We start from the raw sequence: 226283 nt of genomic DNA, 5'->3' as shown, positions 1-226283 counted from the left end.
TATGTGATCAACGGGCGGAAATGGTGGAGTTCCGGCGTGGGCGACCCGCGCTGTGAAGTCTCGATCGTGATGGGCAAGACCGATACGGGCGCCGCCAAACATGCCCAGCAGAGCATGATCCTGGTGCCGATGGACGCCCCCGGCGTGAAGATCGAGCGGATGCTTTCGGTTTTCGGGTATGATCACGCCCCGCACGGGCACGGCGAAGTGGTTCTCGAGAATGTCCGGGTGCCGGTCGAGAATGTGCTGCTCGGCGAAGGGCGCGGCTTCGAGATCGCACAGGGGCGGCTGGGGCCGGGGCGCATCCACCATTGCATGCGGACCATCGGCGTCGCGGAAGAGGCGATCGAGGCGATGGCCAAGCGGCTCGTCAGCCGGGTGGCGTTCGGCAAGCGGATCTCCGACCACTCGATCTGGGAGCAGCGCATCGCCCGCGCGCGCATCGACATCGAGATGACGCGGCTGCTCTGCCTGAAGGCGGCGGACATGATGGACAAGGCGGGCAACAAGGCGGCGCAGCTGGAGATCGCGATGATCAAGGTGCAGGCGCCGCAGATGGCGCTGCAGATCATCGACGACGCGATCCAGGCGCATGGCGGCGCGGGCGTCTCGGGCGATTTCCACCTCGCGCACGACTGGGCGGGGATCCGGACGCTGCGCCTGGCCGATGGGCCGGACGAAGTCCATTGCCGGGCAATCGCGCGCAACGAGTTCGGGAAATATGCGGACTTCAAGGCGGATCGGGCTTCGAGCGGGGACATCGGGGCTAGCCGCTAGGTCTTCGCAAAACAGGCGGGGTGACGAAGAGGGAGTAGGATGAAAGCAGCCGTTCTCTACGAAGCGGGCAAGCCGCTCGAGATCACCGATGTCCGCATCTCCAGCCCGGGCCCGCGCGAGGTACTGATCCGCACCGCGGCGGTAGGCGTGTGCCGATCGGACCTGCACTTCGTCGACGGTGCGTTCCCGCACGCGATGCCGACGGTGCCGGGGCATGAGGCGGCCGGCGTGATCGAGGCAGTGGGCAGCGACGTCGCGCATCTGAAGGCGGGCGACCATGTCATCACCTTCTTCACCGTGTTCTGCGGCAGCTGCGAGATGTGCGTGACCGGGCGGCCGTCGCTCTGCATCGATCCGTCGACGCGGCGCCCGGCCGATGCCGAGCCGCGGCTGTCGCTCGGCGACGGCACCGCGCTGGCGCCGTTCCTCAACCTCTCCGCCTTTGCTGAACAGATGCTGGTGCACGAAAATGCGTGCGTCGCGATCTCGAAGGAGATGCCGCTGGATCGCGCCGCCTTGCTCGGCTGCGCGGTGATCACGGGCGCGGGTTCGGTGTTCAACGACAGCCGGGTGCGGCCGGGCGAGAGCGTCGCGGTGATCGGCGCCGGCGGGATCGGGCTCGCCGCGATCAACGCCGCCAAGATTGCCGGCGCGGGCACGATCCTGGCGATCGATCCGGTGGCGGAGAAGCGCGAACTGGCGCTCAGGCTCGGCGCCACCCATGCGCTGGACGCGGCAGCGGAGGGGCTGACCAAGGAGGTGCTCAAGCTGACCGGCGGCGGCGTCCATTATGCGATCGAGGCAGTCGGGCGGCCGAACACCGCCGAGCTCGCCTGGAACATCCTGCGCCGCGGCGGCACCGCCACGATCCTGGGGATGATCGCGCCGGGCAACAATGTCAGCCTGCCCGGGCCTACCTTCCTGACGGGCAAGAAGATCCAGGGCTCGCTGTTGGGGTCGACGCGCTTTCCGATCGACATGCCGCGGCTGGTGCAGATGTATCTCGACGGACTGCTCGACCTGGACACGATGGTCGCCGAGCGGATCCGGCTGAAGGATGTGAACGCGGCGCTGGACAAGCTGCGCAAGGGCGACAGCGTGCGTTCGGTGATCGAGTTCGCATGAGCGACCTGGACGAAGCCAAGCTGGGCGCCTGGCTGGCGGCGAACGTCACCGGGTTCGCCGGGCCGGCCACGGTGGAGAAATTCCCCGGCGGGCAGAGCAACCCGACCTATCGGATCGATGCGGCCAGCGGCGCCTATGTGCTGCGGCGCAAGCCGTTCGGGCCGATCCTGCCCTCGGCGCATGCCGTGGAGCGCGAATATGCGCTGATCGCGGCGCTGCATCCGACCGGCTTCCCGGTCGCGCGGCCCTATGGGCTATGCGAGGATCCCGAAGTGCTGGGCGCGCCTTTCTACATCATGGAAATGGTGGAGGGGCGGACGCTCTGGGACGGCGCGCTTCCCGGGATGGCGCCTGCGGACCGGACCGCGCACTACGAAGCGATCGTCGATACGCTCGCGGCACTGCACGCCATCGATTACGAGGCGGCCGGGCTTGGCGGCTATGGCAAGCCGGGCAATTATTTCGCGCGGCAGGTCGAGCGCTGGTCGAAACAATATCGGATGAGCCAGACCGACGATCTGCCCGAGATGGAGCAGTTGATCGCGTTCCTGCCGCGCACCGTTCCGGAGCAGACGCGAACCAGCATCGTCCATGGCGACTTCCGCATCGACAACATGATCTTCGCGCCCGAGGGTGCGAAGGTGCGCGCGGTGCTCGACTGGGAGCTGTCGACGCTCGGCGATCCGCTGGCGGACTTTTCCTATTTCCTGATGAGCTGGGTGACCGAGCCCGAGGGGCGTTCGGGCGTGAAAGGGCTCACCGGGCCGGAGACCGGGATTCCGACGATCGAGCAGATAGTCGCGCGCTACTGCGCGGCGACCGGGCGAGACGGGGTGCCCGATTTGAACTGGTATTTCGCCTATAATCTCTTCCGGCTCGCGGGGATCGTCCAGGGGATCAAGAAGCGGATGATCGACGGCAACGCGTCGAGCGCGCAGGCGGCGGCGACGGTGGAGCGGCTGCCGGGGCTGGTCGCGGCGGCATGGCATTTTGCGCGGGCGGCGGGCGCCTAGCCGCTATCCCGGCGCTTGGCGGGGAAGCGGCCGGGGTGACGGCGTGGCAGGAGAAATGGGATGAGCGGATTGTTCGACCTGACCGGCAAGGTGGCGATCGTCACCGGTTCCTCGCGCGGGATCGGCAAGGCTTCGGTCGAAGCGCTCGCCGCCCATGGCGCGAAGGTAGTGATATCGAGCCGCAAGCAGGATGCGTGCGACGCGGTGGCGGCGGAGCTCAACGCAAGGCACGGCGCGGGCACCGCGCTGGCGATGGCTGCGAGCATCTCGGACAAGGACGCGCTCCGGCACCTGGTCGAGGAGACCCGGCGTATCTTCGGGCAGATCGACGTGCTGGTCTGCAACGCTGCCTCCAATCCCTATTACGGGCCGCTCGAGGGCATCGCCGACGATCAGTTCCGCAAGATCCTGGACAACAACATCCTCTCCAATCACTGGCTGATCCAGCTGGTCGCGCCCGAGATGCGGGCGCGACGCGAGGGATCGATCGTGATCGTCTCTTCGATCGGCGGCCTGCGCGGATCGTCGGTGATCGGGGCGTATAACGTCTCCAAGGCGGCCGACCTGCAGCTCGCGCGCAACTATGCGGTGGAGTTGGGGCCGGACAATGTCCGGGTGAACTGCATCGCGCCGGGGCTGATCCGGACGGATTTCGCCCGCGCGCTTTGGGAAGATCCCGAGCGCGCTAGGGCGACCAACGCGACCACGCCGCTGCGCCGAATCGGCGAGCCGGAGGAGATTGCCGGCGCCGTGGTGTATCTCGCCAGCCGGGCCAGCGCGTTCATGACGGGACAGGCTATGGTGATCGATGGAGGGGTGACGATCTGATGCGGTTCACAGGCAAGGTAGCAATCGTCACCGGTGCCGGCTCGGGGATCGGGCGGGCGACGGCGCGGGCGTTCGCGGAAGCAGGCGCGATGGTGGTCGCGGCGGACCTGAGCGAAACGGTGAACGAGACCGTGGCGGGCCGGGAGAACCTGCTCGCGGTGCGGATGGATGCGGGCGACGAGGCCGATGTCGAGCGGCTGGTCGCCACTGCGGTCGAGCGCTTCGGCGGGCTCGACATCTTCCATGCCAATGCCGGCATCTCGGGCGGCGCTACCGGCATTTTCGACACGACGGTGGAATTGTGGACGGAAGTGCTGCGCGTGAACCTGATCGGCCCGGCCCTCGCGATCAAGCATGCGGGCCCGCGGATCGTGGAGCGGGGCGGCGGGGCCATTATCTGCACCGCGAGCGTGGCGGGGCTGCGATCGGGTGCGGGCGGGCCGGCCTATTCGGCGAGCAAGGCCGGCGTGATCAACCTGGTTCAGACCGCCGCCCAGCAGTTCGCGGGATCGGGCGTGCGCGTGAACGCGATCTGCCCGGGCCTGATCGAGACCGGCATGACGCAGCGGGCGTTCGACTATGCTCGCGAGATGGGCAAGGAAGACAAGCTCGGGCGGCTCAATCCGCTGCGCCGGGCGGGCGGGCCGGAAGAGATTGCCCGCGTGGCGCTCTTCCTCGCCAGCGAGGAAGCGAGCTATGTCAACGGCCAGGCCTGGGTGGTCGATGGCGGGCTCTCGTCGAGCCATCCGGTGACGCGGCAGGAATTCGGCAAGCCGGCCTTCTGATTGACTTGGGGCGGGCCACTCCGCACTCTCCCCGGCGACAGAGGGAGAGCGGGCATGAAATGGCTGTTGGCGGCATTCTCACTGATATCGGTCGCGCCGGCGTTCGCGCAACAGGCGGTCCAGACCGAGAGCATGCAGGAGATTGTGGTGACCGGCTCGCGCCGCGAGGCCGACGATTATTCGGACACCATGCCGATCATCACCCTGCGACGCACCGCCGACTTCGCGGTGCAGGAAGTCCGGGTTGCCGGCGATACGCGCGAGGCGGCGAAGCGCCGCGACGAAATCTATGCGATGATCCGGGGGGCGATCGGGCTGGCGCGCCAATATGACGTCGAACTGGCGACCGGCGAATATGTCGTCGAGCCGCTGACGCTGGCCAATTATCGGAACCTGCCGCTTTCGAACGACGGGCGGCCGGACACCGACAAGGCCGTGTTTCTCGTCAAGACGCGCCTCGCGCCCGGCATCGACGCCAAGACGGCGCTCGATCGGATCACCCGCTTCCTCAAGGCGGTGCCCAGCGTCGGCCGGGCGGAGATGACCGAGAAGGGTGACCTCACCCTGTCGGTGGTCAATCCCGACCAGTATCGCCCGCAGATCATCGGGCTGATCGCCGCGGACGCCGAGGCGACGGCGGCGAAGTTCGGCACGGGCTATGGCGTGGAAGTGCGTGGCCTGGATCGGCCGGTCGAATGGGCTCGGGCCAGCCTGACCGAAGTGTTCCTCTATCTGCCCAGCGCCTATGTGGTGCGGCCGAGGAACTAGGCCCTAGAGTTCCACGCTGCCGCTGAACATCGGCACGCAGCGGCCGGCGACGCTGGCGCGGATGCCTTCGGGCGTGCGCCAGGCGTGGACGGCGAGATTGCTCGGGCGGCCCATCTCCACGCCCTGGCGAACATCGTAGCGGGCGCTCGCCGCATCGCCGAGCGACAGCAACAGCGCGCCGAGCGTGGCGTTGGCGCTGCCGGTCGCCGGGTCTTCCCAGGTGCCGGTGAGCGGCGAGAACATGCGGGCGCGGACGCGATTGCCTTCGCGGGCATAGAGGAAGATCGAGAGGCGCGCGGCGCTGTCGCGTTCCGTGTCGGCGAGGCGCTGATAGGCGGCGATGTCCGGCCGGGCGAGGCCGAGCGCTTCCTCGGTCACTTCGACGAAGACGAAGTCGACGCCCAGGCTGGCACGGGTGGGGACATGGGTGGTGGTGACCAGGTCCGCCGCATCGAGGCCGAGACAGGCGGCGATCTCGGCCGCGGGGAGCGTGCCGAGCAGTTGGAGCGGCTGGGGTGCGCCGATCTCGGCACCCAGCGGGCAGCCCGCGGCGTCGCGCTCGATACGCACCTCGACCAGCCCGGCGATCTCCTCGAAGCGGAGCGTGTCGCCGGCATCGGGGCGCAGGCCGGCAAGGACGAAGCCGGTGCCGACATTGGGGTGGCCGGCAAAGGGCATCTCGGCCGTGCGGTGGAAGATGCGGACACGGGCGGTGTGGGCCGGATCGGCCGGGGGCAGGACGAAAGTCGTCTCGCTATAGTTCATCTCGGCGGCCAGGGCCTGCATCTCGGCATCGGTCATGCCCCGAGCATCGGTGAACACGGCGAGCGGGTTGCCGCCGAAGCGAGCCTCTGTGAACACGTCGAGCGTGACATAGGCGAAGTGGCGCGCGGTGGTTTCCATGCTCCGCGATCTAATGCTTCCTGGCTCAGGCGCAATTGGGATCGGCGACGGAATTGCCGGTGGCGCGGAACAGGCCGTCCTTGCCCTGGGCCACTTCGATCGGCTTCACGCTGAAATAGCTGCCGCCGTTCAGCGCGCGATCGAGGATGCAGAGCTTCATCGCCTTGTCGCTGCGATCGAGGATGCTGACGCGGAAGGTCCAGCTCTTGTCGGCGGCGTCGAGCACCGCGGCATTGCCGTCACGCACCACGCTGGTGAAGCCATAATCGGCGAAGGTGCGCAGCCCGTCCTTGCGGCGCGGGGCGGTGGAGTTGGGGAAGGAAGTGAGGTCGAGCCGGGCGGCGATCGCCACGGGATCGGCCGCATCGGCGGTCACCAGCGCCAGGTCCTGCGCGACCAGTGCCGCCAGCAGCATGCCGATTGCCATTTCCGAAACTCCCCACCATGGCGCCTCCGCTCCGAACGCCTGGGCGAGAGGAGGCGTTCCGGAGGTGGGCGATTCATATGTTCTTGATACGTTCGCACCGGGGCATTATCCAGGCCGGATAGGAGAAGGGGCATGGCACTGGAGGCAGGCGGCGTGGCATGTGGCGAAGACCTGTCCGCGTACCCGTTCGGCGATGCCGACCTGGCGGGGACGCGGTTCGAGAACTGCGTGCTGCGCGATGTCCGGCTGACGGGCACCTGCCTGCAGGATGCGCGGTTCCGCGATTGCCGGATCATTCGGTGCCGCTTCGCCAATGTCGATCTGCGCGATGCCGATTTCGAGAATTGCAGCTTCGCCGACGATGCCGGGCATGTCGGGGTTCAGTTCGCCTTCTCGCAGCTCGACCAGGCGCGGTTCGAGCGCTGCGATCTGTCCTTCGCCCGGATCGAGCGATCTAGCCTCCATGCCGGCGAGCTGCGGGGCTGCAACCTGCGGGGGGCCGTTTTCCAGAAAGTGGATTTCGGCCATGCGCTAGGGCGCCGGCTGGTGAAATGGGCCGGCACGATCGCCGATTGCAATCTGGAGCTCGCCGATCTGAGCGAGCTGCGCATGCCCGATTGCACGCTGACCGGCTCGCGGCTCCGCGAAGCGCTGCTGTTCGATGCCGAGCTGGAGGGGGCGGACCTGCGTGGCTGCGATTTCACCAATGCCCAGCTCGCCGGCGCGAAGCTTGGGCGGGCCGATCTGCGCGGGAGCGACCTGGCCGGGATGGTGCTGCGGGAGCTCGGCAGCGTCGAAGGAATGATGGTCTCCGCCGACCAGCAATTCGCCCTGCTGACAGCGCTGGGCGTCGACGTGCACCCCTAAGGGGGCTTAGTCCTTGACGCGGACGAGCCCCTCCTGCGCCACGCTTGCGACGAGGCGGCCGTCGCGCGCATAGATGCGGCCGCGGTTGAAGCCGCGCGCATGGCCGGCCCAGGGGCTGTCGGTGGTGTAGAGCAGCCACTCGTCGAAGCGGAACGGCTCGTGCAGCCACACGGCATGATCGAGGCTGGCGGTCTGCACCCCGCCGTTCATCCAGCTGACGCCATGTGGCAGCATGCAGGTGCCGAGCAGCGTCATGTCGGTGGCGTAGGTCAGCATCGCGCGGTGGAGCGCGGGATCGTCGGGCAAGGGCGCCACGACGCGGAACCAGCTGTGCTGGACGGGCTCGCTCTTCACCGGCTTGAACCAGTTGCGCGGATTGACCGGGCGGATCTCGATCGGGCGGGCGCGCAGGAAGAAGCGGCGGAACTTTTCCGGCACCTCGTCGCGGATCGCCTCGCGCAGGTCGCGCTCGGAGACGAGGCTGTCCGGATCGGGCACGTCGGGCATGTCGAACTGGTGGTGCAGACCCTCGGCGGGACGCTGGAAGCTCGCGGTCATGTTGAGGATGGGCTGGCCGCCCTGCATCGCGATGATCCGGCGATTGGCGAAGCTGCGCCCGTCGAAATCGCGCACGACGCGGTAGATGATCGGGTGGTTCTCATCGCCCGGCCGCATGAAATAGGCGTGAAGCGAATGGGCGAGCTTGTCGTCCTCGACCGAGCGCTGCGCCGCCTGGAGCGCCTGGGCGATCACCTGGCCGCCGAACACGCGGCCGACGCCGCCAGGCTGGCGGGGGCCGCGATACAGGTCGGTATCGATGCGCTCGACGTCGAGCAGCCGGGTGAGCTGGTCGACAAGGCCCTGGGGTTCGGTGGCGCGTTCGGAGATGTCGTCAGCCATTTGCACATTCACCGTCATCCCCGCGAAGGCGGGGATCCAGAGTCGCAGGGGACGTCGCCTTGTTATCCTGGATCCCCGCCTTCGCGGGGATGACGAAGGAGGGGGCGGAGATGCGGGAAGAGGAGCCGTCAGACGCCATCAATATCCCGCGCTTTCCGCCAGCGCATTGGCGTGGAAATTACTGTCGCCGAACATCTCGGCGAGGACGCGGGCGCGTTTCATGAAGAAGCCGATGTCGAATTCGTCGGTCATGCCGATGCCCCCGTGCATCTGGACACCCTCCTGCACGGCGAGCGTGGTGGCAAGCCCCGTCATCGCCTTGGCGACCGCGACGGCCTCCGCGGCGGCGGCGGCGTATTCCGGGCCGGCATCGAGCAACTGCTGTGCCTTGAGCACGGCGGCGCGGGCGACTTCCATTTCGCTGTAGAGATGCGCGGCGCGATGCTGGAGCGCCTGGAAGCTGCCGATGGCGACGCCGAACTGCTTGCGCTCGCGCAGGTACGACACGGTCATGTCCATGGCACCGCCGCCGACGCCGATCATCTCGGCCGCGGCACCGGTACGGCCGGCGGCGAGCAGGCGGGCAAGCGGGCCGTCGCCCTGGTCGACTTCGCCGATCACCGCATCGGCATCGACTTCGACGCCATCGAACTGAAGGCGGGCGGCGATGCTGGAGTCCGCCAGGCGCTCGGGCGTGGCGGTGAGGCCCTGGGCATCGCCGGCAACGGCGAACAGGGTGGTGCCGTTGCCGGTGCGGGCGGCGACGAGCAGCAGGTCGGCGACATGGCCGTTCGTCACGAACTGCTTTGCGCCGGTGAGGCGGAAGCCATTGCCCGCGCGCTCGGCCTGCATCGCGATCCTGCCGTCATGCTTGGCGCCTTCGTCGATCGCCAGCGCGGCGACGGTCTCGCCGGCGAGGATGCCCGGATACCAGGCCCGAGCGGCGGCGCTGCCCTTCAGCGCCTCGACCGCCGTCACTGCGGTAGCAAGAAAGGGAGAGGGCGCGAGGTTGCGGCCGATCTCCTCGAGCACCACGCCCGCCTCGACATGGCCGAGGCCGAGGCCGCCATCCGCTTCGGGGATCAGGATGCCGGTGAAGCCCATTTCGGCGAACTGCTTCCACAGTGCGCGCGAGAAGCCGGTGGCGTCGCCCGCGTCGCGCAGCGCGCGCATATGGGCGACCGGGGCTTCCGCGGCGACGAAGTCCTTAGCCGTGTCGCGGAGCATGATCTGGTCGTCGTTGAGATAGAGGGGCATCTGCTTCTCTTTCGTCATCCCCGCGCAGGCGGGGATCCAGGATAACAATGTGAGCCGCTTCTGGCTCTGGATCCCCGCCTTCGCGGGGATGACGGATTAACTGGGCAGATCCAGGATCCGCTTGGCGATGATGTTGAGCTGGATCTCGCTGGTGCCGCCTTCGATCGAATTGGCCTTGGTGCGCAGCCACGTCCGGGCGGCGGCGCCCTCATGGCTCGCCTCGCTCTCCCATTCGAGCGCGTCGCTGCCACCGGCGGCCATCTGCAGCTCGTGGCGGGCCTTGTTCAGCTCGGTGCCGTAATATTTCATCATCGAAGGCTGGGCGGGATGCGCCTGGCCGGCCTTCAATTCGTCGATGAACTTCTCCGACATCGCCGTGAACGCCTTGGATCGCACCTCGAACAGCGCGATCTGCGCGCGCAGGATCGGGTCGACGCCCTTGCGCGCCGCCTCCACCAGCGGATCCTTGCCGGCGCCGCTCAGGCCGAAGCCGGAGATCATCTCGCGCTCGTGACCCAGGAGATATTTGGCGACGTCCCAGCCCTTGTTCAGCGTGCCGAGCAGATTGCCCTTGGGCACCTCGACATTGTCGAAGAAGGTCTCGCAAAAGGGCGAGTTGCCGCTGATCAGCAGGATCGGCCTGGTCGAGACGCCGGGCGACGCCATGTCGAACAGCAGGAAGCTGATGCCGGCCTGCTTGACCGACTTGTCGGTGCGCACCAGGCAGAAGATCCAGTCGGCCTTGTCGGCATAGCTGGTCCACACCTTCTGGCCATTGACCAGGAAGTGATCTCCCTTGTCCTCCGCCGAAGTTTGCAGGCCGGCGAGGTCCGAGCCGGCATTGGGTTCGCTATAGCCCTGGCACCAGCGGATTTCGCCGCGCGCGATCTTCGGGAGATGTTCGAGCTTCTGCGCTTCGGTGCCGTATTTCAGCAGCGCCGGGCCGAGCATCGAGATGCCGAAGCTGTTGAGCGGATTGCGCGCCTTGATCCGCTTCAGCTCCTCGCGGAGGATCTTGGTCTCGGCCGGCGAGAGACCGCCGCCGCCATAGGCCTGGGGCCAATCGGGCACGGTCCAGCCGCGCGCGGCCATGCGATCGAGCCAGAGCTTCTGGTCGGGGTGCGCATATTCGGGATTGCGGCCGCCCCAGGTGGTTTCCTTGTCCGATTTGGGCGGGGTGCGCATCTCGGCCGGGCAATTGGCTTCGAGCCAGGCCCGGGTTTCGGCACGGAATTGGTCGAGGTCTTCGCTCATATTTCCTCTCCATTCCTCCCCCGGAGGGGGAGGGGGACCACCGCGAAGCGGTGGTGGAGGGGGCTTGCCCCGAGCGGATCGCCCGTGGCGCTCCCCCTCCGTCACGCTTTGCGTGCCACCTCCCCCTCCGGGGGAGGGTCTTACTCAGCTCACTTGTTGAACTTCTCGCCCTTCTCCGCCTTCTCGCAGAGCAGCGGGGCGACTTCGAAGCCATATTTCTCAAGGCCTTCGACGATCTTCTTGAGACCTTCGGTGTCGGCCCAGAACATCGGGCCGCCGCGATACGGGGGCCAGCCATAGCCATAGACCCAGACCACATCGATGTCGCTCGCGCGCTGGGCCATCTTCTCGGCGAGGATCAGCGCGCCTTCGTTGACCATGGTGTAGAGCGTGCGGACGACGATCTCCTCCTCGGTGATCTCGTGCTGCGGCACGCCCAGCTTCTCGCGCCATTCGGCGATCAACTCGGCGACGCGCGGCGAGTTCGAGGGGTTCCGCTTCTCGTCATAATCGTAGAAGCCGGCGCTCTTCTTCTGGCCCCAGCGGCCCTCGGCGGCGAGCGCGTCGCGGATGTTCTCGATCCGGTTCGGATCGCGGTGCCAGCCGATGTCGACGCCGGCGAGATCGGCCATCTGGAACGGGCCCATCGGCATGCCGAAGGCGACATGGACCTTGTCGATCTGCTCCGGCGTGGCGCCTTCGAGCAGCATCTTGTTCGCTTCGACCTGGCGCGGCATCAGCATGCGGTTGCCGATGAAGCCGTAACAGACGCCGGCAATGACGGCGACCTTCCTGATCTTCTTCGACACGGCCATGGCGGTGGCGAGCACGTCGTCGGCGGTCTTGGCGCCGCGGACGATCTCGAGCAGCTTCATCACGTTCGCCGGCGAGAAGAAGTGCAGGCCGAGCACGTCCTGCGGACGCGAGGTGGCCGCCGCGATCTCGTCGATGTTCAGATAGCTGGTGTTCGAGGCGAGGATGGCACCCGGCTTGGCGATCTTGTCGAGCTTCGAGAAGATGTCCTTCTTGACGTCCATATTCTCATAGACCGCCTCGATGATCAGGTCGCACTCGCCGAGCGCGCCGAAATCGAGCGTCGGATTCAGCAGGCCCATCGCGCCTTCGACCTGCTCGGCGGTCATGCGGCCCTTGGCGGCGGTCGCTTCGTAGTTCTTGCGCATCACGCCGGTGCCGCGATCAAGCGCGTCCTGCGCCATCTCGACGATGGTCACCGGGATGCCGGCCGACAGGAAGTTCATCGAGATGCCGCCGCCCATCGTGCCGGCGCCGATCACGCCGACGCGCTTGATGTCGCGGAGCGCGATGTCCTCGGCGATGCCGTCGATCTTCGCCGCCTTGCGCTCGGCGAAGAAGATGTGGCGCAGCGCCGCGGACTGGGTGCCCATGATCAGCTTCATGAAGCCCATGCGCTCGGCCTGGACGCCCTCGGCATAGGGCTTGCCGGCGGTCTGCTCGATCAGGTCCATGATCGTGTTGGGCGCGTCCATGCCGCGGAAGCGCTTGGCATTCTTGGCGCGGAAGGCCTCGAACACCGCCGGATCGACGGTGACGGGGCGCTCGGACGAGCGCGACACCGGCTTGCCGATCACTTCCTGGGCGAAGGCAACGGCGTCGGCGAGGAGATTGCCCTCGGTCGCGAGGCGATCGACCAGGCCAGCGGCCTTGGCCTGCTCGGCCGAGATCGGATCGCCCTTGGTCGCCATTTCGAGCGCGGTTTCGACGCCCGCGACGCGCGGCATGCGCTGGGTGCCGCCGGCGCCGGGCAGGATGCCGAGCTTCACCTCGGGCAGGCCGAACTTCGCCGAGGGCACGGCGATGCGATAATGCGAGGCGAGGGCGACTTCGCAGCCGCCGCCGAGCGCGGTGCCATGGACGGCGGCGATCACCGGCTTGTCGAGCGCTTCGATCTCGTCGACCAGCACGGGGAGCGAGGGCTCCTGCATCGGCTTGCCGAACTCGGTGATGTCGGCGCCGGCGAAGAAGGTCTTGCCGGCACAGGTAATGACGACGGCCTTGATGCTGTCGTCATTCTTCGCTTCCTGGATGCCCGCCTGGATGCCCTGGCGGACCGCCGCGCCGAGCGCGTTCACCGGCGGATTGTCCGAAGTGATGATCAGGACGTCGCCCTGGCGAGTGGTGGTGATGGGGGAGGTCATGTTCGTCTCCAGTTATGGGTTCACGCGATGGCGTGGAGAGAAGAAGTTCGATTCACGCGGAGGCGCGGAGAAGGAAGAAGAATTGGTTCGAGCGAAGGTGCCCAGAGGGTGCGCTCCTGGCAATGGGCCGGGCCGCGTCAGCGGCTGCTGGACGACGGCGATTTGGAAGGCCGCTGTCGCGGCGGAGGGCCATCTCCGTGTCTCCGCGCCTTCGCGTGAACCATTTCTCCTCCTGTCTCATCAATCCGCCAGTGCCGAATAGATCAGCGTCTTCAGCTCGCGCCGGATCGGGAAGAGCGTGGACGGAGAAAGCTGCGTCATGAAGACCATCGAGAGCCGCTCGACGGGATCGATGAAGAAGGCGGTCGAGAACATCCCGCCCCAATAATATTCGCCGGCCGAGCCCGGGATCATCGCCTTGGCCGGATCCAGGGTGATCGCGAAGCCCAGGCCGAAGCCCGTGCCGGCATTGGTGGTCTCGCTGAACAGCGACCTGGACATGGCGTGGAGGTCCGAGCCGCCGGGCAGATGGTTGACCGTCATCAGCTCGATCGTCTTGCGGCTGACCAGCCGGACGCCGTCCAGCTCGCCCTTGTTCAGGAAGAAGGTGCAGAAGCGGTGATAGTCGAGCGCCGTGGAGACGAGCCCGCCGCCGCCCGAGACCAGGCGTGGCTCCCTCGACCAGGCGCTTTCGGCCCCGCGATCGTACATCACCCGGCCCTTGCCCTGGACCATCGTCCAGCAATCGGCGAGGCGGTCGATCTTGTCCGCCGGGACGGTGAAGCCGGTGTCGTGCATGCCGAGCGGCACCAAGATGCGCCGCGCGAAGAAATCGCCCAGCTTCATGCCCGAGACGCGCTCGACCACGGCGCCAAGCACGTCGGTGGAGACCGAATAATTCCATTCGGCGCCCGGCGAGAATTCGAGCGGGATATTGCCGAGCGCGGCGATGAACTCGTCGAGCGTCAGATTGCCGTGCCAGTTCTCGATCCTGCCATCGCGATAGGCGGCGTCGACATTGGTGCGGTTCTGGAAACTGTAGGTGAGGCCCGAAGTGTGGCGGAGCAGGTCCACCATGCGCATCGGCTCGTCGGTGGGCAGGGTCTGGAACGGCACGCCGCCGCCGCCCGCCTTGAACACGCCCAGCCCCTTCAGTTCGGGAAGGACGTGGTGGACGGGCGTGTCGAGCGCGACCAGCCCTTCCTCGACCAGCATCATGAAGGCCAGGCTGGTAACCGGCTTGGTCATCGAGGCGATGCGGAAGATCGTGGTTTCGTCCACTGGCGCGCCGCCCTCGCGGGCCGCGCCCTGATGCGAGAAATGCACGATCTCGCCGCCGCGCGCGATCAGCAGCTGGGCGTGGGGCAGCTTGCCCGAGTCGAGATAGCGAGTCTTCAGGTACGGATCGATCCGGGCCAGCCGGGCCGCGTCGAAACCCTGACTTTCGGGCTTGGCAATCGTCATGCGGCTGGCATACCTCTCATTCGAAACCGGTGACTCGCATCTTCTCGGGGACGCGCTTCCCCTATTGCCTTGAGCGCGCGATGAATCAACACTAACGTTGTTTACGGTACGGCATTCGGTGCCAAACCCAACATTCTAGAAACATAAGCTGGAGAGAATCGCCTTGGCCCCCGAACCGATCGTCCCGCTCGACCCCAAATGGCCGGCGATGTCGCTGGCGCAGGTGAAGGCGGCGCTCACTGCGCCGGGCGCGCGCTTCGAGATGGACGAGGTGGAGATCCGCGGCGTGCCCACCCGGGTCTGGAAGAACGCCCCGCCCACGCTCGGGGTGCTCCAGCAGCTGGTGCGGCTCTATGGCGACCGCGTCTTCACGATCTATGAGGACGAGCGAGTCACCTATGACGCGAATTATCGCGCGGTCTGCCATCTCGCCCGGAAGCTGACCGAGATGGGGGTGGGGAAGGGTGATCGCGTCGCGCTGGCGATGCGCAACCTGCCCGAATGGCCGACCATCTTCTTCGCGGTGACCAGCCTGGGCGCGATTATCGTGCCGCTCAATGCGTGGTGGACGGGCGGCGAGCTGGAATATGGCCTGAGGGATTCGGGCGCGAAGGTGCTGTTCGTCGATGCCGAGCGGCATGCGCGGCTGAAGGACTGCTATGCGCAGCTGCCCGCGCTGGAGCGCGTGGTGGTGAGCCGCTGCGACGAGGAACTGGGCGGCGATGCCAGCCGCCTGGAGGTGCTGATCGGCACGCGGCATGACTGGGCGGGGCTGCCCGACATCCCGTTCCCGCAGGTGGCGGTGTCGCCCGAGGACGATGCGACGATCTTCTATACCAGCGGCACCACCGGCAATCCCAAGGGCGCGCTGGGCACGCACCGCAATATCTGCACCAACATCCTGTCGAGCGGGTACAGCGCCGCGCGCGCGATGCTGCGCCGGGGCGAGGTGCCGCCGGCGGTGATTCCGCACAAGGTGGGCTTGCTGGTGATCCCGCTGTTCCACGTCACGGCGTGCAGCGCGGCGCTGATGACCGGGATCGCGACCGGGCAGACGATCCTGTTCATGCGCCGCTGGGACGCCGAGAAGGCGATGGGCCTGATCGAGCGCGAGAAGGTGACCTTCACCGGCGGCGTGCCGACGATCGCGTGGCAGCTGCTCGAGCACCCGGCGCGAGGGGAGTATGACCTGTCCAGCCTGGAGGCGATCTCCTATGGCGGCGCGCCGTCGGCGCCGGAGCTGGTCAAGCGCATCTATGAGGAATTCGGGGCGCTGCCCGGCAATGGCTGGGGCATGACCGAGACGATGGCGACGGTGACGCAGCACAGCGGCGAGGATTATCTGTCGCGGCCGACCAGCGCGGGCCAGCCGGTGGCGGTGGCCGACCTCAAGATCATGACCGTCGAGGGCGACCGCGAGCTTCCGGTCGGCGAAGTGGGCGAGCTCTGGGCCCGGGGCCCGATGATCGTGAAGGGCTATTGGGACAAGCCCGAGGCGACCGCCGAGACCTTTGTCGACGGCTGGGTGCGCACCGGGGATCTGGCCAAGCTCGACGAGGAGGGCTTTCTCTACATCGTCGACCGGGCCAAGGACATCGTGATCCGCGGCGGCGAGAACATCTATTCGAGCGAAGTGGAGGACGTGCTCTACGCTTTCCCCGGGGTGATGGACGCGGCGCTGATCGGCGTGCCGCACAAGATACTGGGCGAGGAGCCGGTGGCGGTGGTTCACATGGCGCCGGGCGCCAGCGCGACCGAGGCCGAGCTCCAGGGCTTCGTCCGCGAACGGCTGGCGGCGTTCAAGGTGCCGGTTCAGGTGCGCTTCTCGGCCGACACACTGCCGCGCAACGCCAATGGCAAGATCCTGAAGAAGGACCTGCGGGCCCTGTTCGTCGGGGAAACGGCAGCCTGAGGCGCAAGGGGACTGGCCGAAGGGGCGGGACGCGCTAGGATCGGCATCCGAAGGGAGACTTCGGATGCATGCCGATCGACGCGCTTTCCTGGCTCTGGCGACCGCGGCCATGGCGACACCGCCGCTGGCTCGGGCAGCGCGGTGGCAATCCGCGCCGGCCTTTCCGCCGGTCGATGCGCGCAGCGTCTGGCTGGTTGGCGACTCTGCGCCGCCCGATCCCGCCGCCATGTCGGCGCGGCTGGCGGAGCTGGCGGGTAGCGGGCCGGTGCGCGACGGCTATCTGAACGGCGGCGCGGTCGAGGCGCTGGAAAAGGCCTTTGCGGCCCATCTCGGCAAGGAGGCCTGCGCCTTCTTCCCGACGGGCACGCTCGCCAACAATGTCGCGCTGCGGGTGCTGTGCGGCGAGGCGCCGCATGCGCTCTGCCAATATGACAGCCATCTCTATCGCGACGAGAGCAACATGGCGCAGCGGCTGGCGGGCATCAACCTGGTGCCGCTGGGCGCGGGACGTGCGGCGCCGACCCAGGAGGAGCTGGTCGCGGCATTCGACGCGGCCGAGAAGGGCCCCTATGCGCTCAAGGTCGGGGCGATCTCGCTCGAGAGTCCGGTCCGGCGGCTGGACGGGCAGCTGATCCCGCAACGACGCATCGCCGAGATCGCCGCGCTGGCGGCGGCGCACGGCACGCGCATGCATCTCGACGCCGCGCGGCTGCTGCTCGCGCCGCCCGCGCTCGACCGCAAGGCCTATGTCGCGCCGTTCGAGACGGTCTATGTCTCGCTCTACAAATATCTGGGAGCGCCGTTCGGGGCGGTGCTGGCCGGGCCGGCGGCTACGATCGCCAGGGCGCGGGAATGGCGGCACCTCTATGGTGGGCTGATCTATCAGGGCTGGGCGCCGGCCCTGCTCGCGCTCGACGGGCTGCAGCGCCTTCCCGAGAGCATCGCCAAGGCGCATGGTACGGCCGAGGCGCTGTTCGCGGCGCTGGAGCGCAGCGGCAAGGTGAAGCGCCGGGCGAACCCCGACGCTTCCAACATCCATTGGCTGGAGATGCCCCAGGCGCTGGCCGAAGCCGCCTTCGAGCGCGGCCGCGCCGCCGGCGTGCGCATCGGGCGCTGGGACAAGGGAGCGATCCCCTTCTTCGTCAACGAGACGCTGCTGCGGCGCCCGGTCGAGGAATATGCGAAGCTGTTCCTGGGATAGGTTGCGAGCCTATCCCCTCTCTTCGCAATTCGCGCGAAAGCGGGGCCCATTTCCCAGGCCATCTGCCAATGCGCCGTTTGTTCGTAACGACGGCGCAAGAGATAGCCCGCCATCTCTCCGTCTCGCCCGCAATCAGTCCAGGAGATGGGCCCCCGTTTTCGCGGCGGTGACGACCGAAGAGACTGCGTTTCTCCATCCGGCGAGCCGCGCCTCGCGCTTGCCCGGCTCCAGCCTCGGCTCGAAGGTCAGCCCCGCGCCCCGCATCCGCGCCGCTTTCCCGAGGTCAGTGAACATGCCGCAGCCAATGCCGGCGAGCATCGCGGCCCCCAAGGCGGTGGTCTCGGCGAAATCGGGACGGTCCACGGGAATGGCGAGGATGTCGGCCAGGTCCTGGGCGATCCAGTCGTTGGTGACCATGCCGCCGTCGATGCGCAGCCGCGACCAGTCGGCCCCGTCCGCCGCGAAGGCGGCCTTCAGGTCGTGGCTCTGGTGCGCCATCGCTTCCAGCGCCGCGCGGACGATGTGTGCGCGGGTGGCGGCGAAGCTGAGGCCGGAGATCGCGGCGCGCGCCTCCGGCTCCCACCAGGGCGCGCCGAGCCCGGACAGGGCCGGAGCCAGGTAGACGCCGCCATTGTCCTTCACCGAGCGCGCCAGCGCCTCGGTCTCCTGGGCCGTCTCGATCAGCTTCACCGAGTCGCGCAGCCACTGGACCAGGCTGCCGGCGACGAATACCGAGCCCTCGATCGCATAGGTGCGCCGCCCGCCCAGCTGCCAGAGCACGGTGGCGAGCAGCCGGTTCTTCGACGCGGGCGGGGCGCTGCCGGCATTGGTCAGCACGAAGGCGCCGGTGCCATAGGTCGCCTTGGTGTCGCCGCGTTCCAGACAGGCCTGGCCGATCGTCGCGGCCTGCTGGTCGCCGGCCAGGCCGCAGATCGGGATCTCGCCACCGAACAATTTCGTCGTGCCGAAGCTGCCGGCGCAATCGACGATCTCCGGCAGCGCGTCGCGCGGCGCGGAGAACATGTCGAGCAGCCCGTCGCTCCAGCCGCCAGAACCCAGGCCCATCAGCAGCGTGCGCGAGGCGTTGGTCGCGTCGGTGACATGGAGGCCGCCGGTGAGCTTCCACACCAGCCAGCTCTCGACAGTGCCGATGGCAAGGCGGTCGCCCACGCCCCTTAGCTGCGGCCAGTTGCGCATCGCCCAGGCGATCTTGGTGCCGGAGAAATAGGGATCGAGCAGCAGCCCGGTGCGCGCCTGGACGCCCGGTTCCTCGCCCGCCTCGCGCCAGGCGCGGCACATCGCGGCCGAACGGCGGTCCTGCCAGACGATGGCCGGGCCGAGCGGCTCGCCGGTGGTCTTGTCCCAGAAGACGATGGTCTCGCGCTGATTGGTGATGCCGATCGCGGCGATCGCCTGGGCGCCGCCGGCCTGCTGCACCATGGCCATCGCGCATTCGAGCGAGCGGCGCCAGATCTCGTTGGCGTCGTGCTCGACCAGGCCGGGCCCGGGATAATGTTGCGTGAGATCGGCGCCGTGGCTGCCCAGGCACTTGCCCGAGGGCGCGAACAGCATCGCGCGGGTGGAGGTGGTGCCCTCGTCGATGACCAGGATGTGCTCGCCCATGCCGCAAGGCTAGCGCAGCCGTTACGGCTGCGAAAGCCCGGCGCCGTCATCCCGCGCAGGCGGGGACCGGGCGTTTCCCTGCCGAGTCGCCCTCCGCTCTGGATCCGCGCCTGCGCGGGGATGACGAAGGGAAGGGGAGGCGCTAGGGTTTCGGCGAGAGAGAGGAAGGGCAGAAGTGAGCGATCGTTCCGGCAGCATCGGTGGCGACCCCCTGGACGAGGGCGCGTCCTCGGGACCCGCGCGTGCACCGCTGCTCGGCCCGTCGAGCCACGAGAGCATGGGCGACGGTCAGAAGCGCGATCGGCTGATGGCGGCGCTGGCGCTGATGGCGGGCATCGGCCTGTTGCTGGCACTGCCCTTCGCGCTGCAGGCGGGGGCGGTGTTCTTTCTGCCGCTGACCACGGCGCTGGTGATCGCGATCGCGCTGGTGCCGCTGCTCGAATGGCTGGAGCGCCACCGGGTGCCGGCGCCGATCGCGGCGTTCGTCTGCGTGCTGCTGTTCCTGATCGCGGCGAACGTCGCGCTGGCCTCGATCGTGGTGCCGGCCTGGCAATGGATCCGGGACCTTCCCGCCAAGATCCCGCAGATCCAGGAGAATCTGAAGCCGCTGATCGAATTCTACGCGAACCTCGACAGTTTCGTGAACAAGACGGTGATGAACTTTGCCTCGGCGCCGATGAAGCAGCCCGAAGTGATGGCGGCCACGCCGCCGCGGTCGCTGATCGACCTGTTCGCCACTTCGGCGCCGTCGGCGCTGGTGGAGATGTTCTTCGCCATCCTCGTCATCTATTTCTTCCTCTCGGGCTGGACGCGCCTGCGCCGCAACGCGATCACCAGCCGGGCGAGCTTCGGCGGCGCGATGGCGACCGCGCGGGTGATCCAAGACGTGGTGGACGATACCTCGGCCTATCTGGGCACGATCACGCTGATCAACCTGACGCTGGGGCTGATCGTGGCGGGCGTGCTGTGGGCGATCGGCATGCCGACGCCGCTGATGTGGGGCGGCATCGTCGCGCTGCTCAACTACATCCCCTATTTCGGGCCGGTGTTCGCCGCGCTGCTGCTGGCGATGGGCGGGCTGATGACCTTTCCGGACCTGGGCTGGGCGTTCGTGCCGCCGATCGTGATGATCGCCTGCCATCTGATCGAGGCGAATGTGGTGACGCCGCTGATCGTGGGCCACCGGCTGACGATCAGCCCGATCATGATCCTGATCTCGCTGAGCTTCTGGGGCTGGGTGTGGGGCACCACCGGGGCGCTGCTCGCGGTGCCGCTGCTGATCATCATCCAGACGGTGGTGAACGCCGCGGGCAAGCCGGACATCGCCGGTTTTCTCTTCGAGCACGGGACCTTGGTGAACGATCCTGTGGATAATCGGCCGCTGCGGCGAAAAAGTCGCGACCAATCCGGTTGACACCCCCGAATCTCGCGTCTAGTGCCCGCCTCCTCGCTTCGAGAGAGCGGGTGTAGCTCAGTTGGTTAGAGCGCCGGCCTGTCACGCCGGAGGTCGCGGGTTCGAGCCCCGTCACTCGCGCCATTCCCCATTGCCGGACCGGAAGGGCGACGCGCATGCGGCGCCGCGCGGGCCGATGTCGTGGCGGCGATGGTCGGTTCTCGGGCGCACATGCGGGTGTAGCTCAGTTGGTTAGAGCGCCGGCCTGTCACGCCGGAGGTCGCGGGTTCGAGCCCCGTCACTCGCGCCATGCGCCGCAAGGCCATGCCTCGCCGCAACGCCAGGGATAGCCGACGCCAGGCCAGGGCCGCGCTCAGGCCCGGCGCCAGCGCCCCGTCTCCATCCAGCGCAACACCCCGCCCAGCGGCAGGATCCAGACGATCCCCGTCACCACATAGATCGGCAGCTGGGCGAGCACGTGCAACTGCCCGATCCAGTGCGAGAAGCTCGCCACCAGGATGATCCACGCCAGGATCCAGGCGACGATGCCCAGCGCGCCCGCCGGCTTGCGCCAGCTCGGCGCTATGCTCCCGCGTGCCATGTCATGCCTTTCTCGGTGATCACGGCCTGGAGCGGTACGTCCCAGATGTCCGAAGGGATGGCGGGCACTTCCTGCATCGCCCAGGCAACGCCGACGCGCCATGCGTCGGGATAGCGGGCAAAGGCGCGGTCGTAATGGGCGGCGCCCTGGCCCAGGCGATTGAGGCGTGCGTCGAACCCCACCAGCGGCGTCAGGATCACGTCGGGTGCGATTTCGGGGCTGTCGGCTTGCGGCTGGCGCAGGCCGAACGGACCATCGACCAATGGCTCGCTCATTCGCCAGGCGAGGAAGCGCAGAGGGGCGGCGCGATCGACGACGAAGGGCAGGGCGAGCCGGCAGCCCCGCCCGGCCGCCGCGGCGGCGAGCTGGGTGGGGTCGGCTTCGCTGCCGATCGCGACATAGGTGGCGATGGTCATCCCCGCAGTCAGGCGCTCGACGAACGCCTCGGGGGCGAGGATGGCCTCGCTCGCTTCGCTGGCGAAGGCGTCACGCTCGGCGCGGAGCTGCGCCCGCAGGGCTAGCTTGTCGATCATGCGACGCTTCTAGGATAGCGGTGGCGGGACCGCCATGGCCGTTTGCCAGAATATCCACTGACGCCCGTTACGTCAGGTGGGGACCATGTGCAGCGGACCAGGATCCGTACAGGGACAGCCCCCATGGATGATGAATAGCCTCAGGGATAATTGCTATGGCTCGTACCGGGCAGTGCCCGCCGAGGACGGATGTAGGGATTTCGGCCGGTGCCCGCAACCACCCCCTTGCCGGGAGCGGCGGTCAGGCCTCGCTCGCATCCTCTTCCAGCGCCGCCGCCACGGCCTCCAGCCGGTCGGCGATGCGCTCCAGCAGCACCGGCGAGACGCCCTCGGGCGGATTGCGCTCGGTCTCGTCGAGCAAGTCGGCGAGGATCAGCGCGAGATAGACGAGCGTGCGCTCGGCATTCAGGCCGCCCGATGCGCGCAGTGCCGTGTCGGCATGGCGCCCGAGGATTGTCTCGAGGTGGCGGATATGCAACTCGTCGCCCTCGCGCGCGGCGATGGCGTAGCTGCGCCCGGCGACGGTGATGTCGATGTCCGCCATCAGTCCTGCTCCGCTCCGGCTTCGCGCGCGATCAATGCGTCCAGCGAGCTCACCGCGTCCTCGATGCGCGCGCGCAGCTTGGCGTGGCGTTGCGTGATCCGTTCGCAGGCATAGGCCCGCGCCGCGGCGGCTTTCTCGATGCGGACGAGGGCCTGTTCGATACGATCGGCGGGCGTACTTGCCATGGGTCAAGCGTTACGCACCCCATCCGAACCTAGCAACCCCTGAATGGTATCGGTTGCAGCGCGCGTTCGACAAGGCGGACCGGAGCCGCGCCGGTCCGAGTCCGCACGGCATCCGGCCGGCACTCGGGGTGTCGAGGCGGTTGACGTGGCGAGCCAAGGTGCCCAAAGGCGTCCGCGCCAGCATCAGGGGACTCCAAAGTGACCGCAAGCTTCACCGATTGCGCCAATGCCATCCGGGCATTGTCGATGGACGCCGTGGAGGCGGCCAATTCGGGGCATCCGGGCATGCCGATGGGCATGGCCGACGTCGCCACAGTGCTGTTCCAGAACTATCTGAAGTTCGATCCCGCCGATCCCAAATGGGCGGACCGCGACCGTTTCGTGCTGAGCGCGGGCCATGGCTCGATGCTGCTCTACTCGACGCTCTACCTGACCGGCTATGCGCGCCCGACGTTGCAGGACATCAGGGATTTCCGCCAGGTCGGCAGCCCCTGTGCCGGGCATCCGGAGAATTTCGAGCTGCCGGGGGTGGAATGCACCACCGGCCCGCTCGGCCAGGGCTTCGCGATGGCGGTCGGCATGGCCGCGGCGGAGCGGCACCTCAACGCCGTCTATGGCGACGATCTGGTCGATCACCGCACCTGGGTGATCGCCGGCGACGGCTGCCTGATGGAAGGCATCAACCACGAGGCGGTGGGCCTTGCCGGGCACTTGAAGCTCGGCAAGCTGATCGTGCTGTGGGACGACAACAAGATCACGATCGACGGCGCGGTGTCGCTCTCGTCGAGCGAGGACATCCCCGCCCGTTATCGCGCATCTGGCTGGCAGGTCGTCGCGTGCGACGGCCATGACCGGGCCGACATCGCCCGCGCGATCGACGAAGCGCTTGCCAGCGACCTGCCGTCGCTGGTCCAGTGCCGCACGGTGATCGGCAAGGGCGCGCCCAACAAGCAGGGCTCGTCCAAGGTGCACGGCTCGCCGCTGGGCGCGGACGAAGTCGCCGCCGCCCGGCAGGCGCTGGGCTGGAACCACCCGGCCTTCGAGATCCCGGGCGAGATCCGCGAAGCCTGGCTGGCGGCGGGCAAGCGCGGCGCCGCGCCGCATGCCGCGTGGAAGGCGCGGCTCGAGGCGCATGAGGATCGCGCCGAGTTCGAGCGCCGGATGCGCGGCGAGCTGCCGGCCTGGTTCTCGATGCAGGATCATATCCAGGGCCTGATCGACGCGCCGCAGAAAGTCGCGACGCGCAAGGCGAGCGAAATGGCGCTCGAGGCGATCAACGCGCAGATTCCCGACACCGTCGGCGGCTCGGCCGACCTGACCGGCTCGAACAACACGCTCACCAAGGGCCTGGGCACGTTCAGCGCCGACAATTACGCCAGCCGCTACGTCTATTACGGCATCCGCGAGTTCGGCATGGCCGCCGCGATGAACGGCATGGCGCTGCACGGCGGCGTGATCCCCTATGGCGGCACCTTCCTGGTCTTCGCGGACTATTGCCGCGCGGCAATCCGTCTCTCGGCGCTGCAGCAGGCGCGCGTCGTCTATGTGATGACGCACGATTCGATCGGCCTGGGCGAAGACGGTCCGACGCACCAGCCGGTGGAGCACCTGACCAGCCTGCGCCTGATCCCCAATCTCGACGTCTATCGCCCGTGCGACGTAGTCGAGACCGCGGAGTGCTGGGAGCTTGCCCTGCAGCGCGCGGACGGCCCCGGCCTGCTCGCGCTCAGCCGCCAGAACCTGCCGCAGCTGCGCACCGAGGCGGCCGAGAACCGCTCGGCGCGCGGTGGCTATGCGATCCGCGAGGCCGAGGCGCCGCGCCAGGTGGTGCTGATCGCCAGCGGCTCCGAAGTCGAGATCGCCGTCGCCGTGCGCGACGAACTGGAAGCCCAGGGCATCGGCGCCGATGTCGTCTCGATGCCGTGCTGGGAGCGGTTCGACGCGCAGGATGCGCAGTACAAGCGCGACCTGCTGCCGGCGCATGCGCTCAAGGTCTCGATCGAGGCCGGCGCGACGCTGGGCTGGGAGCGATACACCGGCTTGGACGGGCTAAACTTCGGCGTGGATGGATTCGGCGCGTCCGGCCCTTATCTCAAGCTCTACGAGCATTTCGGGCTCACCGCGGGAGCCATCGTGCCGCGGATCGTCGAAAAGTTGAACGGAGAACAGGCATGACGAAGGTTGCGATCAACGGGTTCGGGCGCATCGGTCGGCTGGTGGCGCGCGCGATCCTCGAGCGTCCCGACAGCGGGCTCGAGCTGGTCACGATCAACGACCTGGCCGATGCCAAGTCGAATGCGTGGCTGTTCTCGCGCGACAGCGTGCACGGCAAATATCCGGGCACCGTCACCGCCGATGGCGACGACCTGGTCGTCGACGGCAAGCGCATCCATGTGACCAAGGAGCGCGATCCCGCCAACCTGCCGCATGCCGCCAATGGCGTTGAGCTGGTGCTGGAGTGCACCGGCTTCTTCACCGACCGCGCCTCGGCCCAGAAGCATATCGATGCCGGCGCCAGGAAGGTGCTGATCTCGGCTCCGGGCAAGAATGTCGACCTGACCGTCGTCTTCGGGGTGAACCACGACAAGCTCGAGGCCGGCCACACGATCGTCTCCAACGCGTCGTGCACCACCAACTGCCTGGCGCCGGTCGCCAAGGTGCTGAACGACAGCATCGGCATCGAGCGCGGCCTGATGACCACGGTTCACGCCTATACCAACGACCAGAAGATCCTCGACCAGATCCACCCGGACCTGCGCCGCGCCCGCGCCGCCGCGATGAGCATCATTCCGACCACCACCGGCGCCGCCCGCGCGGTGGCCGAAGTGCTGCCGGAGCTGAAGGGCAAGCTGGACGGCTCGGCGATCCGCGTTCCGGTTCCGGACGGCAGCCTCGTCGACCTGACCTTCACGCCGAGCCGCGATACCACCGTCGAGGAAGTGAATTCGGTGCTGAAGGCAGCATCGGAGAGCGGCCCGCTGAAGGGCGTGCTCTATTACTCGGACGAGCCGCTGGTCTCGGTCGACATCGTCCACACCCCGGCCTCGTCGACGGTCGACAGTCTGGAGACCGCGGTGATCGACGGCAAGCTCGTCCGCGTGGTGAGCTGGTACGACAATGAATGGGGCTTCTCGAACCGCATGGTCGACACCGCCAGCGCGATGGCGAAGCTGGGCTAGGGACCGCCCTTCAAACCCTGCCGTCATGCTGAACTTGTTTCGGCATCCAACGTGTTTCAAGCGGCATCGTCCGCGGAGAGTTGGACCCTGAAACAAGTTCAGGGTGACGGTGGGAGGGGAGGCGCTGCCTTCCGGCACCAATGACGAAATCGCGAGGAAGCATATGACCCGCCCCTTCAAGACGCTCGACGATATGGGCGACATCGCCGGCAAGCGCGTGTTGGTCCGCGAGGATCTGAACGTGCCGATGGCCGATGGCCAGGTGACCGACGACACCCGGCTGCGCGCCGCCGTCCAGACCGTCGCCGAGTTGGCGGACAAGGGTGCGAAGGTGATCGTCCTCGCCCATTTCGGCCGCCCCAAGGGGCAGCGCAATCCGGAGATGAGCCTGTCGCTCGTCACCCGGCCGTTCAGCCATGTCCTCGGCCGCGAAGTGCGCTTCATCGACACCGACGGCGCGGCGGAAGCGATCGCGGCGATGGGCGAGGGCGACATTGCTCTGCTCGAGAATACGCGCTTCGACGCCGGCGAGGAGAAGAATGCGCCCGAGACCGTGGCCGCGCTCGCCGCGCTGGGCGATCTCTACGTCAATGACGCCTTCTCGGCCGCGCACCGCGCCCATGCCTCGACCGAAGGGCTGGCGCACGCGCTGCCCGCCTTTGCCGGCCGCCAGATGGAAGCCGAGCTCGACGCGCTCGACAAGGCGCTGGGCAATCCCGAGCATCCGGTGGCGGCGGTGGTCGGCGGCGCCAAGGTCTCGACCAAGCTCGACGTGCTCAAGCACCTGGTCGACAAGGTCGATCACCTGATCATCGGCGGCGGCATGGCCAATACCTTCCTCGCCGCGCGCGGCGTCGATGTGGGCAAGAGCCTGTGCGAGCACGACCTGACCGGCACTGCCGACGAGATCCTCGACGCGGCCGATCGCGCGAACTGCACCGTGCACCTGCCCTATGACGTGGTGGTGGCGAAGGAGTTCGCGGCCAACCCGCCGAGCCTGCGCACGGTCAACGTCCACGAAGTCGCGGCCGACGAGATGATCCTCGACATCGGCCCGGCGGCGACCGAGGCGCTGGCGGACGTGCTCAAGACCTGCCGCACCCTGGTGTGGAACGGACCGCTCGGCGCCTTCGAGACGCCGCCGTTCGATACGGCCACCATCAGCCTGGCCAAGACCGCTGCGGCGCTCACCAAGGAAGGTCAGCTCGTCTCGGTCGCCGGCGGCGGCGACACGGTGGCGGCGCTCAACCAGGCGGGGGTGGCGGGCGACTTCACCTTCGTCTCCACTGCCGGGGGTGCCTTCCTCGAATGGATGGAAGGCAAGGAACTGCCGGGCGTCGCGGCGCTGCAACCGGGGCGCGACTGAACCGAGGGGGCGCCCGCCGGCGCCCCGCCCTTTTTTGTATTTTACGCGATTTCCGAGGGGGTAGCACCAAAACGGCTATAATGCCCGGTGCGGAGAAGAGGCGTTTTCCACGCCCGCCAAGCCGCTCGGAGCGCCCATGACCAAGTCCCTGCCGATCTCGCACAAGCTCGCCAGCGCCTTTGCGCTGGTGATCCTGATCGCCGCTGCGATCATGACCTTCGTCTATGCGACATCGGCGGAAGTCGGGAGCCTGACCGAGGCGAACGGCAGGATCGACGCCGAACAGGCGCTCGCCGCCGAGATCGAGAACTCGCTGCTCGCCGCCATCGCCAATCTGCGCGGCTATACGATGAGCAACGACCCCGCCGATGCCGCCGCCTTCCAGCGCAGCATCGCCCAGTTCGACAAGGCGACGCGGACACTCAAGCCGCTGCTGACCGATCCCAAGGACCGCGCTCTGCTGGAGGCGACGATGCAGGGCGTCGCCCGCTGGCGCGCCGAGACAGTCGCGCCGCTGCTCGCGCACATGTCCGCATCCGAGGCCGCGCGGGCGCGCGAACTGCTCCAGGACGAGCGGGCCTCGGCCGGGGTGCGCACGCTCGCCCAGGGCGCCGAGGCGCTGCGCGAGGAGAAATATCAGGACGTGCAGAAGAGCCTGGCGGCGATCGACCAGGCGAGCCGCGAGGAGGAGCGCTCGATCCTGATCGGCGGGATCGCGCTGGTCGTGGCCGCCGGGGCGCTCTGGGCGTTGCTACGCAGCCTGCTCGGCAGCCCGATCGTGTTCCTCACCGGGGTGATGAAGCGGCTCGCCGGGGGTGACAACCGCGTCGAGGTGCCCGATGCCGATCGCCGCGACGAGATCGGCGACATGGCGCGCGCCTTGCTCGTGTTCCGCGACGCCGCCGTGGCCAAGGAAGCTGCCGATGCGGCGAAGGCCGTCGCCGAGGCGGAGCAGCGCCTGGTGGTCGATACGCTGGCCGAAGGGCTGGGCAAGCTCTCCGAGGGCGATCTCACCGCGCATATCGGCGGCGATTTTCCCGAAGGCTATGTGCGGGTGCAGCGCAACTTCAACGACGCGCTGGGCAATCTCCGCGCCCTGATCGGCGCGGTGCGCGATGGCGCCGAGGCGATCCGTTCGGGGGCGAGCGAGATCGCCGACGCCTCGGAGAACCTCGCGGAGCGCACCCAGAGCAATGCCGCGAGCCTGGAGGAGACCAATGCGGCGATCAGCCAGGTCGACACGCGGTTGCGGGCCAGCGCCGGTGCGGCCGCGCGCACCGTGGCGCGTGCCAGCGAAGCGATCGGGACCGTGCGGGGCGGCCGCGACGTGACCGACGAGGCGGTGCAGGCGATGGGCCGGGTGAGCGAAAGCGCCAAGGGCATCGACGGCGTGATCGAGGGACTCGACAAGATTGCGTTCCAGACCCGCGTGCTGGCGATGAACGCGGCGGTGGAGGCCGGGCGCGCCGGAGAGGCGGGGCGCGGCTTCGCGGTCGTCGCCGACCTCGTCAGCGCGCTGGCGATGCGGGCGGAGGAGGAAGCGAAACGGGCCCGCGACCAGCTGACCGTGACTCAGCACGATATCCATGCGGCAGTCGCGGCGGTCGAGCGTGTCGACGGCGCGCTGGCCGGAATCTGCGAAGGCGTGGGCGAAGTGCACGAGCTGGTCGACGGGATGGCGGCGGACAATGCCGTGCAGGCGAGCGCGATCGCCGAGATCAACGGCGCGATCGGATCGATGGACCGCACCACCCAGCAGAATGCGGCGATGGTGGAGGAGACGTCCGCCGCGTCGCGCTCATTGTCGAACGAAGTCGCCCAGCTCGCCGCCCAGGCCGCGCGGTTCAAGGTCGAGAGCGGCGCGTCGGCGCGGGGCGGTCAGGCGCGGAGCCTGGCGACGATGCATTGACCGGCGCTATTTCGGCTTCTCGTTGAGCAGCGGCACGAGCAGCGCGTTGAGGCTGTCGAGGGTGAAGGCGCCAGCCTTGGCGTAGCGGACCACGCCGCTACGATCGATCACGATGTTGGTCGGCACGCCGCCATCGAGCACGTCATAGGGCCCCTTGATCGAGCGCACGGGCTCGATGTGGAGCACGTCGAACAGCTTCTTGAGCTGATAGGGCTTGAGCGAATCCTCGGTGGTGACCGCATAGACGCGCAGGCCGGCATCCTTGCGCAGCTCGTAATAGCGGTCGAGTGTCGGCAGCTCGGTGCGGCAGGGCACGCACCAGGTGGCCCAGAAATTGAGCACGATCACGGTGCCGCGCAACTCGTCGAGCGAGACGGTGCCGCCCTTGATCATCCGCAGGGTGAAGGGCGGCGCCGGCTGGCCTTCCTTGACTGCCGCGAACATCGGCTGCGGCGCCGGTGCGGCGCCGAGCAGCGACAAGGGTAGCGCGGCGAGCGCCAGCCGCCTGGAAAGCCTGGAAATCCCCATGGTTCGTCCCCTGTTGCCCCGGCACATGCTGTCGTGGGCGCGAGGGGGCGTCAAGCACTTGCCCGGAAGCGCGCGGCGCCTCTTCCGGAAAAGCCTGTACGGTGGCAGCGTTGTCAGGCTTTTCCCTGACGAAACCGGGCGATAGGGGCTCGTCCAGCACTACACGAACAAGGGAAAATCCATGTCGATCACGCCCGCTGTCAAAGCCATCCTCGCCAATTACGAGTCCGACAATCCCGGCGTGAAGGCCAATCTCGCCCGCATCCTGATGCAGGGCAAGCTGGGCGGCACGGGCAAGCTGATCATCCTGCCGGTGGACCAGGGGTTCGAACATGGCCCGGCGCGCAGCTTCGCGGTGAACCCGGCAGCCTATGATCCGCACTATCACTATCAGCTGGCGATCGATGCCGGCCTCAGTGCCTACGCCGCGCCGCTCGGCATGATCGAGGCCGGGGCCGACACCTTTGCCGGCCAGATCCCGACCATCCTCAAGGTCAACAGCTCGAACAGCTGGGCGACGTCGATCGACCAGGCCGTCACCGGCGGCGTCGACGATGCGTTGCGGCTCGGCTGCTCGGCGATCGGCTTCACCATCTATCCGGGCGCCGACGACGTGTTCGGCATGATGGAGGAGATCAAGGAGCTGCGCGCCGAGGCGGCCTCGGTCGGCATCGCCACGGTGATCTGGTCCTATCCGCGCGGCGGCAAGCTCTCGAAGGACGGCGAACTGGCGCTCGATGTCGGCGCCTATGCCGCGCACATGGCGGCGTTGCTCGGCGCGCACATCATCAAGGTGAAGCTGCCCAGCGCGCATATCGAGCAGAAGGAAGCCCAGAAGGTCTATGAGGGCACCGACTGGTCGGCCCAGTCCGACCGCGTGAAGCATGTCGCGCAGAGCTGCTTCGCCGGGCGCCGCATCGTCGTCTTCTCGGGCGGCGCGGCCAAGGGTGCCGACGCAGTCTACCAGGATGCGCGCGACATTCGCGACGGCGGCGGCAACGGCTCGATCATCGGCCGCAACACTTTCCAGCGGCCGCGCGACGAGGCGCTGGCGATGCTCGACAAGCTGGTGCGCATCTACAAGAACGAGGAATGAGCCGCTAGGATGCGGGCATGACCATCGCTACCGCCCGTCGCCCCGTGCTCGCCGGCCTCGCGCTGGCGATGCTGGGCGCGGGCGGGGCGCTTGCGAGGGAGGTCCGCATGGGGGAAGCCACGCTCTACGGCATGATCGGCAAGATCAAGGCCCGGCCCGGGAGGCGCGCCGAGCTGGTCGCGTTGCTTGCCACCGGCACTGCCGGCACTGCCGGCATGCCGGGCTGCCTCGCCTATGTCGTCGCCGAGGACATGGCGGACGACGACGGCATCTGGATCACCGAGATCTGGCAATCGAAGCAGCACCATACCGACTCGCTGGCGTTGCCCATGGTGCGGGAGGCGATCGCGAAGGGGCGGCCGCTGATCGCGGGATTCGAGACGCATGTCGAGACGCGGCCGGTGGGCGGCGCGGGGATATCGGGCTAGCGGCGAGAACAGGCAGAGGCGAGGGAGCGAGGCATGACGCAGGACTGGGCCGCGGTGGACGGGTACATTGCGGAAAAGCTTCTCGGAGCGGACCCCGCGCTCGACGCCGCGCTTGCCGCCAATGCCGCGGCCGGCCTCCCGGCGATCGACGTCTCGGCCGCCCAGGGCAGGATGCTCGAGCTGCTCGCGCGGATGGCGGGCGCGCGGAGCATCCTCGAAGTGGGCACGCTGGGCGGCTATTCGACGATCTGTCTTGCCCGCGCCCTGCCCGAGGACGGGCATCTCGCAACGCTGGAGCTGGAACCGCATCACGCCGAGGTGGCGCGGGCCAATCTGGCACGGGCCGGGCTCGGCGATCGCTGCGACGTGCGGGTCGGGCCGGCGGCGGAGACGCTTGCGGCGATGATCGCGGCGGGCGAGGGGCCGTTCGACTTCGTGTTCATCGATGCCGACAAGCCAGGCAATGTCGCCTATCTCGACGCGGCGCTGAAGCTGACCCGGCCGGGCAGCGTGATCCTGGTCGACAATGTGGTGCGCGGCGGCGGGGTTCTCGAGACGGACAGCGCGGATCCCAGCGTGATCGGCACCCGGGCGCTGTTCGACGCGGTCGCGGCGCATCCGCGCCTCGACGCCAGTGCGATCCAGACCGTCGGCGACAAGGGCTGGGACGGGTTCCTGCTGGCAGTGGTGAAGCGCTGACGCTTGCGCTAAGGCTCGCGCGATGATCGACTTGGATGATGACGGCCTGCCGCCGCTCGACTCGAATTTCGCCGCACAGTTCGAACGGGACGTGCGCCGCCCGCCCTGCCAGCTCTACCTGATCTCGCCGCTCGAGGTGGGCGGGGCCTTTCCCGAGCGGTTGAAGCGCGCGCTCGGCGCCGGGCCGGTGGCGGCGTTCCAGTTCCGCGTGAAAGGCGTCGACCAGCACGAGGCGGCGCGCCTTGCCGAGCCGCTGCAGAGGATCTGCGCCGATGCCGATATCGCCTTCATCGTCAACGACAGCGTCAGCCTGGCCAAGCGGCTGGGCGCCGACGGCGTGCATCTGGGCCAGGAGGACGGCGATCCGCGCGAGGCGCGCGCGGTGCTCGGTCCGCAGATGCAGATCGGCGTGACTTGCCACGACAGCCGCCACCTGGCGATGGAGGCCGGCGAGGCGGGGGCGGACTATGTCGCGTTCGGCGCCTTCTATCCGACGAGCACCAAGGAGACCCGGCACCGTCCCGAGCCGGTGATCCTCAGCTGGTGGTCGGCGCTGTTCGAGTTGCCCTGCGTCGCGATCGGCGGGATCACGCCGGAAAATGCTCCGCCGCTGGTCAAGGCGGGCGCGGACTTCCTCGCAGTCTCCAACGCCGTGTGGGGCGGGGACGAGGAAGCGGCAGTAAAGGCATTCGCGGCGGCGCTTGCCTGATCCCGTGGCGGGAGGACGGGCGCGGGCGATCGACGCACACGAAACCAAGGCGGAGTTCCATCCGTTGTTCTTGCGGAACGTCATCTGCAGGAGTTTGATTCTGTGCGAAAATTTCTGGGATTTGCGGCTTGTCTCGCCTGTGCCTCCGTCGGTCCCGCAGCGGCCGGACAGGCGGGAACTTCCGGCAAGCCGCCGATCGACTATTCCATCCTGCATGCCCAGGTGATCCTCGACCATCTCGGCTTCGCGCCCGGCATTCTCGACGGGCGCGAGGGCCAGTCGCTCACCGCGGCGCTGAAGGGGTTCCAGGCCGCGCGCGGGATGCCGGTCACCGGCAAGCTCGATCCGGCGACGTTGCATGCGCTCGCGCCCTATGCCTCGCTGCGCCCGGTCCGTCGGCTCACGCTTGACGCCGCCACGCTGGAGGGGCCGTACGTCAACCCGATCCCAAGAGATATCGAGAAGCAGGCCAGACTGCCCGCGCTCGCCTATACGCGCCCGCTCGAGAAGCTGGCCGAGATGTTTCACACCACGCCGCAAATGCTGGTGGAGCTCAATCCGGGCGGCGGCAGGATCCGGCCGGGCGCGGAGTTCGTCTTCCCCAACGCACTGCCGGCCTCGCGCGACTATCCGGCGGATCTCAAGCCGGAATGGCGCCGGACGCTCGCCATGCTCAATGTCGAGGCCAAGGTGCCGGAGGCCGATCACATCGTGGTCGACAAGAGCGAGAAGGTGCTCAAGGTGTTCGACCGGCAGGAGCATCTGGTCGCCCAGTTCAGCGCGACCATGGGCAGCGCGCATGATCCGCTGCCGATCGGCACCTGGAAGATCAACGGCGCGGACACCAACCCGAAATTCCACTACAATCCAAAACTGTTCTGGGATGCGAAGAAGGGCAGTGACCCGGCGATGCTGCCGCCGGGGCCGAACGGCCCGGTGGGGGTGGTGTGGCTGGATCTATCCAAGGAGCATTATGGCATCCATGGCACGCCCGAGCCGCAGCTGATCGGCCGCACCGAAAGCCATGGCTGCATCCGCTTGACCAATTGGGACGCGGCGCGGCTCGCGCTGATGGTGAAGCCCGGCACCAAGGCGGTGTTTCGGGAATAGCGGCCATGCTGTTCCGGGCAAGGCGGATCAGCTGGAGCCTGGGGGCGCTGCTGCTGCTTGCGCTCGCCTTTCTCTCGATGGTGCGGATCGCCGTCCAGCCGGTCGTGTCGACTGCCCCGCAATCGAGCGTGATCGGGCCGCCCGCCGCACCGGCCGCGTCGAACGGTGATCCCGTGCCGCTGATCATCCCGGTCGAGGGCGTCTCCGCGCGCCAGCTCAGCGACAGCTGGGGGCAGAGCCGCGGCGGCGGTGCGCGGGCGCATCATGCGATCGACATCCTGGCACCGCGCGGCACGCCGGTGCTCGCCGCGGCTTCGGGCACGGTGGAGAAGATCTTCGAGAGCGTGAATGGCGGGCATACGGTCTATGTCCGCACCCGTGACGGCGCCGCCATCCATTATTATGCGCATCTCGACAGCTGGCTGGTCGGCGAGCGGCAGGCGGTGCGCCAGGGCGAGCGGATCGCGACGGTCGGCAATACCGGCAGCGCCGCGGGCGGGGCGCCGCACCTGCATTTCGAGATCAAGCGGATGCTGCCGGGGGAGGGCTGGTGGCAGGGGGAGAACATAAATCCCTATCCGCTGCTGCGGGATGTCGATCGATAGTCCGTCCTGCAGCTGGAAGCCGGGATCTCGCGCCGCAAAGGGACAGCGTGCGGCACGAGGCCCCGGCTTCCACGCGCTGCAGCATGGCTTGCCGAAGGCGGCGCGCGCGGCTAAAGGCGCGCGCTCAGCTCTTTCTCAGTTCCATAGGTCTCGACCATGAAGATCAGCGGCGTGGACATCCGTCCCGGCAACATCATCGAATATGAAGGCGGCATCTGGCGTGCCGTGAAGATCCAGCACACGCAGCCCGGCAAGGGCGGTGCGTACATGCAGGTCGAGCTCAAGAACCTGCGCGACGGCCGCAAGAACAACGTCCGTTTCCGCTCGGCGGAGACGGTCGAGCGCGTGCGCCTTGACACCAAGGACTTCCAGTTCCTGTATCCCGAGGGCGACACGCTCGTCTTCATGGACAAGGAAACCTACGACCAGACGACGCTGCCGCGCGACCTGCTCGGCGATGCGGCCGCCTTCCTGCAGGACGGCATGGACGTGGTGATGGAGCTCTATGACGAGGAAGCCATCAGCGTGCAGCTGCCCGATACCATCGAGGCGACGATCGTCGAGGCCGACGCAGTGGTGAAGGGCCAGACGGCGTCGTCGTCGTACAAGCCCGCCGTGCTCGACAATGGCGTGCGCATCATGGTGCCGCCGCACATTGCGTCGGGCACGCGCATCGTCGTCGACGTGTACGAGCAGACCTATGTCCGCCGTGCGGACTGATGCCTGACGTGATCAGAGATGCGCGCAGCTTCCGGGCCGAGCGGCCCTGGGGCGCGCGCGATCTGGTCGAGATCGAGGGGGCGACGGCACGCCTGCATTGGACGGACCAGCCCTATCGCTGGCACGTGAATGACGGCGCCGAACTCTTCTGCGTCCTCGATGGCGAAGTCGACATGCACTATCGCCTTGCCGGCACGGAGCATGTGGCGCGGTTGGCCGTCGGCGACATTTTCGTGGCGCACATCGGCGACGAGCATGTCGCGCATCCCGTGGGCGAGGCCCGCATTCTGGTTTTCGAGCGTAAGGGCTCCGTCTAATGGTTTCGCATTCCGGCCTCATCACCGTCATGGAGCGCGCCTGCCGCAAGGCCGGCCCGCGCCTGCGCCGCGACTTCAACGAAGTCCAGCACCTCCAGGTCAGCCGCAAGGGCCCGGCGGACTTTGTCAGCATTGCCGACAAGCGCGCCGAGGACACGCTGATCGAGGAGCTCCAGAAGGCGCGGCCGGACTGGGGATTCCTGGTCGAGGAGCGCGGCGAGATCGTCGGCGATCCCAACAAGCCGCGCTGGATCATCGATCCGCTCGACGGGACCAGCAACTTCCTGCACGGCATCCCGCATTTCTGCATTTCGATCGCGGTCGAGGATCCGAACGGCGCCCAGGGCAAGCCCGAGGTCACGCATGGCTATATCTATCAGCCACTCACCGACGAGAGCTTCTGGTCGGAAAAGGGCCGCGGCGCCTGGTTGCAGGACCAGCGCCTGCGCGTCTCGGCGCGCCGCCACCTCGACGAGGCGCTGATCGCGACCGGCATCCCCTTCCTCGGTCATGGCGACTTCGCCGAGTGGAGCCGCATCTTTGGTGCGGTGGCACCCGAAGTGGCGGGCATTCGCCGGCTGGGCTCGGCCGCGCTCGATCTCGCCTGGGTTGCCGCGGGACGGTTCGACGGCTTCTGGGAATCGAACCTCAAGCCCTGGGATGTGGCGGCGGGCATGCTCCTCATCCGCGAGGCGGGTGGTTTCGTGACCGACTATCGCGGGCAGGATCTGGCGCGCGAGCGCAACCAGTATCTCGCGGCCAACGACGTGCTGCACTCCAAGCTGCACAAGCTCGTCGCGAATTCGCTGCGCTGAGCGGGGGCTGACGGCAGTTCATTCGGCGAACTTCGCCATCCCCGCGCAGGCGGGAATGGCGATGGAAGAATTATATCCCCGCCTAGGGACGCAGCGCCGCCGCCAGGAACGCCACCATCTTCGGCCAGGCATCGGCACGCGCCCTGGCATTTGCTTCCGGCGTGCCGCCGCCGCGCGGATCGACGCGCGGTTCCGCCGATCCGCCGCCAAGGTCGTGCCCGGCATCCGGATAGATCAGCGCCTGGGTCTCCAGCCCCTTGGCCTTGCGCGTCGCGGCGATGTTGCGCGCCATCCGGCCCGAGTTCCACAGCCTGTCCTCGTCGCCGGCGATCAGCATCAATGCGCCGCGATAGTCCTCGACCGGGATTCGAGCCGCCGCTTCGCGATCGGGATGGTCGGCCCGTCCGTTCTCGTGGATCGCGCGCAGGTTGGCGGCCGGCCCGGCCTGCAGGCCCTCGACGAACCCGCGATAGGGCATGAAGGCGAGGGGCTTGCCGCCGAAGGAGAAGGAAGAGCGGGTGCCCTCCGCCTCGAGCATCTCCATGCCCCAGCCTTCCCACACCAGGTCCGACGGCGTGTAGGCGACCACCGCGTCGATCCAGGGGTAGTGGCTGGCCGCGATCAGCGCGAATTCCGATCCCTTCGATCCGGCGAGCAAGCCGAATCGCTCGACATCGGCACCCGGCATGCGGGCCAGCGCGGCGCGGAGATCGGCCAGCTGGTCCACGCGGATGTCGATGAAGCTGCCCGGCAGGTCCGGAAAGGCGGGCGCCGGGCCGAACTTGCCCCAGTTGGGGGAGTAATAGGGCAGGCTGACCGCGGCATAGCCGAGCCTTGCCAGGGTGGGGCCGAAGCGCCGGCCGGCCTCGTCGCCGCCTTCGGCGCCCGGCAGGATCACCACCACCGGCCGGCGCGCCTCGCCGGCGATCCGGTAGAGCCGCGCATGCGGGAATCCCGCGATCTCGCGTTCGTCCAGCGCCGCTGCCTGTTTCGTCGTTGCGCCAGGCTGCGCAATGGCCGGGCACGCCGCCATCGCCAGCCCGATTCCGGGCAATAGAGTCCGTGCGATCATGTGAAGACACCCCTGTTCACAATGGCCCTGTTCACAATAGCAGAGTGTATTGTGCATATAAGTCACCTTCGGGCAACCCGAGATTGTGCCGGGGCGGTGCCGTTTCCGCGGGGCCGGCGCCCTTTGGAACGCGGTTTCCGGACGCTTCTCGGACAAGGTGTCCACAACCGGTTCTTCTTGCGAGTCATTCTCACCCGTCGAGGCGTTGCGTCCCGGGGAAGTGAGTCCTAGAAGCCCCCTCAGATTCCGCATCCGCGAGAAGAGAAGGCCCTTGGTCGACTTGTCACAATATCTGCCGATCCTGTTGTTCCTCGGGGTCGCCCTTGCGCTTTCCAGCGCCTTCGTGTTCCTGCCCATGCTGGTCAGCCGGCTGACGGGGTCGCACAAGCCGACCGAGGCCAAGCTCAGCGAATATGAGTGCGGCTTCCCGGCTTTCGAGGATTCGCGCAGCCAGTTCGACGTGCGCTTCTACCTCGTCGCCATCCTGTTCATCATCTTCGATCTCGAAGCGGCGTTCCTTTACCCCTGGGCCGTCTCGGTGTTCTCGCTGGGCTGGACCGCCTGGATCTCGATGATGATCTTCATCGCCGAGCTCACGCTCGGCCTCGTCTACGCCTGGAAGAAGGGAGCGCTCGAATGGGAGTAGAACTTAGCCCGTCGTCGTCGGCCCTGCCGGGCAGCGGCCTGATCGGCGCGCCGCCGCCGGGAACCCTCCCGGACGTCGGCTTCCTCAACGACATCAACGCCGAGATCGGCGACAAGGGCTTTCTGGTCACGTCGACCGAGGAGCTGTTCCAATGGGCGCGCACCGGGTCGCTGTGGTGGATGACCTTCGGTCTCGCCTGCTGCGCGGTGGAGATGATCCACGTCAACATGCCGCGCTACGACATGGAGCGATTCGGAGCCGCGCCGCGCGCGTCGCCGCGCCAGTCGGACGTGATGATCGTGGCCGGCACGCTGTGCAACAAGATGGCCCCGGCGCTCCGCCGCGTCTACGACCAGATGTCGGAGCCGAAATACGTCATCTCGATGGGCAGCTGCGCCAATGGCGGCGGCTATTACCATTACAGCTACAGCGTCGTGCGCGGCTGCGACCGGATCGTGCCGGTGGATATCTATGTCCCGGGCTGCCCGCCGACTGCCGAAGCGCTGCTCTACGGCGTGATGCAGCTGCAGCGGAAGATCCGGCGCGTCGGGACGATCGAGCGATGAGCGCGGTGAAGACCTCCGCCCCCCGCTTCACTTCGAACGAAGGCGTGATCGACGCGGCCAAGGCTGTGCTCGGCGACATCCTGCTCTTCTGCGAGGACAGTGTCGGCGAAGTGAACCTGGTGCTGGACCGCGTTCGCGTGGTCGAGGGGCTCACGCTGCTGCGCGACACGCCGGGGCTGGAATATCAGCAGCTCATGGAGATCGCCGGCGTCGACTATCCGGACCGCGAGGAGCGGTTCGAAGTGGTCTATTGCCTGCTCAGCCTGACGCGGAACCACCGCATCAAGGTGAAGACCAGCACCGACGAGGAAAAGCCGGTGCCGTCGGTGACGGGCATCTGGCCGGTCGCGGGCTGGCTCGAGCGCGAAGTCTATGACATGTACGGCGTGCTCTTCTCGGGCAACACCGATCTGCGCCGCATCCTGACCGACTATGGTTTCGTCGGCCATCCGCAGCGCAAGGATTTCCCGCTGACCGGCTATGTCGAGCTGCGCTATTCGGAAGAGGCGAAGCGCGTGGTCTATGAGCCGGTGACGCTGGCCCAGGATTTCCGCAATTTCGACTTCATGAGCCCTTGGGAAGGCGCGAAATACGTGCTGCCGGGCGACGAGAAGGCGGCCGCGCCGGGGGCGCCGGCCCCCGCGCCGCAGCCCGAGGCCAAGGGCGCTCCGACACCGCTGACCGGGGACGAGCTCCGCAAGCCGGCCAAGGCGGAGGTGGCCAAGCCCAAGGCCGGCGATGGCCCTGCCGATACCGGCGCCGGCAAGTCCGGTCCCGAGGCCGGCGCGGCGCCCGCCGATCCCGACCTGGTCAAGAAACCCCGCAAGCCGCGCGCGAAGAAGGCGCCGGAGGGTGAAGCGTAATGGCTGACTATCTCGACGAGATCGAAGGCGTCATCGACGGCGGCAAGCCGGAGAAGGGCGACACCGAGATCGCGAACTACACGATCAACTTCGGGCCGCAGCACCCGGCGGCGCACGGCGTGCTGCGCCTGGTGACCGAGCTGGACGGCGAGATCATCGAGCGAATCGATCCGCATGTCGGCCTGCTCCACCGCGGCACCGAGAAGCTGATCGAGTACAAGACCTACACCCAGGCGCTGCCCTATTTCGACCGGCTCGACTATTGCTCGCCGCTGGGCATGGAATACAGCTTCGTGCTGGCGGTCGAGAAGCTGCTCGACCTCGAGGTGCCGCTGCGCGGCCAGTATTTGCGCGTGTTCTTCGCCGAGCTGACCCGCATCTGCAATCACATGCTGAACCTCGGTTCGCACGTGATGGACGTCGGCGCGATGACGCCGAACCTGTGGATGTTCGAGATCCGCGAAGACTGCCTGAACTTCCTGGAGCGCGCGTCGGGCGCGCGCATGCATTCGAACTGGTTCCGCGTCGGCGGCGTCCGCCAGGACGTGCCGCTCAAGCTGCTGACCGACATTGCGGAATGGCTCGACACGCGCCTGCCGCGCCTGTTCGGCGATGCGATCAGCCTGGTCGCCGAGAACCGCATCTTCAAGCAGCGCAACGTCGACATCGCGGTGGTGAGCCGCGAGGACGCGGTGGCCTGGGGGTTCTCGGGCCCGATGATCCGCGGCGCGGGCATCCCCTGGGACATCCGCAGGTCGCAGCCCTATGACGTGTACGACCGGGTCGAGTTCGACATCCCCGTCGGCACGCGCGGCGACTGCTATGACCGGTTCATGGTCCGCGTCGAGGAAGTCTATCAGTCCGCGCGCATCATGAAGCAGTGCCTTCAACAGATGCCGGAGGGCCCGGTGCTCACGCTCGACCGCAAGGTGGCGCCGCCGCGCCGGGGCGAGATGAAGCAGTCGATGGAAGCGCTGATCCATCACTTCAAGCTGTTCAGCGAAGGCTATCACGTGCCCGCGGGCGACGTGTATGTCGCGACGGAGAGCCCGAAGGGCGAGTTCGGCGTCTATCTGGTCTCGGACGGCAGCAACAAGCCGTACCGGTGCAAGATCCGCCCGACTGCGTTCAGCCACCTCCAGGCGATGGACTTCATGTCGAAGGGGCACATGCTCGCCGACATCACTGCCATCCTGGGCGCGCTCGACATCGTGTTCGGGGAGTGCGACCGGTGAGCGCGGATCGCATCGCGATCGCGCACGAGATGATCGCGCATTACAACGCGCAGGATGCCGACGCCTATGTGGCGCTGATGACCGACGGCGCCTGCGAGGCGGGCTATCGCGGCGCGGTGCTGCGCGAGGGCAGGGAAGGCGTGCGCGCGGGCCTGAAGGCGATGTTCGCCGAATTCCCGCAGAACCGCGCCGATATCCTGGGCAGCTATGCGCTGGGCGACACCGTGGTGCTCCACGAGAAGGTGGCCCGCTCGCCCGAGGCCGAGCCTTTCGAAGTGATGTCGGTCTATTCCTTCGCGGACGGGCTGGTCGATCGGGTGGAGTTCATCCGATGAACCGCCGCACGCTCATGCTGCTCGCGATCGCCTTCACGGCGATGGCCGCCGGCCTGATCCTGGTGCTGATGTTCCGGGTCTCGGGCAATGGCGCGCATCACAACAACAACGCCTTCGTGGCGCTGATCCCGGTCTACACGGCGCTGATCCCGATTTTCATCGCGAGCCGCCGCCGTCGCAGCGCCTGCGAGAACGAGAAGAAGAATGGCTGACGCACCCCAACTCCCCGATGAAGCGGAGGTCCGCGCGCGCTGGAGCAATTTCCAGTGGACGCCGGAGAATGCCGTCAAGGCACAGGAAATCATGGGCCGCTACCCGGCGGGCCGGCAGCTCTCGTGCAGCATCCCCTATCTCGACCTGGCCCAGCGCCAGGTGGGTGCGGAGACCAACACCCAGGGCTGGCTGCCGATCCCGGTGATCGAGTTCGTCGCGCGTGAACTCGGCGTGCCCTATATCCGCATCTTCGAGGTCGCGACCTTCTACACCATGTTCAACCTGGTGCCGGTCGGCCGCTACCATGTGCAGGTCTGCGGCACGACGCCGTGCATGCTGCGCGGCTCGGACGACGTGATGGCCGCCTGCAAGGCGCGCGGCATGAAGAAGGGCCACACCACCGCGGACGGCCTGTTCACGCTCACCGAGGTCGAGTGCATGGGCAATTGCTCCTCGGCGCCGATGGTCCAGATCAACGACGACAATTACGAGGATCTCGACTACGATCGCACGCTGGCGATCCTCGACGCGCTGGCGCGGGGCGAGAGCCCCAAGACCGGTACGCAGGAGCCTGGCCGCCACACCGTGGAACCGCTCGGCGAGCCGACCAACCTGGCGGCGATGGAGACCGGGAACCACGATTATCGGGGGGAATGGTGATGAAGCCCGAGACCAAGAACCTCGTCTTCGTCATCCTCGCGATCATCGGCGGCATCGTCGTGCTCGGCTGGGCGCTGAAGATCGCCTTCAAGCTGGTCGGCATCGCAATCGTGCTCGGGCTTGCAGTGCTCGCGTACATTTTCATTCAGAACATGGTGGGGAAGGGCCGATAAATGCTCGCGGATAAGGACCGCATCTTCACCAATGTCTACGGCTTCCAGCCGTGGAACTTGCCGGCTGCCCAGAAGCGCGGCGATTGGGACAAGACCAAGGATCTGATGGCGATCGGACAGGACGCCATCATCGACAGGATCAAGGCGTCGGGCCTGCGCGGCCGCGGCGGCGCCGGCTTCCCGACTGGCATGAAGTGGAGCTTCATGCCCAAGGAACCGCGGCCGGACCGTCCCAATTTCCTGGTGATCAACGCCGACGAGTCCGAGCCGGGCTCGTGCAAGGACCGCGAGATCATCCGCCACGATCCGCACAAGCTGATCGAAGGCGCGCTGGTTGCCGGCTTCGCAATGCGCGCGCGCGCGGCGTATATCTACATCCGCGGTGAGTATATCCGCGAGGCCGAGACGCTCTTCGCGGCGGTGAAGGAGGCGTATGACGCCGGCCTGCTCGGCAAGAATGCCTGCAAGTCGGGTTACGACTTCGACGTGTTCGTGCATCGCGGCGCCGGGGCCTATATCTGCGGCGAAGAGACCGCGATGCTCGAGAGCCTCGAGGGCAAGAAGGGCCAGCCGCGCCTGAAGCCGCCCTTCCCGGCGGGCGCGGGCCTCTATGGCTGCCCGACCACGGTGAACAATGTCGAATCGATCGCAGTCGTGCCGACGATCCTGCGACGCGGACCGGAATGGTTCGCCAGCTTCGGCAACGAGAACAATAAGGGCACGAAGCTCTTCCAGATCTCCGGCCATGTGAACAAGCCGTGCGTGGTCGAGGAGGCGATGTCGATCCCGTTCCGCGAGCTGATCGAGAAGCATTGCGGCGGCATTCGCGGCGGGTGGGACAATCTGCTCGCGGTGATCCCTGGCGGCTCCTCTGTGCCGTTGGTCCCGGCGGCCCAGATCATGGACTGCCCGATGGACTTCGACGGCCTGCGTGCCCTTGGTTCGGGCCTGGGCACCGCCGCCGTGATCGTGATGGATAAGTCGACCGACGTCGTCCGCGCGATCTCGCGCCTCAGCTATTTCTACAAGCATGAGAGCTGCGGCCAGTGCACGCCGTGCCGCGAAGGCACGGGCTGGATGTGGCGCGTGATGGAGCGGCTGCGCACCGGCGACGCCGACATCAGCGAGATCGACACGCTCCAGCAGGTTACCAAGCAGGTGGAAGGCCACACGATCTGCGCGCTCGGCGATGCCGCCGCGTGGCCGATCCAGGGCCTGATCCGTCATTTCCGTCCGGAGCTCGAGCGCCGGATCAACGAACGCCAGGCCGCGAACGGCATGCAGGAGGCTGCGGAATGAACAAGGCTCTGATGGTGCTTGCGGCGTCGGCCGCTTTTGTCTGCGGCGCCGGCACCGCCGCCGCGCAGTCGCGGGGTTCGCAGGAAGACATTGCGCCGAGCGGCTTCGGCAATGATGTGGTCGCCGCGCGCCGCGGCACTCCCGCCGGCGAAGGGCCGGCGGCGTTCGGCAAATGCGCGGTGGATGGCGATCGCGCCGGTGCCACCGCGCTGCTCGCCGCGAAGATCGGCAGCGGGGAATCGAAGAACGCCGCAAAGAAACTGGCTGACAAGAAGACCGATTGCGGCGCGAAGATCGGCCGCGATGGCAGCGAGGAGATCGTTCGCGGCGCGATCGCCCGGCAGCTCTATACCGAGACCTATGTGGCCGCCCCGGCGGCGCTGGCCAGTGAGCCGGCGCCCTTCCAGGGCAGCGGCGATCCGAGCCTGGTCCAGTACGACCTCGCCAGCTGCGCCGTGACGCGCAATCCGGTTGCGGCCGATGCGCTGGTCCGCGCGGCCGAGGACTCGGCCGAGGAGCGTGCCGCGTTCCCGGCAGTGGTGGCAGCGGTCGGGCGCTGCACGCCGAACGGCGCGAAGATCGGTTTCAGCAAGGCACAGCTTCGTGCCGGTGTGGCCGAGGGCCTGTGGGCCTATCGCAAGGGCACGCCCGCGCAATGATGCGTCGCTTCGCCCTGGCTGCGGCCCTTTGCGTCTTTGCGGGCGCGAGTGCGCACGCCCAGACGCCCTGGGGTGCGGACATGGGCAAGATGGCCGCCGAGGGCGATGTGCGCCTCGATCGGCCGGAGGAGGACGCCGACTGGGCCGTCAGCACGGCGGGGGAAGCGCGGTTGCACGCGCTTGCCGTATGCGCGGTGAAGAAGGAACCGCGCGAAGCGGGCAAGATCGTCGAGCTGGGTTTCCTGGGGGAACGTCCTACTCCTGCTGTGTCGAGCCTGTTCGCCGAGGCGAATTGCGGTGCGCGTGGGGAAGAGATCAGTGCCGGCGGGCGCTTCCTGCGCTGGTCGTTGATCGAGCAGCTCTATCTTGCCGATCCTAGGGTGCCGGCGGCGGTGGCGGCGAATGCGATGGCGAGCGGCGCGGACGGCAGCAGAGCGCTCGGCGCATGCGTGGCGGGGCGCGATCCGGTGGCCAGCGACGCCTTTGTTCGCAGCGCGCGGCGCTCGCCCGCCGAGGCTGCGGCCTTCAAGCGGATCGTGCCGGCGATCAATGCCTGTGCGGGCAAGAAGAAGCTCAATCTGAGCGGCGCCGAGATCCACGGCGTGCTTGCCGAGGGACTTTACAAGATGCGCGGTTCCGCCGCGCGGGGAACGAACTAGAATGCCGAAGCTAACCGTCGACGGAATCGAAGTGGAGGTGCCCGCGGGCGCCACCGTGCTCCAGGCCTGCGAGGCCGCGGGCAAGGAGATCCCGCGCTTCTGCTATCACGAGCGGCTGTCGATCGCCGGCAATTGCCGCATGTGCCTGGTCGAAGTGAAGCCCGGGCCGCCCAAGCCCCAGGCTTCGTGCGCGCTGCCCGCTGCCGACAACCAGGAGATCCGCACGGATTCGCCGATGGTGAAGGCCGCGCGCGAAGGCGTGATGGAGTTCCTGCTGATCAACCATCCGCTCGACTGCCCGATCTGCGATCAGGGCGGCGAATGCGACCTGCAGGACCAGTCGGTCGCTTATGGTCGCGGCCATTCGCGCTACACCGAGAACAAGCGCGCGGTGACCGAGAAATATATGGGTCCGATCATCAAGACGATCATGACCCGCTGCATCCAATGCACCCGCTGCGTCCGTTTCGGCGAGGAAGTGGCGGGCGTGGAAGATATCGGCGCGATCTATCGCGGCGAGAACATGCAGATCACGACCTATCTGGAAAAGGCTTTCAAGAGCGAGCTTTCGGGCAACGCCGTCGACCTTTGCCCGGTGGGCGCGCTCACGCACAAGCCGGTGGCCTTCGAATATCGTTCGTGGGAGCTCAAGAAGAACCTGTCGATCGACGTAATGGATGCGGTCGGCACCAATATCCGCCTCGACAGCCGCGGCCGCCAGGTGATGCGCGTGCTGCCGCGCATCAACGAGGACGTGAACGAGGAGTGGGCGCACGACAAGACCCGCTACCATGTCGACGCGCTGGTTCGCCGCCGTCTCGACAAGCCCTATGTCCGCAAGGACGGCAAGCTGGTCGAAGCAAGCTGGGACGAGGCGTTCGACGCGATCGCGACCGCGGCCAAGGGGGCCGGATCGAGCGTCGCGGCGATCGCCGGCGACTTGGTCGATTGCGAGACCATGTACGCGGCCAAGGCGCTGGTGAAGGCGCTGGGCTCCGACCTGCTCGAAGGCCGCCAGACCGGCCTGGCCTATGACGTGTCGAACCTCGGCTCGGTGGCGTTCAACACCAGGATCGCCGGCGTCGAGGATGCCGATGCGATCCTGCTGGTGGGCAGCAATCTCCGCTTCGAGGCGCCGCTGATCAACACCCGCGTGCGCAAGGCGATCAAGAAGGGCGCCAAGGTCTTCGCGATCGGTCCCGAGACCGACCTGACCTACAAGGTCGAGTGGCTGGGCAACGACCTGTCGATCCTGGGCAAGCTGCCGGACGGCGCGGCCGAGGCGATCGACGCGGCGAAGAAGCCGGTACTGATCGTCGGTCCGGGCGCGCTCAAGGAAGGGCAGGGCGCCACGCTTGCCATGGCTTCGGCTTTCCAGCGCCCCGCCACTGAAACTGAAAGCGCCTGGAACGGCTTCAACGTCGTCCACACCGCCGCGGCGCGTATGGGCGGGCTGATGCTGGGCTATGCCCGCAAGGGCGGCATCGCTGACATCGTCGCCGCTGCTCCGAAGCTCACCTTCTTCCTCGGTGCCGACGAAGTGGACTTCTCCGCCTTCGCGAACAGCTTCAAGGTCTATATCGGCCACCATGGCGACCAGGGCGCGCATCATGCGGACGTGATCCTGCCGGGCGCGACCTATGCCGAGAAGCCGGGCACCTATGTGAACCTGGAAGGCCGTGTGCAGCGCGCCGATCGCGCAGTGTTCGCTCCCGGCGATGCCCGCGAGGACTGGACGATCCTGCGCGCGCTCTCTGATCGGCTCGGTCACACGCTGCCGTTCGACAATTTCGAGCAACTGCGCGCCGAGATGGCGGGCGACGTGCCGGCGCTGGGCCGCGAAGGCCTGGCCGGCTATGATTTCTCGCCGCCCAAGCTGGCTGCCAAGGCCAAGGGCGAGCTTCGCTATCCGATCGCCGATTTCTATCTCACCAACGCCATCTGCCGTGCGTCGCCGACGATGCAGCGCTGCTCGGCCGAACTGATCCACGGCGAAGACTTCGCAGAGGCCGCAGAATGACTCCGATTTTCCAATGGCTCGGCCTGCCTTTCGAATGGGCGTGGTTCGTCGCGACGATCGTCGGCATCCTGGTCATCGCGCTGCCGCTGATGCTCGCCGTGGCGATGATCATCTATGTCGACCGCAAGATCTGGGCGGCGATGGCGCTGCGCCGTGGCCCGAACGTGGTCGGCCCGCTCGGCCTGCTCCAGTCGTTCGCCGACGGCCTGAAGGTCTTCCTGCAGGAAACGATCATCCCGTCGGGCGCCAACAAGACGTTGTTCCTGCTCGCGCCGATCATCACCTTCACGGTGGCGCTGATCGTATGGGCGGTGGTGCCGTTCCAGGCGGGCGTGGTGCTGTCGAACATCAATGTCGGCCTGCTCTACGTGCTCGCGGCCTCGTCGCTCGGCGTCTACGGCATCATCCTGGCGGGCTGGGCCTCGAACTCGAAATACCCGTTCTACTCGGCAATCCGCGCCGCGGCGCAGATGGTGAGCTATGAAGTCTCGATCGGCTTCGTGCTGATCTCGGTCGTGCTTTGGGCCGGCACCTTCAATGTCGGCGGCATCGTCGAGGCGCAGAAGGGGGCGGCGATCTTCGGCTGGGTCAACGGCTATTTCGCCAATCCGCTGCTCTTCCCGATGGCGGTGGTGTTCTTCATCTCGTCGCTGGCCGAGACGCAGCGCGCGCCGTTCGACCTGACCGAGGCCGAGAGCGAGCTCGTCGCGGGCTATCAGACCGAATATTCGTCGATGGCCTTCGCGCTCTACTGGCTGGGCGAATATGCCAACGTCATCCTGATGTGCGCGCTGAACGCCACCCTGTTCTGGGGCGGCTACCTGCCGCCGCTGGACATTCCGGTCCTCTATTACGTGCCGGGCATCATCTGGCTGCTCGCCAAGATGTGCTTCTTCTTCTTCTGCTTCAGCTGGGTGAAGGCCACGGTGCCCAGGTACCGCTACGACCAGCTGATGCGCCTGGGCTGGAAGATCTTCCTGCCGCTGTCGCTTCTCTTCGTGTTCCTGGTCTCCGGGTATCTGATGCTGATGCGAGTGGGACTCTGAGATGCTGATGCTCGCCGCGCTTCTGATGCAGGAGAAACCGCAGGATTCTCCCCTCGCGGTACCCGCGATGCCGATGACGAGCGGCGTGTCGAATCTCGATTGCAAGGTCTTGCTTCGCGATGGCGCGACGGTCGCCTTGACAGCCGATTTCGATCATGCGGCCCGTGCGATCCGATTTCGGTCGAAAGACCGAAGGTTGCCGTTGGGAGATGCGGCGATCCCGCTGCGCATCTATGCGGACTATTCCTCCTTCGAGGGCGGTGTGGCCACTGGAAAGCAATGGCTCAATTTCGAGACATCTCCCTTATCCCGATCCACCACCGTCACCCGGATAGAATTCAGGCTGGAATCCCGGCCGCCCAACGAGTGGCCGGGCGAATTGAACAGCCTTTACGGTCTAGCGATTTGCTACGCCAAACATTTGGATACCAAATGATGAACGTCGCCCATTTCATCCGCACCTGGACTCTCTGGGAGTTCGTCAAGGCGCACGCCCTGACCTTGAAGTATTTCTTCAAGCCCAAGGCGACGATCAACTATCCGTACGAGAAGAACCCGATCTCGCCCCGCTTCCGCGGCGAGCACGCTCTGCGCCGCTATCCCAATGGCGAGGAGCGCTGCATCGCGTGCAAGCTGTGCGAGGCGGTGTGCCCGGCGCTGGCGATCACGATCGAGGCCGAGCCGCGCGAGGACGGCAGCCGCCGCACCACGCGCTACGACATCGACATGACCAAGTGCATCTATTGCGGCCTGTGCCAGGAAGCCTGCCCGGTCGATGCGATCGTCGAGGGCCCGAACTTCGAGTTCGCCACCGAAAGCCGCGAGGAGCTGATCTACCAGAAGGAGAAGCTGCTCGAGAATGGCGACCGCTGGGAGCGCGCCATCGCCGCGAACCTTGCCGCCGATGCACCGTACCGTTAAGCGCACGCCAATCTACAGGGGCCATCCGATTCCGTGATCCAGCTTCTCGCCTTTTACCTGTTCGCATTCGTTGTGTGCGCCTCCGGCGCCATGACGATCCTGTCGCGCAACCCGGTCCATTCCGTCCTGTGGCTCATCCTGGCGTTCTTCAACGCCGCCGGCCTGATGGTGCTCGCCAATGCCGAGTTCATCGCGATGCTGCTCGTCATCGTCTATGTCGGCGCGGTCGCCGTGCTGTTCCTCTTCGTGGTGATGATGCTCAACATCGACTTCGCGGAGCTGCGCGCCGGGGTGATGCGCTATGCCGCGGTGGGCGTGGCGCTTGCCGTCGCGCTGGTCGCCGAGATCCTGATCGCGGTGGGCGCCTATAGCGCCGGTGCGCTCCAGCTCGGCCGCCGCGTCGCGCCGGTCGATGCCAAGGTGCCCAACATCGAGGCGATCGGCCAGCTCCTCTATTCCCGCTACCTGTTCGTGTTCGAAGGCGCCGGCCTGGTGCTGCTCGTCGCGATGATCGGCGCGATCGTGCTGACGCTGCGTCCGCGCACCGACGTCAAGCCGCAGAAGATCAGCCGTCAGGTCCAACGCCGCGCCAAGGACGCGACCCGCAACGTGAACCATCCCGTGGGGCAGGGGGTCGAGCTGTGATCACCCTTACGCACTATCTCATCGTCAGCGCGATCCTGTTCACGCTGGGCGTGCTCGGCATCTTCATGAACCGCAAGAACCTCATCGTCATCCTGATGGCGATCGAGCTGATCCTGCTGTCCGTGAACCTCAACCTCGTGGCGTTCTCGAACGCGCTGGGGGACCTGGTGGGCCAGGTCTTCGCGATGTTCGTGCTCACCGTCGCTGCCGGTGAGGCCGCGATCGGTCTCGCCATTCTCGTTATCTACTTCCGCGGCCGCGGCACGATCTCGGTCGAAGACGTCAATCGGATGAAGGGCTGATGTCGGCGATCCATTTCATCGTATTCCTGCCGCTGCTCGCGGCAGTCGTGGCCGGGCTTTCCAACAAGTCCTTCGGCAGCACGTTCCCCAAGGTGATCACCACGGGGTCGCTGTTCATTGCCTGCGCGCTCTCCTGGCCGATCTTCCTTCAGTATCTCGGCGGCAGTGCCGAGCCGACGATCTCGCCGGTGTTCACCTGGATGCTGAGCGGTTCGATGCAGGTCGACTGGGCGCTGCGCGTCGACAGCCTGACCGCGGTGATGCTCGTGGTGGTGACCAGCGTCTCGGCGCTCGTCCACCTCTATAGCTGGGGCTATATGTCGGAGGAGCCGGATCAGCCGCGCTTCTTCGCCTATCTCTCGCTCTTCACCTTCGCGATGCTGATGCTCGTGACGGCCAACAACCTGGTCCAGATGTTCTTCGGCTGGGAAGGCGTGGGCCTGGCATCCTACCTCCTGATCGGCTTCTGGTTCCGCAAGCCGAGCGCGAACGCCGCCGCGATCAAGGCCTTTGTGGTCAACCGCGTGGGCGATCTCGGCTTCATGCTCGGCATCTTCGGCACCTTCCTGGTGTTCGGCACGATCGACATCCCGACGATCCTCGCCGCCGCGCCGAACATGCACGGCTCGACCATCGGCTTCCTGGGGCACCGCTTCGACACGATGACGGTGCTCTGCCTGCTGCTGTTCGTCGGCGCGATGGGCAAGTCGGCGCAGCTGGGCCTGCACACCTGGCTTCCGGACGCGATGGAAGGCCCGACCCCGGTGTCGGCGCTGATCCACGCCGCGACCATGGTGACCGCCGGCGTGTTCATGGTCTGCCGCATGTCGCCGATGTTCGAGCAGAGCGCGGTCGCGCTGGGCGTGGTGACCTTTGTCGGCGCCGCGACTTGCTTCTTCGCCGCCACCGTCGGCACGACGCAGACCGACATCAAGCGCGTCATCGCTTATTCGACCTGCTCGCAGCTCGGCTACATGTTCTTCGCCGCCGGCGTCGGCGCGTACGGCGCGGCGATGTTCCACCTGTTCACGCACGCCTTCTTCAAGGCACTGCTGTTCCTGGGTGCCGGCTCGGTGATCCATGCGATGCACCATGAGCAGGACATGCGCTTCTATGGCGGCCTCAGGAAGCACATCCCGATCACCTTCTGGACGATGATGTTCGGTACGCTCGCCATCACCGGCGTCGGCATCCCCGGCATCTTCGGCAACACCGCGTTCGGCTTTGCCGGCTTCCATTCGAAGGACGCGATCATCGAGGCGAGCTGGGCCGCGGGCCAGACCAGCGCCTTCTGGGTCGGCGTGTTCGTCGCGCTGCTCACCAGCTTCTACAGCTGGCGCTTGGTGTTCCTGACCTTCTACGGCAAGCCGCGCTGGGCGGGCTCGGAGCATATCCAGCACGCGGTCCACGATCATCACGGCCATGGCCATGACGATCATCACGACAGCGAAGCCGAAGTGACCGACCAGGCGCCGACCGCGGACGAGATCCTGCACGGTCACCAGCCCGAGGGCACGGCGGGCTATCACCCGCACGAGAGCCCCTGGGTCATGCTGGTGCCGCTGGTGTTGCTGACGCTGGGCGCGATCTTTGCCGGCTTCGTCTTCCACGGCGCGTTCATCGAGCCGAGCGCGGGCGAGAGCTATTGGCACGGCGCCATCGCCTTCAACGAGCATCTGATGCACGCGATGCACGAGGTGCCGGTGTGGGTGAAGCTCAGCGCGACCTTCGCGATGCTGAGCGGCCTGGCCATCGCTTATGGCGCGTACATCGTGTCGCCGAGCTTCCCCGCGAAGTTCGCCGAGGCCTTCCGCCCGCTGTACCTCTTCTCGCTCAACAAATGGTATTTCGACGAGCTCTACAACTTCCTGTTCGTGCGCCCCGCCTTCGCGATCGGCCGCCTGTTCTGGAAGAAGGGTGACGAAGCCACGATCGACCGGTTCGGCCCGAACGGTGCCGCCAGGGTCGTCCAGCTCGGCAGCTTTGGCGCTGCCCGGCTGCAATCCGGATATGTCTACGCCTATGCCTTCATCATGCTGATCGGCCTCACTGCCGCGCTGACCTGGGTGATCGCGCGATGAGCGGCTTCCCGATCCTCACCGTCATGCTGGCGGTGCCCGCGTTCGCCGCGGTCGCCTGCCTGTTCGTCAACGCGCAATCGGCCCGCTGGCTGGCGCTTGCCGCCACCTTTGTCGACCTCGCGCTCGGCATCCTGCTCTGGGCCAATTTCCAGACCGGCGACGGTGCCGCCCAGTGGCAGTTCGTCGAGCATGCCCGCCTGTTCGGCATCGGCGGCGCCGAGTTCGCCTGGGCGCTGGGCATCGACGGCTTCGCGCTGCTGCTGATCGTGCTCTCGGTCTTCCTGATGCCGATCTGCATCGGGGCGAGCTGGCTCTCGATCACCAAGCGCGTGCCGGAATACATGGCCGCGTTCCTCGCCACCGAAGTGCTGATGATCGGCACTTTCGCGGCGCAGGACCTGATGCTGTTCTACGTCTTCTTCGAAGGCGGCCTGATCCCGATGTTCCTGATCATCGGCATCTGGGGCGGGGCCAATCGCATCTACGCGTCGTACAAGTTCTTCCTGTACACGCTGCTCGGCTCGCTGCTGATGCTGATCGCGATCCTCTACATGATCCTGACCACGGGCACGACGTCGATCCCGGCGCTGATGCAGCATGACTTCCCGGCGCACGTACAGACATGGCTATGGCTGGCCTTCTTCGCGTCGTTCGCGGTGAAGATGCCGATGTGGCCGGTCCACACCTGGCTTCCCGACGCGCACGTGCAGGCGCCGACGGCGGGTTCGGTCATCCTGGCGGGCGTGCTGCTGAAGCTCGGCGGCTACGGCTTCCTGCGCTTCTCGCTGCCGATGTTCCCCGAGGCTTCGGCCCAGTTCATCTGGCTGGTCTTCGCCCTGTCCGCGGTCGCGGTGATCTACACCTCGCTGGTGGCGCTGGTGCAGAGCGACATGAAGAAGCTGATCGCCTATTCGTCGGTCGCGCATATGGCGATCGTCACCTTCGGCCTGTTCGCGTTCAACGCGCAGGGTATCGAGGGCGCGATGATGGTGATGCTCGGCCACGGCGTGGTCTCGGGCGCGCTCTTCCTCTGCGTGGGCGTGATCTATGATCGCCTGCACACCCGCGAGATCGACCGTTACGGCGGCCTTGCGATCAACATGCCGCGCTATTCGGTGCTGTTCCTGCTGTTCACCATGGCCTCTGTCGGCCTGCCGGGCACCAGCAACTTCATCGGCGAGTTCCTGAGCCTTGCCGGCCTGTACCAGGTCTCGACGCTCTACGCGCTGCTCGGCACCACCGGCATCATCCTGGGCGCGGCGTACATGCTGTACCTGTATCGCCGGGTGGCATTCGGCGACCTGACCAAGGACGATGTGAAGGCGATGCCGGATCTCGACCTGCGCGAGTTCGCCATGCTCGGCGCGCTGGCCGCGGTGACGCTCTGGATGGGCGTCTATCCGGAGAGCTTCATGAAGCCGATGCGCGGCGACGTGGAGAAGCTGGTCGCGCGGATCGAGCGTGCCGCACCCGCCGGAGACTCGGCGCCGACCGTCGGCAAGCCCGCGCCTGCCGCCGCTGAACATGGCGAACACGCCGCTGCCCCTGCTGCGCACGCGCCCAAGGGCGCTCCGGCAGAAGCCTCCGCGCACGGGGAGGCGCACTAATGAACTATTCGCTGCAACTGATGATGGCGCTGCCCGAGCTGGTGCTCGCCATCGGCGCCGTCTTCCTCCTGCTCGTCGCCGCCTGGGGCGGCACCCAGTCGACCAAGCTGGTCAGCTGGACCGCGATCGCGGTGCTGATCGGCGCGGGCATCGCGCTGGCCGGCCCGGCTTCGGCCGGCGGCGAAGCCTTTGGCGGGCTCTATCGCCCCGACATGTTCGCCGCCTTCACCAAGGCGCTGATCTTCGTGGCCGCCGGCGTCTCGATCCTGATCGCGCCGCGCTTCTTCCAGCAGACCTCGGGTGACGATCTGCGCCCGGAATATCCGGTGCTGATCCTGCTCTCCGCGGTGGGCATGGGCATGATGGTCTCGGCGGGCGACCTGATGAGCCTCTATGTCGGCCTCGAGCTGCAGAGCCTCTCCGCCTACATCCTCGCCAGCTTCATGCGCCGGGACACGCGCTCGGCGGAAGCGGGCCTTAAATATTTCGTCCTCGGCGCGCTGGCCTCGGGCATCCTGCTCTACGGGATTTCGCTGGTCTATGGCTTCTCGGGCACGACGCTCTTCTCGGGCATCGCCGATGCCTATGCGTCGGGCGACCAGAAGATGGGCCTGCTGTTCGGCCTGGTGTTCGTCTTCTCGGGCCTTGCCTTCAAGATGTCGGCCGTACCGTTCCACATGTGGACGCCGGACGTCTATGAAGGTGCGCCGACCCCGGTGACGGCCTTCTTCGCCTCGGCGCCCAAGGTCGCTGCGATCGCGCTCGCCACCCGCGTGGCGATCGATGCGATGGGCCCGGCGATCGCCGACTGGCGCCAGATCGTGATCTTCGCCGCGCTGGCCTCGATCCTCTTCGGTTCGGTCGCGGCGATCCGCCAGGAGAATATCAAGCGGCTGCTCGCCTATTCGTCGATCGCCAATGTCGGCTTCGCGCTGGTCGGCCTTGCCGCGGGCGGCGAGGCGGGCGTGTCGAGCGTGCTCTATTACATTGCGATCTATGTGGTGATGACGCTGGGCAGCTTCCTGGTGGTGCTGCAGATGCGCGATCATGAGGGCCGTCCGGTCGAGACGATCGCGAGCCTGGCCGGCATGTCGCGCACGCGGCCCGGCCTGGCCGTGGCGCTGGCGATCTTCATGTTCAGCCTGGCCGGCATTCCGCCGCTGCTCGGCTTCTTCGCGAAGCTGCAGGTGTTCCTGGCGGCGGTGCATGCGGGCCTCTACGTCTTTGCGGCGGTGGCCGCTGCCGCCTCGACGATCGGCGCCTATTATTATCTCCGCATCGTCAAGGTGATGTATTTCGACGAACCGGCGCCGGCCTTTGGCGGCCGCACCGATCCGGTCGAGGGCGTGCTGCTGACGGTTGCCGCCGTGGTGATCTCGCCGCTGGGCTGGCCGCTGCTCGGCTATCTCGAGGTCTGGACCGGCGCGGCCGCGAAGGCGCTGTTCTGACCGCGACTGTCCGGACCGTCAGCGAGACGGGATCGACCAATGTCGACATGGCCGAGCTCGCGCGCAATGGCGCGAGCGAGGGGCTATGGCTGCGAGCTGAGCGGCAGACTGCGGGCAAGGGCCGCCAGGGCCGTGCCTGGCGGTCGCCGACCGGCAATCTCTACGTCTCGACGCTGGTGCGTACTCGGCCCGGCGAGCCTTCGCCCGCTACGCTGGCGCTGGTCGCCGCCATCGCCCTTGACGAGACGGCACGGGTGTTCGGGCTCGAGCCGATGCTCAAATGGCCCAACGACCTGCTTGTCGGTGGGGCCAAGCTTTCCGGCATCCTGCTCGAGCGAGTGGGTGACGCGGTGATCCTCGGCTTCGGCGTGAACCTCGCGCATCATCCGCAGGATCTGGGCCGTGCCACCACCAGCTTCGCCGCCCATGGCCCGGCGCCCGAACCGCAGCTCTTCGCAGAGACGCTGGCCGAGAGCTTTGCCCGCTGGGTGTCGCGCTGGCGCGAGGGGATCGCGCCGGTCCGCGAGCGGTGGCTTGCCCGCGCCCATCCGCTTGGCACTGCGCTTACTGCCCGTCTTGCCGACGGCACCAGTCTGGACGGGCTGTTCGGCGGGCTGGACGGCGAAGGTGCGCTCATCCTGCGCTTGGCCGACGGCACCAGCCATGTCATTCACGCTGCGGACGTGTTCCTGCTCTGAGAGGCTCTGCCATGCTGCTCGCGATCGATGCCGGCAACACCAATGTCGTCTTCGCCCTGCTCGAAGGCGGCGAGGTTCGTGCCCGCTGGCGGATCGCCACCGATCCGCGGCGCACGGCGGACGAATATGCAGTGTGGCTCAGCCAGTTGCTCGGCCTCGAGGGCTATGACCGCTCGGACGTCACCGGGGTGATCATCGGCACGGTGGTGCCCCGCGCGCTGCACAACCTGCAGGTGCTCAGCAGCAAGTATTTCAAGACCGACGCGGTGATCGCGGGGCAGGGCAAGGCCGAATGGGGCTTCCCGCTCGACGTCGAGGAGCCGCAGGGCCTGGGCGCCGACCGCGCGCTCAACATGATCGCCGGCCATGCCCGCCATCCCGGCGACCTGATCATCATCGATTTCGGCACCGCCACTACGTTCGAGCTGGTCGATTATCGCGGCGCCTATAAGGGCGGGATCATCGCGCCGGGCATCAACCTGTCGCTCGATGCGCTGGTCACCGCCGCCGCCAAGCTGCCGCGCATCGCGATCACCGCGCCGCAGAGCGCCAGCGTGATCGGCCGCAACACGGTGGACCAGATGCACATCGGCATCTATTGGGGCTATATCGCGATGATCGAGGGGCTCGTCGCGCGGATGAAGGCCGAGATCGGGCGTCCGGTCAAGGTCATCGCCACCGGCGGCCTCGCCGTGCTGTTCGAGAAGCACACCGACGTTTTCGACGTCATCGAGCCCGATCTGACCATTCAAGGGTTGGCGATGCTGTGGGACCGCAGCCGTTGACCGAGGAAACCAAGTGACTCCAGAAAACGAACTCCTCTTCCTCGCGCTGGGCGGTTCCGGCGAGATCGGCATGAACGTCAATCTCTATGGCTGCCGGGGAAAATGGCTGATGGTCGATTGCGGCATCACCTTCGGCGGCCCGGAATATCCGGGGATCGACGTGATCCTGCCCGATCTGCAGTTCATCGAGGAGCGCATCGACGACCTGCTCGGCATCGTCCTCACCCATGGGCATGAGGATCATATCGGCGCGCTGCCCTATCTCGCCGCCGATCTCGGCGTGCCGCTCTATGCCACCCCGTTCACCGCGGGCCTGATCCGCGGCAAGCTGGAAGAAGAGGGTATCGAGGAGAAGGTCGAGCTCAACGTCGTCGACGAGGAGGGGCCGTTCAACCTCGGCCCGTTCCGCATCACCTACACGCCGCTTGCCCATTCGATTCCCGAAGGCAATGCCGTCCTCATTGAAACGCCCCATGGCCGCGTCTTCCACACCGGCGACTGGAAGCTGGACGATGCCCCGGCGCTGGGCGGCGCCTCGACCGCGGCGGAATTGACCGCGATCGGCGACAAGGGCGTGCTCGCGCTGGTCTGCGACAGCACCAACGTCTTCAATCCCGAGGCTTCGGGCTCCGAAGGCGCGGTCCGAGAGGGCCTCGATGCAGTGATCGGCGCCGCCCGGGGCCGGGTGCTCGTCACCACCTTCGCCTCCAACGCCGCAAGGCTGCAGACGCTGGGCGAAGTCGCCCGCGATACCGGGCGTGAATTGTGCGTCGCCGGGCGCTCGCTCGACCGCATCCTGCGGGTGGCCAAGCAGACCGGCTATCTGCGCGATTTTCCCGATACGGTCGATTTCGAGACCGCGATGGACCTGCCCGCGAACAAGGTGCTGATCGTCGCCACCGGCGGGCAGGGTGAGCCGCGCGCTGCGCTCAACCGCATCGCGGAGGGCAGCCACGTCCTCAAGGTGCACGAAGGCGATACGGTGGTGTTCTCCTCGCGCCAGATTCCGGGCAATGAGATCGCGATCGGGCGGATCATGAACACGCTGGCCGCCAGGGGCGTCGAACTGATCACCGACCGCCAGGCCTTTATCCACGTCTCCGGCCATCCGGGCCGCCCCGAACTCGCGGCGATGTACAAGTGGATCCGGCCCGAGATCGTCGTGCCGGTGCACGGTGAGGTCCGCCACATGTACGAACAGGCCCGGTTCGCGCTCGAGCAGGGCGTGCCCAAGGCGATCCGCCAGGTAAATGGCGATATCGTTCGCCTGGCGCCGGACGGTCCCGAGAAGATCGGCGAGGCGCCGGTGGGCCGGCTCGTGCTCGACGGCGACATTATCCTGCCGGCGGACGGGACCACGATCAACGAGCGCCGTCGCATCGCGCTTTATGGCCAGATCAGCGTCGCGGTGGCGATCCGCAACGGCAAGCTCTCCGGCGAGCCCCAGATCCGCCTCCAGGGCATCCCGGTGGAGGAAGACCGGGAGGATTTCATCGACGAAGCGGTGGATGCCGCGCGCGAGGCGGTGAAGAAGGACGGCAAGGGCGATATCGAGAAGCTGCGCGAGTCGTTGCGCCTGGGCGTGCGCCGTGCCGCGGTGCGCTTCACGGGGAAAAAGCCCGTCGTCGATGTGCTGATTATCGAGCAATAGGCCCGGGCGCCAACACTGCATCTGTCCCCGGCGAAGGCCGGGCCCCGGTATCGGGCTGGCGGGTGAGGCGGGTCGCCTGTCGAAGGACATTGCAACGGGGCCCGGCTGTGGCCGGGGAGCAGGCATGCGGATGGCGCTTCCGTTCTGCCCCGCTGCGTCCTATCACCATCCCATGCCCTGGAAGTCCGCGCTCGCCATCTATTTCCTCTTCTGGGCCTTCTCGGTGTTCCTCGTCCTGCCGTTCGGGGTGCGGACGAGCGAGGAGGCAGGGGTGGCGCTGGTCCCCGGCCAGGCGCCGAGCGCGCCGCACGAATTCGACGTCAGGCGGATCGCGTTCCGCACGACGATAGTGGCGACCGTGCTGTTCGCGATCTTCTACCTGAACCACCTCAACGGCTGGGTCACCACCGACATGCTCGACTGGTGGGCGCATCTGAAGGGGAATTGAGGCAGGCGGGCGCTGCTGGCGTCGCCGGGATCCCGGCGACGCTTGCAATGTATGATTTCGCATGCGGCCCTTGGCGGAGGCATGCGCTTCGACCCCGCTTCCCCAGGCACGGACGCGTCACCGCCTGCGGGCACGGGGCCGAAAACGAGCACCCTGCGCCCTGAACTTCCGCGCCGCGAATCAGGTCCGCAGCCGCTCGATCGCCTGGGCCAGCGCAACGTAGAGCTTGCCCATGTCGGACGAGAGCAGGGTCACGCCCATCGGCGATCCGTCGCGTAGCGCGAGGATCTGGCGGAGCATCGCCTCGAAATCGTGGATGTAGCGGTTGACGTTCTCGCGGAAATCCTCATCGTCCTCGTAGAGACGGTGGATGTCGCGCGTCTCCGAGGGATCGAGCAGGCGCACGGCGCGGCGGGTGAAGACGCCGCGGTCGCCCTTCAGATAGGCCGACCAGGCACTGTCGGTCACATCGGCCGAAAAGGCCTTGGTGATGTCGATCGAGGCAGAGTTGAGCGCTTCGATCAGCAGCGAGACGCGGCGCGCGAAATTGTCGCTGTCCGAATCCTCGCGCTCCTTGCGGCCTGCTTCGATCCGGGCCTCGACCTGGGCAGTGGTGTCGGCAAGCGCCACCATCTGGTGGGTCAGCCGCTCGGAAGCACGGGTCGCGGCGACTACGGCCGCCTCGGTCGTCTCGGCAAGGTCGGCGAGCTGGCGCCGGATCGAGGCGTCGATCGCCCGGCGCAGCGCATCGCCCGCGGCTTCCTCGATCGCGCGTTCGGCGTGCGGCACGATGCCCGACAGCGTCTCGCGGGCATGGCTGGCGGCGGCGCTGGAGGTCTCGCGGACGCTCACCAGCGCCTCGACCAGCTGCGGTGCGGCGCTTTCGGCAAAGCGGCGCGTGGTGGCAATGGTCTCGTCGACGATCGCGCCCAGCTGCTCGGCCTGCTCGCCGCCGGTGGCCAGCGTCTCGAGCAGCGAGGCCTGGGTCTTGGCGAGCGTGTCGCGCTGCTGGCCGACCACGTCGGCAATCGCCTCGATCGCGTCATGCGTGCTCTCTGCGGCGGTGACCAGAGCGAGCAGCTCGGGTTTGGAAGCGGCGACCACCTGGCGGCTCGCATTGATCCGGGCATCGAGCCGGGCGAGCGCCTCGGGCAGCGTCTCGTCGATCTCGCGGGCGGAAGCGTCGAGTGCAGTCAGCAGGTCCTCGGAGGTGCCGATCACGCGGCGTGCCGTATCGTCGCCGGTGTCGAGTGCTACTGTCATCGCTTCGACCGAGCCGTGCAGCGCACTCATCGACGCGGCCAGGTTCCCGGTGCGCTCGGTGCCGGCGGCGTGCAGGCCCTCCATCGCGCGGTCGAGCCGGTCGACGCCGGATGCAAGCCCCTCGAACAGCGTGTCGCCGCGGCCCTGCTCCTCTGCGAGGCGGCTGCCGATGCGGCCGATCGTCTCCTCGATCGCGGCCATGCGTGCGCCCATGGCCTCGGCGCTGTCTCGGCCCGCGCGATCAAGCGCCGCCTGGTTGGCGGAGAGCATGGCGAGAATCGCCTCGCCCTGGGTGGCGATGCCCTTGCGCGCCTCGTCCACCGCATTGGCGGCACGATCGAGCACCGCATCGACCTGGGTCGACATCTCGCCGGTGACTCTTTCGAGCCGCGCGCTGGCGGTCTGGCTGGTGGCTTCCATCCGGGCGATGTGCGCGGCGAGCCGGTCGGCAGCGCCGCCGGCGATTTGGTCGGCCTCGCGGCCCCGCTCGGCGAGCGCGGAGAGCTGGGTGTCGAGCGCCGCGGCTCGCTCGCCGGCGAGCAGCCCGGCGGCATCGACTCGGTCGGACAGGCCGCGCATCTCCTCATGGGCCTTGGGCAGCGAGGCGAGGACGACCGCGACGCGATGCTCGGCATCGGCGGCGGATTCACCGAGATGACGCGTGCTCGCGTCGATCGAGCGGGCGTGCTGCGCGGCGCTGCCGGCGGCGCTCTCCAGCCTTTCGGAAGCGCGTTCGCCCATGGCGATCAGGATGTTGGTCTGCTCGGCAAGGGCTATGCGATTCTCCTCGATCTTGCGCGAAAGCGTGGCGACGACGCGCTCGAGGCTGGCGGCTTCGGCGCGCATCGCGCGGGCGCTGGCGCCGAAGCGCCGGGCCTCGGCGCGGCTCGTGCGCAGGGCGAGGAGATAGAGAATGCCGATCAGCGCCGGTGGAACGCAGAGCGCTGCGATCAGCTCGACGAGCCGGGCCGGCTCCATCGGCGCGGCGAAAGTGCCACGCAGCAGCCAGCCCATCGTGCCGAACCAGCCCAGCACGGCAAGAATCGCGAGAGCGGGCAGGATCCAGCCGGCGCGGCGCGGCGCTTCGTCGTCTTCCTCCTCGATCGCCTCATCGACGGCGGGCGCAGGCGCGATCCGCCCGGACGCTGCGGTTTCGGACAGGACCAGCTCCTCCGCGTCTTCGTTCGCGGGCAGCGGTTCGGCAGGTTTTCCCCCAATCATGACGCGCATTTACCACATTTCGGCGTCGTACCAACAGCGGCATGGAAACGGCCCATTAACGGTATCCGGCTAGGGTCCGGGCATGGCGTACGATCCGGGTGCAATCGATGCGACGCTGGCGGCGGCGGTGGGCGACGAGCCCGCGCTGATCGCCGAGCTGCGTGAAGCGTTTCTCGATGGGGTGCAGAGGTGCATCGAGACGATGAAGTCCGCCGACAATCCGGATGGCTGGGCCTCGGCGGCGCTACGGCTCAAGGGGCTGTCGGCGAGCTTCGGCGCGGTCCGGCTGATGGCACTCGCCACCGAAGCGGCCAATGGACAGGCGCATGACGGCGCGATCCTCCGGCGTCTCCATCGGGCAGTCGACCGTCTCTGAAATCTTCCGGGGCATGCACATGCCCGGTGGACTTCCCTTGCCCGGCCGGCCAAGCTCCACAAAGGAGCTCGGGGGGAGCCTGTGCATGTACAAGACGGTAATGAGTTTGGCCCTTGCGCTTGGCGCGCTGTCGAGTGGTGCGGCGCAGGCGCAGGAAAGGCCCGCGGACGGGCATGACTCCAGCATCGTGGTCGAAGGCAGCAAGCAGGGGCCCCGCAAGGAAAGCCGGACCTTTGTCCGCCGGATCGTGACCACCACCAAGGACCAGCTCGCGCGTTTCAACGATCCGGTGTGCCCGGTGGTGGTGGGGCTCCCACCGGCTTATGCCAAGGCGGTCATCAAGCGGTTTCGCGCTGTCTCGGTCGAGGCTGGCGCGCGAGTCGATGGCGACGAGAAATGCCATCCCAACATCTTCGTGATCATCGCGGCGGATGCAGGCAAGATCATCACCGAGCTGCGCGAGAAATATCACGGATTCTTCAATGACCTGGCCTATGACGACAAGCGGACCGCGCTCGACGATGGGCCGGTGCGCGCCTGGCGCGTGACCGAGGAGCTCGACCAGACCGGCAGGCCCGGCGCCGGGGGCGGCGACGGCCCGCGCAGCTTCAGCGGCGTCGATCCGGGCTCGCGCATTTCGATGTCTACCCAGCAATCCGCTTTTGGCGCAGTCGTGGTGATGGATGTCGGCGTGGTCGAGGAAAAGACCGTGGGGCAGATTGCCGACTATGTGGCGATGCGGGTGCTGGCCGGCGCGCGGCCACCCAGGGCGGGCGCGCGCTTCGAGACGATCCTGTCGCTGTTCGATACCGATGGGGATGTCCCCCAGGGGCTGACCGAGGTCGATCGCAGCTTCCTCAAGGGCATTTATGCGATGCAGGCCAATGGCCGGCTCGGAAGCCAGGTCGGCACGATAGCCGATCAGATCTTGCGCGATGGCGAAAGGGCCGAAACGCCGAAGAAGGGGAACTGAAGGGCGAAGGCGATGGTGCTATATTGACGGTACCGTCTGGTTTGAGGGGCGCGGGTTACGAGGGATATGGCATGCGCATGGGCCTGATGACCGGTTTCGCGCTGGCGATTGCCGCTGCAGCGGGCACGGCGCACGCGCAGGACAGGCCTGCCGAAGATCCGAGCATCGTGGTGCGCGGCCAGAAGGGCGTTCCGCCCCAGGAGGCGCGCAAGTTCGTTCGCCAGGTTGTGACCGGCACCGAGGGGCAGCTCGCCCGCTTCGCCGAACCGGTCTGTCCGTTCGTGCTCGGTTTGCCGCAGCAATATGCAGCGATGGTCGAGCGTCGCATCCGCGAGGATGCCGGACAGGCGGGGATCGCGACCGGTGCCGAAGGCAAGTGCCAGCCCAATCTGATGGTGATGGTCGCCGATGATGCCGATGCGGTGGTCAGGAAGCTCCGCCAGAAGTTCGGCGGGCTGTTCCGGGGCGTCGATACCACGGAAATGCGCCGGGCGATGCGCGAAGGCCCGGTGCATGTATGGAGCGCCGTGCAGGTGCGCAACACATATGGCCAGCCACCGCGCCAGACGGGAGCGGACAGGTGGCCGGTGCTGCAGGTCTATGGCGCCTCGTTCGTCGATCTCCAGACCCAGCAGGCCGTGCTGCACTCGATCATCGTCCTCGAAGCCGATGCCCTGCTCGGCAAGACGCTGACCCAGATCTCGGATTATATCGCCATGCGGACGCTGGCCGGGGCCCGCCCGCCGCGCGACGGTGTCGAGGCGAACACGATCCTCACGCTGTTCGATCCCCAGGCCGCGCCGCCGCCCGCGATGACGGGCATCGACCGCAGCTTCCTCACCGGGCTCTACAAAATGCGCCCGAACGGCACTTCGGTAACGCAGATGGGCACCATCTCGCGCCAGATCGTGAGGGATTCGAAGGCGCGTACGGAAAGATAGCGAACGGGGCGTTCAGCGCTTGCGGCTGAGCTCGCGCATTGCCTCGTCGAGGCCGGCCAGGGTGAGGGGGTACATGCGGTCGCCCAGCAGCTCGCGCAGGATCTTCACCGACTGCGTATAACCCCATTGCTCGCGCGGGATCGGATTGAGCCACACGGCAGCGGGATAGGTGTTCAGCGCGCGTTGCATCCAGACCGCGCCGGCTTCTTCGTTGAAATGCTCGACCGAGCCGCCCGGATGGGTGATCTCGTACGCACTCATCGAGGCATCGCCGACAAAGACCAGCTTATAGTCATGCCCATATTTGTGGAGGATGTCCCAGGTGGGCGTGCGCTCCTGGAAGCGGCGGCGATTGTCCTTCCACACGCCCTCGTACAGGCAATTGTGGAAGTAGAAGAACTCCAGGTTCTTGAACTCGCTGGTCGCCGCGGAGAACAGCTCCTCGCAAAGCTTGATGAACGGATCCATCGATCCGCCGACGTCGAGGAAGAGCAGCAGCTTCACGGCATTGTGCCGCTCGGGGCGCATGTGCACGTCGAGCCAGCCCTGTTTCGCGGTGCCTTCGATCGTCGCGTCGATGTCGAGCTCGTCGGCGGCGCCCTCGCGCGCAAAGCGGCGCAGGCGGCGCAGCGCTACCTTGATGTTGCGCGTGCCCAGCTCGCGCGTGCTGTCGAGGTTGCGGAATTCGCGGCCTTCCCAGACCTTGAGCGCGCGCTTGTGCTTGCTTTCGCCGCCGATCCGCACGCCTTCGGGATTGTAGCCGCCATTGCCGTACGGGGAGGTGCCGCCGGTGCCGATCCACTTGCTGCCGCCCTCGTGGCGGCCGTGCTGCTCCTCGAGCCGCTTCTTCAGCGTCTCCATGATCTCCTCCCAGGAGCCGAGCGACTGAATCTTCGCCATTTCCTCGGGCGAGAGATATTTCTCTGCGATCGCGCGCAGCCATTCCTCGGGGATCGCGGCGGGGGCGACGCCGTAGCTGGCGGCGATGCCCTTGAAGACCTTGGCGAAGACCTGGTCGAACCGGTCGAGCAGCCCTTCGTCCTTCACGAAGGTGGCGCGGGCGAGATAGTAGAAGGCCTCGGGCGTGCGCTCGATCACGTCGCGGTCGAGCGCTTCCAGAAGCACGAGATGCTCCTTCAGGCTGGCCGGTATGCCCGCGGCGCGCAGCTCGTCGAGGAAGGAAAGGAACATCCGCTTTCCTTAGGGTTGGCTCCGCCGCTCGTACAGGTTCCAGTTGGTGCCCGAAAGGCTGCGCATCCGATGCTGGGCGATCAGCTTGAAATGGCCGCCGCAACGATCGGCGTCCGGCGGGAATGCCTCGCCCAGGAAGCGATCGACCAGCAAGAAGCGCGCCTGGGGATCGCAGCGGCCCAATATCACCTTCAGCTTGTACTTCCGGCGGGCGGCGGCGACGTCGGTAGCCGCCTGGCCGGTGTCGCGATCGAGCAGCATCGTCGTGCCCCCGGGCGCGCGCGCCATCATCTCGCGCACCGGGCCGCCCGGATCGCCGCGCTGGTCGACTGCCAGCACATAGTCGCACCATAGGCTTCCGGCGAGCATCACCGCCAAGCCTGTCCCGGCCGCGATCCGCCGCCAATCCGGCTTTGCCAGGCCGAAGCCGATCATCTCGCCCAGCATCAGCAGCAGCGGCACCAGCGCCGGCATGTAATAGCGGGCATGGCCGACATTGCCGGCGTGCAGCACCGCGAGCAGGAAGGGGAAGGCGAAGATCGCCAGCCGGTAGAGCGCGATGCGAGAAGCGCCCCAGCGCGGCGCCAGGACGAGCAGCACCAGCACCAGGACGATCGGCCAGATATCCTTCCAGGGCAGGCCGATCGTATAGCCGATCGCAGTGGTCGTGCCGTTCAGGTACATCATGAAATCGAACGGATCATAGCGCCCGAAACGGAAGCCGGTGCCGGCGAAATGGCCGGCGGCGAGCACGAAGCCGAGCACGCCTGCCAGCACCAGGACCGGCAGCCAGAAGACCCGGAAGATCTCGATCGCCGCCGCCCGGAAGCCGTTGCGCTTCCACAGCACGAAGGACGGCCAGCCGACGAGCGCGACGGCCGCGAAGATCATGGTGAGCTGCGAGAAGGCGCCGAGGAAGAAGCAAAGCGCGAAGGTGATCGGGCGGCGATAGGTGAGATCGCCCGCCAGCCAGCGATCGATGAACAGGATCGCGACCAGCATCGCCAGCGACATGCACGCATATCCGCGCGCTTCCGATCCCATCGTCACCAGCATCGGCGAGAAGGCGAAGAGCAGGGCAGTCGCCACCATGGTGGTGCGACCGCGCGGTTCGGCGATACGCGCGGCGACCAGGATCGCCGCGCTGCTGCTCAGGATCGAGAGCAGGCGAACCAGCGGCGGCCAGGCGCCGAAGCCCATCATCTGCATCCAGAGCGAGTTGAGATGGTGGTTGTTGTCGTGATTGATCCCGATGAACACGCCAACCGGCGTCAACGCATCGCGCGCCTGGGATGCGGACCAGGCTTCGTCGAACCACAAGTCCCCGAGCGAACAGACGAAGCGCAATGCCAAGCCCGCAAGCGCGATCGCGTAGATCGCCCACCACCAGCGCCGATTCGCGCGCAGATCCTCCCCGGTCATGCGCCGCTAGATGCCTTGCCGCTCAGCCCCGGGCAAGCTCAACGCGAAGCATAGGCATCGATCAGCGAACCGACATAGTCCGGCTGCCTGGCGGTGAGCTCGGTCGAGGGGCGGGCCTTGCGCAGCGTGGCGGGCGCGTTGCGATCGGGTGTGCCATAGATGAAGCCGTTCGCCGGATAGACCGAGCTGCCCAGCCCGCCCCGATCGCGATACCAGACCTTGACCAGGCTCCAGTCGCCACGCTCCGATACGTCGAACAACGTCACGTCCTGCTCGGCATGGCCGCGTTCGCCCCCGAAGCGCGACCAGTTGGCGTGCGTGATCATCAGCACGCGCTTCTCGACGATCCGGCTGACCACTGCAACATGGCCGAGCGGCAGGCGCGGACTCCTCGCCAGGGCCAGGACGGCACCTACCCGGGGCATATGGCCGCGTTGGTAGCGGCCCTCGGCCTGATCCCACCAGGTCCAGGCATCGCCATAGATCTGGATGCCGGAAGCGGCGCGTGCAAAGGGCACGCATTCGCCGACATAGTCGAGAAGGGATTGCGCGCCGGCAGGCGCCGCGGCTGAAAGCGCGGCGGCAAGCAACACGGGAAACGCGATACGCGGACACATACTCGGGAACTCATACGGAGTCCCCCCCGAGCAGACCGTAACCCGAGCTGGTTTAAGAGTGGTTAACCTTCAGTTGCCGTGCGGATTCCGGTCAGTCAGGGCCCGGCGGGCTGCTTCGAGCCGGTGGTCGATCAGGTTGCGCTGGTCCGGATCGGTGGAAAGCGTGGCCGCGCGTTCGAGAAGGGCGATGTCTTCCGCTGGATCGCCGAGATAGCAGCCCGGCAATTCGTGCTGCGCGTAGTCCACCCATTGGAGCACGGCGCGGAGAAAGAGTTTCACGGCTACCGGATCGTCCGGCGCTTGGGCGAGCGCATCGAGATATAGCGCAAGTGGCGCATCGTCATGGGTGTCGCCCAGCAGGCCGAGCAGGGCCCGCGCCTCTGCATCATCGGTCGCTTCTGCGAGCGCCGGGACGAGCATCCTGCGGACCATCGGGTCCGGCAGCAGTGGGCTGGAGCGCGCATGATCGGCCGCCGCCGTCACCCATTTTGCGAAGATGACGCGGTCGGCAGGATGCCAGTCCGCCGCCGCTGCCAGGAAAGCATCGAGCGCGACCAGCGCCTGTGGGCGGAGGCCCGCCGCGCGGAGGCGGCAATATTCGGCATAGCCTGCCCAGCGAGGCTCCATCGCCGCGCGTTGACCGGCCTCCGCGACGCTGTCCGGCGCCTCCGGCATGGTTCAGCGGGCGCCGGGCGCCGGGGGCTGGCGCGGAAAGGTCTCGAGCGCCGGGTCGATATGCGCCCAGACCGGCGCGTCGTCGGTCCAGATCGCCATCGTCGGCGCCAGGCCCTGCGCATCGTCGAGAAAGCCGAGCCGCAGCGTGCGGAACTGGGGGCGGGCCGAGGACTCGCCCATCACGGGCGTGCCGCAGGCGCCGCAGAAGCTCTGCGTAAGCGTATTGCCGCTGTCGGCAATGTAGCTGGTGCTCGAAAGCGTGCCGGCGAGCGCGATATCGGCGGCGGCGAACATCGCGTTGCTGGTCGCCGATCCGGCGGCGAGGCGCTGGCACTGGCGGCACCAGCATTGGCGCACCGCGACGGGTTCGCCGCTGATCCTGGCGGTCACGGCACCGCAGGCGCAGCGTCCGGTATAGGGCATCAGGCCTTGCCCTGCTGGCGCCGCGCCATGAAGGCGAGCCGCTCGAACAGCATCACGTCCTGCTCGTTCTTGAGCAGGGCGCCATGGAGCGGCGGGATCGCCTTGGTCGGATCCTTGTTCTGGAGCACCTCGAGCGGCATTTCCTCATGGAGGAGCAGCTTCAGCCAGTCGAGCAGCTCGCTGGTGCTGGGCTTCTTCTTGAGGCCCGGAACCTCGCGTATCTCGTAGAAGATATCCATCGCCTTCGAGACCAGGATCTTCTGGATGCCGGGGAAATGCACATCCACGATGGCCTGCATCGTCTCGCGGTCCGGGAACTTGATATAGTGGAAGAAGCAGCGGCGCAGGAATGCGTCGGGCAGGTCCTTCTCATTGTTCGACGTGATCACCACGATCGGGCGCTCGGCGGCGCGGACGGTTTCCTGCGTCTCGTAGACGTGGAATTCCATCCGATCGAGCTCCTGGAGCAGGTCGTTCGGAAACTCGATATCGGCCTTGTCGATCTCGTCGATCAGCAGCACCGGCAGTTTGGGCGCAGTGAACGCCTCCCACAACTTGCCCTTGCGGATATAGTTGGCGATCTCGTGGACGCGCGGATCGCCGAGCTGGCCGTCGCGCAGGCGGGCGACCGCGTCATATTCGTACAGGCCCTGCTGCGCCTTGGTGGTCGACTTGACGTTCCACTCGATCAGCGGGGCGTTCACCGCCTTGGCGATCTCATAGGCGAGCACGGTCTTGCCCGTACCCGGTTCGCCCTTGACGAGCAGGGGACGCCGCAGCGTGACGGCGGCGTTGACCGCGACCTTCAGGTCCTCGGTCGCGACATAGCTTTGGGTGCCTTCGAAGCGCATGCCGACGGGATAGGGGGGCGGGCATGCGGCAGGCAAGAGGCTTCGTCGATGCGCATTCGTAATGGGCGCGTCATCGCCGACGATTACGTACATGATCCACGGTTTCGACGATGGTCGGATTCGTTTGACACGCCCATTGGGGAGCAGCTCCATGTCGCACCTGGCCGCCAAGTTCCTGCTAGTCCCGTTTCCGCTCGTTCTGCTCGCCGCCTGCGAGCAGAAGAACGAGACGTCGGCCGCAAATGCCACCCTGATGGCCACCCCCAGGCCCAGCGCGACCGCTTCGGCCCCAACGGCCACCGCCTATGACTGTCGCCCTATGCTCAAGCTCAGCGCGGCCTATGACAATAGCGGCGCGACCCCCAAGGTGCAGCTGACGATCGGCGAGAAGATGTATGAGCTCACCGAAGTGATCGCGGCGAGCGGCGCCAAATACGCCACCGATCGGGGCCGCGCGCCGGGCAAGACGCTGGTCTGGTGGACTAAGGGACGCGACGGCACGCTCTATGAGGGCAAGGTCGGTGGGACGGACGTCGACGAGAAAGAGATATCGAGCTGCAGCGAGCGCAAGGGATAGGCATGGAGCGCGGCGATCCCGCGCCCCTGCACCATTATGTTCCTATTGCTTGTCGCGGGCGGAAGCGCGGGCCTCGAGCAGGTCCCACAAGCCGCGGTGCTGGGCGAAGAGCTGCTGTGCGCCGAACAGCATGGCGCGTTCCAGCACGCCTTCGCGCACCAGGGTGTCGACCACGGTCACCGTTTCCTCGGCAAGCGGCAGCTGCGAGGGGGGAGGCGTGAGGCCCAGGCGCTCCGCGGCGGCGTCCAGCGTCTCGCGGATCACTGCCCAGTCCATCGCCAGCGCGATCGCCGCGCCGGTGGCGCAACCCGCGCGATCCGACTGGGCGAGCATATCCATCGCATGGCGCTGCGCGGCGGTAGCGGCTTCGGTCTCGGCATGGCCCGGGGTGCTCGGCATCGGGCCGGCGGCCGCGACGATACGGACGAGATGCGCGCGCTCGATCACAAAGGCGTCGGCGGCAGCTTCCAGCCAGTCGCGCTCGATGCCGAGGCGCGCATGGCCGAGCGCATGGTCGATCACGCCCGGGTGGCGCCCGTGGAGCAGGCAGATATGGTGTACTGCATCCGACAGGTCGCGCAGCGGCTCCTCGTTGCGGGCGAGGCGCTGTAAATACGGGTGATTGGCGCTGCCGTCGGAAGCGACCAGCGCTCCCATCGAGCCCCAGGCACCGCCCAATCGCGCAACTTGTACGGAATCAAACGGCATAAGCCCCCACATCTCCTGACGGCCCCATGCCGACGGGTCAGGTCTTGCAACTCCGGGTTATACCGAAGCACGTAAAGACGCGGTGAATGCGGAATTTACTGTGGATAAACCACATGTTCCCGCGTCGTTCCGGGCAGAAGACGGAAACGCCCCGGAAATAAGTTCCCGGGCGCTTCGAAAGTATCCGCAAATAGCGGGATAGTTACGGATATGCACCGACCGGCTCCACTGGTAGGGCGATACGTTCGGTGGTGGCGGGTCAGATCACCAGCCCGAAGACCGCGGACACGCCATTGCCGTCCGCCGGGCTGCCGAGGACCTGATAATAGAGATAATTACCGTTGTAGACGATCTGGTTGCCGGCAATGCCCGAGGCGATGTTCTGATAGCCCGCGCTCCAGGAAATCGTGACGGCATAATGCCCCGGTTCGAGATCGGCCCAGCTCTCGTTGACCGGACTGTCCGAAGTGGCGGTGCCGTTCCATTCGAAGTTCGGCCCCGGCGTGGCATAGGTCCAGACGCGCACATGAACTTCGCCGGGATTGAAGGGGGCAACCTGCACGGACAAAGTAGACATGCCGAACCTCGCGCTGATGAAGAATAGCGGGAGGCTATAACCCCGGCACCGGAAGGTCGAGATCGGGACCGGCAATCCATCCGCATCGGTGACATCTGTCTACCGCCCGAAACGAAAATGGGGAAGGCGATGCCTTCCCCATTCCGAACTTCACCTGTGCTGCGTTCGACGTCGGGTCACTGATCGAGGAACGACCGCATCTTCCGCGAACGGCTGGGGTGCTTGAGCTTGCGCAGCGCCTTGGCTTCGATCTGGCGGATTCGCTCGCGCGTCACGCTGAACTGCTGGCCGACTTCCTCCAGCGTGTGATCGGTGTTCATGCCGATGCCGAAGCGCATGCGCAGCACGCGCTCCTCGCGCGGGGTGAGCGAGGCCAGGACGCGCGTGACCGTTTCCTTCAGGTTCGCCTGGATCGCGGCATCCACCGGGATGACGGCGTTCTTGTCCTCGATGAAGTCGCCCAGATGGCTGTCCTCCTCGTCGCCGATCGGCGTTTCGAGGCTGATCGGTTCCTTGGCGATCTTCATCACCTTGCGCACCTTCTCGAGCGGCATGCTCAAGCGCTCGGCCATTTCCTCGGGCGTGGGCTCGCGGCCCTGCTCGTGGAGGAACTGGCGGCTGGTGCGGACCAGCTTGTTGATCGTCTCGATCATGTGGACCGGGATGCGGATCGTCCGCGCCTGATCGGCGATCGAGCGCGTGATGGCCTGGCGAATCCACCAGGTCGCATAGGTCGAGAACTTGTAGCCGCGCCGATACTCGAACTTGTCGACCGCCTTCATCAGGCCGATATTGCCTTCCTGGATCAGGTCGAGGAACTGCAGGCCGCGGTTGGTGTATTTCTTGGCGATCGAGATCACGAGGCGGAGATTGGCTTCCACCATCTCCTTCTTCGCGATGCGCGCCTCGCGCTCGCCCTTCTGCACCATGTTGACGATGCGGCGGAACTCGCCGAGCGCCATGCCGGTCGACTGGGCGATCTCGGCGATCTCGATACGGATGCGGTCGACCGCCGAAGCTTCATTCGCGGCAAAGGCCGCCCATTTCTTGTCGAGGCCCTGGACCGACTGCAGCCACTGCTCGTCGAGTTCGTGATCGACATAGCGATCGAGGAAGTCCTTGCGCGAGACCTTGTGGCGCTCGGCGAGGCGCAGCATCTGCCCGCCCAGCGCGGTGAGGCGCCGGTTGAAGCTGTAGAGCTGGTCGACGAGATATTCGATCTTCTGCTGGTGGAACTGAACCGACTCGACCTCGGCCGTCAGCTCCTCGCGCAGCTTCTGGTACTTCTTCTCGTCCGAGGCGATGAGCTCGCCGCCGGCAGCCATCGCGTCCAGGCGCTGCAGCTGCATCTTGGAGAATTTCTTGTAGATCGACGTGATGTTGGCGAACTTCTCGAGCGCCTGCGGCTTGAGCGTCTCCTCCATCTGGGCGAGGCTGAGGGTATTGTCCTCTTCCTCGTCGTCCGAAGGCCGCGGCGCGCGGCGCTCGGTCATCGAATCCTCGTCCTCCTCCTCGGCGACTTCCTCGACTTCTTCCTCTTCCTTGTAGGAGGGGCCGGCGGCGGCTTCGCTGATCTCGCCATTGTCGTCCTCGGCGCCCTCGACCTGCTCGGCCGACGGACCCTTGGAGAGCATGGCGTCGAGATCGAGGATCTCGCGCAGCTGCATCGTGCCTTCGTTGAGCGCGTTCGACCAGCCGATGATCGCGTTGAAGGTGATCGGCGACTCGCACAGGCCCAGGATCATCGTGTCGCGGCCGGCCTCGATGCGCTTCGCGATCGCGATCTCGCCTTCGCGGGACAGGAGCTCCACGGCGCCCATCTCGCGCAGGTACATGCGCACCGGATCGTCGGTGCGATCGACGGTTTCCTTCTTCTTGGTCTCGAAGGCGGGAGCCGAATCGTCGCTGTCGTTCGAATCGGCCTCGTCGGCGCTGTCGTCCTCGGGCTCGGCGTCCTCGCCGGCTTCCTCGTTCTCGACGACGTTGACGCCCATGTCGTTGAGCGCCGCCATCACGTCCTCGATCTGTTCCGAGGACATCTGGTCCTGCGGCAGCATCTCATTGAGCTGGTCGACGGTGATGTAGCCGCGCTTCTTAGCCCGCGCGACGAGCTTCTTGATCGAGCCTTCGTTGAGATCGATCAGCGGCGCGTCACCCGCCTCGCCGGTGTCGGTGACGTCCGCCATGTTCGCCTTGGCCATTCAAATCCTCGAAACTTGGATGGCGGCAATTATACGCCGCCCTAATCCTCGAAATTCTCGTCGTCCGCAAGCATCAGATTCGCGAGGCGTGTTTCCAGCTCCTGGCGCTGCCGGAGCAGAGCCGTTTGCCGGGCGAACGCCGCATCGTCGAAACGCTCGAGCATCGCAGCCGTTGCCTCTGCCAGCGCCGCGTCCACCGCGGGGCGCGCCACCATCACCGCGATCGCCTCGTTCAGGTCTTCGCGCGCTTTCTTTTCCTCGGCCTCCGGCCGGGTGAAGGAGAAAGGCAGGGTATCGGCCCGGAGCAGCTCGCTCGCCATCTGATCGAAACCGGACCGCGCCAATATGGTGCGCACCTTGGCGCGATCAAGCTGCCGGTCCTCCAGCGCGACATCGACCACCGCCTCGAACAGCTTGCCGAGTGCACCGGATGCGCCGCGCAGGGAGCCGAGCACCTCCATGTGGCGCGCGATCTCGGCGGGATGGCGGATCAGGCCGGCAAGGACCGCCTTGGCGAGGATCGGATCGAGGCCGCCGGCCTGGAGCGATCGCGTCTGCTGCGTGAGCGGGGGTTCGGGGGGGATCCAGTTGCCGCGCTTGTCCCGCCTTCCGCGCGCCGCCGGGGCGCCGGGGCCGCGCGGCGCTCGCGCCTCGAACCCGCGTTGCCCGCGCCCGAAATGCGCATCGGTACGCTCGCGGAACTCCGCGAGATATTCGTGCTTCACGTTCGAGTCGCCGATCCCGCCGGCAAGTTCGCCGAGGCGTCGCTTCAGGCCGGCGCGCTGCTCGGGCGTGTCGAGCGGCTCGGCGGCGAGTTCGCTCTCCCAGAGCAGGTCGACCAGCGGTCGCGCCTTGGCGAGCAACGCCTCGAAGGCTTGCGGACCCTGGGCGCGGACCAGGTCGTCGGGGTCGAGCCCGTCGGGCAGCGTGACGAAGGCGAGGCTGCGCCCCGGCTCGAGCATCGGCATGGCGCGGTGTGCGGCGCGCAGGGCTGCCTTCTGTCCCGCCGAGTCGCCGTCGAAGCAGAGCAGCGGGACATCGGCGATCCGCCACAGCCGCTCCAGCTGGTGCTCGGTCATTGCGGTGCCGAGCGGCGCCACCGCCTCGCCGAAACCGGCCTGGGCAAGCGCGATCACGTCCATATAACCCTCGACCGCGATGATCCGGCCGGTCTTGCGCGCCGCGGCCTGGGCGCGGTCGAGATTGTAGAGCGTGCGCCCCTTGTCGAAGAGCGGCGTCTCCGGGGAGTTGAGATATTTGGGCTCGCCGTCGCCGATGATGCGTCCGCCGAACGCGATCGTCCGGCCGCGCACGTCGCGGATCGGGATCATCAGCCGCCCGCGGAAGCGGTCGTAGGGGTCCTTCCTTTCGACGGCGATCAGCAGCCCGGCCTCGACCAGCATCGGGTCGCCATAGCCCTTGAGCGCATCCTTCAGCTTGCCGCGCGAATCGGGAGCATAGCCGATGCCGAAGGCCCTGGCGGTCTCGTCGTTGACGCCGCGTTTCTTGAGCACGGCGCGTGCCTCGGCGCCCTCGATGCCGTGGAGCTTCTCGACGAAGAACTTCGCCGCGTCTTCCATCGCCTCGTGCAGGCCCTTGGCGCGCTCCGCCCGCTCGGTGCTGCGGCGGTCCTGCTCGGGCATCTCCATGCCGGCGGCCTGGACCAGCTCCTTCACCGCATCGATGAAGGGCAGGCCGCGCTGGTCGGTCATCCAGCGGATGGCGTCCCCATGCGCGCCGCAGCCGAAGCAGTGATAGAAGCCCTTGTCGTCGTTGACGTAGAAGCTCGGCGTCTTCTCGTTGTGGAACGGGCAGCAGGCGCGGAATTCCCGCCCCGCCTTCTGGAGCTTGACGGTCTTGGCGATCAGCCCGGACAGTAACGTCCGGGCGCGAAGTTCATCGAGAAAGGCGGGCGTGAGGGACACTTCAGGAGAGCGCCGCCTTCACCAGGCCGCTCGCCTTGCTCATGTCGAGCATGGTCGCATGGCGGGCCTTCAGCTCGGCCATCACCTTGCCCATGTCCTTCATGCCGCTCGCGCCGATCTCGGCCTTGATCGCCTCGATCGCCGCGGTGGTCTCCGCGTCGCTCATCTGGGCGGGGAGGAAGCGCTCGATCACCGCGACTTCGGCCTTTTCGGTGTCGGCCAGCTCCTGCCGGCCGCCCTTTTCGAACATCTCGATCGATTCGCGGCGCTGCTTGACCATTTTCTGGAGCACTTCGATCACCAGCGCGTCGTCGTCCATCTGGACCGACTTGGTACGCTCTTCGATGTCGCGGTTCTTGATCGCGCTCTGGATCAGGCTGATCGCGCCGCGGGTCTCCTTGTCGCCAGCCTTCATGGCGGTGATCTGGGCGGCCTTGATATCGTCTCGGATCATTTCGTCTCTCGTGAATCGGGAATTACCCGCAATAGACCCGCGAACCGGTTGACGCGAGGGGGGTAGGGGTCTAGCGGGCGGCACTTAGCGACATTGCTGCACCTCAAATGGAGAGCCACCCCTAAATGGCCGACGCCACGCCTACGCCCATGCCTGCCGGAGCTACCGGCGTACTGGTTTTGGCGTCGGGGGACGTGATCTGGGGGCGGGGCTTCGGTGCCGAGGGGCAGGCGGTCGGCGAAGTGTGCTTCCACACCGCGATGACCGGCTATCAGGAGATCATGACCGATCCGAGCTTCGCCGGTCAGATCATCAACTTCACCTTTCCGCATATCGGCAATGTGGGTGCGAACCCCGACGATATCGAGGCGGACGATCCCCATGCGCTGGGCATGATCGTGCGCGAGGACGTGACCGAGCCGAGCAACTTCCGCGCGACCGAGCATCTCGACGCCTGGATGAAGAAGCATGCGCGGATCGGCCTGTCGGGCATCGACACCCGCGCGCTGACCCGCCGCATCCGCCTGGCGGGCGCGCCCAACGGCGTGATCGCGCACTCGGCCGAGGGCAAGTTCGACATTCCGCTGCTGCTCGAGATGGCGCGCGCCTGGCCGGGCCTGGAGGGCATGGACCTGGCGATCAAGGTCACGGTCGAGACGCATTATGGCTGGGAAGGCGGCGTGTGGCGCCTGGGCTTCGGCTATGGCGAGGGCGGGCAGGAAGATGCGCGCCCGCACGTCGTCGCGATCGATTACGGCTCGAAGCGCAACATCTTCCGCAACCTGGTCCAGGCCGGCGCCAAGGTGACCGTGCTGCCGGCGCAGGCGACCTATGAGCAGATCATGGCGTTCAACCCGGATGGCTTCTTCCTGTCGAACGGCCCGGGCGACCCCGCCGCGACCGGCGAATATGCCGTGCCGGTGATCCGCCAGCTGCTCGAGACCGGCAAACCGCTGTTCGGCATCTGCCTCGGCCACCAGCTTCTGGGTCTGGCGGTCGGCGCCGAGACCACCAAGATGTTCCAGGGCCATCGCGGCGCCAACCACCCGGTCAAGCGGCTGGAAGACGGCGCGGTGGAGATCACCAGCATGAACCACGGCTTCGCTGTGGAGCGCGAGACGCTGCCGGAGAATGCGCGCGAGACGCATGTGTCGCTGTTCGACGGGAGCAACGCGGGCATCGAGCTGACCGACCGCCCGGCCTTTTCGGTGCAGTATCACCCCGAGGCGAGCCCGGGGCCGCAGGACAGCCTGTATCTGTTCGAGCGGTTCGTGGGGATGATGGGTTGAGCGCCTTGCTGGCTCTCCTGCTCTTCGCGGGGCAGGCGCAGGGAGTATTGCACGATTCAATTTTCTTCCTGGCGCAAGGCAGATCGAGCGACGTTTCTGAAGTCGAGAAATTCGCGAAGCGCTGCGGTGTGACCCATATGTTCCACACGATCGTGCGGGGAGCTGAGTTCAAACGACCTTTCGACGTGGGCGCGGAGCTGTCAGCGCCGGTTGCGCACGTCTCGTCTGCCTCCCGCAAATGCATGAAGCAACACGCCGCCCTGCTCAGCAGAGTATATTCGGACTTCGGTCCCAAGTTTGTCCATAGGCCCTAAATGCCCAAGCGCACCGACATCTCCTCCATCCTCGTCATTGGCGCCGGTCCGATCGTGATCGGCCAGGCCTGCGAGTTCGACTATTCGGGCACGCAGGCCATCAAGGCGCTCAAGGAAGAGGGCTACCGCATCGTCCTGGTCAATTCGAACCCGGCGACGATCATGACCGATCCCGAACTGGCCGACGCCACCTATGTCGAGCCGATCACGCCCGCGATCGTCGCCAGGATCATCGAGAAGGAACGCCCCGACGCGGTGCTGCCGACGATGGGCGGCCAGACCGCGCTCAACACCGCGCTGGCGCTCGCCAATGACGGCACGCTGGAGAAGTTCGGCTGCATCATGATCGGCGCCGATGCCGAGGCGATCGACAAGGCCGAGGACCGGCTCAAGTTCAAGGACGCGATGACCAAGATCGGGCTCGAAAGCGCCCGCTCGGCGATTGCGCATACCGAAGCCGAAGCGCTGGCCGGGCTCGAGCATGTCGGTCTGCCGGCGATCATTCGCCCCAGCTTCACCATGGGCGGCTCGGGCGGCGGCATCGCCTATAATCGCGAGGAATTCATCGCGATCGTGCGGACCGGCCTCGACCTGTCGCCGACCACCGAGGTGCTGATCGAGGAGTCGCTCCTCGGTTGGAAGGAATATGAGATGGAGGTTGTCCGTGATCGCAAGGACAACGCCATCATCGTGTGTTCCATCGAAAACGTCGATGCGATGGGCACGCACACCGGCGATTCGATCACCGTCGCCCCCGCGCTGACGCTGACCGACAAGGAATACCAGATCATGCGCAATGCATCGATCGCGGTGCTCCGGGAAATCGGCGTGGAAACCGGCGGTTCGAACGTGCAGTTCGCAGTGAATCCGAAGGACGGCCGCCTGATCGTCATCGAGATGAACCCGCGCGTGTCGCGCTCGTCGGCGCTGGCGTCCAAGGCGACCGGCTTCCCGATCGCCAAGGTCGCAGCCAAGCTGGCGGTGGGCTATACGCTCGACGAGATCGACAACGACATCACCGGCGCCACCCCGGCGAGCTTCGAGCCGACGATCGACTACGTCGTCACCAAGATCCCGCGCTTCGCCTTCGAGAAGTTCAAGGGCGCCGAGGCGACGCTAGGCACCGCGATGAAGTCGGTCGGCGAAGTGATGGCGATCGGCCGCAACATCCATGAATCGATGCAGAAGGCGCTGCGCGGGCTGGAGACGGGCCTTTCCGGCTTCAACAATGTCGACAAGCTCGCCGGCGCGCGCCGCGACGAGATCGAGGCGGCGCTGGCCGTGCGTTCGCCGGACCGGCTGCTGATTGCCGCCCAGGCGCTGCGCGAGGGCTTTACCGTCTCCGAGGTCTGCGCCGTTGCCCAGTACGACCCCTGGTTCATGGAGCGCATCGCCGAGATCATCGCGGCCGAGACGCAGGTGATGGAGCAGGGCCTGCCGCAGGATGCGTCGGGCATGCGCCGCCTCAAGGCGATGGGCTTCAGCGACAAGCGGCTGGCGTTCCTCGCGCTGAAATCGGCGAACCTGCGCGAAGGCGCCGATGCAATGGCGAAGTCGTCGGGGCTGATCGGTGAAGTCGTCAAGGCGATGACCGGCGGCGTGACCGAGAACGACGTGCGTGCGCACCGCCACAGGCTGGGCGTCCGCCCGGTGTTCAAGCGCATCGACACCTGCGCCGCCGAGTTCGAGGCGAAGACGCCGTATATGTATTCGTCGTACGAGGCGCCGAGCTTCGGCGAACCCGAGAACGAAGCGGCGCCGAGCGAGCGCAAAAAGATCGTCATCCTGGGCGGCGGCCCGAACCGCATCGGCCAGGGCATCGAGTTCGACTATTGTTGCTGCCATGCCTGCTTCGCGCTGGCGGATGCGGGCTATGAGACGATCATGGTCAACTGCAATCCCGAAACGGTGAGCACCGACTATGACACCTCCGACCGCCTCTATTTCGAGCCGCTGACCGCCGAGGACGTGCTGGAGATCCTGCACGTCGAGCAGTCGAAGGGCGAACTGGTGGGTGTGATCGTGCAGTTCGGCGGGCAGACTCCGCTGAACCTCGCCAAGGCACTGGAGGATGCGGGGATCCCGATCCTCGGCACCAGCCCCGATGCGATCGACCTGGCCGAGGACCGCGAGCGCTTCGCCGACCTGGTCGAGAAGCTGGGCCTCAAGCAGCCGGCAAACGGCCTGGCCCGCACGCGGGACGAGGCAGTGAAGATCGCCGAGCGGATCGGCTATCCGGTGCTGATGCGCCCCAGCTATGTGCTGGGCGGCCGCGCAATGGAGATCGTGGACTCGACCCAGCAGCTCGACGACTACATCCAGACCGCGGTGCAGGTCTCGGGCGACAGCCCCGTGCTGATCGACCAGTATCTCCGTGACGCAGTCGAAGTGGACGTGGATGCGATCGCCGACGGCACCGACGTGGTGGTCGCCGGCGTGCTCCAGCATATCGAGGAAGCGGGCGTCCATTCGGGCGACAGCGCCTGCTCGATCCCGCCCTACAGCCTGCCGGCCGAGATCATCGCCGAGATCGAGCGCCAGACTGAGGCTCTGGCCCGCGCGCTCAAGGTCAAGGGCCTGATGAACATCCAGTTCGCGGTGAAGGACGGCGAAGTCTACCTCATCGAAGTGAACCCGCGCGCCTCGCGTACCGTGCCGTTTGTCGCGAAGGCGATCGGCATCCCTGTCGCCAAGATCGCCAGCCGCGTCATGGCGGGCGAGATGCTGGCCGATCTGCCCAGGATCGACCGCGACATCGACTATATCGCGGTCAAGGAAGCAGTGTTCCCGTTCAACAAGTTCCCCGGCGTCGATCCGGTACTCTCGCCGGAGATGAAGTCGACCGGCGAGGTGATGGGCATCGACATGGACTTCGCGACCAGCTTCGCCAAGGCGCAGCTGGGGGCGGGAACGGTGCTGCCGGGCAGCGGCCGCCTGTTCGTCAGCGTCAAGGACACCGACAAGCCGGTGATCCTGCCGGGCGTGCGACTGCTCATCGAGCTGGGCTTCACCATTGTCGCCACCGGCGGCACGGCGGATTACCTGGCGGGTGAGGGGATCGCGGTCGAGCGTGTCAACAAGGTGGCACAGGGCCGCCCGCACATCGTCGACCGCATCCTGGACGGCGACATCGCGCTGATCTTCAACACGACCGAAGGCTGGCAGTCGCTGAAGGATTCCTCGGACATCCGCCGCTCGGCGCTCAACCTCAAGATCCCGTACTTCACCACGGCGCAAGCGAGCGTCGCGGCTGCGCGGGCGATCGAGGCGCTGTCGAAGCACAGCCTGGATGTGCGGCCGCTCCAGGATTTCTACGCCTCGCGCGGCTGATCCGGCTCACGGCGCCCCGGTCTTCCGCCGGGGTGCCGGATGGATTATTCGAGCTTCGGCCCGAACATAGCTTTCCTAGCCTTGCAGTGCGGCATTGGCGGCCTTATTATTCGCGTTCGCACAATTGATCCCCCACAACCGGTGTTGATGTGCGGGCGTCCCGAAGGGGGGACGCTTGATCCCGGGGGCGTTGTTGAAGGACTTGGACGTATGGCTACGGTCGATAAGATGCCGATGCTGCAGGAAGGCTATGACAAGCTCGTCGCAGAGCTGAAGCGCCTGAAAATCGAGCGTCCGCTGATCGTGGACGCGATCGAGGAAGCCCGCGCGCACGGCGATCTTTCGGAAAATGCCGAATATCATGCCGCCAAGGAGCAGCAGGGCCAGAACGAGGCGACGATCGCCGACATCGAGGGCAAGCTGAGCCGCGCGCAGATCATCGATCCGCGCGAGCTTTCGGGCGACAAGGTGGTGTTCGGCGCGACCGTCACGCTGCTCGACGAGGATGACAAGCCGATCAAGTATCAGATCGTCGGCGAGACCGAGGCGGACGCCAGCAAGGGCCGCATCTCGTACAACTCGCCGATCGGCCGCGCGCTGATCGGCCGCAAGGTGGACGAGGAGGTCGAGGTCTCCGTTCCCGCCGGCGATCGTTACTATCTGGTGTCGCAGATAGAATTCATCTGATCATGGATCTGCGCCGGGTTTCGGCAACGAACTGGATTGTGCTGGTCACGGTCCTGGTCAGTCTGTTCGTGCTGTTCACGCATCGCGAAATCGAAGCCGCCGTGCTCGGCGGCTTCATTCCCGCGCGCCTGACCGGTATCGTCGATACCCAGGGGCTCGCTATGGTTCCGGCGCTCCTGACTCCGCTCAGCGCGACTCTGCTCCACGCAGGCCTGTTCCATCTCGGCATGAACGTCCTGATGCTGGCCTATACCGGACGGGAGACCGAAAAGGCGATCGGGCCGTTGGGCGTGCTGATCCTCTATCTGATCGGTGCCTATGCCGCGGCCGGCGCGCAATGGCTTGCCGATCCGCAATCGGTACGCCCGATGATCGGCGCGAGCGGTGCGGCCTCGGCGATCGTCGGTGCCTATTCGCTGCTCTATGGCCGTTCGCGCGCCAAGCCGATCGGGCCGATATCGGCGCGTGCCGTGCACGTCGCATGGCTCGCCGCCGCCTGGGTGGCGATCAATTTGATGACCGGGCTGGCATTCCAGGCGGCGAATGTGGGGATTGCCGCTGCCGCGCATATTGGCGGCTTTGCGGCGGGGCTCGTGCTGGCCCGGCCCCTGTTCGCGTGGAACTGGCGCAAGGCCTGACGCGTCACCCCCGCGCGAGCGGGGATGACGAAGTGCAGGAACTTCAGCCCTTGAGATCGGGCTCCAGCAAGCGGTGCAGGTGCACCACGACATAACGCATTTCGGCATCGTCCACCGTGCGCTGGGCGGCGCTGCGCCAGGCATTCTCCGCGCTGGCATAATCGGGATAGATGCCGACGACGTCCAGCTTGGACGGGTCGACGAAATCGAGCGTCTGCGGATCGGTCACGCGACCGCCGAAGACGAGGTGCAGCTTGCTCATTGGGCCTCCGAAAGCATTTTCTGGTTTATAGAGGCCTCTAGGAAGGGGGCGCGCCGGCCTCAAGCCTTTTGCGCTGCTCCCTTTGCTGCGTCGATGATATTGCCGAACAGCGAAGTCACGCGCTCCTTGGCGTCGTCCCGGCTCGGCAGCAGCGCGTCGACCTCCGCCTTGCCGGCCTGCTTCACGGCCTGGACGGTGCCGGTCACCCTGTCGGCGAGCTGACGCCCGGTACCTTCGAGCAGGTCTCGTTCCTTCTGGCTGCGCGGGATCAGCATGCCGATCAGCACGCCCAGCGCCACGCCGCCGGCGACCAGCACATAGGGGTTCTCGGCCAGGCTCTCGCCCTGTTCGTTCGCGGGATTGGTACTCATCACGAGGATCCTTTCTTGCCTTTGCGCTTCAAACCCGTGGCCGGGTCGCGAGTTTCATGCCGTTTGGAGAGGATGTCGCCGATCCAGCCGCGCGCCATGACGAGGCCGACGGCGGCGGCGATGCCGGCGGCGGCGAGGGGACGACTGCGCACCGCCTCGGCGCCCTTGCGCGCGACAGTGGCGACGCCCTGCGCGGCGCTGTCCATCGCGTCCTGCGCCAGATTGGAGGGGGTCAGCCGTTGTTGCACCTGCCCCAGCGTGCCGAGCAGCTGGGCCCTGGCCGCCGCGATGCGCGCCCGTGCGGCATCCACGTCATGCGGATTCTCGCTCACGGCCTTTCCTTGAAGATGCGCTTCACATGTTTCCAGGCGAGCCAGCCCATCAGCCCGGCGATCGCGAGGAACGCCAGAACGACGATCAGCGTCGCCAGGCCCGGGCCGACAAGCGGTGCGAGCGTGAGGACAAGCCCGACCACCAGCGCCACCGCAGCCGCCTGAGCGAGGACGAGCGCCACCGCGCCCATCCACAGCATTTCCCGCGCATCGCGAAGCTTTGCGCGCAGCAGCGTGCGATAATAGCCGAGCTCGGCGCCGGCATAGGCCTTCCCGTCCTCGGCCAGCTGCTGAAGCAGCTCTCCGATGCTCTTCTCGTCAGGCCGCGGCGCGTCCACCCCCGGTTTCGCCTCTTACGACTTGTCGGTATCGGCCGCGTCCGACGCGGCGTCGACGCCCGATTTGATCAGGCGTGCGAGCACGAAGCCCAGGCCCGCCGCGACGCCCACCGCCACCGCCGGGCTCTTGCGGACAAACGCCGTGACGTCGCCGATCAGGTCGTCCACTTCCTTGCCGCGCAGGCTTTCCGCGAAGTTCGCGATGCCGTCCGCTGCGGAGCGGGCATATTTGCCGTAATTCTCGCCCAGCCGGGCATCGACGTCGTTGGCGGCCGACTTCATCATGCTCGCGACTTCGTCGAGCGCGCCCGTCGCCTTTTCCTTGCCTTCGCTGGCCAGGGTGCGGGCGCGTTCGGCAGCCTGGCTGCCGAGCTTGCTCGCTTCCTCGCGCAGCTTGCCGGTCGCGGAGCCGCCTTCGGCCGAAGCCGGGGTGGGCGCGTCCAGTGCTTCACTCGTCGTTTCGTCAGCCATGCCAAAAACCCTCCATGCCTTTCGCGAAACAACCACGGCCACGTTTGCGAGTTCCATCGGTTGCGGTTAGAGGCCGCGTCGCGCCCTCATTGCCATACCTAGGGAGACCGTTCCGTGACCGCAATCATCGACATCCACGCCCGTCAGATTCTCGACAGCCGGGGCAACCCCACCGTTGAAGTCGATGTGTTGCTCGAGGATGGCAGCTTCGGCCGCGCCGCGGTGCCTTCGGGCGCTTCGACCGGCGCGCACGAGGCGGTGGAGAAGCGCGACGGCGACAAGTCGCGCTGGCTGGGCAAGGGCGTCGACGCGGCGGTCGAGGCCGTGAACAGCGAAATCTTCGAGGAAGTCGTCGGCATGGACGCCGAGGACCAGGCCGATCTCGACGCCGCGATGATCGAGCTTGACGGCACCGAGAACAAGGGCCGCCTGGGCGCCAACGCCATCCTGGGCGTGAGCCTTGCCGCCGCCAAGGCAGCGGCAGATGCCCGCGGGCTGCCGCTCTATCGCTATGTCGGCGGCGTCAACGCCCATGTCCTGCCGGTGCCGATGATGAACATCATCAATGGCGGCGAGCATGCGGACAATCCGATCGACTTTCAGGAATTCATGATCGTCCCGGTCGGCGCAGAGAACATCGTCGAGGCGGTGCGCTGCGGCTCGGAGATTTTCCACACGCTGAAGAAGAAACTGCATGAGAAGGGCCTGGCGACCGGCGTGGGCGACGAAGGCGGCTTCGCGCCGAACATCGCGTCGACGACCGAGGCGCTGGACTTCATCATGTCGTCGATCGAAGCGGCGGGTTACAAGCCGGGCGACAACGTGATGCTCGCGCTCGATTGCGCCGCCACCGAATATTACAAGGACGGAGCCTACAAGATGGTGGGCGAGGGCAAGACCCTGTCCTCGGCCGAGAACGCTGCGTTCCTCGCCGAACTGGCTGCCAGATATCCGATCTTCTCGATCGAGGACGGCATGGCCGAGGATGACTGGGAGGGCTGGAAGGCGCTGACCGATCTGCTCGGCGACAAGGTGCAGCTGGTCGGCGACGATCTGTTCGTGACCAACCCGAAGCGCCTGTTGCGCGGCATCGAGGGCGGCTATGCCAATTCGCTGCTGGTGAAGGTCAACCAGATCGGCACGCTGACCGAGACGCTCGAGGCGGTGAGCCTGGCGCAGCGCTCGTCCTATACGGCGGTGATGTCGCACCGTTCGGGCGAGACCGAGGACGCGACGATCGCCGACCTCGCCGTCGCTACCAACTGCGGCCAGATCAAGACCGGTTCGCTCGCTCGCTCCGACCGGCTCGCCAAGTACAACCAGCTGATCCGCATCGAGGAAGAACTGGGCGATGCCGCGATCTATGCGGGCCGCTCGGTCCTGAAGAAGTAAGGCGGAATCCTGCCCCCCTCCTCCCGGCTATGGGGGAGGGGGCTGGCCAATTCTCTTCGTCATCCCCGCCCTTGCAGGGACGATGAAGGAATCGCGGCGGCCATGCGCTTCAGCCGGGCTTGTTCTTCCCCAGGTACCAGCTGGTATTCGCCGGCCCCCTGGAGCGCGAGCGCTCGGGGTTGAGCAGGTCGTAGACCACGGCGTTCTCGATCACGCGCTGGACGTAGTTCTTGGTCTCGAAGATCGGGATCTTTTCAATCCATTGGACGATGTCGCCGCCCGGCAGGCGCGGATCGCCATTGGCGGCGATCCACTTGTTCACATTGCCGGGCCCGGCATTGTAGGCCGCGATCGCCAGCGGATAGCTGCCGTAGAGATTGTACATCCGCTGGAAATAAGTCGAGCCGAGCTGGATGTTGTAATCGGTGTCGCTGTTCAGCGAGCCCGGATTGTAACTCATGCCGAGCTTGGTCGAGACTTCGCGTGCCGTGCCCGGCATCAGCTGCATCAGCCCGCGCGCGCCGGCGTGGCTGACCGCATCGCGATCGAACTGGCTCTCCTGGCGGGCGATCGCATGGACGATCGTCCAGTAATCCTGCTGCGACGCGGGCACCGCCACCGTGGGATAGCCGGCGGCGGTATAGTCGGAAAGGCCGTTCTGCAGCGCGCTCTTGCCGACCAGCACGCCCAGATCCGGGCGGCCGATCGCGCGGCTCAGCTCGGCGGCGAGGATGTGATCGGTGTCGCTGGTCGCGTCATTGGCGATCTGGCGGATGAACAGGCCCTGGTCCTGGCGATTGCCCATCGTGCCGAGCAGCTGCGCGGCGCGGACCGTTTCCTTCTTGAAGAACGCATCGCGGACTGCGGGGTCCGCGACCTTGGCATTGAAATCGGGTGGTCGCTTCAGGGGCTGGCCGAGGCGTTCGGTGGCAAGCTGGCCATAATAGACGTCGGGGAAGCCCGCCGCCTTGCCATAGAAGCGAGTCGCCGCCGCCTGATCGCCCGAGGCTTCGGCGGCGCGGCCGGCCCAATAAAGGCCCTTGGACTGTGTCGTCGGCGTCTTCGAGCCATGGGCATAGCGATCGAACATGCCGATCGCGTCGCGCGCGCGGCCGAGATTGTTGAGCGCCACCGATCCGGCCAGCCAGGTGAGGCTGGTATAGTCGTCGCGCTGGCCCAGGGGCTGCTCGCTGACGTCGGTGCCCGGCGGATAGGCATCGTCGACCTGGCTGGCGATCTGATAGGCGAGGCTGAACTGCCCGTCCGACTGGGCGCCGCGCGCGCCGGTGAGCAGCGTCTCGTACCATTTCTCGGCATCGCCGGGATAGGAGGCGAGCTGGCGCGGCTGGGCGAGATAGGATCGCATCGCCGGGCTCTGGCCGGTGTCGCGCAGCCACATGGCGCGATCGGCGATGAAACCGGGATTGGTGCGGCCGATGGAAAGGGCGGCGGCGCCCCTCGCATCGGCGTCGGGCGCCTTGGTGCGGAAGGCGATGCGCGCGTCGAACACCGGACGCATGCCGGGCGAGACATAGGCGAGCTGGCGCTGCGCGGCCGTGAGCGCGCCGGCCCAGAGCAGCATGTCCATCCGCGCGTCATGATCGGCGGGGGTGAGCGCCGCCGAGAAGCCGCCGAGCAGCGCGGTCTCGTCGCGCGGGCGCAGCACGCCGTGGCGCCAGGCGCGGCGGGCCTGCTCCTCGGCTTCGGCGCGGCGGCCCGAGGCGGCAAGCCCCTCGGCATAGCGCAGCCGGCCGGCAGCGGTCAGCGGCGGGAAGCGCTCGAAATAGCGCACGACCAGGCCAGGCGCCCAGGTGCCGCTGTCCAGCACCGTCTCGGCGGCGGCGCGGCGGCTCTTCTCGCCGGGCCAGCCGGGATGGAGCAGCAGGAAATTGGCATAGTCGGAAAAGGGGAAATTATCCGACTGCTGGAGCCGTTTCCACTCGACGAGTGCGTCGGCGAGCTGATTGGACTGGATATAGGGCGGCGGCACGCGGGGGACGCCGGCTTCCAGCGCCACCTTGTACCACTGGATCTGTTCCTGCGTGAGTTGCGAGGAGACGGCGAGCCCCGAAACGCCGGCAAACAGCAACGCACTTTTGAGTAGCGGAGCAAGCATACTGGACATGATACGCGTGTCGCCCCTATCTGCCAGCCCCGAATTGGGGAATTAAGGAAGATTCTGGGACCATGTTTTCGGGCTCCATTCCCGCGCTGGTGACGCCGTTCCGTAGCGGCAGCTTCGCGGAGGAAGATTATCGCACGCTTGTTGAATGGCAGATTGCCGAAGGCTCGGCCGGGCTGGTGCCGTGCGGCACCACCGGCGAGGCGGCGACGATGCCGAAGGACGAGCATTTCGAAGTGGTGCGGGTCTGCGCCGATCAGGCGAAGGGGCGCGTGCCCGTGCTCGCCGGCGCCGGCTCGAACGACACGCTTGTCGCGATCGAGAATGTGAAGGCCGCGCAGCAGGCGGGCGCCGATGCGGTGCTGATGGTCCCGCCCTATTACAATCGCCCGAGCCAGGAAGGCATTTTCCGCCATTTCGAGGCAGTGGCTGCGAAGACCGACCTGCCGATCGTGCTCTACAACGTGCCGGGTCGCACGGTGACCGACATCCAGCCCGCGACGATGGCCCGGATCGTCCAGGCGTTTCCGGACAAGTTCATCGGCGTGAAGGATGCCACGGGCGCGCTGGCCCGCGTGACCGAGCAGCGCGCCGGCTGCGGGCGCGACTTCATCCAGCTCTCGGGCAATGACGAGACTGCGCTCGCCTTCAACGCGATGGGCGGCACGGGCTGCATTTCGGTCACGGCGAACGTCGCGCCGCGGCTCTGTGCGGCGTTCCAGTCGGCCTGGGCGGCGGGGGACAATGCCCGCGCGCTCGAATTGCACGATCGGCTCTATCCCCTCCACATCGCGATGTTCACCGATGCCTCGCCAGGGCCGGTGAAATATGCGCTGACGCGGGTGCGGCCGGGCTTCCCCGAGGAATTGCGGCTGCCGATGACGCCGGCGGGCGAGGCGAGCCGCAGGGCGGTCGACGCGGCGCTGGCGCATGCGGGGCTGATCTAGCCGGATTTTCCCTCCCCGGAAGGGAGGGCGGGAAGGTTCAGGTCCGTTGCTCGCCGCCGGCATAATAGGTCGGCACATGGCCGCGGATCCACGCATTCTCGCGGAACCATTTGGTGACGATGTATTTCGTCCCCTCAAGCACGCGCATGCCCTCGTGCAGCGTGTCGTAATTGGGGGCGCCGTCCTCCATCATGTTGTTCCAGATCAGCATCAGCCCCTTTTTGGGCCGGAAGCGCACACCGGCGCGCGGGAACCAGGTCGCGCCGCCTTCCTCGACTTCGTTGAGATAGATCATCGCGGTCCAGGTGCGCTGGCCGCCATATTCCACCATCTTCTCCCAATATTCCGCGCCTTCGTGGAAATAGTCGCAATGCGCGCGGAACTGCTGGCCGGGCGTGTAGCGCTGGCCCTGCATCGTCTCGGCATTCGCGGGCGGCAGGCCGAGCACTTCCGCGATACGATCGTCGATCGGCCAGATCTCCTCGGACCAGCGATCGAGATCGGTCGAGCTGCTGGTGCGGAACTCGGGATCCTCGTGCGCGGCGAGCAGGGTCGAGGGGCGCGCCGCCGCTGCGATCAGAGCGACGAGCATGTCGCATTCCGCTTCGCTCAGGAAATCGGGATAGGTGAAGATCTGGGCGTTCTCCACCTTGGCGCGCCTGACTCCCGGATTGCCTTCCAGCCTTGCCACTACCTCGCGGCCGATCCGCGCGCGATTGGGGGAGGGCGTTCCCGATACTCTGCCGATATTCTTGCTCACGACGGCCAATTTGCGCCTGCGGCGCCCGTGGTCAATAGGGCTGGGCGCCGGCGGGCAGCCAGGGACGCTCGCGAAACCATTTGGTGATGATGTACTTGGTGCCGTCCAGCACCGGTCGCGCCTCGTGCAGCGTCGCGTCATTGGGGCTGCCGTCGGCGATCAGGTTGTTCCACGCGACCAGCAGGCCGCGCGTGGGCGTGAGGCGGATGCCGGCACGCGGAAACCAGGTCTCGCCGCCCTCCTCGACATCGTTGAGATAGATCATCGCGGTCCAGATGCGCTGGCCGCCCTGCGCCTTCATCTCGGGCCAATAGTCCATGTCGTCGCGGAACCAGTCGCAATGGGCGCGGAACTGCTGGCCCTCGGCGTAGCGCTGGCCCTGCACCGGCTCGCCATGCTCTGGCGGGATGTCCAGCAGATCGGCGAGGCGCGCGTCGAGCCGGCGGATATCCGGATCCTGGCGATCCAGATCGCAGGTGCAGCTCGTGCGCAGGCCGGGCTCCTGGTAGCGGGCGAGCACCATCGAGGGCCTGGCGTCGGCGTCGATCATCCGGATCAGCGCCCTGCATTCGGTGCGGCTGAGGAAATTGGGCAGGTGAAAGAGTTCGAGCGCGTCGGACGCGGCGCGGCGGACCAGCGGATTGGCCGCGAGGCGGGCAGCGGTGCGGCGGCCGGTCTCGGCGCGGACGGGGTCGGGGACCATCGGGCTCGTCATCGGTGCCAGCTTGCTGCGCGCCGAACCAAAAGCAAGAGGCCCGGTCCTGATGGGCCGGGCCTCCCGTTCCTGGCAAGATGCGGGCTCGCTTACCAGAAGATGTCGTAGATCGTGTCGACCACCTCGCCGGTATCGATATCCACCAGCAGCGCGTCGTTATAGTAGCGCACCCAGCGATAGGGGCCGTAGACTTCCGGCAGGCGATAGTAGAACGGATCGTTGATCCAATATTGCGACGAGAACAGGATCGAGTTCAGCGTATAGCCGATCGTGAAGCGGCGATAGCCATAGCCCCAGCCCGACGGCGCATAATAGCGCGGCAGGCGGTAGATGCCGCGATTGCTGTTGCGATAGTCGCGCCAATCGTAGCGGCGGTCGTTGCGCCAGCCATTGTTCCAGCGGCCGCGGTCGTTGCCGGCCCAGCCGCCACGGTTCCAGCCGCCGCGGGGATTGTTGTCCCAGCGGTTACGATCGTTCCACCCGCGATCGTTGTTGCGGTTCCAGTCGTTGCCGCGACGATCGTTGTTCCAGTTGCGATCGCGGTTGCCGCGATCCCATTGGCCGCCGCGATTGCCGTCGCGGTTCCAGTCGCGCCGGTCGTTGCCGCCGCGATTGCCGTCCCAGCGCTGTTGCGGCGGCTGGGCCTGGGGCGGGGAGACCTGACCGCCGGGCTGGCCGCCGGTCCAGCCGCCGCGGTTCCAGCCGCCGCGCGGCTGCTGGGGCTGTTGCTGCTGGGGCTGCTGAGGCTGGCCCGAGGGCTGGCGCCAGCCGCCGCGATCACCACCGCCGCGATCACCGCGATCACCGCGCTCCTGCTGCTGGGCGGGCTGCGAGGCGCCCGCATTGCCGCCGGAACGGTCGCCGCCGCCCCAGCGATGCCCGCGATCCTGCGCCAGTACCGGCGGGACCAGGGCTGTTGCGGCGATGATCGCCGCGAGCAAGGTCTTCTTCATCTGAGTGTCTCCGCTGGGACCGGCAATAGGCCGGGCTTTCGAGGGTGCCCTCTTCTTAAGCCACGGCAACTGACCTGACTCTGAATTCGCCTGTCAGCATATTGAAAGCATTCGAAACAATTCAGGGTTCCGCCTGCGGCGCGGCGTCGGGCGCGGCAACGTCGCCGCGCGCGATGCGGGCGGCGTTCTCGATCGCCTCCACCAGCCGCGGATAGATGCCGCAGCGGCAGATATTGGGGATCGCGTCCTTGATGTCCTGTTCGCTCGGGTTCCGGTTGGCCCGCAACAGTACCGCGGCCGCCATAACCACGCCGGGGATGCAATAGCCGCATTGCGGGACGTTCGCCGCGATCAACGCCTGTTGCACCGGATGACCGCGGTCCTTGGAGAGCCCCTCGATCGTGGTGACGAACGTGCCCTCGAGCGCGCCGATCGTCTCCTGGCAGGCGAGGCGCACCGTGCCGTCGACATCGACCGTGCAGGCCCCGCAATCGCCGGTGCCGCAGCCATATTTGGTGCCGGTGAGGTTCGAGGCGTCGCGCAATGCCCAGAGCAGCGGCGTGCGCGGATCCATCCTGTAGGCTACCGGCTGGTTGTTGACGGTGAAGCGAGTCATGCCTCGGGGTGTAGCGGGAAACGCGCCGTTTCCGAAACCGGCATTGTGCCGGGATGCTCGGGGGACGACATCCGCGGCATGACACTTCCCACGCTCTTCATTCCGCATGGCGGCGGCCCCTGCTTCTTCATGGACCCGGATGGCGGCCCGCCTGACCCGATGTGGCGATCGATGCAGGCGTATCTCGCCGGGCTGATCCGCTCGCTGCCCGCGAAGCCGCGGGCGATCCTGCTCGTCTCGGGTCATTGGGAGGAGGATCAGGTCACCGTCCATGCCGGCAGCGGCCAGCCGCTGCTGTTCGACTATTACGGCTTCCCCGAGCATACCTATCGCCTGCGCTGGGACGCGCCGGGCTCGCCCGAGGTGGCCGCGCGGGTGAAGGCGTTGCTCGAAGGCGCCGGATTCCCGGTGGGCGAAGAGCGCGAGCGCGGCTGGGATCACGGCGTGTTCATCCCGATGATGGTGGCGGTGCCGGGGGGCGACATCCCGCTCGTCCAGCTGTCGCTGCGCAAGGACCTGGATCCTGCCGGTCATATCGCGCTGGGCAGGGCGCTCGCCCCGCTTCGCGACGAGGGCGTGCTGATCGTCGGATCGGGCATGAGCTTCCACAATCTGCTGGCCCGCGGGCCGCAAGTGACGCCGGTGGCCGATGCATGGGACGATGCGCTCGCCGATGCGGTGACCGACGCCGATCCGGTGCGCCGCGCCGCGCGCGTCGCCGCCTGGGACCGGCTGCCCCATGCCCGCTTCGCCCATCCGCGCGAGGAGCATCTGCTCCCGCTGATGGTCGCGCTCGGCGCGGGCGGCGAGGGGGCGGTGGTGCGCGACTATCGCGACCATGTGCTGGGATGGACGGTGTCGGGCTATCGGTTCGGGTGACGATTCGCGGGCTGGAAGTTTAGGAAGTTCAGGGCATGGGGGCTCCTGTTTCGGCCCCCGTGCCGCCGCCCCGGCTCCGGGCTCGATCCGCTATCGGCATGACTTGCGGCGCGGCGGACCCCCGGGGTGACGGTTGGAGGCGGCGAGGGGGAGTTACTCCCGCCAGCTCTTGTCCGTGCGGTCGACCAGCCGCACCATCGCCGCGAAGTCCGCCGCGCCCGGACCGCCCGGCACCTGCGCCATGTGGAGGTCGCGCTGGTGGACGGCGACCACTTCGTCCGGAACCGTGATCGGCTCGCCCATGCTGGCGGTGGCGATCTGGATCTCGCAGGCGCGCTGGAGCGACCAGTGCTTGATGAACGCCTCGGGCACCGTCCGGCCCATCACCAATATGCCGTGGTTGCGGAGCAGCATCACTCGCTTGTCGCCCAGATGCGCGAGCAGGCGCTCGCCTTCCTCGTCACGCACCGTCACGCCTTCGAAATCATGATAGGCGATCTGGCCGGCGAAGTTGCACGCATAGAAATTGGTGGGACGAAGGCCGCCTTCCACGGACGCGACCGCCATGCCGGCAGTGGTGTGAGTATGTGCGATGCAGTGCGCGTCGGGCAGGTGGCGGTGGAACAGCGCATGCTGGACGAAGCCGGCGCGGTTCACCGGATAGGGCGAGTTGTCGAGCTTGTTGCCGTCGATGTCGATCTTGACGAGGTTCGACGCCTTCACTTCGCTGAAATGCAGCCCGAACGGGTTGATCAGGAAGGCGCCTTCCTCGCCCGGCACCTTCAGTGTGATATGGTTGTAGATCATCTCGGACCAGCCGAGCATGTCGAACACCCGGTAGCAGGCGGCCAGCTGCTGGCGAGCCTCCCACTCGGCTTCGGTCATCGTGGAATTGCGCAGCGCGGTGGCCATCATACCTCTCCCAAGGCTTTTTCGTTTTTCGGGTATGCCATGGTTCGGGGGAAGGGAGCAATGATTCCTCCTCCGCGCACGCCGGGGAAGGCGCTTCAGCGGAAACCATAGGGCACCACGCTGCGCCGGTCGGGATCGATCGCGATCGCCGAGGCTGCGGGCGGGAAGGCGCGCTGGTCGCAATCCGCGCGCGGACAGATGCGGCAGCTCGCGCCGATGGGCGTCGCGCCGCCGCCCGGGCGCAGATCGTCCGCATAGACGAAATCGGCGGCATGCATCTCCTCGCAGCCCAACGCCACCGCATAACGCCGCGGCGGGCGCGCATAGCTGCCCGAGGGCTTCACCAGGCCCTTGGCCATCGAGACGTAGCGGGTGCCGTCGGGCATCTCGGCATGCTGGACGAGGATGCGATCAGGGATCGCCACCGCCTCGTGCACCACCCAGAGCGGGCAGGCGCCGCCGAACCGGGCGAATTGCAGGCGCGTGGCGGAATGGCGCTTGGTGATGTTGCCCGCCATGTCGACGCGGCAGAAAAAGAAGGGCAGGCCGGCCGCGCCCGGGCGCTGGAGCGTGGACAGGCGATGGCAGGCCTGCTCGAAGCTCACGCCGAAGCGCTGGCGCAGCCGGTCGATGTCATGGCGCACTTCGCGCGCGGTGTCCCTGAACGCGCCATAGGGCATCAGCAGCGCGCCGGCGGCATAGTTGGCGAGGCCGAGCCTGAGCAACTCGCGCGAAGCGGGCGCGGCGAGGCCCGAGCCCTCCACCACTTCGCGCATCTCGTTCTCGAACTCGTAGCGGACCAGCCGGTGGGCGAGCAGGAAGGCACGGCTCTCGGGCGGGAGCGCGCTGTTGATCGCTAGGCGGCGGGTCTTGGCGTCGAAGCGGCTGAGCTGGCTGCCGTCGCCATCCTCGCCGACGACCTTCACCCCGTGCCAGCGAAGGCGATCCTCGAGTCCGCGAAGGGGGCGATCGGCATCGAGATCGGCCGCCAGTGCTTCCGCCGACAGGTCGATCGCATCGACATAATTGCCTTCGGCCTGGAACCAGTCGCGCACTTCCTCCCAGGGGAGCGGGGCGGCGTCGGTCGAGCCGCTGTCGAACCGGTCGTCGAGCACGCGGAGCTGTTCCTGGCTGCGCCGCCAGGCGTCGTGCAGCGCCACCATGCGGCGAGCGAGCAGGGGCTGCTGCTCCAGGCTCCGGCGGACATCGGCTTCCTCCATGCGCTCGGCGGAGACTTCGGCATCGGTGGCGGCGTCGATCGTGCGGAGCAGCGCGCTGCTGTCCGCTGCGTCGCCGAACGCCTCGAGCGGGAATTCGCGGTTGAGAGCGACGAGCACGATGTCGGTGATCGGCCGGTCGTTATTCTCGATCTGCGAGAGATAGGAAACCGAGATGCCGAGGCGAGTCGCCATCGCCGCCTGGCTCAGCCCCACGCGGCGGCGCAGTTCGCGCAGGCGGAAGCCTTCGAACAGGCGGCGGCGGGGGGAATTGCTCATCCCATCTTCCCCTCGTCTTCCCTTTGCCCGTCATCCCCGCGAAAGCGGGGATTCAGGGTAACGGAGCTTGTCGCTTGCGACTCTGGATACCCGCCTTCGCGGGGATGACGGCGGGTAGTAGGGCAATCGCTGCGCATATCTGCAGTATATCTGCAAACTCACCACTTACAACTTTGCAACATTGCATTTGCCGCGGGCGCATGTCCCGATGCAGAAGCCGCCGCACCTGATGGGGAACCGCATGTCGTCGACGATCGAGGAACTGGAACGCCGCCGCGCCGCCGCCCGCCTGGGTGGGGGGCAGAAGCGGATCGACGCGCAGCACGCCAAGGGCAAGCTGACCGCGCGCGAGCGGATCGAAGTGCTGCTCGACCAGGGTTCGTTCGAGGAGCTCGACATGTATGTCGAGCACAATTGCGTCGACTTCGGCATGCAGGACCAGATCGTTCCCGGCGACGGCGTCGTCACGGGATCGGGTACGATCAACGGCCGCCTCGTCTTCGTGTTCAGCCAGGACTTCACTGTGTTCGGCGGCTCGCTCAGCGAGCGCCACGCGCAGAAGATCTGCAAGATCATGGATATGGCGATGAAGGTGGGCGCCCCCGTGATCGGGCTGAACGACAGCGGCGGCGCGCGCATCCAGGAGGGTGTCGCCAGCCTTGGCGGCTATGCCGAGGTGTTCCAGCGCAACGTGCTGGCATCGGGCGTGGTGCCGCAGCTCTCGCTGATCATGGGGCCATGCGCCGGCGGCGCGGTCTATTCCCCCGCGATGACCGACTTCATCTTCATGGTGAAGGACTCGTCGTACATGTTCGTCACCGGCCCGGATGTAGTGAAGACCGTTACCAACGAGATCGTCACGCAGGAGGAACTGGGTGGTGCGGTGACGCATACCACGAAGTCGGGGGTCGCCGATGTGGCCTTTGACAACGATATCGAGGCGCTGCTCGCGGCCCGCGACTTCGTGGATTTTCTGCCCGCCTCGAACCGCGAGGAAGTGCCCGAGCGGCCGTGCGACGATCCATGGGATCGGATGGAGCCGAGCCTCGACACGCTCATCCCGCCGAGCGCCAACCAGCCCTATGACATGCACGAGCTGATCCGGAAGACGCTCGACGAGGGCGAGTTCTTCGAGCTGCAGCCGAGCCATGCCGGCAACATCCTGATCGGCTTCGGCCGGATCGAGGGGCGCACGGTGGGCGTGGTGGCGAACCAGCCGATGGTGCTGGCCGGGTGCCTGGATATCAACTCGTCGAAGAAAGGCGCGCGCTTCGTGCGTTTCTGCGACGCGTTCGAGATCCCGATCGTCACCTTCGTCGATGTGCCGGGTTTCCTGCCGGGCGTCGGCCAGGAGCATTCGGGCATCATCAAGCACGGCGCCAAGCTGCTCTTCGCCTATGCCGAGGCGACGGTGCCCAAGATCACCGTGATCACCCGCAAGGCCTATGGCGGCGCCTATGACGTGATGGCGTCGAAGCATCTGCGCGGCGACTTGAATTACGCCTGGCCGACCGCCGAGATCGCGGTGATGGGGGCCAAGGGCGCGGTGGAGATCATCTTCCGGGGCAAGACGCCCGAAGAGATTGCCGAGCGGACCGCCGAATATGAGGCGCGCTTCGCCAATCCGTTCGTGGCGGCGAGCAAGGGGTTCGTGGATGAAGTGATCATGCCGCATTCCACGCGGCGGCGGGTGGCGCTGGGGCTCAGGAAGCTGCGCAACAAGCAGCTCGAGAATCCGTGGAAGAAGCACGACAATATTCCGCTATAGGAGAGAATGATGCGCGATATTCTCCGGATCGTTGTCATCGTTTTCTTTGCGGTCGACGGGTTCTTAAACCTGAATGGGAAGCCCAACCTCGGGCAGACTCTGTCCGCGAGGCTGCCCAAGTCGGTTCGTCGGCTTGGTAGCGCAGCGCCCTATTTCTGCATCGTCATTGCTTTGCTCTATCTGGGATGGTTCGCCTAATGAAACTCGGCCGCCTCAACCATGTCGGCGTCGCGACGCCTTCGATCGAAGCGTCGATCACCTTCTATCGCGGCGTGATGGGCGCGGAAGTGATCCGCGAACCCTTCGATCTGCCCGCGCAGGGGGTGAAGGTGTGCTTCGTCGACACGCCCAACAGCCAGATCGAGCTGATCGAGCCGCTGGGCGAGGGCTCGCCGATCCATGGCTTCCTGGCGAAGAACCCGGCGGGCGGGCAGCATCACCTCTGCTACGAAGTGCCCGACATTCACGAAGCCAAGGCCTGGTTCGAGGCGAAGGGCGCCAAGGTGCTCGGCGAGCCGCGCATCGGCGCGCACGGCACGCCGATCTTCTTCGTCCATCCCAAGGACATGGGCGGAGTGCTGACCGAGATCATGGAGACGCCGAAAGGGGAAGGGCATTGAGCACCCCTTTCTTCGTCATCCCCGCGAAGGTGGGGATCCAGAGCCAAGCGGGACGTAGCTTTGTTACCCTGGGTCCTCGCCTTCGCGGGGATGACGGTGAGTTTTTGCGATGACGGATAAACCCAATCTGCCCGGCTGGCAGGCCCTCGCGGCCAAGGAGGTCAAGGGCAAGGACCTGACCTGGCACACGCCCGAGGGCATCGCCGTCAAGCCGCTCTACACGGCGGAGGACACCGCGCACCTCGATCCCGGCCTGCCGGGCTTCGCGCCGTTCACGCGCGGCGTGCGCGCCTCGATGTATGCCGGGCGGCCCTGGACGATCCGCCAATATGCCGGTTTCTCGACCGCCGAGGAATCCAACGCCTTCTACCGCCGCAACCTCGCGGCCGGGCAGAAGGGGCTGAGCGTCGCCTTCGATCTCGCCACGCATCGCGGCTATGACAGCGACCATCCGCGCGTCACCGGCGATGTCGGCAAGGCGGGCGTGGCGATCGACAGCGTCGAGGACATGAAGATCCTGTTCGACGGCATCCCGCTCGATCAGATGAGCGTCTCGATGACGATGAACGGCGCGGTGATCCCCGTGCTTGCCTTCTTCATCGTCGCGGGCGAGGAACAGGGCGTCGACAAGAGCCTGCTCGACGGGACCATCCAGAACGACATCCTCAAGGAGTTCATGGTCCGCAACACCTATATCTATCCGCCCGAACCGAGCATGCGGATCATTTCGGACATTTTCGCATATACCAGCGCGAACATGCCGAAATTCAACAGTATTTCCATCTCCGGCTACCATATGCAGGAGGCCGGGGCGACGCAGGTTCAGGAGCTTGCCTTCACCATCGCCGACGGCATGGAATATGTGAAGTACGGCGTCGCCTCGGGCCTGGATATCGATAAGTTCGCAGGGCGTTTGAGCTTCTTCTTCGCAATCGGTATGAACTTCTTCATGGAGATCGCGAAGCTGCGCGCAGCACGCGTCCTCTGGCACCGGGTGATGACGAAGCTCGAGGCCAAGGACGAGCGCTCCAAGATGCTGCGCACCCATTGCCAGACCTCGGGGGTGTCGCTGACCGAGCAGGATCCGTACAACAACGTCATCCGCACCACGATCGAGGCGATGGCGGCGATGCTGGGCGGCACCCAGAGCCTGCACACCAACGCGCTCGACGAGGCGATTGCGCTGCCGACCGACTTCTCCGCCCGCATCGCGCGCAACACCCAGATCGTCATCCAGGAAGAGACCGGGATGACCAAGGTCGTCGATCCGCTCGGCGGCAGCTATTATATCGAGAGCCTGACCCAGGAACTGGTCGACAAGGCCTGGGAGATCATCGAGCGAGTCGAGGCCGAGGGCGGCATGGCCAAGGCCGTGGCGGCGGGGTGGCCCAAGGCGATGATCGAGGAGGCCGCCGCCGCCACCGCCGCGAGGATCGACCGCGGCGAGCAGGTGATCGTCGGCGTCAACAAGTATCGCAAGGCCGAGGAAGAGCCGATCGACATCCTCGATGTCGACAATCACGCCGTCCGCGAGGCGCAGATTGCGCGGATCAAGCGCGTTCGGGCCAGCCGTGACGAAGCGGCGTGCCAGGCGGCGCTCTTCGCGCTGCAGCAGGGCGCGCGGGGCAGTGACAATCTGCTCGCGCTGGCCGTGGAGGCTGCCCGTGCCCGTGCGACGCTGGGCGAGATCAGCGCGGCCATGGAAGCGGGCTTCGGGCGCTATGCCACCAAGCCGACACCGGTGCAGGGCGTCTATGGCGGCGCCTATGCCGAGGATGCGCGCTGGGAACGGCTCAAGGACGGTGTGACCGCCACCGGACGGCGGCTCGGTCGCAAGCCGCGCATGCTCGTCGCCAAGATGGGGCAGGACGGGCATGATCGCGGGGCCAACCTGGTCTCCTCGGCGTTCGGCGACCTGGGCTTCGAAGTGGTGGCGGGCCCGCTGTTCCAGACGCCGCAGGAAGCCGCCGCGCTGGCGATCGAGAGCGATGTCGACCTGGTCGGCGCCTCCAGCCTGGCCGCGGGCCACAAGACGCTGATCCCCGAGCTGATCCGCGAGCTGCGGGATGCCGGCCGGGCGGACATCAAGGTGATCGCGGGCGGGGTGATTCCGGCACAGGACTATGAATTCCTGCGCGAAGCCGGGGTGCAGGCGATCTTCGGGCCCGGCACCAACCTTGTCAAAGCCGCCGAAGAGGTGCTCAGGCTCCTCGGGCACAATATGCCGCCCGTGGAGGAAGCCGCCGCATGAACGATGACAGCCAGCCCGAGCACAGCGGCGGAGACCTGCCATTTGCCCGGGCCTATGATTTCTTCAAGCACATGACCGGGATCTCGCTCGTCTCGCTGGGCGGCGTGTTCGCCTTTGTGGGCGGCGGGGCGATCAAGGTCGAGCCGGTCAAGCTCTATCTCGCGCTGGGGTTCATCGGCCTGGGCGGCGTGATCAGCCTGTTCCACACGACTGTGCTGGCGGCGCTGGAGACCAGGTCGGTGCCGCGCGAGAAGCTCGCCAAGCAGGTTCGCTATGGCCAGTACGCGGTCACCGCGCTGCTGATGGCCGGCGTCGGCGCGTTCGTGCAATCCCTTGCTAAGGTAATTCTGTGACCGTTCGTACCGACTGGACCCGTGAAGAGATCGCCGCGCTGTTCGAGCTGCCCTTCACCGAACTCGTCTTTCGCGCCGCCGAGGTGCATCGCGCGCACCATCCGGCGAACGAAGTGCAGCTCTCGACCCTGCTTTCGATCAAGACCGGCGGCTGCCCGGAGGATTGCGGCTATTGCAGCCAGTCGGTCTCTGCCGAGACCGGGCTGAAGGCGACCAAGCTGATGGACGTGCGCCAGGTGCTCCAGGCGGCGGCGCAGGCCAAGGATCATGGTTCGTCGCGCTTCTGCATGGGCGCCGCCTGGCGCAATCCCAAGGACCGCGACATGCCCGCCATCGTCGAGATGGTGCAGGGCGTGCGGGCGATGGGCATGGAGACCTGCATGACGCTGGGGATGCTCAGCGAGAGCCAGGCCCGGATGCTCGCCGATGCCGGGCTCGACTATTACAACCACAATATCGACACCTCGCCCGAGCGCTATGCCGAGGTGATCACCACGCGCAGCTTCGAGGACCGGCTCGACACGCTCGAGCATGTCCGCGAGGCGGGGATCAATGTGTGCTGCGGCGGCATCGTCGGCATGGGCGAGACCCGCGGAGATCGTGTCGGCTTCGTCCATGCGCTGGCGACGCTGCCGGTGCATCCGGGGAGCGTGCCGGTCAACGCGCTGGTGCCGATCAAGGGCACGGTGCTGGGCAACATGCTGGCGGACACGCCGCTCGCCCAGATCGACGACATCGAGTTCGTCCGCACGATCGCGGTGGCGCGGATCACCATGCCGGAGAGCATGGTGCGCCTCTCCGCCGGCCGCGAAAGCATGAGCGACGCCACCCAGGCGCTGTGCTTCCTGGCCGGCGCCAATTCGATCTTCACCGGCGACAAGCTGCTTACGGCGGGCAATGCCGGCGACGACAAGGACGCGGCGCTGTTCGCCCGGCTGGGCGTGACGCCGATGCAGGCCGAGGTGAAGGTGGAGCTGGAGGCGGCGGAGTGAAATTCGCCCTCCGTCATGCTGAACTTGTTTCAGCATCCAACTATCCACCAGCAGTTTCGTTTGAGGCGCGTTGGACCCTGAAACAAGTTCAGGGTGACGAAGAAAGCTTTCGAGGGGCCTGATGTTCAAGAAGATCCTGGTCGCCAATCGCGGCGAAATCGCATGCCGCGTGATGCGCACCGCCAAGAAGATGGGAATCGCCACGGTGGCGGTCTATTCGGATGCCGATGCGCGGGCGCCGCACGTGCTGATGGCCGACGAGGCGGTGCGGCTGGGGCCGGCACCGGCCGCGGAGAGCTATCTCAAGGCCGAGCTGATCCTGCTCGCCGCGCAGCAGACCGGGGCGGACTGCATCCATCCGGGCTATGGCTTCCTCTCCGAGCGCGAGAGCTTCGCCAGGGCTTGCGCCGAGGCGGGGATCGCCTTTGTCGGCCCGCCGCCCAACGCCATCGCGGCGATGGGCGACAAGATCGAATCGAAGAAGCTCGCCAAGCAGGCTGGGGTGAACGTCGTCCCCGGCTATGTCGGCGAGATCGACGATACCGAGCATGCCGTGCGCATCTCGAACGAGATCGGCTATCCGGTGATGATGAAGGCCTCGGCCGGCGGCGGCGGCAAGGGCATGCGGCTGGCCTGGAGCGAGACTGATGTGCGCGAAGGCTTCGAGGCGACCAAGCGCGAGGGCCTGGCGAGCTTCGGCGACGATCGGGTGTTCATCGAGAAATTCATCGAGAGCCCGCGCCACATCGAGATCCAGGTGCTGGGCGACCAGCATGGCAACATCGTCTATCTGGGCGAGCGCGAATGCTCGATCCAGCGGCGCCACCAGAAGGTGGTCGAGGAAGCCCCGTCGCCCTTCGTCTCCCCCGAGATGCGCAAGGCAATGGGCGAGCAGGCCGTCGCGCTGGCGCGGGCGGTGGGCTATTTCAGTGCCGGCACGGTCGAGCTGATCGTCTCGGGCGCCGACGAGACCGGGGCGGGCTTCTACTTCCTCGAAATGAATACGCGGCTCCAGGTGGAGCATCCGGTGACCGAGGCGGTGACCGGCATCGACTTGGTCGAGCAGATGATCCGCGTCGCGGCCGGCGAGAAGCTGGCCTTCCAGCAGGACGACATCAGGCTGACCGGCTGGGCGATCGAGAATCGCGTCTATGCCGAGGATCCCTATCGCGGCTTCCTGCCCTCCACGGGCCGGCTGGTGCGCTATCGCCCGCCGGCGAGCGAGGCGACGCCCTATGGTGCTCCGGGCACGCGCGGCGACCATGGCTATGTCCGGGTCGATGACGGCGTGACCGAGGGCAGCGAAATCTCGATGTTCTACGATCCGATGATCGCCAAGCTGATCACCTGGGGCGAGACGCGCGACGAGGCGGCGGACCTGCAGGTGGCGGCGCTTGACCGGTTCCGGATCGACGGGATCGGCCACAACATCGATTTCCTCTCGGCGCTAATGCAGCATCCGCGCTTCCGCTCGGGCGCGATCACCACCGGGTTCATCGCGGAGGAATATCCGGAGGGTTTCCACGGTGCGCCGGCTTCGGACGCGCTGAAGCGCCGGCTCGCGGTGATCGCCGCGGCGATCGACCTGCAGCGCGCCGAACGCGCGGCCTGCATCTCGGGCCAGCTTGCCGCGCATCAGCCGATTCCGGGTGAGCGGGTGGTGACGATCGACGGCCGGCGGTTCGAGATATCGGCCGATGCCGGTCGGCTTTTCCTCGACGGCACCCAGGTGGCGTTCGACACTGACTGGCGGCTCGGCGACATGCAGCTCGATGCAGAGGTCGACGGCGTGGCGCTGAGCGTCGCGGTCGATCGCAAGGGCGCGGCCTGGAAGCTGACGGCACATGGCGCAACTCATCTGGTCGAGGTCTATCCGCCGCATGTCGCGCAATATCGGCACCACATGATCGAGAAGATCCCGCCCGACATGAGCCGGTTCCTGCTCGCCCCGATGCCGGGGCTGCTCACCCGGCTTCATGTCGCCCCCGGCGACCGCGTCGAAGCCGGCCAGCCGCTCGCGGTGGTGGAAGCCATGAAGATGGAGAACATCCTGCGCGCCGAGAAGGCCGCAGTGGTGAAGGCCGCCAATTTCGGGCCCGGCGACAGCCTGGCGGTGGATGCGGCGATCCTCGAGTTCGAATGACGGGACGGCCGGGGTCGGGCGACGCCGCGGAACCAAACGCAGCGCCGCCCTTGTCCGGATTGGGCACAAAGACTCCTCCGGGATGGCGGGGTCATAGCCGCCCGGAGGGTTGCAGCAGCCTTTGCTAAGGCCCGGACGGCGACGAAATGCCGTCGGGGCCGGCACGCGGCAATTTGGCTGCGACGAACCTGTTGCTGCGCGCGACCGGGCGCCTGGACCAGGAGGTGCAGCCCGGCGCTATTCCGGTCCCGGCATCACCGCCTGCACTGCGCGGACGATCGCTTCGGCCATGATCGCGGACGTCTCGGCGCCTTCGCCTGCCGTGGCGCGGGACGGGTAGCCGAAATAGGCTTGGGGCCCGCCGGCCTCGCTGAAGGTGGTGGCGCCGGCGGCAAAGGCAGTGACGAGGCTGGCCGGATTGTCGGCGAGCGCGGCGCGCGCGGGTTCGTCGACCAGATCCGGCCGGTCGGCGAGGACCAGGCTGGTCTCGAACTGGCCGGCATGGCAGGCGCCGGAGACGAACTCCTCGGTCAGTTCCGCCGCCAGCGCGCGCCGCGTGAAATCGGGATAGGCGAGGGGAAGTCCGAGCGCCGCAGCCTCTGCGGCCAGCCCGCGCAGCATCGTGACATTGGCGGGATCGAAATGGCTGTTGGCCAGCGCGAGGCAGGCGAAACCCTGTGCCTTCAGGCTGGCGGCGATGTCGAGGATTGCCGCCCGGGCGGTGGCTGCGCCGATCGATATGGTGCCGGGGAATTCGGCCGCATAATGGGCCGGGGCATAAGCGAGGGCGGGCAGCACGAAGGCGTGCATGCCCTGGCCCTCGAGCAGCGCGGCCGCGCGCCGCGCCATGCCTTCGGAAATGATCACGTCGGTGCACAGCGGCAAATGCGGTCCGTGCGCCTCCACGGCGCCGAGCGGCAGGATGGCCACCACCGGCGCGCCGCTCGCCAGTGCTGCCTGCACGCGCGTCCAGGGCTGGTCGCCGAGCATCATCGCCAGATCTCCCGCAGCTTCTTGCGATCCATCTTGTCGCGATCGTTCCGGGGCAGGGGATCGGACGAGAAGAAGACGCGATGCGGCACCTTGTAATGGGCAAGGCGCTCGCGTGCGAAGCCGAGCAGTTCGGCCTGCAATGTCTCGCCCGCCGGGGCATCCTCGCGCGGCACGATGACCACCACGGGCTTTTCGAGGCCATTGGCATCGGCGCGGCCGAACACGCAGCATTCGAGCACTGCCGGATGCTCGCTCAGGCATCCCTCCACCTCGAGCGGGCTGACATAGATGCCGCCGCTCTTGATCATGTCGTCGCCGCGGCCCTCATAATACCAATAGCCCTCGGGATCGCGCCGGAAGAGGTCGCCGCTGACGATCGCGCCGCCGCCCAGGTGGCGCTTCGACTTGGCATAGTCGCCATGATAGTAGAGTGCCGCGGAGTCCCCCCGGATGCGCAGCACCCCGATCTCGCCGCCGGCGATCGGCATGCCGGCATCGTCGAGCAGGTCGGCCGCATAGCCGGGCACCAGCTTGCCGAGGCTGCCGGGACGGATGTCGCCGGGGCGGTTGCTGATATAGATATGGAAGCTCTCGGCGCTGCCGATCCCGTCGATGATCGGCACGCCGAAACGGGCGTTCCAGCGCTCGTGCAGCTCGCGCGGCAGGGCCTCGCCGGCACTCCACATCATCCGGATGCTCGACAGGTCCGGCGCGCGCGCCTCCGCCTCGAGCATCTTGTTGATCAGCGTGGGCACGTTGGTGAGCACGGTGGGGCGGTGGCGCTCGACGAGTGCGAAGAGGGTATCCGGCGTCGGCTGCTCGCGGAACAGGATGGCGGTGGCGCCCACTGCGAAGGGGAACATCAGGTTGGTGCCGGTGGCATAGCCGAAATAGAGCCGCGGCCCGGACAGGGTGATGTCCTCCTGCGCCATGCCGATGAAACGTTTCGCATAGACTTCGGTATTGTAGGCGAAGTGGAAATGGCAGTGGACCGCACCCTTGCTCTGGCCGGTGGTGCCGCTGGTGAAGAGCCATACCGCCGGATCGTCCTTGCGCGTCGGCCAGGGCGGCGGGGCGGCGGGTGCGGCGGCGGCGATCCAGGCGTCGAAGCCGGGAAGGCCGGGCGCCTCGCCGACCAGGATGACCGAGCCGGGTTCCTGGCAGTGCCGGGCCTGGGCGCGTGCCGCCTGGAAGGCCTCCGCACTGGTCTCGTCGATGAAGGCGAATTGCGGCTTCACATAGCCGAGATAATAGGAATAGTCGGCGGCCGGCAGCATCGGGTTGATCTGGGTGACGACCGCACCCGCCTTGAGCGCGCCGAACCAGGCATAGACGAATTCGGGGCAGTCGCGCATGCAGAGCAGCACGCGCTGCTCGGGCAGCAGGCCCGATGCGAGGAGCCGCTCGGCGACCTGCGTCACCCTGGCGGCCACTTCGTCATAGCTTATCGCCTGGTCCTCGAAGAGCAGGGCGGTCTTCGCCCCGCGCCCGGCCGCGACGTTCGCGAACACGAAATAATCGGCCATGTTGAAGCTGTCGGGAAAGGCCGGTGTCTCGTCCGTCGTTGCGCCTGTCGTCATTCTCTCCGCGTCCATCCTGTGGCCATCGTCATCGATGTGCCGGAACTGCCCGGATCATTGGGAAGCCGGCGGCGCTCGTCAATCGTGCTGGTTTGGCATAGGGTCGCGCCGTCGCTTCCTGCTGGCCCGACTCGCGGCGGCGCCGCTCCTTTCTGGCCGGCAACGGCGGGGACACGTCTCGTTCATTCCGCCGCCTCCACAGGCGGCGCCAGTATCAACGGGAGTTTGACATGATTTTCTCGCATCGGGCCGGTCTGGCCGCGATTGGCCTCCTTGCCCTGGTTTCGGCAAGCGCACCCACCGCAGCGGCGGCGCCTGCGCCGCAACGAGCCGGCACGACTGGCCTGGCCGCGCATCACTGGGAGCTGGAGGCATGGAGCGGCCGGAAGCTTCCCGAAGGCAAGCCGCTCCGGCTCGATTTCGATGCCGGCCGCTTCTCCGCTGACACGGGCTGCAATCGCGCCGGCGGCGCATATCGGGTCAAGGGCCGGACGATCCGGCTCGGCGACGGCAAGGGCGGCTTCGCAAGCACCCTGATGGCATGCCCCGAGCCCGGGATGGCGACCGAGCGCGCCTATGTCGCCATCCTCGGGGCTGTCCGCTCCTATCGGATCGATGGCGACCGCCTTGTCCTGCGGACCGCCAGGGGCGCCACGCTGACCTATCGCGCCGCGCACAAGCCGGCCGCCAACGCACCGCGCAAGTTCCTCTATGTGGCGGCCGAGACCAAGCCGTGCATGGGCGTCGCGCCGATGACCTGCCTCCAGGTGCGCACCAGGGAAAGCGACCCCTGGCAGCTCCATTACGGCGGCATCGTCGGCTTCGAGCCGCAGCCCGGGATCGAATACCGGATCCGGATCATCGAGGAAAAGATCGCCAATCCGCCGGCCGACGCGTCTTCGATCCGCTGGACGCTCGACCAGGTGATCGAGCAGCGCGTGGTCAAGCGCCGATAAGGCATGGCCCGCACCCTTGCCTCGCCGGCGAGGGTGCGGTCATCGCGGCAGCGGCACGCCCGGGTCGGGCGCATGCCAGCCGCCGCCGATCGCCTGGACCAGCGAGACGGCGGCGACCTGCCGGTTGACCACGGCCAGGATATCCGTGTTGCGCGCCGCCAGCGCAGTGTTCTGCGCGACGATCACGCTCGAATAGGCGACCGTTCCCGCGCCATATTGGTTGCGCGCGATCCGCTCGGCCGCATTGGCGGCGGTGGCTGCCGCCGCGCGTTCGGTCGCGACCGTGTCCAGCACGCGCACGGCGGCGAGCTGATCCTCGACCTGCTGGAAGGCAGTGAGCACAGTCTGGCGATACGTCGCCACCGTCTGGGCATATTGCGCGCGTGCCTGATCCACCTTGGCCGTACGCGCGCCGAAATCGAGCAGCGTCAGCACACCGGTGAGCCCGAGCGACCAGGCGCTGCTCGCGGTCTCGAACAATGCCCCCAGCGCCGAGGATTGCTGCCCGATCTGGCCGGTGAGCCCGATCGAGGGGAAGAAGGCGGCACGCTGGATGCCGATATTGGCATTGGCCGCAGCCACGCCGCGCTCGGCGGAGGCGATGTCGGGCCGGCGCTCGAGCAGCTCGGCGGGCAGGATGCCGGGGACCTCGGGCACCGCGCGGTTCCAGGTCGCGGCTGGCGCGATCGAGAAGCTCGACGGGTTCTCGCCCACCAGCACCGCAATCGCATGTTCGAGCAGCGCGCGCTGGCGGATCAGGTCGGCCGCGTCGCCGCGCGCGTTGCGCAGGGCGGTCTCGGCCTGCAGCACGTCGGCACGGGCCGACACTCCGGCATTGTAGAGATTGGTGGTGATGGTGAGGGCGCGCTCATAATCCACCACCGTCGCGTCGAGCGCGACCTTCTGCGCTTCGATGCCGCGCAGCTGGACATAGTCGAGCGCCAGTTCGGCCTGGGCCGAGAGGGTGGCATTGGCGAGATCGGCTTCGCTCGCCTGCGCCTGGGCCCGTGCCTGCGACACGGTATTGCCGATCTTGCCCCAGAGGTCCGGCTCCCAGCTGGCCTGCAGCCCGAGCTGGATCGAGCCCGCGGGCTTGATGCTGCTGTTCGCCGCCAGGCCCCCGCTATCGTTCGCATTGGTTTGCAGGCTGACCGTGGGGAGCGCCGCGGCGCGCTGCTCGCGTACCAGCGCGCGGGCCGCGTCATAGGTGGCCTTGGCCGCTGCGAGATTCTGATTGGAGACGATCACCCGCCGCTCGAGATCGTCGAGCACGGGATCGGCGAACATCGTCCACCATTCGCCCTTGGCCACGGCGTCCGATGGCGTGGCGGGGCGCCAGCCCGGCGCTTCCTTGAAGCTGGCGGGCACGGTGGCGATGCTCGGCCGCGCATAAGGCGGTGCCAGATTGCACCCGGAGAGCAGCGCCGCGGCAAGCGCGGGCATGGCGAGCAGGGGGCGGGTTCGGATCATGCGGGCTCCAGTCCGGGTTCGTCCGGGCCATGGCGCGCGAGCAGCCGCTCGTGCGGACTGCGCCGGCGGAACCGGTCGAGGGCAAGGAACACCACCGGCGTGGTGAACAGGGTGAGGAATTGCGCGGCGACCAGCCCGCCGACGATCGCGACGCCCAGCGGCTGGCGCAGCTCGGCCCCCTCGCCGAAGCCGATGGCCAGCGGCAGCGCGCCGAGCGCCGCCGCAAGCGTGGTCATCACGATCGGGCGGAAGCGCTGCAGCGCCGCCTCGCGGATCGCATCGACCGGAGCCAGGCCGCGACCGCGCTCTGCATCCAGCGCGAAGTCGATGATCAGGATCGCGTTCTTCTTGACGATGCCGATCAGCAGGATGATCGCGATCAGCCCGATCACGTCGAGCTGCATGCCCGCCAGCATCAGCGCCACGACCGCGCCGACTCCCGCCGAGGGGATGGTGGAGAGGATGGTGATCGGGTGGATCGCGCTTTCATACAGGATGCCGAGCACCAGATAGATAGCGACCAGCGCGGCCAGGATCAGGAAGGGCATCGACCCCATGGATTGCTGGAGCAGCTGGGCATTGCCGGCAAAGCCGCCATGCACGGTGGCGGGCAGCCCCGCGCCGCGCTGGATCGCGACCAGCCGCGCCGCAGCCTGGCCGAGCGTGACGCCATTGGGCAAGTTGAACGAGACGGTGGCCGAGGGCTCCCCCCCCTGATGGTTCACGATCGCCGGCGTCGAATTATTCTGCCAGCGCGCGATCGTGGAGATCGGCACGATCGTGGCGGGGGTGGTGTTGACTGCATTGCCGGTAGAGGCGTCGCGGCCCGCGCCCGTGGTCGAGACCGGCGTGGAGCCGGCCGCCGCTGCGGCCGTGCTGCCGCCGGCAGGCACATAGGTGCCGTTCAGCGCCTCGGGCGACGTACTGAACTCGGGCGCCACTCCCAGCACGACATGATATTGGTTGAGCCCTGAATAGAGCGTCACCGCCTGGCGCTGGCCGAAAGCGTCGTACAGGGCGTTGTCGATCGCCTGGTTGGTGATTCCCAGCCGGGCGGCGGCGACGCGATCGACCGTGAGATAGGTTTCCGAACCGCCGTCCTGCTGATCGATGTCGACATCGGTGAACGTCTGGGGTTCGCGCTTCATCAGGTCGACCAGCTTCGTGCCCGCCGCCCGCAGGGTGACGGGGTCGTTCGCCTGCAGCGTGTATTGATAGCTGCTGTTGGCGCTGCGCCCGCCGGTCTGGAGATCCTGTACGGGGTTGAGGAACGCCGTAACCCCGGTGATTCGGCCGAGCTGGGGGCGCAGCCGATTGATGACCGTTCGAGCGGGATCGCGCTTGCCCTGCTTCAGCATGATGAACAGGAAGGCGCCGCCGGTGCGCGATCCGCCGGTGAAGGCCACGACATCGGCGACGGCGGGATCGCGCTTCACCATACCGACGATCTGGACGAGCCGGGACTGGACGGCGCTGAACGACATGCTCTGGTCGACATGCACGCCGCCCATCAGCGAGCCGGTATCCTGTTCGGGGAACAGGCCCTTGGGCGCCTGGACGATCAGCGCCACGTTGAGCGCGACCGTCGCGGCGAGCAGCGCCAGCGTGATGCCGCGATGCGCCAGGGCGCGGTCCAGCCCGTGCGAATAGCGTTCGCGCACCCGCTCGAATGCCCGTTCGAACCACTGGGCGAACCGCGGGACGCGCTCCTCGCGACGCAGCAGCAGCGCGGCGAGCATCGGCGTGGCGGTGAGCGAGATCACCAGGCTGATCGCGACCGCCACCGACATGGTTACTGCGAACTCGCGGAACAACCGCCCGACCACTCCGCCCATGAACAGCAGCGGGATGAACACGGCGATCAGGCTCGCCGAGATCGAGAGCACGGTGAAGCCCACTTCGTGCGCGCCCGTCAGCGCCGCCTGGATCGGCTTCATCCCGCGCTCGATATGGCGCGCGATATTCTCCACTACCACGATGGCGTCGTCGACGACGAAGCCGGTCGCCACGGTGAGCGCCATCAGCGAGAGGTTGTTGAGCGAGAAGCCCAGCATATAGATCACCGCCACCGTGCCGAGCAGCGAGGTGAGCACCGCCATCGCGGGCACCAGCGTGGCGCGTAGCGAGCGCAGGAACAGGCTCACCACCGCCACCACCAGCAGGGTGGCGATCAGCAGGGTGATCTCGACTTCGTGCAACGAGGCCCGGATCGTGGTGGTACGGTCGCTGGCGACATGGAGCTTCACATCGGCGGGGATCGACGCCTGGAGGCGGGGCAGCGCGGCCTTTACAGCGTTCACTGTCGCGACGATGTTGGCGCCCGGCTGGCGGGTGATCACCACCATCACTGCGCGCTGGCCGTTGAACAGGCCCATGGTGCGCACGTCCTCGGGCCCGTCATGGACATTGGCGATATCCTCCAGCCGCACCAGCGTCCCGTTGCGGCTGGCGATCGGCAGGTCGCGGAAATCCTCGGCATGCACGCCCGGCGTGTCGGCATAGATCTGCCAGGCCAGGCCCGCTCCCTCGATCAGGCCGCGCGGGCGATTGGCGGCGCTGGCGGAAAGGGCGGCGCGCACATCCTCCAGCGGGATACCGTAGCGCGCCACCGCGAGCGGATTGACGTCGACTCGCACCGAGGGGAGCGCCGCGCCGCCCAGCTCGACATCGCCCACGCCCTCCACCTGCAGCAGCCGCTGCTGGACGATCGCCGAGACCGTGTCGAAGATCTCCGCCGGGCTGCGCCGGTCGGAAGTGAGCGCAAGGATCATGATCGGCGCGTCGGCGGGATTGACCTTGCGATAGGTGGGGTTGGTGCGCAACGTCGAGGGCAGGTCGGCGCGCGCCGCGTTGATCGCCGCCTGCACGTCGCGCGCGGCGCCGTCGATGTTGCGGCTCAGGTCGAACTGCAGCGTGATCCGCGTCGATCCGGTGGACGAGGCGGAAGTCATCTGCGTCACCCCGGCGATCGTGCCCAACCGTTTCTCCAGCGGGGCGGCGATGCTGGAAGCCATGTTCGACGGGCTGGCGCCGTTTAGCGTCGCGGTGACGCTGATCGTCGGCAGGTCGATCTGCGGCAAGGGGGATACCGGGATGGAGAGCACCGCCGCCACGCCGGCCAGCATCAGCCCCAGCGTCAGCAGCAGCGTGCCGACCGGCCGCCGGATGAAGGGCGCGGAGAGGTTCATGCCGCCACCGGAGCCTCCGCAGGCGGCGGGCGCCGCCCGAAACGGGCTCCCAGCCGCTCGAACGCCAGGAAGATCACCGGGGTGGTGAACAAGGTGAGCAGCTGGCTGACGATCAGGCCGCCGGCGATGGCGAGGCCGAGCGGCTGGCGCAGCTCGGAGCCCATGCCCGATCCGAAGATCATCGGCAGCGCCGCGAACAAGGCGGCGAAGGTGGTCATCAGGATCGGGCGGAAGCGCAGCCGGGCGGCCTGGCGGATCGCGGCATCGGCCTCCATCCCTTCCTCGCGCTGGGCCCGGATCGCGAAGTCGATCATCATGATCGCGTTCTTCTTGACGATGCCGATCAGCAGCACGATGCCGATGATCCCGATCACGCCCAGCCCTTCGCCCGACAGGATCAGCGCGAGCAGCGCGCCGACCGCGGCGGCGGGCAGGGTGGAGAGGATGGTGAGCGGGTGGATGAAGCTCTCATAGAGCACGCCCAGCACGATATAGACGATCACCACCGCCGCCAGGATCAGCCAGAATTCGTTGCCGAGCGAACTGCGGAACGCTTCCGCCGCGCCCTGGAAATGGGTGTCGAGCGAGGCGGGGACGCCGATCCTGGCTTCCACCCGCGTGACGGCGTCGACTGCGGCGCCCAGCGAAACGCCCGGTGCCGGATCGAAGCCGATCGTCGCGGCGGGGAACTGGCCGACGCGGGTGATGAGCAATGGCGCGGTGCCCTTGTCGAAGCGCGCCACCGTGCCGAGCGGAACCGAGCTGCCGCTCGAAGTGGGGACATAGAGGCTGTTGAGCGCGTCGGGCGAGGTCAGCATGCCGGGCTGGCTCTCCAGGATCACCCGATATTGGCTGGCGGCGGTAAAGATCGTCGAGACGATGCGCTGGCCGAACGCATCGTAGAGCGCGCTGTCGATCGTCGAGGCGCTGATCCCGAGCCGCCCGGCGCTCTCGCGGTCGATTACGACCGTCACCGCGCGGCCCTGGTCGAGCACGTCGGAGGTGACGTTGGCGAGCGCCGGCTCGCGGCGCAGCGCTGCGGTGAGCCGCTGCGCCCATTGATTCACCTGGGCCTGGTTCGCGCCCTGGAGCGCGAAGCGGTAGCGCGTCGGTCCGCCCTCCGAATCGATGGTGAGGTCCTGGACCGGCCGGAAATAGACTTGGACGCCGGGAATGCCGTGGACGCGATCCGCCAGCCGATCGAGCAGCGCGGACTGGCTGCCGCGCTGGGACTGGGGCTTCAGGTTGATCAGAATCCGGCCCTGGTTGAGCGATGGATTGACGCCATCCACGCCGACATTGCCGCTCAGGCTGTCCACCTCCGAATCGCGCAGCACCGCGTCGGCCACCTGGGTCTGGATCGCCTGCATCCGTGCGAACGAGGCGTCCTGGGGGCCGACCACCACGGCCTGGAGCTGGCCGGTGTCCTGTTCGGGGAACAGCCCCTTCGGAATGGCGAAGGCGAGCAGGGCAGTGAGCGCCAGCGTGCCGGCGAAGAGGAGCAGCACCAGCCGCTGGCGCTCGAGCACCCAGGCGAGGCCGCGGGCATAGCCATGTGCCACCCGGTCGAACGTCTCGAGCGACCAGCGGACCGGCGCGATCAGCCGCTCTTCGGATTCGCGCCGCAGCCAGCGGCCGGAAAGCATCGGCACCAGGGTGAGCGCGACGCCGGCGGAGATCACGATCGTCACCGACAGCGTCACCGCGAATTCGCGGAAGAGCCGCCCGACCACGTCCCCCATGAACAGCAGCGGCACCAGCGCGGCGATCAGGCTGACGGTGAGCGAGACGATGGTGAAGCCGATCTCGCCCGATCCCTTGAGCGCCGCCTGGAGCGGCGTGTCGCCGTCCTCGATATGGCGCTGGATATTCTCGATGACGACGATCGCGTCGTCGACCACGAAGCCCGCCGCGATCGTCATCGCCATCAGCGTCAGATTGTTGATCGAATAGCCGAGCTGGTACATCGCGGCAAAGGCGCCGACGAGCGAGAGCGGCACGGCGAGGCTGGCGACGAAGGTGGCGCGCGGGCTGCCCAGGAACAGGAACATCGCCAGCGTCACCAGCACGACCGCGAAGGCGAGCTCCATCTGCACGTCCGCCACCGAGGCGCGGATGCCGGCGGTGCGATCCGTGAGCAAGGTCACATGGACATCGGGCGGAAGCTGGGCCTCGAGCCCGGGCAAGGTCGCCTTGATCGCGTCCACCGTGGCGATCACGTTGGCGCCGGGCTGGCGCTGGACGTCGACGATCACCGCCGGCGTGCGGTTCATCCACGCGGCGAGGCGCACATTCTCGGTCGAATCGACCACATTGGCGACGTCGCTCAGCTTGACCGGCGCATTGTTGCGCCAGGCGACGATCAGGTCGCGATATTCCTGCGCGGTGCCGAGCTGGTCGTTGCCGTCGATCGCCCAGGAACGGGTGGGACCGTCGAAGCTGCCCTTGGCCGCATTGGCGTTGGCGGCGGCGATCGCGGCGCGCAGCGTCTCGGTCGAGAGCCCGTAGGACGCCAGCGCCTGCACATTGGCCTGGATGCGCACCGCGGGCCGCTGGCCGCCCGAGAGCGTGACCAGACCGACTCCGCTCATCTGGGCGATCTTGGCGGCGAGGCGCTGGTCGGCCAGGTCCTCGATCTGGGCGAGGGTGCGGGTGCGGGAAGTGAGACCCAGCGTCACGATCGGCGCGTCGGCGGGATTGACCTTGGCATAGATGGGCGGGGCCGGCAGGTCCGACGGGAGCAGCGTGCCAGCCGCATTGATCGCCGCCTGCACTTCCTGTTCCGCCACGTCGAGCGACAGGTCGAGCTTGAACTGGAGCGTGATGACCGAGGCGCCGGCCGAGGATTGCGACGACATCCGCGCCAGCCCCGCCATCTGGCCGAACTGGCGCTCGAGCGGGCTGGTGACGGTGAGTGCCATCACGTCCGGGCTGGCGCCGGGATAGAGCGTGCGCACCTCGATCGTCGGGTAATCGACTTCGGGCAGCGCCGACAGCGGCAGGACGCGATAGGCGACCAGCCCCGCGAGCAGCACCGCCACCGCCAGCAGCGTAGTCGCCACCGGCCGCAGGATGAAGACGTGCCAGGGGCCCGCCCGCTCGACCGGGCCGGGCTGTTCGTCCGCGCTCACTGGTCCGCGCCGTGCCGGTGCCTGTGGCCGCCGCCGGGCTGGCCCGTGCCGCCCTTGCCGGCGCCGGCACCCTGCTTGCCCGGCAGCGAGACGCGGGCGCCGTCATCCAGCGTGTCCGCCCCGTCCGTCACTATCATCGCGCCCTGGGGGAGCCCGCTGGTCACGATGATGTTGGTACCGTCGCTCGGTCCCAGCTTCACCAGCGTGAGCTTCACCGTGCGAGCGGGCTGGATCACGAAGACGAAATCGCCGTTCGCGCCGTGCCGCACCGAATTGACGGGCACGGCGAGCCCCTGGCGCACGATGCCGATCTCGGCCGAGACGTTGACGAACTGGCTCGGGAACAACGCGCCGCCGCCATTGCCGAAGCGCGCCTTCGCCTTCACCGTGCCGCTGGTCGGGTCGATCTGGTTGTCGAGCGTCAGGAATCGGCCCTGGGCGAGCGTGGATGCGCCGGTGGAGTTGGTGGCGTTGACGGGCATGTCGCCGCCGCTCGCCAGCCGGGCCTGCAGCGTAGCGATCTGGTTCTGGGGCAGGGAGAAGGTCACGTCGATCGGATCGATCTGCGTGATCACCGCGAGCCCGGTGGTGTCCGAGGGCGTCACGTAATTGCCGATATCGACCTGGCGCAGGCCGATCCGTCCGCTCACCGGCGCGCGGATCGAGGTATAGGCGAGGTTGAGCGCGGCCGTGCCGATCGCCGCGCGGTCGGCGCCGATCGTGCCGTCAAGCTGCTTGAGCGTCGCCGCCTGGGTCTCGACCTGCTGGCGCGCGATCGAATCCTGAGCGAGCAGCCCCTGGTAGCGCTTGAGGTCGGTCGCGGCCATGTCGCGCTGGGCGAGGTCGCGGGCGAGGTTGGCGCGCGCCTGGGCGAGCGCGAGCTTGTAGGGCCGGGGATCGATCTGGGCGATCAGCTGCCCCTTCGCCACCATCTGCCCTTCGGTGAAGTGCAGGCTGAACAGCGTGCCGGCAATCTGAGTGCGCACCGTGGCGGTGGTCAGCGGCTGGACGGTGCCGATCGCCGCCAGCCGGATCGGCATGTCGATTCGCCCGACATGGGCGACGCCGACGGTGATCGGTTGGCCCGAGCCGCCGCGATGCCGCCCGCCCGATGTGCTTTCCGGGGAACCGCTGCATCGCCAGACAGCGAACAGAATCAGGATGAGGATCAGGACGATGCCGATGGCGCGCCAGCGGGGCGGGGTCAGCTTGAAGCCTGTCACCAGCGCACCTTTCGTGCTGTCAGGTTGTTCCGGCGATATTAGACGCGCAATGCAGCTACCGGTCTAGGTGCAAATATGTATCAAAATTGGGAAGGATCGAAAGCTGTTCGGACGTTGATTTCCGGGCAATTTCCTCCGGATCGGAACTATTGCGTCGACGAATATGTCGCAATTTTTCCCGCGGCGCGGGCGTGCTCGCCATTCGCCGGCACATGGGACGCCCGGGCAAATCGAACGCATCGGACGGACGGCGGGCAGAACGTAAATTACGCTATTCGTCCTGACCGCGGCTGACGAAGGAATCCGCGCATTCACGAGAGTCATCGAGCGCGATGTCGATGGGATGGCCACCTTGCGGCCCGATGACCGTTCCGGCGTTAAGTATTCTGATAATGCGGATTTTGCCGAGATCGCGAATCGACGATAGCTTAATCCGCCTCGTAGTAATCTTCCGCCCGACGAGAGAAATTCTCGTGACACCTCAATGGCGAGGTAAGGTAAATGGCGATCGATACTGGCAAGATTTTCGTCTCCACCCGCCGGACTGCCGGTCTGTGCGTCGTGGCAAGCGCGCTGGTGGCCGGCCCGCCGGCATTTTCCTCCACGCAAGGCACGCTCGGCGCGACCTCGACAGGTTCGGTCAGCATCACCGCAAGCGTGGCGAACCGGGCGCAGATCACCGGCCTGACGGACATATCCTTCTCCGCCGTGGATCCTGCCACTGCCGCGACCAGCGCGCAGAGCGACTGCGTCTGGAGCAACACCGCCACCAAGGGGTACAGCATCACCGCGACCGGCAGCGGCACCAGCGGCGCCTTCACGCTCGCCAACGGTTCGCTGACCGTGCCGTACACGGTGCAATGGGCAGCCAGCACCGGCCAGACCAGCGGCAGCGCACTGACCGCCGGAACTGCGCTTGGCGGGCTGACCACGACTGCCGCCAACCCGACCTGCAGTACCGGCGCCGCGACGACTTCGAGCCTCATCGTCTCGATTTCCGCGCCGAACCTCCAGGGCATGGAAGCAGGAGCCAGTTACACGGGCACGCTGACCCTTCTGGTGACGCCGCAATAGCGCCTGGGCGATCAGGAAGGGTTCGGCCATGCAGGGTCGCTCCCATTCCCGATCCATCGCCGCGGGGTTGCTCGCATCCGCCTTGCTGGCGGCGGCGCCCATGCCGGCCTCCGCCCAGAATGTGCAGATAACCCAGCTGAGCGACGTGTCGTTCGGCACGATCACGAACATGGGCGTCGATCAGGTGCGGAGCCAGTCGGTATGCGCGTATAGCGGACTGCTGGGCGGCCGCTACTCGCTGACGGCGACCGGTTCCGGGGCCGGCGGCGCGTTCACGCTCTCCAACGGGGCGAGCGTGCTGCCCTATGAAGTCCAGTGGAACACCTCCGCCGGGCAGAGCTCGGGCACCAATCTCGTATCGGGCACGGCGCTGACCGGGCAGACGGTGCTGCTGAGCTGTCCGATCCTGCAAACCACCAATTCGAGCCTCATCGTCATCCTGCGTGCCAACGCACTGAGCATCGCTACCGCCGGGAATTACGGCGGCACGCTGACGATCATGCTCGCGGCGAATTGACGCCGATGCGCCGCGCATGGACCGCTGCCTTGCTCTCGCTGCTCGCCGCGGTGGGCATTGCCGCCATCCCCCGGGCGGCGGCGCAGGGCGGGGGGCAGCCCGCCGGCGGCAGCGTGCAGACGGTCGGTGCGCGGCCGGCTCCGGCTCGGCCAGTGATGGTGACAGCGGCGATGCCGAGTGATTTCGCTGATCTCGCGCAAACGCAGAGGCTGGTCGCCGACGTCTATTTCGGCGGCACCCGGATCGGGCAGTTCGACGTCGAGGCGAAGCCGGGAGAGGTTCGGTTCGCACACCCCGAGAGCGTCGTCGCCGCGATACCGAATGTCGCGGATGCCGGCGCAGTCACCCATGCCCTGACCGGCGCGCTGGACGCCAATGCCCGGTTCCTGTGCGCCGACATCTCCGCTCCCTGCGAAGCTCCACGCCCGGAGACTGCGGCGATCGTGTTCGATCCACGGCGCTTCCGCATCGATATCTATCTGAATTCGCGTCTGTTGACTGTTCGCGCGGCAACCGCCGATCCCTTCCTCAAGCCCTATGGCAAGGGCCTCACCTTCGTCGACGTCATGGGCGGTGCGATCGCGGGCGGCGACGGGCAGACGCTCAACTATAATTTCTACAATCGCGCCATCGTCGGTGCCGGCGATGCGCGGCTGTTCTCGGAGGCCTCGGTCTCGTCGGGGCGCGGGCTCGACGTCGATACGCTCGCGGCCCAGCTCGATCGGCCGGGCATGCGCTACAGCGGCGGGCTGTTCTACGCGCCCGGCGCCGACCTGGTCGGGCGCAGGCGCATCCTCGGCGTCGGCGTATCCTCCCAGTTCGACACGCGTGCCGATCGGATGCAGCTGTTCGGCAGCCCGCTCGTGGTGTTCCTCGGTCAGCGATCGCGCGTGGACATCTATGTCGAGGGCCGGCTGGTGAGCTCGCAGAGCTTCGAGGCCGGCAACCAGACGCTCGACACCAACTCGCTTCCCGACGGTTCCTATCCGGTCGAGATCCGGATCCAGGAAGCGAGCGGAGCGGCACGCATCGAACGGCGCTTCTTTACCAAGAGCACTGCCATTGCCCCGGTCGGGCATCTCTCCTTCTTCGCGAATGCCGGCCTGCTGGCCGTGGATCGGAAGCGGAGCTGGCTGTCGGTCGCGCACGTGCCGCTGTTCACGGCGGGGCTGGCCGGGCGTGCGGGGCCCAGCATCGCATGGGACGCGACGATGATGGTGACCGACCGCAAGGCGCTGAGCGAAGTCGGCGTGACGTATCTCGCGCCCAATTTCCAGACCCGCGTCGCGCTGCTCGGGTCGAGTTCGGGCGACTATGGCATTGTCGGGCAGGCCGGCTCCACGACGGGCGGCGCGATCGGCTTTAATTTCGACCTGCGCTATGTTCACAGCGCCGATCGCGGCCCGCTGATCCCGCTGAACGGCTATGCCTATGACACGTTCTCTTCCCCCGATCTCGCCGTCCAGGGCCTGCAGGGCGCCGGCGGCAGCTTCGCCCAGGCGATCGGGAACATTTCCTATTTCGTCGGTGGCGGGCAGCTTGGCGTCAGCGCCTATCTGCGCCATGACGAGGGGCGCGCGACTTCCTATGCGATCGGCCCGACAGTGCGATGGACGGTCCTGCGCCGGCGCCAGCTCCAGCTGACCTTCAACGGCGCATATGCCGCGACGAACCGCGGTCGTTCGATCGCATTTGGACTTCAATTACAGGTATTTGGTAGCCGATCCTCATTCAGTGTGCAAACTGGCGCCCAGACCGGCCTGGGCGAGCGGCAGCGCCGGCTGGACGATGTGGAGGAAGTGTCGGCCTCGATCCACCGCAGCGGCGTCCTGGGCGGCGAATTCGATGCGTCGGGCACCGTCCAGCGGAGCGCCGACGGGACGGTGCTGCAGGCTTCCGCCAGCGAACGCAACGCGACCGGCTTTGCCTCGGCGAGCGTCGTCCACCGGATCGGAGGCACGGGCAGTGCCAGTCAATATGCCTTGACCGCGCAGACCTCGCTGGTGGCGGGCGGCGGGATATTCCGCGTCGGCGCGCGCGACCAGAACGACAGCGTGATCAGCATCGGAGTGCGCGGCAGCGCGCGCACCGCGCGTTTCACGGTGCTGGTCGACGATGCCCCGCGCGGCGAGATCGCGACGGGCGAGCATCTGAACCTGGCGGTAACGCCCTATCGGCGATACAAGGTCCGGATCCGCCCGGTGAGCAGTGATCTGGTCAGCTTCGACGCGCAGACCCGCTCGGTTGACGTCTATCCGGGCACGGTCGCCGTGCTGGATTGGAAGGCCGACAGGGTCTTGGCCATGTTCGGCCGGCTGGTCGGGCCCGACGGCAGCCCGATCGCCAATGCCGACATCGTCACGGACGGCGCCATCGCCGCAACCGACATGCGGGGCTATTTCCAGCTGCAGGCGCCGGGCGACGCACAGATCGTCGCGCATGGGGCCGATGGCCGGATATGTCGGGCAAGGCTCGACGCGAAACCTTCGCAGAACGACTATTCCAGAATTGGAGATGTCCAGTGCAGACCTTGACGCATTCCTCCACGAGAGCCGTCCTCCTCGCGGCGGCACTGGCGGCGGCGCTCGCCGTCTTGCCGGCGAGCGCCGGGATCGTGCTCAGCCAGGCCGTGGTCGATATCCTGCCCTCCGGCGCGATTGCGCAGGATATCGACATATGGAACGACGGGACCGAAGTCGCCTATGTAACGGTCGAGCCTGCGGAGATCGTGTCGCCCGGCCAATCGGCGGAAGTCAGGACCCCGATCACGGACCCCGGGATCGGCGGGCTGCTGGTCACGCCGCAGCGGCTGATCCTGCAGCCCGGCGAGCACAAGCTCATCCGTATCGCGGCGATCGTGCCGCGAGGAGCGACCGACCGGATCTACCGCGTCGCCGTGAAACCCGTGGCGGGGCCGGTCAGCGCGCCGGTGACGGCGTTGAAGCTGCTGGTCGGCTATGACGTGCTCGTCATCTATCGGCCGGCGCAACCGACAGTGAACATCGTCGGAGAGCGGAATGGGAACCTGCTCACGCTGCGCAATGCCGGCAACAGCAATGTCGAGATCTATGAAGGAAAACAATGCGATCCGGCGCGTCCGACGGTTTGCGTGACGCTGCCCGCCAAGCGCCTCTATGCAGGGCAGGTCTGGCAGCAGGCGCTGACCATGGCCGGACCGGTCGATTATCGGATCGCGCAGGGGCCGAAGAGCGTGCAGCAGCGGTTCTGACCGGCAAGCGGCCAGCCGAACTGGTGGCGGCGAAAGGGGATTTCAGCCGCTGGTGACCCCTACGGGACTCGAACCCGTGTTTTCGCCGTGAGAGGGCGACGTCCTAGACCGCTAGACGAAGGGGCCGTTAGCGCGGCGGAAGCGGGCAATTACGGGCAGCTTCTGTGCCCGTCAAGCGCCTTCCGGAGGCTTTTGCAATTTTAGTACGGATGCCGCCCTTCAGCCGGCAACCGGCAGGCGCAGCGCGCCGTTCTGCTCGTAATGGACCTCGCTATAGGCCGTCACCGCCGCGAGGGGCAGCGGCGCGTAGAGATGGGGAAAGAGCTGGCCCCCGCGGGAGGGCTCCCACTGCACCGCGTCGCCCATCGCCTCCAGATCCACTGCGGCGAGCCACAGGCCGGTCTGGCCGGCGAAATGCCTGTCCAGCGTCTCCTCCACCTGCGCGGCGGTGGAGAGGTGGATATAGCCGTCCTGCAAATCGATGGGCGCGCCCTCAAACACGCCCTCATGCTCCAGGACGTGCATCTGCTCGGCGGTGAGGATCTTGTAGGCGGTGCTCTCGGGCATCGTGGTTGCCTCATCCAGGACGGGCCGTCCCCGCGCAGGCGGGGATGACGATCAAATCAAGACCTATTGCCCGTCCTCGGGCCCGCGGGCGAGGTCCTCGCTCGTGGCGCCGTCCGGTGTCGGCTCGCCGGCGACGGGGCCGTCGCCCAGTTCGGCTTCGGCATCGCCTTCGCTTTCCTCGATCCGCGCAGCGGAGACGACATGCTCGTTGTCGGCCACATTGAACAGGCGCACGCCCGCCGAGCCGCGGCCGATCACGCGCAGGTCGCCCAGCGACATGCGGATCATCTTGGCCTGGTCGGTGACCAGCATCAGCTGGTGTCCCTTGCTCGCCGGGAAGCTCGCCACCACCGGCCCGTTGCGGCCGATATTGTCGATATTGGTGATGCCCTGGCCGCCGCGGCCAGTGCGTCGATATTCATAGGCCGAGCTCAGCTTGCCATAGCCGTTCGCGCAGACAGTGAGGATGAACTGCTCGCGGTCCTTGAGTTCCTCGAAGCGATCGGCGGCCAGATCGGGCTCGCCTTCCTTCTCGGCCTTCCACGGCGCGAAACGGAGATAGGCCTCGCGCTCCTCGCTGGTGGTGCCGACGCGGTGGAGGATCGACAGCGAGATCACTTCGTCGCCCGTCGCCAGCTTCATGCCGCGCACGCCGGTGGAGTTGCGGCTCTGGAACTCGCGGACGTCATCGGCGGCGAAGCGGATTGCCTTGCCCTGGCGGGTGGCGAGCAGCACGTCGTCGCCCTCGTCGAGCAGCGCGACGCCGATCAGCCGGTCGTCGGCATCCTCGCCTTCGAACTTCATCGCGATCTTGCCGTTCGAGGGCACGTTGTTGAACGCATCCATCGAGTTGCGGCGCGCCGAGCCCTTGGCGGTGGCGAACATCACGTGGAGCTTGCCCCACTCGCTCTCGTCCTCGGGCAGCGGCAGCACGGTGGAGATCGTCTCGCCCGCCGCCAGCGGCAGGATGTTGATCATCGGCCGTCCGCGCGTCGCCGGGCCGCCCTCGGGCAGCTTCCAGACCTTCATGCGATAGACCCTGCCGAGGGTCGAGAAGAACAGCACCGGCGTGTGCGTCGACGTGACGAACAGCTCGGTGACGGCATCCTCGTCCTTGGTCGCCATGCCGGCACGGCCCTTACCGCCGCGATTCTGGGCGCGGAAGGTGTCGAGGCTGGTGCGCTTGATATAGCCCTGCACGGTCACGGTGACGACCATGTCCTCGCGCTCGATCAGATCCTCGTCCTCGATGCCGTCGGCGGCCGGGGCGATCTCGGTGCGGCGCGGCGTGGCGTAGAGGGCGCGGACACTGGTCAGCTCCTCGACCATCACTTCGTACAGTTTCGCACGGTTGCCGAGGATCTCCAGCAACTCGGCGATCGAGTCGGCCAGTTCCTTCAGCTCGTCGCCGATCTCGTCGCGGCCGAGCGCCGTCAGGCGGTGCAGGCGCAGGTCGAGGATCGCGCGGACCTGGGCGTCCGACAGGCGATAGATGTCGCCGGTGATCTCGGTTTCCACCGCCTCGACCAGCTTGATGTACTGGGCGATCTCCGCGATCGGCCATTCGCGCGCGAGCAGCTTGTCGCGGGCATCCGCCGGGCTCGACGAACCGCGAATGATGCGGACGACTTCGTCGAGATTGGTGACCGCGATCACCAGGCCGAGCAAGATGTGCGCGCGCTCGCGGGCCTTGGCCAGCTCGAACTTCGAGCGCCGGGTGATGACCTCTTCGCGGAACTTGACGAAGGCCTGGATGATGTCCTGCAGGTTGAGCAGTTCCGGCCGGCCGCCGCGGATCGCGAGCATGTTGGCCGGGAAGCTCGACTGGGCCGGCGTGTTCCGCCAGACTTGGTTGAGCACGACCTCCGGCGTCGCGTCGCGCTTCAGGTCGATGACGATGCGAACGCCCTCGCGGCTCGACTCGTCGCGGATGTCGCTGACGCCCTCGATGCGCTTGTCCTTGGCGGCCTCGGCGATCTTCTCGACCAGCGCGTTCTTACCCTGCTGGTACGGGATCTCGGTAAGCACGATCGAGCGGCGATCGCCGCGCTGCTCGAACTCGTGGCGCGAGCGGACGATGATCGAGCCGCGGCCGGTCTGATAGGCGTTGCGGCAGCCGGTACGGCCGAGGATCAGCGCGCCGGTCGGGAAGTCCGGACCGGGAACGATCTCCATCAGCTCCTCGAGCGTCAGCGCCTCGCGCTGGCCGAGCATGCTCTTGATGTGCTCGAGGCAGGCATCGATCACTTCGCCGAGATTGTGCGGCGGGATGTTGGTCGCCATGCCGACCGCGATGCCGCCGGCGCCGTTGACCAGCAAATTGGGGAAGCGTGCCGGCAGGACCTGGGGCTCGCTCTCCGACCCGTCATAGTTCGGGGTGAAGTCGACCGTGTCCTTCTCGATGTCGTCGAGCAACGCCGAGGCGACCTTGGCGAGGCGCGCTTCGGTGTAGCGCATCGCGGCGGGCGGATCGGGATCCATCGAGCCGAAATTGCCCTGGCCGTCGATCAGCGGCACTCGCATCGCCCAGTCCTGGGCCATGCGCGCCATCGCGTCGTAGATCGAACTGTCGCCGTGCGGGTGGTACTTGCCCATCACGTCGCCGACCAGGCGGGCGGACTTGCGATAGGCGCGGCCGGCGACATAGCCGCCTTCCTGCGCGGCGTAGAGGATGCGGCGATGGACCGGCTTGAGACCGTCCCGGACGTCGGGGAGCGCGCGCGCCACGATCACGCTCATCGCGTAATCGAGGTAGCTCGTCTTCATCTCGTCGACGATCGAGATCGGCGTAATGTCGGAAGGGTCGTCGGCGAGGATGGTCTCGTCGGTCAAAGGATCACGCTTTCGGGTTCTTGAGTGTGTCTTACGGCTCTAACGATGCCGATGCATCCTGCCAACCCCGCGCCCGCGCGCGCCCGCGTGAGGGACGGAAACCCGTGGATAAGTCGCGCCCGAGGCAAGGGGGTTGACTCTAAGTCTACCTAGGTAGATTTATTGCCCCATGGTCCGGAACCGTTCACTTTCACCCGCCGCTCGCAACCTTCTCGCCATCCTGCTGGAGGCGGGGGAGAATTGGTCGCACGGCTATGCGCTGGGCCGGGCGGCCGGAATAAAATCGGGCACGCTCTATCCGCTGCTGATTCGGCTGGAGGGGCAGGGGCATCTCGAAGCGCAGTGGCAGCCGCCGAGCGAGCCAGGGCGGCCGGCGCGGCACGCTTACCGGCTCAGCCCGGACGGCCGGGCCTTTGCGCGCGAGTTGCTGCGCGGCGTGGCACCGGCGCTGGCGGGGAAGCCGGCATGATCCGCCCGCTGGCGATGGCGCTTGTCGACCTTGCCGCGACGCTGCTGCCCGCGCGGCTTGGTCATTGGGGCGAAGCGATGCGGCGCGAGACGGGAGAGATTGCGGCGCCGGCGGAAGCCCTCCGCTTCGCGTTCGGCTGCCTGTGGGGCGCGATCGGTGAGGCGATGCGGGTTCATGGAGGAGATGGGACGATGTGGCGTGGAAGAGGGCGGGTGGGGTTTTGCGCGATCGGCGCGACTGGATTGGGGATCGCGTACATGGCGATCGGCGGTGCGCCGTTCGGCTATCCGCTGCGTAACCTCGCGGCGCTGCTGATCGGCTTCCTCGCTGTCGGGATCGTCACGCATCTGCCGCGCACGCGGCTGCTCGCGGCGGGACCGGTCCTGCTTGCGCTCGGGCTGTTTTTGCTCGCGGCCAGCCTGCTCGGCGTCTCGTACGAGGGTGCAACGCGCTGGATCTCGATCTACGGGCTCAGCATCCAGCCGAGCCTCGTTCTGGTGCCGGTGCTGGCGATCGGCTTCGCCGCCGTGCGGGACCGGCTTTCGACGCTGGGCGTGATCGTCGCGGCGGGCGCGCTGGCACTGCAGCCCGACCGGGCAATGGCGGGCGCGCTCGCCGCCGGACTCGCCGCGCTGGCACTGGTCCGCCCCGAACGGAACGTGTGGCTGGCGCTGCTGGCAGCCAGTGCCGGCTTCGTCGCCACGCTGCTCCAGCCAGACGTGCAGCCGGCCATGCCCTTTGTCGACCAGATCCTGTTCACTGCCTTCGCCGTCCACCCGCTCGCCGGGCTGATGGTGGTGGCGGGATCGCTGCTGTTGCTGGTGCCGGCGTATGCCAGGTGGCGTCGCGATCCGGGCTACGCAGTGTTCGGCGCGCTGTGGCTGGCGATCGTGCTGGCGGCGGCGCTGGGCAATTATCCGACGCCGCTGGTCGGCTATGGCGGGAGCGCGATCGTCGGCTATCTGCTGAGCATGCCAGGCCTGCCCAAGGCGATAGGCGCTACGGACGGGGTGGCGGACATGCCGCGGCGGGAAGCGGAGCCCGGGGTGCTGCGAACGAACATCGCTTGAGAAGCTGGCCGGCAGCGGAGCGGGAGGAGGACGCTCCGCCGCCGGCACTTGGGGGATTGGGCTGTGCCGGCCCAGTCCCTTAAGGCATCCCTTGGCTCAGTGCTTCGTGGTGCCGGTGTGCGGCAGGCGGATCACATATTGGCTGCTCGGCTCCACGCCGGCGGAGTCATCCTCCGCCTCGCCATTCACCAGCCTGCCCAGATTGGCGAGCGCGCCGATCATGCCGAAGCCGGCGCTGAACGGGCGGCCGCGCGGATCGCGGCGCGGCGCGGGGCGGGCGTTTCGCGGATCGCGGCGGCGGGGTGGGAGCGGCTTGCGGGCCATCCGGTCGGCGACCGAGGCGGCGTCGCTCGCGCGGCCGAACTCGCGCCACACTATCTGGAAGCCCTCGGGCACTTCGCTCCACTCGCCGCCCGCGGGACGGACCAGGTCGCGGCCGCAATGGTGGCAGACCGCGAAATCGAGCCCCTGGTTATGATGATGGGTGGTGCCGGCGGCATGGCCCATCACGCTGCAACGCATACGCATCTCACTGCACTCCCTTGGATTTGGCGCCGCGCATCCGCAGCCGAAATTCGGCCAGCGCGCGGAAATGCTCGTCGCCGCTCTCGAGCGCGAGCAAAGGGTTCCAGATTTCGAAGCTGTCGCCGGCGCCGACGAACAGCGCCAGGTCGTCGATGCGGCCCAGATGGCGCATCGCGGCGGGGATACGCAGACCCTTGGCGTCGCGGCGCATCCGTTCGGAAAGGCCGAAGGTGCCGCGCATCCGGTGATAATGGCCGCGGGTTTCCGCATCGCGATCTTCCTCGGCCAGGCGGCGGCGCTCGGCCCGCTCGGCGAGAGTGGCGAGATGCTCGCGGCCATAGCCGATCAGGCAGCTGTCGGCCTGATGCTTGGCGACGATGATCTCGGGGCTGGCTTCGGCGGGCAGCGCGGCGGCGAGAAAGGCCGGGACGGCGACGTTGCCGTCCGCGTCGACCTCGCAAAGCTCGCTGCCATGGTAAAGGGCGTTCATGGGCATCGACTCGTCAGAAAGTGGTGATTCTATTCTGGTAAGTCACTGAAACCTTATAGGGTTTCCTTGCTTGCCTTATGTTTGCCATAATAACGCCTAATTCTGATCCGCCGATGAACCGTTCCGTTTCGTCGGCGAAATGTTTATTGCCGTTAACCATGATGTGAACGATCGGTAATGAATCCACCATTCAGGAGAGCACCCGTCCGAGTCCGCGCGTAGGGAAGAATCCTGAGCCCAAACGCTTGAAAATTGTGGACAACGCTCCCCACGGGTGGCGCTGCGCCGAGCGGGTGCCTACACTCGGAGCATGCATTCCGGCTTCGTTCCGCTTCGGGTCTTCTCGTCCTTCACCATGCTGGAGGGCGCGATCGAGCCGAAGGCGATCGCCAAGCGCGCGAAGGAACTGGGTTTTCCGGCGGTCGCGGTGGCGGATCGCAACGGCCTCTACGCTTCGATGAGCTTCGGCGATGCCTGCATCAAATCGGGCATCCAGCCGATCATCGGAACGCTGCTGGCAGTGAAGCGACCCGACATGCCCGACGGCGTCGCTGCGCCGATCGACTGGCTTGCGCTCTACGCGCAGGACGAGACCGGCTATCTGAACCTGTGCGACCTCGTCTCGATGGCGCATCTCGACCGTCCGATCGAGGAAGACGCCCATGTGCCCTTCGACGCGCTCGCGGGGCGGACGGAGGGGCTGCTCTGCCTCACTGCCGGCCGCGAGGGCGCGCTGGCGCGGCTCTATGCCGAGCAGCAGGACATGGCGGCCGATTCCTATGCGCGCCGGCTCGAAACGCTGTTCCCCGAGCGGCTCTATATCGAGATCATCCGCCGGCTCGACGAAGTGGAGGGCAGGGCCGAGCCCAAGCTGCTCGACCTCGCCTATGCGCGGAACCTGCCGCTGGTTGCGACCAATCCCAGTTGCTTCGCCGAGCCGACATTCCACGAGGCGCATGACGCGATGCTGTGCATCGCCAACAGCTCCTATGTCGCCTCGGACGATCGCCCGCGCTCTTCCCCCGACGCATGGATGAAGCCCGCGAACGAAATGAAGAGCCTGTTCGCGGATTTGCCCGAGGGCATCGCCAACACGCTCGTCGTCGCCCGGCGCTGCGCCTATGCCGCCCCCAAGCGCAAGCCGATCCTGCCCAGCCTGGCCGGCGATCGCGAGGGCGAGGCGGCGATGCTGCGCGAGCGATCGTGGCAGGGGCTGGAGAAGCGGCTGGAAAAGGCCGGCATCACCGATCCGGCCGAGCGCGAAGCCTATGACAAGCGGCTCCAGTTCGAGCTCGACGTCATCATCCAGATGGGCTTTCCCGGCTATTTCCTGATCGTCGCCGACTTCATCCAGTGGGCGAAGGCGCACGACATTCCGGTGGGGCCGGGCCGTGGCTCGGGTGCGGGCTCCGCGGTGGCCTGGGCGCTGACCATCACCGATCTCGATCCGTTGAAGCTCGGCCTGCTCTTCGAGCGCTTCCTCAATCCGGAACGCGTCTCGATGCCCGACTTCGACATCGACTTCTGCGAAACCCGGCGTGGCGAAGTGATCCGCTACGTGCAGCAGAAATACGGCGCAGATCACGTCGCGCAGATCATCACCTTCGGAACGATGAAGGCGCGCGCGGTGGTCAAGAACGTCGGCCGCGTGCTGCAGATGAGCTATGGCCAGGTCGATCGCCTCGCCAAGCAGATCCCCAACCACCCGACCGATCCCTGGACGCTGGAGCGCACGCTGAACGGCGTGAGCGAGTTCCTTGCCGAATATAATGCGCATCGCGAGATCAAGAACCTGGTCGATCTCTCGATGCGGCTCGAGGGCCTGCCGAGCCACTCGTCGACGCACGCTGCGGGCGTGGTGATCGGCGACCGGCCGCTTGCCCAACTGGTGCCGCTCTACCGCGATCCGCGCTCGGACATGCCGGTCACCCAGTTCGACATGAAATATGTCGAAGGCGCCGGGCTGGTGAAGTTCGACTTTCTCGGCCTCAAGACGCTGTCGGTGCTGAAGAAGGCCGTCGAACTGCTCTCCGATCGCGGCATCGACGTCGATCTCGATGCGCTGGCCTGGGACGACAGCGAAGTCTACGACCTGCTCCAGCGCGGCGACACGGTGGGTGTGTTCCAGCTGGAATCGGAGGGCATGCGACGCACGCTGACCGCGGTGCGTCCGACCAATTTCGGCGACATCATCGCGCTCGTCTCGCTCTATCGTCCCGGCCCGATGGACAACATCCCCAGCTTCGGCCACCGCAAGGGCGGCCGCGAGGAAATCGTCTATCCGCACGACCTGCTCGAGCCGATCCTGAACGAGACCTATGGGATCTTCGTCTATCAGGAGCAGGTGATGCAGGCCGCCCAGATCCTGGCGGGCTATTCGCTGGGCGGCGCGGACATGCTCCGCCGCGCCATGGGCAAGAAGATCAAGGCGGAGATGGACGCGCAGCGCGAGACCTTCGTCAAGGGCTGCGCCGAGCATAACGGCATCAAGCCGGCCAAGGCCAACGAGCTGTTCGACCTGATCGACAAGTTCGCCGGCTATGGCTTCAACAAGTCGCACGCGGCGGCCTATGCGCTGCTCGCCTATCAGACTGCATGGCTGAAGGCGCATCACCCGCATGAATTCTTCGCCGCCTCGATGGCGTACGACATCCACCAGACCGACAAGCTGGCGATCTTCGCCGACGACATGAAGCGGCTGGGCGTCGTCTGCCTGGGTCCCGAGATCAATTGCAGCCAGGCGGACTTCTTCGTCGAGAAGACCGAGGAGGGGCTGGCGGTGCGCTATGCGCTGGGCGCGCTGAAGGGCGTGGGTGAGCGCGCGATGGAGTTGCTGGTCGAGGAGCGCGAGGAGCGAGGCTCGTTCAAGTCGCTCGACGATTTCGCCAAGCGCGTCGACCCCCGGCTGCTCAACAAGCGCCAGGTCGAGACGCTGGCGGGTGCCGGTGCGTTCGATGCGCTCGACGACAATCGCGCCGGGGTGTTCGCTGCGGCCGAGACGATCCTCGCGGTCGCGCAGCGCACCTGGTCGAACAAGACCAGCGGGCAGGGCGGCCTGTTCGGCGAATCCGAGCCGAGCGGCGGTGCGATCCAGCTGCCGCAGAGCGCGCACTGGTCGCTGGCAGACCGGATCGGGGCGGAGCGCGACGCCTTTGGCTATTATTTCTCCGCGCATCCGCTCGACCGCTTCCAGCATCTCGCCAAGAGCTTCGGCGCGCGCGAGATCGCGACCTTGGGCGAACTCGACATCCCTGCCGGCACCCGGGTGGGCGCGACGATCGCGGCGCTTGTCGAGGATTGCCGCCCGCGTACCTCGGCCCGGGGCAACCGCTATCTGATGGCGACGATTTCGGACAAGTCGGCACAGACGCTGGCGAGCTGCTTCGAGGACAGTGCCGCCAAGGACCTGGAGGATTGCGCCCGCGCCGGCGGCTGCGCGGTGCTGACCGTCGAGCTCGACAAGCGGGCGGGCGAGGATACGCCGCGCGTCTCGATCAAGCGCGTCCAGCCCTTCGAGGGCTTGGCCAACACCGCGCGGCTGGTGCTCGACGTGGCGATCGACGATGTCCGCGCCGTGCCGGTGCTCGCGGGCATCATCGGCGACCAGCGCGGCGGGCGCGGCGAGGTGCTGGTGCGCGTGGGCATTCCGGGCGGCGAGGCCGAGCTGGTGCTGGGCCGCGACTTCCGGCTCGACGGCGAACTTCGCCAGAAGGTCGAGAATGTGCCGGGCGTCCGCTGGGCGACGCTCAAGAGCGCCGCCGCGAAGCTGGCCGAGGCGGCTTAGTTCGGCCAAGATCGCCGTCATGCTGAACTCGTTTGGGGCCTATCCGCTTGAGACAAGGATGGCCCAGTAGCCGTCATCCCCGCGCAGGCGGGGATCCAGAGTCACAGGCGATATGGCAGAGAAACCCAGGGTCCCCGCCTGCGCGGGGATGACGAAATAGGGGTACTTGTCTGAAGGGGAAGCAAGTCCAGGATGACGGTTAGTCTGGTCCGTGCACCCGAACCCTTCCTTACACTCCATGCCCTCGACACTCCCGCCGTTCGCAGGTTACGTTCCTCGAAAAAGCGGTATGGAGAGAGCGATGCTGGGCGGGATGCAGGATTTCGAACTTCGCGTGACGACTTTGCTCGATCACGCCGCGCGCGAGCATTGGGGACGGGAGATCGTCACCCGCTGGGCGGACGGCAGCGAGACGCGCACCACCTGGGCCGGTATCGCCCGCGATGCGAAGAAGCTGGCCCAGGCGCTCGAGCGGCTCGGCGTGAAGAAGGGCGACCGGGTCGCCACCCTGGCGATGAACCATGGCCGCCACCTCGTCACCTGGTATGGCGTCGCCGGCATGGGCGGAGTGGTCCACACCATCAATCCGCGCCTGTTCGACGACCAACTGATCTTCATCGGCAACCATGCCGAGGACAAGGTGCTGTTCTACGACCGTGCCTTCGCGCCGCTGGTCGAGCGATTGAAGCCGCACTGGAAGTCGATCGAGCATTATTACTGCTTCGACAGCGACGGGCCTGACGGGTTCGAGGCGCTGCTCGCCGCTGAGGACGGCAATTACGGCTGGGTGACCGGCAGCGAGCGCGAGCCTTGCATGATCTGCTACACCAGCGGCACCACGGGCAATCCCAAGGGCGTGATCTATACGCATCGTTCCAGCGTGATCCATGCGATCGCCGAGATGCAGCCCGACGTGTTCGATCTCTCGGCGCGTGCGGTGGCGATGCCGATCGTGCCGATGTTCCATGCGGTCGGCTGGGGTCTGCCCTGGGCCGGCGCTGCGGCGGGGATCAAGTTCGTCTTCTCGGCAGTCAATGATCCGCTGGTCCTGTGCGAGTTGATGAACCGCGAGAAGGTGACGCATACCGCCGGCGTACCCACCGTGTGGTTCGCGATGTTCCAGCACATGGACGCGACCGGCGAGGAGCCGGAATTCCTCAGGATCGTCACCATCGGCGGCTCGGCGGCGCCGCGCGCGATGATCGAGCGGCTGATGAAGATGGGCATCCGCGTCAACCATGCCTGGGGCATGACCGAGACGAGCCCGATCGGCACGATGGGCGCCCCTTCCTGGGACTGGGACGATCTGAGCTTCGAGCAGCAGGTCGATCAGGTCTGCAAGCAGGGCAAGGTGCCTTACGGCGTCGAGCTGCGCGTGGTGGACGACGAGGGGCGGGTGCAGCCGCGCGACGGCAAGAGCTCGGGCCGGCTCCAGGTGCGCGGGCCGTGGATCGTCGAACGCTATTTCAAGGCGGACGAGCCCGCAGTCGATGCCGACAATTGGTTCGACACGGGCGACGTGTCGGTCCTGTATCCGGACGGCACGATGCAGATCACCGATCGCGCCAAGGACGTTATCAAATCGGGCGGCGAGTGGATCAGCTCGGTCGACCTGGAGAATGCCGCGATCGGCTGTACCGGCGTGGCGGAAGCGGCGGCGATCGGCGTGCACCATCCCAAATGGGACGAGCGGCCGATCCTGCTCGTGGTCCGCAAGCCCGGCAGCGACGTGACGGCGGAGCAGGTGCAGGCGCATCTGGCGCAGCATGTCGCCAAATGGTGGCTGCCGGACGAAGTGCTCTTTGTCGAGAGCCTGCCGCACACCGCCACGGGCAAGCTGCTCAAGACCGCGATCCGCGAGCAGTACAAGGATTTCAAGCTGGCCGCGGCCTGAGAATCCCAAACCTCCCCCCGCCGGGGAGAGGTGTCTGGCTTCTCACATCCCGGCGAACTTTCACATCGCGGCGAACGCCGCCGTGACTTCTCCGGCCTTGGCGTCCTTGAAGCGGGCGCAGTTGCGGATGCCCTCCACCGCGCGATCGAGCCCCAGCGTGCTGCCGCCCTCGGCGCGCAGCTTGGTATCGACCGTGTCGGCGGCGGCGAGCGAACATTGCGACTTGAACATCTGGGCCGAACGGCCCGAGAAGATGCCGCCGCCACCGGTGAGCTTCGAGAATTCGTCGAAATGCGCGAGCATATATTCGAGCGCGGCGTCGCGGGTATCGGCGTCGTTCAGGAAGATCGCGGCCGCGAACAGCCGCTCGCGCGGCGCGTAGCGGGGATCGTCGAACTCGGTGAAATACCATTTCGCGACATCGGCATTGCCTGAAGATGCGATGGCGCGAAACGCCGCCTGGCGAAGGTCGGGCGCCTTGTCCGTCAGCGCCCGCTCCGCCAGTGTCCTGGCGAACGGCACGCCGCGATCCTGGACCGCGACGGCCAGCGCCAACGGCATGAAATCGTCGTCGAGCGCCTGCTTGTCGCCGGCGAGCCGGGCGTCCACCGCCGCAGCCAGCCTGGCCCGCAGCGCCGCGTCATGGCCGTTGTCCGCCACGAAGCCCACCAGCTGCTCGCGCAGCTCGACGGTGTCGGCATTGTCGCCTGCATGCGCGCCGGCCTTCGGATCGAAGCCGATCTTCGCCAGCATCGGGCCATAGAGGTCGACGAACAGCTTGCGATAGGCGGGCAGCGCCGCCGCGCCGATCAGCCCGCGTCCGCGCAGACCGGCGAGACGGGTGCCGTTGTCGAGCTGCATCTTGGTCTTGGGATGCCGGGCCATCGCGCGGCTGAGCGCGACGAGCTGCGCGGTGTTCGCCTTGCCGGCGTAGAAGCTCGCCCACAGGCTGTCGTCCACCGACAGTGCCTCGCCGGTCGGCAGGGTGGGGGCGGCGGCGATCAGCGAATCCCAGTCGGCGGGATCGAGGTCGAAGCGGTAATAGCCCCAGCCGCCCGCATTGGGGACGATCGTGCCCGTGCCGTTGGCGACGATCGGGGCGCTCGGCTTGTCGAGCAATGTGCAGCTCTTGGCGTCGCCCTGGCGGATGCAGAGCGGGATGATCCATTGCTCGGCGGGCGCGTTGGTGCCGAAATAGGCGAAACGCTGCTGGCTGGCGGTGAGCACTCCGTTGGCGCGGCGGAAGGTCACCACCGGCACGCCTTGCTGGTCGACGAAGCCGCGCAGCGATTCGAGCACGCGCGGATCATGGGCGGCGTCGGCCAGCGAGGTGAAGAACTGGTCAGTGCTGGCGTTGCCATATTTGTGGCGCGACATGTGGAGGCGCACGCCGTCGCGGAACTTCTCATCGCCCATATAGGCGGCGATCATCCCGACGACCTGGCCGCCCTTGCCATAGGTGATCTGGTCGAACGCCGCGTCGATGTCGGCATCGTTGGCGATCTTCTGGTGGATGGGGCGGCCGGCGACCAGCGCGTCGAGATCCATCGCCTCGAAACCCTCGGAGATGGCGTCGACGCCGATGTCGAGATCGGGGCGCCATTCGTTGCCGATGCGATAGCCCATCCAGTTGGCGAAGCTTTCGTTCAGCCAGATATCGTCCCACCAGGCGGGCGTGACGAGATCGCCGAACCATTGGTGCGACAGCTCGTGCGCCACGACCATGCCGAAAGTCTGCTTGCTCGACGTCGCATCGCTCTCGTCGACGAACAGGATGCCGTCGCCATAGATGTCGGCACCGGCATTCTCCATCGCGCCCGGCATCACCGGCGAACCGATCTGGTCGAGCTTCGGGAAGGGGAAGGCCTGGCCGAAATATTTCTCGAGCAGCGCGACGATCGGGCCCGAATTGTCGAGCGCGAACTGCATCCGGTCCTTGTAGGGCTGGGTGCCGACGATGCGCAGCGCCAGCGGCGTCTTGCGCTCGGGCGTGGGCGGGACCTTGGCGCCTATGGTCGAGAAGGGGCCGACGACGAAGGCGACCAGATAGGTCGGCAGCGGCTTGGTGGCGATGAAGCGGTGCTTGACCAGCGCGCCGACCTTGACCGGCTTGCCCGTCTCGGGCGCGTTGCTCAGCGCGACGAAGCCCGGCTTGGTGGTCAGCGAGACGGTGAAGGGCGTCTTGAAACCCGGCTCGTCGAAGCCCGGAAAGGCCGCGCGCGCATCGATCGATTCGAACTGGGTCCAGCTGTACCAGCTGCCCGCCACGTTGACGCGATAGGGGCCCGAGGCGCCGGTGCCGAACGCCGCGTCATAATCGAATTTGAGCGTCAGCCGGCCCGGCTGCACCATCCTGCCGAAATCGATCTGGGCAAGACCATGGGGGCTCTTCTGCGCGAAGCCGAGCGGGATTTCCTTCCCGCCGACCACTGCCACCGCCTTGGTGACGTTGAGATTGCGGCCGTGCATCCAGACCGCCTGCGCCGCCTTGTTGAGCTGCACGTCGATCTCCGCATGGCCGCTGAAGCGCGGCTTTTCCGGAACGATCGTCAGGTCGAGCCGATAGGCGAGGGGAGTCACCGTATCCGGCAGCTTGCCGGTCGGCTGGACATCCTGGGCATTGGCGATGGCGGGAAGCGTGAGGGCGAAAGCAAAGGCAAGCGCGCGCATAAGGGGTCCTTATCGTCTGGGGTTGGCCTAGGCCCGGCGGCGAGGGCGCGCAATCGGCCTCTTGTTTCTATTCGGCGACAGTATGTTTCTATATTGTGTCCATCGCGGGGATGGCTATGGTGGCAACAGGTCTCAGACCACCGGGCGGTGTTTGGATCCCTCTTTTCGCTGCCCGGTCCCAACTCAGGCGCCACTTGCTTCGCGCAGTGGCCGCCATTTTCCTGATCGGCAGGATGCAGTTCGCCATTGCGCACCGGCGCGGCTTGGATATGGTAGCGCTATCATCGCGCAGAGACGCAAGAGGGAGAGGGATATGGGGCTGATCGCGCGCCTGGCGGCGCTGGTCCTGCTGCTGGGTGCCGCGGCGGCGCCGGGCGAGCGCTGGGTTACGGCCTGGGCTACGTCGCAGATGATCCCCGGCAACAATGCGCTGCCGGTGGAGGACCTGAAGGACGCAACGCTCCGCCAGCTGGTGCGCATCCAGATCGCCGGCACCAGGCTGCGTGTCCGCTTCACCAATGCCCATGGCACCGAACCCCTGCGCCTCGGCGCGGCGACGATCGCGCGGGCGATGGATCCCGCCTCGCCGCGAATCGATGCCGCGAGCCTGGTGGCGCTGCGCTTCGGCGGGGCGAGGAGCGTCACCATCCCGGCGGGTGCGGACTATTGGTCGGACCCGATAACGCTGCCGGTGCGGGCGGGCGCGGATCTGGCGATCACGATCCATCTGCCCGAGGCGCCGGCACAACAGACCGGCCATCCCGGCTCGCGTGCGACCAGCTATTATCTCCATGGCGACCATGTCGATGCCGCAGACCTGCCAGATGCCAGGCGAGTCGATCGCTGGGTGCAGATCGGCGCGATCGAGACGGTTTCGGCCAAGGCTTCCGCAGTGGTGGTGCTCGGCGATTCGATCACCGACGGCTATGGCGTGCCGGCCAACAGCAACCAGCGCTGGACCGACGCGCTCCAGCTCCGCCTGCGCGCCACGCCGGCGCTTGCCGACATGGCAGTGCTCAACGCCGGCATCGGCGGCAACCGGCTGCTCAACGACGGGCTTGGCCCCAATGTGCTCGCGCGCTTCGACCGCGAGGTGCTGACCTATCCGGGTGTCACCCATCTGGTGATCCTGGAGGGCGTCAACGATCTCGGCACGCTCACCCGCGACGCCCCGGCGACGCCCGAGGCGCATGCCGCGCTGGTGGAGGGGATGATCGGCGCCTATCGCCAGATGGTCGCCCGCGCTCGTGCCCAGGGGATCAAGGTGATCGGCGCGACGATCACACCCTATGGCGGCTCGGCCTATTATCATCCGGATGCGCAGAACGAGGCAGATCGCGCCGTGGTGAATGCCTGGATCCGCGCGCCCGGCAATTTCGACGGCGTGATCGATCTCGACGCTGCGCTGCGCGATCCCGCGACACCGAACCGGCTGCGCAAGGAATATGACAATGACGGGCTCCACCCCTCGATGGCCGGCTATCGGGCGATGGCCGATGCGGTGCCGCTGTCGCTCCTTTCGGACAAGGTGAAGGACGCGGGCAGGGTGGTCGCCGCGCCGGCGGGACCCGCGCCGAGGATCGCCTTCACCTTCGACGATCTCACTGCGCACGCCTCCTTGCCGCAAGGCGATACACGGGTCGGCGTCGGCGAGCGGATCATTGCTGCGCTGAAGGCCGGCGGGGCGCCGGCGATCGGCTTCGTCAACGGCGTGCAGCTCGAGCGCGAGCCCGCTTCCGCTCCGGTGCTCGACAAATGGCGGGCGGCGGGGCTGACGCTCGGCAACCATGGCTGGAGTCATGCCAATCTCGACCAGCTGAGCGATGCGCAGTTCCTGAGCGAGCTGGAGAAGAACGAGCCGGTCCTCAAGGCCAGGATGGGCGCCGCCGACTGGCGCTGGTTCCGCTATCCCTTTCTCGCCGAAGCCGCCGCCGACCCCCCGCGCCGCGCGCGCATCCGCCGGCTGCTGGCGGAGCGGGGCTACAAGGTCGCGACGGTGACCATGGACTTCTCGGACTGGGCCTATAACGACGCCTATGCGCGCTGCGTGGCCAGGGGCGATGACGACGCGATCCTGAAGATGGAGCGGGCGTGGCTGGGCACCGCCGCGGTCCAGGCCGATCGCGCCCGCACGATGAGCCAGGCGCTCTACGGCCGCGACATCCCCTATGTGCTGCTCATGCACCTGGGTGCCTTTGACGCGCGCATGATGCCGCAGCTGATCGCGCTCTATCGCGAGAAGGGCTATCGGTTCGTCTCGATCGAGGAGGCGGAGCGCGATCCCCACTATGCTTCCGAGGTGAACCCGGCACTCGCGCCGCAGCCCCAGGGCCTGAACGGCGCGATGGCCGCCAGGGGGCTGAAGGAACCGCAGGCGCCGGCGCAACTGCCGCTGGAGGCGATGTGCCGCTAGGCGGGCGCTAGAACAGCTCCCCTTGCGGTCCCCTGGGCGGTCGGAACAGGTCCGTCCGCAAGCGCAGCGCTTCCCGGTCCAGCCCATGGCGTTTCGCCGCCATCCGGAACCGCGTCCGCAGCAGTTCGGCCCAGGGGCCGTGCCCGCGGAACCGGGTGTGGAAATTGGGATCATTGTCCTTGCCGCCGCGGATCGACTGGATCGTCGCCATCACCTTGCCCGCGCGATCGGGGAAATGCGCGTCGAGCCAGGCGCGGAACAGCGGCGAGACTTCGTGCGGCAGCCGCACCGGCAGGAAGAAGGCGGTCCGCGCCCCGGCCTCGGCGGCGCGTTCCAGGATATGCTCGAGCTCGTGATCGGTCACCTGCGGGATCACCGGCGCCAGCGAGACGAACACCGGCACTCCCGCATCGGCCAGCTGCCGCATCGCCGCCAGCCGCTTCTCGGGATGCGGGGCGCGGGGCTCCACCGTCATCGCGATCTTCGGGTCGAGCGAAGTGACCGAGATCATCACCGCCGCCAGCCCCTTGCGTGCCATCGGGGCGAGCAGGTCGATATCGCGCGTCACGCGGTTGGACTTGGTGGTGATCGTCAGCGGATGGTCGTGCTCGGCCAGCACTTCGATGCAGCCGCGCGTGATCCGCCACTCGGCCTCGATGGGCTGATAGGGGTCGGTATTGGTGCCGAAGGCGATCGGCCGGCATACATAGCCGCGCTTGCCCAGTTCCGCGCGCAACAGCGCCGGCGCATCGGGCTTGGCGAAGAGCCTGCTCTCGAAATCGAGTCCCGGCGACAGGTCGAGATAGGCATGGGTCGGCCGGGCGAAGCAATAGATGCAGCCATGCTCGCAGCCGCGATAGGGGTTGATCGAGCGATCGAAGGCAATGTCGGGCGACTGGTTGCGCGTGATGATCGTCCGGGCCCGCTCCACCGTCACCGTCGTGCGCAGCGGCGGCGGGGCGTCGTCCAGCGCCGCGCGCGCATCGAGCCAGTCGCCGTCCGCCTCGCGCGCTGGCAGGTTGAAGCGGCTGCTCTCCTGGTTGAGGGTGGCGCCGCGCACGGGACGATTCTTCGCCATTGCCAAAGCCTAGGCGCGGGAATAGAACATAGCAAGAACATTGGAGGCGAACATGGCAAGGATCAGCTATCTCGAACTGCCCTCGAAGGATGTCGGCGGCGCACGCGATTTCTATGCACGGGCCTTTGGATGGCGCTTCACCGATTTCGGCCCGGATTATGCAGCCACCACTACCGGTGATACCGATCTCGGCATCAACGGTACGGGCGACCAGCCGATCCCGCTGCTGCTGCCGATCGTCGAGGTGCAGGACCTCGAAGCGGCATTCGAAAGCGTGAAGGGCGCGGGCGGCGAGATCACGGTGCCGATCTTCGCCTTTCCGGGTGGCCGCCGCTTTCATTTCCGCGATCCGGCGGGGAACGAACTGGGCGTGTTCGTCAACGAACCGGGATGATTGCCGTGCCGCGGCGGCGTGTTAGGGTGCGGGCGATGGGGAAGCTCCCAAGTGCCCGGCCCGGTGGCCGCCGCGGCGGCTTCCCCACCGGGCACGGAAGCAGGGAAGGGGGGAGTGATGGGCAAGGCTTTGATCGCGGCCGTGGTGGCGGCCGGTCTGTGGGCGATGCCGGCGGCGGCGCAGAAGGGCGATCCGGCGCGGATGGTCGACATCGCGCATCCTGAGGAAGTGGTGAAGCTGCTCCAGAGCGAAGGCTACAAGGCCGAGTTGAAGAAGCATGAAGGCAGCGGCGATCTCTATATCGGCAGCGCGGCCAACGGATCGCCTTTCACCATCGAATTCTATGATTGCGGCACGCCCAAGGGCTGCACGTCGATGCAGTTCTTTTCCTGGTACAAGAAGAAGCCCTGGTACGATGCCGGGCTGGCCAATCGCTGGAACGCCAAGAAGCGCTTCCTGCGCATCGTGATCGACAAGGACGGCGACCTCTCCACCTGGATGGACGTCACCACGATAGGCAAGGTGAGCTATGCCAATTTCGCCGACACGGTGGATTGGTGGTCGTCGATGACCGGCGACCTGTTCACCTTCCTCGACGAGGAGGAGAAGGCGGCCGGGGGGAAGAAATAGGGTTGCGTTCCCTCCCTTCCGGGAGGAGCGGGGTCGCATCGGGATGCAATGCTTCGGTTCCGCGGCGGCCACCCATCCAATTGTGCCGAGACTGGGGCCTGGCCTTCGTCGGGGAATGGCGTGTGCCTATCGCTCCCCCAGCCGCGGCAGCAGCTCGACGAAGTTGCAGGGCTTGTGGCGGATGTCGAGCTGAGTCGCCAAGATGCCGTCCCACGCATCGGTGACTGCGCCGGTCGAGCCGGGCAGGGCGAAGATATAGGTGCCGCGCGCCACGCCCGCGGTGGCGCGCGACTGGATCGTGGAAGTGCCGATCGACTGGTAGCTGAGCCAGCGGAACAGCTCGCCGAAACCCGGTATCTCCTTGTCCCGGACGCGCGCGAGCGCCTCGGGCGTCACGTCGCGGCCGGTCACGCCGGTGCCGCCGGTGGTGAGGATCACCTCTATCTGCGGATCGTCGATCCAGGCGTGGAGCCGGGCGACGATCACGTCCGCATCGTCGGCCACGATCGCGCGATCCGCCAGCACATGCCCGGCGGCAGTCAGTCGCTCGACCAGCCGGTCGCCCGAGCGATCTTCCGCCATCGTCCGCGTATCGGAGACCGTCAGCACCGCGATCCGTACAGGGCGGAACGCGATGCGCTCATCGATTGGCATTGCCGTCCTGGTGGAACGCGAGCTTGCGCACGCTGAGCTTCACTGCCGCCGGGCCCTGCATGCCCGGGAATTTGGGCCACATGCCCTGCGCCAGCGCCTCGCGGCTGCTCGACTTCCGGCCTTCCTGGTTCTCGTACATCCAATAATTGCGCAGCACCGTCATCACATAGCCGCGTGTCTCCCAATAAGGGATGCTCTCGATATAGAGTAGCGGGTCGCCGCCGTCCTTGATCATCGCGTTCCAGTTGGCGACCGGCGTGGGGCCGGCATTGTAGGAGGCGATCACCTTGGGCAGCAGGCCGCCGGTGAAGGGCTGGTCGCGCAGCTGCTCGAGATAGGACTGGCCGATCTCCATGTTGACCGACGGCTTGGTCAGGTCGCTCGCGGCATAGTTCACGCCGTTGCGGCGGCCGATGTCGATCGCCGCGCCCGTCTTCACCTGCATCAGGCCCATCGCCCCGGCCGCGCTGCGGATCTCCGAGTTGAAGCGCGATTCCTGAAGGGTGTGGGCGAAGACCAGCGCCTTGTCGACGCGCCAGCCGCCGGCCGGGGTCCAGTTCGGCGCCGGATAGCGTGCCGCGGTGAGCGGCTGCGTCCCCTGCGGGCAATTGTGCGTGAGCCAGAGCTGCGTGGAAGGCAGGCTCAGCCGGCCCGCGAGGCGCGTGAGTGCAATATGCTCGGAAGGGCTGCCGATCTTGGCCTGATAGCGCAGCACTTCGTCGGCCAGCCCGTCCTCGTCGATCTCGACCAGGGCGGCGGCGACGCGGACATTCGGGCGGCGTTCCAGCGCGCGCCAGTCATCGGCGACGAACTTCTCGCCCTTGCCGGGCTTGTCCTCGATGCCGAGCGCCGACTTGGCGAGCAGGCCGTAGAAGGTCTCGCCATATTGAGTGGCCGCGCGCAGCTTCGCCGCGACTTTCTCCGGGCGGCCACAGGCCATTTCGGCGCGCGAGCCCCAATAGAGGCCCGCGGAGCGCAGTTCGGTGTCGGCGGCGCGGGTGGCGACGCGTTCGAAGGCGGCGGTGGCGCCGGCGCAGTCCTGCTCGCGCCAGGCGGCGAGCCCGGCGACCCAATCGGCCTGCGGCGCCCAGTCGCCGGTGCCGTCCTGCGCCTTGGCGGCGACGCGGCGAGCATTGTCGTCGTCGCCGGCGACATAGTAGATCCAGGCGACCTTCTGCTGCCACTCGGTCCGGGCCTCGGGCGTCAGGTCCGCTTCGAACCGGGCGACCACGCCTTCGGCCTCGGTGCCCTGATCGGCCTTCACATAGGGCTGGATGGCGAGCGCGATCTCGGTGGCTGCGGTGTCGCTCTTGATCGAGCGGGCGCGCTGGCGGACCGGCGCGCCATCATACCAGACCAGCCGCGCCGCCACCGGGATGGCGGGAGTGGTCATGGCGCCGCGCGTCCTGGCCATGCGGCTGAGCTGGTCGGCCTGGGGCAGCTCGGGCGCTTCGCCGATCAGCTGGAGCAGCGGGGCCAGCTCGACCTTGGGCGAGTTCTTTGCAGTATAGAGTTCGGCGCGGGCGATCGCATGGAGCGGACCCGGCTTCATCGAATCGAGCTGGATCTGCGCGTCCTGCCAGCGCTGGGTGCGGAGCGCGGCGAACACCTTGCGGTATCCGGCCTTCTGGTCCGAATCGAGCTGATCCGGAATGCCGTCGCCCTCGCGCGGGGCGGGCGCGGCGACACCGTCTTCGGCGGTGCCGGAACTGTCCGCTCCGGCGGGAAGATCGGCGGCATGGGCCAGCGCCGGAGACGCGAGCAATGCGGCGGCAAGCAGGATACGCATGGTCACAGGCTCCCCCGGGTCAATAGCAACAGGTGCTTCCAGGCTTCGCTTTTGGCGGCGGGGCGCTCCAGCAGGAAACGCGGGTGCAGGCTCGCCACTGCCTGCGTTTTTCCGCCGAAATGGTTAACATCGACTAAACCATTGGCCGGTGCGCCGTCATTCGCCTCGGTCACGACACGGCTCGCCGCCTGGCCCAGGATCAGCAGCCGGGCGGGCTGGAGCAGCTTGAGATGATGCCTGGCGATCTCGATCAGCCGCTCCTCCTGGTCGGGCGGGATGCGCCCGGCCAGCGGGCGGGCGACGGCGAGCGACAGGAAATAGACCGAATCGCGCGCGATTCCGGCGGCGGTCAGCATGCGCGAGAGCAGCTTTCCAGCCGCGCCATCGGCCAGAAGTGCGTCCTGATCGTCGCTTTCCGGCATATCGGTGAGTACCACCAGCACGGCATTTGCCGGGCCGCTCGGGGCAACCCGCGGCGTCAGCCAGGCCGCTTCCGGAACGGTATCGCCGGTGCGCCAGGCCGTGAAGGCGGCGAGCGTGTCGGGCAGGGCCTCGGGCTGGGGCGACGCTACGGCAGCCTGCGTCGCCTGCACGGGCGCCGGCCGCGCGAGCCAGTCACGAGCCTCGTCCTCCTGAAGGGTTTCGACCCCCGCATCGCGCCACCATTCGAGCGCGCTCGCCAGGGTACGCCCCCAATCCGCTGTGTATTCGCCTCCCACGCTGCCTAAGAGTCATGCCTTGACGGGCGGGTCAATCTGCCTTCATCGACCAAGGGACAGGACGTTGCCAGCATGCGACGACAAGCGATGCGGCGCGTGTCAGGCCAAGATTGTGAAGGATGCGATGATGAGCGAACGGGAGTCGATGCCCTATGACGTCGTGATCGTCGGCGCGGGCCCCGCGGGCCTTTCGGCGGCGATCCGGCTGAAGCAGCTGGCCGGCGAGGCGGGCGGCGAGCTTTCGGTATGCATCCTCGAAAAGGGCTCCGAGGTCGGCGCGCACATCCTTTCCGGCGCGGTGATCGACCCCAAGGCGCTGGACGAGCTGCTGCCCGGCTGGCGCGACGATGGCTGCCCGCTGGCGGCCACGCCGGTGACCGAGAATCACCACTGGGTACTGAGCGAGAAGGGCAAGTCGGGCTTTCCCGAGTTCATCACGCCGCCGTTCCTGCACAACAAGGGCACCTATACGGGCTCGCTCGGCAATCTCTGCCGCTGGCTCGCCGGCAAGGCCGAGGAACTGGGCGTCGAGATCTTCCCGGGCTTCGCCGCGGCCGAGATCCTCTATCACGACAATGGCAGCGTGAAGGGCGTCGCCACCGGCGACATGGGCGTGGCGCGCGACGGCGAGCACAAGCCCGACTATCAGCCGGGCCTCGAGCTGCATGCCAAATACACTTTCTTCGCAGAGGGGTGTCGCGGGCACCTGACCAAGCAGCTGATCCGCAACTTCGAGCTCGACAAGGACAGCCAGCCGCAGATCTACGGCATCGGCATCAAAGAGCTGTGGGATATCGATCCGGCCCATCACGTGCCGGGCCGCGTGATTCACACCCAGGGCTGGCCGCTCACCGACGGCGCCAATGGCGGCGGCTTCCTCTATCATCAGGCGGACGGGCAGGTTGCCCTCGGCTTCGTCACCTGGCTCAACTACAAGAACCCCTATCTCTCGCCCTTCCAGGAGATGCAGCGCTGGAAGACTCATCCGGAGATCGCGGCGATCCTGAAGGGCGGCAAGCGCGTCTCCTATGGCGCGCGTGCCATTTCGGACGGCGGCTTCCAGTCGGTGCCCAAGCTGGTCGCGCCCGGCGCCGCGCTGATCGGCGACGCGGCGGGCTTCCTCAACGTGCCGCGCATCAAGGGCACCCACACGTCGATGAAGAGCGGCATGATGGCCGCCGAGGCCGCCTTCGCCGCGGTCGGCGCCGGGCGCGAGGCGGACGAACTGGCCGCCTATCCCGAGGCCTATGAGAAGAGCTGGGTCTACAAGGAGCTGCGCGGCGTCCGCAACGTGGCGCCGCTGGTCAAGAAGTTCGGCGACACCTGGGGCACGCTGCTCGCCGGCGCGGCAATGTGGAGCGAGCTGCTCGGCCTGCGCTGGCCCTTCACCATGAAGCACAAGCCCGACAATGAAGGGATGTGGCACGCATCGGTAGCCCCGAAGATCGACTATCCCAAGCCCGACGGCGTGCTCACCTTCGATCGCCTTTCCTCGGTGTTCCTCTCGAACACCAATCATGAGGAGGATCAGCCGGTCCATCTGACGCTGAAGGATCCGGAAATCCCGATCGGCTACAATCTTCCGGTGTACGCCGAGCCGGCCCAGCGCTACTGTCCGGCGGGTGTGTACGAAGTTGTCGGCGAAGGCGACGATCTGCGCTTCCAGATCAACGCGCAGAATTGCGTCCACTGCAAGACGTGCGACATCAAGGATCCCACCCAGAACATCAACTGGGTGGTTCCCGAAGGCGGGGGCGGCCCGAATTATCCGAACATGTAGCCTCGCGTTCGCGCTGCTGGCGGCGCTGCCCGCTACCGCGCAGCGCGCCGTACCGCAGGTCGACCTGCGCGACTATGCCCGGGCGCGTGCCGCCGACGCGGCGGGCGAGCCGATACTCGCCGCCGCCGGCTATGCCCGGGCGCTCGCCGCCGTACCCGACGATCCGGTGTTGGCGATGCGCGCCTATCGCCAGGGCCTGGCGGCAGGCGACTTCGCGCTAGCAACGCGTGCCGCCGCCGCGCTGACCAAGGCCGGCACCGCGCCGCCCGACACCGATCTGCTCGCCTTCGCCGTGGCGCTGCACGGCAAGGACCGGCTCGGTGCCGAAAAGGCGCTGGAGCGGCTCTCGCGCGCGCAGCTCGACTTCATGGTGCCCGTGCTCGGCGCCTGGCTTGCATTCGATCGCGGCCGGGATCCCTCGCCGCTGCTCGATACGGCGCGCGGCAATCCGCTCGCGGCCCGCTTCGCCGATCGCAATCGCGCGCTGCTGCTGATCGCCTCGGGCAAGCCCGACCAGGGCCTGTTCGCGCTCGCCGCCGCGCGCGGAACCGAGGACGCTTCGGACCGGCGAATCGACGCCGGCATCGCGCTGCTGCGCAGCGGACAGGGCGATAAGGCGCAGATCGTCCTCGGAGACCTTGCCGGCGCCTCCCCGGCGTGGCGCAAGCGTGAGGCGAAGGCCGGGAAGCCCGATGCCGCCTTCGGCGCCGCGCACGTCTTCCTCAGCCTTGCCGGCGATCTGGGCAGCGAGGACATCGCACCGCTCTCGATCCTGCTCGCGCGCGCGGCGCTGCTGCTCGATCCGCAGGAGGAACGCGCCCGGCTGCGCCTCGCCGAAGCCTTGTCGCGTAGCGACGCGACCGATCTCGCGCTGGCGACGCTGGCCACCGTCCGCGCAGACGGTCCGTTCGCCCGCGGAGCAGCCGCCGGCCGAGTAGCGGCCCTCCGCCGCGCCGGCCGCCTCCCCGAGGCGCTTGCGGACGCCCAGGCGCTGGCCGTGCCGGAGGGCGCGACCGCGCAGGAGATTCGCGACTATGGCGAGCTGCTGTTTCAGGTTCAGCGCTATGCCGACGCCGCCGAGGTGCTGGGCCGGGCGCTGGCCCGGGCGGGCGGCGATGGCGGCTGGGAGCTCCATTATCTGCGCGGTGCCGCGCTCGATCGCGCCGGGAAATGGGACGCGGCGCTGCGCGAGCTGCAGCGCGCCGTCCAGCTCGCGCCGGAGGAGCCCGAGGCGCTGACCTGGCTCGGCAATGCCCAGGTCGAGCGCGGCGTCGACCTGCCCGGCGCCCAGGCGCTGCTGGAACGCGCCAGCACGCTGAAGCCTGACGATCCCGAAATCACTGACTCGCTCGGCCGCGCCTATTATGCCGAGGGGCAGTTCACCAAGGCGTTGCCGCTGCTCGAACAGGCAGTGCGCGGCGATCCGGGCGGCATGCGGGCCAATGAGCATCTGGGCGACACTTACTGGAAGCTCGGTCGCCGGATCGACGCGCGCTATGCCTGGCGCGCGGCGGCAGTGAACGCCGAACCGGCCGATGTCGCCCGGTTGCAGGCCAAGCTGGCGAACGGGCTCGACTGATGGTCATGGAGATCGCGCGCGCCAAACTCAACTTGGCGCTGCACGTCCGCGCCCGCCGGGCCGACGGCTATCACGAGCTGGAGACGCTGTTCGCCTTTGTGGAGGACGGCGACGGCGTGACTGTCGAACCGGCCCAGGCCGACAGCTTCACGCTCTCCGGCCCCTTCGCGGCGGTGCTGAGCGGCGAGGGCGACAATCTCGTCACGCGCGCTGCCCAGGCGTTCCGCGCGCGCTTCGGCGGCGGGGCGCATGCCATCAGCCTGGACAAGCGACTTCCCATTGCATCGGGGATCGGCGGCGGCTCGGCGGATGCGGCGGCAACGCTGCGCGCGCTCGGCCGGCTGCACGGCGTGGCACTCGACGATCTGTTCGCGCTCGCCGACGGCCTGGGCTCGGACGTGCCCGCCTGCCTCTATGGCGTCACTGCGATCGGGCGGGGCAGGGGCGAGCGGCTCGAACCCGTCCCCGGCCTGCCCGGCACGCCGGTGCTGCTGGTCAATCCGGGTGTCGGCGTCTCTACCGCGGAGGTGTTCCGCCGCTGGGACGGCAGGGATCGCGGGCCATTGCCGGTCGATCCGCGCGAGGGCCGCAACGATCTGGAGCCGCCCGCCCGGGCCATCGCGCCGGTGATCGGCTCGGTGCTGGAGGCGCTCGTCGCGCAGCCGGGCGCCGGGCTCACGCGCATGTCGGGGTCGGGTGCCACCTGCTTCGCCTTGTTCGACGGCGATGCGAGCCGGGATGCGGCGGTTGATGCGCTCGCGGGGAAGGGCTGGTGGGTGCTTCCCACCCGCCTGACCTGAGCCACGGCGCGGGAGGCCTGGCGGCCGATCGCCGTTAACCACCCTCGCAAACCTGCCCTTGTGACTTTCGGGCGTATGACATCCCCAGCGGATCGATTGCCGGGAGCAGGACGTCTGTCGGTGGCGCGGGCGAAAGCCCGCCCCATCCGTCGAAAATCCCCGCCTCTTAACAGCGCCGCCCCGATCGGGCACAGCCGGCGCATGATCCATCTCTCGCATGACGGCCCCGTCGCCACCATCGCGCTCGCCCGAGCGGAAGCCAAGAATGCGCTTCCCACCGCTGCGTGGGAGGCGCTCGCCGGCGCCGCGCGTGATGTCGGCGATGCCCGTGCCGTGATCCTCCGGTCCGACGTGGCCGGCATCTTCTCCGCCGGCGCCGACGTCCGCGAGTTCGAGCGGCTCCAGACCGATCCCGCGCTCCGCACGCGTTTCCGCCAGGCGATGCGCGAGGGGATCGAGGCGATCGCCGCGCTGCCCGTGCCGGTGATCGCCGCGATCGATGGCGGCTGTTTCGGCGCGGCGGTGGCGCTGATCCTCGCAGCGGACATCCGCATCGCCGGCGCCCAGTCCGAATTCGCAGTCACGCCGGCGCGGCTCGGCCTCGGCTATCCGCGCGAGGACGTCGCGCGGCTGGAGGCGCAGGTGGGGCGGGGCATGGCCTCGCTCCTGCTGTTCACCGGCGACAAGCTCCGCCCCGACGAAGCCCACAAGATCGGCCTGGCCGAGCTCAAGACCCGCAAGGCGATCGACACCGCCACTGCGATGGCCAGTGCGATCGCCGGCAACGCGCCCCAGGCCATCCGCTTGCTCAAGCGGACGCTGCGCGGCGAGCAAACCGACCAGGGCTTCGAGGACGCGTTCGGCGGTGGCGAGTTCGCCGAGGGCCTCGCCGCCTTCCGCGCGCGCCGGAATCCCGCCTGGTGAGCGCCGCCGAGATCGTCGAGGGCGGCGCGCGGGACCTGCTCCTGCTGTGCGACCATGCCTCCAACGCAGTGCCGGAGGATATCGATCTCGGCATCGATCCCGCCTTGCTGGACAAGCACATCGCCATCGATATCGGCGCGGCCGCCGTCACGCGCGTGCTGGCGGCGAAGCTGGATGCACCCGCCATCCTCGCCACGGTCTCGCGGCTGGTGATCGATCTCCACCGCGAGCCCGATCATATCGGCCTGATCCCGCACCGGAGCGACGGCCATCTGATCCCCGGCAACGAGACGGTCGACAAGCCGGCCCGGATCGCCCGTTTCCACGCGCCCTATCACCGCATCCTGCGCGCCCGCATCCGCGCCCAGCGCCCGCGGCTGATCCTTTCCATCCACAGCTTCACCCCCTGCCTCGAGCATGGCGGCAGCGATCGTCCCTGGCAGGTCGGCGTGCTCTACAATCGCGACGTCCGCGCCGCGCATCCCACGGTGCGGTTCTTCGAGGACCGTGGTTTCGTGACCGGCGACAACGAGCCCTATTCGGGCCGGCTGCTGAACGCGACGCTGAACCGCCATGCCGAGGGGCAGGGCATCCCCTCTGTCGCGATCGAGATCCGCAACGACCTCATCCGCGATGCCGAGGGGGTGGAGCGATGGGCCGGAGCGCTGGCCGATCTCGCAGGGCATCTGCTCCCCATTCTCTAGATTTCTCTCCCTTCCACGGAGGGGAGAGAATGCGCTTTCCCGTTCAGGACAATTTCTTTGCGCAATAGTCTTGCGCGAAACCGTCTTCTCGCGACATAGGCTTGCGCATCATGACCAGCCGATTCGATAAATCCAAGCTCCCCAGCCGCTATGTCTCCGTTGGTGTCGAGAGTGCGCCGCATCGCAGCTATTATTATGCCATGGGCCTCACCGAGGAGGAGATTGCCCGGCCGTTCGTCGGCATCGCCTCAGCAGGTAATGACAGCGCGCCGTGCAACACCACGCTCGATCAGCAGGCCGATTGGTGCCGCCGGGGCGTGAACGAGGGCGGCGGCATGCCGCGCCGCTTCAACACCATCACCGTGACCGACGGCATCGCCATGGGGCATCAGGGCATGAAATCCTCGCTGGTCAGCCGCGAGGTCATTGCCGATTCGGTGGAGCTGTCGGTCCGCGGCCATTGCTATGATGCGCTGGTCACCTTCGCCGGCTGCGACAAGTCGCTTCCCGGCATGATGATGGCGATGCTCCGGCTGAACGTGCCGTCGATCTTCGTCTATGGCGGCTCGATCCTGCCGGGCCGGTATCAGGAGCGCGACCTGACCGTCATCGACGTGTTCGAAGTCGTCGGCCGCTATGCCGCCGGCAAATGCCCGCTCTCGGAAGTCACCGCGATCGAGAAGGCCGCTTGCCCAGGGCACGGCGCGTGCGGCGGCCAATATACCGCCAACACCATGGCCTGCGTGGCAGAGGCGATCGGCTTGTCCTTGCCAAACAGTAACATGGCGCCGGCACCTTATAAATCACGTGAGGAAATCGCGGTGGCTGCGGGCCGCCAGGTGATGGAACTGATCGCTCGGAACATCCGCCCGCGCGACATCTGCACGCGCGAAGCCTTCGAGAATGCCGCGCGCATCGTCGCCGCGACCGGCGGCTCGACCAACGGCGCGCTCCACTTGCCGGCGATGGCCAATGAGGTGGGCATCGCGTTCGACCTGTTCGACGTGGCCGAGATCTTCAAGAGCACGCCCTATATCGCCGATCTCAAGCCTGGCGGCCGCTATGTCGCGCGCGACATGCACGATGCGGGCGGCATATACATGCTGATGAAGACGCTCGCGGCCGAGGGTTTCCTGCACCTGGACTGCCTGACGGTGACGGGGAAGACGCTGGGCGAGAACATCGATCAGGTCACCTGGAACCCCGACCAGAAGGTCATCTACGATGCCCGGACGCCGATCACGCCGACCGGCGGCGTGGTCGGGCTGCGCGGCTCGCTGGCCCCGGAAGGGGCGATCGTGAAGGTGGCGGGGATGAAGCGCCTCCAGTTCACCGGCACGGCGCGCGTGTTCGAGCGCGAGGAGGATGCCTTCGCCGCGGTCGAGGCCAATGCGATCGAGGAGGGGACGGTCGTCGTCATCCGCTATGAGGGACCCAAGGGCGGCCCGGGCATGCGGGAGATGCTGTCGACCACCGCGGCGCTCTATGGCCAGGGGCTGGGCGAGAAGGTGGCGCTGATCACCGACGGCCGCTTTTCGGGCGGCACGCGCGGCTTCTGCATCGGGCATGTCGGGCCCGAGGCGGCCGATGGCGGCCCGATCGCGCTGGTCGAGGATGGCGACGAGATCAGCATCGATGCGGAGGCCGGCACGGTCGATCTCAACGTGCCCGGGGATGTCCTCGCCGCGCGGCGTGCCGCCTGGGAGCCGCGGCGGAACGATTACCAGTCCGGCGCGCTCTGGCGCTTCTCGCAGAATGTCGGCCCTGCCTATAAGGGGGCCGTCACGCACCCCGGAGCCAGCGCCGAAACCCATGTATTCGCGGATATCTAGAATTCTCCCTCTCCCCGCCGACGGGGAGAGGGTTGGGGAGAGGGGAAGAGCACGCGGCGGATGGACGCTCGCGGCTCTTCTTTCCCTTACTGCCTGCGGGCCCCAGCTCCGCGACAAGCCTGCCGAGGCGCGCAACGAAATCCAGGCGGAAAAGCGGGAACGGGCCGAGGGCCGCATCGAATGCGCCCTGCCCGGGGTCGAGGCCTTTTCCTATGCCTGCACGATCGATCGCGTCCAGTCGCAGGACGGCCTGTTCCTTACCCTGCGCCATCCCGATGGCGGATTCCGCCGGCTGCTCGTCACTACCGACGGGCGCGGCGTGGTGGCGGCGGACGGCGCCGAAAGGGCCGAAGTGACCGTGCTCGCCCCTGATCGGATCGAAGTCGCGATCGGCGGCGCGCGCTATCGCTTGCCTGCGACGGTGCGCGGGGCCAAACCGGGCAGATGATCCCGCCCGGCGCACCGATCCTCACTGCCGCCCGGATGCGCGCCGCCGAAGAGGTGGCGTTCCGGCGCGAACCCCAGGAACAGGTGATGGAGCGCGCCGGCGCCGCGGTTGCGCGCGAGGTCGCGCGTTTCGCGCGCGGCGCGCCGATCCTCGTCCTCGCCGGCCCCGGCAACAATGGCGGCGACGCCTATGTCGCCGCGCGGTTGCTGAAGGCAGCCGGCCATGACGTCGCGGTCGTCGCCTGTGGCGAGCCCGGCACCGCGGTCGCTCGGGCGATGCATGCGCGTTGGGACGGGGAAGTGGGATCGCTCTACCAGGCCCGCCCGCGCCCCATGCTGGTCGACGGGCTGTTCGGCACCGGCCTCACGCGCCCGCTCGAGCGCGGCATCGCACCTGTCCTCGCCGAGCTTGTGGCCGCCGCCCGCTTCAGCCTGGCGATCGACTTGCCGTCGGGGCTTGCCACCGACAATGGTGCCGATCTCGGCGTCCCGCGCGGGATCGGCGCGACGCTGGCGCTGGGCGCGCTCAAGCCCGCCCATGTGCTGGATGCCGGGCTGGAGCGGTGCGGCCATGTCCTGTTCGCCGATATCGGCATTCCCGTGGAGAGCGACTGGCGCAGCGTCTCGCGCCCTCATCTCGTCGCGCCCGGCGCACGCGCGCACAAATATAGCCGCGGTCTGGTCGTCGTGGTCGAAGGCGACATGCCCGGTGCCGCCCGCCTCGCTGCCCGTGCCGCCATGGCAGGAGGGGCCGGCTACACGGTGCTGGCCGGCGCCGGCGATGGCGGCGGTGGTCCCGACGCATTGGTACGGCAGCGGATCGCGAATGGCGACGATCTGGCCGATTTCCTTACCGAGAACCGCATAGGGGCTGTCGTGATCGGCCCGGGACTTGGCCGTGACCGCCGCGCCGAAGGGCTGCTCAAGGCCGCTCTCAACGCCAATCTCCCACTCGTCCTCGATGGCGACGCACTGACATTGCTGGGGAAGTCGGCCGCCGCCTGGCTCCAGCGCCGCACCGCCGCGACCTGGCTCACTCCGCATTCTGGCGAGTTCGATCGCATGTTCGAACATGAAGGCAGCAAGATCGATCAAACTATTGTAGCTGCATCTGAATCCCATTCTACCGTGATCCACAAGGGCCCCGACACGGTCATTGCCTCGCCCCGTGGCGAGGTGCGTGTGCTGGCTGGGGCCTCGACCTGGCTCTCTACGGCCGGTACCGGCGACGTGCTCGCCGGCGCGCTTGCCGCCCAGGTCGCTGCGGGCAACAAGAACGCGGCGGAAACAGCGGTTTGGCTTCATGCTCGCGCGGCGGCGCTTGCAGGACCGGCGTTCATCGCCGATGCGCTGCCGATGCATCTTCCCCAAGCGATTTCCGAATGCCTCTGAGCGAAGTCCTGAGAGTCGCGGCGCGTGGCGACGGCGTCACCGCCGATGGTCGTCACGTGCCCCTTGCTGCGCCCGGCGACCATATCGATGCCCATGGCACCGTCACGCCGGGCCCGCACCATCGGGAGCCGCCATGCCGTCACTTTCCGGCGTGCGGCGGCTGCCAGCTCCAGCATCTCGACGACATGGCGTGGGGCGGCTTCATCACCGATCGGATTGCCGGCGCGCTCGCCCAGCACAAGCTCGAGACGGAGATTCGCGCGCCGCAGCTGTCGCCGCCGCGTACCCGCCGCCGCGCCACGCTCCATGCCGAGCGCCGCGGCCGCCAGGTCCTTCTGGGCTTCACCGGACAGGGCAGCCACACGCTGATCGATCTGCAGGAATGCCATGTCCTCGCCCCCGAATTGTTCGCGCTGCTCGCTCCCCTTCGAGGGTTGCTCGCCGAGCTGCTGCCGGGGGCGAGGCGAATCAACGTCCATCTCGCTCGGGCCGATCAAGGCGTGGATGTGCTGCTCGACGGGTTCGAGGCGGAAGGCCTGGCCGCCGCCGAACGGATCACGGCCTTTGCCCAGCGCCACCGGCTCGCCCGCTTCTCGATGGATGAGGGGTTGGGGCCCATGGCGCGCTGGGAACCGGATCCGGTGACGATCACGCTCGGCGGGGTGCCGGTGCCGTTCCCGCCGGCCAATTTCCTCCAGGCGACGCCCGAGGGGGAGGCGGCGCTGGTCGCCGCGGTTCGCGAGATGGTCGGCAATGCCGGCACCGTTGCCGATCTGTTCGCCGGGCTCGGCACCTTCACTTTCGCCTTTCCCCAGGCCAAGGTCTATGCGGCGGAGGCGGCGCGCGATGCCATCCTCTCGCTCAAGGCGGCGGCGGGGCAGGCGCGGCGCCTGGTCTTCGCCGATCATCGGGACTTGTTCCGTCGTCCGGTGACCGGCGCCGATCTCGACAAGTTCGAGGCCGTGATCCTTGATCCGCCGCGTGCCGGCGCGCGCGAGCAGGCAAACGAAATCGCCCGGGCCCGAACACCGGTCATCGGATATGTTTCCTGTAATCCCAGTACTTTCGCGCGAGATGCGGAGATCTTGTGCGAGGGTGGCTATACACTCGACTGGATCCAGCCGGTCGGCCAGTTCCGCTGGTCGACTCATGTCGAGCTGGCGGCGCGGTTCAGTCGCTAGAGATAGTCGGCCCGCAGGAAGAACAGGCCGTCCGAAGGCGCGTTCAATCCCAGCGCGCCGCGATCACGTGCCTCGAGGGCCGCGGTCATGTCGTCGGGGCTCCAGCGCCCCTGGCCGACCAGCACCAGGCATCCCACCATCGAGCGCACCTGATGGTGGAGGAAGGAACGGGCCGAGGCGAACACGCTGATCCGTTCGCCGTCCTGCACTATTTCGAGCCGGTCGAGCGTGCGCAGGGGGCTGTCGGCCTGGCAATGGACCGAGCGGAAGGTCGTGAAGTCGTGCCGACCCACCAGCCGCGCCGCGCCCGCTTGCATCGCGCCCGGGTCCAGCGGCGGAATCACGCGCCAGGCAAGCCCCTTTTCCCAGGTGAGCGGCGCGCGCCGTGTCGAGATTCTGTATTCATAATGGCGCGCGACACACGAGAAACGGGCATGCCAATCGTCCGCTACTTCGACGCAATCGAGGATCGCCACCGGATCGGGCCGCAGCCGCGCGTTGAGCGCTTCCATCAGCCGGAACGCGGCCATCGGCTTCTCGACATCGACATGCGCGCGCATGCCCAGCGCATGGACGCCGGCATCGGTACGCCCGGCGGCCTGGACCGAGGCGATCTCGCCGGTGATCGAGAAAGCGGCGCTCTCGATCGCCTGCTGCACGCTCGGGCCATGGTCCTGCCGCTGCCAGCCCATGAAGGGCCGCCCGTCGAACTCCACCGTCAGCGCGAACCGGGTCAAAGCTGCGCTCCCCCGGGAATCTGCAGGCCGCGCAGCAGGTCGAGTGACGTCATGACGCCGCGCCCCGCCCGCTGGACGACATCGGGGCGGATCGCGCCGGTCGTGCAGCCGATCGTCAGCTGTTCGTCCAGGACCAGCCCCGGCGTACTGGAGAAATCGGAGCCGAGATGGCCGTCGGTGAGGATGCTCGCGGCCAGGACCTTGATCCGCTCGCCCTGGAATTCGAAGAAGGCGCCCGGTGCCGGATTGAACGCGCGCACCTGCCGATCGACTTCCACGGCGCTGCGGGCAAAATCGAGCCGAGCTTCGGCCTTGTCGATCTTTCCGGCATAGGTAACGCCCTCTTCGGGTTGCGGCATTGCCGGATGCCCCTCCAGATCGGCCAGCACCGCGACCATCAGCCGCGCGCCCATCATGCTCAGCTCTGCGGTGAGCAGGCCTGCGGTCTTGCCGTCAATCGGCGTGCGTTCCTCCAGCCGTACCGGCCCGGTATCGAGACCGGCTTCCATCTGCATGATACCGACGCCGGTCTCGGCATCGCCGGCGAGGATGGCGCGCTGGATCGGCGCGGCGCCACGCCATCTCGGCAACAGCGAGCCATGGACGTTCAGGCACCCGTGCCTCGGCGCGTCCAGCACCGGCTGCGGCAGGATCAGGCCATAGGCGGCGACCACCGCCACGTCCGCCTCCAGCGCCGCAAAGGCCTCGATCGCGCCGGGTTCCTTGCGGAAGGAGAGCGGTGTGCGCACGTCGATGCCATGTTCCTCGGCCCGTGCGTGCACCGGCGAAGGAGTGAGCGCCTTGCCTCGCCGCCCGCCGGCCCGGGGTGGCTGGCTGTAGGCCGCCACGATGTCGTGCCCGGCTTCGACCAGCGCGTCGAGCACCGGCACCGCAAACTCCGGGGTTCCCATGAAGATGATCCGCATCCCGCGCCTGTAGCCTTACTCGCCGCCCCGGCGAAAGCCGGGATCCCGCGCGGCTCGGCGAGGACGGCGAGATTTTGTGGGGGCGATCCCGATTGTAACGCCTGCAACCTTCCGGCTATCGTTCCCGCATGAAGCACATCCTGCTCGCGAGCGTCGCGCTCGCCTACACCGCTGCGCCCGCGCTGGCGCGTGATCTCACCATCCAGGACGTCGCCACCCTGTCGCGCGTCGGCGCGCCCGTGGTCTCGCCCGACGGCCATTGGCTCGTCTGGCAGCAGCGCGAGACCGATCTCGCCGCCAACCGGGGCCGCTACGACCTGTGGCGCCTCGACCTGACGGTTAAGGGTGCCAAGCCCGAGAAGCTGGTCGCCGAGGCGGACGTCAACGAAACCGGCCCGCAATTCTCCGCCGACGGCAAGACCGTCTGGTTCCAGTCGGACAAGGACGGCGAGGATGCCGTCTGGGGCATCGCGATCACCGGCGGCGCCGCGACTCGGCTCACGCATATCCCGGGTGGTTTCAACGGTTTCAAGGTCTCGCCCGACGGCAGCAAGCTGCTTGTCTGGGCCGATCGCAAGCCCGGCGCGCCCAGCCTCGAACCCGCCATGGTCAAGAAGGACCCGAATGCCGGTTCGGGTCGCACCTATGACCAGCTCTTCGTGCGCCACTGGGATACGTGGAGTAATGGCGAGCGCTCGCAGCTCTTCGTGCTGCCCTTCGGCCCGGACGGCGCGACCGGCAACGGCGTGGCGATCGAGGGCGGCCTGATCGGCGACAGCCCCTCCAAGCCCTTTGGCGGCGGCGAGGAAGTCGCCTGGAGCCCGGACGGCAAGACTGTCTATTTCGCTCTGCGCGAGGCCGGCCGGATCGAAGCCAAGTCGACCAACCTCGACATCTTCGCTGCTCCGGCCGACGGCTCCTCGGCACCGGTGAACCTCACCAAGGCGAACGAAGGGATGGACAATCTTCCCGCTGTCTCGCCAGACGGCAAGTGGCTCGCCTATTTCTCGATGGCGCGCGCCACCTATGAGGCGGATCGCCAGGTGCTCCAGCTGCGCAACCTCGCTACCGGCGAGACCAGGGCGCTGACCCAGGCCTGGGACCGTTCGATCGGCTCGATCGCCTGGTCGCTCGATTCGAAGACGATCTACGTCACTGCCGAGGATACGCAGGAAAACCCGATCTGGTCGGTCGATCCGCGGACCGGCAAGGTGGAGCGGCTTACCCAGCTCGGCAATGTCACGGCGGTGGTGCCCACCAAGGGCGGCATCGTCTATTCGATGAACAGCCTCACCGCGCCTGACGATTTCTACCAGCTCAAGGGCAAGGCCAGCACCCGCCTGACGTCCGTCAACGCCGAGAAGCTCGCGGGCATCGATCTGCCGAAGGTTGAGCGCTTCAGCTTCGCGGGCGCCAACAACGACACGGTCTGGGGCTATGCCGTTCGCCCGGCGAACCTGGCTGAGGGCAAGAAGGCGCCGATCGCCTTCATCGTCCATGGCGGCCCACAGGGTTCGAGCAACAACAGCTGGTCCTATCGCTGGAACCCGGCGGTGTTCGCCGGTGCCGGCTATGCAGTGGTCGCAGTCGATTTCCACGGCTCGACCGGCTATGGTCAGGCCTTCACCGACGCGATCCGCAACAATTGGGGCGGCTGGCCGCTCGAAGACCTGCAAAAGGGCCTCAAGGCCGCGACGGACAAGTTCGCCTATCTCGATGCCGGCAATGCCTGCGCGCTCGGCGCTTCCTATGGCGGCTATATGATGAACTGGATCGAAGGGCAGTGGCCCGATCGGTTCAAGTGCATCGTCCAGCATGACGGCGTGTTCGATGCGCGCGCCATGGCCTATGAGACCGAGGAGCTCTGGTTCGACGAATGGGAGCATGGCGGCAAGGCCTATTTCGAGGACCCTGCGGCGTTCGAGAAGTGGAACCCGGTCAACCATGTCGACAAGTGGAAGACCCCGCAGCTGGTGATCACCAGCGAGAAGGACTTCCGCATTCCCTATACCCAGGGCCTCGCCGCCTTCACGGCGCTCCAGCGCCGCGACATCCCGTCCAAGCTGCTGGTCTTCCCGGACGAGAACCACTGGGTGCTCAAGCCGAAGAACTCGATGCAATGGTATGGCACCGTGCTCGGCTGGCTGGGCCGATATACGGGCAAGCAGCAGGATGCGGGAACCGCCGCGGCGAAGTGATCCACCCGCAATTCGTCGTCCCCGTGCGAGCGGGGATGACGATGGGTTGTGTGTATAGCCTACACATCGCTAAGGGCAGGGCATGTCCGAACTGCCCAAGACCTTCGATCCCGCCGAACTCGAATCCCGCTGGTACCAGCATTGGGAGGCCAATGGCCTGTTCCGCCCCGAGCGAGACGGCGCCGATCCCTGGACGCTGGTCAACCCGCCGCCCAATGTGACGGGCAGCCTCCATATCGGCCATGCGCTCGACAATACGCTGCAGGACATCCTCGTCCGCCATGCGCGGCTGAAGGGCAAGGACGCGCGCTGGGTGGTCGGCACCGATCATGCCGGCATCGCGACCCAGATGGTCGTCGAGCGCCAGATGAACCTCCGCCAGCAGAAGCGCACCGACTTCACGCGCGAGGAATTCGTCGCCAAGGTCTGGGAGTGGAAGGAGGAGAGCGGCGGCGAGATCACCCAGCAGCTCCGCCGGCTCGGCTGCTCGATGGACTGGGCGAACGAGCGCTTCACCATGGACGAGGGCTTCTCGAAAGCCGTCCTCAAGGTGTTCGTCGAGCTGCACAGGCAGGGGCTGCTCTATCGCGACAAGCGTCTGGTGAACTGGGATCCGGGCCTGGGCACCGCGATCAGCGACCTCGAAGTCGAGACCAGGGACGTCAAGGGCAGCTTCTGGCGGCTCAGCTATCCGCTCGCCGACGGCTCGGGCGCGATCGAAGTCGCGACCACGCGCCCCGAGACGATGCTGGCCGACATGGCCGTGGCGGTGCACCCGACCGATGCGCGCTACGCCGCGCTGGTGGGCAAGATGGTCAGGCTGCCGATCACCGGCCGCCTGGTCCCGATCGTCACCGACGAGCATGCCGATCCCGAGCTCGGCTCGGGCGCAGTGAAGATCACGCCGGGTCATGACTTCAACGATTTCGAAGTCGGCCGTCGTGCGGGCATCGAGGCGCGCGACATGCTCAACATGCTCGACGCCAAGGCCCGCATCGCCCAGACCGCCGATGGGCTGATCCCCGAAGCGCTGCTTGGACTCGACCGGTTCGAGGCGCGCAAGCTGGTGGTCGAGCGGTTGAAGGCCGAGGGCCATCTGATCCCGCATGTCGACAAGGAAGGCGTCGAGCATGATGCCGAACCGCGCACGATCGCCACGCCCTTCGGCGACCGCTCGGGCGACGTCATCGAGCCCTGGCTGACCGACCAATGGTATGTCGACGCCGCGACGCTGGCCAGGCCGGCGATCGAGGCGGTGCGCTCCGGCGCCACGAAGATCGTGCCGAAGAGCTGGGAAAAGACCTATTTCAACTGGATGGAGAACATCCAGCCCTGGTGCGTCTCGCGCCAGCTCTGGTGGGGTCACCGGATCCCGGCATGGTTCGCGGAGGACGGCGGCATCTTCGTCGCCGAGAGCGAGGCCGAAGCCCAGGCGCAGGCCGGGGAGGGCGTGAAGCTCACCCAGGACAATGACGTCCTCGACACCTGGTTCTCCTCCGCGCTCTGGCCCTTCGCGACGATGGGCTGGCCGGAGAACCCCGATCCCACGCTGGGCGGGCGCTATCCCAACGACGTGCTGATCTCGGGCTTCGACATCCTGTTCTTCTGGGATGCGCGCATGATGATGCAGGGCTTGCACTTCATGAAAGCAGTGCCCTTCAAGACCTTGTATCTCCACGGTCTCGTCCGCGCAGCCGATGGGCAGAAAATGTCCAAGTCCAAGGGCAATGTCGTCAATCCGCTCGGGCTGATCGACAGCTATGGCGCCGATGCGCTGCGCTTCTTCATGGCGGCGATGGAGAGCCAGGGCCGCGACATCAAGATGGATGAGCGCCGGATCGAAGGCTATCGCAACTTCGCGACCAAGCTGTGGAACGCGGCGCGCTTTGCGCAGTCGAACGGGATCGGTACGTCGACCACCCTCGAGCCGCCCGCGGCCGAGCTGGCGGTCAATCGCTGGATCATCGCCGAGACGGTGGCAACGGTGCAGGCGATCGACCTGGCGCTGGCCGACCTGCGCTTCGACGAGGCGGCGAACAGCATCTACCAGTTCGTCTGGAGCCGGTTCTGCGACTGGTATCTGGAGCTGATCAAGCCGGTGCTGCAGGGCGAGGGTGCGGAAGGCGCCGAGGAGACGCGTGCGGTGGCGGGTTGGGCGCTCGACCAGATCCTGGTCATGCTCCACCCGTTCATGCCCTTCATCACCGAGGAGCTCTGGTCGAAGATGGGCGCGCGCGACCATGAGCTGATCGTCGCGAAATGGCCGATGGCCGATGCCCGCGCGCTCGATCCCTCGGCCGCGCAGGAGATCGACTGGCTGATCCGCCTGGTGAGCGAGATCCGCGCCGCGCGGACCGAGCTGAACGTGCCCCCGGGCGCGCGCCTGCCGATCTTCGTACGCGATGCCTCGGCCGAGACCGGCGCCCGCCTTGGCCGACAGGAGGCCGCGCTCGCCCGTCTTGCGCGCGTCGATCAGGCTTCGGGCGAAGTGCCTGCCGGCGGCTCGCTCCAGATCGTCGTCGACGAAGCGACCTTCGTGGTGCCGCTGGGCGATGTGATCGATCTCGAGGCCGAGAAGACGCGCCTCGCCAAGGCGATCGCGGCGGCCGAGAAGGAGCGCGACGGCCTGGCGGGCCGGCTGAACAACCCGAGCTTCGTCGAGAAGGCCAAGCCCGAGGCCGTGGAAAAGGCGCGCGCCGACCATGCCGAGAAGGCCGCCGAGGCGGAGCGTCTCGGCGCCGCGCTGGCGCGACTGGGCTGATCCCGAAACGCCATTCCCGCGCGTGCGAGGATGGCATTTCCGGCGAAGGCGCGTCCATTCGTCGCAACTCCCGAATCGGGACGCCGTTAACCAAGCTTCTCAATATCTTCAGGGCGCTTCGTGCCCCTAACCAAACTCCGAGTCGTTAATCCCTCGGAGTCGCCATGAACCGCTTCCTGCTTCCCGCCGGCGTCGCCGTGGCGGCGCTGTTGGCCGCCGCGCCCGCTTCGGCCCAGTCCATTGCCGGGCTCGACGCCCTGCGCACCTGGAACCTGGTCGTGCTGGGCGACCTGACCTCCTCGTCGGAAGTCGAGGGGCGGACCTTTGTCGGCGGCAACCTCAACGGCAATTCCTCCAACTATCAGATCGGCAATCCCGCCCCGAGCACGCTCGGCGTGCCCGGCCTCACCGTGGTGGGCGACGTCAACGGTTCAACCAAGAACCTCAACAACGGTTCGGGCGCGGTGATCGGCGGCAACGTCAACAGCGGCTTCAACCTCAACGGTCCGGCGCAGACGGTGAAGGTGGGCGGCACGATCGCCAATACCAACGTCAACCAGAACACGGTGCAGTCGGGCCTGTCGGTCAGCGATCCGGCCTTTTCGGTCAATCTCAAGCAGCAGGGCAGCCTGCTCACCAGCAGCCTGACCGACTTGTCGCGCACGCTGGGCGGGCTCGACGGCAATTCGAACCTCGTGATCGCCGGCAATCGCGGCACCTTCAACGCGGTGCCGAATGCCAGCGGCGTGGCGGTGTTCAACATCAGCGCCGCCGATCTCGACAAGATCGGCGAGATCCAGTTCAACCTGAACGGCGCCGACACCGCGATCGTCAACGTCAGCGGCGCGAACGTGACGCTCAACGACAATTTCCTCGGCGGTACCCAGGGGCTGGGCCAGCATGTCATCTGGAACTTCCCCGATGCGAAGACGCTGAACGTCACCACCGCCTGGGGCGGATCGGTGCTCGCGCCGAACGCGGCGGCGACCACCGGCAACTATATCCAGGGCTCGGCGGTGTTCGGCAGCCTCGTCCAGAACGGCGAGTTCCACCTCGGCACCTATACCGGCACCTATACCCCGCCGGGCACCACCAATCCGGGCGGCGGCGATCCGAGCCCGATCCCGGAAGAGGCGGTCGGCCTGTTCGCGCTGGGCATGGTCGCGCTCTGGGCCATGCGCCGCCGGCGTGTCCGCACGGCTTGACCTGACCGCCGCCCGGTGCTGGTGAGGAGAGGCGGGAGGTCCCTTCCGCCGACTCCAACCAGAGCGAGCGCCATGGCCGGTCCCCCCCAACGCCACGACCTGACCCAGGGCCCGATCAGCCGGACGCTGCTGCTGTTCGCGCTGCCCACGCTCGGCTCGAACATCCTCCAGTCGCTCAACGGTTCGATCAACTCGATCTGGGTCGGCCGCTTCCTGGGGGAGCAGGCGCTGGCGGCCACCGCCAACGCCAACATCATCATGTTCCTGATGTTTTCGGCGGTGTTCGGCTTCGGCATGGCAGCGACCATCCTGATCGGCCAGTCGATGGGCCGGCGCGACGTCGAGGCGGCGCGGCGCGCCTTCGGCTCGGCGATCGGGCTGGTGATGGGCGGCGCCGTGGTGATCGCGATCCTCGGCTGGCTGTTCGCCCCGCAGATCCTCCGCCTGCTTGCCACTCCCGGCGAGGCGCAGGACATGGCGCGCGACTATCTGCGCGTAATCTTCCTCGGCCTGCCGTTCAGCATGCTGGGCGTGCTCATCCAGATGAGCCTGCGGGGCACCGGCGATTCGATCACGCCGCTGTGGTTCATGGTGCTCAGCGTCACGATCGACGCGGGCCTGAACCCGCTGCTGATCGAAGGCATCGGCCCGTTCCCCCGCATGGGCATCGCCGGCTCGGCCACCGCGACGCTGATCGCCGGGTTGGTCTCGTCCTTCGGGCTGCTGGTCTACGTCTATTGGCGCGACCTGCCAGTGCGGCTGCGCGGCCATGAGCTGCATTACCTGATCCCCGAACGGGCGCTGGTCCGCACCATCGTCGCCAAGGGGCTGCCGATGGGCGCGCAGATGCTCGTCATGTCCACCGCCGGCCTCACCATGATCGGGCTGGTCAATCGCCTGGGCGTCGACACCGCCGCGGCCTATGCCGTCTCGCAGCAGCTCTGGACCTATATCCAGATGCCGGCGATGGCGATCGGCGTCGCCGTGTCGAGCATGGCCGCGCAGAATATCGGCGCGGGCCGGTGGGACCGGGTGAACGCCATCACCCGCGCGGGCCTCGTCTACAACACGGCGATCACCCTGGTCGTGATCGTCGCGATCCTGCTGTTCGATCGCCCGGTGATGGCGCTGTTCGTCGGCGGCGACAGCCCGGCGATCCCGATCGCCCGCCACATCCAGCTGCTCGCCAGCTGGACCTTCGTGATGTTCGGGGCGACCATGGTGCTGTTCTCCACCGTGCGGGCCAATGGCGCCACCGTGCCGCCCCTGGTCATCCTGGCGATCACGCTCTTCCCGATCCGCTTCGGCTTCGCGGTGCTCGGCCAGCGCTGGTTCGGCAGCGACGCGCTGTGGCTGGCCTTCCCGATCGGATCGGCCTGCTCGCTGACGCTCGCTGCGCTCTATTATCGCTATGGCCGCTGGCGCAGCGAAGTGCTCGAGGTGCCGCCCGAGCCCGCCACGGTGGAGGAGGAGGCGCTCGCCGCCACCGAGCCCGCGGGACGCTTGCAACCCAATTGCTGAGGGCGCATCAGCGCGGCCATGAGTCAGTATCCCGCGCTCCGCCTCCGCCGCACCCGCGCTTCCGAATGGAGCCGCCGGCTGCACGCGGAAACCCTGCTCACTCCGGCGAACCTGATCTGGCCGCTCTTCGTCACCGAAGGCGAGGCGGAGGAGCCGATCGCGTCGCTGCCCGGCGTCTCGCGCTGGGGGCTCCGCGCGATCGTCGAGCGGGCGAGGGAGGCGCGCGACCTCGGCATTCCGTGCCTGGCACTCTTCCCCAATACCCCCCGGGAACTGCGCACCGATGACGGGCGCGAGGCGCTCAACCCCGACAATCTGATGTGCCGGGCGATCCGCGCCATCAAGGATGCGGTGCCCGAGATCGGCGTGCTCACCGACGTGGCGCTCGATCCCTATACCGCGCACGGCCATGACGGCATCGTCGATGCCCAGGGCTATGTCCTGAACGACGAGACCAGCGCGGTGCTGGTCGACCAGGCGCTGCTCCAGGCCGAGGCGGGCGCCGATATCGTCGCCCCGTCGGACATGATGGACGGCCGCGTGGGCGCGATCCGCGGCGCGCTTGAGGCGAACGGCCATGTCAACGTCCAGATCATGGCCTATGCCGCCAAATATGCCTCGGCTTTCTACGGCCCGTTCCGCGACGCGGTCGGCAGCCGCGGGCTGCTCAAGGGCGACAAGAAGACCTATCAGATGGACCCGGCCAATGCCGAGGAAGCCCTGCGCGAAGTCGCGCTCGACCTGGCCGAGGGCGCGGACAGCGTGATGGTCAAGCCCGGGCTGCCCTATCTCGACATCATCCTGCGCGTGAAGGACGCGTTCCAGGTGCCGGTCTTCGCCTATCAGGTGAGCGGCGAATATGCGATGATCGAAGCCGCCGCGGCTGCCGGGGCGGGCGAGCGCGACGCGCTGGTGCTCGAGACGCTGATGGCCTTTCGCCGTGCCGGCTGCTCGGGCGTGCTCAGCTATCATGCGCCGCTGGCGGCGCGGCTGCTGGCGAAGTGATCGCCACCGAGCGCCTGCTTCTCCGCCCCTGGCGCGAGGCGGACAAGCCCGTCTTCCATGCGCTCGCGAACACGCCGGCGATGATGGAGCATTTCGGCGGCCCCGTACCCCAGGCGCGGCACGACGCGATCATCGACAGGATGATCGACCAGCAGGCGCGCCACGGCCATTGCATGTGGGCGGTCGAGCTGCGCGAGACCGGCGAGATGGCGGGCGTCTGCGGCCTGCGGATCGGCGGTCATCCCGGCACGCCGGTGCCCGAGGAGCTGGAGATCGGCTGGCGCATCGGCGAGAAATTCTGGGGGCGGGGCATTGCGCGCGAGGCGGCGCAGGCAAGCATCGCCTGGGGCTGGGCCAATACCGGGCGACCGCGCATCGCCGCCTGGACAGTGATCGGCAACAGCCGCAGCTGGGGGCTGATGGAGCGCCTCGGCATGCGCCGCCGCGCCGATCTGGATTTCCGCCATCCCGACTATGCGCCCGGCGATCCCTTGGGCGCGATGATCGTCTATGCGATCGACCGCCCGGCATGATCGAGACCGCGCGCCTGCGCCTTCGCCCCTGGGCACCCGCTGATCGTCCGGCGTTCGAGGCCCTGGTCAACACGCCGGCGATGATGGCCCGGCTCGGCGGCCTGAAGGCGCCCGCGGATATCGATGCCATGTTCGCGCGCCGGCTCGATGACCAGGCTCGCCATGGCTTCTGCTATTGGGCAACCCTGCTCCGCGAGACCGGCGAGCTGGTCGGCAGCTGCGGCATCCGCATCGCCAGCAACTATGGCTCCGAGGCGCCCGTCGCCGGAATGCCGGAGATCGGCTGGCGAGTCGCCGAGGCGCATTGGGGCAAGGGCTATGCCCGCGAAGCAGCGGAGGCGAGCATCGCCTGGGGCTGGGCCAATCTCGACGCGCGGGCGATCGGTGCATGGACGACGATCCAGAACCGCGCCAGCTGGGGCCTGATGGTGCGGCTCGGCATGCAGCGCCGTCCGGACCTCGATTTCCGCCTTCATGGCTATTCGCCCGAAGACCCGGTCGGCGCGATGATCGTCTACATGCTGGAGCGTCCCCGATGATCGAGACCGAACGCCTGATCCTGCGCCGCTGGCAGGAGGGCGACCGTCCGGCCTGGCATGCCATGGGCCAGGATCCCCTGGTGATGGAGTTTCTCGGCCCGCCACTGTCTCCGGAGGCGGCGGACGCGGCCATGGCGCGGCAGAATGCCCTGATCGACGCGCACGGCTATTGCTTCTGGGCAGTCGAGCGCAAGGAGGATGGCGCCTTTCTCGGCTTTTGCGGCCTAAAGCCCGGCCCGGAAGGCACGCCCCTGTTCGGCGAGGTCGAGATCGGCTGGCGCGTCGCGCGCGCGCATTGGGGCAAGGGCTATGCACGGGAAGCGGCCCAGGCGAGCCTCGACTGGGCATGGGCCAATCTCGACGTGCCGACGGTCGCGGCGATGACGGTGCCGGGCAACACCCGCAGCTGGGGGCTGATGGAGCGTCTGGGCATGACGCGGGTTCCCGCCGACGACTTCATCCATCCGCAGGCGCCCGATTGGCTGAACCCGCACATCACCTATCGGATCGTACGCCCCGCGGATTGAAGCGCCGGACGGGCCGGCCTTCCGGTGCCGACACGCCCAGGCCCTTTACTAGCGGCATTTCCTCTGCTTGCGTCCGCTGCATGAACGTGTCGCACATCCTGCAACTTGCCTCGTCCGAATGGAGCGGAGACTCCGGACGGGGGAATCGGGGGCTCCGTGCCCTAAACTTCCTGAATTTCCGCTCGTGGTTCATCCATCGGCAAGCCGAGTCGCTGCACAGCGGCGCAGAGACCTGAAGCGATGGAAAATGCAATCGACGACGTGATGCCGCAGGCCGGCACGCGCACCACGCGCTGGCTGTTCGTCGCCGCGATCCTCGCCGGCTCCTTCCTGCTGTTCCTCGTCCAGCCCATGGTCGCGCGCATGGCGCTGCCGCAATTGGGCGGTGCCCCTGCGGTGTGGAACAGCGCGATGCTGGTCTATCAGGCGCTGTTGCTCGGCGGCTATTCCTATGCCCATTGGCTCGGCCGGGTGCCGCCGCGGGCCCAGGCGACGATTCATCTCGCGGTGCTGCTGGTGGCGGCACTTTGGCTGCCGATCGGCGTGATCGCCATGGAACTGCCCGCCGAAGCCGAGCCGGCGCTGTGGGTGCCGTGGCTGCTCGTCGCCTCGATCGGTCCGCTGTTCTTCGCCGTCTCGGCCCAGGCGCCGCTTCTCCAGCGCTGGTACAGCATCGCCAGCCATGGCCGCGATCCCTATGCGCTCTATGCCGCCTCCAACATCGGCAGCTTCGGCGGCCTGATCGCCTATCCGCTGATCGTCGAGCCCAATCTCGCGCTCAAGGGCCAGAGCTGGCTGTGGACCGGCGGCTATGCCCTGGTCCTGCTGCTGGTCGCCGGCTGCGCCTCGCGGCTGCCGCGCCGGGTGGAAGGCGAGCCGCATGTCGTGCATCATACGCCCGCGCCGCCCTGGCGCCGGGTATTCCACTGGATCGCGCTGGCGCTCGTCCCCTCGGGGCTGATGCTGGCGACCACCACCTTCCTCACCACCGACATCGTCGCGGTGCCGATGCTGTGGGTGCTGCCGCTCGGCCTCTATCTGCTCAGCTTCTCGGTGGCGTTTCGCGACAATGCAGTGCTGCCGGAGATCCTGACCAAGTTCGCGCCGGTGATCATCCTGATGTTCGGCGCGACGTTGATCGCCGGCCATCAGCAGCTTGCCTATCTCAACGCGATCATCGGGCTGCTGCTGCTCTTCACCGTCTCGGTGACGCTGCACGCGCGCATGTATGCCCTGCGGCCGGCGCCGGACCGGCTCACCGGCTTCTACCTCGCCATGTCGGTGGGCGGCGTGCTGGGCGGCGTGTTCGCCGGCCTGATCGCGCCGATCCTGTTCGACTGGACCTATGAATATCCGCTGCTGGTCCTGGCGGCGGGGGCGCTCTGCCCGCAGATGTTCCTGCTCTCGGCGATCGGGGATTTCTGGCGCCACGGGACGCGGGGCAAGACGATCACGCTGGTCGCGCTCGTCGTGCTGCTGGTCTGGCTCGGTGCGGTGAATCCCGGCAACCTTCTCGGCATCATGCACGAGCAGATCGCCTTCGTGCTGGTCGCGCTGCTCGGCCTGTTCGCGGTGGGGCGCCGTCCGGCCTATCTGGCCGCACTGGCGGGCGGGCTGATCCTGTTCGGCGGCTATCGCTCGATCCAGCTCTCGCTCACCGATGCCCGCACGCGCAGCTATTTCGGCGTCTATACGGTCACCGACTATGACAATGAACGCCAGCTCGCGCACGGCACGACGCTTCATGGCATCCAGCTGAAGGGAGCGCTCTCGACCCGGCCGACGACCTATTATGTGCCCGGATCGGGCGTGGGACAGGCGATGCAGGCGCTGCCCGATCTCTACGGTCCCGCGGCCCGGGTCGGCGTGGTCGGCCTCGGCACCGGCACACTCGCCTGCTATGCCAGGCCCGGGCAGAGCTGGCGCTTCTTCGAGATCGATCCGGCGATCGTCCATCTTGCCCGCGATTCGGGCAAATTCACCTTCCTCAAGCAATGCGCGCCGCAGACGCGCATCTCGATCGGCGATGCGCGCGTCCGCCTCACCGAGACGCAGAGCGCCAGCCTCGACCTGCTCGCGCTCGACGCCTTCTCGTCGGATACGGTGCCGATGCACCTGCTGACTCGCCAGGCCTTCGTCACCTATGGCCGGGTACTGGCGCCGAACGGGTTGCTGCTCGTCCACATCTCCAACCGGTTCATGGCGCTGGCCCCCGTAGTGTCGGCTGCGGCGCGCGACGGCGGCTGGAAAGCGGTGCGGTTGTCCTATGAGCCGGAACCGCATTTCGTCGCTTCGCCGCAGCCTGGCGGCGGCACCAAGGTGCAGCAGGTCGAGCCCGAGGCCGAATCGGCTTCCGAATGGATCGCGCTCAGCCATGACCAGGCGGTGCTCGATCGGCTGGTGGCGCGGGGCGGGGGCTGGCGCCGGCTCCAGTCCTGGCCGGGGTTCGAGCCCTGGACCGACGATTATGCTTCGGTGGTGCCGGTGCTCCGGGTGCTGCACCCGGAGCTGGCGGGCAACTGACTAGCCGCGGGTGCCGCCCAGCGCGGCCTCGAGCGAATCGATTCGCGCCTGTTGGGTGGATGCGGCCCGATCGGCGTCGGCGATGGCGGCGTCGAGCGCGGGATAGGGGGCCAGGCCGTCCACGCCGCGCTGAGTCGCCATTTCCTCGAGATCGGACAATGCGGATACCGCCGGGCGGCGCAGCTCGGCGAGCTCGCCCATCGCCACCTGCGCCTGCAGCCAGGCTTCGGAGCCCTGGGGCAAGCCGCGCGACACGGCGATCTTGGCCTCCGTTTCCTGCGCGCCCGCCGCGAAGGCCTTGGCCCCCGCGTCGAGCCCCGCGCGAATCTCGGCGATTCGCTTGTCGAGCGCGGCATCGGGCGTCGCGACCGGCATGGGCCGCTCGGGCTCGGCCAGGCTGGTCGATTCGACCGGACGGGGCAGCAGCGAGGGGTAGCGGCCCGTCGTCTGGGTGCAGCCGGCGAGGCCGGTGAGGCTGAGCAGCAGAATAAATCGCATGTCTGCGCCTTATGCTTGTGGAAAACTGCACGCAACGGCTTGCGCGATCCGAAAACCGCTTCTAAAGGCACCCCTCCACAGCGCGCCCGTAGCTCAGCTGGATAGAGCATCAGACTACGAATCTGAGGGTCGGACGTTCGAATCGTTCCGGGCGCGCCATTTCGGTTCAAAGGCGCGAACGCCTAGCACCGCCGCCTCTACGCCAGAGGCGGCGGTTAGGGTTCGGAGCAACTCACTGCGCAGGCCGCGAATCCGAACCTCCGTCTTGCTGACCACCTCGACGCGCTGCGCGACCGCCCGGATATGATCGCGGGCAAATGAGCCATCGCCCTGACGCAGCTTCTTGCGCGCCGCCATCGCAAAGGCACGCAGGCTCTCTGGCGTGATCGCAGGACCGATCTTCTCGATATGCGCCACCGCCCGCTCGGCATCGCCCCTGGCTTGATCGCGGGTTGCCGTCAGTTCGGCGATCCGATCCTTGAGCGACGAATCGCTCACGTCGATCACACCATTCTCGATCGCGTCATAGAGTCGCTTGAGCTTCGCTTCGGCCTCGGTCGCGCGGCGCTCCAGATCGGCGACATGGAGCCGCCGCTGATCCACCCATTCGTCGCGGCGTTCGAGAATCTGATCCATCATCTCTTCAAGCCGCTTCGGATCGAGCAGTCGCCACTCTAGATGCCCGACTACGGCTTCGTTCAGCCGATCCATCGGGACCGTGATGCCAGGGCAGCCCTTCGCGCCCTGCCGCGCCTTCGTGGAGCAAGTGTAATAGCGATACTCGCGGCCGACGCTGCTGGTGCCGGTGCGCAGCGTCATTGCGCCGCCGCAGCACGCGCAGAAGCAGATACCCGTGAGCAGCGTTGGGCCGCCCACGGCCATCGGCGGCATCATCTTCGGGCTGCGTGCCTTGAGCGACCGCTGCACGGCCTCGAACTCCGCCTCCGAGACGATGGCGGGCACTTCCATGATCGCGTGCTCGCTCTCGGGCTTGGGGGCTTTGGTGCGATAATCCCGATAGTTGAACTTGTGCTGGCCGATATAGGTCGTGCGGGTGAGCACCTGATGCACGGCTCCAAGCCCCCAGCGCCCGCCGTCGCGGGTGCGGATATTGTTGTCGTTGAGCCAGGTCGCGATTGCCTTGAGGCCCATCGGCCCGTTGTCATCAACGCCGTTCAGCGCCATCCGGTAGATGCGCCGCACCGTCTCGGCCTGGATCGGGTCGATCTCCAGCTTCTTCTTGATCTTCGCGCCGCGGTGGCCAGCCTCGACGATCCGATAGCCGATGGGTGGCCGCGCGCCGTTCCAGAAGCCTTGCCGCGCATTCTCCTTCATCGATCGCAGCGTGTGCTTGCCGTTCTCTTTCGACTGATATTCGTCGAACAGCGTCATGATCTGGCGCATCATCACGCTCATCGGATCGTCGCCCAAATCTTGCGTAATCGAGATCAGCCGCACGCCATTCTTCGCCAGCTTGCGGACGTAGAACTCGAACTGAAACTGGTCGCGGAAGAAGCGCGAGAAGCTGTGGACCAGGATCACGTTGAACGGCGACGGCTTCTGCATCGCTGCGTCGATCATCGCCTGAAATGCCGGCCGACGATCATCGGTCGCGGTGTTGCCCGGTTCGACGAACTCGGCCGCGACCTCCCAGCCGCGCGACAGGCAATAGCCTTCGATCTGGCGGCGCTGGTCGGGGATCGACAGGTCGCTCTCGGCCTGGCGGCCGGTGGAAACGCGCAGATAGAGCGCGGCGCGAGCTATTGCCATGACCGGCGGGGTGTCCTCGACGCGAAGGGCGGCGTCGGTCATGGCCTTATCCTCCTTAGTTCACGGCAGGGGGCCGAACAGGTCGTCCAGCTCCTTGCGCAAATGGCCTTCGATGACGCGCAACTCGGCGTCGCCGATCGGCACCCGCTCGGGCCAATCGTCCGTGACCGCGAATGGCCCGCAATCTTTGATGGCGCGAGCGCGGGACGGCGCGCGCTTCGCTGGCGCCTGCATATAGTCGTGCAGGTCGTCGAGACCGTCCGACCAGCCGCGCGGCGCGCGACGACGACGTTTGCGAGACAGGGCCATGCGCCGATGCTGATGCCCGGCTGGGCTGGGTGCAAACGGTCCGGCCCGGCGTAGCGCAGATAAGTGTTCAGGGCGGCTTTGCCGCCGAACGCCGCGTCGCGGCCCGTGGTCGCCAGCGCCATCGCCGTTACTCCTCCGACTCGAAGCTGCGGTTTTCGCGGCAATGCCAGAGGCGCAGAATGAAGATGGTCGCCGCTACGAGCTCGTAGCGCATCTCGTAATTGCCCACGATGATCCGGCGGACCTCGCGCGGCTCATAGGCTTCCAGCTTCTCGCCGATCCTCGGATAATCGAGCAGCCGATCCGGTGCGTGGGCGAGCTGCTGGACCACGCGCGCTGCCGCTTCGGGCGCGACCGGGCTCAGATGCTCGTGCAGACGCACAAGGTCCGACGACGCCTTGCTGGTCCACTGGATCTTCATTTGATCGGTGAGGGCAGCGGTTTGTCCGTCCCAAGGCTGTCGGCCCATGCCGTGATCGCCTGGTGGTCGATCACCCGTCCGGCATCGACGTCATCAAGGGCTTCGAGCGTCATCCGGTGACGTTCCTCCTCCTGATCGACCCATGCGGCGAGCGCTTGTTTCATCACCCAGCCGCGCGAGCGTTCGAGCCGCGAGGCCATCGCTTCAACCTTTTCCGCGAGCCCCAAGGGGACGTGCGCGGTCAATACCTTCGTCTCAGTCGCCATGTTTATCACCTGCCATCAATCTGATTAAAATATAATCGAAATGACGAGAAAGGCAAGTTGGGCGGGGGGGGCGCCTCCCTGCGGGACCGCCGCTCTATCTCCGCTGCACTCCGACCGAGCCCCTGACGGGTCTCGTCCCTGCCGGGTGACGATTAGCATGGCGGGTTGGCGCTGACGCGCTGGTTGGCAATCCGCATCGCGGATTGTCGCTATTCAATGCTGCGGAGATCGGGCCAGGGCTGCGCCGGCCCGATCGCGCTGCTGTGTCGTTTCACTCCCGCGATGGGGTGGGCGTCGCTTCCCTTTAGGCCCGCCGCGCCGGGCCGCAACGCGCGTGGCCGCGCTTACTTCCTCTTCGTTCCAGCCCTTCGGGTGCGTCCCGGCTCCGTCGGCGGGCCTGCCGGTCGCTTCTTCGCCGCCCACCCCATTCCGGGGTGAGTGCGGTTTTTAGGAGAAGTGTGATGAACGCTGTTACCGAAACCGTTGCTGCCGAGCCTGTATCGGGCGTCGAGATTTTCGTGCCGCTCGCCAAGCTCAAGAAGTCCCCGCGCAACGCCCGTAAGGTGCCGCATGGGGAGGCCGCTATCGAGGCGCTGGCCGCGTCGATCCAGCATAAGGGGCTGATCCAGAACCTTGTCGTGGAGCCGGAAACCAAGGAGGACGGGACGCCGACCGGCTATTATCTCGTTACCGCTGGCGAGGGCCGCAGGCTGGCGATGCTGCTGCGCGCCAAGCGCAAGCAGATCAGGAAATCCGAGCCGGTGCGCTGCTGGCTGGATACCGCCAACGATCCGTCCGAGATCAGTCTGGACGAGAACGTGACCCGGACCCCGATGCACCCCGCCGACCAGTTCGAGCGGTTTGCGGAGCTTTCCAATGATAAAGGCTGGGGCGCGCAGGAGATCGGCGCGCGGTTCGGCGTGTCGGCGGGCGTGGTGAAGCAGCGGCTTCGCCTTGGCGCTGTCAGCCCCAAGCTGTTGCAGGTCTATCGTGAGGATGGGCTGACCTTGGATCAGCTTATGGCCTTCGCCATCACCGAGGACCATGCCCGGCAGGAGCAAGTGTTTGAGGGCCTGCATCACAATCGCGAACCTTGGATCATCCGGCGCGACATGACCGCCGCCAACGTGCCCGCCGATGATCGCCGTGCGGTATTCATCGGGGCCGACGCCTATGTTGAGGCCGGCGGCAATATCATCCGCGACCTGTTCAGCGAGGACCGTGGCGGGTTCTTCGAGGATGTGGGCTTGCTCGATATGCTCGCCGCCGAAAAGCTGCGCGACATTGCGAGCGAGGTGCAGGCCGAGGGCTGGAAATGGGCCGAGGCGCATATCGACTATCCTCATGCCCACGGGATGCGGCGTTTCTATCCGCAGCCCATCGCCCTGTCCGACGAGGACGAGGCGCGGCTGGACGCGCTGTCCGCCGAGTATGATACGCTTGCCGATGGCTATTCGTCCTATGACGAAATGCCCGAGGACGTTGCGGCGAAGCTGGAGGCGGTGTCCGACGAGATCGACACGATTTCGGCCAAGCGTTCGGCCTACGACGCCAATGTGATCGCGCATGGTGGGGCGTTCGTCGTGTTGCACCATGATGGCAGCGTTCGAGTCGAACGTGGTTTCGTGCGGCTCGAGGATGAGGCGCTGGCCGACCCACAGCCCGAGCCGGAAGAAGGCGATGCGACCGTCCCGGAGACCGGGAAGGACGAGCGGCCGGAGGATGGCGATGAGGACGTGCAGGACGTTGAGGAGGAAGAGGAGCCGGGCAAGCCGATTTCCGACAGCCTCACCCGCGACCTGTCCGCGCATCGGACGCTGGCGCTTCGCGTGGCGCTGGCCGATCAGCCCGATACGGCGTTGATCGCGCTGACCCATACCCTGACCGCGCAACTGTTCTACAGCTATGCCGAGGCCGGTTGCCTTGAGGTTCGTCCGACCGTGACCCCCCTGGGAAGCCATGCGGACGGGATCGAAGACACGCCCTTGGCGGCGCGGGCGAGCGCGCAGCATGAGGCATGGGCCGAGCGCATGCCGCGTGACGTGGCTGACCTGTGGGACTTCATCGTCGGACTGGCGGACGAAAAGCGCATTGCGTTGCTGGCGCATTGCGCGGCGCGCACCGTCAACGCACTGCGTCTGCCGTGGGACCGCAAACCCCGCTCGCTGCAAACGGCGAACAGGCTGGCGACCGAGCTGGCACTGGACGTGGCGAGGGACTGGACACCTACCGTGGACAGCTACCTTGGCCGTGTCACCAAGGCGCATATCGTGGAGGCCGTCGCCGAAGGCGTGTCGGAGGATGCCGCCCGCCGTATCGCGGACATGAAGAAGCTGGACATGGCGCAAGCCGCCGAGCAGCTTCTGGCCGGGACCGGCTGGCTGCCCGCGATCCTGCGGACGCCCGAGCCGGAGGCGGAGCAGCCCGCGACCGTCGAGGCCGAGGACGCCGGGACCGTCGGGGAGGACGGCGAAGCGTCCTTTGCCGTCGCCGCCGAATAGCGGCATTGGGCCGGGGCCGCGCGAGCGGCTCCGGCCTTATCCTTCGACCGGAAAAATCGCGGCGGCGCGCTTGTCGCGCGCCGCCGCTGTTCGATCAAGGTGCGTCCTGAAGGCCCAGCAAGGTGCGGTGAGCCTTCTCCAGGCGGTCGGGTTGCCGGCCTTCCTTCATCATGACTTCGAAATAGCGGGTACAGCGAAGCATCGCGTCGAGCGCGAAGGACAGCGCTTTCGGGATCTCCGTTTCGAACGGACCCAGAATATTGGTCACGCCGCCTTTGCCATTTCTCTTCTTCAAGCCATCGAGACTGCTGCTGGACAGATGGCCGTAAAAAGCGCTGACCAAACGATATTCGAGATAACCCGACCGTTTCGGCATGGTCTGGGCGATCTTTTTAACACTGAGGCTCTTTCGTTTGGCTAGCTTCGCAACGTGATGCGCCTCGCGCTTCAGCGACGCCGCGACAACGGCGGCATCCGAGGGATGCTCTTCGCGAAGTAATATCTCCCGTTGGATCGCATTGTCGTGCTCGTCGATCTCCAGCGCTTCGAGCGCCTTGAGTGGATCGGTGGCGAGCAGGCTCAGCCAGAATCCCACTTCGTAGATCGCGCGCACGGCGCCCGCCGCTTCGATGGCCATGGCGCGTTCGGCCAGCATGACAGATGCCGCGAACGCGTTCATCGCGCGCCCATACATGCGCACCGCTGTCGGGGCTTGCGCATCAGCCGGCCCACCATTGCCGGCGTCCTGATGTTCCTGGAAGAGCCAGGTGGCGTAACGATTAACGTCGCGCGCCAGGTCGAATCATGGCGCATAATTCTCGATGTAGATCGCCCGCCAGTCCTCGATCAGGGGCGAGAGCAATCCTTCCTCCGCCAGTCCCTCGCGAGGGTCTTGGTCTTCCCGCTGGTAGTCGTGATTCGTCATCGCACCGGCGTAGCATCTTCGCGGGAATGATGGGCGCTACTGACCTCCTCGTTTCGCGCGTGTGCGCCACGATCGCTTTGTCCCTCTGCTATTCCTAGCCCGGCGCTGCCCAAACAGCCTCCCCAATGGCTGGTCTGCCCGAGGCCGTTCGCCTTCCCGCAATGGCGGATCGCCACTTTTTTCCGCCGCCTGCGGCTTTGCATCGCGAGGCAAAAAAGCGGCGCTCCGCCATCCTCCGCTGCGCTGCGGCCCTTCGGGTGCGCGGTCGATCGTCCCCAGCCGACGAAACGCCATCGAGGCCGCGATGGGCGCGGTCCGAGCAAGCAGGAGAATACGACATGGCTACGATCGGTACCTTCACCGCCAACAGCAAGGGCGAGTTCGCCGGCGTCATCAAGACGCTTACCCTCAACACCAAGGCGACCCTCCGCCCGGTCGACAAGGACGGCGAGAAATCCCCCGACTTCCGCATCAGCACCGCTGACATGGACATCGGCGCGGCCTGGAAGAAGACCAGCCGCGAAGGCCGCGACTACATCTCAGCCAAGCTGGACGACCCGAGCTTCCCGGCTCCGGTCTACGCCACGCTCTCCGAGAGCGACACCGCCGGCGAATACGTCCTCATCTGGTCGCGCTGACCAGCCAATGACGCCCCGCTCCTCGGAGCGGGGCGTCATTCTCGTCGAAACAGCACGCCGTCTTGACGACAAATGCAAAGCCGTCCCAATCGACGATTACGTTCTGCCGAGCTTCTGTTACTGCGGGTCGAGGGGGGATCGTGGCTCATCTATCAGTAACCGCGTTAGCGTCCGAGACGATGGCTGCACTCACACATGCTGCGGTCCAGGCATCGTCGACGCCGTTACCTGTCGCAGCGCCGCCTGCTTCCAGTATGGTCGTGTGGGCGGCGATCATCGGCGCAACCAGCGCGCTACTCGTCTCGATATTAAAGGACTATCTCTTCGAGCGTTTGAAAGAACGGCGCGTCAGGGAGCAATCGGAGGCTACTGTATATCGTCAGTATCTGGCGCCGCTAAGCGAGTCCTGCGAGAAGATCGTCTGGCGATCGAAAGAAATATTTATCGACAAGCGGCATGCGTTTTTGAAGACTTCCACGCTTCCGTTAGATTTCAACGCCTACAAGCGGATCAGCACACTCTACAGGATCGCGACGCTGATCGGGTGGATTCGGGGGATGAACCTTGAGTTGCGTGCCCTGCCGCGTGGAAAAACAAACGTCGCCACGCCGATTTCAAAGCAGATCGCAGCTTTTCAAAAGGCGCTCGCGGACGGACCACACGTTGAACTCCATCGCCTGACGCGACTTAGCGCCCTTTGGGGTATCGATCTCACAAGGCTCGATCAGACCTGCCAAGCAGCCCTAGCCATGCGCTTCGAAGTGGAGGCTCACACAGCCACTGAGGGTAAACTGAAATCAGACCCCGATCACCTTCGGAGTCTTCCCGTCGATAAAAAGTTGGAAATTTGCCGACGTCTTGCCGCGTATCTCGCCAAGGAAACGGGGGGCAAGGCGCCGGATGACGATGTTGTAAGAGAAACCGTAGAGCGCGCCGTCGGCGGATTGTCCTACCGTGAAGCGCTGCTCTATCGCGATTGGCAGGACGCGCTGGGCGACGCGATGATTGAACGAGACCCGGATTCTGTCCGGCGGTTCCGTATCATCGGATATGAGAAATTCACGCGGCTCCTGGAAACCGATGCTCCTTGGTTCGCGGTGCTCTCCAGAAGCATCGACGACATAGACTTTGACGAAATCGACCCCAGTGATTTTCGGTCGCAGCAACTGCGGGATTTGTCGGCTGCCGTCGCTTCCATCCTCATCGGCATCGCCGGAACCAAGGATGCATCTCTAGTCGACGCGACGACCCTTGAAGCCGCGGCCGGATTACAAAAGGCAATTGCGGAAGCCACTCAGACCGCAGGAGCATGATGTAACAATGGAGATGATCAGCGTCCCGATTTCCATAGCGTCGCTCGCCGTTTCGGTCGGTACCTTCTGGTTGGTCCTTCTTCGCCGAGGGCGCTTGGCAATGACGATGCCGACGATCGTGTTTTTCGGCCATGACATCGTGCCAAAACCCACACCTAAGATCTTCCTTCGGACGCTGCTCTACAGCACCGCTGCTCAGGGACAGGTTGTCGAAGGCATGTATGTTAAGGCGCTCAGGAACGGCACCGAACGGACGTTCAGCTTCTGGGGTTATGGCGAAACCGAGAAGCTGTCCGCCGGCAGCGGTCTATATATCAGCCGTGCGGGGCTGGCCGCCAATCATCATTTCGTTCTTTCCGTCCATGAGGACGAATATCGGTTCGAGCCCGGCGATTATGCGATCACTGTCTATGCCCGCGTCGTCGGGCGACGGAAGCCCCTCAAACTTTCCAGCATTTCCATCACGCTCAATGATGAGCTGGCGGCAGAGCTTCGACTACAAAGGGGTGTACTCTTCGAGCGGAATCTGGACGGCCGCTACGAGGGGCACGCCCGCGACAGATGACCTGCCGACCGCGTCTATGATTCCCCACGGCTAAGCGATCGGGCCGAGATCGTTGGGGAACAGAGAAGGATGCGGTTCGAGCCGACTGACATTTTCGGGATATGTGATGTCGAAGCGCTAGCGCCGGGAAGCGCTTGCTTTGACAACAACAAGGGGCTTGGGGCGCTGCCCCTGGCGCCCTTCGGAGCGGCTTCCGCCCAGCTTCCTCCACGCTTCGCGTTCCGTGCAGCCGGTTCCCCGCGAAGCAGCCCACTCCGGTTGCACCCCCGGTCTCGCCGACGGGCAGGGTTTCAGCGCGGCGCTCCGCTGCGCGGAAACCCAAGCCCAAGGAGTCCAGCCATGTATCATCAGCTTGCCACCCGGTTCGGCCGCAATGCCCACCAGATCAGCGGCAGGGAGCCGCTCGACAATGAGGCACTGTATCGGCACGTCCCGTCCATCTTCGCCCGCGAGGCACACGACAGCCGGTCGGATCGCTACGTCTATGTTCCGACCATCGACATCGTGGAGGGGGTGCGCCGGGAAGGATGGTTCCCGTTCTTCGCCGTGCAGTCCGTTCCCCGCGACGGCAGCCGCCACGGCCACGCCAAACATATGCTGCGCCTGCGCCGTGCTGACGGCATCGGCAAGCCCGAGGCCGCCGAGGTCATCATCGTCAACAGCCATGACGGGACCAGCGCCTATCAGATGTTTGCCGGGATGCTGCGGTTCGTCTGCACGAACAGCATGATTGCGGGCGAGCGGTTTGAGGAGGTCCGCGTTCCGCACAAGGGCAATATAGAGCATGACATTATCGAGGGCGTTTATACCGTGGCCGAGGATTTCCCCCGGCTGATCGACGCCAGCGAAACCATGAAGGGGATTCAGCTTTCCGAGGACGAAAGGCGCTTGCTCGGCGAGGTTAGCCTTGTCGCGCGCTATGGCGAGGACGAAAGCCCGTTGCGGCCTGAGCAGATCATCGAGCCGCGCCGCCGCGAGGACACCGACCGCAGCCTGTGGACCACGTTCAACGTGATACAGGAGAATGTCATTCGGGGCGGGTTGCAGGGCCGCAGGCGCAACGCAGAAGGCCGCATCCGCCGCGCCCAGACCCGTGCGATCAACGGTATCGACCAGAATGTGACGCTCAATCGCGCTCTCTGGACCTTGGCCGAGGGAATGCAGCGCCTCAAAGCGGCCTGACCCCCATTACCGCAGGGCCGAAATGTCGGCCCTGCGGTTCCGCCAATTCGCGCCGATCCGCCATGGCGGACCGGCGGCGACCGCGCGTCCCAAGATCCGCGCGGTCGCAATCGCGCTCGCCGGGCAGACGCCCGGCTCGCAAATTCAGATGAAGGTTAGTCGGTCTCGGAGAGATCGGTCGCAGCGACAAGTTCGGCCGGCGTTACGCCGAGTGCCGAGGCCAGGTGAAACAACGTAACGACCGTCGGATTACGTCGACCGCGTTCCAGATCGCTGACATATTGTTGGGTAAAGCCGGACGTCTCGGCAAAGCGCTCCTGGGTAAAGCCCTTCTCCTTCCTCAATCTGGCAAAGTTCAATCCCACGAGGCGCCGCATGTCCATGCGCGGCAAACTGGACGATACAACTTATTCGGTTTATCCCATATAAGGTGTATTCACTGATTGGTGCGCGCTATCTCTGCCATTAGTGCATTCAACGATGCAGGACTTGCGCATAGCCCGGCGGTGTATTTCGGCTAGATTGGCTAACGGGGCGGGACCAACGCCATGAGCAGATGCCAGTTCAAGGATCAGGCGCCGGAGGCTGCAAAGGTGACGGCGTATGACGAAAGCCATGCGCAGGACTATCTGCGCCTGCTCGATGCCGAGGATGGGGGCGCAGACTGGCGCACCGTCGCTGCCGAGATTTTCGGTATCGATGCCGCAATCGAACCCGAACGGGCGAAGGCGGTGCACGCGAGCCACCTCGCGCGCGCAAGGTGGATGACAGAGGTCGGATATGCACATCTGCTAGGTGCGGAACCGCCGTTAAATCGTTAATATTTCGTCCGATTTGGTGCGATTAAGTCGTCAGTCCCGCCGCGCGACAGGCATGGCTGAGCGCAACCTTTGCGCTATCTGGGGGCGATCACGACGCCATCATGACACCCCTGAAGTATGTGCGATACGCACATGGGAGGATGCCATGCCGACGCCGCCACGGCGTCGCCAGCGGCGCGCCGATGGTCTATCCGGCGCGCTCGGGCGCGCCGATCTAGCTGCCGAATTCCTGCGAAGGAACCACACCTACCGCGCCGAACATGCGCAGATGCAGCAAAGCATCGCGAGCGGCGCCGTCGCGAGGAACACCGCCGAGGCGGCATTCGCGCGGCGCTGGGGGTTGTCCTTTCGCGACGGCGCCGGATGACCTGTCGGAGCCGGTCGCCTGGCGCCCCGAACTGACCGCCGTCACGGTCATTCTGGACGCCGCACCGGAGGGATTTGAGGCAGCAGCCCCGGTCGATCCGCGCGCGCTGGGTGCGCTGCTTGCCGACCTCGCCGGGATCGACGGACGCCATGTCATCGTCGCCGACGCTGCGGGCGAGCATCGGCTTTGGTTCCGCGCGCCGACGCCCGGTCAGCCGCTCGCCGCCGTCATCCCGCTCGACAAGGATTTCATCACCCGCATCGCGAGCCTGCTGCGTTTCCACCGCCGGCTGCTCGGGCGAGCGCCAGGGCCACTGCCGCGCGGTTGGCCGCTCACCGCCTATCGGCTTGTCCGGCTCGACCTGATGCTCTGCGCGCTCGACCTACGCGACTCCGGCGCGACCTACCGCGAGATCGCTGCCGAACTGGGCCGCGACGATGCGATCCGGCTATCGGCGAGCGACTGGAAGATGTCGGCCTCACGTTCGTTCGTCGTGCGCCTGGTCCGCGACGGCATCGCAATGATGAACGGCGACTATCGCAAGCTGCTCCGTATCCGCTGACAGATCTTTGCGGGCCTGCCCTGGCGGGGGTGGTCGCATCCGTGCAGCCGCACATCTTCATACCCCACCTGGCCGCCTCCCTTCTGACAATTACGCCTCCTGCCGCCACCGCCCGCAGGAGCCATCATTTGTCCGATACGCCCACCAATTTGCCGCCCCGCTTCCTGCGAACGCCCGAAGCCGCGCGCTTTCTCGGCCTCTCGGGCCGGACCCTTGAGAAGCACCGCTATTTCGGCACCGGCCCGGCCTACCGCCGGATCGGCGGCCGCGTCGTCTATTCGGTCGATGACCTGCGCGCCTGGGCCGACATCGGCATCAAGCATTCGACCTCCGATCCGGGGCAGGACGATCTCATGCCGCGCGCGGACTCCGCCATCGCCCGGAGCCGGCGATGAACGTCCCTCCGTCACCCATGCGCCACCGCCAGCCGTCCGATGACGACATGACCTGCGTCGAGCTGACGTGGATCGAAAAGCGGATCGAGCACTGGATCAGGTTCGGCCGCGTCGCGGCGGACGAGATTGTCGACCGCCGACGCCGCATCGTCCGCTTTCGCCCCGGCGCGATCTTCGCTTTCGTCCGCTGGGCGGCGAACGACTACGGCACGGTCAGCTCGCGCATCGATATCGTGCGCGCGGTCGGCGCGGGCGAGGCGTTCACGACGCTGCCCTTCGTGCGGCCGGGCGGCGACATCCTGCTCAAGATCGAGGGTTGGCCGAAGGTCAGCCAAGTGCTCGCGGCGATCGACGCGACCGAGGCCGCGCGCGTCGATCCCTGCGACGCCGCGCCCGACCATTGGCGGCACGTCGCCAACCGCATCGCCGCCGGACAAGCGCCGCGTCTCTACACGCTTGAGCGCCATCACGCCTGGCTGAAGCGCCGGGAGATCGAGGGATGACGCGCCGCTTCTATGTCCGCGCCACTGTCGCTGCCGCAACCGGGTTCACGGCTGCTTTCGCTGCGATCGCCGCCATTCATCCCGTGCCGCGCGTGCTGTGGAACGCCAGCGCCAGCGCGCCGCTCGGGCTCTACCGGATCGAGCCCGAGCGCGACCCGCCGCCCGGCGCGCTGGTCGCCGTCACGCCGCCCCAGCGTCTCGCGCGCTGGATGGCCGAGCGCCATTACCTGGGCGAAGGCGTGCCGCTGCTGAAGCATGTCGCCGGCAAGGCAGGACAGCGCATCTGCCGGCTGGGCGACAGCGTGAGCGTCGATCGGCGGCCCGTCGCTGTTGCGCGCAAGCGCGACCGGCTCGGCCGTCCACTGCCCGTCTGGCAGGGCTGTCGCACACTGGCGACCGGCGAACTGCTGCTGCTCAATCCTGCCGTCCCCGACAGCCTGGACGGCCGGTATTTCGGCTCGCTGCCGGCCTCAACCGTGATCGGCCGCGCAATCCCGATCCTCACCCGCGATGCCCCCGGCGCGCCGCTGACGTGGCGCGGCTGGAGCCGTGAACCCCGCACCTAGCCGCCAACTGAAAGGACCATCCCATGCAAATCGGCATGTTCACCCGCACCCCCAAAGGTTTTCAGGGCCGGATCGAGACGATGACGCTCGACGTGGCGCTCCGCATCGTTCCGGCAGAGCCGCAGGACGGCGAGAACGCGCCCGACTGGCGTGTCCATCTTGGCAAGACCGACAATGGCCCGGAGGTGGGCGCAGGCTGGAACGAGACCGGCGAGCGCGCTGGCGACTACGTCTCGCTGCGCCTCGACGATCCCGGCTTCTCGCAGCCGATCCGCGCCGCGCTGTTTCGCATCGGCGATGAGGATAGCGCCTGGGCGCTGCGCTGGAACCGGCCGCAAAAGCGCCGCGAGGAGGATTGAAGCGGTGCGCGTCTCGATCATCCCCTGGTTCGCGGGAAAACCGTCTCATCCCTTCGTCCCGCTCGGTCGCGGGTCGGCCGGCGCGCGCAGCGAAGGTCAAGGGCGGTCAACGGCCGGCGCTCTGCGCGCACCCTTTACCGCAGCGAGCACGCTGGCAGGTTGGCGTAGAAGCGGAGTCGGATCGGCTCTGGCGCTGACGATCCTGCTGTTTTTGCCCGGCGTCGGGCCGGTCGCGGCATCGGCGCAGGATGTCTCCGCCGATCGCGCGCCGGCCCATCATCCCTATGCCGGATATGTCGCCGACGCCGCGCGGCGGTTCGGCATTCCCGAGGCGTGGATTTGGGCCGTGATGCGCGTCGAGAGCAACGGCGACGCGCGCGCGGTTTCGACGGCCGGCGCGATGGGGCTGATGCAGATCATGCCCGCGACTTGGGGCCGTCTGCGCGCACGCTACGGGTTCGGCGCCGACCCCTTCGACGTGCGCGACAACATCATGGCGGGGACGGCTTATCTGCGCGAGATGCACGACCGCTACGGCGATGCCACCGCGATGCTCGCAGCCTATAACGCCGGGACCGGACGCACCGACGATTACCTGTCGCGCGGCCGTCCACTGCCCGCTGAAACCCGCGCCTATCTCGGAAGGCTGGCGTCGATCACGGGCGGGGGCGGCGATACTCGGCTTGCCGCCGCGTCGCTTCCCGATCCGTTGGCCTGGCGTCGCGCCGCGCTGTTCGTGCGCGTGGCGAGTGCGCAGGATGCGATGTCCGGCGTCCAGTCCGGTGGCGGGTTCACGGCGTCCGCATCGGCGCCTGAGCCGCCGTCTGTCAGCCCCGCGACCGACAGCTCGCAGGCCGTTCCGCAGCGTGAAGCTGCTCCGGCCGACACGCTGTTCGTTCCCCGCGCCCGCGCGGGCCGACCGCAATGACCGGCGGCCTCCTTCGATCGTTTGCCCCCCTCGGTTTGAAGGGCGAAGGGGCAGGAAGAAGTCGGAGGGGACGAGGGCAAGATACAAGCCGCACCCCGTTTCGCCGAAAAGCCGAGGCTTTTCATGTGGCTAACGTGGGGGCGTCGGTCGGCGAGCGTGCCGCTCGGAAGGAAAAAGCTAGGCATTTCAACGCGCCGAACGGCACCACGGCCGGTTTTCGGCGGAAAGCGGCCCGACCATGAGCGACGAGCGCGAGTTTCGCGTTCGGCCGGGCAAGGCCAAGCGCAGCAAGGCGCAGGGCCGCAATGCCCGCGGGCTGGTCGCCGAGGTGCTGCGCGTCGCGGCAACGAGCGGCGGCAGCCAGCGCGGGGGCTGGGGCGGACCCAGCCGGCGCGGCCAATCGAGCTTCGGGAAGGGACGCACGGCGTTTGCGCGCAGTCGCCTGTTCGGCTCCGGCCGCCGCGTGCTGGTGAAGGCGCTGCCGGTGCGCCACCGCATCGGCGGCCGGCGCATGGCGCCGCTGTCCGCGCACATCGCCTATCTCAAGCGCGAAGGCGTGACCCGCGATGGCTCGCCGACGCGCATGTTCGACGCCGAGTCCGACCGCGCCGATGATCGCGCGTTTGCGGATCGGTGCAGGGACGACCGACATCATTTCCGCATCATCGTATCGCCCGAAGATGCGAGCGAGCTGACCGACCTTCGCGAATACACCCGCGACCTTGTGCGCCAGATGGAGGCGGACCTGGGAACGCGGCTCGATTGGGTCGCGGTCGATCACTGGAACACCGACAACCCGCACGTCCATCTGCTGGTGCGCGGGCAGACCGACCAGGGTGCCGATCTCGTCATGGCCCGCGACTATATCAGCCACGGCCTGCGCTCGCGCGCCGAGGAGCTGGCCTTCGCCGAGTTGGGGCCGAAGCCCGAGCATGAAATCAGCCAAGCGCTCGACCGCGAGGTAACGGCGGAGCGCTGGACCCGGCTCGACACCGAGATCGGCCGCGTTGCCGACGAGCTGGGCGTCATCGACCTGCGCCCGGAGCGACCAGGCCCGGACGATCCGTGGCTCCGCCGCCTGATGGTCGGGCGCTTGCAGCACCTTGAGACGATGGGGCTCGCCGCCGAGGGCGAGCCGGGCCAATGGGCGGTCGCCGAAGGCGCGCAGGCGAAGTTGCGCGAGCTAGCCGCGCGCGGCGACATCATCCGCACCATCGGCCACGCGCTCAAGGATCACGGACAAGACCGATCGCTCGACAGCTATGCGGTTCTGAGCGACACGCCCGAGAAGCCGATCGTGGGTCGGTTGATCGGCAAGGGGCTGCACGATGAACTGACCGGCGCCGCCTATGCCGTGATCGACGGCACGGACGGCCGCGCGCATCATGTCCGCTTGCCCGGCATCGAGGGGCTGGAGCACAGCCCCAAGCTCGGCGGCATCGTCGAGCTGCGCGCGGTCGGCAAGCCCGGCGAGCCGAAGCCGAGCCTGATCCTCGCAACGCGATCGGACCTCGACCTGTCGGCGCAGGTCAAGGCGCCCGGTGCGACCTGGCTGGACCATCGCCTGATCGAGCGCGGCGTGGGCGTCGCGGACGGCGGGTTCGGCGCCGAGGTGCGCCGCGCGATGGACGCGCGCACCGACCATCTGGTCAAGGAAGGGCTGGCGCGCCGGTTCGGCGAGCGAACGGTGTTCGAGCGCGGTCTGATCGACACGCTGCGGCGGCACGAGCTGGACTCGGTTGGCGCGAAGATCGCGGGCGAGACGGGCCTTGCCTATCGGCCGACGCAAGCGGGCGAGAAGATCGCCGGCGTCGTTCGCCAGCGGCTCGCGCTCGCGTCCGGCCGCTTCGCCCTGATCGACGATGGCCTCGGCTTCCGCCTCGTACCCTGGGCAAGCGCCCTCGAACAGCAGCTCGGCCGTCAGGTGTCCGGCGTGATCCGCGACGGCGGCGGGCTCGACCTGATGATGGGCCGCAAGCGCGGCCTCGGCCTCTAGCCAGCGCAAGGAGACAAGCATGTCCGCGACCAAGATATTGTGGGGCCAGGTCATCACCGTGTTCCTGATCGTGCTCGCCGGTGTGTGGGGCGCGACGCAGTGGACTGCGGCCGCGCTCGCCTATCAGCCCGAGCTTGGGCCGCCCTGGTTCATGGCTTTCGGCTGGCGGGTCTATCCGCCGCCGGCCTTCTTCTGGTGGTGGTTCTCGTTCGATGCCTATGCGCCAGCCATATTCCAGACCGGGGCATTCATCGCCGCGTCGGGCGGGTTCGTGTCGATCGCTGTCGCAATCGGCATGTCCGTGTGGCGCGCGCGCGAGCTGAAGAACGCGGAGACATACGGCTCGGCGCGCTGGGCCAGCGAGAAGGAAATTCGCGGCGCAGGGTTGCTGGGGCCGAACGGCGTCGTGCTCGGCAAGCTCGCGCGCGATTATCTGCGTCACGATGGCCCCGAGCATGTGCTGTGCTTCGCGCCGACGCGGAGCGGCAAAGGCGTCGGTCTGGTCGTGCCGTCGCTGCTGACCTGGCCGGGATCTGCGATCGTCCATGACATCAAGGGTGAGAACTGGCAGCTCACCGCCGGCTTCCGGTCGCGGCATGGGCGCGTGCTGCTGTTCGATCCGACCAACGCTGCATCAGCCGCCTACAATCCGTTGCTCGAAGTGCGGCGCGGCCAGTGGGAGGTGCGCGACGTGCAGAATGTCGCCGACGTGCTGGTCGATCCAGAAGGCAGTCTCGAGCGTCGAAACCACTGGGAAAAAACTTCGCACTCGCTGCTAGTCGGCGCGATCCTCCACGTCCTCTATGCCGAAGCCGACAAGACGCTGGCCGGCGTGGCGTCGATTCTCTCCGATCCGTCACGCACAATCGAGCAGACGCTAGCCGCGATGATGGCGACGCCGCACCTGGGTGAAGCGGGCGTGCATCCTGTCGTCGCCTCGGCCGCGCGCGAACTGCTGAACAAATCCGACAACGAGCGGTCAGGCGTGCTCTCGACCGCCATGTCGTTCCTCGGGCTCTATCGCGATCCTGTCGTGGCGCAGGTCACGCGGGCGTGCCATTGGCGCATATCGGATCTGGTCGAAGGCGAGACGCCGGCGACGCTCTATCTGGTCGTGCCGCCCAGCGACATCTCGCGGACCAAGCCGCTAATCCGCCTGATCCTCAACCAGATCGGACGCCGGCTGACCGAGGAGCTGACACCAAAGGGCAACCGCCAGCGCGTGCTCCTGATGCTTGACGAGTTCCCGGCTCTCGGCCGGCTCGACTTCTTCGAGTCCGCGCTGGCGTTCATGGCGGGCTATGGCTTGAAAGCGTTCCTGATCGCACAGTCGCTCAACCAGATCGAGAAGGCATACGGGCCGAACAACGCGATCCTCGACAACTGTCATGTCCGGGTGAGCTTCGCCACCAACGACGAGCGCACCGCCAAGCGCGTGTCGGACGCGCTCGGCACCGCGACCGAGATGCGGGCGATGAAGAACTACGCCGGGCATCGCCTGTCGCCGTGGCTGGGGCATTTGATGGTGTCGCGCTCCGAGACCGCTCGCCAGCTCCTCACGCCCGGCGAGGTGATGCAACTTCCGCCCGGCGACGAGATCGTGATGGTAGCGGGTGTCCATCCGATCCGCGCGAAGAAGGCGCGCTACTTTCAGGATCGCCGCCTGTCCGAGCGGATCATGGACGCGCCCAAACCGAGTGCGGGCGCGGCGCGGGCCGACGACTGGACCGGCCGTGCCGCCGCCGCCGATCCGGCCGACGTGGCGCGGATCGTGCGGGCGCAGGAGGACGCCGCCAATGGCGGGCTCCGCCGTGAACCCGAGCTGCCCGAGCATGTCGCCATCGCGCCGGAGGCATCACCACCGCCCGCGCAGGAGTTTGCAATCGTCGATGACGAGCAGGACGATGTGGCGCGGCAGGCGGCCGTCCGTCGCCGGATGCAGGGGCTCGCACGTCAAGCGTCGCTCGCCCCCGGCGACGGCATCGAGTTGTAGGCAGCGGTCATGCGCGTTCGGCTCAACGTCTATTTTCCGCCCATGCTCGCCAAGCAGATCGACGAGTTGGCGATCCGGCGACGCATCTCGCGATCGGCGATCGTGGAGGCGGCGGTCACGTCCTATCTGTCGCCGGACGGCGCAGATCGGATGGAGGCGGCATTTGCCCGGCGGCTCGACCGCCTATCGCGCCAGGTCCAGCGGCTTGAACGCAATACGGGCCTTTCGACAGAGGCGTTGGCACTGTTTGTTCGCTTCTGGCTGTCGGTGACGCCGCCGCTGCCGGACGAGGATCAAGCCGCCGCCCAAGTGAAGGGTCGCAAGCGCTATGAGGGCTTCGTCGAAACGCTCGGCCGGCGCTATGCGAGCGGCAAGAGCCTGCTCGACGAGATCCCCGAAGATGTGCGGCCCAAATCCGCGACCGATTCGGAGTAAACGCGGGCCGATTGCAGGAACGGCCAGCGGGCCGATCCGCCATCGGTAAGTTTCTGCCGCCGCCTCTACTACGCCTTCAGCTATCTGTTGCTTAGGCCCCGTTTCTGCCTCTCTTGATGTGCCCCGACAGCCGGGCGGCGGTTCGCCCGGCCCTTATGAGGGGCCAGTTCCTTGACCGTTCACCCGATCCGATCCGAGGCGAAGTCACGCGGCGCGAGAATGCTGCGGACGGCTCTCGGATCGTCGATTGCAGCCTGGCTCGACGATCCGGCTGTGATCGAGGTCATGTTGAACCCAGACGGGCGGCTGTGGGTCGATCGCCTCGGCGACGGGATCAGCGACACCGGCGAGCTGCTGTGCGCCGCCGATGGCGAACGCATCGTCCGCCTAGTTGCGCATCATGTCGGCGTCGAAGTTCACGCCAAGTCCCCGCGCGTTTCGGCCGAATTGCCCGAAGGTGGTGAACGGTTCGAGGGACTGCTTCCGCCTGTCGTCGCAGCCCCGGCTTTCGCGATCCGTAAGCCCGCCGTCGCGGTGTTCACGCTCGACGATTATGGGGCGGCCGGGATCATGTCGGCGGCCGAGGCGGCGGCGCTGCGCGATGGTGTTGCGGCCCGCGCCAACATCCTGGTCGCGGGCGGCACCGGCAGCGGCAAGACCACCCTGGTCAACGCGCTCTTGGCCGAGGTCGCCAAGACCGCCGACCGTATCGTCTTGATCGAAGATACGCGCGAGCTGCAATGCGCCGCGCCCAACCTCGTCGCCATGCGGACCAAGGATGGCGTCGTTTCGCTTTCCGATCTCGTCCGGTCCTCGCTCCGCCTGCGGCCCGATCGCATCCCGATCGGCGAGGTGCGCGGCGCTGAAGCGCTCGACCTGCTTAAAGCCTGGGGGACCGGGCACCCCGGCGGCATTGGCACCATCCACGCTGGAACCGCGCTCGGCGCGCTGCGCCGTATGGAACAGCTCATTCAGGAAGCCGTCGTCACGGTCCCCCGCGCGCTGCTCGCCGAGACCATCGACCTGATCGCCGTCCTGGTCCGCGATGGGCATGGCCGCCGTCTCGCCGAGCTGGCGCGTGTCGAGGGGCTGGACCCCATCACCGGCGACTACCGCATCGCTTCGCTTTCCCAACCCCAGCCAGGAGACGTCAAATGATCCATGCCCTTCGGCATGGCGCACACCGCGCCATGCTCGCCGCCACCGCCAGCGTGATCGCGCTGACTGCTGCTGTTCCCGCTTATGCGTCGGGATCATCGATGCCGTGGGAAGCGCCCCTTCAATCCATCCTCCAATCGATCGAGGGGCCGGTCGCAAAGATTATCGCGGTCATCATCATCATCGTGACCGGCCTGACCCTCGCGTTCGGCGACACATCGGGCGGCTTCCGGCGGCTGATCCAGATCGTGTTCGGCCTGTCGATCGCCTTCGCCGCGTCGAGCTTCTTCCTGTCGTTCTTCAGCTTCGGCGGCGGGGCGCTCGTCTGATGGAAGCGAGCGAGCCGATCGCGGGCTTCTCCGCTCCCGTCCACCGGGCGCTGACCGAGCCGATATTGCTCGGCGGCGCACCGCGGGCGCTCGCCATCGTCAACGGGACGCTGGCGGGCGCGATCGGTCTCGGCCTGCGTCTCTGGATCGCGGGCCTCGTCATCTGGGCGATCGGCCATGCGCTCTCGGTCTGGGCTGCGCGCCGCGACCCGCAGTTCGTGGACGTCGCCCGCCGCCACCTCCGTTACCCGACATGGATGCAGCCATGATGAGCCTTCGCGAATACCGTGGGCATGCGGCCCATCTCGCCGACTTCCTGCCTTGGGCCGCACTGGTCGGCGCGGGCGTTGTTCTGAACAAGGACGGCAGCTTTCAGCGCACAGCCCGTTTCCGCGGCCCCGATCTCGACAGCGCCACGCCGGCCGAGCTGGTCGCCACGACCGCACGACTGAACAGCGCGCTGCGCCGGCTCGGATCAGGCTGGGCGATCTTCGTCGAAGCCCAGCGCACACCCGCGCTCGACTACCCGGAGTCGGAATTTCCCGATCCCGTCTCAGCGCTGGTCGATCTGGAGCGGCGCGAACAGTTCAGCGAGGAGGGCGCACACTTCGAGAGCCTCTATTTCCTGACGTTGCTGTGGATGCCGCCGGCCGAGGAAAGGGCACGCGCCGAAGGCTGGCTCTATGAAGGGAAGTCCACCAACGGCGTCGATCCGTGGGAGCTGCTCAAGGGCTTCACCGATCGCAGCGACCGTGTGCTGAATCTGGTCGAGGGCTTCGTGCCCGAAGTCCGCTGGCTCGATGACGCCGAGACGCTGACCTACCTGCACAGCACCATTTCTACCCGACGCCAGCGTGTGCGTGTTCCCGAAACGCCCATGCACCTCGACGCGCTGCTCGCCGACGAGCCGCTGACGGGCGGGCTGGAGCCGCGCCTGGGCGACCATCACCTCCGCACACTCACCATCGTCGGATTCCCGAGCGTCACATTCCCCGGTCTGCTCGACGAACTGAACCGGCTCGCCTTCGAGTATCGCTGGTCCACCCGCGCGGTCATGCTCGACAAGACCGATGCGACCAGGCTGCTGACCAAGATCCGGCGGCAATGGTTCGCCAAGCGCAAGTCGGTCGCCGCCATATTGAAAGAGGTGATGACCAACGAGGCATCGACGCTGCTCGACAGCGACGCCTCTAACAAGGCGGCCGATGCCGACATCGCTCTGCAGGAGCTGGGCGCCGACTATGCCGGCATGGCTTATGTCACCGCGACGGTGACGGTGTGGGACCGCGATCCCGCCATTGCCGCCGAAAAGCTGCGGCTCGCCGAGAAGGTCATCCAGGGCCGCGACTTCACGGTCATCCCCGAGGGCATGAACGCGATCGAGGCGTGGCTGGGAAGCCTCCCCGGTCACACTTACGCCAACGTCCGCCAGCCCCCGATCTCCACTATCAATCTCGCCCACCTGATCCCCCTGTCAGCAGTATGGGCGGGGCCGGAACGGGACGAGCATTTTGGTGCTCCCCCCTTGCTCTATGGCAAGACCGAAGGCTCGACCCCGTTCCGGTTTTCCCTTCACGTCGGCGACGTCGGCCACATGCTGATCGTCGGTCCGACCGGCGCGGGCAAATCCGTGCTGCTTGCGCTGATGGCGATGCAGTTCCGCCGCTATGGGCGTGCGCAGGTCTTCGCCTTCGACTTCGGCGGTTCGATCCGCGCCGCCGCGCTCGGCATGGGCGGCGACTGGCAGGATTTGGGCGGGACGCTCGCCGACGAGGCCGGCGACGGCGTGCAGCTCCAGCCGCTCGCCCATATCGACGCGCCTGCCGAGCGGGCATGGGCGGCCGAATGGCTGGCGGCGATCTTCGCGTCCGAGGGCGTCGCGGTCGATCCGCAGGCCAAGGAGCATATCTGGTCGGCGCTTGGTTCGCTGGCGTCGGCGCCGATCGGCGAACGCACGCTCACGGGTCTTGCTGTCCTGCTACAATCGCAGCAGCTCAAGCAAGCGCTCGCCTCCTACTGCATCGGCGGGCCGTGGGGCCGGCTGCTCGACGCCGAAGCTGAACGGCTCGGCGAAGCCTCGGTGCAGGCGTTCGAGACCGAGGGCCTGGTCGGCGCCGGCTCGGCCGCAGCCGTCCTGTCCTACCTGTTCCACCGGATCGAAGGCCGGCTCGACGGCTCGCCAACGCTCATCATCATCGACGAAGGCTGGCTGGTACTCGACAGCCCGGACTTCGCCGCCCAGCTCCGCGAATGGCTGAAGACGCTCAGGAAGAAGAACGCCAGCGTCATCTTCGCCACCCAGAGCCTCGCTGACATCGAAACGTCGAGCATCGCCCCGGCCATCATCGAAAGCTGCCCGACGCGTATCTTCCTGCCCAACGAACGCGCGGCCGAGCCGCAGATCGCGGCCATCTATGAGCGCTTCGGCCTCAATGTCCGCCAGATCGAAATCCTCAGTCGGGCGACGCCGAAGCGCGACTATTACTGCCAGTCACGGCGGGGAAATCGCCTGTTCGAGCTGGGCTTGGGCGAGGTCGCGCTGGCCTTCGCCGCCGCGTCCTCGAAAACCGACCAGCTCCGCATCGCCGAATTGATCGAAACCCACGGGCAATCCGCTTTCGCGGCCGAATGGCTGCGCCATCGCGGCTCTGCCTGGGCCGTCGAGCTTCTTCCCCCCGATCCTCGGCATCAACCTCAGCAGGAGTTACCGCTATGACCAGAATGAATCTTCGCCCCGCCGTCCTGGCCGGCGTGCTCGCTGCCACGGCCATCGCGCCGGTGGCCGCTCCGATGCCGGCTTACGCGCAGTTCGGTTTTGGTGGGATCGTCTATGACCCGACCAATTATGCGCAGAACGTGCTGACGGCGGCTCGCTCGCTCCAACAGATCAACAACCAGATCCAGCAAATCCAGCAGCAGGCGACGAGCCTCATCAACGAGGCGAAGAACCTTGCCTCGCTGCCGTTCAGCCAGCTCCAGCAGTTGCAGCAGCAGGTTCAGCGTACCCAGCAGTTTCTCGGCCAGGCGCAGCGCATCGCCTATGATGTGCAGAACATCCAGCAGGCGTTCACCAGCCGCTACACCGGCTCGGCGCTGACCGGCACGCAGGCGCAGATGGTCGCCAACGCGAATGCGCGTTGGCAGGATAGTGTCGGCGCGTTCGAGGACTCGCTGAAGGTACAGGCGGGTGTCGTCGGCAACATCGACGGCGCGCGCACGACGATGACCGGCCTGGTCTCGGCCAGTCAGTCGGCGACCGGCGCGCTTCAGGCCGCGCAGGCTGGCAATCAGCTTCTCGCGCTGCAATCGCAGCAGCTCGCCGACCTGACCGCCGCCGTCGCGGCGCAGGGCCGCGCGCAAGCGCTCGAATCCGCGCGGCATACGGCCGAGGAGGCGGAGGGCCGCGAACGGTTCCGCCGCTTCATGGGCAACTGAGGATCGCGTCCGATGCTGCACGCATCCTCGCGCACGGCCAAGATCGCGGGCGTCGCCGCGCTGGCGGGCTTGATGATGGCGGTGGCGATCGTCGCCGCCGTCCACAAGCCTGAACCCGCACAAGCCCCGCCCGTCGCCGTGCGCGGGGAGGCGCGCCAGGACCGGCTCGCCCGCGAACTCGAACGCTGCGCGACGCTCACCATGCCAGACTCGGGCTGCGAAGCGGCCTGGGCCGAGAACCGCCGCCGCTTCTTCCGTCAAGATGCTCCCACGCCCGCGGTGGATGCCAGCAAACCCGCAGCTCCCGCAACCGAGACCCCCGCGCCATGAACGACACCAGCGTCATCGACACGTTCCTCAATGTCTTCACCCGCTACATCGACAGCGGGTTCGGCCTGCTCGGCGGCGAGGTCAGCTTCCTCTCGACCACATTGATCGCCATCGACGTGACGCTCGCCGGGCTGTTCTGGGCCTGGGGCGCCGACGAGGACGTGCTTCAGCGCCTCGTCAAGAAGACGCTCTACATCGGCGTCTTCGCGTTCATCATCGGCAATTTCTCCAACCTCGCCAACATCGTGTTCCAGTCCTTCGCCGGCCTCGGCCTCAAGGCGAGCGGCGGGGCGATGTCGCTGGGCGATTTCATGAAACCCGGCACGATCGCGGCGACAGGGTTGCAAGCCGCCAAGCCGCTGATGGATGCGGCAGGGCAATTCTCGAACCTGTGGGCGGTGTTCTCGAACCTCGCTTTGATCCTCGTGCTGTTGCTCGCCTGGGTCATTGTGGTGCTCGCCTTCTTCATCATCGCGGTGCAGGTCTTCATCACGCTGATCGAGTTCAAGCTGGTGACGCTGGCCGGCTTCGTGCTGCTGCCCTTCGCCTTCTTCAACAAGACCGCCTTCATGGCCGAACGTGTGCTCGGCCATATCGTCTCCACGGGCATCAAGGTGCTGGTGCTCGCGGTCATCACCGGCATCGGCACGACGCTGTTCAGCCAGTTCACTAGCGCAAACCTCGGCACGGCGCCCGACATCAATCAGGTCATGGCGATCGCGCTCGCTGCCCTGTCGCTGTTCGGCCTCGCCATCTTCGGCCCCGGTATCGCCAACGGCATCGTCTCGGGTGGTCCCGCACTTGGCGCGGGCGCCGCGGCCGGAACCGCGCTTGCCGCCGGCGGGGCGCTCGTCGGTGGCGCAGCCGCCGCCCGTCTTGGGGTCGGGGCGGCTGCCGGCGTGATCGGCGGCGCTGCCAGAGGTGGTGCGTTCGCATCGGGTGCGGCGAGCAGCGCCTATGCGCTCGGCTCAGCTGGCAAGACCGGCGGAGCGGCGGTTGCGGGCGGTGCGGCGGGCGTTGGCCGAGCGACCGCAGGCGCGGCCATGTCGCCGCTTCGCAAGGCCGCAGCATCCCTAAAAGATAGCTATCGCTCGGGCGGCCGCGCGGCCGTGACCGCAACGGGCGGCACGATCTCGGGGGGCACGTCGTCGCCCGCGCCGTCGGCTGATGGGCCGCCCACCTGGGCAGCGAACATGAAACGCCGCCAGACCATGACCCACGGCGCCACCGTCGCCGCCCACACGCTGCGCTCCGGCGACGGTGGCGGCAGCGGTGCGTCCGTCGACCTCAGCCAGAAGGACTAACCGCCCATGTTCCGACGCCCAACCATCCGCTACGGCCAGACCCCCGAGCCGATCACACCCTATCAGCGCGCCGCCCAAGCCTGGGACGACAGGATCGGCTCGGCCCGCGTGCAGGCGAAGAACTGGCGGCTCGCCTTCTTCGGCGCGTTGGCGCTCTCGGGCGGACTTGCAGGGGGCCTCGTCTGGCAATCCGCGCGAGGCCATATCGTGCCGTGGGTCGTGCAGGTCGACAAGCTCGGCGAGGCACAAGCCGTCGCGCCTGCAGAGGCCGACTATCGTCCGACCGATCCGCAGATCGCGTTTCATCTCGCGCGCTTCATCGAGCAGGTGCGCAGCATCCCTGCCGATCCGATCATCGTCCGCCAGAATTGGCTTCGCGCCTACGACTTCACCACCGACAAAGGCGCGCTGTTCCTCAACGACTATGCACGGGCGAACGACCCCTTCGCTCAGATCGGCAAGGTCCAGGTCGCGGTGGACGTGTCGAGCGTGATCCGTGCTTCGCCCGACAGCTTCCGGGTGGCCTGGACCGAACGGCGCTATCAGGACGGCAGCCTTGCCGCCACCGAGCGCTGGTCGGCCATCCTCACCGTTGTTTTCGTGGCCCCGCGCACGCCCGACGCCCTGCGCAAGAACCCGCTCGGGGTCTTCGTCAACGCCCTCAACTGGTCAAAGGAGCTGTCGCAATGAGACGCCCAATGCTTCGTCGCGCCGCCTCGGCGGTCCTGCTCGCCACAACCTCCGTGCTCGCCGCTTGCGCCACCACGTCAGCCAAGCCGCCGGCCATAGCCTATGACAATCCGCCGCCGGCCGAGATCGCGGCCACTCCGGCGCCCGAGCCGCCCAAGCCGGTCGAGGTGGTGGCGATCCCCGAGCCGCTGCCGCTTCCCGGCCAGTTGAAGCCAGTCGGCGAAAGCCCGCGTCCGCCGGAATCCGCCGATCCGCGCAACCGTGTCGGCGCGGCTAACGCGGCTGCCCGCATGCAGCCGGTGCGCGACGGCTTCCTCAATGCGATCCAGCAATATCCGTGGACGGACGGTGCGCTCTATCAGGTCTATGCCGCGCCCGGCCAGGTGACGGACATCGCGCTTCAGGAAGGCGAGCAGCTCGTCGGGGCCGGGCCGGTTGCGGCGGGCGATACCGTGCGCTGGATCATCGGCGATACGACCAGCGGCGCGGGCGCGACAGCTCGGGTGCATATCCTCGTTAAACCAACCCGGCCCGACCTTTCGACCAACCTCGTCATCAACACCGACCGGCGCACCTATCATTTGGAACTGCGCGCGGGTGCAGCAACCTACATGGCGTCGGTGAGCTGGACCTATCCGCGAGATGCGCTGATCGCCTTGCAGGGCCGCAACGCTGCTGCCGCAGCCACCGTGCCGGTCGCGGCTGGCGTGGACCTGACAGCGCTCAATTTCCACTATCGGATCGATGGCGATCGTGCGCCGTGGCGGCCGGCCCGTGCGTTCGATGATGGTCGGCAGGTGTTTATCGAATTTCCGGCGGGGATCTCGCAGGGCGAGATGCCGCCGCTGTTCGTGACCGGTGCGGCCGGCGACGCCGAACTGGTCAATTACCGCGTGCAGGGCCGTTACATGGTTGTCGATCGCCTGTTCGCCGCCGCCGAGCTGCGCCTGGGCGACAAGCGCAGCGAGCAGCGCGTGCGGATCGTGCGCGACGATGGCCGGGAGCGGCGCTGATGAGCGATCCTTCCGACATTCCCGCCGCCGAAGCGGTCGCGGCTCCGGCCGACCGCCAGGCCTTCCAGCTCCGGGGCGATCCGCCGCGCGTCATGCGGCTTTCGCGAAAGGCGCTGGCTATGGTGGGCATCGCCGCCGGTCTCGGCATCGGCGGCTCGCTGATCTATGCCTTGCGGTCAGTCGGTCCGCACGAAGCGAAGGAACTCTACAACACCGACAGTCGCGCGGGCGAGGCGATCACATCCGGTCCCAAGGATTACGGCCAGGCTCCAAAGCTCGGGCCGCCGCTCCCGGGTGATCTCGGTCGTCCGATTGTGTCCGCGCAGCAGCGCGGGGAGGCTGTTCCCGTGCCGCCGATCGGCGCGCAAGCCGGTCAGCCCGATGCCGCCGCCCGAGCCGAGGAAGCAGCGCGCCAGCGCATCAGCCAAGAGCGTGACGCAGCGCGGACCAGTTCGGTCTTCCTGGGCGGCCGCACGGCCACCGTAGCCGGAGCGGCAGCGCAGCCCATCGCCGCCGTGCCATCGGACGCGCCGGCCCCCGCACAGCAGGCCGCCAGCCAGGGCGACCAGGCCGCAAAGCGGGCCTTCATGGCGCAGGCGTCCAACCAGCGCACGGTCAGCGTCGAGCGGCTGACCGCTCCGGCATCACCCAACATCGTCCAGGCTGGCAGTATCATCCCGGCCGCGCTCATCACCGGCATCCGGTCGGACCTTCCCGGCCAGATCACCGCTCAGGTGACGCAGAACGTCTATGACAGCATCACCGGCCGAATCCTGCTCATCCCGCAAGGCGCACGGCTGATCGGCGAATATGATAGTCAGATCACCGCCGGGCAGACCCGCGTGCTGCTCGCCTGGGATCGGCTGATCCTGCCGGATGGCCGCTCGATCGTTCTCGAACGCCAGCCAAGCGCTGATGCCGCCGGATATGCAGGCTTGCAGGATCGCGTCGACCAGCATTGGGGCAACATGCTCAAGGCCGCCGCGATCTCCACCCTGCTCGGCATCGGGGCCGAGATGACGACGAACAACAACAACTCGCTGGTGCAGGCGCTTCGCTACGGGACGCAGGATACCGTCAATCAGACAGGGCAGCAGATCGTGCGCCGCCAACTCGGCGTGCCGCCGACGCTCACCATCCGGCCGGGCTATCCCCTTCGCATTGTCATCACCCGCGATCTTGTCCTCGAACCCATCGGAGGAACGCGATGACCAAGTTGAAGCTGGGGCCGCTGGCCGACGACAGGCCGATCAAGCTCACGATAGAGTTGCCGGCTGCCGTGCATCGTGACTTGCAAGCCTATGCCGCGGCGCTGGCGGCCGAGACAGGCGGCTCGCCTGCCGCACCCGAAAAGCTGATCGGGCCGATGGTCACGCGGTTCATGGACACAGATCGCGGTTTTCGGCGGCGGCGCGCAAAAAGCGATTGAAGCTTGCGGGCCTCAGTGGCCCATGAATTTCTTGAAGCGATCCCGACCCTCGGCTTCCGTCACCGCCTGCTGGGCGTTGGCGCATTCGTCGCCGCGCACCGAGCCGTCTCGGCATCCGGCGACCACGCGCCGCGCTTCATCGAGGTTGGCGGTGAAATACTGCATCCCACGCGCCGCCCCTGGTTCGGCGATCACGGGGGCAGGACTGACGGCCATCGCCGACGTGGCAGGCGGCATGATGATCGGACGCAGCACGAATCCCGCGCCAAATCCGATGGCGAGCATGGCGAGAGCGACGATGAATATCTTTCCTTGCATCATGATGTTTAGCTCCCAAGCGAATATTATTCCGCCGGATTCTCCGAGATGTTGAAGGATAGCGCGTAGCGGGTCTTTATGAAATGGAGGAAGCGCCGAAGTGCGGGATTACTATTGTCGTCGTGCCAGTATCCCGAATATCCGATCAGCATCGGCCCTTGCTCGGCATGAACGGGCCGATAAACCACGTCGGGATAGCGCGCCCCGGTGCTACCTTCGCAGACAATGGTGAGGCCAAGTCCATCGCCTAGCAGGTTCAAGATTGTCTCGCGGCTGCATTGGTGCATTCTGACGTTTGCTTGCATTCCTAAGACGGACAAGCGGCCGAGTAGCATGTGGCGGATTTCCGGGCCGGGGTCCGTTGCGGGGAGAAGAAAACGCTCACCGCGCAGATCGGTCCAATGCACTGTCTCGCGTTCGGCCAAGGGATGGCTGGCAGGTAATGCGACCAGTACGCGCTCGCTCCAGAACGGCTCACGTCGATAGCCGTCGTGGTCCGCTTCCCCCGCCAGAATGGCGATATCTATCTCCCCAATATCAAGGCCAGCAAGCAGGACGGCTCGTTCTGCTTCTACTCCATCCAAGTCGACGTCTGGATGAGCACCGCGCCAGCCAATCACAGTGGCCCGCAGATTACCGGCCGACAATGAACAATAATGTCCGATCATCAACCCGCCAGCGCGACCCTGACCAGCGGCGCGCGTCACGGCGATCAGTTTATCTGCACCAGCGACCATCGGCCTGGCGCCCCGAATAAAGTCTTTTCCTGCGATGGTTGCGCTAACTCCCGAGCGAGACCGCTCAAAAATCTGGACTCCGATTACTCGCTCTAACCTGGCGACGTTTCGACTCAGCGTGGATTGTTCCACGCCCAATGCCCGCGCTGCTTTGTAGAAGCTACCATGATCGGCGGCGGCGATGGCATGGCGGAGCAGGCGGATATCGAAGGGCATTCATTTGCTGCCAGATTCGATAATATTGGGGCGAGGACATATCTCCAGATATCTCCCCGCCCCGCTCGCCAGCGGTTTGTTCTTATTGCTAGCGAGCCCTGACCGTCCAGCTTTCCTCTGGGGGCGAGGAGATGGCAATAGGCGGTCGGTCAATGTTTCGATGTGGTTTAGACGATCAGCGCGCATTTCAGTGCTTTCGTAGCTCATCAATGCTTTTATGAGTGTCCGGCGTGGGGGCAGCCATTTTGCGTTTCCCGCGCAGCACATCGATTTCATCCTGCCGGCGTCGCAGATAATATTCGCGCGCTGTGACATAGGGTTGTGCCTGTGCTCGTTGCTCGCGAAGATCTGCGTCAAACCGGATGCGCCGGTCGAGCGCCCGCGGCACACCGGTCCCTGCGCTGTAGGCCAATCGGTTAAACGGAACGCCGATGGCGGTGGGCAGCACCATGCGATCCATCAGGCCGCCAATCAGGTCCCGGACTGTCGTCGGCCCAACCACTGGCAAAAACAGAAATGCTCCGGGCTTCACGCCATAGAATCCGAAGCTATCGGCGAACCCATTGGGACGATGCGGGAGGCGGAACGGTTTTCGCTTGGCAATATCGAATAGGCCCGCCGCGCCAAGCGTCGTGTTGACCGCGAAGCGGCCGACGGTCTCGGCGGCCTTGCCGACCTTGTGCTGGATCAGGAAATTCAAAAAAACGACAGGTTCGTCGAGATTGGCGAACGCGTTGTGCAGGCCATCACGTATTGGTCCAGGGACGATATGCCGATAGCCCATGGCCACTGGCGCCACCACGGCATGATCGACAGACTGCGTGATTTCAAACGACTTGAGGTTGGCTGGTTCCAGCGGGTCGACGTGGGCTGAGCGCGACGAGGCTGTGACGACAATTGTGTCTTTTGCGTCCGCTGTACCATTCTGGCTTGATGCGTCCTGGCTTGCTGGGCCTTCTTGCTCAACGGGAGACTGTGGGGCCGATGGCGCCAGTTCGAACGCCGGTGGCGTGATGGCGGGCCGTGTCGCGTCTGATGCGGGGCGCGCTACGGCCGAATTTGGCTGCGCCGGCACCGACGCGACTTGATCTGGTCCGAGAAATGGCGGCGGTGAAGAAACTTCGCTCGCGACCGAGGCAAGGAGCAAGCACAGCATCTTATCTTTTCTCCTCGTCCGGCGCCCAGATGCTGTGTGAATCGATCTGAAGCTTCAGGAGCGCCCGGTCGGCTTCCGACCGGGCATCAATTTCCAGGCGGTGCGCCTCCTGCGCCTGCCGCCGGACATAAAGAAGATCGGTCAGATCGATCTGGCCGAGTTGATATCCTCGCGCCATCTTGGCGGCCGCGTCGGCGGCGCTGTGCATCGATAGATCGGCGTTGCGCCAGGCATCGTAGCGGGTGCGGGCGTTGGAAAGGTCCGCATTGGCGATGGCCTGGATATTGCGTTGTATCGCCGCCAATTCCATGCGCGCGGCGTTGGCCTCGGCTGAGGCTTGATCGGCCGCCGCCCGGCGATAGCCACCGCCGAGGGGGATCGAGGCGACGATACCCGCGCCCTTTTCCATTCCGCCGCGCTCGCTGAACAAACGGACTCCGAACGATGGATCAGCGATACGATCCGCCCGAACCCGCTGAGCCGTGACGCCGAGGCGCTGCGCTTCCTTGTCCGCTGCACGAATCTCGTGGCTGCGCTCGATCACGAGATCGCGCATCGTCTCCAGCCCCACATCGGGAAGCGTCGGGGACGCAAGTTCCGGGGGCTCGGATGGCAAGGGAATGTCGGGGAAGGCCGCGGCGAGGGTGACACGCGCCTGCTCGCGGATAGAGAGGGACGATGCCGCCTGTGCGCGGGCCTGAGCGAGCGCTGCTTGCGCCTGGTCAAGATCGAGCTGGGCGGCGTCACGCAGCGCGACTCGCCGTTTCACCGCCGCGATCGATTCTTCCAGCCCCCTGACCGTGTCCATATCGTTTCGATAATGAGTCCCGGCAGTCAGCCAGTCGTGCCAGAGGCTCGACAGGATCAGCGCCGTCTGGTGACGGACATCCTCCATCTGGTTCTCGGCCACCTCGATCCCCAGGGCGCCAGCCTTGCGGTCCAGCGCGGCCTTGCCCGGCAGGCGGAAAGGGCGGCTGATCGTCGTGTCGAACTCGTCGAAACCGCCCTCGCGATCCACCGTGCGGCGGATGTAGCTACCGCTCACCGTCACTTCATGCGGGCCTTTGCGAAGCATGTCGCCGCGCGCTCGCGCAGCCTCGATACGGGCAAGCGCGGCGGCAACGCTGGGATGACTGTCCAGCGCCTCGTTGACCTTCTCTGCCGGCGGCAGGTCGGCGCGCTGGGCGAGCGCAGGCGTTGCGCCAAATGCAAGGCAACAGGCAAAGGCGACGACCCGCATCAGGCGATCCTTCCCTGATCGACGAGCGGAACGGTTCGCCAACGCACTGGCAGATCGTGCCGTGCTTCTTTCACTGCGCGAAGCAAATCCGGCACCATGTCCTCACCGACGATCAGTTCGATAGTCGTGCGCTTGAGTTCGCCGGAGACCCGCTCTGCTGTCCCGGCATCGTCGAAGTCACGACCACGCACATTCTCCGCCCGGATATGAATCGGCGCCCGGGAGATCGCGCGGATGGAGTCGATTAGCCCTTCGGCGTCCGGGACAGCGCAATGCAGGGTGAACAGGAGATCAGGCATTTTCGGGTTCTCCCGCGCTTTCGCCGAAGCGCTCGAACAGGATCGGCAGCAGGATCAGCGTCAGCAGGGTGGAAGTGATGAGGCCGCCGATGACGACGATGGCGAGCGGACGCTGGATCTCCGATCCAGGCCCGCTGGCGAACAAGAGCGGCACCAGGCCGAAGGCGGTGATGCTGGCGGTCATCAGCACGGGCCGCAGTCGCCGCTGCGCGCCGAGCCGTACCGCCTCGGCCATGCCTAGCCCTTCCGTGCGGAGCTGCCGGAAATAGGCGACGAGCACCAGCCCGTTGAGCACCGCGATGCCGAGTAGGGCGATGAATCCGACCGAAGCAGGCACGGAGAGATATTCGCCCGACACCCAGAGCGAGACCAGACCACCGACCATGGCGAAGGGGATATTGGCGAGGATCAGCAGCGACGCGCGGAGCGAGCGCAGTGTCGCCAACAGCACGAGGAAGATCAGTCCCAGCGCGATCGGGATCACCGTCATCAGCCGTGCCGAGGCGCGCTGCTGATTTTCGAACTGGCCGCCCCAGACGATGCTGTACCCTGCCGGAAGCCGTACCTTCGTCGCCACCGCAGCCTTCGCCTCATCGACATAGCCGACCAGATCGCGCCCGGAGACGAATGCCTGCACCAAGGCGAAGCGTGAACCATTCTCATGGTCGAGCTTGACCGGCCCCTGCGTGCGCGCGACCCGCGCCATGTCGCTGACGCGCGCGAGCGTGCCATCAGGCGTGCGCAATTGCAGATCGGCGAAGCGCGCGGCGTCTTTCCGAAGGCTCTCATCGCCTCGGATGACGATCGGCGTCCGCTTCTGCCCTTCCGCCACGACACCCGCGCGCATCCCCTCGACCTGAGCGCGCAAGGCATCCTGCATTTGGTCGACCGGCATTCCGAACCGCCCGGCCGCTGCGCGGTCGATGTCGAGTTGAAGATAGTCCACGCTGTCGTTGGCGACCGTCAGCACTTCCGAGGCACCGCGAACGCCCGACAGCGTGTGCTGGATCTGGCCGGCGAGATCGGCAAGCGTATTGAGGTCGGGGCCGAAGATCTTGACCGCGAGATCGCCGCGCGCACCGGTCAGCATCTCTGAGACGCGCATCTCGATCGGCTGGGTGTAGCTGGGAGTGATGCCGGGAAGCCCCTCCAGCGCCTTGCGGATTTCCTCGATCACAAAATCCTTGTTGCCGCGCCATTCGGAGCGTGGCTTCAATCGGACGAAGCTGTCGGTCTCGTTGAGGCCCATCGGATCGAGGCCGATTTCGTCCGAACCGACGCGGGCGATCACGTCCTCGACCTCGGGCACGGCCCGGAGCGCGCGTTGCACGGCCAGATCACCGGCAACCGACTGGTCGAGGTTGATCGAAGGCAGCTTGGTGAGTTGGACGATGACCGAGCCCTCGTCCATCGTCGGCATGAAGGTCTTGCCAACCGCGCCATAGGCTATGCCAGCCAGCACCAGTCCCAGAGCAGAGAGGCCATAGACCAGCCTTTTGCGCGCGAACGCGCCGTCCAGCAGCACGCGGTAGCGCGGGCCAAGCTGGCGCATGATCCACGGCTCGCCATGGTGGCCGCTTTTGAGGCCGAAGGAGGACAGTACCGGCACCAGCGTCAGCGCCAGCAGGAGAGAGCCTGCGAGCGCGAAGACGATGGTGAGCGCGACAGGGGCGAACAATTTGCCCTCCAACCCTTGCAATGAGAGCAACGGCAGGAACACCAGCGCGATGATGAGGATGCCGGCCGAGACCGGGACGATCACTTCGCTGGTCGCACGAAACACATGGTTGAGCCGGGGCGTATCTCCATCGTGATCGCGGCCGAGCCGTTCGACCACATTCTCGACCACCACCACCGCGCCATCGACCAGCATCCCGATCGCGATCGCAAGCCCGCCAAGGCTCATCAGATTGGCGGAGAGGCCCATGCCGCGCATGAAGAGGAAGGTGATGAGCGCCGCCATCGGCAAGGTCGCGGCGACGATCGCAGCAGCGCGCCAGTCGCCCAGGAACAGGATCAGCAGCACGACGACGAGGACGGTCGCCTCGATCAGCGCTTCTTCGACCGTGCCCACCGCCCGTTCGATCAGGTCGGAGCGATCGTAGAACACATTGATACGCGTGCCAGCGGGCAAGCCGCGCTCGACCTCGGCGAGGCGCGTGCGAACGCCGTCCACCACCTGCCGGGCGTCCGCCCCGCGCAGCGCGATCACCAGCCCTTCGACCGCTTCGGCGTTGCCGTTCTTCGTCACCGCGCCATAGCGAGTGAGGCTGCCGCTGCCGACCGAGGCGACATCGCCCAGCCGTACGATGCGCCCATCACGGCTGGCGATGACGAGCGATTGCAGGTCTTCGGCATTGCGGATCGCGCCAACCGCGCGGACGATCAGCGCTTCCTCGCCATTGGCGAGGCGTCCCGCGCCATCGTTGCGATTGCCGCTTTCGATTGCCGCACGCAGATCGGCAATCGAAAGCTTCGCGGAGGCCAACGCCACCGGATCGGGCCTCACTTCGAAGGTGCGGACATAGCCGCCGAGCGCGTTGACGTCCGCGACGCCGGGCACGGTGCGCAGCGCCGGGCGGATCGTCCAGTCGAGTAGCTCACGCTTCTGCTGGAGCGATAGCGGCCCTTCGATCGTAAACATGTAAACGTCGGAAAGCGGCGTGGAGATCGGCGCCAGACCGCCCGTCACCGATGCGGGTAGATCGCCCATTACGCCCGACAACCGCTCGGCGACCTGTTGGCGCGCCCAATAGATGTCGGTGCCATCGGTGAAATCGATGGTGATGTCGGCGATGGCGTATTTGGCCGCTGAGCGCAGGATCGCCTGATTGGGGATGCCCAGCATCTCCTGTTCGATCGGCGTGATAACGCGGCTTTCTACCTCCTCCGGCGTCATGCCGGGGGCTTTCAGGATTAGCTTCACCTGTGTCTGGGCGATGTTTGGATAGGCGTCGACCGGCAAGTTGACGAAGGCCCATATCCCTAGCCCTGCCGTCACAGCGGCGAGCAGCAGGACGAGCAGGCGATAGGAGAGCGCTGTGGCGACGAGCGAACGCAGCATCGGCCGGGCCTAGCGCGCCGCGGCGAGCGCCTTGAGCGCGCTCGTGCCGGAGGTCACCACCTGTTCACCGGGCTTTACGCCTGAGAGCAGAACGATCCGGCCGTTGCTGGCCGTTCCGCTCGTCACGGGGCGAACCGCGTAACCGCCCTGCGCTGCCACGAACACGGCCGACCTGCCGTCGATCATTGTGACGGCGGTCTCCGGCACGCTGACCGCGCCCGCCGGTGCGGGACCGGAAATCACGATGCTGGTCGCCCGGCCCGCGACGACGCCTGGCCCTGCCGGGATTTCCGCCTTGAGGCTGGCCGAGCGCGTTGCGGGATCGATCGTCGAACCGACGGCGATAATCCGGCCGGAAATGTCAGGTGGCAGATGCACGGTCATACCAAGCCGCACCTGACCGACCAGCCGTTCGGGCAGTTGCCCGATGACTTCATAGCGGTTTGCGGCATCGATCACATAAGGCGCGGTGGTGCCGTCGACCGGATTGCCTGTCTGGATGGCCGCGCTGGTCACGCGGCCCGCGATCGGCGCGGTCAGCGTATAGGAGCCGCTGCCGCCATGGCCGCCCACCATGCGCAGGATACGCGCCTTTTCCGATACGTCCGCATTGCTCTCGGCGGCGATGGCGCGCGCCTCGTCCGCGCGGGCTGGAGCGATGATGCCCTCCCGGCTGAGCTGCGACAGGCGCGCCGCATTGGACTGCGCAACGCCCGCACGCGCATGGGCGCGGGTGAGGTCCGAGCCGAGCGTCAGCACTTCGCGACTGGCGACGGTTGCAAGCGCCTGTCCCTGCCGCACGCTGTCGCCTTCCACCACATACGTCCGGGTGACGACACCGGGGAAGGTCGCGGCCACCGCCACGCGGGCGTTGGCTGGAGGCTGGATCACCGCTGGAATAGTGACGAGCGGGGCTTCCTCGGCAACGGTCGCGGCGGTTAGACGAATGCCCATTTGCGCCGCGCGCTTTGCATCAACGACCAACACCCCCGCGGCAGTCTGCGCTTTATCGGCAGGCGCTTTCGCGGCGGTGGGTTCGGAATGCGGCGCAAGCCACCAAAAGGCCGCCAAAGCGAGCGGAACGGCCACGCCTGCAATCGGATAATATCGTCTGGACATGCCATCCGGCTAGGCGGCGAGTCTGACGGAACCCTGACGAGACAGGCGACAGGTCAATCGGCAGTCAGGGTTCGGGGAAGCGCAGTATCAAATCATGGCGATCGGGATCGGTCTCGAGCGTGCCTTCGTGCGCGGCCATGATCCGCTCGACGATGGCGAGGCCAAGCCCAGCGCCGTCCTTGCTGGCATGATCGGCGCGGCGATGGCGTTGCACGAGATTGCGTAGCCGGTCTGGCGGCAGGCCAGGCCCTTCGTCACGCACGCTGATGCTTGCACCCGGACCAACAAGCACCTGGATGGCGCCGCCGGCCGGAGTCACCCGCACGGCGTTCTCGATGAGGTTGCGCAGCGCCGCCGAAATCGCCTCGCGCCGACCCCGCGTGACGGGCGCGTGAATGCCAGTCACGAGTTCAATGGTCTTGCCTCCGGCAATGATGGCCGGCGCGGCCGCCCCGACGACATCGCTTGCCACATCGCTCAGCGATATCTGCGCCAGCGGGATCTGGGCGACTGCATCGGCATCGATCTGCGCCAGCAGCATGAGCTGATCGATCAGCCGACGCATTGCCGCGACATCCTTTTTGAGCCGCTCCGCATCGTCATGCTCCAACCGATCGAGTTCGAGGGACAGCAAGGCGAGCGGTGTGCGCAGTTCGTGCGCGACATCGGCGGCGAAGGCTTCCTGGCGCTTCGCCGCTTCGTCGAGGCGCGCGAGCAGGTCGTTGACGGCGCTAGTGAAAGGCAGCGCTTCGGTAGGCATCTGCGAATTGTCGATACGGAAGCCGCGCTCATGGCCTTGCACCGCCTCGATCTCCGCCGCTACCTCTTCGAGCGGTCGGAATGCCTGGCGGATCACGCGAAGCACAAGCACGGTAACGGGGATCATCAGAATCGCCACCGGCAGCGCAACATGCTCAAGCATTTCGCGGCTGGCGCGCGCCATCGCCGCTTGCGCATCGAGATGGGCGAAGGTGAAACTGTAGAAGAAGACGACAGCAGCCAGCAGCAGGAAGGTGCCGACCAGACCGATCAGGCCCAGGCCGCGTTTGAGGCGTCGCGATACGGATCGGCGATCGGTCACGCGCCATTGTCCTTCAGCATATAGCCAACGCCTCGAACGGTATGGAGCGCGCCGGTGACGTGAGCATCCTCCAGCTTGCGCCGCACCCGCGAGATCGTGGCCTCGATAGCATTGGGCGTCACAGGATCGCTGAAACTATAAAGGGCATTCTCAATCACGGCGCGATGCACGACCGTTCCCGCGTGCCGCATCAACAATTCCAGCAGATCGGCTTCGCGGCGCGACAGATCGATCTCCTGATCGCCAGCGCGGGCGGTGCGGTTGGCGACGTCGAAATATAGTCGTCCTACCTCGATCACCGGCTGTATCCGCACGCCGGGGCGACGTAGCAGCGCGCGGATGCGCGCTGCAAGTTCATCGATCTCGACCGGCTTCACGAGATAGTCATCCGCTCCGGCATCGAGGCCCGTGATGCGATCCTCCAATGCCCCGCGCGCGGTCAGCATGATCGCGGGCGGCATCTCGTGATATTTTCGGCGGCTCGTAAGCCAGTCGGTTCCGTCGCCATCGGGTAGCCCAAGGTCGAGCACGATCGCGTCATAGGTTGCGCCGCCCATCGCATCCTCGGCCGCTGCAAGGCTATGGGCGACATCACACACGAAGTTCCGGCGCTGGAGGCCGTCTGCGACCAGCGCTGCCATTCGCGCATTATCTTCGATGACGAGAAGACGCATGAATCACTGGAACCTTCGAGGGAGATGATGATCGCTGGCCATGATCCGTTCTAGCAGGGGGCCGTCAGAAGTCTTCAATCCTTGTCCTCGTGATGTTCATGGGCGCCATCGCGCATATGCGGTGTGAACGCGGTCGGCTCGCTCCGAAGGATCAGGATCACCGCCAGGATGATGGTGGCGCTGCCGACCAGCAGCGCAAGTGCTCCGGGCGCCCGCGCGTCACGAGTATCAGGATGAAGACCGGCTCTCTTGCGGCCGGTGACCATCGCGCGAACCAGATTTTCACGAGTGAGAAACGACATCAGGACAACGGCGCCGACATGGAGGGCGACGAGCGCCAGCAAGCCATAGGCAAGCGTTTCGTGGAAATCCTTGTCGAGCTTGTGCGCCGCGACGCTAACACCGCTCCAAAGGACGATTCCGGTCAGGCCAAGCAGGGCGAGGACGGCGATCGCTCCGAGCGGATTGTGTCCGACGGAGCGTTCCGGACGGCCGGCGAACAGCTCGCGCACATGCGAGCCGATCGCCGTCGGTTTGATGAAACGCGCAAAGCGGGCATGTTCGCCGCCGACCAGGCCCCAGACCAAGCGAAACGCCAGCAGCACAGCGGCGCACCATCCTGCCACCATATGCCAACTGGCGATCGGGCTGTCGTCTTCGGACGATAGAAAAGCCACCAGAATGGCCAGAACGAGCAGCCAATGGAACAATCGCAGCGGCGCGTCCCAGACCTTCAACGTGTCCGCCTGAGCGAGATTTGTCATACAATTCTTCCTTCCCGAAGGAAGGGCTAGGCAGATTGTCTGACCGAATCCTGACGAGAACGAGGGGCTATACGACCGTCCCGAACAGCCGCCCGATCCCTGCTGTTGCCGCCATGGCGAGCGCCCCCCAGAATGTCACCCGCAAGACCGAGCGCACCGGCTGCGCGCCACCGGCCCATGCGCCGAGCGTACCGAGCAGTATGAGGAACAGCAATGTCGCGGCGATCTCGATCGGCACGAGACTGGCGCGCGGCGCGACAGCGACCAGTGCCAGCGGCATGAGCGCGCCTGTACTGAAGGTCGCCGCGGAGGTGAGCGCCGCCTGGAGTGGACGGGCGGTCACGACTTCGGAAATGCCAAGTTCATCGCGCGCATGGGCGCCCAGCGCGTCGCTGGCCATAAGCTGATCAGCGACGCGAAGCGCCAAGTCCTTGTCGAGCCCGCGCGCCACGTAAATCTCGGCCAGTTCATTGCGCTCAAGGTCTGGTTGACCGGCCAACTCGCCGCCTTCTCGGGCGAGATCGGCTTTCTCCGTATCGGCCTGCGAACTCACCGACACATATTCCCCGGCGGCCATGGACATCGCGCCTGCGACCAGCGCTGCTGCGCCAGCCACCAATATCCCCGACTTTTCGGCGCCTGAAGCGGCAACGCCGACGATCAGGCTGGCCGTCGACACGATCCCGTCGTTGGCGCCGAGTACAGCGGCACGCAACCAACCGATGCGTGACACCGCATGACGCTCAGGATGGGTTCGCAATCTGCTCATAATGTCCTCGCAAAGCATAGGGTGGTTGTCAGCCTTTTCTGACGAAACCCTGACGGCCGGCATCGCGCACTGGCATGGATGATATAGACCGCCGGCGCGGCAGCCCTGGCCGCCATCTCACCGGGGCCGCGGCTCTCGTTTGACTGGCGCTGGGAAGTGCGCGCGCATGGACCAACCCCTCCGACGTGGTGCATTGTGTCAGCCAACAAAGACCGTCAGCCATGCCGCGCCGATGATCAGTAACTGGGCTGGAATGACACGGGCGGCAAAGGCGCGCGTTCCCACCGTTGCGGAAAAGAAAATCTTGGCGAGGGTACTGGTGGTGCAGGCGGTCAGGATAGGAAGGATGGCTTGCGGCGCGGCCATCGTGCCGTCGGCGACCTGTGCCGCTAATGAAATCACCGCGGCATGAACGTCCAGCACCCCGCCGATCGCGGCTACGGCGATAAGCCCAGCATCCCCGAACCAGGCTCTGAGGGCCGCTGCGGACATCAGCATGATCGCCACCGTGGCGGCAAAGGTCAGTGCCATCAGCAGATTGAAGGACCTGCTCATTCTCGGCGGTTCAGCCGTAACCTCGCGCCAGGCCGCGAGGGTCAACCATCCGCCCGACAAAAGTGCGGCCAGTCCGGCTGCGCCCACCGGCAGGATGGTAGCAAGAAAGGTACGATGGTCCGTTGCCTCGATCACCACGGCCATCTGCGCATAATTGGCGACGGTCGATAGAACCGCCGCTGCCGCACCCGCCGCGGCGGAGGCGGGATTGGCGCGAACCCAGGCACCCATGGCCCCGATAGTTGCCGAGCTGGAAACGAGCCCCGAGATGAGGCCTAGTGCGGGCACCCCCAGGCGCGCACCCAATAGCCGCGTCGCCACCTGGCCCAGCGCGTTGATCCCGAGGATCATGACAACGACCATCCAGATCGAATGCGGATTGAGCGCGTCGAATGGCCCCATCTGCCGGTCCGGCAACATCGGCAGCACGATCAGGGTGGCGCCGGCGATCAGCAGGATATCCGCAATCTCGTCCGCGCTGATCGTCTGTCCGACGAAGCGATGGAGCGGATCGCGGGCTGCCAGCACGATCGCGATCAGCACCGCAAGAGCCCCCGCCAGCAACGGCGCAGTTACGGCAAGCGCCCCAAGCAGCGTAGTGGCGACGAGGCTAACTTCCGTGGTGATGCCGGGGTCGGTTGTATTGCGCCTGCGCCAACTGCTCAGCAGGGCCAGCGCGGTCATGCACAGCATCACGATCGCGATCATCCACTGCTGCGGCATCAGAGCTGCACCACAGCCCAGTAAGGCAGCGATCGTGAAGGTGCGCAGCCCCGCTGCGGCCGGACGGTGGACCTTGCGCCGCTCGCGCTCCGCTCCGATCAACAGGCCGATGCCCAGCGCAACCGGGAGGTGGTGAATGAGGCCGACGTCGTCCATGGACAGGGTTCTGTGCTCCTACGCGCCGAGCTAGAGGCAAGCACTTCAAAACCCCTCGCCACGATGCACTGACAATCAACTCGGACCACTCGGTGGCGGCTGGCCACGGGAGGATCGGGAGCGGCGGCGCCAGGGGGCAACGCCGCCGCTCCACGTCCAACCAATAGCTAGAAGGTCGCCTAACTACGGTCGGCGTTCATGACCTTGGTCCAGGCCCGCACGAAGTCGTCCACAAACTTCTGCTTCGCATCGTCCGAGGCATAGACTTCGGACACCGCGCGCAGCTCTGAATTGGAGCCGAACACGAGATCCACCGGGGTGGCCGTCCACTTCGCGGCGCCGGACGCGCGGTCCTTGCCTTCGTAGAGCCCCGGCGAGCCGACCGACTTCACCCAGACCGTGTTCATCGACAGCAGGTTGACAAAGAAGTCGTTGGACAGGTTGCCGGGGCGAGCGGTGAAGACACCATGTCGAGTGTTTCCGGCATTGGCGCCGAGCGAGCGCATACCACCGACGAGCACCGTCATTTCGGCGACCGTCAGGCCAAGGCTATCGGCCTTGTCGACCAGCGATTCAGCCGGGCCGAGATCGGCCCTAGCCGAATAGTAGTTGCGGAATCCATCGGCCTTCGGTTCGAGGAAGGCGAAGGAGGCAACGTCGGTCTGTGTCTGCAATGCATCGACCCGGCCCGGCGTGAAGGGGACCGAAACCCGCTGTCCTGCCCGATCCGCCGCCTGCTCGACAGCGGTGTTCCCGCCCAGCACGATGAGATCAGCCAGCGACACTTGCTTACCGTCCTTGCGGCCCTTGATGAAGTCCGCCTGGATGCGCGTGTAAGCCGCCAGCACCTTCTTCAGCTCTGCCGGATCGTTGACCACCCAATTGCGTTGCGGGTCGAGGCCGACGCGAGCGCCATTGGCGCCACCGCGGCCATCTGTGTCCCGGTAGGTCGAGGCCGAGGCCCAAGCCGCACGCACCAGTTCGCCGGTGGAGAGGCCGGAAGCGACGATCTTGGCCTTGAGCTGCGCGACGTCGTTGTTGTCGATCATCGCATAGTCAGCCTTGGGCAGCGGGTCTTGCCAGACGAAGGTCTGGTTCGGGACGTCCTTTCCGAGATAGCGGGTCTGCGGCCCGACGTCGCGGTGGGTCAGCTTGAACCAGGCGCGAGCGAAGGCGACGGCGAATTCTTCCGGATGCTCGCGCCAGCGCGAGGTGATCTTCCGGAAGCCCGGATCTTCCCGCATCGCGATGTCGGTGGTGAACATGATCGGCGCGTGCGTTTTGCCCGCGACATGGGCGTCGGGCACCAGGGCCGTCGCTGCCGGGTCGCTGGGCACCCACTGCACCGCGCCGGCGGGGCTCTTGGTCTTCACCCAGGTGAAGCCGTAGAGGTTGTCGAGATACTGCGTGGTGAAGGTGATCGGATTGGCCGACCATGCGCCTTCCAGGCCGCTGGAGACCGTATCTTCCGCATTGCCCTTACCGCATTTGTTGGCCCAGCCGAGGCCCTGCTGTTCGATCGGCGCGACGCCGGGATCGCCGCCGACGCAATCATCGGGTTTATGCGCGCCATGCGCTTTGCCGAAGGTATGGCCACCAGCGATCAGCGCGGCGGTTTCCTCGTCGCTCATTGCCATGGCTCCGAAGGCACGGCGAATATCAGCCGCCGCCGCCAACGGATCGGGATTACCGCTCGGACCTTCGGGATTGACGTAGATAAGACCCATCTGTGTCGCTGCCAGCGGTCCGCGAAGATTACCCTTCTCGTCCCGCCGTTCGTCCATCATCATCTTGGTTTCCGGTCCCCAGAAGACGAGGTCCGGCTGCCAGGCATCGACGCGGCCGCCCGCGAAGCCGATGGTCTTGAAGCCCATATCCTCTAGGGCGACGTTGCCGGTCAGAACCATCAGGTCGCCCCAGGAGAGCTTGCGGCCATATTTCTGCTTGATCGGCCAGATTAGCCGGCGCGCCTTGTCGAGGCTCACATTGTCGGGCCAGCTATTCAGCGGCTCGAAACGCTGCTCGCCACCACCGGCGCCGCCGCGGCCGTCCCCGGTGCGATAGGTGCCCGCACCATGCCAGGCCATGCGGATGAAGAAGGGGCCATAATGCCCATAATCCGCAGGCCACCACGGCTGCGAAGTGGTCAAAACCTTGCGGATGTCGGCTTTGACCGCATCGAGATCAAGCGAGGCGAATTCCTTCGCATAGTCATAGTCCGCACCATAGGGATTGGATTGCGCTTCGTGCTGACGCAACGACCTCAGATCGAGGCTTTTGGGATACCATTCCTTGGCCGTCGGTGCCGCGCTTTGGGCGAAGGCGGCCGGCGAGATCGCCATGACGGCTATCGCCAATAAAGATATTGTTGTCCTACGCATTATGTCCTCCTGTTGTGGTTGAAGAAGTGGGAGTCCCGTGGACGGTTGGGCCGCCCGTGCCGCCCGTGCCGCCCGTGCCGCACGACAGCAGGCGCCGCCATACAAAATCGGAATTAGGGGAGGGGATGACGCGACCGTTCATTGGGCCGGGGATTTCAGGTAGGCGGTCAGCGCCGCGCGATCGGCGGGTTTCGACGGACCTATGATGGGATCGCAGTTTGCTCATCATGTCCTCACAAGGCGGCATGGGGATTCCAAACTTTCCTGACGGAACCCTGACGAGCCGTATCGTTCAATCATGTGGGCAACATTCGGGATGTAAGCCGACTTCTTGTCGGTCAGCATCGGAGCTTGAATTGGCGGGGATTGCCAATTCTAGCCGGATCATGACTTCCTTCCTCCTCTTGTTCCTGATCGTTTTGGGCATCAACCTCCTGCCTGCCTTCGGACCACCCACCTGGTCGATCATCGTCTTCTATGGTCTAAACAGTGAGCTGCCGATCGCATCGATCGTCATCGTTAGCGCGCTTGCCGCCGCCTTGGGGCGGCTGTTGCTCGCCCATAGCTTCCGGTTTCTCGGCGGCCGCCTACCGGAAAAACAGAAGCGCAATCTCGGCGCTGCGCGCGAAGCGCTAGAAGCGCGGCCGCGCAATATGATCCTCGGGCTTGGTTTGTTTGCTCTGTCGCCCTTGCCATCAGCGCAATTGTTTGCCGCGGCGGGACTGGCAAAGGTACGCCTTCTTCACTTCACTGCCGCGTTTTTCGCAGGCCGCCTCGTCTCCTATTCGATCTACGCGGCGACCGCTAAGGGGCGCGTGCCATCGGACTAGCCGACAACGGCGCGCCGCGTGGAATCGCGACCGCGTTCATCCTCGGCCTGCCGCTCGGCGCGCTGATCGTTTCGCTGCGGGGGGCTATCGACGCCAGCTTTCCCGGACCCAGCCTGCTCGTGGTCGCTGGTCTTCTGGTCGGCTTCGGCACGCGTCTCGGTTCGGGTTGCACCAGCGGTCACGGCGTCTGCGGGGTCTCGCGCCTGTCGCTGCGCTCTGTGCTTGCGACTGCTCTTTTCATGGCCAGCGGCTTTGCCACGGTCGCCATCATGCGTTTGGCCGGTTGGGTCGCATGAAGGCGATCCTGGCCTTGATCTCGGGCATGCTGTTCGGTGCCGGGCTTGCCATCTCAGGTATGGCCGATCCGGCGCGCGTTCATAGCTTCCTAGACCTGTTCGGACGCTGGGACCCGACGCTGGCATTCGTCATGGGTGGCGCGATCATTCCGATGGCGATCGCATGGATAATCCAGCGACGTCTGGAACGCCCTTTGGCCGACGCTGCCTTCAATCTGCCCGAGACGCGCGAGTTGAACGGAAAGCTTGCGCTTGGAGCGATCCTGTTCGGCATGGGCTGGGGCGTGGGCGGGCTATGTCCTGGCCCCGCATCCTTAAGCGCCGCCGCGGCATCCACCTTGCCATCGTGGAGCCGAGCGCGGACCACTACTATCAGCCGGGCTGGACGATGGTGGGCGCAAGGGGAGCGGTGATCCCGCTCTATCCCAAGGGTAGCATTCCGGCGCTGGGCGTGCCCGAAGCTCGGGACACGCAACCGGACGGCGAAACGCTGATCTATGATGTCAGCGAACCAGCATTGGAACTGTTCCGGCCAGCGCCGGGGCAGGCGAACGGCACTGCCGTCATCGTCGCGCCAGGGGGCGGATTCGTGGCGCTGGGCTATACGCGCGGCGGAACGGAAATAGCGCAAGCGCTGGCCCGTCACGGCTTCACCGCGTTCGTTCTCAAATACCGGACGATCCGGAGCGGCGACGGCCCGATGCGGATGCCCGATGCCCATATGCGCGAGATGGACATGGTCATGGCGCGGGCGAAAGGCGGCGAGCCCGTCGAGATGCCGGCGTTCGCAGGCGAACCCCATGCGATCGAAGACGGCGCGCGCGGGGTAGCCATCGTGCGCCAACGCGCCGCCGAATGGGGCATCGATCCGCACAAGGTCGGCGTGATCGGTTTCTCGGCGGGGGCCTATCTCGCGGCCGATCTAGCGATCGGCGCGAAGCCGTCGCGCCCTGACTTCGTCGGGCTGATCTATGGCGGTTTGCGCACCCCTGTCCCAGCAGATGCGCCCCCGGCGTTCATCGCCGGCGCTGCCGACGATGAGTATCAGCCGAACGATCCCATATTGCTCTATTCGGCTTGGCGACGAGCCGGAGCAGCCGCAGAGCTGCATCTGTACGAGCGCGGCGGGCACGGGTTCGATCTGCGTCCTCAGGGCACGACAAGCGACCACTGGTTCGATGAACTGATCTGGTGGTTGCAGGCACGCGGCCTCGTGACGCCGACGGGTAGCCCGGCTGACGCTCTTCGCACTACTATCGGCGGCGCACGGCGACACGCTGCATCAGCTGACGTGGAGTGACGGCGCTATAGTAGGGCAAACGGCGAGATATATTCGTTATGTTTATCCGGTGCGGGGCGCCATTAAAAACCCCGCTAGGCCAGTGGCTTAGCGGGGTTTTTATGTTTCGGGCCCCGGTGTCTGCAGGGCGAAGACCCCGCCCGGCGCTGGCGCAGGGCGAGGTCGAGGTTTGCGGGGCCTCAGGCCGTTGGCGGATTGCCCGGCAGGATCACGGTCACCCGCAGGCCGCCGATCGGCGAGCGGCTTGCTTCGATCCGTCCGTGATGCGCTTCCACGATCGCCCGGGCGGTCGCCAGGCCCAGGCCGGAGGCCGCCGATTCGTCGGCGCGGTCCGAACTGCGGTAGAAGGGCTCGAACAGGCGCTGGGCGAGCATCACGTCCACGCCGGGCGCATTGTCGTCGATGATGAGCCGCCAGGCGTCGCGCGAGCTCTCCAGCCCCAGCACGATCCGGCCGTTGCGCGGCGTGTAGCGCAGCGAATTGTCGATCAGCGCGCCGAACAGCTGCTCGATGCGTGCGCCGTCCCATTTCACGATCACCGTATATTCGGGAAGCGTGCTCGTCTCCAGCCGCACGCCCTGCGCCTCGGCGCGCTTGCGATCGGCATAGATGGCGTTGTGGATCAGCGCGCGCGGATCGACCGAAGCGAAGGTGACGGGCAGGCGGCCGAGATCGGCGAGCGCAACGGCGTTCAGGTCTTCGGCCATGTGGATCAGCCGGCGGGTATCCTCCTCGATCGCGCCGATCAGCTCGGGCGGAAGCGGCGGCTGCACTTCGCACAGCTTGATGAAATGCTCGCCCATATTCTCGGTCGGGCCCTTCAGTTCGCCCGAGATCGAGACGAGCCAGGTACGGCGCGCGGTCTCCAACCGGCTGAACTGGCTGGCGATACGGCGCAGATTGCGCATCGTCGCCACGACTTCGGCCGGGCCTTCCTCGTCGAAATAGAGGTCAAGATCGCCGTTCACCACGTCGCGGCTCATCCGGTAGAGCTGCAGCTGCGGCCTGGACCAGCGCCGGGCGAAGACATAGGCCATCAACAGCAGCAGCACGAACAGCACCACGATAATCGCGGCCACGCCGATATATTGGGTGGCAAGCACCCGCCGATCCTGGTCGGACAGTTCCGGCGGTCGGACGATCCGCGCGGTCGCCACGGTGCGGCCATCGACCTGGACGGGGCGTTCGGCCCGCGGCGCCAGAGAGGTGGTCGGCCCGGCGATCGCGTGGCCCTGCGGGTCCACGAGCAGGACGCGGCCGGCGAGCGGCCCCGGCAGCTGCGCAACCTGATCCAGCGGGCGCCCCGCGCGCGCGGCTTCCGCCGCGACCTGGACGAAGGCATCGAGCCGCTCACGGTCGCGCTGGACCAGCTCGGCCTGCTGGCTTTCGTGCATCACGAACACCATGAGGCCACCCGGCACGATCGCCGCCAGCAGCGCCTGCGCCGCCAAAGAGGAAAAGATACCTCGAAACAAACGCACGCGCTCAGAACCTCCCCACGGGCCAGCTGGCCGGCCCTAGCTCCCGACTATTACAGACGCAATTCCCCGCTCAATCCGGAACATCGAAGCTGTCCAGTATCTTGGCCCCCGCCATGAATACCGCAATCGGGCATAGCGCGAACAGCATCCAGCCGCCCCAGCCCGGAAACTTCCCCAGATAATGGACCCCGCGCTCGGTCGCCCCGCAAGCAAGGCCATAGATGACGAGAAAGGCCTCGAACTTGGTCTTGATCGTGAACAGGCGCCGAATACGATAGAGCATGGGAAAGGTTAAGCAAGCGCCGGGCCAAGCGCCAAAATACGTAGTTTCGCGTTAAATTAGATAGTTAACTGTCAATTATCCCGACAGGCCGGCGACAGCCGGCCAGCCGCTCCTGTCGAACGCATCGCTAGGGAAGCTCGGAAATCCCCAGCGTGTCGAGCAGCGCCTCGCGCGCGGCTTCGACCTGGGCGATCAACTCGGGATCGGCGATCGAATCGAAGGGAATCGCCTCCGGCCAATGTGATTCGATCACTCTGGCGATGTGATCGAGTTTCCCGTCGTCCACCAGGAAACGCGGATCGACCGTCGTGGGATCGCAGACCACGCGCAGGCGCAAACAGGCAGGTCCGCCGCCATTGGCCATGGATTGGCGAACATCGACCACTTCGAGCCGCCGGATCGGTCCGTTCCCGGCGACATGCTCTTGCAGCCAGCGCCATACCGAAGGCGTGTCGCGCGCCTCGCCGGGCAGCACCAGCGCCATCTCGCCCGAGGGCAGGGTGACCAGCTGGGCGTTGAACAGATAGGATTTGATCGCGTCCGCGAGGCTCACCTGCGCGGCGGGCACCTCGACGATCTCGACTTCGGGCAGCATCGCGCGCAGGTCGGCGTGGAAGCGATCCTTGGCGGCGAAGGCCTGTTCATGCGCGAACAGCACGCGGCCGTTCGCCACTGCGACCACGTCGTTGTGGAACGCGCCTGCCGCGATCGCTTCCTCGGATTGCTGGACGAACAGCACGCGCTCGAGCCGATGCCGCCGCGCCACCGCCGCGCTCGCATCGGGATGCTGGCGCGCGGGGAAGGGGCCGCCCGAGATGCCATAGACGAACACTTCGACGCCCGGCGCGTCATGGCCGGCGGCGAGCCGCATGTGGTTGGCCGCGCCCTCGTCGCCGAATGGCGCCGGCACCGGGCCGTGCACGGCGAAGGCAGGGTCGGCGAAGGCGAGGCGGAGCTGTGCCAGCGTCTCGGGCCATTCATGGCTGCGATGGGGCATGGTCACCAGGTTGGCGACGCTCAGGTGGCATTTGCCGTCCGCCGTGTCGGGCGCAGGCGAGACGGTCGCGGCGTTGGCGGCCCACATCGGCGAGGCGGAGAGCGCCTGGGCCTGGGTGTGCGGTGGCGCATCCTCGTAATGCGCGCCGAGGCTGGCGAGCCAGCGACGGTCGGGCCGGGCATGGGGAAGCAGAATGCCCTGGGTGAGCCCGAGCGCCAGGTTGGCGCGCATCTTGGCGATTCCCTGCAGCGCCGCGGCACGCGGGAACGAAGTCTCGCCCCGATTGCGCGTCGCCGCGAGATTGCCGTGGCTCAGCCCGGCATAATTGTGGCTCGGGCCGATGATCCCGTCGAAGTTGACCTCGATCAGCATCAGCGCGCCACGTGCATGATTTCGTCGCCGCCGCCGATGCCGAGCAGCTCGGCTGTCCGCGGGTCGATCGCGACACCGCCCTCGCGCTCGGCCACGCGGCCCTGGGTCACGCGGAACTGCTGGAGCTTGCCCGTGGCCACCAAGGCGGCCTCGCCACCGGCTTCGACGGCCACCACCTTGGCGGTCCGCGCGTCGCGCACCGTCCTTACCTGATCGGTGCGGGCGGTCATCGTCGGGCCGCCGTCGAAGATGTCGACATAGCGCTCCCAGGCGAAACCCTCGCTCTCCAGCATCCGCATCGCGGCACGGCCGGAAGGGTGGGGCAGGCCGATCACGCTGCGTGCGCTTTCCTGCAGCATCGCCGTGTAGATCGGGTGCTTGGGCATCAGATCGGCGATGAACTGGTTGCCGTGAATGGCATTGAAGCTGTCGGCCTCCTGGAAGTTCATTCCGAAGAAGCGCCCGGCGACCCCGTCCCAGAAGGGCGATCCGCCCGCTTCGTCGATCACGCCGCGCAGCTCGGCGAGGATCCGCTCGGCGAAGCGGTTGCGATGCCGGGCAATGAACAGGTAGCGGCTGCGCGCCAGCAGCATGCCGAGCCCGCCGGCCCGCTCGCCGGGGTGCAGGAACAGTCCGCCGACTTCGCTCGCTCCTTCCAGGTCGTTGACCAGGCTGAGCGTCTCGGCGCGGAAGGTGCGGCCCAGTTCCTCGCTATGCTTGGTCTCGGTGGCGAGGCGATAGGAATAGAAGGGCCAGCGCTGCCCCACGGCGGTGAAGATCTGGCAGGTGCCGCGCACCTCGCCGGTATCCAGGTTCTCAAGCACCAGCACGAAGACGTCGTCGCCGCTCTCGTCTTCGCCGCGATCGAAGGCGGCGTGGCTGCGCGCCAGCTTGGCGCGGAGCACTTCCTTCTCGGGCTGGAGATTGGTGAAGCCGCCGCCGGTCAGCTTCGCCATCTCGTAGAGCGCCTGCAGATCCTCGTCGCGGGCGGCACGGATCACGAAGCTCATATTTTCCCCTTCTCGGCGATGCGCAACATGGTGACGGCGGAGAGTGCGGCGCGCTCGGCCAGGCTCTCCGGGATCAGGAATTCGTCAGCGCTGTGGATGAGGCCGCCGCGCGCGCCCATCGTGTCGACCACCGGCACGCCGCATGCGGCGATGTTGTTGCCGTCGCATACGCCGCCGGAAAACTTCCATGCGACGGGAATGCCCAGGGCGGCGCCGGATGCCTTCACCAGCTCGAACAGCCTCTCGGCGCCGGGATCCAGCGGCTTTGGCGGCCGGTTGAAGCTGCCATGGACATGGATGCGCACGTCATGCTTGACCGAGACGATCGCCACGGCCTGGTCGATTGCGATCCGGGCGCGGGTGATCGCCTCGCTGTCCCCGGGACGGAAATTGACGCGCAGGATCGCCAGATCGGGTACGACATTGTTCGGCCCGCCGCCGTCGATCTTGGCCGGGTTCACCGCAAGGCCGGGAGCCTTGGCGTGATTGAGCCGCATCGCGAGATCCGCGGCGGCGACGAGCGCGTTGCGGCCCTCGTCCGGATTGCGCCCCGCATGGGCGGACTTGCCGTGCACCACGATCGAGAAATTGCCCGTGCCGCCCCGCGCGCCCGCCAGGGTGCCGTCGGGCAGCGCCGGCTCATAGGTGAGTGCCGCCACCTTGCCCTTGGCCGCCCCAGCGATCAGGCCGGCGGAGGAGAAGGAACCGGTCTCCTCGTCCGAATTGATCAGCACCTCATAGCCGATATGCGCGGCGAGCGGGCTTTCCTCCACTGCCTCCAGCGCGGCGAGCATCAGCGCCAGCCCGCCCTTCATGTCGGCGGCGCCCGGCGCGTTGAGGTTGCCGTCCGGTAGCCAGCGGTTCGCCTGGAACGGATGGTCCGCGCCGTACACCGTGTCCATGTGCCCGGTCAGCAGCAGTTGCACCGGCGCGTCGGGGCGCACCGCGAGGTGAAGGTGGTGGCCATGCGCCAGCGGCAGCACTTGCCCGTCGGCGGTCACGCTGCTGGCAGCCTCGGGCTCGACCAGCACGATGTCGCCGGGCAGGATGGAGAAGGCGTCGGCCAGCGCATCGGCCATGCGGGCGAGCCCGGCCAGATTGCGGGTGCCGCTGTTGATCGCCGTCCAGGCCTCGGTGCGCGCCAGCATCGGCGACGCCGCGGCCCTCTCCACTGCCGCGCATTCTGTCTTGGAAAGCTCGGTCATCCCGAGCCCCTAGCGCGTAAAACCCGCTTCGTCATCCCGGCGAAAGCTGGGATGTCATGCAGCCAGGGCATGCCCCCGGGGAAGCCAGTCGGAAGGAGCCAGTCAGAAATCGACGACGAGCGCCGCGCGGCTGGTGGTGTCGGTGGTTCTGCGGCCGAGCGGCGGCGTGCTTTCATACTGGAGCGAATAGCTGAACTGCGCCGACAGCGGCCCGATCAGCCGAGTGAGCAGTGCCGACTTGGACGACACGGTGCTGTTCGCGTCCTGCAGATAGGCCGAGGCGACCTGCGTCACGGAAATGCCCTTGGAGATCTTCCAGCCGAAATCGACGCTGCCGCGCGCCGCGGCATTCTTCTCGGCCGTGTCGTTGATGAAGCGCGTGTAGCGGAAGGCCGGACCGACTTCGACGTCGAGCTTCACCGCCGGCGACTTGATCGCGCTGTAGCCGATGCCGCTCGACAGCGAAACGCGGTCGGTGAATCCCGAGAAGCGGTCGCTCTCATATTGCGCGGCGCCATAGAGATAGGCCCGGTCGTCGAACTTCCAGTTGGGCTCGTAGGCGGCGAGATAGCGCTCGCGCGTCGTGATCCCCAGGCTTTCCTGGTAATCGGCCTGCACCCGCAGCTTGTGGCGCCATTGCAGCGCCTCGCGCTTGAGCTCGAGCGCTGCGGTGATGCCGACATTCTCGGTATTGCCGGTGGTGACATAGCCGCCCAGCTCGGCATGGCCCTTCACCAGCGCGAAGAAATCGGCGCTGCGGATCTTGGCCTGGGCCTTCTTGGTCCGCTCGTTGCGCCAGTCTGCCGCGATCTTCACCACCTGGTCGGCCGTCGCGGGCGAGGCGGTGCGGGCATATTTGACGATGACGGCAACGTCGTTCTCGTTGCCCGATTCCATCGCCGCCTCGAGCATGGCCTTGATCGTCGCCGGAACGACGGTCGGGTCGACCGTCGCGGAATCATCGTCCGGCGCGTTGGCGAGCAGTAGCGGCAGGGCAAGGAGCAGGGCGCGCATGAACGGGTCCGTATCGCCGTTATGGGAGCGAAACTAGGGCAGGATCAGACGAGATGTTGTCCAAAGACGGTCAACAGTTCCTTATAGAGCGCGCGCTTGAAGGGCACGATGATGTCCGGAAGGTCCTGCGGGGCGGCCCAGCGCCAGGCGCGGAACTCGGGCTCCGCGGTCTGGATGTCGACATCGGCATCCTCGCCCAGGAAGCGGAACAGGAACCAGCGCTGCCGCTGGCCGCGCCATTTGCCCTTCCACACCTTGCCCACCAGATCCTCCGGCAGGTCGTAATAGAGTTCGCCGGGCGCCTCGGCGATCAGCTCGGCCAGATCGCGGCGCACCCCGGTCTCTTCCCACAGCTCGCGCCAGGCGGCGTCGATCGGCGCCTCGCCCGGATCGATCCCACCCTGCGGCATCTGCCAGGCCTCGAGCACCGAATCGAGCCGCTGGCCGACAAATACCTGGCCGGCACGGTTGAGCAGCATCACGCCGGCACAGGGGCGATAGGGAAGGGAGGCAATGTCGGTCATGTTCTTCTCACTCCCCTCCCAGCAAGGGAGAGGCCGGGGGTGGGCAAAGTCCCGGCGATACGGCGGGCGGCGCAGTGTCGCGGTCCTCAACGCGTCCCTAGACCTTCCCTTCCGGGGAGGGGAATAGCTAAATGGATGCGGTGATCCATCTCGTCCACCATCCCGATTACGTCGCGCCCGCGCCGGCGCGCAGCCAATATCAATGGAACAAGAACGGCCTGGTCCGCGATCTGCTGCGCGAAGAAGGGCCCGTCTTCGCCTGGCACGAGCCCGAGCCGATGCCGCGCGCCTGGCTCGAAGCGGTGCACGATCCCGACTATGTCGAGGAGGTGTTGAACGCCGCGGTCCCGCCCGAGAAGGAACGCCGCATCGGCTTCCCCGTCACCCCCGAAGTCGCGCGTCGGTCCCAGGCCGTACCCGGCGGCACCTATCTGGCCGCCCGGCTCGCGCTGGAGCACGGCTATGCGGCCAACACCGCGGGTGGCAGCCACCATGCCCTGGCCGATACCGGCGCGGGCTTCTGCGTGTTCAACGATCTGGCCATCGCCGCGACCCGGCTGGCGGAGGAGGGTCACCGCGTCCTGATCGTCGATTGCGACGTCCATCAGGGCGACGGCACCGCTGCGCTCACGGCGGGACGGCCCGAGATCGCCACCTATTCGATCCACGCAGAGAAGAACTTTCCGGTCCGCAAGGCGCGCTCGACGCTCGACGTGCCGCTGCCCGACGGGGTGGGCGACGAGGAATATCTCGAAACGCTGGCGCGCACGCTGACGCCCCTGCTCGACGGTTTCTCCCCCGATCTCGTCCTCTATCAGGCCGGCGTCGATCCGCTTGCCGGCGACCGGCTCGGTCGCCTGTCGCTCAGCTATGGGGGGTTGATCGACCGTGACCGCTGGCTGGCTGGCGCCATGACGTCACGCGGCATCCCCTTCGCCAGTGCGCTGGGCGGCGGCTATGGCGAGGATGCGCTCGAAGTCTCGCAGCGCCATGTCGCCTCCATCCTGGCCCTGGGTGGCAGGGCCGCGAAGGCGCCTTTGCGGGGCTGAGGGCATTTTCTACTTTGGGTTGGAGGAAATTGGGGCGTACACATCTCTGTAACGATAGAAAACCGCAGGATATCGGCCATGGCGACTGCCGCGCACACGCTCACGCCCGAAGAGGCGTCGGCGCATCCCGCACCCGAAGCGATCGTGGTTCGCTTCGCCGGCGATTCCGGCGACGGCATGCAGCTTACCGGCGGCCAGTTCACGCTGTCGACCGCACTGGCCGGCAACGACCTCGCCACCTTCCCGGATTTCCCCGCCGAGATCCGCGCGCCGCAGGGCACGCTGTTCGGGGTCTCCGCCTTCCAGATCAATTTCGGTTCGGCCCAGATCGACACCGCGGGCGACCAGCCCGACGTGCTCGTCGCAATGAACCCGGCCGCGCTCAAGACCAATGTCGAAGCGCTGAAGCCCGGCGGCCTGATCATCGCCGATGAGGGCGAGTTCGGCCAGCGCAACCTCGACAAGGCGAAATACGCCGCCAATCCGCTCGAGGACGGCAGCCTCGCCAAGTGGCAATTGCTGAAGCTCAACATCTCCCAGCTCACCCTGGATGCGGTGAAGCCCTTCGGCCTCGGCAACAAGGAAGCGCTGCGCTGCAAGAACATGTGGACGCTCGGGCTGGCGCTCTGGATGTTCGATCGCGACCGCCAGCCGCTGGTCGACTGGCTCAAGGCCAAGTTCGCCAAGGCGCCCGGGCTGGCCGAGGCGAACATCGCCGCGCTGAACGCCGGCCATGCCTATGGCGAGACGGCCGAGCTGGGGGCAATGGGCATCAGCCAGCGTCACGTCGCCGCCGCCCCCGCCGAGCCGGGGCTTTATCGGACCGTGACCGGTGCCGAATCGATCTCGCTCGGCCTGGTCGCGGGCGCGCAGCTGGCGAACCTGCCGATGTTCTTCGGCGGCTATCCGATCACCCCGGCCAGCGCGATCCTGCACACGCTGTCGCGCTACAAGGAATATGACGTCACCACCTTCCAGGCGGAGGACGAGATCGCCGCGGTCGCCTCGGCGCTGGGCAGCGCCTATGCGGGCAGCCTTGGCGTCACTTGCTCGTCGGGGCCCGGCATCGCGCTCAAGACGGAAGCGATCGGCCTGGCGATCATGACCGAATTGCCGCTGGTGATCGTCAACGCCCAGCGCGGCGGCCCCTCGACCGGACTTCCCACGAAAACTGAGCAGTCCGATCTATATCAAGCAGTTTACGGCAGAAATGGTGACGCACCGGTCCCGGTGATCGCCGCGCGCTCGGCCGCCGACTGCTTCGACGTCGCGATCGAGGCGGTGCGTATCGCCACGCAATATATGACTCCGGTGATGCTGCTCACCGATGGCTATCTCCAGAATGCCGCCGAGCCCTGGAAGGTGCCGGACATGAGCAGCTATGCGCCGTTCCCGGTGACCTTCCACACCGAAGTCCCGCCCGAGGGTGAGAAGTTCCAGCCCTATGGCCGGGACGCGAAGCTCAAGCGCCCTTGGGTGAAACCGGGCACGCCGGGCCTGCTCCATCGCATCGGCGGCATCGAGAAGGCGCAGGGGTCGGGCAATATCGACTATTCCCCCGCCAACCATCAGGCGATGACCGACACGCGCCGCGACAAGGTGCTGGGCATCGAGGTGCCCGATCAGGCAGTCGAGCAGGGCCGGGCGGGCGGCAAGCTCGTCGTGGTCGGCTGGGGCTCCACCTATGGCCCGATCGCCCAGGCGGTGCGGCGAGCGCGGGGCAGGGGGCATGACGTCAGCCATGTCCATATCCGCCACATCTGGCCGCTTCCGAAGAATCTTGGTGCACTTTTAAAGAGTTACGAGCATGTTCTCGTACCGGAAATGAATACCGGCCAGCTCAAGACGCTGCTGCGCGACCAGTATCTCGTCGATGCCAGGTCGCTCACCAAGGTCTCCGGCCAGCCCTTCCGCATCGCCGAGATCGAAGCGGCGATCGCGCAGCATATCGGCGCGGACTTCGACCAGGAGCTCCCGCCCGGCGGCAGCCAGCTTCCCAGCCCGGAGGCGGTGAACCCTTGAGCGTGACCCCTGCTTGCCCAGCTTGCGGCGAAACCGAGACGGAAGCGGATGACCATGGCATCTGCGGCGTTTGCGGCCGTGCCGGCGGGGCCAGCCACATGTCGTTGAACGAAGCACGCGCACAATGGCGTGCGACTGGGAAGCGAGTGCAATGAACGAGATCACCACGATCAAGCCGAGCACCCCCAAGGACTGGGAGACCGACCAGGAGGTCCGCTGGTGCCCCGGCTGCGGCGACTATGCGATCCTCAAGGCCGTACAGCGCACCATGCCCGAGCTGGGCGTCTCGCCGGAGAACACGGTGTTCGTCAGCGGCATCGGCTGCTCGTCGCGTTTCCCCTATTACATGGAGACTTATGGCTTCCACACCATCCACGGCCGCGCGCCGGCGGTGGCGACGGGAGTGAAGCTCGCCAATCCGGATCTCGATGTGTGGATCATCACCGGCGACGGCGATGCGCTGTCGATCGGCGGCAACCACACGATGCACCTGCTCAGGCGCAACCTGAACTGCCAGTTCCTGCTGTTCAACAACGAGATCTACGGCCTTACCAAGGGCCAATATTCGCCGACGAGCCGCGAAGGCACGCGTTCGCCCTCCACGCCGTTCGGCTCGGTAGATCATCCCGCCAAGCCCTGCGCCTTTGCGCTGGGGGCCGGAGCCCGCTTCGTCGCGCGCGGGATCGACGTGCACAAGAACCTGCCGAGCGTCCTCAAGGCCGCCCATGCCCATCAGGGCGCGGCGTTCGTCGAGATCTTCCAGAATTGCATCGTCTACAATGACGAGGTCTTCGAACCCTTCACTGCCAAGCCCAATGCCGCGCTCGGCCAGCTCTGGGTCGAGCATGGCCAGCCGATGCTGTTCGCCGGCGGCACCAAGGGGATCGCGCTCGACAGGGAAAGGCTGACCCTCAAGGTCGTCGACGTGACCGACGGCGATTGGGCGGGGGCGGAGGTGATCGTCCACAACGTCACCAATCGCGCCATCGCCCATATGCTGGTGGAGATGCCGTTCGGCCCGTTCCCGATGGCGCTCGGCGTGCTCTACGACGATCCTGCGCCCACCTTCGAGAGCGCAGTCGTCGCCCAGAACAGGGCGGCGAGCGTGGGCAAGACCGCCGATCTCCAGAAGCTCGTCTCCAGGGGCCAGACCTGGATGGTCGACAAGGAGCCGCACAAACTCTGATTGTTATCGCTATCGGCTTGCATTGGGCGCGGCCGGCCCTATCGCACCGTTCATGTTGATCCGTGCCAGCGCCGGCCACATCCCGCTTGAACTTGCGCCGCTCCGGTGCGTCTATCGGCGATGACCCCCGGCAACGGCGCCTCCACCCTGTTCCGCGCGCCTAGCGAGCGCGCGCGCCGGCATGATCTCGATGCGCTGCGGGCGGTGTTCCTGCTGTTCGGCATTCCCTATCATGCCGCGCTCACCGTGCGTCCCGGGCCGTGGATCGCCAACATGGAGGAGCGGTCGCGCGACTTCATCCAACTCGCCGACTATCTCCACCTGTTCCGCATGCCCGGCTTCTACATGATCGCCGGCTATTTCGCCGCGATGCTGCTCCAGCGCCGTCCGGTGGCAAGCTATCTGCCGTCGCGCCTTCACCGGCTCGTGCCGCCCTTCCTCGCGGGGACCCTGTTGCTGGTGCCGGCGATGCACTTCCTGCTTCTGCTCGAGACCGGCCATCCGCAACCCGTGGCGCGCTGGTGGGAAATCATGACCTGGGCGGAGCGCAATCCGTTCGAGCATCTCTGGTTCGTCCAGGTGCTGCTCTACTACACCGCCGGGCTTGCCGGCCTGGTCTGGCTGTTTCCCGGGCTGGCCCAGGCCGAACTCGCGGGCGAGCAGCGCGGCCTGATCCGCTGGTTCGTGCCGATCACGCTCGCCACCGGCATCGTCCTCGGCCTGTGCGGCCTGGGCGCGCTCCAGCTCGAGCGCCATCGCTATCTGGACAATTTCGCGATCAACTTCCTCTCCGCCCGCTATGCGCTCGACTATCTGCCCTGGTTCGTCCTCGGGGCGATGCTCCAGCGCATCCCCGCGCTCGACCGGCGCTTCGCCCGCTTCTCCTGGGCGTTGTTCCTGGCCGGGCTCGCCGCAAGCCTGGTCGTGGTCTTCGCCGCCCGCTCGATCCCGCTGGTCTGGCGTCCGGTGCTCACCGGCATATCGGCGATCTGCCTCACCCAGGCCTCGCTCGGCGCGCTTGCCCATTTCATCGATGGCGAGCGCCGCTGGGTAAAGGCGCTCGTCTCGGCATCGTTTGTCATCTATCTGTTCCACGAACCGCTGATCGTGCTGGCGACGCCCTGGATCGACTTGCTGCCGATCCCGATCTGGCCCAAGTTCATCCTGCTCTGCCTCGCTGCCTTTTTCGGTTCCTATGGGATCTGGAAGCTGATCAGGCTGAGCCCGGCGCTGCGCTATCTCTTCAACGGAGCGCGCGTGAAGCGCCGCGCCGAGCTCCAGGGCTGACCTTGGGCTTGCCCGACTCGCTGGCGCGTGCATTGTTCGCGTCGCAATGCACGCGCCGCTGAGCCAGTCCATCTCGAACGATCCCGCTCCGCGAGGCGGGGGATGGCTCTCGCGAGCGCTCGCTCCGTTCTTCCGCCGTCAGCTCGACCGGATCGATGCCGCCATCGCCAGGGGCAGCCTGACGCTCACCCTGCCCGACGGCACCGCGCGGCTGCTTGGCGGCCGGGAGGAGGGCCCTGTAGCGGTGGTTGACCTGCGCAGCTGGCGCGCGTTGCTCCGCTTGGCGGTCGGCGGCTCGATCGGCTGGTACCAGGCCTGGGCCAGCGGCGAATGGACCAGCCCGGATCCGGTAGCGCTCTTCGCATTGTTCGGCAGCAATCGCGCGGAACTCGCCCGCCAGGCCCGGGCGACCGGCCCGTCGCTGCGCATCAAGCGCCTGATCCATGCGATGCGGCGCAACGATCGCCGCGGCTCGCGCCGGAACATCCATTTCCACTATGATCTGGGCAACGACTTCTACCGCCTCTGGCTCGATCCCGGCATGACTTATTCGAGCGCGCTCTTCGCCGCGCCGGACCAGTCGCTGGAGGAAGCGCAACAAGAGAAGCTCGCCGCGATCCTGGCTCGCACGGCCACCCGGCCCGGCGACGAGATTCTGGAGATCGGCAGCGGCTGGGGCAGCTTCGCCGAACTGGCGGTGCGGGAAGGGCGCACGGTCCATGGCATCACGCTTTCGACCGAGCAAAAGGCCTGGGCCGAAACGCGCGTGCCCCGGGGCGCGCGCTTCACGCTCACCGACTATCGCGACGTCACCGGAAGCTATGATGCGGTCGCCAGCATCGAGATGGCCGAAGCGGTGGGGCGGGAATATTGGCCAGCCTATCTGGACGCAATCGCCCGGGCGTTGAAGCCCGGCGGGCACGCGGCGCTGCAAATCATCACTTTCGATGACGCGTTCTTCGAAGACTATGCTGCCAATGTCGATTTCATCCAGGCCTATGTCTTCCCAGGCGGCATGCTGCTCTCGGAAGCGCGGTTGAAGACACTTGCCGAAGCGCGGGGTCTGTCCTGGCGCGATCGCGTCAGTTTCGGCCCGGATTATGCCGAGACGCTGCGGCGCTGGCGCGAAGCCTTTGACGCAGCAGTGGAAGCACATGCGCTTCCTGAGAATTTTGATAATATATTCAAGAATTTGTGGCGATATTATCTCATGTATTGCGAGGGTGGATTCAGAGGCGGCGGGATAGATGTCGTCCAGCTCACCTTGGTGAAGGAGGAGAGGATATGAAGAACTGGCTTCTGGCGGGTGTGCTGGCGCTCGGAAC

214 protein-coding genes, 4 tRNA genes and 2 pseudogenes (2 of these 220 cut by a window edge) are annotated in these 226283 nt (G+C 66.8%); 137 read left to right on the top strand and 83 right to left on the bottom strand.

From position 1 onward, the window contains the following. The 6 genes in view from FFS08_RS01335 to FFS08_RS01310 are tightly spaced (at most 60 nt apart) and all read left to right on the top strand, a layout consistent with a single transcriptional unit that may run on beyond the window. On the top strand, positions 1–777 hold the 3' portion of the coding sequence (locus FFS08_RS01335) for an acyl-CoA dehydrogenase family protein (RefSeq protein WP_137863976.1). Its footprint begins 507 nt before the window's first position; 777 of the gene's 1284 nt are visible here — the last part of the coding sequence; the start codon falls outside the window, past its left edge; it ends in the stop codon at positions 775–777. Positions 778–816: 39 nt separating this feature from the next. Beyond that, a complete protein-coding gene (locus FFS08_RS01330; RefSeq protein ID WP_137863975.1) occupies positions 817–1902 on the top strand; it encodes a Zn-dependent alcohol dehydrogenase in 1086 nt (361 codons plus the stop codon). Next, the gene (locus tag FFS08_RS01325) at positions 1899–2915 is read left to right on the top strand and encodes a phosphotransferase family protein (RefSeq protein ID WP_137863974.1); all 1017 of its coding nucleotides are present in this window, start codon (positions 1899–1901) and stop codon (positions 2913–2915) included. Before FFS08_RS01330 ends, FFS08_RS01325 begins: the two co-directional genes overlap by 4 nt. A 60-nt stretch (positions 2916–2975) precedes the next feature. Further along, a complete protein-coding gene (locus tag FFS08_RS01320; RefSeq protein WP_137863973.1) occupies positions 2976–3743 on the top strand; it encodes an SDR family oxidoreductase in 768 nt (255 codons plus the stop codon). Next, positions 3743–4528 carry an SDR family NAD(P)-dependent oxidoreductase gene (locus tag FFS08_RS01315; RefSeq protein WP_171012419.1) on the top strand — a complete coding sequence of 262 codons (786 nt, stop codon included), beginning with the start codon at positions 3743–3745 and terminating at the stop codon, positions 4526–4528. The genes FFS08_RS01320 and FFS08_RS01315 overlap by 1 nt, the downstream gene beginning before the upstream one ends. 54 nt (positions 4529–4582) lie before the next feature. Next, positions 4583–5296 (top strand): TonB-dependent receptor, encoded by a 714-nt coding sequence (locus FFS08_RS01310; RefSeq protein WP_137860974.1) that lies wholly within the window; start codon positions 4583–4585, stop codon positions 5294–5296. A 3-nt stretch (positions 5297–5299) separates the two neighbouring features. On the opposite strand, the gene FFS08_RS01305 is transcribed toward FFS08_RS01310, so the two are convergent. Together FFS08_RS01305 and FFS08_RS23795 are read right to left on the bottom strand one after the other, a co-directional pair. Continuing rightward, positions 5300–6199, bottom strand: coding sequence for a PhzF family phenazine biosynthesis protein (locus tag FFS08_RS01305; RefSeq protein ID WP_137860975.1), 900 nt, complete (start codon positions 6197–6199; stop codon positions 5300–5302). A 25-nt stretch (positions 6200–6224) separates the two neighbouring features. Continuing rightward, positions 6225–6626: a hypothetical protein gene (locus tag FFS08_RS23795; protein ID WP_212741936.1), complete on the bottom strand. Its 402-nt coding sequence runs from the start codon at positions 6624–6626 to the stop codon at positions 6225–6227. Positions 6627–6758: 132 nt separating this feature from the next. On the opposite strand from FFS08_RS23795, the gene FFS08_RS01295 reads away from it, so the two are divergent. Beyond that, entirely contained in the window at positions 6759–7493 is a 735-nt protein-coding gene (locus tag FFS08_RS01295) for a pentapeptide repeat-containing protein (RefSeq protein ID WP_137860976.1), read from the top strand. Between the two features lie 6 nt (positions 7494–7499). On the opposite strand, the gene FFS08_RS01290 is transcribed toward FFS08_RS01295, so the two are convergent. The 5 genes from FFS08_RS01290 to FFS08_RS01270 all read right to left on the bottom strand — a co-directional run bounded on the left by FFS08_RS01290 (position 7500) and on the right by FFS08_RS01270 (position 14545). Continuing rightward, positions 7500–8393: an acyl-CoA thioesterase gene (locus tag FFS08_RS01290; protein WP_137860977.1), complete on the bottom strand. Its 894-nt coding sequence runs from the start codon at positions 8391–8393 to the stop codon at positions 7500–7502. A gap of 138 nt (positions 8394–8531) precedes the next feature. Further along, the gene (locus tag FFS08_RS01285) at positions 8532–9650 is read right to left on the bottom strand and encodes an acyl-CoA dehydrogenase family protein (protein ID WP_137860978.1); all 1119 of its coding nucleotides are present in this window, start codon (positions 9648–9650) and stop codon (positions 8532–8534) included. A gap of 96 nt (positions 9651–9746) precedes the next feature. Continuing rightward, on the bottom strand, positions 9747–10904 hold the full coding sequence (locus FFS08_RS01280) for an acyl-CoA dehydrogenase family protein (RefSeq protein WP_137860979.1): 1158 nt from the start codon (positions 10902–10904) through the stop codon (positions 9747–9749). Positions 10905–11053: 149 nt separating this feature from the next. Then, the gene (locus FFS08_RS01275) at positions 11054–13081 is read right to left on the bottom strand and encodes a 3-hydroxyacyl-CoA dehydrogenase NAD-binding domain-containing protein (RefSeq protein WP_137860980.1); all 2028 of its coding nucleotides are present in this window, start codon (positions 13079–13081) and stop codon (positions 11054–11056) included. Between the two features lie 240 nt (positions 13082–13321). Continuing rightward, positions 13322–14545: a serine hydrolase domain-containing protein gene (locus FFS08_RS01270; RefSeq protein WP_137860981.1), complete on the bottom strand. Its 1224-nt coding sequence runs from the start codon at positions 14543–14545 to the stop codon at positions 13322–13324. 208 nt (positions 14546–14753) lie between these two features. On the opposite strand from FFS08_RS01270, the gene FFS08_RS01265 reads away from it, so the two are divergent. Both FFS08_RS01265 and FFS08_RS01260 read left to right on the top strand, forming a co-directional pair. Further along, on the top strand, positions 14754–16457 hold the full coding sequence (locus FFS08_RS01265; RefSeq protein ID WP_137861149.1) for a class I adenylate-forming enzyme family protein: 1704 nt from the start codon (positions 14754–14756) through the stop codon (positions 16455–16457). Positions 16458–16521: 64 nt separating this feature from the next. After that, positions 16522–17658, top strand: a complete 1137-nt coding sequence (locus tag FFS08_RS01260; protein ID WP_137860982.1) for a threonine aldolase family protein — start codon at positions 16522–16524, stop codon at positions 17656–17658. A 132-nt stretch (positions 17659–17790) separates the two neighbouring features. Here the strand turns inward: FFS08_RS01260 and FFS08_RS01255 are convergent, their stop codons facing one another. Next, positions 17791–19281 (bottom strand): glycerol kinase, encoded by a 1491-nt coding sequence (locus FFS08_RS01255; protein WP_137860983.1) that lies wholly within the window; start codon positions 19279–19281, stop codon positions 17791–17793. Positions 19282–19456: 175 nt separating this feature from the next. Here FFS08_RS01255 and FFS08_RS01250 point away from each other — a divergent pair, with 175 nt between their 5' ends. The 3 genes from FFS08_RS01250 (at position 19457) to FFS08_RS01240 (ending at position 20984) form a co-directional block, all read left to right on the top strand. Next, complete coding sequence (locus FFS08_RS01250) at positions 19457–20695, top strand: AI-2E family transporter (RefSeq protein ID WP_502701990.1); 1239 nt, start codon at positions 19457–19459, stop codon at positions 20693–20695. Positions 20696–20741: 46 nt separating this feature from the next. Continuing rightward, positions 20742–20818: transfer RNA gene (locus FFS08_RS01245), tRNA-Asp, on the top strand. An 89-nt stretch (positions 20819–20907) separates the two neighbouring features. Beyond that, positions 20908–20984, top strand: a tRNA-Asp gene (locus tag FFS08_RS01240). 63 nt (positions 20985–21047) lie between these two features. Here FFS08_RS01240 and FFS08_RS01235 read toward each other — a convergent pair. The 4 genes from FFS08_RS01235 to FFS08_RS01220 all read right to left on the bottom strand — a co-directional run bounded on the left by FFS08_RS01235 (position 21048) and on the right by FFS08_RS01220 (position 22537). Then, positions 21048–21275: a DUF2842 domain-containing protein gene (locus FFS08_RS01235; protein WP_137860984.1), complete on the bottom strand. Its 228-nt coding sequence runs from the start codon at positions 21273–21275 to the stop codon at positions 21048–21050. Continuing rightward, positions 21257–21808, bottom strand: a complete 552-nt coding sequence (locus tag FFS08_RS01230) for a 5-formyltetrahydrofolate cyclo-ligase (RefSeq protein WP_137860985.1) — start codon at positions 21806–21808, stop codon at positions 21257–21259. The genes FFS08_RS01235 and FFS08_RS01230 overlap by 19 nt, the downstream gene beginning before the upstream one ends. A 241-nt stretch (positions 21809–22049) precedes the next feature. Beyond that, positions 22050–22352 carry a cell division protein ZapA gene (locus tag FFS08_RS01225; RefSeq protein WP_137860986.1) on the bottom strand — a complete coding sequence of 101 codons (303 nt, stop codon included), beginning with the start codon at positions 22350–22352 and terminating at the stop codon, positions 22050–22052. Beyond that, entirely contained in the window at positions 22352–22537 is a 186-nt protein-coding gene (locus FFS08_RS01220) for a hypothetical protein (protein WP_086129626.1), read from the bottom strand. The genes FFS08_RS01225 and FFS08_RS01220 overlap by 1 nt, the downstream gene beginning before the upstream one ends. A 198-nt stretch (positions 22538–22735) precedes the next feature. Here FFS08_RS01220 and tkt point away from each other — a divergent pair, with 198 nt between their 5' ends. From tkt to FFS08_RS01200, 4 genes are all read left to right on the top strand, one after another. Then, entirely contained in the window at positions 22736–24712 is a 1977-nt protein-coding gene (tkt, locus tag FFS08_RS01215; protein ID WP_137860987.1) for a transketolase, read from the top strand. Continuing rightward, a complete protein-coding gene (gap, locus tag FFS08_RS01210; protein WP_137860988.1) occupies positions 24709–25716 on the top strand; it encodes a type I glyceraldehyde-3-phosphate dehydrogenase in 1008 nt (335 codons plus the stop codon). Before tkt ends, gap begins: the two co-directional genes overlap by 4 nt. Before the next feature lie 163 nt (positions 25717–25879). Next, positions 25880–27082: a phosphoglycerate kinase gene (locus FFS08_RS01205; RefSeq protein ID WP_137860989.1), complete on the top strand. Its 1203-nt coding sequence runs from the start codon at positions 25880–25882 to the stop codon at positions 27080–27082. Positions 27083–27218: 136 nt separating this feature from the next. After that, positions 27219–28991 carry a methyl-accepting chemotaxis protein gene (locus FFS08_RS01200; RefSeq protein ID WP_212741935.1) on the top strand — a complete coding sequence of 591 codons (1773 nt, stop codon included), beginning with the start codon at positions 27219–27221 and terminating at the stop codon, positions 28989–28991. 6 nt (positions 28992–28997) lie between these two features. Here the strand turns inward: FFS08_RS01200 and FFS08_RS01195 are convergent, their stop codons facing one another. Then, positions 28998–29519, bottom strand: a complete 522-nt coding sequence (locus FFS08_RS01195) for a TlpA family protein disulfide reductase (protein WP_137860990.1) — start codon at positions 29517–29519, stop codon at positions 28998–29000. 181 nt (positions 29520–29700) lie between these two features. On the opposite strand from FFS08_RS01195, the gene FFS08_RS01190 reads away from it, so the two are divergent. The 9 genes from FFS08_RS01190 to FFS08_RS01150 all read left to right on the top strand — a co-directional run bounded on the left by FFS08_RS01190 (position 29701) and on the right by FFS08_RS01150 (position 36018). Further along, positions 29701–30615, top strand: a complete 915-nt coding sequence (locus FFS08_RS01190) for a class I fructose-bisphosphate aldolase (RefSeq protein WP_137860991.1) — start codon at positions 29701–29703, stop codon at positions 30613–30615. Between the two features lie 17 nt (positions 30616–30632). Continuing rightward, complete coding sequence (locus tag FFS08_RS01185; RefSeq protein ID WP_137860992.1) at positions 30633–31043, top strand: putative quinol monooxygenase; 411 nt, start codon at positions 30633–30635, stop codon at positions 31041–31043. A 33-nt stretch (positions 31044–31076) separates the two neighbouring features. Continuing rightward, positions 31077–31742, top strand: a complete 666-nt coding sequence (locus tag FFS08_RS01180) for an O-methyltransferase (RefSeq protein ID WP_137860993.1) — start codon at positions 31077–31079, stop codon at positions 31740–31742. Positions 31743–31764: 22 nt separating this feature from the next. Beyond that, positions 31765–32451: a thiamine phosphate synthase gene (gene thiE / locus FFS08_RS01175; RefSeq protein ID WP_137860994.1), complete on the top strand. Its 687-nt coding sequence runs from the start codon at positions 31765–31767 to the stop codon at positions 32449–32451. Between the two features lie 102 nt (positions 32452–32553). Further along, positions 32554–33561, top strand: coding sequence for a L,D-transpeptidase family protein (locus FFS08_RS01170; protein ID WP_137860995.1), 1008 nt, complete (start codon positions 32554–32556; stop codon positions 33559–33561). Positions 33562–33566: 5 nt separating this feature from the next. Further along, a complete protein-coding gene (locus tag FFS08_RS01165) occupies positions 33567–34166 on the top strand; it encodes a M23 family metallopeptidase (protein WP_249340938.1) in 600 nt (199 codons plus the stop codon). Positions 34167–34322: 156 nt separating this feature from the next. Beyond that, positions 34323–34886: an elongation factor P gene (gene efp / locus FFS08_RS01160; RefSeq protein ID WP_137860996.1), complete on the top strand. Its 564-nt coding sequence runs from the start codon at positions 34323–34325 to the stop codon at positions 34884–34886. Next, the gene (locus tag FFS08_RS01155; protein WP_137860997.1) at positions 34886–35203 is read left to right on the top strand and encodes a cupin domain-containing protein; all 318 of its coding nucleotides are present in this window, start codon (positions 34886–34888) and stop codon (positions 35201–35203) included. Before efp ends, FFS08_RS01155 begins: the two co-directional genes overlap by 1 nt. After that, positions 35203–36018: an inositol monophosphatase family protein gene (locus tag FFS08_RS01150; protein ID WP_137860998.1), complete on the top strand. Its 816-nt coding sequence runs from the start codon at positions 35203–35205 to the stop codon at positions 36016–36018. The genes FFS08_RS01155 and FFS08_RS01150 overlap by 1 nt, the downstream gene beginning before the upstream one ends. A gap of 82 nt (positions 36019–36100) precedes the next feature. Here FFS08_RS01150 and FFS08_RS01145 read toward each other — a convergent pair whose 3' ends face one another. After that, positions 36101–37090, bottom strand: a complete 990-nt coding sequence (locus FFS08_RS01145; RefSeq protein ID WP_171012418.1) for an acyl-CoA thioester hydrolase/BAAT C-terminal domain-containing protein — start codon at positions 37088–37090, stop codon at positions 36101–36103. Between the two features lie 271 nt (positions 37091–37361). Between FFS08_RS01145 and FFS08_RS01140 the strand changes: the two genes are divergently transcribed. The 24 genes from FFS08_RS01140 (at position 37362) to FFS08_RS01030 (ending at position 58050) form a co-directional block, all read left to right on the top strand. Continuing rightward, positions 37362–37736, top strand: coding sequence for an NADH-quinone oxidoreductase subunit A (locus tag FFS08_RS01140; protein WP_086129639.1), 375 nt, complete (start codon positions 37362–37364; stop codon positions 37734–37736). After that, positions 37727–38302 carry a NuoB/complex I 20 kDa subunit family protein gene (locus tag FFS08_RS01135; RefSeq protein WP_137861000.1) on the top strand — a complete coding sequence of 192 codons (576 nt, stop codon included), beginning with the start codon at positions 37727–37729 and terminating at the stop codon, positions 38300–38302. The genes FFS08_RS01140 and FFS08_RS01135 overlap by 10 nt, the downstream gene beginning before the upstream one ends. 5 nt (positions 38303–38307) lie before the next feature. Next, positions 38308–39165, top strand: coding sequence for an NADH-quinone oxidoreductase subunit C (locus FFS08_RS01130; protein ID WP_137861153.1), 858 nt, complete (start codon positions 38308–38310; stop codon positions 39163–39165). Continuing rightward, positions 39165–40400 carry an NADH-quinone oxidoreductase subunit D gene (locus tag FFS08_RS01125; protein WP_137861001.1) on the top strand — a complete coding sequence of 412 codons (1236 nt, stop codon included), beginning with the start codon at positions 39165–39167 and terminating at the stop codon, positions 40398–40400. Before FFS08_RS01130 ends, FFS08_RS01125 begins: the two co-directional genes overlap by 1 nt. Continuing rightward, on the top strand, positions 40397–40735 hold the full coding sequence (locus FFS08_RS01120; protein WP_137861002.1) for a nuclear transport factor 2 family protein: 339 nt from the start codon (positions 40397–40399) through the stop codon (positions 40733–40735). Before FFS08_RS01125 ends, FFS08_RS01120 begins: the two co-directional genes overlap by 4 nt. Next, positions 40732–40947 (top strand): hypothetical protein, encoded by a 216-nt coding sequence (locus FFS08_RS01115; RefSeq protein ID WP_137861003.1) that lies wholly within the window; start codon positions 40732–40734, stop codon positions 40945–40947. The genes FFS08_RS01120 and FFS08_RS01115 overlap by 4 nt, the downstream gene beginning before the upstream one ends. Then, entirely contained in the window at positions 40940–41608 is a 669-nt protein-coding gene (locus FFS08_RS01110) for a complex I 24 kDa subunit family protein (RefSeq protein ID WP_137861004.1), read from the top strand. Before FFS08_RS01115 ends, FFS08_RS01110 begins: the two co-directional genes overlap by 8 nt. Beyond that, positions 41608–41781 (top strand): hypothetical protein, encoded by a 174-nt coding sequence (locus FFS08_RS23350; protein ID WP_167298867.1) that lies wholly within the window; start codon positions 41608–41610, stop codon positions 41779–41781. The genes FFS08_RS01110 and FFS08_RS23350 overlap by 1 nt, the downstream gene beginning before the upstream one ends. Then, a complete protein-coding gene (gene nuoF / locus FFS08_RS01105; RefSeq protein ID WP_137861005.1) occupies positions 41782–43080 on the top strand; it encodes an NADH-quinone oxidoreductase subunit NuoF in 1299 nt (432 codons plus the stop codon). Next, positions 43077–43739 carry a hypothetical protein gene (locus FFS08_RS01100; protein WP_137861006.1) on the top strand — a complete coding sequence of 221 codons (663 nt, stop codon included), beginning with the start codon at positions 43077–43079 and terminating at the stop codon, positions 43737–43739. Before nuoF ends, FFS08_RS01100 begins: the two co-directional genes overlap by 4 nt. Further along, on the top strand, positions 43736–44398 hold the full coding sequence (locus FFS08_RS01095) for a hypothetical protein (protein ID WP_137871802.1): 663 nt from the start codon (positions 43736–43738) through the stop codon (positions 44396–44398). The genes FFS08_RS01100 and FFS08_RS01095 overlap by 4 nt, the downstream gene beginning before the upstream one ends. Position 44399: 1 nt before the next feature. After that, complete coding sequence (nuoG, locus tag FFS08_RS01090; protein WP_137861008.1) at positions 44400–46418, top strand: NADH-quinone oxidoreductase subunit NuoG; 2019 nt, start codon at positions 44400–44402, stop codon at positions 46416–46418. Beyond that, entirely contained in the window at positions 46415–47464 is a 1050-nt protein-coding gene (gene nuoH, locus FFS08_RS01085; RefSeq protein WP_137861009.1) for an NADH-quinone oxidoreductase subunit NuoH, read from the top strand. Before nuoG ends, nuoH begins: the two co-directional genes overlap by 4 nt. Before the next feature lies 1 nt (position 47465). Then, the gene (locus FFS08_RS01080; RefSeq protein WP_137861010.1) at positions 47466–47900 is read left to right on the top strand and encodes a hypothetical protein; all 435 of its coding nucleotides are present in this window, start codon (positions 47466–47468) and stop codon (positions 47898–47900) included. Next, a complete protein-coding gene (gene nuoI / locus FFS08_RS01075; RefSeq protein ID WP_086129650.1) occupies positions 47900–48385 on the top strand; it encodes an NADH-quinone oxidoreductase subunit NuoI in 486 nt (161 codons plus the stop codon). Before FFS08_RS01080 ends, nuoI begins: the two co-directional genes overlap by 1 nt. A 33-nt stretch (positions 48386–48418) precedes the next feature. Continuing rightward, on the top strand, positions 48419–49030 hold the full coding sequence (locus tag FFS08_RS01070; protein ID WP_137861011.1) for an NADH-quinone oxidoreductase subunit J: 612 nt from the start codon (positions 48419–48421) through the stop codon (positions 49028–49030). Continuing rightward, complete coding sequence (gene nuoK, locus FFS08_RS01065) at positions 49027–49332, top strand: NADH-quinone oxidoreductase subunit NuoK (RefSeq protein ID WP_137861012.1); 306 nt, start codon at positions 49027–49029, stop codon at positions 49330–49332. The genes FFS08_RS01070 and nuoK overlap by 4 nt, the downstream gene beginning before the upstream one ends. Beyond that, the gene (gene nuoL / locus FFS08_RS01060) at positions 49332–51413 is read left to right on the top strand and encodes an NADH-quinone oxidoreductase subunit L (RefSeq protein ID WP_137861013.1); all 2082 of its coding nucleotides are present in this window, start codon (positions 49332–49334) and stop codon (positions 51411–51413) included. The genes nuoK and nuoL overlap by 1 nt, the downstream gene beginning before the upstream one ends. Further along, positions 51410–53020, top strand: coding sequence for an NADH-quinone oxidoreductase subunit M (locus FFS08_RS01055; RefSeq protein ID WP_137861014.1), 1611 nt, complete (start codon positions 51410–51412; stop codon positions 53018–53020). The genes nuoL and FFS08_RS01055 overlap by 4 nt, the downstream gene beginning before the upstream one ends. After that, positions 53020–54468, top strand: coding sequence for an NADH-quinone oxidoreductase subunit NuoN (gene nuoN, locus FFS08_RS01050; RefSeq protein ID WP_137861015.1), 1449 nt, complete (start codon positions 53020–53022; stop codon positions 54466–54468). The genes FFS08_RS01055 and nuoN overlap by 1 nt, the downstream gene beginning before the upstream one ends. 47 nt (positions 54469–54515) lie before the next feature. Further along, entirely contained in the window at positions 54516–55166 is a 651-nt protein-coding gene (locus FFS08_RS01045) for a biotin--[acetyl-CoA-carboxylase] ligase (RefSeq protein WP_137861016.1), read from the top strand. Between the two features lie 11 nt (positions 55167–55177). Then, entirely contained in the window at positions 55178–55951 is a 774-nt protein-coding gene (locus FFS08_RS01040) for a type III pantothenate kinase (RefSeq protein WP_137861017.1), read from the top strand. Positions 55952–55964: 13 nt separating this feature from the next. Further along, entirely contained in the window at positions 55965–57602 is a 1638-nt protein-coding gene (locus FFS08_RS01035) for a ribonuclease J (protein ID WP_137861018.1), read from the top strand. 172 nt (positions 57603–57774) lie between these two features. Next, positions 57775–58050 carry a DUF1467 family protein gene (locus tag FFS08_RS01030; protein ID WP_137861154.1) on the top strand — a complete coding sequence of 92 codons (276 nt, stop codon included), beginning with the start codon at positions 57775–57777 and terminating at the stop codon, positions 58048–58050. A gap of 180 nt (positions 58051–58230) precedes the next feature. Here FFS08_RS01030 and FFS08_RS01025 read toward each other — a convergent pair whose 3' ends face one another. Beyond that, on the bottom strand, positions 58231–60543 hold the full coding sequence (locus FFS08_RS01025; protein WP_137861019.1) for a coiled-coil domain-containing protein: 2313 nt from the start codon (positions 60541–60543) through the stop codon (positions 58231–58233). 73 nt (positions 60544–60616) lie between these two features. Between FFS08_RS01025 and FFS08_RS01020 the strand changes: the two genes are divergently transcribed. From FFS08_RS01020 to FFS08_RS01010, 3 genes are all read left to right on the top strand, one after another. Next, complete coding sequence (locus FFS08_RS01020; RefSeq protein WP_137861020.1) at positions 60617–60910, top strand: Hpt domain-containing protein; 294 nt, start codon at positions 60617–60619, stop codon at positions 60908–60910. Between the two features lie 85 nt (positions 60911–60995). After that, entirely contained in the window at positions 60996–61883 is an 888-nt protein-coding gene (locus FFS08_RS01015; protein WP_171015303.1) for a hypothetical protein, read from the top strand. Between the two features lie 71 nt (positions 61884–61954). After that, entirely contained in the window at positions 61955–62824 is an 870-nt protein-coding gene (locus tag FFS08_RS01010) for a hypothetical protein (RefSeq protein ID WP_137861022.1), read from the top strand. A 12-nt stretch (positions 62825–62836) separates the two neighbouring features. Here FFS08_RS01010 and FFS08_RS01005 read toward each other — a convergent pair whose 3' ends face one another. From FFS08_RS01005 to FFS08_RS00980, 6 genes are all read right to left on the bottom strand, one after another. Further along, positions 62837–64015, bottom strand: a complete 1179-nt coding sequence (locus FFS08_RS01005) for a vWA domain-containing protein (protein ID WP_137861023.1) — start codon at positions 64013–64015, stop codon at positions 62837–62839. Between the two features lie 9 nt (positions 64016–64024). Next, positions 64025–65437: a glycosyltransferase family protein gene (locus tag FFS08_RS01000; protein WP_137861024.1), complete on the bottom strand. Its 1413-nt coding sequence runs from the start codon at positions 65435–65437 to the stop codon at positions 64025–64027. 38 nt (positions 65438–65475) lie between these two features. Continuing rightward, entirely contained in the window at positions 65476–66054 is a 579-nt protein-coding gene (locus FFS08_RS00995) for a CHAP domain-containing protein (RefSeq protein WP_137861025.1), read from the bottom strand. 69 nt (positions 66055–66123) lie between these two features. Then, positions 66124–66681, bottom strand: a complete 558-nt coding sequence (locus tag FFS08_RS00990; RefSeq protein ID WP_171015304.1) for a hypothetical protein — start codon at positions 66679–66681, stop codon at positions 66124–66126. Between the two features lie 51 nt (positions 66682–66732). Beyond that, positions 66733–67152, bottom strand: coding sequence for a GFA family protein (locus FFS08_RS00985; RefSeq protein ID WP_137861027.1), 420 nt, complete (start codon positions 67150–67152; stop codon positions 66733–66735). After that, positions 67152–68003, bottom strand: coding sequence for an AAA family ATPase (locus tag FFS08_RS00980; protein WP_137861155.1), 852 nt, complete (start codon positions 68001–68003; stop codon positions 67152–67154). Before FFS08_RS00980 ends, FFS08_RS00985 begins: the two co-directional genes overlap by 1 nt. 151 nt (positions 68004–68154) lie before the next feature. Between FFS08_RS00980 and FFS08_RS00975 the strand changes: the two genes are divergently transcribed. Further along, complete coding sequence (locus FFS08_RS00975; RefSeq protein WP_171012417.1) at positions 68155–68580, top strand: MliC family protein; 426 nt, start codon at positions 68155–68157, stop codon at positions 68578–68580. Between the two features lie 42 nt (positions 68581–68622). Here the strand turns inward: FFS08_RS00975 and FFS08_RS00970 are convergent, their stop codons facing one another. The 5 genes from FFS08_RS00970 to FFS08_RS00950 form a co-directional block, all read right to left on the bottom strand. Next, positions 68623–69288 carry a DUF6975 family protein gene (locus FFS08_RS00970; RefSeq protein WP_137861029.1) on the bottom strand — a complete coding sequence of 222 codons (666 nt, stop codon included), beginning with the start codon at positions 69286–69288 and terminating at the stop codon, positions 68623–68625. A 259-nt stretch (positions 69289–69547) separates the two neighbouring features. Continuing rightward, a complete protein-coding gene (locus FFS08_RS00965; protein WP_137861030.1) occupies positions 69548–69865 on the bottom strand; it encodes a hypothetical protein in 318 nt (105 codons plus the stop codon). A gap of 176 nt (positions 69866–70041) precedes the next feature. Next, positions 70042–72066: an RNA polymerase sigma factor RpoD gene (rpoD, locus tag FFS08_RS00960; RefSeq protein ID WP_137861031.1), complete on the bottom strand. Its 2025-nt coding sequence runs from the start codon at positions 72064–72066 to the stop codon at positions 70042–70044. A 41-nt stretch (positions 72067–72107) separates the two neighbouring features. Continuing rightward, positions 72108–73991: a DNA primase gene (dnaG, locus tag FFS08_RS00955; RefSeq protein WP_137861032.1), complete on the bottom strand. Its 1884-nt coding sequence runs from the start codon at positions 73989–73991 to the stop codon at positions 72108–72110. 1 nt (position 73992) lies between these two features. Beyond that, complete coding sequence (locus FFS08_RS00950; protein ID WP_137861033.1) at positions 73993–74445, bottom strand: GatB/YqeY domain-containing protein; 453 nt, start codon at positions 74443–74445, stop codon at positions 73993–73995. Positions 74446–74570: 125 nt separating this feature from the next. On the opposite strand from FFS08_RS00950, the gene carA reads away from it, so the two are divergent. From carA to FFS08_RS00925, 5 genes are all read left to right on the top strand, one after another. Further along, positions 74571–75734: a glutamine-hydrolyzing carbamoyl-phosphate synthase small subunit gene (carA, locus tag FFS08_RS00945; RefSeq protein ID WP_137861034.1), complete on the top strand. Its 1164-nt coding sequence runs from the start codon at positions 74571–74573 to the stop codon at positions 75732–75734. After that, complete coding sequence (locus FFS08_RS00940; RefSeq protein ID WP_137861035.1) at positions 75731–76048, top strand: hypothetical protein; 318 nt, start codon at positions 75731–75733, stop codon at positions 76046–76048. Before carA ends, FFS08_RS00940 begins: the two co-directional genes overlap by 4 nt. Continuing rightward, positions 76049–79378 carry a carbamoyl-phosphate synthase large subunit gene (gene carB, locus FFS08_RS00935; protein WP_137861036.1) on the top strand — a complete coding sequence of 1110 codons (3330 nt, stop codon included), beginning with the start codon at positions 76049–76051 and terminating at the stop codon, positions 79376–79378. A gap of 210 nt (positions 79379–79588) precedes the next feature. After that, entirely contained in the window at positions 79589–80065 is a 477-nt protein-coding gene (gene greA, locus FFS08_RS00930) for a transcription elongation factor GreA (protein ID WP_137861037.1), read from the top strand. A 38-nt stretch (positions 80066–80103) separates the two neighbouring features. Further along, complete coding sequence (locus tag FFS08_RS00925; RefSeq protein WP_331484038.1) at positions 80104–80703, top strand: rhomboid family intramembrane serine protease; 600 nt, start codon at positions 80104–80106, stop codon at positions 80701–80703. 43 nt (positions 80704–80746) lie between these two features. Here the strand turns inward: FFS08_RS00925 and FFS08_RS00920 are convergent, their stop codons facing one another. Genes FFS08_RS00920 through FFS08_RS00900 form a run of 5 tightly spaced genes read right to left on the bottom strand, consistent with a single transcriptional unit; the run spans position 80747 to position 82477 of the window. Beyond that, positions 80747–80965, bottom strand: a complete 219-nt coding sequence (locus tag FFS08_RS00920) for a DUF4170 domain-containing protein (protein ID WP_137861039.1) — start codon at positions 80963–80965, stop codon at positions 80747–80749. Positions 80966–81024: 59 nt separating this feature from the next. Next, entirely contained in the window at positions 81025–81336 is a 312-nt protein-coding gene (locus FFS08_RS00915) for a hypothetical protein (RefSeq protein WP_137861040.1), read from the bottom strand. Then, the gene (locus tag FFS08_RS00910; RefSeq protein ID WP_137861041.1) at positions 81336–81668 is read right to left on the bottom strand and encodes a DUF3618 domain-containing protein; all 333 of its coding nucleotides are present in this window, start codon (positions 81666–81668) and stop codon (positions 81336–81338) included. The genes FFS08_RS00915 and FFS08_RS00910 overlap by 1 nt, the downstream gene beginning before the upstream one ends. After that, the gene (locus FFS08_RS00905; protein WP_137861042.1) at positions 81665–82006 is read right to left on the bottom strand and encodes a phage holin family protein; all 342 of its coding nucleotides are present in this window, start codon (positions 82004–82006) and stop codon (positions 81665–81667) included. The genes FFS08_RS00910 and FFS08_RS00905 overlap by 4 nt, the downstream gene beginning before the upstream one ends. A 15-nt stretch (positions 82007–82021) precedes the next feature. After that, positions 82022–82477 carry a hypothetical protein gene (locus FFS08_RS00900; protein WP_137861043.1) on the bottom strand — a complete coding sequence of 152 codons (456 nt, stop codon included), beginning with the start codon at positions 82475–82477 and terminating at the stop codon, positions 82022–82024. A gap of 114 nt (positions 82478–82591) precedes the next feature. On the opposite strand from FFS08_RS00900, the gene eno reads away from it, so the two are divergent. After that, positions 82592–83869 (top strand): phosphopyruvate hydratase, encoded by a 1278-nt coding sequence (eno, locus tag FFS08_RS00895; protein ID WP_137861044.1) that lies wholly within the window; start codon positions 82592–82594, stop codon positions 83867–83869. 109 nt (positions 83870–83978) lie between these two features. Here eno and FFS08_RS00890 read toward each other — a convergent pair whose 3' ends face one another. After that, positions 83979–85985 carry a lytic transglycosylase domain-containing protein gene (locus tag FFS08_RS00890; RefSeq protein WP_137861156.1) on the bottom strand — a complete coding sequence of 669 codons (2007 nt, stop codon included), beginning with the start codon at positions 85983–85985 and terminating at the stop codon, positions 83979–83981. A gap of 71 nt (positions 85986–86056) precedes the next feature. On the opposite strand from FFS08_RS00890, the gene dapA reads away from it, so the two are divergent. After that, positions 86057–86938 carry a 4-hydroxy-tetrahydrodipicolinate synthase gene (dapA, locus tag FFS08_RS00885; RefSeq protein WP_137861045.1) on the top strand — a complete coding sequence of 294 codons (882 nt, stop codon included), beginning with the start codon at positions 86057–86059 and terminating at the stop codon, positions 86936–86938. Between the two features lie 37 nt (positions 86939–86975). Here the strand turns inward: dapA and FFS08_RS00880 are convergent, their stop codons facing one another. From FFS08_RS00880 to FFS08_RS00865, 4 genes are all read right to left on the bottom strand, one after another. Further along, the gene (locus FFS08_RS00880; protein ID WP_249340939.1) at positions 86976–87698 is read right to left on the bottom strand and encodes a prolyl hydroxylase family protein; all 723 of its coding nucleotides are present in this window, start codon (positions 87696–87698) and stop codon (positions 86976–86978) included. A 31-nt stretch (positions 87699–87729) separates the two neighbouring features. After that, positions 87730–88413 carry a 2OG-Fe(II) oxygenase gene (locus tag FFS08_RS00875; RefSeq protein ID WP_137861047.1) on the bottom strand — a complete coding sequence of 228 codons (684 nt, stop codon included), beginning with the start codon at positions 88411–88413 and terminating at the stop codon, positions 87730–87732. 89 nt (positions 88414–88502) lie between these two features. Next, a complete protein-coding gene (locus tag FFS08_RS00870) occupies positions 88503–89366 on the bottom strand; it encodes an RcnB family protein (RefSeq protein ID WP_137861048.1) in 864 nt (287 codons plus the stop codon). Between the two features lie 121 nt (positions 89367–89487). Beyond that, the gene (locus FFS08_RS00865) at positions 89488–89982 is read right to left on the bottom strand and encodes a (2Fe-2S)-binding protein (RefSeq protein ID WP_137861049.1); all 495 of its coding nucleotides are present in this window, start codon (positions 89980–89982) and stop codon (positions 89488–89490) included. A gap of 78 nt (positions 89983–90060) precedes the next feature. Here FFS08_RS00865 and FFS08_RS00860 point away from each other — a divergent pair, with 78 nt between their 5' ends. Next, the gene (locus tag FFS08_RS00860; RefSeq protein WP_137861050.1) at positions 90061–90861 is read left to right on the top strand and encodes a DODA-type extradiol aromatic ring-opening family dioxygenase; all 801 of its coding nucleotides are present in this window, start codon (positions 90061–90063) and stop codon (positions 90859–90861) included. A 153-nt stretch (positions 90862–91014) separates the two neighbouring features. Here FFS08_RS00860 and FFS08_RS00855 read toward each other — a convergent pair whose 3' ends face one another. Both FFS08_RS00855 and FFS08_RS00850 read right to left on the bottom strand, forming a co-directional pair. Then, on the bottom strand, positions 91015–91773 hold the full coding sequence (locus FFS08_RS00855; RefSeq protein ID WP_137861051.1) for a class II aldolase/adducin family protein: 759 nt from the start codon (positions 91771–91773) through the stop codon (positions 91015–91017). A gap of 95 nt (positions 91774–91868) precedes the next feature. Then, positions 91869–93269 carry a helix-turn-helix domain-containing protein gene (locus tag FFS08_RS00850; protein ID WP_137861052.1) on the bottom strand — a complete coding sequence of 467 codons (1401 nt, stop codon included), beginning with the start codon at positions 93267–93269 and terminating at the stop codon, positions 91869–91871. A 241-nt stretch (positions 93270–93510) separates the two neighbouring features. On the opposite strand from FFS08_RS00850, the gene FFS08_RS00845 reads away from it, so the two are divergent. From FFS08_RS00845 to FFS08_RS00815, 7 genes are all read left to right on the top strand, one after another. Further along, on the top strand, positions 93511–95037 hold the full coding sequence (locus FFS08_RS00845) for an acyl-CoA carboxylase subunit beta (RefSeq protein WP_137861157.1): 1527 nt from the start codon (positions 93511–93513) through the stop codon (positions 95035–95037). Between the two features lie 9 nt (positions 95038–95046). Then, positions 95047–95235: a hypothetical protein gene (locus tag FFS08_RS00840; protein WP_137861053.1), complete on the top strand. Its 189-nt coding sequence runs from the start codon at positions 95047–95049 to the stop codon at positions 95233–95235. Beyond that, positions 95235–95657 (top strand): methylmalonyl-CoA epimerase, encoded by a 423-nt coding sequence (gene mce, locus FFS08_RS00835; RefSeq protein ID WP_137861054.1) that lies wholly within the window; start codon positions 95235–95237, stop codon positions 95655–95657. Before FFS08_RS00840 ends, mce begins: the two co-directional genes overlap by 1 nt. A gap of 109 nt (positions 95658–95766) precedes the next feature. Further along, positions 95767–97908, top strand: a complete 2142-nt coding sequence (gene scpA / locus FFS08_RS00830) for a methylmalonyl-CoA mutase (protein WP_137861055.1) — start codon at positions 95767–95769, stop codon at positions 97906–97908. Further along, entirely contained in the window at positions 97905–98261 is a 357-nt protein-coding gene (locus tag FFS08_RS00825) for a hypothetical protein (RefSeq protein WP_137861056.1), read from the top strand. The genes scpA and FFS08_RS00825 overlap by 4 nt, the downstream gene beginning before the upstream one ends. Next, positions 98258–99253, top strand: a complete 996-nt coding sequence (gene bioB / locus FFS08_RS00820) for a biotin synthase BioB (protein WP_137861057.1) — start codon at positions 98258–98260, stop codon at positions 99251–99253. The genes FFS08_RS00825 and bioB overlap by 4 nt, the downstream gene beginning before the upstream one ends. Before the next feature lie 121 nt (positions 99254–99374). Further along, a complete protein-coding gene (locus FFS08_RS00815; RefSeq protein WP_137861058.1) occupies positions 99375–101396 on the top strand; it encodes an acetyl-CoA carboxylase biotin carboxylase subunit in 2022 nt (673 codons plus the stop codon). A 237-nt stretch (positions 101397–101633) separates the two neighbouring features. Here the strand turns inward: FFS08_RS00815 and FFS08_RS00810 are convergent, their stop codons facing one another. Together FFS08_RS00810 and FFS08_RS00805 are read right to left on the bottom strand one after the other, a co-directional pair. Continuing rightward, positions 101634–102389 carry a creatininase family protein gene (locus tag FFS08_RS00810; RefSeq protein WP_212741934.1) on the bottom strand — a complete coding sequence of 252 codons (756 nt, stop codon included), beginning with the start codon at positions 102387–102389 and terminating at the stop codon, positions 101634–101636. Beyond that, positions 102386–103969, bottom strand: coding sequence for a benzoate-CoA ligase family protein (locus FFS08_RS00805; RefSeq protein WP_137861059.1), 1584 nt, complete (start codon positions 103967–103969; stop codon positions 102386–102388). The genes FFS08_RS00810 and FFS08_RS00805 overlap by 4 nt, the downstream gene beginning before the upstream one ends. Before the next feature lie 230 nt (positions 103970–104199). Here FFS08_RS00805 and FFS08_RS00800 point away from each other — a divergent pair, with 230 nt between their 5' ends. Beyond that, positions 104200–104925 carry an META and DUF4377 domain-containing protein gene (locus tag FFS08_RS00800; RefSeq protein WP_137861060.1) on the top strand — a complete coding sequence of 242 codons (726 nt, stop codon included), beginning with the start codon at positions 104200–104202 and terminating at the stop codon, positions 104923–104925. A gap of 39 nt (positions 104926–104964) precedes the next feature. On the opposite strand, the gene FFS08_RS00795 is transcribed toward FFS08_RS00800, so the two are convergent. Genes FFS08_RS00795 through FFS08_RS00780 form a run of 4 tightly spaced genes read right to left on the bottom strand, consistent with a single transcriptional unit; the run spans position 104965 to position 113937 of the window. Continuing rightward, on the bottom strand, positions 104965–106395 hold the full coding sequence (locus FFS08_RS00795; protein WP_137861061.1) for an efflux transporter outer membrane subunit: 1431 nt from the start codon (positions 106393–106395) through the stop codon (positions 104965–104967). Beyond that, positions 106392–109583 carry an efflux RND transporter permease subunit gene (locus FFS08_RS00790; protein ID WP_137861062.1) on the bottom strand — a complete coding sequence of 1064 codons (3192 nt, stop codon included), beginning with the start codon at positions 109581–109583 and terminating at the stop codon, positions 106392–106394. The genes FFS08_RS00795 and FFS08_RS00790 overlap by 4 nt, the downstream gene beginning before the upstream one ends. Beyond that, entirely contained in the window at positions 109580–112714 is a 3135-nt protein-coding gene (locus tag FFS08_RS00785) for an efflux RND transporter permease subunit (RefSeq protein ID WP_137861063.1), read from the bottom strand. The genes FFS08_RS00790 and FFS08_RS00785 overlap by 4 nt, the downstream gene beginning before the upstream one ends. After that, positions 112711–113937: an efflux RND transporter periplasmic adaptor subunit gene (locus FFS08_RS00780; protein WP_212741933.1), complete on the bottom strand. Its 1227-nt coding sequence runs from the start codon at positions 113935–113937 to the stop codon at positions 112711–112713. The genes FFS08_RS00785 and FFS08_RS00780 overlap by 4 nt, the downstream gene beginning before the upstream one ends. A gap of 501 nt (positions 113938–114438) precedes the next feature. On the opposite strand from FFS08_RS00780, the gene FFS08_RS00775 reads away from it, so the two are divergent. From FFS08_RS00775 to FFS08_RS00760, 4 genes are read left to right on the top strand one after another with little or no spacing between them, the layout of a single operon-like run. Continuing rightward, positions 114439–115011, top strand: coding sequence for a hypothetical protein (locus FFS08_RS00775; protein WP_137861065.1), 573 nt, complete (start codon positions 114439–114441; stop codon positions 115009–115011). 28 nt (positions 115012–115039) lie between these two features. Further along, complete coding sequence (locus FFS08_RS00770; RefSeq protein WP_137861066.1) at positions 115040–115528, top strand: hypothetical protein; 489 nt, start codon at positions 115040–115042, stop codon at positions 115526–115528. A gap of 5 nt (positions 115529–115533) precedes the next feature. Next, on the top strand, positions 115534–118062 hold the full coding sequence (locus tag FFS08_RS00765; protein ID WP_137861067.1) for a TcfC E-set like domain-containing protein: 2529 nt from the start codon (positions 115534–115536) through the stop codon (positions 118060–118062). Then, complete coding sequence (locus FFS08_RS00760) at positions 118050–118757, top strand: fimbrial biogenesis chaperone (RefSeq protein WP_137861068.1); 708 nt, start codon at positions 118050–118052, stop codon at positions 118755–118757. Before FFS08_RS00765 ends, FFS08_RS00760 begins: the two co-directional genes overlap by 13 nt. Positions 118758–118807: 50 nt before the next feature. Here the strand turns inward: FFS08_RS00760 and FFS08_RS00755 are convergent. From FFS08_RS00755 to gyrA, 3 genes are all read right to left on the bottom strand, one after another. Further along, positions 118808–118883 (bottom strand) — tRNA-Glu (locus tag FFS08_RS00755). Positions 118884–118976: 93 nt separating this feature from the next. Then, entirely contained in the window at positions 118977–119324 is a 348-nt protein-coding gene (locus tag FFS08_RS00750; RefSeq protein WP_137861069.1) for a DUF952 domain-containing protein, read from the bottom strand. A gap of 63 nt (positions 119325–119387) precedes the next feature. Next, positions 119388–122156 (bottom strand): DNA gyrase subunit A, encoded by a 2769-nt coding sequence (gene gyrA / locus FFS08_RS00745; protein ID WP_137861070.1) that lies wholly within the window; start codon positions 122154–122156, stop codon positions 119388–119390. A gap of 169 nt (positions 122157–122325) precedes the next feature. Between gyrA and FFS08_RS00740 the strand changes: the two genes are divergently transcribed. After that, complete coding sequence (locus tag FFS08_RS00740) at positions 122326–122625, top strand: PadR family transcriptional regulator (protein WP_137861071.1); 300 nt, start codon at positions 122326–122328, stop codon at positions 122623–122625. Next, positions 122622–123695, top strand: coding sequence for an FtsW/RodA/SpoVE family cell cycle protein (locus FFS08_RS00735; RefSeq protein ID WP_137861072.1), 1074 nt, complete (start codon positions 122622–122624; stop codon positions 123693–123695). The genes FFS08_RS00740 and FFS08_RS00735 overlap by 4 nt, the downstream gene beginning before the upstream one ends. Before the next feature lie 96 nt (positions 123696–123791). Here the strand turns inward: FFS08_RS00735 and FFS08_RS00730 are convergent, their stop codons facing one another. Both FFS08_RS00730 and FFS08_RS00725 read right to left on the bottom strand, forming a co-directional pair. Next, complete coding sequence (locus FFS08_RS00730; RefSeq protein WP_137861073.1) at positions 123792–124223, bottom strand: hypothetical protein; 432 nt, start codon at positions 124221–124223, stop codon at positions 123792–123794. A 1-nt stretch (position 124224) separates the two neighbouring features. After that, positions 124225–124710, bottom strand: coding sequence for a hypothetical protein (locus tag FFS08_RS00725; protein ID WP_137861074.1), 486 nt, complete (start codon positions 124708–124710; stop codon positions 124225–124227). Between the two features lie 310 nt (positions 124711–125020). Between FFS08_RS00725 and dnaE the strand changes: the two genes are divergently transcribed. Further along, entirely contained in the window at positions 125021–128494 is a 3474-nt protein-coding gene (dnaE, locus tag FFS08_RS00720; protein ID WP_137861075.1) for a DNA polymerase III subunit alpha, read from the top strand. Positions 128495–128795: 301 nt separating this feature from the next. Beyond that, a complete protein-coding gene (locus FFS08_RS00715) occupies positions 128796–130388 on the top strand; it encodes a long-chain fatty acid--CoA ligase (RefSeq protein WP_171012416.1) in 1593 nt (530 codons plus the stop codon). Between the two features lie 60 nt (positions 130389–130448). Here the strand turns inward: FFS08_RS00715 and FFS08_RS00710 are convergent, their stop codons facing one another. Next, on the bottom strand, positions 130449–133058 hold the full coding sequence (locus FFS08_RS00710; protein ID WP_137861077.1) for a M1 family metallopeptidase: 2610 nt from the start codon (positions 133056–133058) through the stop codon (positions 130449–130451). 313 nt (positions 133059–133371) lie between these two features. Here FFS08_RS00710 and FFS08_RS24275 point away from each other — a divergent pair, with 313 nt between their 5' ends. Further along, entirely contained in the window at positions 133372–135471 is a 2100-nt protein-coding gene (locus FFS08_RS24275; protein ID WP_212741932.1) for a GDSL-type esterase/lipase family protein, read from the top strand. 7 nt (positions 135472–135478) lie between these two features. Here FFS08_RS24275 and FFS08_RS00700 read toward each other — a convergent pair whose 3' ends face one another. Further along, positions 135479–136549, bottom strand: a complete 1071-nt coding sequence (locus FFS08_RS00700) for a PA0069 family radical SAM protein (protein WP_137861078.1) — start codon at positions 136547–136549, stop codon at positions 135479–135481. Between the two features lie 52 nt (positions 136550–136601). On the opposite strand from FFS08_RS00700, the gene FFS08_RS00695 reads away from it, so the two are divergent. Continuing rightward, on the top strand, positions 136602–136943 hold the full coding sequence (locus FFS08_RS00695; RefSeq protein ID WP_137861079.1) for a VOC family protein: 342 nt from the start codon (positions 136602–136604) through the stop codon (positions 136941–136943). A gap of 117 nt (positions 136944–137060) precedes the next feature. Beyond that, complete coding sequence (locus FFS08_RS00690; protein ID WP_137861080.1) at positions 137061–137573, top strand: YbjN domain-containing protein; 513 nt, start codon at positions 137061–137063, stop codon at positions 137571–137573. Between the two features lie 126 nt (positions 137574–137699). Here FFS08_RS00690 and moaB read toward each other — a convergent pair whose 3' ends face one another. From moaB to FFS08_RS00675, 3 genes are read right to left on the bottom strand one after another with little or no spacing between them, the layout of a single operon-like run. After that, positions 137700–138227 carry a molybdenum cofactor biosynthesis protein B gene (gene moaB, locus FFS08_RS00685; RefSeq protein ID WP_137861081.1) on the bottom strand — a complete coding sequence of 176 codons (528 nt, stop codon included), beginning with the start codon at positions 138225–138227 and terminating at the stop codon, positions 137700–137702. Then, positions 138214–140016, bottom strand: a complete 1803-nt coding sequence (locus FFS08_RS00680) for a lytic transglycosylase domain-containing protein (protein ID WP_137861082.1) — start codon at positions 140014–140016, stop codon at positions 138214–138216. Before FFS08_RS00680 ends, moaB begins: the two co-directional genes overlap by 14 nt. A gap of 2 nt (positions 140017–140018) precedes the next feature. Then, entirely contained in the window at positions 140019–140735 is a 717-nt protein-coding gene (locus tag FFS08_RS00675; protein WP_137861083.1) for a uracil-DNA glycosylase family protein, read from the bottom strand. A gap of 127 nt (positions 140736–140862) precedes the next feature. Here FFS08_RS00675 and FFS08_RS00670 point away from each other — a divergent pair, with 127 nt between their 5' ends. The 9 genes from FFS08_RS00670 (at position 140863) to FFS08_RS00630 (ending at position 151374) form a co-directional block, all read left to right on the top strand. Continuing rightward, positions 140863–142515 (top strand): electron transfer flavoprotein-ubiquinone oxidoreductase, encoded by a 1653-nt coding sequence (locus FFS08_RS00670; RefSeq protein WP_137861084.1) that lies wholly within the window; start codon positions 140863–140865, stop codon positions 142513–142515. A 175-nt stretch (positions 142516–142690) separates the two neighbouring features. After that, positions 142691–144094, top strand: coding sequence for a tetratricopeptide repeat protein (locus FFS08_RS00665; RefSeq protein WP_249340951.1), 1404 nt, complete (start codon positions 142691–142693; stop codon positions 144092–144094). Then, positions 144094–144894 (top strand): 4-(cytidine 5'-diphospho)-2-C-methyl-D-erythritol kinase, encoded by an 801-nt coding sequence (locus tag FFS08_RS00660; protein ID WP_137861086.1) that lies wholly within the window; start codon positions 144094–144096, stop codon positions 144892–144894. The genes FFS08_RS00665 and FFS08_RS00660 overlap by 1 nt, the downstream gene beginning before the upstream one ends. A 201-nt stretch (positions 144895–145095) precedes the next feature. Further along, on the top strand, positions 145096–145818 hold the full coding sequence (locus FFS08_RS00655; RefSeq protein WP_137861087.1) for an enoyl-CoA hydratase/isomerase family protein: 723 nt from the start codon (positions 145096–145098) through the stop codon (positions 145816–145818). Continuing rightward, positions 145815–146522, top strand: a complete 708-nt coding sequence (locus FFS08_RS00650) for an N-formylglutamate amidohydrolase (RefSeq protein WP_137861088.1) — start codon at positions 145815–145817, stop codon at positions 146520–146522. The genes FFS08_RS00655 and FFS08_RS00650 overlap by 4 nt, the downstream gene beginning before the upstream one ends. 110 nt (positions 146523–146632) lie before the next feature. Next, positions 146633–148354 carry a dihydroxy-acid dehydratase gene (gene ilvD, locus FFS08_RS00645; protein WP_137861089.1) on the top strand — a complete coding sequence of 574 codons (1722 nt, stop codon included), beginning with the start codon at positions 146633–146635 and terminating at the stop codon, positions 148352–148354. After that, the gene (locus tag FFS08_RS00640) at positions 148335–148802 is read left to right on the top strand and encodes a hypothetical protein (RefSeq protein ID WP_249340940.1); all 468 of its coding nucleotides are present in this window, start codon (positions 148335–148337) and stop codon (positions 148800–148802) included. The genes ilvD and FFS08_RS00640 overlap by 20 nt, the downstream gene beginning before the upstream one ends. Beyond that, the gene (locus FFS08_RS00635; RefSeq protein ID WP_137861090.1) at positions 148799–150193 is read left to right on the top strand and encodes an NAD(P)H-hydrate dehydratase; all 1395 of its coding nucleotides are present in this window, start codon (positions 148799–148801) and stop codon (positions 150191–150193) included. Before FFS08_RS00640 ends, FFS08_RS00635 begins: the two co-directional genes overlap by 4 nt. Beyond that, positions 150184–151374, top strand: a complete 1191-nt coding sequence (locus tag FFS08_RS00630) for a class I SAM-dependent RNA methyltransferase (protein WP_137861091.1) — start codon at positions 150184–150186, stop codon at positions 151372–151374. Before FFS08_RS00635 ends, FFS08_RS00630 begins: the two co-directional genes overlap by 10 nt. Here FFS08_RS00630 and truA read toward each other — a convergent pair. Further along, a complete protein-coding gene (truA, locus tag FFS08_RS00625; RefSeq protein ID WP_137861092.1) occupies positions 151371–152111 on the bottom strand; it encodes a tRNA pseudouridine(38-40) synthase TruA in 741 nt (246 codons plus the stop codon). The genes FFS08_RS00630 and truA overlap by 4 nt on opposite strands. After that, on the bottom strand, positions 152108–153037 hold the full coding sequence (gene fmt, locus FFS08_RS00620) for a methionyl-tRNA formyltransferase (RefSeq protein ID WP_137861093.1): 930 nt from the start codon (positions 153035–153037) through the stop codon (positions 152108–152110). Before fmt ends, truA begins: the two co-directional genes overlap by 4 nt. A 128-nt stretch (positions 153038–153165) precedes the next feature. Between fmt and FFS08_RS00615 the strand changes: the two genes are divergently transcribed. The 9 genes from FFS08_RS00615 (at position 153166) to FFS08_RS00575 (ending at position 165849) form a co-directional block, all read left to right on the top strand. After that, positions 153166–155235, top strand: a complete 2070-nt coding sequence (locus FFS08_RS00615) for an alpha/beta hydrolase family protein (protein WP_137861094.1) — start codon at positions 153166–153168, stop codon at positions 155233–155235. An 82-nt stretch (positions 155236–155317) separates the two neighbouring features. Continuing rightward, positions 155318–157996 carry a valine--tRNA ligase gene (locus FFS08_RS00610; protein WP_137861095.1) on the top strand — a complete coding sequence of 893 codons (2679 nt, stop codon included), beginning with the start codon at positions 155318–155320 and terminating at the stop codon, positions 157994–157996. 164 nt (positions 157997–158160) lie between these two features. Further along, a complete protein-coding gene (locus tag FFS08_RS00605; RefSeq protein WP_137861096.1) occupies positions 158161–159201 on the top strand; it encodes a choice-of-anchor A family protein in 1041 nt (346 codons plus the stop codon). Positions 159202–159273: 72 nt separating this feature from the next. Next, the gene (locus FFS08_RS00600) at positions 159274–160722 is read left to right on the top strand and encodes an MATE family efflux transporter (protein ID WP_137861097.1); all 1449 of its coding nucleotides are present in this window, start codon (positions 159274–159276) and stop codon (positions 160720–160722) included. A gap of 18 nt (positions 160723–160740) precedes the next feature. After that, on the top strand, positions 160741–161727 hold the full coding sequence (hemB, locus tag FFS08_RS00595) for a porphobilinogen synthase (protein WP_137861098.1): 987 nt from the start codon (positions 160741–160743) through the stop codon (positions 161725–161727). Then, the gene (locus FFS08_RS00590) at positions 161724–162260 is read left to right on the top strand and encodes a GNAT family N-acetyltransferase (protein WP_137861099.1); all 537 of its coding nucleotides are present in this window, start codon (positions 161724–161726) and stop codon (positions 162258–162260) included. Before hemB ends, FFS08_RS00590 begins: the two co-directional genes overlap by 4 nt. Continuing rightward, positions 162257–162799, top strand: coding sequence for a GNAT family N-acetyltransferase (locus tag FFS08_RS00585; RefSeq protein ID WP_137861100.1), 543 nt, complete (start codon positions 162257–162259; stop codon positions 162797–162799). The genes FFS08_RS00590 and FFS08_RS00585 overlap by 4 nt, the downstream gene beginning before the upstream one ends. Beyond that, on the top strand, positions 162796–163326 hold the full coding sequence (locus FFS08_RS00580; RefSeq protein ID WP_137861101.1) for a GNAT family N-acetyltransferase: 531 nt from the start codon (positions 162796–162798) through the stop codon (positions 163324–163326). The genes FFS08_RS00585 and FFS08_RS00580 overlap by 4 nt, the downstream gene beginning before the upstream one ends. Before the next feature lie 240 nt (positions 163327–163566). Continuing rightward, positions 163567–165849: a spermidine synthase gene (locus FFS08_RS00575; RefSeq protein ID WP_249340941.1), complete on the top strand. Its 2283-nt coding sequence runs from the start codon at positions 163567–163569 to the stop codon at positions 165847–165849. Here FFS08_RS00575 and FFS08_RS00570 read toward each other — a convergent pair whose 3' ends face one another. Further along, positions 165850–166347: a hypothetical protein gene (locus FFS08_RS00570; RefSeq protein WP_137861102.1), complete on the bottom strand. Its 498-nt coding sequence runs from the start codon at positions 166345–166347 to the stop codon at positions 165850–165852. 82 nt (positions 166348–166429) lie between these two features. Here FFS08_RS00570 and FFS08_RS00565 point away from each other — a divergent pair. Together FFS08_RS00565 and FFS08_RS23945 are read left to right on the top strand one after the other, a co-directional pair. After that, positions 166430–166506 (top strand) — tRNA-Arg (locus FFS08_RS00565). Between the two features lie 249 nt (positions 166507–166755). Continuing rightward, positions 166756–167025 carry a hypothetical protein gene (locus FFS08_RS23945; RefSeq protein ID WP_241213342.1) on the top strand — a complete coding sequence of 90 codons (270 nt, stop codon included), beginning with the start codon at positions 166756–166758 and terminating at the stop codon, positions 167023–167025. Positions 167026–167034: 9 nt separating this feature from the next. On the opposite strand, the pseudogene FFS08_RS23940 reads toward FFS08_RS23945, so the two are convergent. From FFS08_RS23940 to FFS08_RS00550, 3 genes and pseudogenes are all read right to left on the bottom strand, one after another. Then, a pseudogene (locus FFS08_RS23940) lies at positions 167035–168117 on the bottom strand (recombinase family protein); the annotation flags it as partial. A gap of 436 nt (positions 168118–168553) precedes the next feature. Beyond that, positions 168554–168847 (bottom strand): type II toxin-antitoxin system RelE/ParE family toxin, encoded by a 294-nt coding sequence (locus FFS08_RS00555; protein ID WP_086129724.1) that lies wholly within the window; start codon positions 168845–168847, stop codon positions 168554–168556. Then, on the bottom strand, positions 168844–169113 hold the full coding sequence (locus tag FFS08_RS00550; RefSeq protein WP_086129725.1) for a CopG family ribbon-helix-helix protein: 270 nt from the start codon (positions 169111–169113) through the stop codon (positions 168844–168846). The genes FFS08_RS00555 and FFS08_RS00550 overlap by 4 nt, the downstream gene beginning before the upstream one ends. 461 nt (positions 169114–169574) lie before the next feature. Here FFS08_RS00550 and FFS08_RS00545 point away from each other — a divergent pair, with 461 nt between their 5' ends. Beyond that, the gene (locus FFS08_RS00545) at positions 169575–171614 is read left to right on the top strand and encodes a ParB/RepB/Spo0J family partition protein (RefSeq protein WP_086129726.1); all 2040 of its coding nucleotides are present in this window, start codon (positions 169575–169577) and stop codon (positions 171612–171614) included. Between the two features lie 94 nt (positions 171615–171708). Here FFS08_RS00545 and FFS08_RS00540 read toward each other — a convergent pair whose 3' ends face one another. Then, positions 171709–172308, bottom strand: coding sequence for a DUF5677 domain-containing protein (locus FFS08_RS00540; RefSeq protein ID WP_086129727.1), 600 nt, complete (start codon positions 172306–172308; stop codon positions 171709–171711). A 108-nt stretch (positions 172309–172416) separates the two neighbouring features. Then, positions 172417–172539 (bottom strand): hypothetical protein, encoded by a 123-nt coding sequence (locus FFS08_RS24170; RefSeq protein ID WP_256924155.1) that lies wholly within the window; start codon positions 172537–172539, stop codon positions 172417–172419. Positions 172540–172877: 338 nt separating this feature from the next. On the opposite strand from FFS08_RS24170, the gene FFS08_RS00535 reads away from it, so the two are divergent. The 4 genes from FFS08_RS00535 (at position 172878) to FFS08_RS00520 (ending at position 176237) form a co-directional block, all read left to right on the top strand. Continuing rightward, positions 172878–173177 (top strand): DUF736 domain-containing protein, encoded by a 300-nt coding sequence (locus FFS08_RS00535; RefSeq protein WP_086129728.1) that lies wholly within the window; start codon positions 172878–172880, stop codon positions 173175–173177. A 179-nt stretch (positions 173178–173356) separates the two neighbouring features. Beyond that, entirely contained in the window at positions 173357–174490 is a 1134-nt protein-coding gene (locus FFS08_RS00530; RefSeq protein ID WP_137861103.1) for a hypothetical protein, read from the top strand. Between the two features lie 7 nt (positions 174491–174497). After that, on the top strand, positions 174498–175055 hold the full coding sequence (locus FFS08_RS00525) for a hypothetical protein (protein ID WP_086129730.1): 558 nt from the start codon (positions 174498–174500) through the stop codon (positions 175053–175055). A 339-nt stretch (positions 175056–175394) separates the two neighbouring features. Further along, positions 175395–176237 (top strand): DUF932 domain-containing protein, encoded by an 843-nt coding sequence (locus FFS08_RS00520; RefSeq protein WP_086129731.1) that lies wholly within the window; start codon positions 175395–175397, stop codon positions 176235–176237. A gap of 155 nt (positions 176238–176392) precedes the next feature. On the opposite strand, the gene FFS08_RS00515 is transcribed toward FFS08_RS00520, so the two are convergent. Continuing rightward, positions 176393–176614, bottom strand: coding sequence for a helix-turn-helix domain-containing protein (locus FFS08_RS00515; protein WP_425338744.1), 222 nt, complete (start codon positions 176612–176614; stop codon positions 176393–176395). Positions 176615–176785: 171 nt separating this feature from the next. Here FFS08_RS00515 and FFS08_RS00510 point away from each other — a divergent pair, with 171 nt between their 5' ends. The 22 genes from FFS08_RS00510 to FFS08_RS00405 all read left to right on the top strand — a co-directional run bounded on the left by FFS08_RS00510 (position 176786) and on the right by FFS08_RS00405 (position 194850). After that, entirely contained in the window at positions 176786–177058 is a 273-nt protein-coding gene (locus tag FFS08_RS00510) for a DNA -binding domain-containing protein (protein WP_086129733.1), read from the top strand. 52 nt (positions 177059–177110) lie between these two features. Next, on the top strand, positions 177111–177425 hold the full coding sequence (locus tag FFS08_RS23935) for a transcriptional regulator domain-containing protein (protein ID WP_349304136.1): 315 nt from the start codon (positions 177111–177113) through the stop codon (positions 177423–177425). Next, a complete protein-coding gene (locus FFS08_RS23930) occupies positions 177319–177987 on the top strand; it encodes a DUF2285 domain-containing protein (protein ID WP_200888830.1) in 669 nt (222 codons plus the stop codon). The genes FFS08_RS23935 and FFS08_RS23930 overlap by 107 nt, the downstream gene beginning before the upstream one ends. Positions 177988–178115: 128 nt before the next feature. Then, complete coding sequence (locus tag FFS08_RS00495) at positions 178116–178382, top strand: helix-turn-helix transcriptional regulator (RefSeq protein ID WP_015459426.1); 267 nt, start codon at positions 178116–178118, stop codon at positions 178380–178382. Then, the gene (locus FFS08_RS00490) at positions 178379–178885 is read left to right on the top strand and encodes a DUF2840 domain-containing protein (RefSeq protein ID WP_137861104.1); all 507 of its coding nucleotides are present in this window, start codon (positions 178379–178381) and stop codon (positions 178883–178885) included. The genes FFS08_RS00495 and FFS08_RS00490 overlap by 4 nt, the downstream gene beginning before the upstream one ends. Continuing rightward, the gene (locus FFS08_RS00485) at positions 178882–179451 is read left to right on the top strand and encodes a S26 family signal peptidase (RefSeq protein WP_086129736.1); all 570 of its coding nucleotides are present in this window, start codon (positions 178882–178884) and stop codon (positions 179449–179451) included. Before FFS08_RS00490 ends, FFS08_RS00485 begins: the two co-directional genes overlap by 4 nt. Positions 179452–179474: 23 nt before the next feature. Beyond that, positions 179475–179810, top strand: coding sequence for a DUF736 domain-containing protein (locus FFS08_RS00480; RefSeq protein WP_086129737.1), 336 nt, complete (start codon positions 179475–179477; stop codon positions 179808–179810). Between the two features lie 4 nt (positions 179811–179814). After that, entirely contained in the window at positions 179815–180738 is a 924-nt protein-coding gene (locus FFS08_RS00475) for a lytic transglycosylase domain-containing protein (protein WP_086129738.1), read from the top strand. Positions 180739–180976: 238 nt separating this feature from the next. Then, positions 180977–182734 carry a relaxase/mobilization nuclease domain-containing protein gene (locus FFS08_RS00470; RefSeq protein ID WP_086129739.1) on the top strand — a complete coding sequence of 586 codons (1758 nt, stop codon included), beginning with the start codon at positions 180977–180979 and terminating at the stop codon, positions 182732–182734. A gap of 19 nt (positions 182735–182753) precedes the next feature. After that, positions 182754–184727, top strand: a complete 1974-nt coding sequence (locus FFS08_RS00465) for a conjugal transfer protein TraG (RefSeq protein ID WP_086129740.1) — start codon at positions 182754–182756, stop codon at positions 184725–184727. A 9-nt stretch (positions 184728–184736) separates the two neighbouring features. Continuing rightward, positions 184737–185162, top strand: coding sequence for a ribbon-helix-helix domain-containing protein (locus FFS08_RS00460; protein WP_086129741.1), 426 nt, complete (start codon positions 184737–184739; stop codon positions 185160–185162). 171 nt (positions 185163–185333) lie between these two features. Continuing rightward, entirely contained in the window at positions 185334–186320 is a 987-nt protein-coding gene (gene trbB, locus FFS08_RS00455) for a P-type conjugative transfer ATPase TrbB (protein ID WP_086129742.1), read from the top strand. Then, positions 186317–186649 (top strand): TrbC/VirB2 family type IV secretion system protein, encoded by a 333-nt coding sequence (locus FFS08_RS00450; RefSeq protein WP_086129743.1) that lies wholly within the window; start codon positions 186317–186319, stop codon positions 186647–186649. Before trbB ends, FFS08_RS00450 begins: the two co-directional genes overlap by 4 nt. Beyond that, positions 186649–186918: a VirB3 family type IV secretion system protein gene (locus FFS08_RS00445; protein ID WP_086129744.1), complete on the top strand. Its 270-nt coding sequence runs from the start codon at positions 186649–186651 to the stop codon at positions 186916–186918. The genes FFS08_RS00450 and FFS08_RS00445 overlap by 1 nt, the downstream gene beginning before the upstream one ends. Further along, positions 186915–189365, top strand: a complete 2451-nt coding sequence (gene trbE, locus FFS08_RS00440; protein ID WP_086130083.1) for a conjugal transfer protein TrbE — start codon at positions 186915–186917, stop codon at positions 189363–189365. Before FFS08_RS00445 ends, trbE begins: the two co-directional genes overlap by 4 nt. Beyond that, the gene (gene trbJ / locus FFS08_RS00435) at positions 189362–190084 is read left to right on the top strand and encodes a P-type conjugative transfer protein TrbJ (RefSeq protein ID WP_086129745.1); all 723 of its coding nucleotides are present in this window, start codon (positions 189362–189364) and stop codon (positions 190082–190084) included. Before trbE ends, trbJ begins: the two co-directional genes overlap by 4 nt. Positions 190085–190096: 12 nt before the next feature. Next, positions 190097–190414, top strand: coding sequence for a putative entry exclusion protein TrbK-alt (trbK-alt, locus tag FFS08_RS00430; protein ID WP_086129746.1), 318 nt, complete (start codon positions 190097–190099; stop codon positions 190412–190414). Next, entirely contained in the window at positions 190411–191718 is a 1308-nt protein-coding gene (gene trbL / locus FFS08_RS00425) for a P-type conjugative transfer protein TrbL (protein WP_086129747.1), read from the top strand. The genes trbK-alt and trbL overlap by 4 nt, the downstream gene beginning before the upstream one ends. Positions 191719–191724: 6 nt before the next feature. Continuing rightward, positions 191725–192408: a conjugal transfer protein TrbF gene (gene trbF / locus FFS08_RS00420; protein WP_086129748.1), complete on the top strand. Its 684-nt coding sequence runs from the start codon at positions 191725–191727 to the stop codon at positions 192406–192408. After that, on the top strand, positions 192405–193421 hold the full coding sequence (gene trbG / locus FFS08_RS00415; RefSeq protein ID WP_086129749.1) for a P-type conjugative transfer protein TrbG: 1017 nt from the start codon (positions 192405–192407) through the stop codon (positions 193419–193421). The genes trbF and trbG overlap by 4 nt, the downstream gene beginning before the upstream one ends. Continuing rightward, positions 193421–194632: a TraB/TrbI/VirB10 family type IV secretion system protein gene (locus FFS08_RS00410; RefSeq protein WP_086129750.1), complete on the top strand. Its 1212-nt coding sequence runs from the start codon at positions 193421–193423 to the stop codon at positions 194630–194632. Before trbG ends, FFS08_RS00410 begins: the two co-directional genes overlap by 1 nt. Beyond that, on the top strand, positions 194629–194850 hold the full coding sequence (locus FFS08_RS00405; protein WP_086129751.1) for a DUF2274 domain-containing protein: 222 nt from the start codon (positions 194629–194631) through the stop codon (positions 194848–194850). The genes FFS08_RS00410 and FFS08_RS00405 overlap by 4 nt, the downstream gene beginning before the upstream one ends. Before the next feature lie 12 nt (positions 194851–194862). Here FFS08_RS00405 and FFS08_RS00400 read toward each other — a convergent pair whose 3' ends face one another. The 13 genes from FFS08_RS00400 to katG all read right to left on the bottom strand — a co-directional run bounded on the left by FFS08_RS00400 (position 194863) and on the right by katG (position 210063). Further along, positions 194863–195171, bottom strand: a complete 309-nt coding sequence (locus tag FFS08_RS00400) for a hypothetical protein (protein ID WP_086129752.1) — start codon at positions 195169–195171, stop codon at positions 194863–194865. Positions 195172–195194: 23 nt separating this feature from the next. After that, positions 195195–196121, bottom strand: a complete 927-nt coding sequence (locus FFS08_RS00395; RefSeq protein WP_086129753.1) for a LysR family transcriptional regulator — start codon at positions 196119–196121, stop codon at positions 195195–195197. A gap of 187 nt (positions 196122–196308) precedes the next feature. Beyond that, the gene (locus FFS08_RS00390) at positions 196309–197277 is read right to left on the bottom strand and encodes an MlaA family lipoprotein (RefSeq protein ID WP_086129754.1); all 969 of its coding nucleotides are present in this window, start codon (positions 197275–197277) and stop codon (positions 196309–196311) included. Position 197278: 1 nt separating this feature from the next. Further along, positions 197279–198517, bottom strand: coding sequence for a TolC family protein (locus FFS08_RS00385; RefSeq protein ID WP_126001287.1), 1239 nt, complete (start codon positions 198515–198517; stop codon positions 197279–197281). Continuing rightward, entirely contained in the window at positions 198517–198816 is a 300-nt protein-coding gene (locus FFS08_RS00380; protein WP_086129756.1) for a DUF3240 family protein, read from the bottom strand. The genes FFS08_RS00385 and FFS08_RS00380 overlap by 1 nt, the downstream gene beginning before the upstream one ends. Then, positions 198809–201880, bottom strand: coding sequence for an efflux RND transporter permease subunit (locus tag FFS08_RS00375; protein ID WP_086129757.1), 3072 nt, complete (start codon positions 201878–201880; stop codon positions 198809–198811). Before FFS08_RS00375 ends, FFS08_RS00380 begins: the two co-directional genes overlap by 8 nt. 9 nt (positions 201881–201889) lie before the next feature. Further along, positions 201890–202999 (bottom strand): efflux RND transporter periplasmic adaptor subunit, encoded by a 1110-nt coding sequence (locus FFS08_RS00370; RefSeq protein WP_086129758.1) that lies wholly within the window; start codon positions 202997–202999, stop codon positions 201890–201892. 64 nt (positions 203000–203063) lie between these two features. Next, positions 203064–204080, bottom strand: a complete 1017-nt coding sequence (locus FFS08_RS00365; protein WP_086129759.1) for a sensor histidine kinase — start codon at positions 204078–204080, stop codon at positions 203064–203066. Beyond that, the gene (locus FFS08_RS00360) at positions 204077–204754 is read right to left on the bottom strand and encodes a response regulator (protein ID WP_086129760.1); all 678 of its coding nucleotides are present in this window, start codon (positions 204752–204754) and stop codon (positions 204077–204079) included. Before FFS08_RS00360 ends, FFS08_RS00365 begins: the two co-directional genes overlap by 4 nt. Before the next feature lie 74 nt (positions 204755–204828). Continuing rightward, positions 204829–205518 (bottom strand): cytochrome b/b6 domain-containing protein, encoded by a 690-nt coding sequence (locus FFS08_RS00355; RefSeq protein ID WP_086129761.1) that lies wholly within the window; start codon positions 205516–205518, stop codon positions 204829–204831. Between the two features lie 67 nt (positions 205519–205585). Then, entirely contained in the window at positions 205586–206287 is a 702-nt protein-coding gene (locus FFS08_RS00350) for a VIT1/CCC1 transporter family protein (protein ID WP_086130084.1), read from the bottom strand. Between the two features lie 198 nt (positions 206288–206485). Then, complete coding sequence (locus tag FFS08_RS00345; RefSeq protein ID WP_086129762.1) at positions 206486–207721, bottom strand: MgtC/SapB family protein; 1236 nt, start codon at positions 207719–207721, stop codon at positions 206486–206488. A gap of 179 nt (positions 207722–207900) precedes the next feature. Beyond that, complete coding sequence (gene katG / locus FFS08_RS00340; RefSeq protein WP_241213352.1) at positions 207901–210063, bottom strand: catalase/peroxidase HPI; 2163 nt, start codon at positions 210061–210063, stop codon at positions 207901–207903. A 395-nt stretch (positions 210064–210458) separates the two neighbouring features. Between katG and FFS08_RS00335 the strand changes: the two genes are divergently transcribed. The 4 genes and pseudogenes from FFS08_RS00335 (at position 210459) to FFS08_RS00320 (ending at position 212528) form a co-directional block, all read left to right on the top strand. Continuing rightward, positions 210459–210932 (top strand): hypothetical protein, encoded by a 474-nt coding sequence (locus FFS08_RS00335; RefSeq protein ID WP_137861105.1) that lies wholly within the window; start codon positions 210459–210461, stop codon positions 210930–210932. After that, positions 210914–211228, top strand: a pseudogene (locus FFS08_RS00330) (YeeE/YedE family protein); the annotation flags it as partial. The gene FFS08_RS00335 and the pseudogene FFS08_RS00330, both read left to right, overlap by 19 nt. Then, positions 211225–211641, top strand: a complete 417-nt coding sequence (locus FFS08_RS00325) for a DUF6691 family protein (RefSeq protein ID WP_241213353.1) — start codon at positions 211225–211227, stop codon at positions 211639–211641. The pseudogene FFS08_RS00330 and the gene FFS08_RS00325, both read left to right, overlap by 4 nt. Continuing rightward, positions 211638–212528, top strand: a complete 891-nt coding sequence (locus FFS08_RS00320; RefSeq protein WP_206431121.1) for an alpha/beta hydrolase — start codon at positions 211638–211640, stop codon at positions 212526–212528. The genes FFS08_RS00325 and FFS08_RS00320 overlap by 4 nt, the downstream gene beginning before the upstream one ends. A gap of 179 nt (positions 212529–212707) precedes the next feature. Here FFS08_RS00320 and FFS08_RS00315 read toward each other — a convergent pair whose 3' ends face one another. From FFS08_RS00315 to FFS08_RS00285, 7 genes are all read right to left on the bottom strand, one after another. After that, positions 212708–214009 (bottom strand): sensor histidine kinase, encoded by a 1302-nt coding sequence (locus FFS08_RS00315; RefSeq protein WP_137861106.1) that lies wholly within the window; start codon positions 214007–214009, stop codon positions 212708–212710. 70 nt (positions 214010–214079) lie between these two features. Beyond that, positions 214080–214292, bottom strand: coding sequence for a hypothetical protein (locus tag FFS08_RS00310; RefSeq protein WP_086129769.1), 213 nt, complete (start codon positions 214290–214292; stop codon positions 214080–214082). Between the two features lie 127 nt (positions 214293–214419). Beyond that, a complete protein-coding gene (locus FFS08_RS00305; protein ID WP_171012414.1) occupies positions 214420–215661 on the bottom strand; it encodes an N-succinylarginine dihydrolase in 1242 nt (413 codons plus the stop codon). Then, positions 215661–216671 carry an arginine N-succinyltransferase gene (locus FFS08_RS00300; protein ID WP_137861108.1) on the bottom strand — a complete coding sequence of 337 codons (1011 nt, stop codon included), beginning with the start codon at positions 216669–216671 and terminating at the stop codon, positions 215661–215663. The genes FFS08_RS00305 and FFS08_RS00300 overlap by 1 nt, the downstream gene beginning before the upstream one ends. Then, entirely contained in the window at positions 216668–217876 is a 1209-nt protein-coding gene (locus FFS08_RS00295; RefSeq protein ID WP_137861109.1) for a hydrolase, read from the bottom strand. Before FFS08_RS00295 ends, FFS08_RS00300 begins: the two co-directional genes overlap by 4 nt. Positions 217877–217978: 102 nt before the next feature. Continuing rightward, positions 217979–218890, bottom strand: coding sequence for a DUF481 domain-containing protein (locus FFS08_RS00290; protein ID WP_137861110.1), 912 nt, complete (start codon positions 218888–218890; stop codon positions 217979–217981). A 44-nt stretch (positions 218891–218934) separates the two neighbouring features. Beyond that, on the bottom strand, positions 218935–219414 hold the full coding sequence (locus FFS08_RS00285; protein ID WP_137861111.1) for an RNA pyrophosphohydrolase: 480 nt from the start codon (positions 219412–219414) through the stop codon (positions 218935–218937). Positions 219415–219554: 140 nt separating this feature from the next. Between FFS08_RS00285 and FFS08_RS00280 the strand changes: the two genes are divergently transcribed. The 6 genes from FFS08_RS00280 to FFS08_RS00255 all read left to right on the top strand — a co-directional run. Continuing rightward, complete coding sequence (locus FFS08_RS00280) at positions 219555–220463, top strand: histone deacetylase family protein (RefSeq protein WP_137861161.1); 909 nt, start codon at positions 219555–219557, stop codon at positions 220461–220463. Positions 220464–220541: 78 nt separating this feature from the next. Then, a complete protein-coding gene (locus FFS08_RS00275) occupies positions 220542–222485 on the top strand; it encodes a 2-oxoacid:acceptor oxidoreductase subunit alpha (RefSeq protein WP_137861112.1) in 1944 nt (647 codons plus the stop codon). 151 nt (positions 222486–222636) lie between these two features. Further along, a complete protein-coding gene (locus FFS08_RS00270) occupies positions 222637–223671 on the top strand; it encodes a 2-oxoacid:ferredoxin oxidoreductase subunit beta (RefSeq protein ID WP_137861113.1) in 1035 nt (344 codons plus the stop codon). Between the two features lie 120 nt (positions 223672–223791). Next, positions 223792–224958 (top strand): acyltransferase family protein, encoded by a 1167-nt coding sequence (locus FFS08_RS00265; protein ID WP_137861114.1) that lies wholly within the window; start codon positions 223792–223794, stop codon positions 224956–224958. A gap of 46 nt (positions 224959–225004) precedes the next feature. Further along, positions 225005–226246 (top strand): SAM-dependent methyltransferase, encoded by a 1242-nt coding sequence (locus FFS08_RS00260; protein ID WP_137861115.1) that lies wholly within the window; start codon positions 225005–225007, stop codon positions 226244–226246. Continuing rightward, positions 226243–226283, top strand: the beginning of a protein-coding gene (locus FFS08_RS00255; protein ID WP_137861116.1) for a serine hydrolase domain-containing protein. The gene runs 1141 nt beyond the window's last position; 41 of the gene's 1182 nt are visible here — the first part of the coding sequence; its start codon is at positions 226243–226245; the stop codon falls past the right edge of the window. Before FFS08_RS00260 ends, FFS08_RS00255 begins: the two co-directional genes overlap by 4 nt.

The sequence above is a fragment of the Sphingomonas sp. 1F27F7B genome, from assembly GCF_005503355.1.
Taxonomy (GTDB): domain Bacteria; phylum Pseudomonadota; class Alphaproteobacteria; order Sphingomonadales; family Sphingomonadaceae; genus Sphingomonas.
Note: the sequence above shows the minus strand (reverse complement) of the source record. Positions and strands in the feature narration are given on the sequence as shown.

Excerpts from the sequence above, each read along its gene's own strand:
- FFS08_RS01330 (WP_137863975.1), top strand. The coding sequence starts at position 817 with ATGAAAGCAGCCGTTCTCTACGAAGCGGGCAAGCCGCTCGAGATCACC.
- FFS08_RS01325 (WP_137863974.1), top strand. The coding sequence starts at position 1,899 with ATGAGCGACCTGGACGAAGCCAAGCTGGGCGCCTGGCTGGCGGCGAAC.
- FFS08_RS01320 (WP_137863973.1), top strand. The coding sequence starts at position 2,976 with ATGAGCGGATTGTTCGACCTGACCGGCAAGGTGGCGATCGTCACCGGT.
- FFS08_RS01315 (WP_171012419.1), top strand. The coding sequence starts at position 3,743 with ATGCGGTTCACAGGCAAGGTAGCAATCGTCACCGGTGCCGGCTCGGGG.
- FFS08_RS01310 (WP_137860974.1), top strand. The coding sequence starts at position 4,583 with ATGAAATGGCTGTTGGCGGCATTCTCACTGATATCGGTCGCGCCGGCG.
- FFS08_RS01305 (WP_137860975.1), bottom strand. The coding sequence starts at position 6,199 with ATGGAAACCACCGCGCGCCACTTCGCCTATGTCACGCTCGACGTGTTC.
- FFS08_RS23795 (WP_212741936.1), bottom strand. The coding sequence starts at position 6,626 with ATGGCAATCGGCATGCTGCTGGCGGCACTGGTCGCGCAGGACCTGGCG.
- FFS08_RS01295 (WP_137860976.1), top strand. The coding sequence starts at position 6,759 with ATGGCACTGGAGGCAGGCGGCGTGGCATGTGGCGAAGACCTGTCCGCG.
- FFS08_RS01290 (WP_137860977.1), bottom strand. The coding sequence starts at position 8,393 with ATGGCTGACGACATCTCCGAACGCGCCACCGAACCCCAGGGCCTTGTC.
- FFS08_RS01285 (WP_137860978.1), bottom strand. The coding sequence starts at position 9,650 with ATGCCCCTCTATCTCAACGACGACCAGATCATGCTCCGCGACACGGCT.
- FFS08_RS01280 (WP_137860979.1), bottom strand. The coding sequence starts at position 10,904 with ATGAGCGAAGACCTCGACCAATTCCGTGCCGAAACCCGGGCCTGGCTC.
- FFS08_RS01275 (WP_137860980.1), bottom strand. The coding sequence starts at position 13,081 with ATGACCTCCCCCATCACCACCACTCGCCAGGGCGACGTCCTGATCATC.
- FFS08_RS01270 (WP_137860981.1), bottom strand. The coding sequence starts at position 14,545 with ATGACGATTGCCAAGCCCGAAAGTCAGGGTTTCGACGCGGCCCGGCTG.
- FFS08_RS01265 (WP_137861149.1), top strand. The coding sequence starts at position 14,754 with ATGTCGCTGGCGCAGGTGAAGGCGGCGCTCACTGCGCCGGGCGCGCGC.
- FFS08_RS01260 (WP_137860982.1), top strand. The coding sequence starts at position 16,522 with ATGCATGCCGATCGACGCGCTTTCCTGGCTCTGGCGACCGCGGCCATG.
- FFS08_RS01255 (WP_137860983.1), bottom strand. The coding sequence starts at position 19,281 with ATGGGCGAGCACATCCTGGTCATCGACGAGGGCACCACCTCCACCCGC.
- FFS08_RS01235 (WP_137860984.1), bottom strand. The coding sequence starts at position 21,275 with ATGGCACGCGGGAGCATAGCGCCGAGCTGGCGCAAGCCGGCGGGCGCG.
- FFS08_RS01230 (WP_137860985.1), bottom strand. The coding sequence starts at position 21,808 with ATGATCGACAAGCTAGCCCTGCGGGCGCAGCTCCGCGCCGAGCGTGAC.
- FFS08_RS01225 (WP_137860986.1), bottom strand. The coding sequence starts at position 22,352 with ATGGCGGACATCGACATCACCGTCGCCGGGCGCAGCTACGCCATCGCC.
- FFS08_RS01220 (WP_086129626.1), bottom strand. The coding sequence starts at position 22,537 with ATGGCAAGTACGCCCGCCGATCGTATCGAACAGGCCCTCGTCCGCATC.
- gap (WP_137860988.1), top strand. The coding sequence starts at position 24,709 with ATGACGAAGGTTGCGATCAACGGGTTCGGGCGCATCGGTCGGCTGGTG.
- FFS08_RS01205 (WP_137860989.1), top strand. The coding sequence starts at position 25,880 with ATGACCCGCCCCTTCAAGACGCTCGACGATATGGGCGACATCGCCGGC.
- FFS08_RS01200 (WP_212741935.1), top strand. The coding sequence starts at position 27,219 with ATGACCAAGTCCCTGCCGATCTCGCACAAGCTCGCCAGCGCCTTTGCG.
- FFS08_RS01195 (WP_137860990.1), bottom strand. The coding sequence starts at position 29,519 with ATGGGGATTTCCAGGCTTTCCAGGCGGCTGGCGCTCGCCGCGCTACCC.
- FFS08_RS01190 (WP_137860991.1), top strand. The coding sequence starts at position 29,701 with ATGTCGATCACGCCCGCTGTCAAAGCCATCCTCGCCAATTACGAGTCC.
- FFS08_RS01185 (WP_137860992.1), top strand. The coding sequence starts at position 30,633 with ATGACCATCGCTACCGCCCGTCGCCCCGTGCTCGCCGGCCTCGCGCTG.
- FFS08_RS01180 (WP_137860993.1), top strand. The coding sequence starts at position 31,077 with ATGACGCAGGACTGGGCCGCGGTGGACGGGTACATTGCGGAAAAGCTT.
- thiE (WP_137860994.1), top strand. The coding sequence starts at position 31,765 with ATGATCGACTTGGATGATGACGGCCTGCCGCCGCTCGACTCGAATTTC.
- FFS08_RS01165 (WP_249340938.1), top strand. The coding sequence starts at position 33,567 with ATGCTGTTCCGGGCAAGGCGGATCAGCTGGAGCCTGGGGGCGCTGCTG.
- efp (WP_137860996.1), top strand. The coding sequence starts at position 34,323 with ATGAAGATCAGCGGCGTGGACATCCGTCCCGGCAACATCATCGAATAT.
- FFS08_RS01155 (WP_137860997.1), top strand. The coding sequence starts at position 34,886 with ATGCCTGACGTGATCAGAGATGCGCGCAGCTTCCGGGCCGAGCGGCCC.
- FFS08_RS01150 (WP_137860998.1), top strand. The coding sequence starts at position 35,203 with ATGGTTTCGCATTCCGGCCTCATCACCGTCATGGAGCGCGCCTGCCGC.
- FFS08_RS01145 (WP_171012418.1), bottom strand. The coding sequence starts at position 37,090 with ATGATCGCACGGACTCTATTGCCCGGAATCGGGCTGGCGATGGCGGCG.
- FFS08_RS01135 (WP_137861000.1), top strand. The coding sequence starts at position 37,727 with ATGGGAGTAGAACTTAGCCCGTCGTCGTCGGCCCTGCCGGGCAGCGGC.
- FFS08_RS01125 (WP_137861001.1), top strand. The coding sequence starts at position 39,165 with ATGGCTGACTATCTCGACGAGATCGAAGGCGTCATCGACGGCGGCAAG.
- FFS08_RS01115 (WP_137861003.1), top strand. The coding sequence starts at position 40,732 with ATGAACCGCCGCACGCTCATGCTGCTCGCGATCGCCTTCACGGCGATG.
- FFS08_RS01110 (WP_137861004.1), top strand. The coding sequence starts at position 40,940 with ATGGCTGACGCACCCCAACTCCCCGATGAAGCGGAGGTCCGCGCGCGC.
- FFS08_RS23350 (WP_167298867.1), top strand. The coding sequence starts at position 41,608 with ATGAAGCCCGAGACCAAGAACCTCGTCTTCGTCATCCTCGCGATCATC.
- nuoF (WP_137861005.1), top strand. The coding sequence starts at position 41,782 with ATGCTCGCGGATAAGGACCGCATCTTCACCAATGTCTACGGCTTCCAG.
- FFS08_RS01100 (WP_137861006.1), top strand. The coding sequence starts at position 43,077 with ATGAACAAGGCTCTGATGGTGCTTGCGGCGTCGGCCGCTTTTGTCTGC.
- FFS08_RS01095 (WP_137871802.1), top strand. The coding sequence starts at position 43,736 with ATGATGCGTCGCTTCGCCCTGGCTGCGGCCCTTTGCGTCTTTGCGGGC.
- nuoG (WP_137861008.1), top strand. The coding sequence starts at position 44,400 with ATGCCGAAGCTAACCGTCGACGGAATCGAAGTGGAGGTGCCCGCGGGC.
- nuoH (WP_137861009.1), top strand. The coding sequence starts at position 46,415 with ATGACTCCGATTTTCCAATGGCTCGGCCTGCCTTTCGAATGGGCGTGG.
- FFS08_RS01080 (WP_137861010.1), top strand. The coding sequence starts at position 47,466 with ATGCTGATGCTCGCCGCGCTTCTGATGCAGGAGAAACCGCAGGATTCT.
- nuoI (WP_086129650.1), top strand. The coding sequence starts at position 47,900 with ATGAACGTCGCCCATTTCATCCGCACCTGGACTCTCTGGGAGTTCGTC.
- nuoL (WP_137861013.1), top strand. The coding sequence starts at position 49,332 with ATGTCGGCGATCCATTTCATCGTATTCCTGCCGCTGCTCGCGGCAGTC.
- FFS08_RS01055 (WP_137861014.1), top strand. The coding sequence starts at position 51,410 with ATGAGCGGCTTCCCGATCCTCACCGTCATGCTGGCGGTGCCCGCGTTC.
- nuoN (WP_137861015.1), top strand. The coding sequence starts at position 53,020 with ATGAACTATTCGCTGCAACTGATGATGGCGCTGCCCGAGCTGGTGCTC.
- FFS08_RS01045 (WP_137861016.1), top strand. The coding sequence starts at position 54,516 with ATGGCCGAGCTCGCGCGCAATGGCGCGAGCGAGGGGCTATGGCTGCGA.
- FFS08_RS01040 (WP_137861017.1), top strand. The coding sequence starts at position 55,178 with ATGCTGCTCGCGATCGATGCCGGCAACACCAATGTCGTCTTCGCCCTG.
- FFS08_RS01030 (WP_137861154.1), top strand. The coding sequence starts at position 57,775 with ATGCCCTGGAAGTCCGCGCTCGCCATCTATTTCCTCTTCTGGGCCTTC.
- FFS08_RS01025 (WP_137861019.1), bottom strand. The coding sequence starts at position 60,543 with ATGCGCGTCATGATTGGGGGAAAACCTGCCGAACCGCTGCCCGCGAAC.
- FFS08_RS01020 (WP_137861020.1), top strand. The coding sequence starts at position 60,617 with ATGGCGTACGATCCGGGTGCAATCGATGCGACGCTGGCGGCGGCGGTG.
- FFS08_RS01015 (WP_171015303.1), top strand. The coding sequence starts at position 60,996 with ATGTACAAGACGGTAATGAGTTTGGCCCTTGCGCTTGGCGCGCTGTCG.
- FFS08_RS01010 (WP_137861022.1), top strand. The coding sequence starts at position 61,955 with ATGCGCATGGGCCTGATGACCGGTTTCGCGCTGGCGATTGCCGCTGCA.
- FFS08_RS01005 (WP_137861023.1), bottom strand. The coding sequence starts at position 64,015 with ATGTTCCTTTCCTTCCTCGACGAGCTGCGCGCCGCGGGCATACCGGCC.
- FFS08_RS01000 (WP_137861024.1), bottom strand. The coding sequence starts at position 65,437 with ATGACCGGGGAGGATCTGCGCGCGAATCGGCGCTGGTGGTGGGCGATC.
- FFS08_RS00995 (WP_137861025.1), bottom strand. The coding sequence starts at position 66,054 with ATGTGTCCGCGTATCGCGTTTCCCGTGTTGCTTGCCGCCGCGCTTTCA.
- FFS08_RS00990 (WP_171015304.1), bottom strand. The coding sequence starts at position 66,681 with ATGGAGCCTCGCTGGGCAGGCTATGCCGAATATTGCCGCCTCCGCGCG.
- FFS08_RS00985 (WP_137861027.1), bottom strand. The coding sequence starts at position 67,152 with ATGCCCTATACCGGACGCTGCGCCTGCGGTGCCGTGACCGCCAGGATC.
- FFS08_RS00980 (WP_137861155.1), bottom strand. The coding sequence starts at position 68,003 with ATGCGCTTCGAAGGCACCCAAAGCTATGTCGCGACCGAGGACCTGAAG.
- FFS08_RS00975 (WP_171012417.1), top strand. The coding sequence starts at position 68,155 with ATGTCGCACCTGGCCGCCAAGTTCCTGCTAGTCCCGTTTCCGCTCGTT.
- FFS08_RS00970 (WP_137861029.1), bottom strand. The coding sequence starts at position 69,288 with ATGCCGTTTGATTCCGTACAAGTTGCGCGATTGGGCGGTGCCTGGGGC.
- FFS08_RS00965 (WP_137861030.1), bottom strand. The coding sequence starts at position 69,865 with ATGTCTACTTTGTCCGTGCAGGTTGCCCCCTTCAATCCCGGCGAAGTT.
- rpoD (WP_137861031.1), bottom strand. The coding sequence starts at position 72,066 with ATGGCCAAGGCGAACATGGCGGACGTCACCGACACCGGCGAGGCGGGT.
- FFS08_RS00950 (WP_137861033.1), bottom strand. The coding sequence starts at position 74,445 with ATGATCCGAGACGATATCAAGGCCGCCCAGATCACCGCCATGAAGGCT.
- carA (WP_137861034.1), top strand. The coding sequence starts at position 74,571 with ATGGCCGACGCCACGCCTACGCCCATGCCTGCCGGAGCTACCGGCGTA.
- carB (WP_137861036.1), top strand. The coding sequence starts at position 76,049 with ATGCCCAAGCGCACCGACATCTCCTCCATCCTCGTCATTGGCGCCGGT.
- greA (WP_137861037.1), top strand. The coding sequence starts at position 79,589 with ATGGCTACGGTCGATAAGATGCCGATGCTGCAGGAAGGCTATGACAAG.
- FFS08_RS00920 (WP_137861039.1), bottom strand. The coding sequence starts at position 80,965 with ATGAGCAAGCTGCACCTCGTCTTCGGCGGTCGCGTGACCGATCCGCAG.
- FFS08_RS00915 (WP_137861040.1), bottom strand. The coding sequence starts at position 81,336 with ATGAGTACCAATCCCGCGAACGAACAGGGCGAGAGCCTGGCCGAGAAC.
- FFS08_RS00900 (WP_137861043.1), bottom strand. The coding sequence starts at position 82,477 with ATGGCTGACGAAACGACGAGTGAAGCACTGGACGCGCCCACCCCGGCT.
- FFS08_RS00890 (WP_137861156.1), bottom strand. The coding sequence starts at position 85,985 with ATGCTTGCTCCGCTACTCAAAAGTGCGTTGCTGTTTGCCGGCGTTTCG.
- dapA (WP_137861045.1), top strand. The coding sequence starts at position 86,057 with ATGTTTTCGGGCTCCATTCCCGCGCTGGTGACGCCGTTCCGTAGCGGC.
- FFS08_RS00875 (WP_137861047.1), bottom strand. The coding sequence starts at position 88,413 with ATGACGAGCCCGATGGTCCCCGACCCCGTCCGCGCCGAGACCGGCCGC.
- FFS08_RS00870 (WP_137861048.1), bottom strand. The coding sequence starts at position 89,366 with ATGAAGAAGACCTTGCTCGCGGCGATCATCGCCGCAACAGCCCTGGTC.
- FFS08_RS00865 (WP_137861049.1), bottom strand. The coding sequence starts at position 89,982 with ATGACTCGCTTCACCGTCAACAACCAGCCGGTAGCCTACAGGATGGAT.
- FFS08_RS00860 (WP_137861050.1), top strand. The coding sequence starts at position 90,061 with ATGACACTTCCCACGCTCTTCATTCCGCATGGCGGCGGCCCCTGCTTC.
- FFS08_RS00855 (WP_137861051.1), bottom strand. The coding sequence starts at position 91,773 with ATGGCCACCGCGCTGCGCAATTCCACGATGACCGAAGCCGAGTGGGAG.
- FFS08_RS00850 (WP_137861052.1), bottom strand. The coding sequence starts at position 93,269 with ATGAGCAATTCCCCCCGCCGCCGCCTGTTCGAAGGCTTCCGCCTGCGC.
- FFS08_RS00845 (WP_137861157.1), top strand. The coding sequence starts at position 93,511 with ATGTCGTCGACGATCGAGGAACTGGAACGCCGCCGCGCCGCCGCCCGC.
- FFS08_RS00840 (WP_137861053.1), top strand. The coding sequence starts at position 95,047 with ATGCGCGATATTCTCCGGATCGTTGTCATCGTTTTCTTTGCGGTCGAC.
- mce (WP_137861054.1), top strand. The coding sequence starts at position 95,235 with ATGAAACTCGGCCGCCTCAACCATGTCGGCGTCGCGACGCCTTCGATC.
- scpA (WP_137861055.1), top strand. The coding sequence starts at position 95,767 with ATGACGGATAAACCCAATCTGCCCGGCTGGCAGGCCCTCGCGGCCAAG.
- FFS08_RS00825 (WP_137861056.1), top strand. The coding sequence starts at position 97,905 with ATGAACGATGACAGCCAGCCCGAGCACAGCGGCGGAGACCTGCCATTT.
- FFS08_RS00815 (WP_137861058.1), top strand. The coding sequence starts at position 99,375 with ATGTTCAAGAAGATCCTGGTCGCCAATCGCGGCGAAATCGCATGCCGC.
- FFS08_RS00810 (WP_212741934.1), bottom strand. The coding sequence starts at position 102,389 with ATGATGCTCGGCGACCAGCCCTGGACGCGCGTGCAGGCAGCACTGGCG.
- FFS08_RS00805 (WP_137861059.1), bottom strand. The coding sequence starts at position 103,969 with ATGACGACAGGCGCAACGACGGACGAGACACCGGCCTTTCCCGACAGC.
- FFS08_RS00800 (WP_137861060.1), top strand. The coding sequence starts at position 104,200 with ATGATTTTCTCGCATCGGGCCGGTCTGGCCGCGATTGGCCTCCTTGCC.
- FFS08_RS00795 (WP_137861061.1), bottom strand. The coding sequence starts at position 106,395 with ATGATCCGAACCCGCCCCCTGCTCGCCATGCCCGCGCTTGCCGCGGCG.
- FFS08_RS00790 (WP_137861062.1), bottom strand. The coding sequence starts at position 109,583 with ATGAACCTCTCCGCGCCCTTCATCCGGCGGCCGGTCGGCACGCTGCTG.
- FFS08_RS00775 (WP_137861065.1), top strand. The coding sequence starts at position 114,439 with ATGGCGATCGATACTGGCAAGATTTTCGTCTCCACCCGCCGGACTGCC.
- FFS08_RS00770 (WP_137861066.1), top strand. The coding sequence starts at position 115,040 with ATGCAGGGTCGCTCCCATTCCCGATCCATCGCCGCGGGGTTGCTCGCA.
- FFS08_RS00765 (WP_137861067.1), top strand. The coding sequence starts at position 115,534 with ATGCGCCGCGCATGGACCGCTGCCTTGCTCTCGCTGCTCGCCGCGGTG.
- FFS08_RS00750 (WP_137861069.1), bottom strand. The coding sequence starts at position 119,324 with ATGCCCGAGAGCACCGCCTACAAGATCCTCACCGCCGAGCAGATGCAC.
- FFS08_RS00740 (WP_137861071.1), top strand. The coding sequence starts at position 122,326 with ATGGTCCGGAACCGTTCACTTTCACCCGCCGCTCGCAACCTTCTCGCC.
- FFS08_RS00735 (WP_137861072.1), top strand. The coding sequence starts at position 122,622 with ATGATCCGCCCGCTGGCGATGGCGCTTGTCGACCTTGCCGCGACGCTG.
- FFS08_RS00730 (WP_137861073.1), bottom strand. The coding sequence starts at position 124,223 with ATGCGTATGCGTTGCAGCGTGATGGGCCATGCCGCCGGCACCACCCAT.
- FFS08_RS00725 (WP_137861074.1), bottom strand. The coding sequence starts at position 124,710 with ATGAACGCCCTTTACCATGGCAGCGAGCTTTGCGAGGTCGACGCGGAC.
- dnaE (WP_137861075.1), top strand. The coding sequence starts at position 125,021 with ATGCATTCCGGCTTCGTTCCGCTTCGGGTCTTCTCGTCCTTCACCATG.
- FFS08_RS00715 (WP_171012416.1), top strand. The coding sequence starts at position 128,796 with ATGCTGGGCGGGATGCAGGATTTCGAACTTCGCGTGACGACTTTGCTC.
- FFS08_RS00710 (WP_137861077.1), bottom strand. The coding sequence starts at position 133,058 with ATGCGCGCGCTTGCCTTTGCTTTCGCCCTCACGCTTCCCGCCATCGCC.
- FFS08_RS24275 (WP_212741932.1), top strand. The coding sequence starts at position 133,372 with ATGGGGCTGATCGCGCGCCTGGCGGCGCTGGTCCTGCTGCTGGGTGCC.
- FFS08_RS00700 (WP_137861078.1), bottom strand. The coding sequence starts at position 136,549 with ATGGCGAAGAATCGTCCCGTGCGCGGCGCCACCCTCAACCAGGAGAGC.
- FFS08_RS00695 (WP_137861079.1), top strand. The coding sequence starts at position 136,602 with ATGGCAAGGATCAGCTATCTCGAACTGCCCTCGAAGGATGTCGGCGGC.
- FFS08_RS00690 (WP_137861080.1), top strand. The coding sequence starts at position 137,061 with ATGGGCAAGGCTTTGATCGCGGCCGTGGTGGCGGCCGGTCTGTGGGCG.
- moaB (WP_137861081.1), bottom strand. The coding sequence starts at position 138,227 with ATGCCAATCGATGAGCGCATCGCGTTCCGCCCTGTACGGATCGCGGTG.
- FFS08_RS00680 (WP_137861082.1), bottom strand. The coding sequence starts at position 140,016 with ATGCGTATCCTGCTTGCCGCCGCATTGCTCGCGTCTCCGGCGCTGGCC.
- FFS08_RS00670 (WP_137861084.1), top strand. The coding sequence starts at position 140,863 with ATGAGCGAACGGGAGTCGATGCCCTATGACGTCGTGATCGTCGGCGCG.
- FFS08_RS00665 (WP_249340951.1), top strand. The coding sequence starts at position 142,691 with ATGCGCGCCTATCGCCAGGGCCTGGCGGCAGGCGACTTCGCGCTAGCA.
- FFS08_RS00660 (WP_137861086.1), top strand. The coding sequence starts at position 144,094 with ATGGTCATGGAGATCGCGCGCGCCAAACTCAACTTGGCGCTGCACGTC.
- FFS08_RS00655 (WP_137861087.1), top strand. The coding sequence starts at position 145,096 with ATGATCCATCTCTCGCATGACGGCCCCGTCGCCACCATCGCGCTCGCC.
- ilvD (WP_137861089.1), top strand. The coding sequence starts at position 146,633 with ATGACCAGCCGATTCGATAAATCCAAGCTCCCCAGCCGCTATGTCTCC.
- FFS08_RS00640 (WP_249340940.1), top strand. The coding sequence starts at position 148,335 with ATGTATTCGCGGATATCTAGAATTCTCCCTCTCCCCGCCGACGGGGAG.
- FFS08_RS00635 (WP_137861090.1), top strand. The coding sequence starts at position 148,799 with ATGATCCCGCCCGGCGCACCGATCCTCACTGCCGCCCGGATGCGCGCC.
- FFS08_RS00630 (WP_137861091.1), top strand. The coding sequence starts at position 150,184 with ATGCCTCTGAGCGAAGTCCTGAGAGTCGCGGCGCGTGGCGACGGCGTC.
- fmt (WP_137861093.1), bottom strand. The coding sequence starts at position 153,037 with ATGCGGATCATCTTCATGGGAACCCCGGAGTTTGCGGTGCCGGTGCTC.
- FFS08_RS00615 (WP_137861094.1), top strand. The coding sequence starts at position 153,166 with ATGAAGCACATCCTGCTCGCGAGCGTCGCGCTCGCCTACACCGCTGCG.
- FFS08_RS00610 (WP_137861095.1), top strand. The coding sequence starts at position 155,318 with ATGTCCGAACTGCCCAAGACCTTCGATCCCGCCGAACTCGAATCCCGC.
- FFS08_RS00605 (WP_137861096.1), top strand. The coding sequence starts at position 158,161 with ATGAACCGCTTCCTGCTTCCCGCCGGCGTCGCCGTGGCGGCGCTGTTG.
- FFS08_RS00600 (WP_137861097.1), top strand. The coding sequence starts at position 159,274 with ATGGCCGGTCCCCCCCAACGCCACGACCTGACCCAGGGCCCGATCAGC.
- hemB (WP_137861098.1), top strand. The coding sequence starts at position 160,741 with ATGAGTCAGTATCCCGCGCTCCGCCTCCGCCGCACCCGCGCTTCCGAA.
- FFS08_RS00585 (WP_137861100.1), top strand. The coding sequence starts at position 162,257 with ATGATCGAGACCGCGCGCCTGCGCCTTCGCCCCTGGGCACCCGCTGAT.
- FFS08_RS00580 (WP_137861101.1), top strand. The coding sequence starts at position 162,796 with ATGATCGAGACCGAACGCCTGATCCTGCGCCGCTGGCAGGAGGGCGAC.
- FFS08_RS00575 (WP_249340941.1), top strand. The coding sequence starts at position 163,567 with ATGGAAAATGCAATCGACGACGTGATGCCGCAGGCCGGCACGCGCACC.
- FFS08_RS00570 (WP_137861102.1), bottom strand. The coding sequence starts at position 166,347 with ATGCGATTTATTCTGCTGCTCAGCCTCACCGGCCTCGCCGGCTGCACC.
- FFS08_RS23945 (WP_241213342.1), top strand. The coding sequence starts at position 166,756 with ATGCGCCACCGCCCGCTCGGCATCGCCCCTGGCTTGATCGCGGGTTGC.
- FFS08_RS00555 (WP_086129724.1), bottom strand. The coding sequence starts at position 168,847 with ATGAAGATCCAGTGGACCAGCAAGGCGTCGTCGGACCTTGTGCGTCTG.
- FFS08_RS00550 (WP_086129725.1), bottom strand. The coding sequence starts at position 169,113 with ATGGCGACTGAGACGAAGGTATTGACCGCGCACGTCCCCTTGGGGCTC.
- FFS08_RS00545 (WP_086129726.1), top strand. The coding sequence starts at position 169,575 with ATGAACGCTGTTACCGAAACCGTTGCTGCCGAGCCTGTATCGGGCGTC.
- FFS08_RS00540 (WP_086129727.1), bottom strand. The coding sequence starts at position 172,308 with ATGTATGGGCGCGCGATGAACGCGTTCGCGGCATCTGTCATGCTGGCC.
- FFS08_RS24170 (WP_256924155.1), bottom strand. The coding sequence starts at position 172,539 with ATGACGAATCACGACTACCAGCGGGAAGACCAAGACCCTCGCGAGGGA.
- FFS08_RS00535 (WP_086129728.1), top strand. The coding sequence starts at position 172,878 with ATGGCTACGATCGGTACCTTCACCGCCAACAGCAAGGGCGAGTTCGCC.
- FFS08_RS00530 (WP_137861103.1), top strand. The coding sequence starts at position 173,357 with ATGGCTGCACTCACACATGCTGCGGTCCAGGCATCGTCGACGCCGTTA.
- FFS08_RS00525 (WP_086129730.1), top strand. The coding sequence starts at position 174,498 with ATGGAGATGATCAGCGTCCCGATTTCCATAGCGTCGCTCGCCGTTTCG.
- FFS08_RS00520 (WP_086129731.1), top strand. The coding sequence starts at position 175,395 with ATGTATCATCAGCTTGCCACCCGGTTCGGCCGCAATGCCCACCAGATC.
- FFS08_RS00515 (WP_425338744.1), bottom strand. The coding sequence starts at position 176,614 with ATGCGGCGCCTCGTGGGATTGAACTTTGCCAGATTGAGGAAGGAGAAG.
- FFS08_RS00510 (WP_086129733.1), top strand. The coding sequence starts at position 176,786 with ATGAGCAGATGCCAGTTCAAGGATCAGGCGCCGGAGGCTGCAAAGGTG.
- FFS08_RS23935 (WP_349304136.1), top strand. The coding sequence starts at position 177,111 with ATGGCTGAGCGCAACCTTTGCGCTATCTGGGGGCGATCACGACGCCAT.
- FFS08_RS23930 (WP_200888830.1), top strand. The coding sequence starts at position 177,319 with ATGCGCAGATGCAGCAAAGCATCGCGAGCGGCGCCGTCGCGAGGAACA.
- FFS08_RS00490 (WP_137861104.1), top strand. The coding sequence starts at position 178,379 with ATGAACGTCCCTCCGTCACCCATGCGCCACCGCCAGCCGTCCGATGAC.
- FFS08_RS00485 (WP_086129736.1), top strand. The coding sequence starts at position 178,882 with ATGACGCGCCGCTTCTATGTCCGCGCCACTGTCGCTGCCGCAACCGGG.
- FFS08_RS00480 (WP_086129737.1), top strand. The coding sequence starts at position 179,475 with ATGCAAATCGGCATGTTCACCCGCACCCCCAAAGGTTTTCAGGGCCGG.
- FFS08_RS00470 (WP_086129739.1), top strand. The coding sequence starts at position 180,977 with ATGAGCGACGAGCGCGAGTTTCGCGTTCGGCCGGGCAAGGCCAAGCGC.
- FFS08_RS00465 (WP_086129740.1), top strand. The coding sequence starts at position 182,754 with ATGTCCGCGACCAAGATATTGTGGGGCCAGGTCATCACCGTGTTCCTG.
- FFS08_RS00460 (WP_086129741.1), top strand. The coding sequence starts at position 184,737 with ATGCGCGTTCGGCTCAACGTCTATTTTCCGCCCATGCTCGCCAAGCAG.
- FFS08_RS00450 (WP_086129743.1), top strand. The coding sequence starts at position 186,317 with ATGATCCATGCCCTTCGGCATGGCGCACACCGCGCCATGCTCGCCGCC.
- FFS08_RS00445 (WP_086129744.1), top strand. The coding sequence starts at position 186,649 with ATGGAAGCGAGCGAGCCGATCGCGGGCTTCTCCGCTCCCGTCCACCGG.
- trbE (WP_086130083.1), top strand. The coding sequence starts at position 186,915 with ATGATGAGCCTTCGCGAATACCGTGGGCATGCGGCCCATCTCGCCGAC.
- trbJ (WP_086129745.1), top strand. The coding sequence starts at position 189,362 with ATGACCAGAATGAATCTTCGCCCCGCCGTCCTGGCCGGCGTGCTCGCT.
- trbK-alt (WP_086129746.1), top strand. The coding sequence starts at position 190,097 with ATGCTGCACGCATCCTCGCGCACGGCCAAGATCGCGGGCGTCGCCGCG.
- trbL (WP_086129747.1), top strand. The coding sequence starts at position 190,411 with ATGAACGACACCAGCGTCATCGACACGTTCCTCAATGTCTTCACCCGC.
- trbF (WP_086129748.1), top strand. The coding sequence starts at position 191,725 with ATGTTCCGACGCCCAACCATCCGCTACGGCCAGACCCCCGAGCCGATC.
- trbG (WP_086129749.1), top strand. The coding sequence starts at position 192,405 with ATGAGACGCCCAATGCTTCGTCGCGCCGCCTCGGCGGTCCTGCTCGCC.
- FFS08_RS00410 (WP_086129750.1), top strand. The coding sequence starts at position 193,421 with ATGAGCGATCCTTCCGACATTCCCGCCGCCGAAGCGGTCGCGGCTCCG.
- FFS08_RS00405 (WP_086129751.1), top strand. The coding sequence starts at position 194,629 with ATGACCAAGTTGAAGCTGGGGCCGCTGGCCGACGACAGGCCGATCAAG.
- FFS08_RS00400 (WP_086129752.1), bottom strand. The coding sequence starts at position 195,171 with ATGATGCAAGGAAAGATATTCATCGTCGCTCTCGCCATGCTCGCCATC.
- FFS08_RS00395 (WP_086129753.1), bottom strand. The coding sequence starts at position 196,121 with ATGCCCTTCGATATCCGCCTGCTCCGCCATGCCATCGCCGCCGCCGAT.
- FFS08_RS00390 (WP_086129754.1), bottom strand. The coding sequence starts at position 197,277 with ATGCTGTGCTTGCTCCTTGCCTCGGTCGCGAGCGAAGTTTCTTCACCG.
- FFS08_RS00385 (WP_126001287.1), bottom strand. The coding sequence starts at position 198,517 with ATGCGGGTCGTCGCCTTTGCCTGTTGCCTTGCATTTGGCGCAACGCCT.
- FFS08_RS00380 (WP_086129756.1), bottom strand. The coding sequence starts at position 198,816 with ATGCCTGATCTCCTGTTCACCCTGCATTGCGCTGTCCCGGACGCCGAA.
- FFS08_RS00375 (WP_086129757.1), bottom strand. The coding sequence starts at position 201,880 with ATGCTGCGTTCGCTCGTCGCCACAGCGCTCTCCTATCGCCTGCTCGTC.
- FFS08_RS00370 (WP_086129758.1), bottom strand. The coding sequence starts at position 202,999 with ATGTCCAGACGATATTATCCGATTGCAGGCGTGGCCGTTCCGCTCGCT.
- FFS08_RS00360 (WP_086129760.1), bottom strand. The coding sequence starts at position 204,754 with ATGCGTCTTCTCGTCATCGAAGATAATGCGCGAATGGCAGCGCTGGTC.
- FFS08_RS00355 (WP_086129761.1), bottom strand. The coding sequence starts at position 205,518 with ATGACAAATCTCGCTCAGGCGGACACGTTGAAGGTCTGGGACGCGCCG.
- FFS08_RS00350 (WP_086130084.1), bottom strand. The coding sequence starts at position 206,287 with ATGAGCAGATTGCGAACCCATCCTGAGCGTCATGCGGTGTCACGCATC.
- FFS08_RS00345 (WP_086129762.1), bottom strand. The coding sequence starts at position 207,721 with ATGGACGACGTCGGCCTCATTCACCACCTCCCGGTTGCGCTGGGCATC.
- katG (WP_241213352.1), bottom strand. The coding sequence starts at position 210,063 with ATGGCGATCTCGCCGGCCGCCTTCGCCCAAAGCGCGGCACCGACGGCC.
- FFS08_RS00325 (WP_241213353.1), top strand. The coding sequence starts at position 211,225 with ATGAAGGCGATCCTGGCCTTGATCTCGGGCATGCTGTTCGGTGCCGGG.
- FFS08_RS00310 (WP_086129769.1), bottom strand. The coding sequence starts at position 214,292 with ATGCTCTATCGTATTCGGCGCCTGTTCACGATCAAGACCAAGTTCGAG.
- FFS08_RS00305 (WP_171012414.1), bottom strand. The coding sequence starts at position 215,661 with ATGCTGATCGAGGTCAACTTCGACGGGATCATCGGCCCGAGCCACAAT.
- FFS08_RS00300 (WP_137861108.1), bottom strand. The coding sequence starts at position 216,671 with ATGAGCTTCGTGATCCGTGCCGCCCGCGACGAGGATCTGCAGGCGCTC.
- FFS08_RS00295 (WP_137861109.1), bottom strand. The coding sequence starts at position 217,876 with ATGACCGAGCTTTCCAAGACAGAATGCGCGGCAGTGGAGAGGGCCGCG.
- FFS08_RS00290 (WP_137861110.1), bottom strand. The coding sequence starts at position 218,890 with ATGCGCGCCCTGCTCCTTGCCCTGCCGCTACTGCTCGCCAACGCGCCG.
- FFS08_RS00285 (WP_137861111.1), bottom strand. The coding sequence starts at position 219,414 with ATGACCGACATTGCCTCCCTTCCCTATCGCCCCTGTGCCGGCGTGATG.
- FFS08_RS00275 (WP_137861112.1), top strand. The coding sequence starts at position 220,542 with ATGGCGACTGCCGCGCACACGCTCACGCCCGAAGAGGCGTCGGCGCAT.
- FFS08_RS00270 (WP_137861113.1), top strand. The coding sequence starts at position 222,637 with ATGAACGAGATCACCACGATCAAGCCGAGCACCCCCAAGGACTGGGAG.
- FFS08_RS00265 (WP_137861114.1), top strand. The coding sequence starts at position 223,792 with ATGACCCCCGGCAACGGCGCCTCCACCCTGTTCCGCGCGCCTAGCGAG.
- FFS08_RS00260 (WP_137861115.1), top strand. The coding sequence starts at position 225,005 with ATGCACGCGCCGCTGAGCCAGTCCATCTCGAACGATCCCGCTCCGCGA.